This is a genomic window from Dyella sp. GSA-30 (assembly GCF_027924605.1).
In the GTDB taxonomy this organism is placed as follows: domain Bacteria; phylum Pseudomonadota; class Gammaproteobacteria; order Xanthomonadales; family Rhodanobacteraceae; genus GSA-30.
Window position 1 is genome coordinate 3323618 of the sequence record NZ_AP027042.1, and the last position, 230686, is coordinate 3554303.

Genomic DNA, 230686 nt, shown 5'->3' on the forward strand with positions numbered 1-230686 from the left:
TCGCTTGTACGTGGATTCGGCCTTGTCTTTCCTGGGTTCCCGCTCCGGGCGGCGCGGCAATTTATCTTGCGAAATGAATTGTTCGACTTCGTAATCCGTTGCGCCGGAAGGCGACCCGAAAAAGACCGCCCGCACGAATGTTTCCAGTTGCGCCCGGAACAGCGTGGCTATGGACGCTCCATGCACGCTGGCGTTGAGCCCGATCAGCTGGGCGGCGGATGCGCCATGATCGAGCGAGGTCAGGGTGAGCGCCAGCGAGAGCCCGGCGCGCGGCGATTCCGCAGGCGAACTCAAGCGTGCGACCGCCTCTCTGGTGGCGGTAATAAGGTTCAAGGTAGCAATGGCTTTGGCGTTAATAGGCGCCTCCTTTCGAGCCACCGCGTCTTTCTGTGCTCCATATTTCACGCTTGGCGTGAACGCTCTGCGCTCAGGACGTTTTCGACTTGTCGACGCCTTGGGCGGAACGGGTTTGAGCATGGGCATCATCGCGATTACCTCGGTAGCATTAGCCCCCTAGATTTCGAGTCATCACGTTCCACGTGAGAAAAGGAAACTGGGTTTGTTGCGACAGGCCCGGAGTGGCTTGCATGCTTGATGACGGAGCTGGCGCGTGGATGCGAGGTCTTCGTGAAATAGCCGCCATGTCATAGCTGCCATGACATGGCGGCTTCATCCCGACCTTCGCCCCGGGCGTAATCTAAGGTGGCTGAGGGCGCGGCATCTTTGCCGGAGCGGCGTTTTCCTATGCTGGAGCGCAAAAATGTCAACTGGAATGCCTATAATCGGTTGACGCCAGCAGCGGTCGCTTGCCGGCACACAGGACACATGGGGGGCCACTTGTCCGTATCCGTTTCGCCGCACGTTCTGGTGATCGACGATGTGCCCGAGGACATTCGTTCCTTGCTGCAGGCCTTGCGGGCGCAGCAGTGGCGGGTGAGTCTGGCCACCACCGGCGAGCAGGGTTACCAACGCGCGCAGTCGCTGGAGCCCGACCTGATCCTGCTGGACGTGCGCATGCCGGATATGGACGGCTTTGCGCTCTGTCGGCTGCTGCAGGAACTGCCGCGGGTGAGGCATACGCCGATTCTGTTCCTCACCTCTGCCAATGCGCCGACCGAACGTCTGGAAGGACTCAGCCATGGCGGCGTGGATTACATCCTCAAGACCTGCGACCCAGCCGAACTGATCGCCCGCGTGAAGATTCATCTGCGACTGGCCGAGCGCACCGCCGCGACACCACAGGATGAACAGGACGGCACCGCAGTAACGCACGATGAAGTGGTATTGCGTGCGGCGATGCGGCTGATCAGCGGACGGTTGGCGGAGCCTTTCACGCTCGAACAGATCGCGGCGGACGTGGGGACGTATGAAAAGCGGCTTTCAGCGATTTTCCGCCAACGCCTCGGCATGACCGTATTCGCATGGATCCGGGAAGAACGTCTGCGCAAGGGGCGTGCCCTGCTGGTCGAAACGACACTGGGCATGCAGGACATCGCCGAACAGGTGGGTTTTCGAAGCGCCAGCAATTTCACCACCGCTTTTCGTGAGCGCGTGGGCGTGACGCCAAGCCAGTACCGCCAGGCGGCACAGCAAGGTGCGGCATTGACGGAGCCGCCGTGAAGCAGCCGGAAAGTGTCTGCGCGCGTCACCGGTGGTCTGCGCGATTGGCCTTGCTCGTACTGTGCTGGCTGTTGCCGCTGGTTGTCGCGGCAACGCAATTGCCGCTGACTTTTTACGACCAGGCGAACGGACTGACTAGTCTTTCGGTGATTCGCCTGTTTCAGGACAGTAAAGGCTCCATTTGGGCCGGCACCGAAAAAGGTCTCTACCGATTCGACGGCGTGGGCTTCAATGCGATCGGTAGCGAGCTTGGTTTTCAGACGTCCGAGGTGATCAGTTTCGCCGAGGACACCAGCGGTCATTTTTGGGTGGCATCGCGGGCCGGTTTGCAGCGACGCGATCGCGATGGTCAGTTTCGCTGGGTGCGTCCGGACGGGAAATTGTTGATGGCCGATCGCGGCCAGACGCTGGCAGGGGACGAGCAAGGCGGCATGCTCGTGGTCAGCGGCCACCGCTTGTACCGCCTGATGCAGGATGCGTCGGGTGATTGGCGAGCGACACCCTTGTTCACCGACGCGCAGCTGCATACGGAGCGCGGGCTCGATCAGGTCGCCGCGGTATTTCACCATGCGGGAACCACCTGGTTCGGCTGCGGCGGCGAACTCTGTCGCCTGAGCGCCGGGCAGCTCACGCGCTACGGTCCCGAGCAAGGCATTCCATCCGATCGATGGCTTGGCTTTCTTGGCGCTCGCGATGGCAGCGTATGGGTGCGCGGCATCCACACGGTTCGCAGCCTGGCGACGGGTGCGAATCAGTTTGTCGCTCACGATATGCCTGGCGGGCACGCCGATGTCGCCGCGTCGAGCATCGACCTGATCGAGGATCGCGCCGGGCGCATCCTGACCCGAACGGACATGGGTATCGGACGCTGGGATGGCGCGCGCTGGGAATTGTTCGATACGGGTAACGGCCTTCCGGGTGTGGGCGTATCGTCCCTGCTAGCGGACCGGGATGGCATGGTGTGGTTGGGTACCTACGGTCGCGGCATTCTTTATTGGAGTAGCGCGGACGCGGTGGAGAACTGGACGGCTTCCCAAGGCGTGAGCGACAGCCTGATCTGGTCGATCGCACGCGCCGATGCCAGCAGCGTGTGGATCGCTGGCGAAACGGGCGGCGAAGTGGTTGCGCCTGCTGAGGGCCGCGCACACCGTTGGCCGCTGACAGTTGCGCCGCCGAACCAGGCACATGCGGTGCTGGTGGATGCGCAGGGAGCCATCTGGTATTTCCTGTTCGATGGGCGCGTGCTGCGTTACGAGCCCGCCAATGGACACACGACGTCCATGGCCGTGTTGCCCTATCTGGTGCGTGGCGCATACATCGACCACACCGGAAGCATCTGGGCGTACACGCTCGGTGGGCTATACGAGGTCGATAGCCATACCGGCCAACTGACACGCGCCGCGCCGGAACTGATTCCGCAAACCATGTGCTCGGACCTTGCCGAGGATGCCGATGGCCGGCTGTGGCTGGCGTGCAGCTCGGGACTGTTCCGCCGCAACAGCCATGGCTGGTCAAAGGTGAGCGTGCAGCCGGCGGAGGCGCTTGGCGGTTACGAAAACGTGGCTGTGACCCAGGACGGGCGACTCTGGTTGAGTTCGCTACAGCCGGGCCTGATGGAAGGTCACGTCACCGATGCCGATCATGTAGATGCTCCCGCCGTAGCCGATCCGCTGCTTGCCGATACGCGTTTTTATTTTCTGCGCGCGGATCGGCGTGGCCGTCTCTGGGCGGGCGGCGGTAATGGCGTGGACGTGTTTGACGGTCACGGCTGGTCGCGGCTTTCCTCCCGTGATGGCTTGCTTTGGGAAGAGGCCAATCATGGTGCCTTCTACGCCGACAACGACGGCACGGTGTGGATCGGCACGCCAGTGGGCCTGACACACATACTCAAGCCCGACCAGTTGCTGGCGCCGCGAAGCATCCATCCGCTGATTTTCTCGGCGCGTTATGGCGATCGCGAATTCGGAGCGCAGTCGCCGACGTTGGCCTTCGAGCATGCCGGTGCGCTGGTATTGCGCTTTGGCGTACTGGGCAACAGTGCGGGCAATCCAGTGCATTTCCGTTATCGCCTTTCAGGCGTCGACCGCGATTGGGTAGAGACGGCCCAGCGCGAAGTGCGTTACGCGTCGCTGCCTTCGGGGAGTTACCACTTCGAGCTGCAGGCGGTGGATATCAACCGACGTAGCGCGTCGGGCACGGTGGCGCTTTCCTTCGAGATCGCGCCGCCGTGGTGGAATACACCGTGGGCCTATCTGGGCACGGTGTTGCTCGCCTTGGTGTTGATCGCACTCGCATGGCGCTGGCGCACCAGTCTGCTGATCGCTCATGCAAAGCGTCTGGAGCGCCTCGTCGCCGATCGCACCTCCGAGCTACAACAATCTCTGCGTTCGCGCAGCATGCTGCTCGCCCATATCAGTCACGATCTGCGTTCGCCGCTGGGCGCCATTCTCGATGGTGTACGGCAATGGCGCATGGGGCAGGGAGAGCGCGACCATCCGCATGAGATCGAGCGGCATGTGCGCCAACAGATGGCCCTGATCGATGAACTGCTCGAGTTCTCGCGTGGTGAACTGATCGAGCTCGAATTGATGCCGGCACCCGGCTATCTGCATAGCTTTCTTCAGCAGTTGGAGGAGGACGCTACGCTATTGGCGGAACGACAGCGCAACCGCCTGGAATACAACATCGACGTGCATCTGCCGCCTGTAGTGACGGCGGATTTTCCCCGCCTGCGTCAAATACTGCTGAATCTGTTGGGCAATGCGGCAAAGTTCACTCACGACGGTGTCATACGCTTTGGGGTCACGACCATGCCTGCGGGACATGGCGGGATCGGCTTGCGCTTTGTGGTTGAAGACACCGGCATTGGCCTTGAACCGGGTGCTGTGGAACGGCTTTCTCAGCCGTTTGTCCGCGGCGACAACGCCAGCGGCCAACAGGGCAGCGGCCTTGGTCTGGCCATCGTGGCGCAACTGCTCCAACGGATGGGTAGCCGTCTTGACGTCCAGTCCGTGGCGTCCGGTGGTAGCCGGTTCGAGTTCGAACTGGATCTGGCCAGCGCCGAGGAAGCGGATATCGAGCCGGTGCTGGAAAGCGGTGGCGATCTTGACGAGTTCGACGGGAAAGGGCGCAAGATTCTGGTGATCGAGGACATGCCGGACTTTCGCGCACTACTCTGCGATCTGCTGAACGGATGCGGCTTCATCAGCGTTCCGGTGGCCGAAGGCGGAGATGCCGTGGCAATCATGAGGCACGAGACGCCTGACCTGATCCTTCTGGGACAAGCCGGCAAGGCCGGCTGGCAGCTGTTGGAGGCGGTGCGCGGTGCGCATCCGCACATTCCGATACTTCTCTACGCATCAGTGCCGCCTGGCCGGCCAACGACCGTGCCCGCGCGGCTGATATTCGACCATGTGTTGCTTAAGCCATCAAACGCCAGTGAACTGCTTGTGCGGATCTTGCACTTGATGGATAACGCGAAGAAGGCGGAGGCCCCCGGGGTTTCGGTCACGCCAGCTTGAATCCCGAAACCATGTGCTCCAGTTGTCCGGCCTGCTCCTGCAGTGCCTTGGCGGCGGCCGTGGCCTCTTCGACCAAAGCAGCATTTTGCTGAGTCATCGCGTCGAGCTGAGACACGGCATGATTGATCTGGTCGATGCCCATGCTTTGTTCTTCGCTTGCGGTCACGATCTCGCTCATCGACGTGGCCATATGACTCACGCGCGTCTGCAGTTCGGCGATCAGGTCGCCCACTTCCTGTACTGCACCAGCGCCCGCTTCGATACGTTCGGAGGATTCGTCGATCAGACGGTGGATATCCTTTGACGCTGCGCCCGAGCGCTGTGCGAGCAGTCGCACTTCATTGGCGACTACCGCAAACCCCCTGCCGTGGTTGCCGGCACGTGCGGCTTCAACCGAAGCGTTGAGTGAAAGCAGGTTGGTCTGGAACGCAATGCCATCCATCATGGCAGTGATTTCGGCGACGTGATAGGACGAATCGCGAATGTCCTGCATGGTCTGCATCACGTGCCTGGCGTTTTCATCGTTGCGAGCGGTGAGAGCCGCGACCTGACCGGCGATACCGTTGGCATGGCGTGCGTGATCGGCATTCTGCCTGACGGTGATGGAGAGTTGCTCCATCGATGCGGCTGTTTCCTCCAATGATGCTGCTTGCTCTTCCGTGCGCGCCGACAAATCGAGATTGCCCCCGGAGATCTGACGTGAAGCGGTCGCGATGGCTATGGCGCTCTGCTGCACCTCGAGCAACATACCTTGCAAACGCGCGATAAAGCGGTTGAAGCTGTCGACAATGGCATTGAATTCGATGCCGCGGCCCTGCGCCAAGCGGCGGGTCAGGTCGGCTTCGCCGCTGGACAGTTCGTCGATGTTTGTCTTGAGCAGGGCGAACTGGCGCATCAATAGGTCGATGCCGTACAGCATGACCAGCAGCAGAATGACTGCGAACGGCAATTGCACCATGGCCAGCCGATGCAGGATGCGTTCGCTGCTTGCGGTCAATGTCGTGGTGGGCAATGCGGTGGCGACATACCAGGGGCTGTCTTTGATCGGTTGTATGAACAGCGTGTAATCCTTGCCGCCTGACCGATAGCTGCTTTCGAATTCACGATCCGACGTAAGCCGATGCAATAGCTTGTCGATCGCTTCTGCCATCGGTAGCTGACTGCCTAGCGTGGAAACGTTCTTCAGTACGATGTCCTGCTTGAATAGACTGCTATTGCTGACGATCGTGCCATCACCCTCGAGGACAAGAATCTGCCCGCCGATATGTTCCTCGGCCTTTGCGACCAGGGTATTGAAGAAGCCTAGCGTGAGGTCGATGGTGGATACGCCCCAAAGCTTGCCGTTACGGTAGATCGCCATGGCGCAATTGGTACGTGGCTGCGGGCTGGCGTCGTCCTGGTAGGCTGCGGCCCAGATGCATTGGCCCTGTGGGGCGACCTGGCCGGCCACGTGCCAGGGTTGCTCCCAGTATTTGAGCGCTTCGGACGTGTTCCAGTGCGTATTCAAGGCGAACCTGCTGTCGTCGCCTCGGGCATAAAAGGTGCTGTCTCGTTCCTTGTTCGCTTCGCGTTGGAACGGCAGTGGCCATATGCCGCCTCCGAACACATGAGGATCGCCATATTGATCGAGAATGCCCGGCAGCAGTCTGTCGACATCCGGGTTTCCCAGCAGAACCGCTGATTGGCTGATCGCGCGTGACTGCGACTGGATCTGAGTCATCTTGCGAGTGATTTCGACGCCGATAGCGTCGACCCGGTTATTGACGACGACGCTTTCCAGTTGCTTGAGATCCGGAGCTACACGCAGGCGTATCACGGCAATCGTGGCCGCGGTGAGCAGCAGCAAAAAGGTGGCGATACCCAGCCCGTATCGGGCCCTGGTCGATGTGAACACTTCCATGAGATTGTCGCTTGCGGTTGTCCTTGTCCTAACCGGGTTATCGGTAAGTTCTTTCAAGTCTTGAATCAGGCCTTTCCAGACGACGCTTGTTCATGAGTCGGGACACTCCCCGGCCTCGCCGTTGTCAGGCATCGAAAGCTGCGTTGCGAGAAAGCGTCCGTTGATGGAGGCCAGGGAAGGGCAGGCTGGAAAGGTCGCCAGGCGTACGAACTTTCGGCCATTCAGGCATTGACTCTGCCGCGTTGCACCAAGACAATATGCGGGCCGTCCGGCGCGCTGCGCCCTCGGCATTCCTGCCCGACCAAACCAAGGCATATGGACGTTTACCCTAGTCGCAACGTCGACATCCGCGAGCATCGGGTGCCGGCATTGCATAACAAGCTGATTGTCTGCGGCGACCGCCTGCGGTCGGCTGGCGCTTTCCTGGACTAGGGAAGACCGGCCCACTCCTGACGGTTGCCACAGGCACCGTTACAAGGAGATGGGCCATGAGGCTCCTTCGTGGTTTTTTTCGTTTGCGCACCGCAGGCCAGTTCCTGTCGGGCCGTCGTGACGCATCCCGCCGTTCCTGGTCGATTACCGTGCCCGAACCGTTGGTAAAGCCGGTGCAGCCGGCCACACCGCGGCACGACCATGCCGTGCCGCAAGCGCGCGCTCACATGCAGCTGATATCCAGCCACTGATTCGCCACCTGTTTCATCGCATTCCCGGAAGCGAATCATGACCAAGCAGTCCTCCCACGTCGCCGCGGACAAGGCGACCGGCAAAGGTGCGCCAGCGCCGGTGCGCATCGCCGTTGCGCTCGAAGCGTTCCGGCATAACGAGGCGTTGCTCGCTGCGCTGGACACCAGCGCGGCTGGCCTCAATGAAGAGCAGATTGCCAGTCGCCTGGATCGCGATGGCGTAAACGAGGTCTCGCACGAGAAGCCGCCGCATTGGGGGCTTCAACTGCTGCATGCGTTCAAGAACCCGTTCATCGTGGTGCTGCTGGTGCTCGCTGGCGTGCAGCTGGCGACCGATCACACCAATCTGACCGGCCCGACCATCATCTCGGCGATGGTCTGCATCAGCGTGTTCCTCAGCTTTACCCAGGAATACCGTTCGTCGAAGGCCGCCGAGAAGTTGAAGGCGATGGTGCGCAATACCGCAACGGTGACGCGCCGTGCCTCGGACGGGCATAGCGAACGTATCGAAGTGCCGGTCGCCGAACTCGTTGCCGGCGATATCGTGCATCTGGCCGCCGGCGACATGGTGCCCGCCGACCTGCGTCTGCTGAGCGCGAAAGACCTGTTCATCAGCCAGGCCATCCTGACCGGCGAATCGCTGCCGGTAGAGAAAGCGGCGCCGGCGCGTGGCGACAAGGACATTTCTGGCGAACGGCCATCCGACGCGGCCGACAATCCGCTGGATCTCGCCACCGTCTGCTACATGGGCACCAACGTGGTGAGCGGCACGGCTACAGCAGTCGTGGTAGCTACCGGCCCGCGCAGCTATCTGGGTTCGCTGGCGCGCACCGTCGTCGGCCAACGCGTGCAGACCAGCTTCGACCGCGGCGTGAAGAGCGTGAGCTGGCTGCTGATCCGCTTCATGGCGGTGATGGTGCCGATCGTCTTCGTCATCAATGGCCTGGACAAGCACGACTGGCTGCAGGCGTTCCTGTTCGCGCTATCGGTGGCGGTCGGCCTGACGCCCGAGATGCTGCCGTTGATCGTCACCGCGAACCTGGCCAAGGGTGCCATCGCGATGTCGCGCCGCAAGGTCGTGGTCAAGCGCCTCAACGCGATCCAGAACTTTGGCGCGATGGACGTGCTGTGCACCGACAAGACCGGCACACTCACGCTGGACAAGATCGTGCTGGAGCGCCACCTCGACCTGCACGGCGAGGATTCGCAGGAAGCACTGGAATACGGCTACCTCAACAGCCGCTTCCAGACCGGCCTGAAGAACCTGATGGACAAGGCGGTACTGGAGCACCGCGACCTCGAGCCGACCGCTGCGCGTTATCACATCGTCGACGAGATTCCGTTCGACTTTCAGCGTCGCCGTATGTCGGTGGTGGTGACCAACGGCGACGGCAGCGAGTTGCTGGTGTGCAAGGGCGCGGTCGAGGAAATGCTGTCGATCTGTGCGTACGCCAAGGCGGGTGATGACATCCTGCCGATGACCGACGCGCAGCGCGACAGCATCAAGGCAATGACCCGGCACCTCAACGAGGATGGCCTGCGCGTGTTGGTGGTGGCGATCAAGCGTCAGCCGCCGGCCGGTGGCCGCCCCTATGGCGTGGCCGACGAAAAGGACATGATCGCGGTGGGCTGCCTGGCCTTCCTCGATCCGCCCAAGGATACCGCCGGCAAGGCCATCGCCGCTCTGCACCATCACGGTGTAGAGGTGAAGGTGATCACCGGCGACAACGAAGCGGTGACGCGCAAGATCTGCCGTGAAGTCGGCCTGGACGTAGAGCATTCGGCCCAGGGCAAGCATATCGAGCCGCTGGACGATGCTGCGCTGGACGAGCTGGTCGCGCGCACCACGGTGTTCGCGAAGATGTCGCCGTTGCAAAAGGCGCGCGTGGTCAAGTCGCTGCAGCGCCAGGGCCACACCGTCGGCTTTCTCGGTGACGGCATCAACGATGCACCGGCATTGCGCGAAGCGGACGTGGGGATCTCGGTAGATACCGCCACCGATATCGCCAAGGAGTCGGCCGATATCATCTTGCTCGAAAAGAACCTGATGGTGCTGGAAGAAGGCGTGATCGAAGGGCGTATCACCTTCGGCAACATCATCAAGTACATCAAGATGACCGCCAGCTCCAACTTCGGCAACATGTTCTCAGTGCTGGTGGCGAGTGCGTTCCTGCCGTTCCTGCCGATGCTGCCGCTACAACTGCTGGTGCTGGACTTGCTGTATCACACCTCGCAATTGTCGATTCCGTTCGATCGCATGGACGACGAATACCTGCGCAAGCCGCGCAAGTGGGATGCCAGTGATATCGGTCGCTTCATGGTGTGGATCGGCCCGGTCAGCTCGATTTTCGATATCACGACGTATTGGCTGTTGTGGCACGTGTTCGGCGCGAACTCGCCCGAGCATCAGTCGTTCTTCCAGACCGGCTGGTTTGTCGAGAGCCTGCTGACCCAGACCTTGATCGTGCACATGATCCGCACGCGCAAGATCCCGTTCCTGCAAAGCATCGCCGCCGCACCGGTCCTGGCATTGACCGTTGCCGCCATCCTGGTCGGCATGGTGTTGCCATTTACCGGGCTCGGGGCGAAGTTCGGGATGGTTCCCTTGCCGGCGGTGTACTTCGCCTGGGTGGGGGTGACTGTGCTCACCTATTGCGTGCTGACACAGGTCATGAAGTTGATCTATATCCGTCGCTACGGGCGTTGGCTCTGAGGACTGCGTAGAGTTCGACGCGACGACCGCGTGCACGGTCGTCGTGTGATGGGACGGTCGCGACTGAAGTCGCTCCTACAAAACTGGCCAAACATCGCTATCTTGTAGGAGCGACTTCAGTCGCGACCATGCGTCACGGATGGAACCGTTCCCGCCAGCCCAGTGGCTTTCGTACCTCACTCAAGGAGCACCGACATGAAAGGAACCTTCGCTCTGCTCGATATCGCAGGCTATGTCGCGCTGCTCCTGTGGGGTACGCACATGGTCACCAGTGGCGTGTTGCGTGGCTACGGCAGCGTGTTGCGCCGTTGGCTGGAACGTTATCTCAGCCATCGCCCAGCGGCATTCGCCTTTGGCATCTGCATCACCGCGCTGCTGCAGAGCAGTACCGCCGCCGGGCTGATGGCCGCCTCGTTCGCGGCCAACGGCTTTCTTGGGCTGGCGCCAGGCCTCGCAGTCATGCTCGGTGCTAACGTCGGCACGACGCTGATCGTGCAGGTGATGTCGTTTGATATCTCCGTAGTAGCGCCGGTGCTGATTCTGCTTGGCTTTGTCATTCATCGCCGCACCGATGACGCGCGTTATGAGAATCTGGGGCGCGTAGCGATCGGGCTGGGCCTGATGCTGCTTTCGCTGCATCTGCTGGTGGCCTCATTGGCACCGATGGAGAACGCACAAGTCTTGCGTGCGGTTGTGTTGAGCCTGGCCTCCGAGCCGGTGCTGGCCGTGCTGGTAGCGGCACTGTTGACCTGGCTGTTTCATTCCAGCGTTGCCATGGTGCTGCTGATCGCCTCGTTGGCCAACGCTGGCGTGGTAGATGCGACCGGTGCGCTGGCGCTTGTGCTTGGCGCCAATCTTGGTGGCACCTTGCCGGCATTGCTCGAAGCGCATACCCCGATAGCGCGTCGCCTGCCGTTGGGTAACCTGCTGGTGCGCGCAGTCGGCTGCATCATCTGCTTGCCGTTGCTGCATCCGTTGACGCAGTGGCTGGCGCCGCTTGGCGCATCGCCGGCTCGCATGGCGGTGAATTTCCATACCGCGTTCAACCTCGGTCTGGCCGTATTGTTCATTCTCCCGGTCGAGCGCATGGCGCAACTGCTGGTGCGTGTGTTGCCCGACCCGCCGCGCCCGGAGGACCCGGGGGTGCCGCAGTATCTCGACGAAGGCGCGCTGGAATCGGCGAACGTGGCCTTGGCCAATGCCGCCCGCGAGTCGATGCGCATGGCCGACATGGTCGAAGGCATGTTGAAAGGGCTGGTGGAAGTTTTCGGCAAGGATGACCGCGCACGCGCCGCGGCGATCAGCCGTATGGATCCGTGGCTCGACCGTCTTGGCATGGCCATTCGCGAATATCTCGCGGACCTGGGTGCGGAAGCCTTGAATGAAGAGGATGGCGAGCGTAGCCAGGAAATCCTTGCCTTTGTCATCAACATCGAACATATCGGCGATATCACCGCCAACAACCTGATGGAGTTCGCCGCCAAGAAGGCCGAACGCGGTCAGGATTTCTCGGCCGACGACATCCAGGACCTGGCCGCTATGCACCATCTTGTGATGGAAAGCTTGCGGCTCGGGCTCACTGTGTTCCTGCGCGGCGATCTCCGTGCGGCGCAGCAGCTGGTGGCGCGCAAGGAAATGCTGTGGCGGTTGGAGAACGACGCGTCGGAGCGGCATATCCGGGCGTTGCGCGAGCGTCGCGATGGCGGCGGCGGAGATGTTTATCTACGCATTCTGCGCGACCTCAAACGTGTTCACTCGCACCTGGCGGCACTCGCCTATCTGCCGCTGGAGCGTGCAGGCCTGTTGCAGGCTCGCCTGGTGCGCGAACCCGTGGCGCCATCGGCGACCCACTGAAGCGTTCCAACATATCGTTCATGCAGCGCCTCGCGGTTGCGCTGCATGAACGACGACTTCGGACTAGTACTGATACTGGAACGTCACCCCGATCGTACGTGGCTGATTGATCGCAACGCGCCGCGTGGTCGGCAGGTCGGCGGAAATGGCCACTGGCAGATCGGTTTCGCCGCGCTTGTCGAACAGATTGGTCGCATAGAGCGAGACGTCGATGCCGTTATGTCCTTCGATGCCCAGACGGACGTTGGTCGTGGCAAAGCCGCCGCGGCGATAGAACGGGCTGGTCCGGTCGTACAGGAAGGTTTCGTTGCCTACATAGCTGATATCGGCGCGCACGAAGCCGTCGTACTCGTTGTTCACGCTGTGCCGGTATTCGGCCGAGGTCGATGCCGACAGGCGCGGTACATTGGGCAGGCGGTCACCATCCTTGGCCGATGTGCCGGGCACGTCGTTCTTGAGGTGGGCGTCCGTGTATCCAACACCGGCACTGAGGGTCAGCGCACGCACCGGCATGTAACGCACTTCCAGTTCGCCGCCCTCGCTCACTGCGTTACCGAAGTTCGCGGTGATGTTGTAGCCGCAGCTCAGCACGATCTGCTGTTGCACCTTGCTCCAGTCGATGTGGTAGACCGAAGCATCGACAGTCAGTCGATTGTCGAGCCAGGCGGTCTTCATGCCCAGCTCGTAGTTCCATAAATAATCCGGGCCATACTTGTTGAGCTGCGACTGACTCAGGCCCAGGCCCTCGACTTCCGTACCGCAAAGCGCCGCCGGTGCCGGATTGTTCGGACCGCCCGGACGGTAGCCTTGCGAAGCCGTGGCATAGATCATCTTGTCCGGGGTCAACTGGTACTGAAGGGTGTATTTCGGCGTGCTGCCGTAATCCTTCGAGCTGCTGTTCACGCTGCTGTAGCCGCCGTTGAACAGGCCATCTCCGGTCTGTGCGAACGACTGCTTTACCTCGAAGGCGCGCAAGCCGACGCTGCCTTTGAGCTTGTCGGTGAAGTTATAGGAAATTTCACCAAACACGGCGTATTCGTCGAGCGTGGCATGGCGTGTACCGGCATAGATCGTCGAATACGCGGGGAACGGCGTATTGAAGGTCTCGTTGAAGCCGGCCGGGTAGGGGATGGACGAAGCCAGCGGCGCGTTCACATCATGGTAGAACGCACCGACAATCGCCTGAAATGGTCCGTCGAAGTTGCTGGTGGCACGAATCTCCTGCGTGAACTCCTTGTTCTTGTAGTCGCCATACATGGTGACCGGATACACGGTCGGCAGGCCAAAGAAGTAATTGACCACCTTGGAGCTGTCGTCACGCAAGCTCACGTTACGAGTGAAGTAAGAGGTCGACGACATCAGCTCGAAGCTGTCGAACTGCTTGTGGATGGCCAGATTGGAGATGGTCGACTTCTGCGTGTTCGCTTCGTTGACGTCGCGCACCTGATAGGCATCTTCCAGGCTGCCTGGAATCTTGTCGTAGGTGAATGGCGAACCCAGCCGCGAATACTGGTAGATAAAACTGGGCGTGATGGTCAACGAGTCGTCCGGCTTGATCAGCAATGCGACACGCGTGCCATACGTTTTATAGGTGTTGACGTTGTCCTGCTTCGGGCTGTTCGGGTCGGCCGCGAGATAGTTCTTCGGATCGATGCGATAGCGGTCGATATAGCCGTCGTCGTCGCGGTAGTAGGCCGACACGCGCAGCCCCACCTTGCCCTGAATCAACGGGATATTCAGGATGCCGTTGACGTTCGCGTTGGGGCCGCCGTGATACGTACCCGACACATCGGTCTTGATGCGCGCCTCGGTATTGTCGGCATCGGGTTGGTTGGTCACGTATTTGATCGTGCCACCCATCGAGCTGGAGCCGTAGATGGTGCCTTGCGGGCCGCGCAGCACTTCCACGCGCTCGATGTCGAAAACCGACGGATCGATCACGCCGCGAGTCGAGAGCAGGGCGGCGTTGCTGGACGCGGCGATCGGCACGTCATCGAGGTAGTAGCCCACCGTCGCCGCCGATCCGGCGCTGGAAGAAATGCCACGGATAATCAGATTGTTTTCGCCTGGGCCGGATGAGGCCACGTTCAAGGCTGGCGCGATGCGAGAGAGATCCGACAAGCTTGTAATACCCTGACGTTCGAGCTGCTCGCCGGTGTACGCCGTCATGCTGATCGGCACCTTTTGGATGTCCTGCTCGCGCTTGGCTGCCGTCACCACGATGCCTTGCAAGGTGGTTGCGTCCTTCGTGCTGGCCGATGCCTTTTCGATCGCGGCAGGCAACGCCTTTTTCTTGCCCACGTCGCTGGTGGACGCGTCTTGCCCGCGGGCCACGTTCGCTATGGGCGCCGTGGCGATGATGGCTGTGCAAAACAGCACACCCTTTAGATGCTTGTTCATTGGTTATCCCCGGCAGTCTGACTAGCAAATCGAAGCGTTCGTGTGCCTTGAGCCTGCTTGTAACCGCGTCTGTCCCAGGCAGGGCGACGCGATCGTGAGTGTGGCCTTCCGTGGGTTTCCGGCTCGTGCCGAAATGCAAGGCATGCAGCACCGCCCGACGTTCCGGCAACGGCCTTGTTTCTTGGATAACTCCCCATTCCGGAAACGTCTTTCCGGAAGTGCGTCCGCGATCGGTCGCGAGCCGATGGCTTTGCACGATTTTGATCAGATCAAAATATTTTGATGCCGTCAAGGAATTCAAGCTAGGATGACGCCGGGGAAAAGCTGTACCCGGATTCGCTCGTCCGGACGTTGCAGCCAGACGCATGAAAGATTTGACCTGATGCGAGGGGAGCATGCCTTCCATGTTGACGACGCAGCACACCTGCAGGTCCCGTGGATCGTCAGCGTTGCCATGTTCGCTTCGTTATCGACCGTTGGCTTTCCATCCTGTTATCGAGAGGCGTCATGAAAACGACTTCGCTACTGTTTTGCAGCCTCGCTGCGCTGTCCGTCAGTTCGCCCGTGCTCGCTGAAACATCGGCTGCCGCGGTACGCGCGTCGATCGAGACGGCGCTTAACCAGAGTGCCGCCGCATGGACGGCCGGCGACCTGGCGAAGTTCATGCAGGTTTACGAAAAATCGCCGAGCATTCGCTACATGGGTTCCAGCGGTATTGTCGTGGGCTACGACGCAATCCAGTCGATGTATGCGGCACGCTTCGGCAAGGGTCCCAGCATGGGCAAGCTCAGCCTGGAGCTGGTCGATGTGCAGCAGGTCGGGCCGCAATACGCTTTCGTCGTGGGGCGCTATCACCTGCAGCAAGACAATGGCGCTACCGTTTCCGGCGTCACGTCGCTGCTGTTCCACAAAGTAGGAACACAGTGGTTGATCGTCGCCGACCATAGTTCCTGATCATGGCTGCAGCGACGTCCGCCGCCGGCAAGTCTGGCGTGCTCAGCATCGGGACTGCGATACGCGATCGTCGACGCGGGCTCGGCCTGACCCTGCAGGGTCTGGCCAGCGAATCGGGTTTGTCGGTACCGTTTCTGTCGCAGGTCGAGCGCAATCTTGCGTCGCCATCGCTTTTATCGCTGGAAGCCATTGCACAGGCGTTGGGCGTGGACGTCGACTACTTCGTCGGCGTTCCGTCGCCTGGGCAGATCGTGTGTCGCGCCAATGAGCACGAACGCATCGATCTGCATTCCCCGGTGGTCTATGAGCGGCTGAGTGGGCGTCATGCCGAGCGCAAGATGGAGGCGCTACGGCTGATCGTGCCGCCGGGTCTTGCCGCGCCGACCGTTCATCGCGAGGGGGAGGGCTTTTGGTACATCCTCAGCGGTGAGTTGGAGATGTGCGTGGGTAAAAAGAAGTTTGTGCTGAAGGCCGGCGATAGCGCCCACTTCGACCAGCGTCACCCTTACAACATACGCAATCCGGGTAAGGTGGAAGTACGCATGATCTGGGTGGGTACGCCGGCTATTTTCAGGGACTGATGGGAACTTCGAATAACCTCAGTTTTTCTATCGTCATCCCGGCGCAGGCCGGGATCCATTCCTCAGTCGACGCTTGTCAGGCAGGCTACGGCAAGCATCTGCGCTGAGGAATGGATTCCGGCCTGCGCCGGAATGACGAATAGGAGGTTATTCGAGGTTCCCTGATACGCCGTATCACTCACTCGACGATGGCGTCTGACCATGCGCCAACAGATGAGAAACCTCTTCGGCAGCCTTGATGAGCAGTCGCGTAGTGGTCGCCATATTCACGGATGACCCGCGGCGTTCGATGAAAGGAATGGTCATCGCGCAGACGGCATGATCGTGCTCAATCACCGGTACTGAAAGGTCGGTCACGCCGTCGACCACCTGGCTCGGTATCGTCGCGACGCCCGCATCGCGAATGTCGCGAATAGCCGTCTCGATGGGCAGGCGTCGCAGATTCGGCTCATGCGCAATCATGGTCTGGAACCAGCGCTCGCGTGTTTCATTGTCCTGCCATGCCAGCAGGACGTAGCCCGATGCGGAGTGCGATATCGGACGGCGATGGCCGACGCGCACCACCAGGCCGATCTCGCCCGGCGGGTCGACACGGGCGATCACTACGATCTGTTCCTGCGAGGGCACCACCAGATGGCACGATTGGTCGATCTCTTCGGCGAGTCGGTGCATCACCGGCAGCGCCGTCTCGACCAGACTCTTGACCGGGGGTTGTTCCATGCCGAGGCGAAACAGGCGCGGCGTGATCGAATAAGCGCCCTCACCATCCGGGCGGCTGATGTAATCGCGTTCTTCCAGCACCTGGAGCATGCGAAAGATTTCGCCGCGCGAGCGACCCACGCCTTCGGATATCTCGGCGATCGTCAGTGGCGCGACCGCCTTGGCGAGCAGTTCGAGAATGTCGAGTCCCTTGTCGAGGGCGGGGGCGCGGTATTTGGGTGACTCGGCAGCCATATCGGTCCGTGGCATCGAAAAGAAGAAAGTTGCGCGGAGTTTAGCGGGGGATTCGGCTTGTACCGAACCGGGTTACGGTTATGCTGCAACGCAGCTTGTTATGCAGGTGAATAGTAAGTTCATATTTGCACATTATCCAGCCCTTGTCCCGGGGCGGTCCGCTCCACAAAAAGCGTCTGGAGGAGGTCATACACATGCACCCGCAAGGTTCGCCGACCCAGGCGCTCGATGCCTCCCAGGGGCGCACGCCTTGGTTTCCCCTGGCGTTGATCGTAAGCCTTTTCTTTTTATGGGGTGTGGCGAACAACCTCAACGACGTGCTGGTGACGCAGTTCAAGAAGGCGTTTACGTTATCGGACTTTCAGGCGGCGCTGGTACAGAGCGCGTTCTATCTCGGCTATTTCGTTGTCGCGTTGCCTGCGGGCATCTACATGCGCCGGTTCGGCTACAAATCGGCCGTGGTTTTCGGCCTGGCGCTTTATGGTCTGGGTGCGTTGTTGTTCTGGCCTGCTGCAGCGTCGGCCACGTACGGCGTGTTTCTCGCCGCACTGTTCGTCATCGCCTCGGGCCTGGCCTTTCTGGAGACCTCGGCCAACCCTTATGTGACGCTGCTGGGGCCGGCATCGTCGGCCGCGGCGCGGCTGAATCTCGCGCAGGCATTCAATCCCCTGGGATCGATTACCGGCGTGCTGATCGGCCAGCATTTCATTTTCACCGGGGTCGAGCACTCGACGGCGGAGCTGGCGGCGATGGATGCGGCCACCCACGCCGCGTTCGTCAAGAGCGAGGCGGCGGCAGTACAGCTGCCGTACCTGGTAATCGGGATCAGCGTTATCGCATGGGGCATCCTGATCTTGCTGACCCGCTTTCCGCGCGCCGCGGCCGCTGCCAGCGATGGCGGGACGGCCAGGCACGGCGTGCTGAGAGACCTGTTGCGCGATGGCCGTTTTCTGGGAGCCGTTGCCGCGCAGTTTTTCTATGTGGGTGCGCAGGTTGCCGTCTTCAGTTACATGATCCGCTATGCGCAATCGACGATGCCCGGCACGGCCGATAAAGTGGCGGCCAACTTCGTCACCGCCGGGCTGGTCTGTTTCATGATCGGCCGATTTGCCGGCGCGGGTCTTATGAAGTATGTGAAACCGGCACGGGTTCTGGCGGTTTTTGCGCTGATCAACGTGCTGCTGTCCGTTTTTGCCGCTTTTGTACCGGGCAAATCGGGCATGTACGCCTTGGTGGCGTCCAGCCTTTTCATGTCGGTGATGTATCCGACCATTTTTGCGCTGGGTGTCGAGGGACGCAGCGATGACGAGCGCAAGTTCGGCGCGTCGCTGCTGGTGATGTCCATCATCGGCGGCGCCGTGCTGACAGCGGCGATGGGCGCTGCCTCGGACTACGCAGGCATCGCGCATGCGATGCTCGTTCCCGCCGTGTGCTTCGTCGCGATCTTTCTGTTCGCTCGTCAGCATTGGAGCCGGATCGGCGTGGAGGCCACCGCATGACCTGGCACTGCCTGGCGTTGGACTTGCGCGACGATCCACAGCTGATCGCCGAGTACGAACGCTGGCACCGCAGCGATCGTATCTGGCCCGAAGTGGTGGCATCGATTCGCGATGCCGGCATTCTCGATATGCAGATCTTTCGCACCGGCAACCGGCTGGTCATGCTTATGCGCGTGGCCCCAACGTTCGATGCGAGCGCCAAGGCCGCGGCAGATGCTGCCAGCGAACGCGTGCAGGCCTGGGAAGCCCTGATGTCCACGTTCCAGCAACCGTTGCCGTGGGCCGCGGCAGGGCAGAAATGGGTGCCCATGCAACGGATCTTCGATCTGGCCGAATGCGCTGACTGATCAGGTGCGACGCCAGAGGATATCGGGCGAGATGTGCGCAGCATCGCGCTGGCCGGTCAGTGCCATGGTGACGCTGAGTTCGCGACGTATCAGCTCGATCGCTTGCGCAACCCCGCCTTGGCCGCCTGCGCCAAGGCCGTAGAGGAAAGCCTTGCCGATAAGCCCGGCGCGCGCGCCGAGTGCCAAGGCCTTGAGCAGATCCTGGCCACTGGTGATACCGCTGTCGAACAGCACTTCGGTACGCCCATCGACGGCTTCGACGATAGACGCAAGCACATCGATCGAGCCGGGTGCGCCATCGAGCTGACGACCGCCATGGTTCGATACGACGATCGCATCGACGCCGTGTGCGGCCGCCAGTCGTGCGTCTTCAGGATCGAGGATGCCCTTGATGATGAGCTTCCCCGGCCAGAGTTCGCGAATCCACGCCAGGTCGTCCCAGTTGAGCGTCGGATCGAACTGATTGGCGATCCATTGGGCGAGCGTCGTCAGGCTGTCGGCGCCGCCGATGCGCCCCTCCAGATTGCCGAACGAACGACTCGGAGCCTGCAGCACATGCCATGCCCAACGCGGCTTGCTGGCAATATCGAACAGGTTGCGCAGGGTAATCTTCGGGGGCACCGAGAGACCGTTCTTGATCTCACGGTGGCGTTGGCCCTGTACGGTGAGGTCGGCGGTCAGCATTAGCGCAGAACAGTCGGCCGCGCGGGCGCGCTGGATCAGTTCGCGGGTAAAGCCGCGATCGCGCATGACGTAAACCTGGAACCAGAACGGCGTATCGCTGGCCGCATGCACCTGCTCGATCGAGCAGATCGACATGGTGCTCAGACAGAACGGAATGCCTGCCTGAGCCGCTGCGCGCGCGCCGTGGATCTCACCGCTGCCGTGTTGCAGCCCGGTCAGACCGGTCGGCGCGATGGCCAGCGGCATGCTTGCCGGCGAGCCGATAATCGTCGTCGCCAGCGACCGGTTGTCGACATCCTGCATCACGCGCTGCCGTAGCTGCAGACGATCCAGTGCACGCCGGTTTTCGTGCAGCGTCGTTTCGTCGTACGAGCCGCGATCGGCATATTCGAAGAATGCCCGTGGCACGCGTCGGCGGGCGAGCGCACGCAGGTCGGCGATATTCGTCACGGGCGTCTTCATGGGCTCAGCCTGCTTCTGCCAGCGCGGTGTTCTTCCACACGATGCCGTTGGGGAACAGATGATCGCTTATCGAGGCATCGTGCATACGGGCGGAAAACCCTGGCGTCGTGGGCGCGAGATAGCGACCGTCGACGATCCTGACCGGATCGACGAAATGCTCGTGCAGATGGTCCACGAATTCGATCGCGCGATCGTCTTTCTTGCCGGTGATGGCAACGAAGTCCGCCATCGCCAGATGCTGCACCAGTTCGCAAAGCCCGACGCCGCCCGCGTGCGGAAATACGCGCACGCCGAAATGCGCCGCCAGCAACAGGATGGCGAGATTCTCGTTGACGCCGCCGACGCGCGCCGCATCGATCTGGATCAGATCGACCGCGCCCGCCTGGAGCAATTGCTTGAACAGGACGCGGTTCTGTCCGTGCTCGCCGGTAGAGATCGGAATAGGCGATACGCCTCGCCGGATAGCGGCATGGCCGAGCACGTCATCGGGATTGGTGGGCTCTTCGACCCAGGCCAGACCGACGTCCTTGAGCGGCTGCAACCAGTCGATGGCCGCCTGGACGTCCCAGCGCTGGTTGGCATCGACGGCGATCGCAATGTCCGGCCCCACGGTTTCGCGCGCGAGGTGACAGCGACGAATATCGTCCTGCAGGTTCAGTCCCACCTTGAGCTTGATGGTGCGAAAACCGTCTTCGACCGCTTTGCGAGCGAGCCGCTGCATCTTTTCGTCCGAGTAGCCAAGCCAGCCGGGCGAGGTGGTGTAGGCCGGATAGCCTTCGGCTTCGAGCTGCGCGATACGCGCCTGTTTATGCGGCTCGGCCTCGCGCAGTATCGCCAGCGCCTGCTCGGGCGTGAGCGCGTCGGTGAGGTAGCGAAAGTCGATCTGTTCGACCAACTGCTCGGGCGACATGTCGGCAATGAATCGCCACATGGGTTTGTTCGCCATGCGTGCGGCCAGATCCCAGGCGGCATTGATCACCGCACCGATGGCCATGTGCATGACGCCTTTTTCAGGGCCAAGCCAGCGCAACTGCGAATCGCCGGTGAGCTGGCGGGCGAATGCGCCAAGATCGCCGACGATCTCATTCACCGGCCGGCCCACCACCATGGGCGCGAGCGCAGCCAGGGCTGTGGTCTGTATGTCGTTGCCGCGGCCGATGGTGAACACCAGTCCGTAGCCGGCGAGTTTATCGGGGCTATCGGTCTTGAGTACGACGTAGGCCGCGGAATAGTCCGGATCCGGGTTCATGGCATCCGAGCCATCGTGCGCTAACGACGTCGGAAAACGCACGTCGAAAGTTTCCAGGGCGATAATTTTCACCATCGTGACCGGCCTCCTGTGCCGGAAACCAAAAAGCTGGAGATAACCAAGATGCTCAAATCGTCGAGTTGGGATGGGCGATGACGTCTTGCCGCTGGCGCCCCAGGCCTTCGATACCTAGTTCGATCACATCGCCGGGCTTCAAATAGGTCGGCGGTTTCAGACCGAGGCCGACGCCTGCCGGCGTTCCCGTACTGATGACGTCGCCAGGCATGAGGGTCATGTAGCGACTGATGTAGCTGACCAGGTGCGCGACACCGAAAACCATCGTGCGCGTATTGCCGTTCTGGTAGCGATGCCCGTTGACCTCCAGCCAGAGCGAGAGGTTCTGCGGATCGGCTACTTCATCGGTGGTTACCAGCCAGGGACCGATCGGGCCGAACGTATCGCAACTCTTGCCCTTGACCCATTGCCCGCCGTGTTCGAGTTGAAACTCGCGCTCGGAGAGATCGTTGATGACTGCATAGCCGGCAACGTAGTTCAGCGCCTTGTCGATGGAGACGTCGCGGGTCACTTCGCCGATGATGACGCCCAGTTCGACCTCCCAGTCGGTTTTCACCGAGCCGCGCGGAATGACCACGGTATCGTTGGCTCCGCCGATGGCCGTGGTGGCTTTCATGAAAAGCACCGGCTGCTCGGGCACCGGTGCCTGGGTTTCCGCCGCATGATCGGCATAGTTCATGCCCACGCAGATCATCTTGCCGACGTGCGCTACCGGCGTGCCGTAGCGCGGCGTGCCTTCCACGCGTGGGAGGGTGGCCGGATCGATCGCGGCCAGTCGGCGTAAGCCGTCGTTTGCCAGTACGTCGGCAGTGATGTCGCTGACGTGCCCGGACAGGTCGCGCAGCGTTCCTTCGTGATCGATCATGCCTGGCTTTTCGGCGCCGGCTTTTCCGTAACGACACAATTTCATGACATGGCTTCCATCAGTTCGACCAGCCGCCATCCACGACGTGGATCGTGCCGGTGGTAAATGACGACTCGTCGGAGGCGAGGTAGAGGGCGAGGGCGGCGATTTCGGTGGGGTCGCCCAGGCGACCCATCGGTTGCCGCGATGTAAAGCCCTGCCATGCGGCTTCTTCGTCGCCACCCAGGGCGCGTACGCGTTCGGCCAGCGAGGGCGTTTTTACCGTGCCGGGGCAGATCGCGTTGCAACGGATACCGCGCGCGACGTAGTCGGCGGCAATCGAGCGGGTCAGGCCGATGACGGCGGCCTTGGTCGTGCCGTAGGCAAAGCGATTGGGCACGCCCTTGATGCTCGACGCGACCGACGACATGTTGACGATGCTGCCCGCACCACGTTGCAGCATGCCAGGCAACACCGCGCGACAGAGGTGGAACATGCTGTCGACATTGATGCTGAAGGAGCGCCGCCAGCTTGCTGCATCGGTATCCAGAATGGTACCGGCGTGGACATAGCCCGCGCAGTTGAACAACACGTCGACGCGATCGAGCGAGCCGACCAGTGCATCGATGGCCGCAGGATCGGTGACATCGAGTGCATGGGGGACAATCGCATCATGCTCGGCGGCCAGGGTCGACAGACTGCCGGCATCGATGTCCGTCGCGAACACGGTGGCGCCGGCATGGGCGAAGGCGAGGGCAGTAGCTCGGCCAATGCCCGCGCCGGCGGCGGTCACCAGGGCGTATTTACCGGCAAGACGGCCGCTCATGCGACCGCTCCGCTGACGCATGGAGCAAGGGATCGGCAGTGCATATTCATGACAGGTTTCCCGATACGTCGTTTGCCGGTAGGCGTCCGGCGAGTGAGTAGATGGTCGCGGCGTTGCCGCCGAATACCGCCGCTTCGTGGCGCGCGGCAAAGCGTTGGGTCAAGTTGTGCGCGCGGTCTTTCCATTGCTGGTAAGAGGCGTGCGTCGTCAGTACCGGCCAATCGCTGCCCCAGATCACACGCTCGCCGCCGAAGCTCTCGAATATGTGCGCGGCGTAGGGTTCGATGGCGGAGCCATCTTCGTCAGCACCGGTCAGCGTCAGCAGGCCGGAGAACTTGCAGGCAACATCAGGCAGCTGCGCGATGCGCGCGATAGCGCCGGACCAGGCGGCGAAGTGTCGGCCGGCAATGTTCGGCTTGGCAGCGTGGTCGACAACGGTAAGCAACCCGGGATGTCTGGTCAGACGCTGTGACAGCGCGCGAAGGTGCCGCTCATCGACCAGTGCATCAAAGACAAGGTGGTGATCGCGCAGGCAGTCGAAAGCGCGATCCAGCGATGGCCTGGCCAGCCATTCGGTATCGGGGATGTCCTGGACCATCGGTCGAATGCCGCACAGGAGGCCCTGACCTTGCGCTGCGAGCCAGGCGATGCGCTCGGACGCATCGTCCGATGCCATGTCGACCCATCCGACAACGCCGAGCACACCTTGGGTACGCCGGGCGAGGTCGAACAGACAAAGTGTTTCGCGTTCGTCGGGCGCCGCCTGCACAAGAATGCAGGCATCCGACGAGTTCAAGTCGCCCGGCAGAAAGGCGCGTTGCAGCGTGGCCGGCGCATGTGCCAGCCAGCCATATTCGAGTCGCGATGGATCCCAGTAGTGGCGATGCGCGTCAATGATCACGGTGTCGGCACCTCGGGCGTGAGCAGACCTTCGTCTTTCAGCGCCTTCCATGTCGCGGCGGGCACGGCTGCACGCATTCGATCGAGCGCGCTGTCGACCTCGGCGATGGAACGCAGCCCGCACACCACGCTGGCGACTGCCGGATGGGCCGCGGGGAATTGCAGTGCGGCCGCGCCGACCTGTGTCCCTGTATGACGGCACACGTCATAAAAGCGTTGCGCGCGCGCTTTGACTTCGGGCGTTGCCGGGACATAGTCATACGTATCTCCCGGACCGTTCTCCGAACCGAGCAGGCCGGAGTTGTACGGGCCGGCGATCAGCACGGCGACGTCGTCGGCCTCGGCGCGTGCCATGACGGCACGGCTGTGGTCCTGTTCGAAGAGGGTGTAGCGGCCCGCCAGCATGATGGCGTCGAGCGGGAAGCGTTGCATGATTTCAAGGCAGATGGCTTCCTCGTTGACGCCGATGCCGATGGCGCCAACGACACCCTGGTCGCGCAGTTCGGCCATGGCCGGCAACGCCTCGTCCAGGGCTTGCGCAAGTACATCCGCGTGCCGCGCGCCATGCGTCAGGGCGCCGATGTCGTGCAGCAGCAGAATATCGATGCGATCCGTGCGTAGTCGCCGGATGCTGGTTTCCAGACTGCGTAGCACGCCGTCACGGCTGTAATCGAAATGAACGCGTTGTCCATCGACGGCAAAGCCATCGCTGCGATCGCGGCGACCTGCATCGACATCGATCAGGCGTCCCACCTTGGTGGAGAGCGTATAGGTACTGCGTTCCACGCCCTGGAGTGCGGCGCCGATCCGGGTCTCGCTCAGGCCGTAGCCGTAGTAGGGCGCGGTGTCGAAGTGCCGGATGCCGCCATGCCAGGCATGGGCGATGGCCGCCAGTGCGCCGGTCTCGTCCACGTTCGCGTAGAGGTTTCCGACCGGGGCGCCACCAAACGCGAGGGACGACAGCCCGAGGCCTCGCCTTGGCGACGGTTTCGTCTGGTCCTGACCTTCTGGCTGCAGCGACATCAATGCTCCCGAGTTTTGTCCTGCGGACAAAAAATGACCGCTATGGGTCAGGCGGTCCGTGGCCGCCGTCGCACCCCTAAGCAATGATACTCGCTGTACAGGTATGAAAACCACGTTTACATATGAGCAACGATATGCTGCGTCGCAGCACAGTAATAGAGCCTTTTATACGGCCTATTGCGTACAATGCAACACCAGTGAATAATGAATTCGCCAATGAACAGTTGGCGCCGGGATGCTCATGGCACGGGGGTGCTAGCGATGACAACGTTGTCGGATGTGGAGTGGGGTCCAGTGCAAATCGATCGATCGCTGGAAGGTGCAGCACACGTTCCGGTCCTGACCGGAGATCGGCGCCAACGCGTGGATTCGCTTTTCCTGGCCGTCGACCTGGGTGGTACGCATGCGCGCGTGGGGCTTGTCGCGGCCGGCGATGCGGCGGAGCCACCCGTCATTCTTGCGTATGAGACATATCGTTGTGTGGCGTATCCATCACTGAGCGACATCCTGTCCAGCTTTCGTCGCACTCATCATGTTCACTCGTGCGCCCTGGTGCTCGCCTGCGCCGGCTATATGGAGCAGGGGGCCGTCATCAACGACAACCTTGCCTGGCCGGTGATCCCGGAAATACTTCGGATAGAGGGCGGTTTCACCACGGTGGCGGTGCTCAACGACTTTGAAGCGTTTGCGCATGCCATCGGCCATATCGATCGCCAACACATGACGATGATTGCCGAAGGTATCTCCGACCCGCATGGCCCTATCGCCGTGGTCGGTCCAGGTACCGGCCTTGGCGCGGCGTTGTGGTTACCGGGAACGCCGGTGCGGGTACTGCATAGCGAGGCGGGGCAGATGGAACTCGCTGCCCGGCCGGGCGTGGAGCAGGCCATTCGTGCCGAGCTTGGCCCGGAGGATGGCTATGTAGCCTACGAGCACGTACTGAGCGGTCCGGGTCTGCTTCGACTTTATCGCGCGCTTGGCGTGGTGCGTGGATGTTCCACCCCCTTGTCCGACCCGAGCGCGATCAGCGCGGCGGCACTCGCGGGCACGGACCCTTTCGCCGTGGAAGCGGTGGATTTTTTCTGCCGTTGGCTCGGCGCATTTTGCGGCGACGTTGCCGTGGCGTTCGGTGCCAGTGGTGGCGTTTGCCTGGCCGGCGGATTTCTCGCGCAGCTGGCGAGCGTGCTGCGGGCCGGATCCTTTATGGAACGGTTTCTGGACAAGGGCGTGATGCGCTCGTTTCTGATGAACACGCCGGTATTCGTCGTCGAACACGGACAGCTAGGGGTTCTGGGCGCCGCGACCTGGCAATCGCACAAGTGATGCGTTGTCCGCCCATGACAGAGGTACAAGCTTTGTTGCTCCACCCGGCGCAAACAGACGTGTTTTGCGCCGGTTTTTTTTCAGGCACCGTTATTTTTACCCGGCGAAATGCGCGCAGGTGATACAACCGGCGACTATGGCTTCTCGAACATCCGTCCTTTGAGCATCGGCAGCACCTAACTCCCTCCAAGCCAGGATATTCAAACGTGATGCGACGAACTCTTGCTTGTGCTGCTCTCACAGTGAGCTCGTTGCTCGGCGGTTTGGCGATGGCCCAGTCGGCGACTGCGCCGACCGCCGACAAGCTATCTCCCGCGGCACAGGATGCCGCTTGGCAGCAGGCAAGCGCCAAGTTCGCGCCGCAACGCAAGGCGATTCTCGAGCGCGTGGCGCAAGGTGCCGGTCAGGGTCCCTTCCGAAGCGACTGGACATCGTTGCAGCAATATCGCTCGCCTGCGTGGTACGACGATGCCAAGTTCGGCATCTTTATCCATTGGGGCGTCTATTCCGTGCCCGCGTTCGGCAGCGAGTGGTATTCGCGCAATATGTATCAACAAGGGACCAAGGAGTTCGCCCATCATGTGGCGACCTATGGCCCGCAGTCGACCTTCGGCTACAAGGACCTCGTTCCGCTGTTCAAGGCCGAGCACTTCGACCCCAATGCGTGGGCGCAACTATTTCACGATGCGGGCGCTCGCTACGTCGTGCCGGTTGCCGAGCACCATGACGGGTTCGCCATGTACGACTCCGCGCTGTCGGACTGGACGGCGGTGAAGAAAGGCCCGCACCGCGATGTCATCGGGCAGCTGGAAAAAGCGGTGCGCGCGCAGGGCATGCGTTTCGGCGTCTCGTCCCATCGCGCCGAGCACGACTGGTTCTTCGACGGCGGCCGCCGCTTCGACTCGGACGTGAACGATCCGCGCAATGCCGAACTCTATGGCCCTGCGGTGGCCCATCTGAGCAAGGATGATCAGAACCTGGCAGCGGACTGGACCTACGTTTCGCAAGCATGGCTGGACGATTGGCTGGCACGCACCGCGGAGCTGATCGACGACTACCACCCGGACATCATCTATTTCGACTGGTGGATCGGGCACCCGACCTTCCGCAACACCTTGCCGACCTTGCTTTCGTATTACTACAACGAAGGGGCAAAGCGTGACGGCGTGGTGGTCAACTACAAGCTTGGCGATTTTCCGGAAGGCGCGGGTACGCTCGATATCGAACGCGGCCAGCTTCCAGGCATCCATCCGACGCACTGGCAGACCGATACCTCGATCAGCAACGAATCGTGGGGATATATCGATCACGATACGTACAAGTCGCCGACCTTCATCATTCATCTGCTGGTCGACGTGGTCAGCAAGAACGGCAATCTGATGCTCAATGTCGGGCCGCGCGCCGACGGTACGATCCCGCAGGCCGCGCAGGATACGTTGAAAAGCATTGGACGCTGGTTGAAGGTCAATGGCGAGGCGATCTACGGCAGCAAGCCGTGGCGTACCTATGGCGAGGGGCCGACCGAAGTCGCGAGCGGGACCTTCCAGGACACCAAGACCAAGGCTTATACGCCGCAGGATTTCCGCTTCACGACCGGCAACGGCAAGCTCTACGCGATCGAGCTGGGTTGGCCGATGACTGCTGCGGCGACGATTCACTCGATCAAGCCGGCCGACAAGGTGACGCGCATCGAGCTCGTGGGCGACGGCAGCGTCGTTCCCTTTACCCAGGACGCGAAAGGCCTGCACCTGCGTCTCCCTGCTCACCCCGTCGGGACGGATGCCTATGTCTATCGCATCACGCTGTCCTCGCCGACCTCGCTCAAGGCCGCTCCATGAAACGATGTCTTTTGATGCTGATTGCCTGCTTGGGCATGTTGCCGTTCGGCGTGTTCGCGAAAGCACCGAGCGCGCTCTTCTACATGATCGAGACGCAGAAATCGATCAATTCGTTCGAGGCGCACATCGATAAAATCGACGTGCTCGTTCCGACCTGGTTCGGCGTGGACGAGAACGGGCTGGTTTCCGGCGCGCCCAATACGTATGTGCTGGGTCTGGCCAAGGCGCATCGCCTGCCGGTCATGCCGATCATTTCGGCCGGTGGCGATCGCAAGAAGTTCCACGACCTGCTCGCCAGCGAAACGGCCAAGAAGACGATGATCGACGGCATGATCTTGCAGGCCAAGCTGTACGGCTTCATCGGCTTCCAGTTCGACTTCGAGAATATCGCGTGGACCGATCGCGATGCCTTGACGCTGATGACACGCCAGACGGCCGAGGCGCTACATAAGCACGGTCTGAAACTTTCGATGGCGGTGGTGCCCAATGCGCCGGGTTATGCAGGGCGGGGGCCGTTCGGCAAATGGATGTGGGAATACTGGCGTGGTGCCTATGATCTCAAGGCGCTTGGCCAGGTGCTCGACCTGGTTTGCCTGATGACCTATGACCAGCACACGCGTTGGACCACGCCGGGCCCGGTGGCGGGCATGCCATGGGTGATGGAGAACCTGGAGTACGCGCTCAAGGTCGTGCCCAAGGAAAAGCTTTCGCTCGGCATCGGCCTGTATGGCTATCACTGGTTTACCGGCAACCCGGTGCGCGAGGACGGCAAGGAAAGTTCGAATATTTCGGCCAACTATATCGACGCCGATGAATCCTTTCCGCTGGCCAAGCAGTTCAACGTCACCATGCAGTGGGACCTGGTCGAACACGAATCGTGGTTCTACTTCTACCGCGACCAGATGCGCGAATGGGTGTTTTTGCCAGACGCACGCGCTTTTCGCGATCGCTATGACGTAGTCAAGCAGTATGACCTGCAGGGGTTCTGCGCCTGGGTGCTCGGCGCGGAGGATCCGAAAGTCTGGGAGGCTTTGCCCGATGCGGTCAGGTAGCTCTCGTATGCCGGCAACGCGGGCAGTGATCATGGCCTGCCTGTTGGCTCTGGGCGGGAGTGCATACGCTGCGCTCCCACCGTTGATTCCTCAGCCCGCCCAAGTTCGTGTGGGGCAGGGCAGCTATGTCGTCGACTCGACCACGACGATTCATATCGCGCCAGACGATACGGCTGCTGCAGACGCGGCGCATTACCTTGCCGATCTGTTGGCGCGCACGCGAGGCTTGCGGCTTGCCATTCGCGAGGATGCGACATCGGCGAGCCATGGCGGCATCGTATTGCGCAGTGACGCTCATGCGGCGGTTACGCAAGCGGAAGGTTATGTCCTCGATGTCGATGCCGATGGGGTACGTATTGTTTCGCGCGATGCCGCCGGACTCTTCTACGGGGCGATCAGCGCGTGGCAATTGCTGACGCCCGATACCGCCAAAGGCGCCGTGTCCTTACCCCTGCTGCATGTGGCGGACTGGCCACGCTTTGCCTGGCGCGGGCTCATGCTCGACTCCGCGCGCCATTTTCAGTCGCCGGACGATATCAAGGTCGTCCTCGATGCCATGGCACAGCACAAGCTCAACGTCTTTCATTGGCATCTCACTGACGACCAGGGATGGCGCCTGCAGATCCGACGCTATCCCAAGCTGACCGAGATCGGCGCCTGGCGTAAACCTCCGGGACCGCTCAGCGAGTCCGCGGCGGCGACCTATGGCGGTTACTACACGCAGGCACAGGTGCGCGATGTCGTCGCATACGCCGCGGCTCGACACATTACGGTCGTTCCGGAAATCGACATGCCCGGGCACGCCCAGGCGGCGGTTGCGGCGTATCCCGACATCGGCGTGACCGGCGAGCGCCCCGCGGTTTCCATCGACTGGGGTGTCAACCCGTATCTGTTCAACGTCGACGAACATACGATCACCTTCCTGCACAACGTGCTGGACGAAGTCATGGAGCTTTTCCCATCGACCTTCATCCACGTCGGCGGTGACGAGGCGATCAAGGATCAATGGCAAGCCTCGCCGGCGGTGCAGGCGCGCATGCGGGCGCTGGGCATCAAGGACGAGAAGGCGCTGCAAACCTGGTTTATCGAGCGCATGGGTGTTTATCTCACCCAGCATGGCCGGCGTCTGATCGGTTGGGACGAAATTCTCGAAGGTGGCCTGCCGCCCTCGGCTTCCGTGATGTCATGGCGCGGCATCCAGGGCGCCATCGATGCGGCACGTATGGGGCATGACGTCGTGTTGTCGCCGGCGCCCACCCTTTACTTCGACAATCTGCAGAGCCATCGCAGCGACGAGCCGTCAGGCCGGCTAGGGGTTCAACGCCTGGCCGACGTCTATAAATTCGAAGCGATGCCGCCGCAGATTCCCGCGGAACAGTCCAAACATGTTCTCGGTGCGCAGGCGAATGTGTGGACGGAGTACCTGACCGCGCCCTGGCAGATTCAGCACGCGGTGTTTCCGCGCATGGACGCACTCGCCGAGGCGGTGTGGACGCCGTTGGGGGAGCGCGACTTTGGCAGTTTTGTCGAACGTCTTCCGGCGCAGTTCGGCCGTTACCGCCTGTTAGGTCTTCGCTACGCCGATAGCGCGTTCGCCGTGGACATCGAAGGGCAGGCCGATGCATCGTCGAACGACAAGGTGCGTGTCACGTTGTCCACGCAGACGCCGGTAGCCACGCTTCGGTACACCACGGACGGTTCCACGCCCGGGCCTGCTTCGCCGGACTATCGTCAGCCTGTCGATCTGCCTTTGCCCGTCACCGTTACGGCAATACCGTTTACCGCCGATGGGAAGCCGTTGGCCGAGGCGCGTACGCAACGTATCGACAGGAGCAGTCTGGCGAGTTTCGATAGCGCGCATCTTGCGGGCTGTCCCCATGGCGATCTGGGCTTGCGGGTGCCGCTATTGCCCGATGCGACCGCGCCCGCGCCCGTCTATAACGTCGATGTGATGAATGCCTGCTGGCAGGTACGCAAGGTGCGTCTGGACGGCATCGCATCGGTTGTCATCGATGGAGCGTGGCTCGCCCGCAACTACGGCTTGGCGCACGATGCGGTCAAGGTCGTTTCCCGTGCCTCGCGGACGGCGAATGGAGAGTTCGAGATCCATCTGGACCGTTGCGATGGTCCGTTACTGGCCTCGCTGCCCTTGCCTGGGAAGGCGGAGCCGGGAACACCATTTCGGGCGAGCGCGGCCTTGTCCGGCCGCGCAGGTGTGCATGATCTTTGCGTACTCTCGACCGCGCCGATTCGTGGCGCGTTGGCGGCGCCGGGTCGGATATCTTTCGGTCCCCATCCGACATCGCCCGAGACCCCCTGATGAGCAAAAGGGCGCGCCACAAGATCGGTTCATACGCATCGATACTCGGCACGATGCTGCTATCGATGCTATGCGCAACGGCGACGGCGACCACAACGGATGATGCCGACCAGAAGGCTGCGCACCTCGTGGCGCAGATGACGCCGGACGAAAAAATAGCGCAGCTGCAGAGCACGGCTCCTGCCATTCCGCGGCTGCATATACCAGCCTATGACTGGTGGAGCGAAGGGCTGCATGGACTGGCGCGCCACGGTTACGCCACGGTCTTTCCGCAGGCGATCGGGTTGGCGGCCAGCTGGGATACGGATCTGTTGCATGCCGTTGGCGATGTCATCGCGACGCAGGCGCGAGCCAAGTTCGTCGCCACCGGCATGCACGAGGACCATGCCCGCTACAACGGCCTGACGATCTGGTCGCCCAACATCAATATCTTTCGCGATCCGCGCTGGGGGCGAGGCCAGGAGACGTACGGAGAAGACCCACGCCTGACCGCAGAGCTTGCCAAGGCCTTTATCGGTGGCCTGCAAGGTGGCGATCCCGAGCATCCGACAGTCATTGCGACACCAAAACACTTCGCCGTGCACAGCGGGCCAGAGCCCGGACGCCACGGCTTCGACGTCGACGTTTCGCCGCACGATCTGGAAGACACCTACCTGCCGGCCTTTCGTGCCGCCGTTGTCGATGCACACGCCGGGTCGATCATGTGTGCCTACAACGCCATTCAAGGGACACCGGTGTGTGCCTTGCCTTGGCTGCTTGGGCAGCGGCTACGCAACGACTGGGGTTTCCGTGGTTATGTCGTTTCCGACTGCGATGCGGTAGACGACATGACGGCGTTTCATCACTTCCGTCAAGACAATGCCGGATCGGCAGCCAGCGCCCTGCGTGCCGGTACCGATCTCAATTGTGGCGTGGCCTATGCCGGGCTGCGTGCGGCATTGGCCGATGGCCGGGTCGACGAACACGATATCGACACCGCGGTCACCCGGTTGTTTGCCGCGCGATATCGCCTGGGTTTGTTCGATAGCCGTTCGACGGCGTCACACGACAATGAGGCGAATGATCGTTCTCTCGCTCTGCGTGCCGCCAGGGAAGCGATGGTCCTGCTGAAGAACGAGCGAAACACGCTTCCCTTGAAGCCAGGCAGCCGGCTCGCCGTGATCGGGCCCAATGCCGACTCGCTGGCCATACTGGAAGCCAACTATCACGGTACGGCACGCTCGCCCGTGACACCGCTGGCCGGATTGCGGGCTCAGTTTGGCGAAGCGAATATCCGCTACGCGCAAGGATCGTCGCTTGCGCAAGGCGTGCCCGTGCCGATTCCGGCGACTGCATTGCGAACCGGCCGGCGCGATGGCGAGGCTGGTCTGAAGGGCGAGTATTTTCGTCGCAGCGACATGTCCGGCAAGCCATCGGTTACGCGTATCGATGCCACGGTGGATAGGGACGTCGACCATGTCGCGCCGCTGCCGTCGTTGGATGTCGACGACTATGCGGCGCGCTGGACTGGTCAGCTGATTCCGCCGGGGCCAGGAGACTACACGCTCGTCGCGCATGTCGACCGTTGCTTCGACTGCCACGGGCACGATCCGGTGCGTCTCTATCTGGACGATCGGCTTGTTGCCTCCACCGATGGCAACGATCAACCGCCAGCCGCCGTCGTGCATATCGACAATACGCGGCCACACCCGATTCGGCTGGAGTGGCAGCACAGCGGGCAAGATCAAGGGATCCACTTGCAATGGATCGCGCCAGCGGATGCGCAGCTGGCGGAGGCTCGCGACGCGGTCGACGGCGCGGATGCCGTTGTTGCCTTTGTGGGATTGTCGCCCGATCTCGAAGGCGAGGAGCTCAAGGTCGACGTTCCAGGCTTTCTGGGTGGCGACCGCACGGACATCGGCTTGCCTGCGACCCAGCAGCGTCTGCTCGAGACGGTAGCCGCCAGCGGCAAGCCGGTGATTGTCGTTCTGATGAGCGGCAGTGCAGTGGCGATGAACTGGGCCAAGGAACATGCTGACGCGATCCTGGTGGCCTGGTATCCGGGCGAGCAGGGCGGCACGGCGATAGCGCAGACCCTGGCCGGCACGATGAATCCCGGCGGGCGTCTGCCCGTGACGTTCTATCGTGATGCGGGCGACCTGCCGCCCTTCGTCGACTACGGCATGAAAGGGCGGACATATCGCTACTTCAGCGGCGACCCGCTTTACGCCTTCGGCGACGGCATGAGTTTCACCACGTTCAACTATGGCGCGCCGACATTGTCGAGCACGCAGATCAAGGCGGGTGACTCGCTGGATATAGACGTCCGGCTGCGCAATGCCGGTTCGCGCGATGGCGATGAGGTGGTGCAGGTTTATCTGGCGTATCCCGATGCGCCCGATGCGCCGCGCCGTGCGCTGGTGGCTTTTCAGCGCGTGGGATTGGCTGCGGGCCGGGATCGCATGGTGCATTTTCATCTCGATCCGCGAGCGCTGAGCCTGGTCGATGCCGATGGCGTGCGCGCGGTGCGGGCGGGCCGCTATCAACTTTTTATCGGTGGCAAACAGCCGGAGGCGGCGCAGGTGCCGGAGACCTTCACGATCGCCGGGCATGCCGATCTGCCCCGCTGAACTCAGGCACTTCAAAATCAAGGACTTCAGACTAAGGGGCGTTGCATGGTGACACGACGACGGTTTCTGCAGGCCGCCATGGCCGGAACATTGCTCGCACGTGCGGAGCTTGGCGGTACGGCCTTAGCCAAGAGAGGCGCTGGCAAGCGTGCGACTGCGATGCCACTGGCGCCATCGCAGTACGTCGATGTGTTCATCGGCACCGGTGGGCACGGTCATACCTATCCCGGCGCGGCGCTGCCGTTCGGCATGGTCCAGCTGGGTCCGGATACCTATAACGCGGTATGGGATTCCTGCTCGGGGTATCACGCCAGCGACAGCTCGATCATGGGGTTCTCGCACACCCACCTCTCGGGGACCGGCATTGGCGACATGCTGGATGTGCTGGTCATGCCGCGTACGGGCCCGGTGCAGCTGAGTCCTGGTTCGCTCGAACACCCGGAGAGCGGCTATCGATCGCGCTATCAGTCGCAGTCCGCGGAGCCGGGTTACTACCGGGTGTTGCTCAGTGACACCGACATCACCGCCGAACTGACCGCAAGCCTTCGCGCGGGCATACATCGCTATACGTTCGGCAGCGATGCGCCCGGTCATGTGCTGATCGATTTTGCGCACGGCATGCAGGACAAGCCGGGCGTGCCGACCCGAGTCACCGACGCCAGTCTCGCGCTGGCAGGTAACGACACGCTGGTGGGCGGACGGCGTGTCCATCAGTGGGCTGATGGGCGCTATGTTTATTTCGCGATGAAACTATCACGACCATTCGCCGACGCGACGCTGTATAGCGACGATGCGGCGGCCGGTGGGACACGCATCGAGGGTGCACATTTGAAAGCGGTCCTGCGCTATCCCGATGCCCATGCCGAGCCGCTGTTGATCAAGGTCGGGTTGTCGGCGGTGGATATCGATGGCGCTTTGCGCAATCTCGAGCAGGAGATGCCGGGCTGGGATTTCGATGGCTATCGTGCACGCGCGGCGGAGGCATGGAATACCGAGTTGTCGCGTGTGCATGTCGAAACGACGAACACGGCGGCCAAGCGCATTTTCTATACGTCGCTGTACCACAGCCTGCTGGCGCCCACCCTGTTCGACGATGTCGATGGGCGTTACCGCGGCATGGATCTCGATGTGCATCGCCTGCCCGAAGGCTCGCACAACTACAGCACCTATTCGCTGTGGGATACATATCGCGCGCTGCACCCCATGTTGACCTTGCTGCAGCCTGCGCGCGTACCGGATCTGGTGTCCGGCTTGATCCGCATGGGCGAAGAAAGCCCTAATGGTGTGCCGGTATGGCCGTTGCAGGGTGTGGAAACGGGCTGCATGACGGGCTATCACTCGGCGGTCGTCGTGGCCGAAGCCTGCGTGAAGGGATTGGGCGGCCCTGAGATTGCCAAGGCGTGGCCGCTGTTTCGTCAGCGTGCCATGGATGACGACTATCGTGGCCTTGCGAAGTACCGCGCAATGGGGTTCATTCCCAGCGATCAGGTGGATGAGGCCGCCAGCAAGACGCTCGAGTATGCCTATGACGACTGGGCGGTTGCCGCGATAGCGGCGGCTACGGGCGCTACCTCCGAAGCCATGGCGTTGCGTCGACGGTCGCAGAACTACCGGCATCTTTTCGACAAGGCGACGCAGTTCATACGTCCTCGATTGGCCAATGGCGAATGGGCGGAGCCGTTCGATCCGCGCGGCATGGGGCACAGTTCGCGCTGGCGCGACTTCACCGAAAGCAATGCCTGGCAGGCTACGTTTCTCAATCAGCATGACGTCACCGGCTATATCCGGATGTTCGGTGGTGACGAAGCGTTCGAGGCGCGGCTCGATGAGCTGTTCAACACGAGCTCCGAGCTGCCGCCGGATGCGCCGCCGGATATCGCGGGATTGGTCGGGCAGTATGCGCACGGCAATGAGCCCAGCCATCACATTGCCTACCTTTACGCGTACGTCGGCGCGCATCACAAGACGCAGGCGCGCGTTCGCCGTCTGCTGGAGGGTCAATACCACGCCGCGCCCGATGGTTTAGCCGGTAACGAGGATTGCGGCCAGATGAGCGCGTGGTATGTCATGAGCGCGCTGGGCATCTACGCGGTCGATCCCGTGGGCGGCAACTATGTCTTCGGCAGCCCGCTCTTTGACGATGTCACGATCGATGCGGGCAGCGGACAACTCTTGCGCATACAGGCGCTGAATAATGGGCCTGGCAAGCCTTATATTCAGTCGATCACCTGGCAGGGACGGCCCTGGACCCGCAGCTGGATTCCCCATGGCGAACTCGCACGGGGCGGGCATCTGGTTTTCACCATGGGGGCCAAGCCCAATCTCGACTTCGGGCGATCGCACGACGATCGCCCGCGCGCCGACATCGATACCTCGTTAGCGTGACGGTCGGGCTTCGACGTTGAATACCTGGAACTCCCGGATCGCCGCCTCGCCAACGCTGGACAGGATATTCAGCCGCACGCGCTGGGCGGTGACTTTCGGGAAGGTGTCGATCTTCATGTGCCCGATGGCTTCCGCGCCAGCCACGGCCCGCCAAGCCTTGCCGTCGAAAATCTCGATCGCATACTTGCGAACGTGCTGTCCGTCATCGAGCCATTCCATGCTCAGCACGCGGTCGAAGGTGACGGCGTGACCGAAGTCCACTTCGATCGTGGCGTGTCGCGATCCGGCGGGCGCCGACCAGAACGTATCCTTGTTGCCGTCGAGCGCGGCTTCGGTATTGTCGTCGGTGGCGACATGATGGCGAGCGAGGTTATGCGCGTCGCCGTAACGCTCCTGCAACGCCTTGCCGAATGCCTCCAGCCGGGCGACATCGGCATCTGGCAGACGTCCGTGACGATCCGGCGCGATACCGAGCATCAACTGGCCGCCGCGCCCCACGCTGTTTTCCCAGGTATCGACCAGCTTGTCGACGCTCTTGAGCGTGCCTTCGTCGTTGGGGTGCCAGAACCAGTGCAGATCGTGCAACGGCGTGTCGACCTCCACCGGCCGCCAGCGCAGGTAGCCATGGCGATCGAGCACATTCCAGTTTTCGCCGCGGATGTAGCCGTCCTCCTGGCCCACCCAGCGAATATCGCCGTACTCGAGAAGGCCCGCGTCGGCGAACACCATCGTGTTGGGTTGATACGTGCGCAGGGTTTCGAGGTAGCGGGTGAAGTTGTAGACGTGTCCGGCGCTGCCTGCGCCGTCCAGCCACCACTCGACCAGCGGGCCGTAGTGCTGCGTCAGCTCCTCCATCTGCGCCATGTAGTAGGCGTCGTAACCTTCGGGTTGTACAGCGTAGCGCGGCTCATGCCTGTCCCAGGGCGAAAGATACACGCCGAACTCCAGGCCCTCGGCGCGAGCTGCATCGGCGGCCATGCGAACCACATCACCCTTGCCCTGCATCCAGGGGCTGTTCTTGACCGAGTAATTGCTCCCGGCGGTGGGGAAAAGCGCGAAGCCATCGTGATGCTTGGCCACCATGACCATATAGCGGGCGCCGGCGGCGCGACTTGCACGCGCCCACTGCGCGGGGTCCACATGGTCCGGATTGAACACCTTGGGGTCGGCGGTGCCGTCTCCCCACTCGCGATCGAGAAAGGTGTTGGTGCCGAAATGCACGATGACGCCGAACTCGAGGTCCTGCCAGTGGGTTTGCTGCGGCGACGGCTTGATGTCCGCCGAGCTCTGACCAAAAACGGCACTGGAAAAAAGCGCACAAGCCAGTGCCGCGCCGAGGATGGTTCGAGCTACTCGTTTCATGCGTTCCCTTCCAAAGAATTACAAATAGACGTAAAGATGGCCAAAATGAAAATACATTAAAGGGCAGCGTCCGTGGCCATGTCAATGCATTTTTCGATCTATATTCCGGCGATAAAACGGTGTATTCGCCTGGGTTTCATGCTGCTTGCCGCGGTGTCGATTTCGGCCGTCGGCGGCAACGCCTCGCCTATCGTCGCGAGCGAGTTTATCGCCGATCCCGCGCCCACCGCACAAAGTCATGCGGGCACGATTGTGGAAACGAAGCAGGGGCTTGTTGCTGCCTGGTTCGGCGGCAAGCAGGAGCGCGATCCGAGCGTCGGCATCTGGGTTGCGCGGCATATCGCGGGACGTTGGTCGTCGCCACGCGAAGTCGCTAACGGACGTCAAGCGGACGGTTCGCGGCTACCGACGTGGAACCCGGTACTTTTTCAATCCGCCACCGGCACGCTCATGCTCTTCTACAAGGTCGGTCCGGACCCGGAGCATTGGTGGGGCATGGTCATGACGTCCGACGATGTCGGCGCGCATTGGTCGCAGCCGTGGCGTTTGCCACCGGGAATACTCGGTCCGACCAAGAACAAGCCGATCCAGCTGGCCGATGGGAGTATCGTCAGCCCGTCGAGTACGGAGCACGGCGGCTGGCATATTCATGTCGAGCGTTCCAGCGACGATGGCAAGACATGGTCGACCAGTGGCGACGTACCGTCTCATGGCATCGACGCCATTCAACCGAGCCTGCTCGTTCGGCCGCATGGCGATATCGAGGCGATTGGACGGACCCGCCAGGGCAAGCTCTTTCAGAGCCTGTCGTCGGATGGTGGGCGTCATTGGTCGCCACTACGCCTGCTGGATATAGACAACCCCAATGCCGGTATCGATGCGGTGTCGCTTGCCGACGGTCGTTATCTGCTGGTCTATAACCCCGACTTGCCCGGCCGACAATGGTGGGATGGCCGCGGCACATTGGCGATTGCCGTGAGCGAAGACGGCATGCGATGGCGCAGGGTGCTCACGCTCGAAGATAAGCCAGGCAACGAGTACTCCTATCCCGCAGTTATTCAAACCCGAGATGGCTTGGTCCATGTTCTCTATACGTGGGAGCGAAAACGGATGCGATATGTGGTTATCGATCCGGAAAGGCTCATCCCGAGCGAACCTTAAAAGCCTCAGCTCCCGTCGTCACCCCGGCGCACGCGAAAGCCGCAAATCGAAGCCACTGGATCCCGGCCTGCGCAGGGATGACGAGCAGGAAGATCTTTGAAGTAAGCGCAACGTCGACGACACGACCCAGCCGCCAATGCTCGCGTGTGACACTGATGTTTCAGTGCATGACTTGTCGTCGGGGCGACCTCCGCGCGCTATGGTATGGCGTCATACTCACCTTGACGATCGCATGTCGCCAGGTATTCACGAGAGGCGTTGGATGAGCATTTCACCGCGTTGCCTATCGCGGCTATGTCTGGGCGTGGCGTTGTCGTTCACAGCCCTTTCCGGCCAAGCGTTCGACGCCACGGCCCTTCCGAAGCTGGAAACAGGCATCGACCGCTCAAACATGAGCACCGAATGGACGCTTTCGCCGCCCGCCGAGCCGAATGTCTATCCTTTCAATGGGCCGTACAACGGCAACGGTGTTTTCGAGGCACGACGAATCGCCGTATTCGATGGCATAGCCAAGCTTCATCCACAATGGTTTCGGGATGGGTTTGGCGGGGATACGCCGCAGGATATTCAGTTGTTCGTCGACATGGTTCGACAAATGCATGCTCGTGGCATCAAGGTACTTGCCGTTGTCGGGGCCAGTGCAAGCGACTTCGACCCCAAAGATCACCTAAGCCCCGCGGCAAGTGGCTGCCAGTGGGGTACGTTTCCGCTAAGCAAGATCGACCTGTCCAAATTCGAGCAGCACCTGCGCGCGCATCTTGAAGCGGTCAAGCAAGCGGGCGAGTCTGTCGACGCCTTCGAGATCGGCAACGAACTCGACCTCTACTGCAACGACGCGGACATGCCCAAGACATCGGAATTTGCGGCGCACCAGTGGAAGTGGTTTCTGACCGCCGAACAGGTACACACTTTTGCCGCAGGCTATGCCCCGTTTCTGGCTACCTTCGCCAGGGTGGCCAGGGAATACTTTCCGCATACCAGGCTCATCACCTTCGGTATGTCCAACCCGAGCGGCAACTCGGCCCCGCTTATCGCTGCCTTGGCAAATTTCAAGGATAAAACGGGAAAGTCATTCGACTACACCAGCCTGGTCGACGGGTATGGCACGCACATCTATCCATCATCCGATACGACCCTCGGCATGGTTACCCAGGCAACGGCACAACTGACCAGCCAGGCGGCCACCTTTCCGCATGGCCGGCAAAAAGCCATATGGATTACCGAGTGGAATGAGGCGGCCTCTGCGTTCTGGTCGAGCCATCGGTGGTATTTCCAGCCGGCAAAGCGCGGTAACGCGACGCTCGATCTCAACAAGGCCGATCCCGAGCATCGTTTTGGGCCGATGACGCGAGCTGAGGTGATCGAGGCATTTCAGAATCAGGTCGTTCAGCATCTTCGTTCGATGCCAAGCCCAATCAATATCGGCTATCTGCTGTATTACTCCTATGATTCCGCCGGAAAATCGCCCATGTGCGATGCCACGACCTTCAATATCAGCCGAGGCATCAAAGGCACCTGTTTCAACGGTGTGATCGACCCCGTAACAGGAAAGTTATTACCAGATGTGGCTGCTGCTTTGAGTCAGGGGCGTTAATCACCGGCGTGGTCATCTCTACGGCTTGGGCAGCCACTCAGCGTTCCACTGCGAGATAGGAGCGAGTTCAGTTACGCGGCTGCCTTGGCGAGTACGCGCAGCACCGCTTCGAGCGATGTCTCGCCCTTCACGACGGCGTCGTCGGCACCCTCGAATGCGATCCAGCCTTCGTTGAAGCCGTCGAGCATGCGTATGCGTGGCTGCGGATTCTTCATGCCCTGCGCCGTGAACAGTTCGGCCCAAGTGTCGCGCGGCACGATCTGCGCCGTCACCGGTCGATCGAGTACCTTGGAAAAAGCCGCTGCCGCATCATTGGGCGAAACGCGTTGGCTGGCTTCGAGCTCGACGATGCGATGACCTTTCCAGTCCTGTTGGAGCAGGCTGGCGGCAACACGACCTACGTCGGCTGTCGCGATCATCGGTACGGGCTTGTCCAGCGGCTGCAGGAAACTCGCGATGACTCCCTCGGCGCGCGCCTGTTCCACGTCCCAGGCAAAGTTCTCCATGAACCAGGCGGGACGGAGGAAGGTAACCGGGACGGTCGACTTCGACAGCGCCTGTTCCATCAGCGTGCGCTGTGTGAGCAGATTTGTCTGCGTTGCCTGCGCGCCTATCGTCGACAGGCAGACCACCTTGCGCGGCTTTGCCCATTCGATCGCGGTCATCACGGTATCGATAACCGCACGTGCCTCGGGGAAGTCCGGCTCCGGATCGAACTCCGATGGCGGCAGGATGAATACGCCTTCGGCCCCTTCGAATGCGGCGGCCAGCGCGGATGCGTCGTTCATGCTGGCGAGTGCGATCTCGCAGCCGAGGGCTTCCCATTCGCGTGCCTTGTCGAGATTGCGCAAGACGGCGCGGACGGGTTGGCCGATAGCGAGCAGGGTGCGCGCAAGCGCACCGCCTACCTGTCCGGTAATACCTGTGATCGCATACATAAGCGTTTTCCTTCTATCTGTGACTGGTTGCCGCCGCCACGCTGGTGCCTTAGCAGAAGGCGGATGAGCTTCGAGCAAAACTTCTGTGCGGGGACTATCTTCCTGACCGGCTCATGCTTCAATATCGCTTATGGTCTTTCAGTCGTGATTTTTAGTCAGGAATTGCCATGGCGATCGATAGCAAGCTTTTCTCCGATCTTTCCGTGCTGTTCGCGGTGGTAGAGGCGGGCACCATTGCGCGCGCGGCCGAAGCGCTGGGGGTGTCTCCTTCGGGTGTGAGCCGCATGCTGGCGCGCCTGGAGCAACGCGTAGGTGCGCGTCTGCTCGCGCGCACGACACGTACGCTTTCGTTGACCGACGAGGGGCGGCGCTTCTACGAACAGGTTGGACCGCACCTTGCCGGTATCCAGGAAGCCGCGATCGAGGCTGCCGGTTCGGCGAGCAAGGTTCGAGGGAAGCTACGCGTCAATATCGACCCGTATTTTTCCCGGATCGTGCTGGCGAAGCATCTGGCGAAATTCCTCTCGCGCTACCCGGAGTTGTTTGTCGAACTGATCATGCGCGATTCGGTGGGTGATCTGGTGGCAGATGGCTTCGATCTCGCGCTGCGCTTCGGCGAGCCGCCGGTAGGGTCGTTTGTTGCACGCAAGCTCACTGAAACGCGCGTTATCACGGTTGCCTCGCCTGCCTATATCAAGGCGCACGGCAAGCCTGCGCATCCGAGGGACATCGAAAAACGAGACTGCATCGACTTCTACGACGCGGCGAACGGTAAACCCTACCCATGGGAGATGCAGCGCAAGAAAGAGGTACTGACGCTGCGTGTGAAAGGGCGGTTGCTGACGTCGGACTCGGGCACGCTGCTGGCGGCTTGCGAAGCTGGTTTCGGCATCGCGCAGGTGATGGAGATCGGTTGTGAGCAGTTGTTGCGCAGCGGCCGGCTGATCGAACTGTTTCCAGGCTGGTCGGACGAACGTTTTCCGCTGTATGCGATCTTTCCGTCACGTCTGCACCGTGCGGCGAAGGTCCGTGCGTTTATCGATTTTGTCAGCGACATTCTGAATGTCGATGCTGCGTAGTGTTGTGCAGGTGCGACTCCAGCCGCGGATTGTTGCAGCTAACGCCACTCCTGATCTGATGCATTCTTGCATCTTGCGGAAAAGTGGCTGCCGGACAACGGCTATTCATTACTTGCCTGTACAAGCGCAGCATCTGCTCGAAGTTTGACTTTATGGCATCAGCCGTTTGGTGATGCTTGCGTTTTTACAGATTATTTCAAGGCGATATCCGCCCTTGTGAGGTGAGTAATGGCGAATGGTTATTGGGTCATGACATTTCGATCGGTTTCAGACCAGGCTGGTATCGACAGATACGCAGCGGCGGCTGGACCGGTGATCCGGGAACTAGGGGGCAGGGTGCTTGCAGTGGGTGTGCCAGGTTTCACCTATGAGTCCGGCATGGCGCAGCGCGTAGCGATTGTCGAGTTCGACAGTCTCGAAGCTGCCGACGTCGCTTATCGCAACCCCGAGTATCAGGCAGCGGTGCAGTACCTTGTGGGAGCTGCGGAGCGCGATGTTCGGATCGTTGAGGGTGTATAAAGAGAATCCGCTGAAGTCACCGCGGTCAGGATGCTATGGAGCAACAAGATCGACATGACCGAGCTCGCCGGCTTCATAGGCGCGGATGCGATCGATGAGTTCCGCCTGGGTGTTCATGACGAAGGGGCCATGCTTGGCGATGGGTTCCCGCAGTGCGGGGCCTGAAAGCAAGGCAATATGGGTACCTGTGCCGTCCCCTGCGAGTTCCAGTTCGGCGGCTCCGGATACGGCCAAGGCTTGGCCCGTCGTCAGCGTACGGTGGCCCGTCTGATCGATGACATGCAATGTGCCTTGCACGACGAGGATCGTCGCGTGCCAGTCTTCCGGCACCGTGTGACTGATCTTCGCTCGGTGCTCCAGAAAGCCGTCGAGCAGCAGGAACGGCGTCGGTAGCGTAACGGGCGACGAGAACCCTTGCCACTGACCTGCGACTACGCGGACTCTTGTTCCGGGTGCTTCGTAGGCAGGGACGTCGGCAGCATCCAGGCGCACTGCATACGGCTCGCAGAACTTCAGGCGCGCGGGCAGATTGACGAAAATCTGCAGCGCATGAACGTGGTCGCCTTTTCCCTCGGGCTGTTCCGTATGAACGGCCCCGCGTCCGGCGACAAACCAGTGCAGGTCGCCGGGCCTGATCGGTCCGTGATTACCCAGGGAGTCGTAATTGACATGGGGTCCGGTGGAGTCCTCGAACATATAGGTCACCGCCGAGATACCCGCGTGCGGATGTGGCGCGAATGTCGGCGAGGTCATATGGAAGTGATCGACCATCACGACGGGATCCAATAGCCCGTCGAACATCGATTCGTTGAAATGTTTGGCCTCGAAACCATCGCCGATGCGCATGTCGTGACTGTCGACGATGCGCAAGGCAGGGAGTTGGGAATGCATGATGGATATCCTGGTAACAGGTGGCTTGGTCGGCGGTGCCGGTACCGCCATACGATCGAAGATCACTTGCCGCGCTTGGCGGCCTCCAACTGGCCCACCAGGGTGGCAAATGGAATATCCAGTGCACCGTAGACGGCGCCAGCTTGCGGATCGGCATTGTCCTTGAGCATTTCGACAGCCGCGCCGGCGTAGTCGGTCAAGGGAATATCGGCTCGCGCCAAGCGTTCGATGCCTGCCGTGCGCTTGGCTTCGTTGAAGGTTCCGGATGCATCGAGCACGACGCGTGTGTCGTAGCCTTCAGCCTTGGCGGAGAGCGCGGGCAGCGTAGCGCAGACTTCCAGCGACGTGCCTGCGATCAGCAACTGCTTGCGGCCGGTCTTCTTGATCGCCGCCACCACGTTCGGATCGTCCCAGGCGTTGATGGACGTACGACTGATGACGGTCACGCCGGGTAGCGCATCGGTGAGCTCGGGAATGGTCGGGCCCCACATGCCGTCGGGCATGGTGGCGGTCACGATGACGGGAACGCCCATCGCGCGTGCGGCCTTGGCCAGCGCCACGACGTTGTGCTTCAGATCGGCCACGGGCATATCGCGTATGCCGGTCAGCAAGCCGATCTGGTGATCGACCAGCAGCAGGACGGTATCGTTGCGGGAGAGCGTGCGCAGGTTGTTGTCGACCGTGCGGGTGGCGCTCACGGATGGCGCGGCCATAGCGGTACTGGTGGTGACGCTGCCGCTGAGTGCGAACAGCATGGCGAACGTGGCGGCCAGCGGTTTGAGTGAAGAAGAACGGTTCATGATGTGGCTCCTCGGGAATCCGGAAGCGCGAATGCGCTCTCGATGGAGGCGCAGGTTAGACACTGGCGGCACGTCGATTAAGCCGGGACAGTGAAAAGGATTGTTACGCCAGCGAAACAATCGCCGGCGCCAAGCTAGCGGCCGGCCGCGCCTTCGACGATCGCCGGCACGCGTTCCACCAGATAGTCGGCCAGCAGACGGACGGCTGGCATCAGTCCCTTCGATGCGGGCAGGATCAGGCTGAGGGTTCGGCGGGAGACTTCCCAGCCGGGAAGCACGCGAATCAGGCTGCCCTGGGCCAGTTCGTCGAGACAGGCGTCAAGCGGCAGGATGGCCACGCCTTGTCCCGCGACAGCAGCTGCCTTGAGCAGGAAGATATCGTCCGAGCCCAGCCGGTGCCGAAGCAGGACGGTGGATTGTTGATTGTCCGGCCCGTGCAGCGTCCAGGTGGATGGGCCATTGCGCGTATCCATATGCAACCCGTCGAGGCCGTGGATATCGTCGAGGCTCGATATCGAACGGTTGCCGATGTAGGCAGGGCTGGCGACCAGTGCGATCTGCAGTGTCGCCAGTCGACGCGCGATCAGCGACGAATCGGTAAGTTCGCCTTCGTGCGATCGCAGGCCCATGTCGAAACCTTCGGCAATCAGATCCACGTAGCGGCTGCTCGCTACGACATCGACGCTGACGCCGGGGTGGTGCTCCATGAACTGGACGATCAACGGTGTCAGCAGCGAACGGAGCATGCCTTGGGGACACGTCATCCGGATGCGGCCGGTGGGCACGCCCATCAGGCTGCGTAGATGCCCTTCGGCGAGCTCTGCCTGCTGTACCGCGATACGTGCGTAGTGATAGAGCTTTTCGCCGGCCTCGGTCAGCGCAAAGCGGCGCGTCGTGCGGTCGATCAGGCGCAGGCCCAGCTGATCTTCCAGCGCCTTCAGTCGCCGGCTCAGCGTGCCTTTGGGAATACCGATGGCATCGGCCGCCGCGGTGAAGCTGCCGCGTTCGGCCAGTGTGGCGAAATAGTAAAGATCATTGAGATCGATCATTCGTCACCATCGCCGTTACTCCGGGTCGCAACCGGGAAGCCGGGGCTCGACGCACGCGCCTTTACCCACAACCCGAACTGCTTCATGACCTCGACAACAGGTTCGAGGCGCCTGCCATCGGCAGTGAGCTCATACTCCACCTTGACGGGCACGGTAGGAAACACGGTGCGCTTCAGAAGACCGGCTTCTTCCAGTGCTCGCAGATCAAGAGTCAACATCCGCTGGGAAATTGCCGGGATGTCCCGTCGAAGGTCATTGAATCGTTTCGGCCCATCGATCAGATACGAGACCAGCAGCAAGCGCCAGCGACCACCCAGCAAGCGCATGGCCTCTTCGACGGAGCAGCCGGATACATTGTCTTTCAAGGCAGGGCTCCCTGTGAGCGGCACAAGTATAATTTGTGTACCTAGCTAACAATAGTGTGCCTTCTTCTTTTTTTATACCTGCGATCTAGACTGCACAGAGTCGCTTTCGCCATGGAAGCCGTGGTGCATTCTGTTTTCTGGAGATCGTAATGAAGCTTCACTACATGCCGGCCGCGTGTTCGCTTTCCCCTCATATCGTGCTCAATGAGCTGGGTATCGACGTGACACTGGTCAAGATGGACCACAAGCAACACACGACCGAGTCGGGAGACGACTACTATCGGCTCAATGCCTTGGGCTATGTCCCGCTCCTCGAGCTCGACGACGGCACGACCCTGCGCGAGGGGCCTGTCATCGTGCAATACCTGGCCGATCGAAAGCCCGAGCTGGGCCTAGCGCCGGTCAACGGCAGCATGGAACGCTACCGCCTGCAGGAGTGGTTGAACTTCCTGACTTCCGAAATCCACAAGGGCTTTATCCCGCTCCTCTACGCGGTGCTTGCAGGCAAGTATGTGGACACCGCCAGGCCCAAGCTGGAGAAGCGCTTCGGCTGGATCGATGAGCAGTTGGCCGATCGCCCGTATCTGATGGGTGACACCTTCACTGTCGCCGATGCCTATTTATTCGCCCTGACCGGTTGGGGGCAGGCGTCGTGGCTGAAGTCTTATTACAAGGCGGATATCCACTTTGATGGGCTGCAACATCTGAAGGCATGGTATGAGCGCGTTCGCGAGCGCCCGTCCGTGCAGAAGGCGCTCGCTGCCGAGGGGCTTCAGTAATTGAAGATGTTTAGGGAGTGGCCCATCTCCAGGAGATCAGTCGACCTTACATGATGGACGCAAGGCAAAGCCCATATAGGAAATGGAGAGATCGCTGCTCTGCTTGAGTTTGATCCGTGCGCCCAGTTCGGCAAAGCTCATCCTTCCCAGTTTGTTCCGGATCAGCGCACTCAGAGCAATCAATGGGTTCATTGCGGGCGAGAGCCCGGCGAGCTCGAATTCCGGCATGCCGTGGCGGTCCAGGAGATGAGTCAGTTCCTGCGGCCGGATGAATTTCTCCCAGACATGGACATCGCGTGGAATGAGTCGGGTCAGACGCCAGTCCTGCGCGAATTTGATCGCGACAAGCTTGCTTCTGAAGGTGCGATTGATGGTGTCGAAGAAGAAAACACCGCCGGGTTTGAGCACGCGGGATATCTCGCGCACAACGGCATCGGGACTATCGACGTGCTCGAGTACATCGCAGCAGCAAACGACGTCGAATGTCCCGGACTCGAAGTCCAGCCGATCGGCGCTGCCTTCGAGATAGCGGATGGACAAGCCCGATGCCTCCGCATGCCGGCGAGCCGCCATCAGCGTCGGTGCCGACAGATCGATGCCGGTAACGTCACAGCCCATACCGGCAAACTGTTCCGACAAGAGTCCTCCGCCACACCCGACATCAAGAACGCGCAGTTCATGGGGGTCTCGATGCAGGCGCTCGATCAGCACCTTGCGGAAGTACGCAGACCGTGGCGGATTGACCGAAGTGCGCAGCAAGGACATGAAGCCGTCTTCATCCCACCACGTGGCGGAGATGCGGTCGTAGATCGTGTTGTCTATGTCCTGCATGACGATTCCTTTGGATGAGTCGATGTTGCGCTTCGTCCTGGCCGTCGCCGCCAGAGCTTCATCTGTGGCATTTATCTGTATAACTAATTAGCTATTTAGTTAAATATTGATGTATCATATCCCACAGAACAGGTTCTTTCCATCGTTTTGCAAGGGAGGCGCTCATGAGCACATCTGTCGGAACAGGGGATGTCTGGCTGGTCTATGACGGCGAATGCCCTGTCTGTAAGACCTATTGCATGCATGCCCGTATTCGCGACGCCGTGGGGCGGCTGCACTTGGTGGATGCGCGCCAGCCTGGTGTGTTGATGGACGAGATCACCGCCGCTGGGCTCGATATCGATCAGGGCATGGTCGTCAAATTCGAAGGTATCCTGTACTACGGCCCCGAGGCCGTCCGTATCCTGACACTACTCAGCACGCCCTCCGGGTTCTTCAATCGCCTCAACTACTGGCTTTTCGGCAGCGCCCGGCGAGCTCGAGTCTTCTACCCGATCGGCAAGGCGATCCGGAATCTGATCCTCAAGCTGCTTGGGATTCGTTACATCGAGAACCTTTCCCAGTCCAAGCAGGAGCAGCGCGCATGAATGCGACAGGGGATGCCAGTGCCGTCATGGGATGGTTTGGAGAGGGATTCGGTGCTCTCCACCCGCTTCTTCAGGCGCTGCATGAGCGCGACAGCGAGCTGAGTGGCCCGGTGACGCTGTGCTTTGGTCGAGGTGCGGCCGGTGCGTTCGGCCGGCATATGGCGCGCAAGCTCCGCATGCCGGTAGTCGCGGGCCAGCATCATATGAATGTAACGATCCGCCATGATGCGACGAGCCTGGAATGGCATCGCTGCTTTGACGGCACGCATCATCTTCACTCGAGCTTTGTTCCCAGCGGCCATTGGCCGACCGGTCACTGGATCGAGAAGACCGGTGCGCTGGAGTTGCTGATGACAGTCGACGTCATTGAGGGCGGCTGGTATTGGCGTCTCATCGCTGCGCGTTTTCACGGCATCCGCGTGCCTCTGTGGTTGATTCCTCGTTCAACGGGATACAAACGCATAGAGGAAGGCGCATATCGCTTCCATGTCGCATTTTCGTTGCCGGTGTTGGGCGAAGTGATCTGCTACAGCGGAGTCCTGCAACCAGGCCGTCAAGGATAGAGTTGCGAACAGCCTGAAAGCGGCCGGGCAGGGCGCCCGGCCGCGCTATCTTATCGGCGAGCAGCCTGCGGCTCTGGCTGTTGCGGTGCCGGCTGTTGCTGCTGGTTTTGCGCGTTTGCCGCCTGCTGATTCTGTTGCGGGAGCTTCTGGAATTCGGCGCTGCTTTGTTCCAATGGCTTGGCAACGGCCTGTGCGACGTTCACTTCGGCCATCTGCTTGAGTGGCGAGTTAAGGTCGCCTTGTACGGCAAACGCACGCTTGCCATCGTCGCTCAGAATGACGTGGTCGATGCGTGTCAGGCCTTCGGCACGAGCCGCCGTCGCCAGCGAGCCGGCGAAGTTGTGGGTGATCGTGTCCGAGGCGCGGCCGCGTTCGGCATCGATGGCCTGGACATTCTTCAATGCCTGGTTGTACATCGGGTTGCCCGGGTTGCGGCTATCGGACAAGCTGGCATGGGGCGGCTGCGCGGCCTTGTGCACGGCGTCGAGTGTCTTCGCGCCAGCGATGCCATCGGCCGTCATGTGATGCTCGCGCTGGAATTTTTCGACCGCGGCTTTGGTGCCTGCGCCGTAGTCGCCGTCAGCTTTCAACGGATGACCCTTCGCGTCCGTAACGCCCAGCTTGATGAGCTCGTTTTGCAGGGTCTTGACGTTTTCGCCGTGCGAGCCTTCGCGCAAGGTGCCGTGACCGCCCGGCGCCGTATGCGCGCGCCCACCCTGATGGATCGCCTTGAGGGCGTCCTTGATGTCCGGGTCGTTGGCCGACTTGGCCGGGTTGAAATTCGGGTCGCCTACCTTGGTATGCGCGCGATCGAGCGCGGCCGCCTTCTGCGGATCCTTATAGGCATTCTTATATTCCTCGGCCAGGGCGGCAGCCTTCGGGCCGTCGTAGTACGAGTACTTTTCCTTGATCTTGTTGGCTTCCGCCAGCACGGCGTTATAGTCGCCGCCGTCTTTCAGCACCTTCTCGAACTTTGCGACCTGCGACGGGATCTGATTCTCCGTCTTCGCCAGGATGGCGACGGTTTCCAGGCGGCGATCTTCCGGAATGTTCTTGCCGTACTTGTCCAGGATATCCATGGACGACTGGGTCGCATTCTTGATCTGCGGGTAGTCGATGTTCTTATGGATCCACTTCTGGCCGTCTTCGGAGGACGCCCACGCGTTGATGCTGTTGCGCGTGTCCTTGTCGATAAAGGCGAGGGTGTTGCGGCCGTGCTCGCCGTTGCCGTGGCTCAGCAAATCGGCACGCAGCGTCGCCTTGTCATCGGTGAATTTCAGGTTGTTGTCTTTCGCGTATTTTGCAGCCTGGTCGATGATGGCATCCACATAAGTGCTCTCACCGGGCTTCGGCTTGGCGCCGTCGGCCGAACCCAGCGCCCAGGTGCCGCGTTTGCCGAGATCGACCTGGATGGTGCCAAGCGAATAACCACTGTCCGCGACAATCTTCTTCGCGTCGCCCCAGCCGGGATCGGACGTGCCTGAGGTGACGCCGGCGATGGACAGATGATAGGAAGACGGACCGCCTTCAGTACCGCGCCCCACGACAAAGTAGGTGGCACCGGCGAGCGAGTTGATATCGTGTGTATCAAGACCGGACATGACATTCCTCCGTGAAGTGCGGATAGGTTATTGGTCGTTCGCGATGGATAGATATTTGTCCAGGGTATTGGCGCGTTCGCAGAGACGGAAAATCTCGTTCTGCGTTACCTGGAGGTCGGCGACGGTCTCATCGCCGTAGAGCGCAGCTTCAAGATTGCCGCTCTTGTTGTGGAAATCCAGCCATGCGCGTTCCGCACTGACCAAGCCATCCTTTGCCTTGCCGTTGAGCTTGGCGAGCAGGGCTTTATAAGTCGTGTTGAGCCGGGTGTCCTGTGCCTTTTTCTCGGCGGACAGGCAGGCGCTGGTGGCCACGGTATCCGAGCCGGCCTTGTCGATACATGTATAGAAGCTGGCGTTAATGCCGCTAGGCGCCTGACGCTTGATAACCTGGCTGGTGCTGTCTGCGGCCATGGCCCCGGTGCCACAGGCGAGGAGGGCGAGGCTTATAGCGATCGTTTTAATCGTTTGCATGAATGGAGTTCCTGATCCTGCCGTGCTTTGCGGCCTTATATCCTATCGGGGCGTAGCTCGTCGCAGTGAGACGCCCAGCAAACGACATCATATTGGAATATTTCGAAGCTCAAAAGGGTGGCGCGTCTTGTCATCACCCCGCAGTAGCCGGAAACGAGCAATGAATCACTTCAAGCGAGCCTGATTTTTCTGGTACATCCCAAAATTGGGTTTCTGGTTCTTTTGTATGTGCCTGAACCGGGCGCAGGATCATCCTTTTCACGAGGAATGCCCATGAAGACAAGGTTTCTTTTTTCCACTCTGCTGGCTACCACCGCGCTGCTATCAGCGGCGGCAAGTGCGCACACGCCGGATGGCACGGTCACGCCCAACTTTTCGCATTCCATCACCAATATCCCCGGCAAGTCCCTCGTTGCCGTCGAAGTGGCGTATCCGCCTGGAGGCGCGTCGCTGCCGCATAGCCACGCAAAGTCGGCTTTCATCTATGCCTATGTCGTATCGGGCGCAATCGAAAGCCAGGTGGATAACCAGCCTGCACGCATTTACACAGCCGGCCAGGCTTTCTACGAAGAACCCGGCGCCCATCATCGGATCAGCCGCAACGCAAGCAAGAGCGAGCCGGCCAAGTTGCTCGCCGTGTTTGTCGTCGACACCGGCGATACCCCGCTGACGACGCCGCAGAAATAGGTTTTCGACTAGAGCAACCATGCCATCCACTATCCTGGGGATACGCATCCCCGACAGCGTGATCGCCCGCGAGGCGACACAACTCCTCCGGGACACGGCAAGCGACATCTTGTTTCAGCACTCGATGCGGGTCTACCTTTGGGGTGCGCTGAGTGCGCAGCGCAAAGGCATAGTCTTCGATCCGGAGTTGCTCTATGCCGGAGCGATGTTTCATGACTTCGGTCTTACAGAAGACTTCCATGGAAGTTCGCTGCGTTTCGAAGTGGATGGAGCCAACGCCGCGCGCGACTTCTTGAAGCGTCACGGCATTCCGGAAGGGGACATTCAAAAGGTATGGACGGCCATCGCGGTCCACACGACACCTGGAGTCCCCGAATTCCTGCACGCGGAGGCGGCACTGCTTCATCTGGCTGCAGGCATGGACGTAGCGGGCCGCTCGTACGATCAGTTTACGGAGGAGGAGCATGAAGCCGTGGTGGCAGCCCATCCTCGCGGCGAGGGTTTCAAGCAGCGCATCATCGATGCCTTTCATGAGGGTTTGAAGGATCGTCCTGCGACTACGTTTGGCACCTTCAACGACGACTTCATTGCGTTCAGGGAGCCTGGGTTTCAGAGGGTGAATATCTGCAGCATCATTTTGAGTTCGCCCTGGGCGCATTAGCTCCGTCAGGAGCGCGCCATCGCTTCGTTCAGTCGCTCGAATAGAAAGTCACTGAAGACCGCACCCAGAACGGCCGTCACACGGACTGAGGTTTGCCGATTGGGCCAAAGCTGACTTTGTGACCGGCGCCGACGGTTTGAAGACGCACCTATCCAAACGGAGGCAGCGGGTACGTCGCTGATCGGTAGTCACGAGATCGACATGTTGTCGAGCAGGATATTCATGCTCGATGACATGGCTTCGGTACGTGTCGAGACCGCCGAAATCCACGCAACGAAAAAACAAAGATCGCGTCATATGAATGAGGTGAAGCTCGTTCACGACGGTGAAATTCAAGTGAAGGCACTGAGAAGCCGGCTGTGCCTTCCGTTGTAAAAGTGCCAAAAAACAGCCGAAATCAGGGCCGCTTCACTGCTGCAAGCATCGTTTGACCTTTCAACATATCGAGCATCGCCATAACGGAAGCTGTATGGCGATGCGCGAAGATCAAACTGTGGATTGAGTTCCGCAATACCATCCAGTCTTCGTCTAGGATGGCCTAGATGTGAACCGGCAATGCAAGATCGACGAAACAGGGGATGTCGAGATTCACGCTGTCCATGCGGACTCCACATCCTATTTGTAGAAGTTAGGCGATCGTTGTGTTCCGAAGTATCTTGCTCGTTTGTGTGGGCAATATCTGCCGCAGCCCCACGGCAGAATATTTGCTACGAAATCGACTGACCGATAGCGATGCAGGCGTGTCCAGCGCAGGCTTGGGTGCGCTCGGCGATCGCCCCATGGATGTCACGGCGGCGCAGTTGCTGCGTGAACATGGCATCGACGCCAGTGCGCATCGTGGCAAGCAGCTCAGTCCGGACATGCTGCGGCAGGCCGAGCTGGTGCTGGTCATGGAGAAGGCGCACGCGGCAAACATCGCCCGCAGTACGCCGGAGGTTAGCGGAAAGGTGTTCCTGCTGGGCAAGTGGCAGGACGAACGGGACATTCCGGATCCGTACGGTCAACAGCGACCTGCATTCGAGCATGTCTATCGGCTGATCGATCAGGGCGTATCGAGCTGGCTGCCGTATCTATGAGTGCCCGCTCGTATCTCGAAGCGATTCGCATCGATCTGCCATGCGGATCAATCGATAGAGCGCGAGCTGCACATTGCAGCGAGCCTGCTTTCGTTGTTCAGCAAGCAATGACGCGCTACTTAGGATCCAACCCGAGCCGCTCACGGCGCGATGCTGTCGCTCGCTCGTGGATGGACTGCGCGCATTCATTTGTATGCAGGCAGGCTTCGGTGCTGGCAATGCATGGATGGCGGGCTGATCTCAAATCCCCTTCCTCTTCAAAAGCTCTCTATGTCAAATATCAGTAACGCTGCACCAGAGAACGATGAGATCGACCTGGGTGCCATGCTTGGCACGCTGGTGGATAACAAATGGTTGATCCTGATCATCACCGGGTTGTTCATGCTCTGCAGCGTGGCTTATGCACTGTTGGCAACGCCGATCTACCAGGCCGATGCGCTCGTGCAGGTCGAGCAGAAAGTGCCGGATCTTCCGGGTCTCAGTGCGCTGTCGCAGACCCTGGGGGCTTCCAATTCGGAGGCGACCACCGAAATCGCCCTGATCACCTCGCGTGCCGTGATTGGCCATGCGGTGGACGATCTCAAGCTGGATATCGTGGTTGAGCCACGCCATTTTCCGATGTTCGGTGGCGGCGTAGCGCGGCGCTATCGGAACGCCCATCCAGGCGAGTTGGCCAGTCCGTGGCTGGGTCTGAGCAGCTATGACTGGGGTGGCGCGCAACTGGAGTTGCAGCAGATCGATCTGCGCAACGATCTGCTCGGCAAGCGTCTGATGCTGGTTGCCGGGGACACGGGCAGCTACCGTTTGCTGGACGACAAAGGCCAGCCCTTGCTCGAAGGGGTGGTTGGAAAGGTGGCGAGCGAACGCGGCGTGACCATGCTGGTGTCGACCTTGCGTGCGAATCCCGGGACTCGCTTCGATGTGCAGCGCAACCGCGCGCTTACCACGATCAACGCGTTGCAGCAGGCGATCAAGGCGACCGAGCAGGGCAAGGACTCGGGCATCATCGGGCTGTCCTATGACAATGCCAGCCCGATCATGGCCACCGCGCTGCTCGATCAAGTGTGCTTGTGGTACGTGCGTCAGAATGTCGAGTGGAATGCCGCCGAGGCAGCCAAGAGCCTGGAGTTCGTGCAGGAGCAGTTGCCCAAGGTGAGGGCCGAAACCGACCGGGCGCAGGCCGCCTTGAATGCGTACCAGATCAAGGCGCACTCGGTGGATATCACCATGCAGACCAAGAGTCTGCTGGATCAGAGCGTCACCATCGGCAGCAGTATTCAGCAACTGCAGATGCAAAAAGCGGACATCGATCGCCGTTTCACGCCGGATCACCCGGCCTACAAGGCGCTGATGCAGCAGATCAGCGATATGCAGGCGCAGAAAGCCGCGGTGGAGAAGCAGGTCGGCGATCTGCCGGACACCCAGCAGCAACTACTCAAACTCACCCGCGACGTCGAGGTCAGTAACCAGACCTATACCGGACTGGTCAGCCAGGAGCAGCAGCTGGACATCGCGCGAGCCGGCAAGGTTGGCAATGTGCATATCGTCGACAAGGCGGCGGTGGATGTCACTCATCCGGTCAAGCCCAAGCGCGCGATAGTGAGCATCGGCGGCACGTTGCTGGGCGTGTTCCTGTCGGTTTGCATTGTGCTCGTGCGGCAGATGCTCAACCGTGGCGTGGAAGACCCTTCCGTCATCGAGCAGTTGGGACTGCCGGTGTATGCCTCGATTCCGATCAGCAGCATCGAGCGTGCGGTGATGGCCGATGGCCATCGGCGGCGTACTGAAGGCCAGCCCCATCTGTTGGCAGTCAACGAGCCGGCCGATCTGGCCACCGAGGCGATACGCAGCCTGCGCACCAGCCTGCATTTCGCACGGCTAGAGGCCAAGAACAATGTGCTGATGATTTCCGGCGCCAGTCCGGGGGCGGGCAAGACGTTCATCTCGTCCAATCTTGCCGCGGTGATCGCCCAGGCCGGCCAGCGCGTGCTTTTGATCGATGGCGACATGCGCAAGGGTACGTTGCACAAGGTCATGGGCGGCCCACACGAAAAGGGATTGTCCGATCTGATTGCCGGGAGCATCGAGCTGGCTACGGCGATCCGGTCTGTGCCGTCGCTACCGAACCTGCACTACATCTCGGGTGGCAAGGTTCCGCCAAACCCGTCCGAGTTGCTGATGAATGAGCGCTTCACCGATTTGTTGACGAAAGTGATGCCCTTGTACGACCTCGTCATCGTCGATACGCCGCCCATCCTTGCTGTCACCGATGCGGCGATCATCGGCCATCTGGCGGGCACCAGCTTGTTGGTGGTGCGGTTCGGTCTCAATCAAGCTCGCGAAATTGCCCTGGCCAGGCAGCGATTCGTGCAGAACGGCGTGGATATCAAGGGGGCTGTATTCAATGCCGTGCAAAAGCGAAGTAGTGGCTACTACTCGTATGGCTATTATGAATACAAGGCTGCGACATAGGTTCACAAAGTTGTCAAAGCCGTCGAATATAATTGGACGTCTTAACGTCTAAACCGTGATGAACGTCTCGAATGCTTGAAAGCATATGGAATTTGTATAAGCGCTTCAGCGAGCAGTAAAGAAGAGCTTGTAATCATCAATGGGCTTGGATGCCATGACCGGACCAGTGAGCTTTTGTGCACGATCCGAAGCGAGCCGATAAAGGCCGGATTTCGAGTCGCAACTACTCTGGAAAATTGGCATGCAGAAAGTGGATAGCGCCAGGATCGCCATCATCGGCCTCGGTTATGTCGGGTTGCCGTTGGCGGTGGAATTTGGAAAGAAATACGATACGATCGGCTTCGACATCCGCGCCGCGCGCGTGGATGAGTTGCGAGCGGGCCGCGACAGCACGCTCGAGGTCGATGCGGCTGAGCTGGCCGAAGCCCACCGCCTGAGCTTCAGTGCGGAGCTGGACGCGATCCGTGCCTGCACGGTGTATATCGTTACCGTTCCCACGCCGATCGACGTGTTCAAGCGGCCGGATCTCACGCCCTTGATCAAGGCTAGCGAGAGTCTGGGCAAGGTGCTCAAGCGCGGTGATGTGGTGGTGTACGAGTCCACCGTGTATCCCGGTTGTACCGAAGAAGTCTGTATCCCTATCCTGGAACGAATCTCCGGCCTGGTCTTCAATCAGGATTTCTTTGCCGGCTACAGTCCCGAGCGGATCAATCCCGGCGACAAGCAGCATCGCGTGACGTCCATCCTCAAGGTGACCTCCGGCTCCACGCCGGCAGTGGCCGACTTCGTGGATGCGCTGTACGCCAGCATCATTACCGCAGGCACGCACAAGGCCAGCAGCATCAAGGTGGCCGAGGCGGCCAAGGTGATCGAGAACACCCAGCGTGATCTCAACATCGCCCTGGTCAACGATCTGGCGATTCTGTTCAACAGGCTGGGTATCGACACGCTGGAAGTGTTGCAGGCCGCCGGCACGAAATGGAACTTCCTGCCATTCCGACCGGGTCTGGTCGGCGGTCATTGCATCAGCGTGGATCCTTACTACCTCACGCATAAAGCGCAGGAAGTCGGCCACCACCCCGATGTGATCCTGGCTGGCCGTCGCACCAATGACAGCATGGGTCCGTACATTGCCAGCGAGGCCGTGCGCCTGATGGTGCGCAAGGGCATCAATCCGGTACGCGCGCGCATCCTGCTGCTGGGCCTGGCGTTCAAGGAAAACTGCCCCGATCTGCGCAATACCCGCGTCGTGGATATCGTGCACGCACTGCGTGGCTACAGTGTCGACGTAGACGTCTACGATCCGTGGGTGGATGCGGCCGAGGCCGAGCATGAGTACGCGTTGACGCCGATCAGCGAACCCAAGCATGGCGATTACGACGCCATTGTCGTAGCCGTGGGTCACCATCAGTTCGTCACGCTGGGTGCGGAGGGCATCCGCGCCTTCGGTAAACCGACGTCGGTGGTCTACGACGTGAAATATGTGCTTCCGCGCGATGCGGTGGACGGAAGGCTGTGAACATGAAGGTGCTGGTTACCGGTACGGCCGGCTTTATCGGCTCGCATGTCGCCATGCATCTGCTCGATCGTGGCGATGAGGTGATCGGTTTCGACAATCTGAGCGACTACTACGACGTCAACCTCAAGCGGGCTCGGCTCGCCCGCTTCATAGATCGCCCAGGTTATACCCACATACACGGGGACTTGGCCGATCGTGCGGCCGTGGAAGCGGTATTTGCCGAGCACAAGCCACAGCGGGTGATCAATCTGGCCGCACAGGCCGGCGTGCGCTATGCGGCGCAGAATCCGCATGTGTACATCGCCAGCAACGTGACCGGTTTTCTGCACATTCTGGAAGGCTGCCGTCATCACGGTGTGGAGCACCTTGTGTTTGCATCCACCAGCTCGGTCTACGGCGCGAATACTTCGATGCCGTTCTCCGAACACCAGTCCGCCGAGCATCCGTTGACCTTGTACGCGGCGACCAAGAAGGCGAATGAACAGATGGCGCACAGCTATGCGCATCTGTACGGCATTCCATGCACGGGTTTGCGCTTTTTCACCGTCTACGGTCCGTGGGGGCGGCCGGACATGGCGCTGTTCCTGTTTACCAAGGCGATCCTGGCCGGCGAGCCGATCAAGGTCTTCAACCACGGTCATCACAAGCGCAGCTTCACCTATATCGACGATATCGTCGAAGGCGTGGTGCGCACGTTGGACAACGTGCCTGGTTCGGATCCCTCATGGCGCAGCGATGCGCCCGATCCGGCCAGCAGCAACGCGCCGTATCGCCTCTACAACATCGGCAACGAACGTCCAGTCGAGCTATTGCGCTACATCGAAGTGCTTGAGCAGTGCCTCGGATGCAAGGCGATCATGGAAATGTTGCCGTTGCAGGCAGGCGACGTACCCGATACCGAGGCTGATGTATCCGGTCTGATCGAGGCCGTCGGCTACCGTCCCCAGGTGTCGGTGGAAGAGGGCGTACGCCAGTTTGTTCGCTGGTACCTGATGACCTATCCGTCTGCCTTGTCCCCTTCGATCCCCGGAGCCGTTCCAGCATGAAGAATTTTGCCCTGATCGGCGCCGCCGGCTATATCGCGCCACGTCATATGCAGGCGATCAAGGACACTGGCCATCAGCTGGTGGCCGCTTATGATCCGAATGACTCGGTCGGCATCATCGACAGCCATTTCCCGGAGGCCGATTTCTTTACCGAGTTCGAGCGCTTCGATCGTCATGTCGACAAGCTGCGTCGCCACAATCACAGTCACCGGCTCGACTACATCTCGATATGTTCGCCCAACTATCTGCATGACTCGCATATGCGCTTCGCCTTGCGTTCCGGTACCGACGCAATCTGCGAAAAGCCGCTGGTGCTCAATCCGTGGAACATCGACGGCCTGAAGGAAATCGAGCGCGACAGCGGTCACAAAGTCAGTACCATTCTGCAACTGCGCGTGCATCCGGCGATCATCGCGTTACGCGAGCAGGTGCAGCGCGGCAAGCACGACAAGAAGTACGAGGTGGACCTGACCTATATCACCTCGCGCGGTCACTGGTATCTGCAGTCCTGGAAGGGCGATGCCAAGAAGTCCGGTGGCATTGCCACGAATATCGGCGTGCATTTCTTCGACATGCTGCATTTCATTTTTGGCGAGCTGCAGGACAACGTGGTTCATTACTCGTCCGAGACCAAGGCGGCCGGCTACCTGGAATACGAACACGCCAGGGCGCGCTGGTTCTTGTCGGTGGACGTGGAGGACGTGCCGGACGAACAGCGTGCCGCAGGTCAGCGCACCTATCGTTCGATCACCGTGGATGGCAAGGAGATCGAGTTCTCCGGCGGCTTCACTGATTTGCATACGCGCAGCTACCAGGAAATCCTCGCTGGGCGCGGCTACGGCCTGGAAGCCAATCGTACGGCTATCACGACGGTTGCAACGATCCGCAATGCGCAGCCGTTGGGTTTGCAGGGTGACTACCATCCTTTTCTTAACCGGGATTCGATAGGAGTTTGATGTCATGAGTTTCTATCAGCATTCCAGTGCGATCGTCGATGAAGGTGCCCAGATCGGAGAAGGCTCACGTGTCTGGCATTTCGTGCATGTCTGCGCGGGCGCACGCATCGGCAAGGGCGTATCGCTTGGCCAGAATGTGTTCGTCGGTAACAAGGTCAGTATCGGCGACCACTGCAAGATTCAAAACAACGTGTCGGTCTACGACAACGTGACGCTGGAAGAGGGCGTGTTCTGCGGCCCGAGCATGGTTTTTACCAATGTCTACAACCCGCGCTCCCTGGTGGAGCGCAAGGACGAATATCGCGACACGTTAGTGAAACGAGGCGCCACGCTTGGGGCCAACTGTACGATCGTCTGCGGCGTGACCATCGGTGAATTCGCCTTCATCGGTGCCGGCGCCGTGATCAACAAAGATGTGCCGGCCTATGCACTGATGGTGGGTGTGCCGGCACGCCAGATCGGCTGGATGAGCGAATTCGGCGAACAACTCGACCTGCCGCTGACCGGCAATGGTGAAACGCTATGTCCGACTACAGGCCTGCTGTACCAGCTGCAAGATGGGCAGTGCCGTTGCGTGAAAAGATAGCGCGTCTCCGCCAGAGTGGGCTGATCCGCTCGATCACCTTGCTGGTTGGAGGCACCGCGTTCGCGCAGGCGCTGATGGTACTGGTATTGCCGGTACTGACACGGCTGTATTCGCCGCAGGATTTCAGTGTGCTGGCGGTCTATGCATCGCTGCTTGGCATCATTTCGGTGGCCGCCTGTTTGCGCCTGGATATCGCCATACCCATGCCCGAGATCGATGGCGACGCGGCCAATCTGCTGGCCTTGGCGCTCGGCTTTTGCCTGTTGGTGTCGGTGGTGACAGCCTTGCCGATTCTGTTGGCGCCCGCTGCGATCGCCCGGTTGCTGCACCAGCCGGGATTGCAGCCTTATTTGTGGCTGTTGCCGATCGGCGTGTTGCTGGCGGGGACTTATAGCGCATTGCAGTATTGGGCCACGCGGAAAAAAATCTTCGGCACCATCGCCAAGACCCGGATGACGCAGGCGATCGGCGGCGCGGGCGCACAGCTCGGTATGGGCTGGCTGGGCCTGGCGCCTTCCGGTTTGCTGGTGGGGCAGGCGATCAGCAGCGGTGCCGGCGTGGTCGGCCTGGGGCGGCGCATATTGACTGTGGATCGTGCGGCGCTGAATGACGTGAGCCGCTCCAACATGCGGCGGCTGTTTCACGAGTACGATCGCTTCCCCAAGTATTCGACCTTCGAGGCATTGGCCAATACCGGCGGCATTCAATTGCCGGTCATTCTGATCGCTGCACTGGCGATCGGACCGGAAGCCGGTTTCCTGATGCTGGGTATGCGTGTGATCCAGGTGCCGATGAATCTGATCGGCAATGCCGTCTCTCAAGTCTATCTGGCGCATGCGCCGGAAGAATATCGCGCCGGTACGCTGGGCAAGTTCACCGCAGGCATTCTCGGTGGATTGATGAAGACGGGCGTTGGTCCGCTGCTGTTTGCCGCCCTGGTGGCACCGCAGGCCTTCGCGCTCATCTTTGGCGAGAAATGGCAGCGAGCCGGCGTCCTGGTCGCATGGATGACGCCGTGGTTTGTCGCGCAGCTGATGTCGTCGCCGGTATCCATGGTCATGCATGTGCGCAATCGCCAGCGCGGCATGATGATCCTGACCATCGCTGGCCTGTGCTTGCGCGTCGGAGCGATCGGTGCCGCGGCTGCCCTCCTGCCTGGCCGCCTTTCTGAAATGTATGCGGTCTCCGGCGCGGTGTTTTATCTGGCGTGCTTTTTCGTCTTTTCCCATCTGGCGGGATTGCGACTGCAGGATTATCGACTGTTGCTGAAGTCGGGCTTCAACTTCGTGGCGCTTTGGGTGCTTCTGGGGTTGCTGGCGCGTTACGCGTTGGGGAGATTCGTCTGATGGAGCCGCTTAGATGATCAAGCGTGTGCTCATGCGAACGGGTTTCCTGATCAAGCCGGTGACGAAGCTGGTGTTGTCGCTTTTTTTCCAGCGGAAGTACCTGCAAGGTCGGCATTTCGATGCCAGCTATGGCGGGTACTTCTGGGCGGTGCGCTCGGTATGGCAGAAAAACATTCTTCGTCTGGCACGTCCATTGCCCTGGCCCAGCGGTTTGACTTGTTATGTGTCCAATCCGGACAACCTGGTATTCCATCCGGACGATATCAATAACTTCCAATCACCCGGAATTTACCTGCAGAACTTCAAGGGCACCATCCATATCGGCCGCGGGACTTATATCGCGCCGAACGTCGGCATCATCACCGCGAATCATCGTCTGGATGCATTGGACGAGCACGAAGACGGTCAGGACGTGGTGATCGGGGAGAAGTGTTGGATCGGCATGAACGCGGTGATTCTTCCCGGCGTGATCCTAGGCAACAGAACCGTGGTGGCCGCGGGCGCGGTAGTTACTCGCAGCTTTCCGCAGGGCCGATGCGTCATCGGCGGTACGCCGGCAAAAATTCTCAAAGAGATCGAATATGCAGTTCATTGATCTGAAGACGCAACAGCAGGCGATCAAGCCGGAACTCGACCGCAGGATCGCCGAGGTACTTGCGCACGGCCAGTACATCATGGGTCCGGAAGTTGCCGAGCTTGAGCAGACTCTGGCGAACTTTGTCGGGGTGAAGCACTGCGTCACCGTCGCCAGCGGCACCGAGGCGTTGCTTATTTCGTTGATGGCGTTGGGGGTGGGGCCGGGTGACGAGGTCATCACCAGCCCATTCACGTTCGCCGCCAGTGCCGAGGTCATTGCACTGCTTGGCGCCAGGCCCGTATTCGTGGATGTCGAGCCGCACACCGGCAATATCGATGCCCGCTTGATTGCAGAACGCATTGGCGACCGAACCCGCGCAATCATGCCGATCAGCCTGTATGGGCAGTTGGCGGATATGGAGGCCATCTGCGCCGTCGCGGCCGACCACGGCCATATCCCGGTGATCGAGGACGGTGCGCAAAGCTTTGGCGCGCAGCGCAACGGCAAACGCAGCTGCGGGATGTCTACCATCGGCTGCAGCAGCTTCTTTCCCAGCAAACCACTGGGCTGTTACGGCGACGGCGGCGCATTGTTTACCGATGACGACACGCTGGCGCAGGCGGCGCGAGAGATCCGGGTCCATGGGCAGAGCAAGCGCTACGTGCATACGCGCATTGGCCTGGGCGGACGGATGGATACGCTGCAATGCGCGATCGTTCTGGCGAAGTGGCCACGATTTGCCTGGGAGGTAGAGCAGCGGCACGCATTAGGCGCGGAATACACGCGACAACTCGCCGAGGTTGCGCATGCCGTACCGGTAAGCAGCGACGAGGTCGGTCTTCCGTTAAGCGGATTGCGTACGTTGGCGCTGGCACCCGGCAACCGTTCAGTGTACGCGCAATACACCGCATTGGTGCCTCATCGCGATGTTGTGCAAGGCGAACTGAAGAGCGCAGGCATTCCTACAGCTGTGCACTATCCGATACCGCTGAACGAGCAGCCGGCGTATCGGTCGTTCGACGCCGATGCCAGGACGCCCGTGGCCAGCTGGTTGGCCGAACACGTTATCAGCCTGCCGATGGGCCCGGATCTGTCGTGGGACGATCAGCGCCAGGTTGTCGGGCTGCTGTCCGAAGTGCTTGCCGGAGTGAGCGTATGAAGATCGTAACCGTCGTCGGCGCCAGGCCACAGTTCATCAAGGCCGCCGTTGTCTCGCGTGCGCTTGCCGGGCACCGCCAGCATGTAAAGGAGGTCCTGGTGCATACCGGTCAGCACTACGACGCCAACATGTCGGATGTGTTTTTCAATGAGCTGGATATCCCAAGACCGGCCTACCATCTGGGTATCGGCGGCGGGCCGCATGGTCAGAACACCGGGCGCATGATCGAAAGCATCGAAATCGTGCTGCTATCGGAAAAGCCCGATTGGATGCTGGTCTATGGCGACACTGACAGCACGCTCGCCGGCGCACTGGCAGCGAGCAAGCTTCATATACCGGTCGCCCATGTCGAAGCGGGATTGCGTTCGTACAACCGGCGCATGCCCGAAGAGATCAATCGGGTACTGACCGATCACCTGGCCAGTCTGCTGCTGGTTCCCAGTGAGGGCGCAAAGGACAATCTACGCAGCGAGGGCATTATCGGTTCCAAGGTGCGCGTGGCAGGCGATGTGATGTATGACGCCGCATTGTATTACCGGGAAAAGGCCAGGCGGCCGGCGACCGAGGCACTGGATGCGCTTGGCGACAATGGTTTTGCGTTGTGCACCATTCACCGCGCCGAGAACACCGATGATAACGGCAGATTGCAAGGCATTCTGACGGGTCTGGCCGCGTTGCCCACGGCAGTGATCCTTCCGCTGCATCCCCGTACGCGGTCGCGCATGGCAGCGGCGGGCATCCATTTTCCCGACAATGTTCGGGTGATCGACCCGGTCGGTTATCTCGAGATGGTCTGGTTGGAAGCGAATTGCCGGATGGTACTGACCGATTCCGGCGGCGTGCAGAAAGAGGCTTATTTTCATGGCAAGCCCTGTATCACCCTGCGTGACGAGACCGAGTGGGTGGAGCTGGTCGAGATAGGCGCCAATCGCATCGTGGGCACGTCGTCCGTGGCCATCGGGCAGGCGTATGAGCAGATGCTGGCATGCGAGATTTCCGGGGCGGTGCAGCCTTACGGGAAAGGCCACGCCGCGGATCTCGTTATCGAAGCGCTTCTGGAAGGCCATCCGGTAAAGAGCGGTGCCAGGACGGCAGTCAGCGTTGACGACTGATACGTCGAGGATGCCATGTTGAACAAGACCGACCCCAAGAAAATCAACCTGTTCGTGTTTGCCACGCATCACACGGCCAACAACATCGCGTCGCAGCGATTCAAGGGCCTGTTGAAGTATCTGGATTTCCAGAAGTACCGGGTCTTCATCTTTTCGCGCACGACTGGCCAGGATGCCGTTGAGACAAACATGCCGGTCGGAGGCGATGAAGCTTTCAACGACATCAACGTGATGAATTTTCGCGGGCATTGCGTCGGCTCGGAGTCGTCGGCGACCAGCTCGTTATTGTCGTTGCTGTCGGCTTTTGCGTCGCCCACGCCATTTTTGGCGGCGGCGACCAATCGTGTGCTCGGACGCAGTAGCGATACCTGGCTGATCAACGCGCTGGAAGCGGCCGATGCGTTATGCCGTGCGCGCCTTGCCGAAGGCGAGGCTTGCGTCGTTATCGGTACCTATTCGCCCATCGACGCGCTGGTTGCTGCCCGTTGCCTGTCGGCAAAGCATCGCATCCCTTGCCTGCAGGATTTCAGGGACGGCCTGACCTTCGAGGCGCTGGGGCGGCAGGGCAGGCTCAGTGCGCTGTTGCGCCAACTGGTCGAGAGCCGGGTTGTTACGGCATCTGGCCTGGTGACGACGGTGAGCCGCGCGCTGGTGAGCGATTTCGAACGGCGTTACCCGAAGAAAAAGGTCGGGCTGATGCCCAATGGCTACGATCCGGATGACTTCTCCGTGCAGGATGGCGACAGCCGCGCCGTAGCTGCTCAATTGATGGCGCAGCATGTGCCGTCTGGGAAGCGCTTGATCGGTCATTTCGGTCGGATCAGCGCGAGCGACCATAGTCGCATCGGCAGTCTGGAATGCTTCGTACGTGCAATGAATGCGAGTGCGGAGGCACGCCAGCATGCGCATGCCTTGTTTGTTGGAGAGCTGACTCCCATCGAGCGCGAAATCATCTCGCGCCTGGAATGCACATACAGCACGGTCGACTCGGTGCCGCGTCCAGTCGCCTTGAATCTGATGATGCAATGCCAGCAACTTCTATTGATTACCGGCGACGGTGTCGGTTGCGCCACCGGGAAGCTGTTCGAGTACCTGGCCGCCGGACCGGAGGTGATCTGTTTTTCCGGCGTCGAAAACGAGGCCTCTCATATTCTTTCCGAAACCGGGGCGGGTGCTACGGTGCTGACGACTGACGAGACCAGGGCGCCGGCAATGCTGGATCGCCTGTTTGGCGTCGCGTCGGGCAGCGCCAAACAACGCGGTATCGGTGTTTACAGCAAGGTCGAACAGGTCCGCCAGTTCGATCGTTGGCTAAGCGGCATGGTCGCGTGATGCATACGCGATCGGCCAGGTTGATGCCGTCGAAGCTAGTCGCGCCTGTTGAGCCAGGTGTGGAGCGGAAGGTGGCGACCATGCCATTCGGATGGAGCCGCTTATGAGCTCCGTTCAACTCTCGACACCGGTAGCCATGCCGCGATTGCTCAGCCCGTGGCAACGGATACTGACCACGCGCACTCTGTTCATGTGCGCCGCCACGCTGTTGCTATTCCTGTCTGTGGTGATTCCCAATTCGCTGCAGCTACCGACGGCCGGCATGTTGGCGGTCTGCTTTTTATTTTCCCTGCATGGTTTCCGGGTGGTTCCGGGGCTCAAGACGATCTTTCTGTTCTATGCATGCTCGGTGATGGTCACGCTGATCTACATCGCCGTCGGCTATCTGAATGACGCGCCATGGATCGCTGCCGCACAGGTCGTGGCGATCTACATCGTCTCGCCACTCTTGTGGGTTTTCGTCTCGGCCCATCTGATCCTCACGCTCGGCACCGAACGGCTTATCCATTGGTTCGTCTGGCTGGCGATTTTGTGCTGTATCAGCGTGGCGATCTATTTCGTGCTGTATCACATCGGCGGTGCGGCGGCGGTATCGTTCTTCACCGAAGCGGCCAACGTGAACAATAGCGACGGCTACTCCGCCGCCGTGATGCATGTCTACGGTTCGCTGATCTTTCTATGTGGCGGATTCTTCAGCTCGCCCGAGCTGATCCGCAACAAGTTGCTGCGCCTGATCGTGCTGGCTGCGCTGCTCATATGCATTATCACTTCCGGACGATCGGCGCTAATCCTGTCCGTGCCCATCGGCCTGTTGCTTGGACTGATGCTTACGCCGCGCACCAGCGAGTATCGGCGCCGTCGTTCGCTGCTGACTCAGGTCATCAAATATGGGTTGCCGATGCTGTTGGCTGGCGGGCTTGCGATTTTCGCCCTGGGCGAACTGGCGAATATCCATCTGTCGGTCATTTTCAATAATTTTGCCGACAAGCTGGCGTCCGGTGGTGGCAGCGCCCGTTCGGGGCAGGCCTATGCCTTGTATCAAGGCATCCTCGATAGCGGCGGTGTCGGCGTGGGGCATGGCATCGGTGTTTCGTATATACGCAGCACCGATTACCCATGGCGCTATGAACTTGTCTGGCTGGCCACCTTGCTTCGGGTTGGCATCGTGGGTGCGCTTGTTTATGCGTCACTGTTCTTCTGGTACATCGCCCGTGTGATAAAGGCGGCCATCCTGCGTCACCTCACTCCGGGCATGAAGTTCATGTTCTGCGGATTTGTCGCGGCCTTCGTCGCGTCCAACACCAATCCGTACATCGAAGCCTTCACGTTCCAATGGATGTACGTGCTTCCGGTGGTGGGGTTCTTCATCGACCACGCAGCCATGCGCAAGAGTGCATCGACATGAGGCGGCTCAAAGTTATTCTGTTTTCCAAATACTCACGGATGGGCGCCAGTTCGCGCTTGCGCAGCATGCAGTATCTGCCGCTGCTGGCCGAGCAAGGTATCGATATCGAAGTATGCGAGCTGTTCCCAGACGCCTATCTGCAGGCCAGATACGGCGGGAGTGCATTTTCTGCGAAGAAGCACGTGTGGAAGTACTACTGGCGCCGTATGGTTCAATTGCTTCGCGCGCCGTCTGGCAGCGTGCTGTGGATCGAGGCCGAGCTGTTTCCCTACCTGCCTTACTGGCTGGAATCCATGCTTCGCCGATCCGCCGCGCCGTTCGTGGCCGAATACGACGATGCCTTGTTCCACAATTACGATCTGTCATCGAGTTCGCTCGTAAGGCGCATTCTTGGCAAGAAAATCGATCGGGTCATGCGGCACGCATCATGCGTCATCGCGGGTAACGGCTATCTTGCCGCACGTGCGAATCAGGCCAGGGCCACGCGGGTTGAGCGTATTCCCACGGTCGTGGACCACCGGCGCTATACGAAGGTGACCCATGGCGAAAGGGAACAAACGGTGATCGGCTGGGTGGGTTCTCCAGCCACCCAGAAATACCTGCTCGATATTCGGCATGCACTGGCCCAGGTCTGCGCGAAGCACAACGCGCGCCTGCTGCTGGTCGGTGCCAACGCGCAGATGGTCGACGCACTGGCCGGCATTCCGGTGGAGCGGGTGGAATGGTCCGAAGACACCGAGGCAGCGACTATCGCGCGCATGGACATCGGCATCATGCCGCTGGTCGATGGCCCCTGGGAGCGCGGCAAGTGCGGCTACAAGCTGATCCAGTACATGGCCAGCGGTTTGCCGGTAGTGGCCTCGCCGGTAGGTGTGAACGTGGACATCGTACGGCAAGGCGAAAACGGCTATCTCGCGGCCGACGATGCTGCCTGGGCGGATGCGCTGCAGCGGCTTGTAGGCGACGCATCCTTGCGGCAACGCATGGGCAGCGCAGGCCGCGAGCAGGTCGAGCGCGAGTACAGCCTTGCGGCCCAAGCGCCGCGCCTGGCTGCCGTGCTGCGTAGCCTGTTGCAATCCGATAGCGCGCCGACCGGCACGGCATCACCCAGGGTAGAGCAGTTCGATATGGAGCGACGCTGATGTGCGGCATGACCGGTTTTTGGCGGCCGCGCGGCGGCGTTACACAGGAAGCGATGAGGCGGCAGGTCGAGCTCATGTGCGAACGCCTGGTGCATCGTGGTCCGGACGACGATGGATCGTGGTGCGATGAAGCCCGAGGTATCGCGTTGGCTCAACGTCGTCTGGCTATCCAGGATCTTTCGCCAGCCGGACATCAACCCATGCACTCCGTGGGGGATGCAGGTGGTGGGCGCTACGTGATGGTGTTCAACGGCGAGATCTACAACCACCTCGATCTGCGCGAGCGCCTGGCGACGGAAGGCCATGCGCCACCCTGGCGTGGGCATTCCGACACCGAGACGATGATGGCCTGCTTCGTCGCGTGGGGTATCGAACGCACCTTGCAGGCCACGGTCGGCATGTTTGCGATCGCCTTGTGGGACCGTCAGGACAAGGCGCTGACATTGGCTCGCGACCGGCTCGGCGAGAAGCCGCTGTACTACGGTTGGCAGGGCGACACCTTGTTGTTCGGCTCCGAACTCAAGGCGTTGCGCGCGCACGAGACATTTCGAAGCGATATTGACCGCGATGCATTGGCCCTGTTGCTTCGACACAACTGCATCCCGGCGCCGTACAGCATCTATCGGAATATCCGCAAGCTTCAGCCCGGACATTGGCTGCGTATACCGCTAGCCGACGACATGTCGATCGGCGATGTCGATGCGGTGCCTTATTGGCGCTTTAACGACGCGGTGCAGACGGGCCTGGCCGATCCTTTTAGCGGGTCGGAAACCGAGGCCGTCGACACGCTCGAAGCGCAGCTGACCCGCAGCATTCAGGCACAGATGTTGTCCGATGTGCCGCTCGGTGCCTTTCTCAGTGGCGGCATCGACAGCAGCACCGTGGTTGCGTTGATGCAGGCGCATAGCAGCCGGCCGGTGAAGACATTCACCATTGGCCTGGACGAGGGCGGCTACGACGAGGCCGTGCACGCCAAGGCGGTCGCCCGCCATCTGGGGACCGAACATACCGAGCTATACATCCGTCCCGAGGATGCGCTGGCCGTCATTCCGCGTTTGCCATCGATGTACTGCGAGCCATTCAGCGACAGCTCGCAGATTCCCACCTTCCTGGTCAGCCAGCTCGCGCGACAGCATGTCACCGTGGCACTGAGCGGCGATGCCGGTGACGAGCTGTTCGGTGGTTATAACCGGTACCTCTCGGCGCGCAAAGTGTGGGGCCGTATGCAGCAGATGCCGCTGTTGGCGCGCCGGGCGGCTGCCAGTGGCTTGCGTGCACTGTCGCCGGCAGCCTGGGACAAATTGTTCGAAAGCACGAAGTTCCTGTTGCCCAAGCGCATGCATCTGGCCACGCCGGGCGACAAGGCGCAGAAGCTGGCCGCCGTGCTGACGCTGTCGGGTGGCCAGGCGTTCTATCGTCAGCTGACCAGTCATTGGAGCGATCCCGGCAGCGTCGTCATCGGCGCACAGGAGCCGCCGACGTTGCTGACGGATCTGCGCGCATGGCCACAGACAGATGGTCTCGAGCACTGGATGATGGCGATGGACGCGCAAACATACATGACCGACGACATTCTGGTGAAAGTCGATCGCGCCGCGATGGCGAATAGTCTGGAAACGCGCGTCCCTTTGCTGGATCACCGGGTGGTCGAACTGGCCTGGCGCATGCCGCTCGGTTTGAAGATTCGCGATGGGCAAGGCAAATGGCTATTGCGCCAGGTGCTGTACCGGCATGTGCCGAAGGAATTGATCGAGCGGCCGAAGATGGGCTTCGGCATCCCATTGGATAGTTGGCTGCGTGGGCCGCTGCGCGATTGGGCGGAAAACCTGCTTGGCGAAGATCGCTTGCGGCGCGAAGGGTATCTGCAGCCAGCGCCGATCCGTCGATTGTGGGACGAGCACTTAAGCGGCAAGCGCAATTGGCAGCATCACTTGTGGACCATCCTGATGTTCCAGGCATGGCTGGGCGAACAGACGTAACACGATTCAGATTTCGGCATGCCGTTGGGGGACGGCGTACAACCTAGAGCTTTAGCGAGTTGTTTGAATGACCTTCCTCCTCATTGCCAGCTTCCCTGATTCGATCCTACATTTTCGTGGGCCGCTGCTGGATGCATTGCTTGCGCGCGGGCTGAGCGTGCATGTGGCAGCGCCGGGATTGGATGCGGGAAGCCAGTGGTATGAGCCACTACGGACACGCGGTATCACGGTGCACGACATCCCGTTGCGCCGCACCGGCATGAACCCCTTGGCGGATCTGCGCACGCTGATCGATCTATGGCGTCTGATGCGCAAGATTCGCCCCGACTATGTGCTGGCCTATACCATCAAACCGGTGATCTATGGCTCGCTCGCAGCGACGTTTGCCGGGGTGCCCCGGCGTTATGCACTGATCACGGGGTTGGGCTACGCGTTCCAGGGCGATGGTGGCCAGAGTCGTGGCCTGTGGCGAGTATTGGCCAGAAGCCTGTATCGGCTTGCCCTTCGTCGCGTAAATAAGGCGCTGTTCCAGAATCCGGACGACGAGGCGCTATTTCGCACGCTGGACATCTTGCCCGCGACGACTTCGTCTTTTGTCGTCAACGGCTCGGGCGTAGATGTGGCGGCGTATGCCGTGGTGCCGTTGCCGGCGTCGCCACGTTTCCTGCTCATCGCGCGCCTGCTGGGTGACAAGGGCGTACGCGAATATGCCGAAGCGGCTCGGCACATTCGCAGCAAGTATCCGCACATTGCCTTCACCTTGGTCGGCTGGATCGACGAGAACCCGGATGCCATCGCACAACACGAACTGGATGGCTGGTTGGCCGATGGCGTGGTCGAGTACGCCGGTCGTCTAAGCGATGTGCGACCGGCGATTGCCGCCAGTAGCGTCTACGTACTCCCGTCCTATCGCGAAGGCACGCCGCGCACGGTGCTGGAAGCCATGGCGATGGGGCGCGCTGTCATCACCACGGATGCGCCCGGTTGTCGCGAAACGGTCGTCGATGGCGACAACGGTTTTCTGGTGCCGGTGAAGTCGGTGAGTGGGTTAGTTGCAGCGATGCAACAGTTCATCGACGACCCCGCGCTGGCCGGACGCATGGGCGGGCGCTCGCGCGCGATCGCCGAAACCAAGTACGACGTGCACAAGGTCAATCAATCCATGCTCGAACAAATGGGAGTCGCATGAATATCTCGACGCCAAAAAGCACCGCGCCAGCAGCATTGTCGGCGAACGCGCGTTTCGATGCTGTCATCGATATGGTTCGAAGCATCTATGGCGAAGGTCCGGTCGCGCTGCATCGTCCCGTGTTCGAGGGTAACGAGAAACGTTACCTGATCGATTGCATCGATTCGAACTTCGTATCCTCGGTGGGCGCCAAGGTAGTGGAGTTCGAGCAGCAGCTCGCCGCGTTCACCGGGGCTAGGTATGCAGTGGCGACAGTCAACGGTACGGCGGCATTGCACGTGGCGTTGCAGCTGGCCGGTGTAGAGCGCGATTGCGAGGTGATCAGCCAGGCCTTGACCTTTATTGCCACCTGCAATGCGATTGCCTACTGTGGCGCGCACCCGGTATTCGTGGACGTGGAGCGCGAGACTCTGGGGATGAGTCCGGGTGCCTTGCGGGCATTCCTGTCGACGCACGTGGAGCGCAGGGGAGGGCAGGCGTTCAATCGGGGAACCGCCAGGCGCATCGCTGCCTGTCTGCCTATGCATAGCTTCGGTCATCCTTGCCGGATCGAAGAGATCGTTGCGTTATGCGACGAGTACGGCATTCCGGTAGTCGAGGATGCCGCCGAGTCGTTGGGCAGCTATCGCGGCGGTCGTCATACCGGCAGATTCGGCAAGCTTGCCACGCTCAGTTTCAACGGTAACAAGGTGATCACCACCGGCGCCGGCGGCATGATCCTGACCGATGACGATGCGCTCGCGACGCGGGCAAAGCACATCACCACGACAGCCAAGATTCCGCACCCTTACGAATTCGTTCACGACGAGACCGGTTACAACTACCGGTTACCGAATCTCAATGCGGCACTTGGCTGCGCGCAGATGGAACGGCTACCCGAGTTCCTTCGTATCAAGGAAGAGATCGCTACTCGTTATGCTGCATTCTTCGATGCGAACGGCATGCGTTTTATGAAGCCGCCAGCCGGAGCTGTGTCCAATCACTGGCTCAATGTATTGCTGCTCGACTCGCTTGCCGAGCGCGATGCCTTTCTCGAGTACAGCAATAGCCGTGGTGTGATGACCCGTCCGATCTGGCGATTGATGACGCGCCTGGACATGTACCGGCACTGCCAGCACGACGGGTTGGAAAACTCCCGCTGGCTGGAAGATCGCGTGGTCAATATTCCATCCAGCGTTCCGGACCATGCCTTACAGAACTTGACCTTGCAGGTACCCAAGCCATGAACGTGCTGCAAATGATTGGCCGCGATCGGCCGCTATTCGACGTGGACGTGCAACGTGAAGAACAGGATCTCTCGGCGAAAGTTGCTTCGAGCCGCTTTCTGGTGATCGGTGGCGCCGGTTCGATCGGCCAGGCGGTGACCCGCGAGATCTTCAAGCGGCGGCCGAAGGCGCTGCACGTGGTGGATATCAGTGAAAACAACATGGTCGAGCTGGTGCGCGATATTCGCAGCACGCTTGGTTATATCGATGGTGACTTTCGCACTTTTGCGATCGACTGCGGTGGGCGCGAGTATGAGGCGCTGATGCAGGCAGAACGAGGCTACGACTATGTGCTCAATCTGTCCGCGCTCAAGCATGTCCGCAGCGAGAAAGACCCGTTCACCTTGATGCGGCTGATCGAAGTCAATGTATTGAATACGATCAAGACCATTGAGCTGGCACGCGCGCGTGGAGCGAAGAAATACTTCTGCGTTTCCACCGATAAGGCCGCCAATCCGGTCAACATGATGGGTGCGAGCAAACGCATCATGGAGATGTTCCTGATGCAGGCCAGCGCCAAGCTGCCAATCTCGACCGCGCGCTTTGCCAATGTAGCGTTTTCCGACGGTTCGCTGCTGCACGGATTCAATCAGCGCTTCACCAAGCGTCAGCCAATCTCGGCACCAAACGACGTGAGGCGTTACTTCGTCACGCCACAGGAGTCGGGCGAGCTTTGCCTGATGTCTTGCCTGCTGGGCGACAACCGCGACATTTTCTTTCCGAAGTTGAGCGAAAGCCTGGACTTGACCCGATTCTCCGATATCGCAGTGCGTTACCTGGAAAGTCTTGGCTATGAAGCGTATCCGTGCGCCAGCGAAGATGAGGCGCGCGATCGTGCTACGGAACTGATCGGTCAGCGCAAGTGGCCATGCTATTTCTTCTCAAGCGATACCACCGGCGAGAAAGATTTCGAAGAGTTCTTCACCGATGCCGAGACATTGAATATGCAGCGCTTCGAAAGCATCGGCATCATCAAGAATGCGCCCGACCACGACGCCAGCCGGCTTAGCCATTTTCTAGAAGCCATACGTTCCATTCGCAGCGGATCGGCCTGGCAGAAGGGTGAGATCGTCGACCTGTTCAATCACATGATCCCGGATTTCGCACACAAGGAAACCGGCAAATACCTCGATGGCAGGATGTAATCATGCAACGTCTATTCGATGTGATTTTCTCTGGGCTTGCGCTATTGCTACTGTCGCCTCTGCTGGTCCCACTGATGATTCTGTTGCGCCTTACCGGCGAGGGAGAGATCTTCTTTGTGCAGCAAAGGGTAGGTTTGAACGGTCAGCCGTTTGGCTTGCTCAAGCTCGCTACCATGCTGAAGAACAGCCCGAACATCGGCACTGGTACGGTGACGGTGAAGGGTGACCCGCGCGTACTGCCGGTCGGTAAGTTCTTGCGCAAGACCAAGCTCAACGAGCTACCGCAGCTGATCAATATTCTCAAAGGCGACATGAGCCTTATCGGGCCGCGGCCGCAGACACAGCGTTGCTTTGATGCCTTTTCGAAAGTGGTGCAGGCGCAGATCGTAAAGGTGCGGCCAGGCTTGTCCGGGATCGGGTCGATTGTGTTCCGCGATGAGGAAAACCTGTTGCATGGGCATGAGCAGCAAGAGCGCTATTACGACGTGGTCATCGCGCCGTATAAGGGAGCTCTTGAGGAATGGTATGTCGCTAACCAGGGTTTGCGCACCTATTTCCTGCTGATCGTGCTTACTGTCTGGGTCGTGTTGCTGCCGAAGTCGACGGTGGTGTGGAGGGTTTTCGGGAACTTGCCGTCACCGCCGCTTGAGTTGGCCGCGGCGTTCGGGATCTGATGCGGTCAGGTATGCCATGAGCAAGCGTGAATTCTATCGCCAGGTGGCGCAGTTACATATCGCCAATATCGACCAGGGTTTTCTTTCGACGCTTGGTGTTGGCTTCGTGTCGTTGCTTTATCAAGTGATCGATGAAGGTGACGACAGCGTGCTGCTGACGGTAGAACGCGACGACAGGGTGGTTGGTTTCGTGGCGGGTGGCATGGGTATGGGGTCGATCTATCGCCGTATGTTCTACCATACGCCGCGCTTGGCGTTGGCGTTGCTGCCTTCGTTGTTTTTCCCCCGGCGGATCTGGCGCATGCTCGAAATCCTGCGCTATAGCCGGGGCAGCGACCAATCGCCATCCTGGCCGCGTGCCGAACTGTTAAGTATCGCGCTCGATCCTGCGTGCCGGGGCCAGCATCTGGCCGAGACGCTCTATCGACGATTGACAGAATTCTTCGAAAGCCGCGGCAACACGGAGTTCAAGATCGTCGTGGGCGCCGCGTTGGCACCCGCGCACAGGTTCTACCTGCGGATGGGCGCCGAGCCCGTTGCGCAGACCGAGGTGCATCAAGGTGAGCATTCGACGATATACCGCCAGTGTCTGTCGCGGACGGTAACATCGTAAGACTGATAAACGTTTCGGCTGGAAGTTATGCGCTTCACAGAGCCGGAAGGAGCGGAACGACATGCAGAAAGAAGTAAGCGTGCTGGATTTCCTGCCGAAGGCCGAGCATGCAGCGATCAGTGCCGGCACCAGCAAATACGATTGCACCAGCGGCATCCAGGCGGCAATCAATGCGGCGGGCAAGGTGTTCGTGCCGTCCGGAGTCTATCTCAGCAAGCAACTGAACCTGAAGTCGGACCTGGAATTCTATGGCGCGGGCCCGTCAAGCGAGATCAGAGCCTACGACGCTACGTTGGCCTGCCAGTATCTGCTCGCCACTCATGTGGGCAGCGGCGGGACCAGCAATGCCGCGGACAATATGCGCAACGTATCGGTCCATCATCTCAAGCTCAATGGAAGGGTGGCCGAGTTCGGTTATCAGCCGTTCTACTATCTGCTTGCGGTGAATGCCACTTCGGATATGACGGTTCAGAACGTATCGTTCTATGGTTTTCGTGGTGATGGCATGTATGTTGGTTCGGGTACGCTGCATCAGACCCAGCGCTACAACCAGCGCGTCAATGTGCATGATTGCCTGTTCGATGGTGCGGTAAAGAATAACCGCAACGGCCTGTCCGTGATCGATTGCGACGGGCTGACGGTAGCCAACTGCATCTTCCAGAATATCGGCAACGCCAAGCTTTCCGCTTCGGTTGGCGGCATTGATTTCGAACCGGACCACGATTGGAGCGTTTACCGAAATATTGCGATCCGTAATTGCACGTTCCGTAACATCGATTCGGTGAACACGGCGGGCATTACGTTTCACAACATCTATCAGACCAGTCACAACATGCATGACTGGCTGGTCAGTGACTGTCAGTTCGATCGCTGCTATTGGGGCATCGCCTGCGCCTCCAAACCGAAGACTGCGGCCGATCCTGTAGACAATCTCTCCGTCCTGAACTGCCATTTCTTGAATGTCGTCCGCACCGGTGTGGCTATCAATGGCCTCAATGGTACGCAGATCAGCGGCTGCGTGTTCGAGCAATCTCCGCCCGGATCAGGGGCGGGGGGCGATGCGATCCGAGTTGGTAGTACGGCGTCAGCTACTAGCGCCAACGCGATCAACGCGGTGATTACCGGCAATACCTTCAGCGGCATTCGTCCGCAACTCGGCGCCATTGGTGTCCTTGGTGTGCATGGCCTGGTGTGCGCCGGGAATATCTTCAAGGATATCTATGGCACCTGTATCGGCTTTTCCGTGGAAGAGGCCGCTGACACCGCAGGGCACATCGGCGTCGTAGTCATTTCGGGGAACACCGTTACGCATACCGCGCACCTCTCGGGAAGTCCGGCCGCCAATACCATTTTTCTGGGCGCGGGCCAGGGCATGCGCGTAGGTAGCGGCAATTTACAGCTGGACTCGAGCAGCTTCGAGTACGACAACAAGCTCGATGTCGGTATTCGCCGTGCGGCGAACGGCACGTCGATTCAGTTCAACGGCCGCGTTGGACAGTGAGCCGGTACGATGCTCTCAGGCTCTGCCGCTCAGAACGTAAACAGCCAGACCGATATATTCGTGCAGGATATGGTGGTTGAGCCAGAGTACGGCGCGTTGCGGCCACCATTTATCGGTTGCGAGGAGCGGTTTGGCGGCGGGGCTTGTCCGCGCTGATGCGGGTATCACCTCGAGGCCTTGCTTTCTGAAACTCGCTATCGCTCTTGGCATATGCATCGGCGAGGTCACCAGCAAAATTCGCCGCAGTTTCTCATCGGCCAGCATATGCGAAGAATACAGGGCATTCTCGTAGGTATTGCTGCTACGACCTTCAATGCGCAGTGCGGACGGTGGCACTCCCTGTTGTTCGAGCATCGCAGCCATCCGCTGTGCGCCGCCCGACCCGCCAGAGAGCAGAATGATCGGGGCCTTGCCTGCCTTGTAGAGCAAATAGCCAAAGCCGACGCGAGTTGTTGCCATCGGGCCTTCTTCGTCGCTCCAATCCTGTTGCTCGCTGAGTGGACTGTCCCCGCCGATGACAACGATCGCATCTACTTTGGGATAGGTCGCTGCGTCGCGTGGAGGGTATTGACGCTCCAGGCTGCCAGTTAGCCATGTTGTGGAAACTGGCGTAGCGCAAGCAACAAGCCATAAAAGTCCCGCCGCCAAAAAGGCGATTCCTGTCTTATGCCGTCGATTTATCCAGAGCAATAGACCAATGATGGCGAGCAATAGTGTCTGCGAAGTGGGATAGCACAGATCATAAAAATACGAAGAGGTATCCATGCTACGGCGATTTCGCTGGTTGCTCTGGCATATTCACAGAGCCAGTTTTAATATGAATATTAATTATATAGACTGCGCGGAAACACGGGTTTCTATATGTGAAACGTGAATTTCAGTTAGCCCTGCGTACAGCGGCTAGCGAAGCGCGATCAGTTTGCATATTCCAGATACGAGCCATGGTGATGGTATAGACCACCGTCATGCCGCCAAACACGATGAAATTGGCACCAGGGCCTAAGCGGTGCATGAGATGGCCTAGAAGAATAAGGCCGCCCGAAAGGACTAACAAAGCCACCAGGGTGCTGCGTGGTCCGAGGCCTGCACGCATCAGAATATGATGAATATGGCCTCGGTCAGGCTTGAATGGGGACTTGCCCTCGCGCATACGTCGATACATGACCGCAAAGGTATCGAAGACGGGCAGTGCCACGCACCACAACACATCACTGGATGACAGGGTTGGCTGCGAGCCCTGGCTCAGTTCGATCAAGGTCCAGGCCAGGAGATAGCCCAGTACCATGCTGCCGGCATCGCCCATGAAGATCTTGCGCCCAAACATGCCGAGGTTCGCGAGCATGAACGGCAATATGGCGACGGCCAGCAGGGTCACGATCGTCACGACGCCCTGCGGCTTGGCGTGGTCGCCGACCTGGCTGTTGAACAGAAGGATGCTGCCGATGCTCATCAGGCCGAGTCCGCCGGCCAGGCCATCGATGCCATCCATCATGTTGAAGGCGTTCAGCAGGCCAATCACCGCAATCACGGTCAACGGGATGCCCAGCCAGCCCAATTCCAGTTCGATGCCAAGGACATGTCCCAGTCGGTGCACATAGATACCGGTGGTGGCGATCATGGTCAGTATCGCCGCCGCCTGTACGACCAGGCGCGAGCGTACGCTCAGATCGTTCCGGTCATCCAGCGCGCCCAGAAACACCATGACGGCCGCTGTGCCGAGCAACATCCAGGAGAAGTGCCCGAAATGCCCATAGCAGATGGCGCCAACTGACAGGCCGAGGAAGATCGAAAGGCCGCCGATCAACGGAACGCTTCCGATGTGCTGCTTGCGACCGCTGGGGCGATCGATCAAGCCCAACTGCTCGGCAAATTTACGAAGTGCCGCTATCGCGAGGACCGTGATGAACAAAGTCACGGTGCAGATAGGGATCATGCTTGCATCTAACATTGGGTAGACCAGATTGCTTAGTTACCCCCTGATTTGGCAACAAGCGAGTCATAAATTTCTGGTTTACGAAATGAAATTATGAAGGTGACATGACATCACATGCATGTTGTGTATATCTGGCGAGGCGGTATACGCCTTCAATTTTTCTAGTGTGCCGAACGATACTACAAGTGTCTGCTGATAAAGTCACACTATGGGCATCGCTGCGATATCGAGTGATGAGATGCTCGCGCAACTGTTCAACGATGAGCCTGTTTTCACATGTTTAGCGAAGCCAAATTTTGCATCACTGATGAACTTTGTCGTTTGCGAAAATTCAATGAACAAGCAATGAAGATTCCGTCTATGCTGAACAAGAAACGATGATGGTTACTGTTGAATTTAAGAATCTTAATGACGGTTCAGTTGCGTGATGATCTGGCGCACATAAACACGCATCTATTCGATCAGAGTGTGTGCATCGCAGTCTTGGTCTGCTAGGCTGCAGTGGATTCGATTTTCCTGAATGCAGATATCGAGGAAAGACCATGAAGATTCTTGTGATAGGAGCTTTCTCGCTAGCTTTGGTTGGGCAGGCATTCGCACAGGCTGCCGCACCAAGTCCTTCACAGGCACCAGCCGGTCAAGCTCCGGCATCGCCAGCGAATCAAGCACCGGTGCAACCAGCACTGGCCACGCCGGCTCAAGCGAGTGCCGCAGCGCACGGTAGTTTGAGGAAGCCGGCAGTCGGGCCCGGTGCGGCGGCAGCAGCTGTTGCGGCAGGTACCGCAGGTACGGGAACCGGCACAGGTACGGGAACCGGTACCGGAACTAGTGGAACCACAGGCACGCACTAGTTGAAGTTTTTTTTGCGTAGACCCTGTCGTCTGAAGGGTCTTTGCGCATGGCCGGCAGTCGTGCGCGGCTTGGATACAACAATCGATCACCATTGGTAGGGGCCTGGGTGGAAGATCACGTCGCTGCTGCGGCAGCGGCTGTGTTGGTTAAGTAAAGGTTCCTCACGTGAAGAAAAATCTGCGGGCTTTGGCCGTCGCAATCACCGCATTGGCCCTGCATGCCTGCGTTCTGGCGCCCGGCCAACACATGAGTACGGTCGGGCTTACGCGTCAGGGCTCGGTGGAAGCGGCTCGCTATCAGTTGGTTCCTATCACACCCAAGCTGCTTGCCATGGACAAGGCGACGGCGGTATCCGCTGCGATTCCGCCAGAGCTGCTTGCGTTTCAGCCTGGGAGCTATCGTATCGGCGCGGGCGATTCGCTCTACATCACGGTATGGGAGCATCCGGAGCTGACCTCGCCGGCTGGGCCGCAACAGCAGCCAAGTGCGAATGGCCGTCTCGTGCGCACCGATGGCACCTTGTTCTATCCCTATGTGGGCCTGCTCAAAGCAGAGGGCATGACCATCGAGGAACTGCGTGCCGCGATCACCGAGAAGTTGGCCAAGTATGTAGAAAAGCCGCAGGTCGATCTCAGTGTGATCAGTTATGGCAGTCAGCGCATCACGCTGCGCGGCGCATTCATGAAGACCGAGCCGCAGCCGATCACGGTAACGCCCTTGTCGTTGTCGCAGGCCATCGGTCTGGCACAGGTCAATACGGATCAGGCCGACCTTTCTGGGCTGGTGTTGACGCGCGACGGTCACGAGTATCACCTGGATATGGACACACTCAGTCGCGAGCCGCATGGGCTCGACAGTGTCTGGCTCAAGGCTGGCGATCAGATTTTCCTGCCTTATAACGATCGCAAGGAAGTTTATGTCGTGGGTGAGGTCGTTCGTCCGATGGCGATTCCTTTCAAGACTGCCGATCTGACATTGAGCCAGGCTCTTGGTCGCGCGGGCGGCCTCAACGAAGTCACATCCAAGGGCAACGCGGTCTACGTGATCCGCGGTGTCGAGGATATGGAAAAATCGCCGGCCATGATCTACCAGCTGCGCGCCGAATCGCCGACGGCGTTTGCCTTGGCGTCACAATTTTCGGTGCGCCCCGGTGACGTTGTGTTCGTAGGTCCGGCCGACATCACGCGTTGGAACCGCTTCCTGCAGCAGTTGCTGCCGTTGTCGGGAGTGATCAGCAACTTGTCCACCGCCAAGACCAATTTCCTGGATACCACTAATTGATGCGTGCTGTGGGTGGGTTGTGAACAAACCTTCGCCATCCCTGTGCATTCGACTGAGCCTGTTCATGGCGATCGTGTTGTCGGGTGGCTGCACGACGGTTTCGATGGGCAGTGTCGACGCGTTGAAGCAAGCGGTCGATCGTCGCGCCGACGTTCATCCGACCGCGGCATCGGTCGCCGCGCAGCCTTATTTCCAGTTGCAGGTATCGAGTCATGATGGCGAGGCCGTCATGGTGCTCGCCAGCGTGCAGGGTGCAAGACTCGGTTGGTACGGTGCGAACGGGCAGGCGGTTTTTTTGAGCCACGGATTGCTGGTAAAGACCCTTGGGCTGACCCAGAACCTGGATGCCGTGTTGTTGCCGCAGGTGGATCCCTTCGCTGCCGGCCTGCAGCATCTGCAGCAGCCGATAAGCTACACACGTGTGATGGATTGGTCGCCGGGGTACCGCTATGGCGTGCAGGCGCAGGCGCGGCTGTCTCCCAAGGCGATGGAGAATGTCGAGATTCTCGGTACGGTGCATCACTTGCGCCGCATAGATGAGCGAGTGCGATCGGCGGAAGCGGGCTTTGATGTAGTGAATCATTACTGGGTTGATCCGGCCGACGGATTCATCTGGAAAAGCCGCCAGTACGCAGCGCCCGGCCTATCGCTCGAGCTGATTCAGTTGCGGCCATATCGAGAAACTGCGCCATGAGATGCCTGCTCCGTGCCGGCTGCCTGCTGATATCGCTGTGCGTGTCGCAGTTGTCGTCGGCACAGGTGACTGTGACAGGTGCCGTGGCACGGCCAGGCACCTATCCGCTGGCTGAGATGCCACGACTGGCCGATGTTACCAAGCTCGCGCAGGTCGATCCCGAAGCCTATGTGCTGGGAGCATCGTGGTCGCAGCGTTCGCAGTTGTTGTCGCAGCGGCGCGAGCAGGCAGGGCTGTTGTACGAACTGGAAGTGATACGACAACAGGCTGCCGCTGCGGGCGACGATGCCATGCTCGCGGCCAGCCGCTCCTTGCGCGATTGGTTGCAAAGCCTGCCGCTGACTGGTCGCCGGTTGGTGCGTACGCTCGATCCCGCGCAGCTGGCGATCAGCGATGCCGATAATTTTCCGCTCGACGATGGCGATCAGCTGAACTATCCGAAACGCCCGACGAGCGTGCGCGTAGTGGGTGCTGTCGCGCATCCTTGTACTTTGCCGCAAGTCGGATTGAAGGCGGCACGCGACTATCTGGCAGATTGCGCGCCGTCATCGGCAGCGGATAAGGAACTGTTGTATGTGATTCAGCCGGATGGACAAGTCTCCGAGCTGGGTATCGCGCTGTGGAATCGCAGCCCGCCGATGGTGTTGGCGCCCGGTGCGATTATTTATGTGCCACTGGATCGACATGTCATTCGCTCAGCCGCGGACGACGTCTTCAATCATGAAGTGGCTAATTTTCTGGCGACCCAGCCGGCAAGCGATACCGAGGTGCCGAAGTGAACGGGAGGGTTGGCCATCCTGGCGTTGGCCCTTTTGTTCTTCTGCGCCGCGGCATGTGGCCCGTGGGTTTGCTGCTTGCCGCATCGTTGAGCAGGGCCCTGCATGCGCAGGACGCTCCGGGTTATACGCATAACGATTTCGGTGGCATCGGTTTGTTGCAGACGCCGACCGCGCGCATGGCTGACGATGGCGAAATCAGTTTCACCGCCACTCGCGTCTACCCCTTTTCGCAGTACAACCTCATGCTGCAACCGTTGCCGTGGATGGAAACGACATTCCGGTACACCAACGTCAGCAACGAACTGTATGGTCCGGTCTCGCTGAGCGGGCATCAAAAACTCAAGGACAAATCGATCGACCTGAAGGTGCATTTGTGGCGCGAATCACGCTACTTGCCGGATGTTTCGATCGGTGGTCGCGATATCGCTGGTACCGGCTTGTTCAGCGGCGAGTTCCTGGTTGCCACCAAACGTCTCGGGCCGCTCGACCTGAGCCTGGGTCTGGGTTGGGGCAATGTCGGCGGACGCGGCAACCTGGCCAATCCGTTCGGTTTTATCTACAGCGGATTCAAGCAGCGCGCCGGCAACACCAACCAGCAAGGTGGTGAGTTCAACGTCTTTAACTACTTTCGTGGGCCGACGGCGCTGTTCGGCGGCGTGGAATACCAGACGCCGCTGGATTGGTTGCGCTTCAAATTGGAACTGGACGGCAACAATTACCAGCACGAAGCGCACAACAACAATTTGGAGCAACGCACGCCGTTCAATGCCGCGGCGCTGTTCCGGATCAACCGCAATGTGGATTTCTCGGTCGGCTACGAGCGTGGCACCACGGTGATGGCGACATTGAGCCTCCACGCCAACCTGGCTGAACACAAGCCGCCGGAGAAAACGATGGACCCTCCGCCGGAACCCTTGCGCTCGCTGCCTTCGGTAGCGCCCAAGCAGGCGACAGCCGCTACCGCTGTTCCAGCGTCAATGCCGCCGGAAAAAGTCGATTGGCCCGAGTTGATTCGCGCGCTCAACGACAATGCCGGTATTTCCGTTCGCAGTATTAGCCGGCGCGGTTCGGATCTGGTGATTCATGGCGAGCAGCAGAGGTATTTCTATTCGGCTGAGGCGCTTGGGCGAGTCTCGCGCATTCTGGACAATCGCCTGGACGGCAGTTTCGACTGGTTTACCCTGTCCAGCGAAAGCTACGGCATGCCGATGGTCGAGTACACGCTGCACCGGCCGCGCTTCGTCGATCTGATCGATCACAAGATCGACTCGACCGCGTTCAAGCGCAGCATCGAGCAGGATGCGCCGATTCCACAGCCGGAGCAGACACTGTATTCGGCGACACCCAAGAAATTCGATGCCGGCGTGGCCCTTGCCTATAAGCAGAGTCTGGGCGGGCCCAATGCGTTTGTGCTCTATCAGTTCACAGCCGATGGTAGCGCCAGCTACCACTTCACCCCGAACCTGTGGTGGGACGGTCTGGTCAGCGTCAACCTGCTCAACAATTACGACAAGTTCACCTATACGGCACCGAGCTTGCTGCCACGCGTGCGCACCAATATTCGCGAGTACCTGACCAGCTCGGATATCACCATGCCCAACTTCCAGCTCACGGGTACGCGACGGCTGGGCAACGACCTGTTTGGCATGGCTTATGGCGGCATGCTGGAGAGCATGTACGCGGGCGTTGGCGGCGAAGTGCTCTATCGGCCTTTCGGTGACCGCTGGGCGATCGGCACGGATGTTAACTGGGTACGACAGCGCGGCTTTAGACAGGACTTCGCGTTGCGGTCGTATCACATCATCACCGGGCAGACCACGCTTTACATGGACACCCGATTCCATGATGTCACCGTTGCGTTGAGTGCTGGGCGCTATCTCGCCGGCGACGTGGGCATGACGTTGGATGTTTCGCGCCAGTTCGCCAACGGCACCAAGATGGGAGCCTATGCGACGTTGACCAACAAGTCGGGTCAGGCTACGGGCGAAGGCAGTTTCGACAAGGGTATCTACTTCTCGATCCCGTTCGATCTGATGCTGCCGCGATCCAGCCGCACTTCGGCTAGCTTCATGTGGGAGCCGCTGTTGCGCGATGGCGGCGCACGCCTCAATCGACGCTACACCCTGTACAACATGACTAGCGATCGCGACGGCGATCTGTTCGATAACAACGTGGATAAGGTTGTCGAGTAACTTGGGCTCGGTGTGACGATAACAGCGCTCACACAATAGGTACCTGATTGACGTTGTTCTTTGGGTCCATCCAGAACGCCTCGTTGGCGAAGCGCCCGAAGATCTCCCGCGGCAGAACCGGCTGGCGCTCGATCGACTCCACCTTTGGTCGAACGGAATGCAGGCCAGGCATGCCGACGCGGGCATCGAACTCGTCCGCGTTGTATTCGATGTGGTCGAAGTCGTGCTCGAACCAGGGCTCGCCGAGAAACTGGTAGACCGCGCGTACGGCCGCGGCCGGATCGCGTACCAGGCTTTCGTAGGTCAGCAACAGCAGATGGTCTCGTGCGTATTCGCCGTAAAAGGCGTCTTTGCTCGCCTGGTAGGCAAAGCCCACCATGCCCCGTGGATCGGTCAGGGCCTCAATGCGGGAGTACACGGTGGTGTTCGTGTCGAAGCGGAACACCTTGCTGACGCTGACCGGTTGCCGACGCACCAGGCGCTCCATGCTGTCGAGCACCCATGCCAGCTGGCGCACGCATGCAATGACCTTCACCCCGGGGAACAGCGTGTTGAGCAACTGCATTCGGCTGCACCACAGCCGGCTTGTGTCGAACACCACGCCGACGTCAGTCTCTACGGAGTAGAAGTTCTCCACCAGACCGCGCAATAGCGCGACGCGCTGTTCGTCGGAGACATCGAACGAAAAGTCATTCTTGCTGCTCGCCTCGGCAATCACCACGCCCATGATGTCCGCAAGCGGACTGGTCATGCCCGCACGGAAGCGCGGATTCTGATTGAGGATCGCGGCCAGAAGTGTGGTGCCGGCGCGCGGCAGCCCGGAAATGAAGTGGAACTTCCGTGGCGGGTGGCTGGCGTCTGGCATCTGTGTTTCCTCTGGGTTAACTGGCATGGCTACGATAGCGCGCCTTTCAGGGCGCGGGTGCCGTCGAAGCACGCATACGCATTTCATAGCCGACTTCCACCATGCGCGCTTCGCCTTTGCCAAGCACGCGAAGCAGCAGCTCTTCGGTGGCGCGCTTGCCCATCTCGTGCACAGGCTGGTGGACGGTGGTGAGCGGCGGCCACACCTGGGTGGCGATCGTGGTGTCGTCGAAACCGCAGATGGACATATCGCCTGGAACCGACACGCCTGCCTCCGCGGCTGCCCAGATCGCGCCGACGGCCATATCGTCGTCCGCCGCGAAAATGGCGGTCGGCCGTTGTTTCAGTGCGAGCAACTGGCGGGCTGCGGCCACGCCGGACTCGAAAGAAAAGTGGCCTTGCACCATATAGGCGGGGTTTTCCTTCAGCCCTGCGCGTTTCAAGCCATCGCGAAAGCCGGCGAGACGCCAGATGCCGGCGCCGTGCTTGGGCGGGCCAATGATGTGGGCGATGCGGCGATGGCCCAGTGCTACGAGGTGGTCCACCATCGCTGCTGCGGCTTCACGCTCGCGGAGGATGACGCCGATGCAGCCCTTGGACTGGCGTGGCGCGATCGAGGCAAACGGAAGGTCGTTCTTGCGTAAATGATCGAGCAGCTTCGGATGGTCGGTGATGGGTGGCGTAAGGATCAGCCCATCGGGCCGGTGTCGCCACAGGATGCTCTCGACGCGTTCGACGAAGTCCGGCGCTGTCGAGACAAGCGGCTGCACCATCATGCTGTATTGCGCCGCTTCGCAGGCCTCCAGCACGCCTGCCTGGACTTCCATGATATAGCTCGGCGACAAGTTGTCGTAGAGCAGGCCGATCATGAAGGAGCGGTTTGTTGCCAGGCTGCGCGCCGAGGTGAGTGGGCGGTAATTGAGTTGCGCAACGGCCGCAAGCACGCGGTCGCGCACCTCGTCGCGCACGTTCGGTTCGTTGTTCAGTACGCGCGATACGGTCTTTTTCGACGTGTCGGAGGTGCGGGCGACATCGTTGATGGTCACACGTGACATGGAAGCCTTTGCGCCTTCAATGATCGGTTCCCTGCGAGGTGCCAGCCGGAACGCTTTGGGTCGGGACGTTCCATCCATTGACTTCGACCACCGGTGCTGCCGTTCCTTGCGCTGCGTATCGCGCGGTCAGGACTATCGACTCGCCAGGCCAAAGTGTGACGTCATTGTCATTCCAGCGTATCGGCAACGCAAGATCGCCCTGCGCGCCGCGCCGGATCGACACATGCTGGAAGAGCGCCACGGTCCTGGACGCGTCGGGCACCGACAGGGTCACGGTAGTGACGTCCTCGTTGCCCTCGTGCCGCGTCGTGGCCTTGATCTCGCTTATGGCGGCCGGCAGTGTTTTCAGCGCGGTCAGATCCGCGTATTGCGTTGACGGTGTGAGATACCAGTTCGACTTGGCCCAGTCGAGCTTGTCCTGCCGGGTGGATAGCCAATAGACGTTGCGACTGATCGGCTTGCCGTCGGATGCGGTGAGATCGAGCTCGATGAAGTAGGTGGCGGACAGGTCGGCGATGGTCGGCAGCGTTGCCAGCTGCCGGGTGTGGTTTCCTGTCAGATCGATGTTCGGCAGGCGCTTCTCGTAAAGTACGCTGCCATCCAGCTTGCGCACGCGGATGTTCGCCTGCAAGCCATGGACATCGTCGAGCCCATGGTTCACCAGCACGATGCCGTTGGAATCATACGAATACTGGATGTGCACCAGCTCGTTGGCCTTCTTGGCACCAAAATACGCCCCGGCGGGGTTCATGTAGTAGTCGTACAGATGCCAGTGCAGCGAGGGCCACGCATTGTTGAGCATCCAGTAGATCACGCCGGTCGCCGGCTTGGCGGCATCCATGTGTGCGTTGAATGCCTCGAACTGCGCACGGACGTTGTCGTAGTTGTCGAGCTGGGCCTTGGCGACATAGTCGGCAAGGCTCGTGGGCGCGCCGTAGCGTGCGGCGAGCGCCTTGTCGAATGGCGTCAGCACGGCAAAGGTCGACCAATCCGCGGATGCGTGGAATTGCCTGGCCTCCGGGTATTTCCACAAGGCCTCCTGCTCTTGCGGCGACAGCATGCGCTGCACATCTTCCAGGCGTGGAATATCCGCACCTGCACTGACTTCCGAATCGAAGCCGAACGCGCCGCCAAGCTTGTCGGCGTACCAGTAGGACGGCGGGATCCAGTCGTACGGACCATCCATCTTCAGTCCGGAGGGGCCGACTTCGGCGGTGCCCTTGGGAACGGCGGCCGAGATGATCGGCAGCGGCCAGTCAGCAGCGCGCAGCGTATCGAAGTACATCTTCGCGATAGCCGGCGGAGGCGCATTGTCGCTGCCGATCAGGAAGCCGATCACCGAAGGGTGATTGCGCAGCAGGCGCGCTTCGCTGGCCATAGAGTCTTCGGCCACTTTCATATCTGCGGCGCTCCAGGGTGCACCACCGGTCTTGGCGGCCGACTCCCATTTGTCGCAGCACTCCCAGCCTGCCAGTATCAGAATGCCGCTGCGGTCGGCCAGATCGTAGAAGCGCTGATTCTCCAGCTTGCCTTCGCTGCGGATCGCATTGAGGCCAAGGTTGAGGACGTAGCTGAACTCGGCGTCCATGCGCGCGGGATCATCGCGCAGAAACATGTCTGGTGCCCAGCCGCCGCCGCGAATCAGCAAGGGTTTCCCGTTGATGAAGAACTGGCGATAGCCCTGTTTCGTCAGGTTCGAACTGACGCTGCGTATGCCGAATGTCGCGAGGGCCCGGTCGGAGGTTGCGCCATCAACTGCGGCTGTCAGCTCGAGTTGGTACAACGGATGTTCGCCCATGCCCACCGGCCACCAGATTTTCGGATGATCCAGTGCGAGGGCAGGGGTCGTTTTAGGCGAGAACGAAACGACCTGCGTTTGTCCGGGTGCGAGATGGACGGTCTGTTTTATGGAAACGCCAGCCACCGTGCCGTCGATCGCCGCATCATGCGCCACCGTGTCGAGGTTCCTTGCAGTCACCTTGACGTCCAGTGCGGCGTGCGCGAGATCGGGCAGCGACAACGTTGAAACCACCTGTGGAAAGCTCAACTCGACAGGCCCGGTCTGCACGATATCCACGCCGCGCCATGGGCCCATATTGTTGTCCGGAGGCGTGGGGTTCCAGTCCACCCAGCCGATCGACAGGCTAGCTCTTGGGTCGGCCGGATGCACTTGCATGGCAAGGACGTTGTCGCCCGTGTGCACCCAACGCGTCACATCGAGCTCGCGCACGGGATAGGCTCCGGCGACCTCGCCGTGGTCGGCGACAAGATGCCCGTTTACCCACACGTCGGCGCTCGCGATCATGCCGTTGGCGCGCAGCAGCGTATGTCCTCCGGTCGTAGCCTTCGGCAGCATGAATTGGGTTCGGTACCACCACGGTGTCACGAAAAGAGTGCCGCTGGAATCGGGCACCTGCACTGCGCGCAGGTTGTCACTGTAGAACACGTCGTTCTTGTACGTGCCGTTTTCCAACAAGCCGGCCATGACGGTTGCCTTGCCACTCGCCGGATACCAGCCTTCGGTGGCATAGCCCGGCGCGGAAATCTCGGCGCCGGGCTGCTGCGTCTTCGCGCTGTCCTGGATATGCCAATGAGCGATGGGAGTCACTGTGCCGGCACCGACGGCTACCTGGGTGGGCGTGTAGGTCGTTTGCGCGTGTGCAGCCGATATGGCCATCGCGGCCATCATCCAGAATGCGCACCTGGTTGGAGTTTGCATGGCGTTACGGTTTCCCAAGATAGGTTTCGCGTACTTCGACGGGCGCGAACGGCCAGGACTGGTTGAGCCTGGCCCAGATGGCAAACACCACCAGGCCGGCGACAATCCAGATGCCCGACAGAATCAGCGACGACGTCGAGGCGGATACATACACATAGACCCAACCCAACAGCGCGATGACGCATGGCACCGGGTAAAGCCACTGCTTGTACGGTCGCTCGAGATTCGGTTGGCGCTTGCGCAGCACGACCAATGCTGCGATCTGCGCAATGGACTGCACGATGATGGTCGCCGTCAGCAGCATGTTGATGACTTCGGTGAGGTCGAAGAACGTGCCGATGGCCGTCACGACGCCCATAGTGAGCAGCGCTATATGTGGAAAGCGGTGTTTCGCGTGCAGGCGTCCAAAGATGGACAGGAATACCTTGTCCTGCGCTGCCTGGAATGGCACGCGCGAGCCGCCCAGCAGGCCGGTGAACACCGAGGCGAACGCGGTCACGATGATGAGGACGGTCATGATGGCCGCTGCCAGATGCCCCCAGCTACGCTCCACTACCAGCGAAGCCACCGACTTGGACTGGGCAATCTCCTGCCATGGCGCCACCCCAAGCACGCTGATGTTGAGTAACAGGTACACAAACATCATCGCGATCACCGAGATGATGATGGAACCAGGCATGGTCCGCCCCGGATCACGCAGCTCGTCGCCGATATAGGCGGTGGTGTTGTAGCCGAGATAGTCGTAGATGCCGATGATCAGCCCCGCGCCAAGCCCGACGAAGAAGTGGCTGCCGAACGTATCGGCCGGATAGCTAAAGGCGAAGCTCGCATTGAAATGCGAGAAGCCGGCCGCCGCCACGCCGATAACGGAGATCAACATGATGACCCACAGCGCGACCGTGATCGAGCGAACCGATTCGATGCGACGGTACAGGAGCCAGGTAACGATGGCGGTCGCCACCACGCTGACCAGATGTATCGGCCACCAGCCCAGATTAGGGAAGAAGAATCCCAGGTACTCCACCATGCCGATTATGCCCGTGGACATCAGCAAGGGAATCGCCAGCAGCATTGTCCAGATGAACAGGAACGGCATCAGTTTGCCGGTGCGGTATTGGAAAGCCTCACGCAGGTAGACATAGGTACCTCCGGAACCGGGCATCGCCGCTCCCAGTTCGGCCCAGACCAGACCGTCGGCCATGGCCAGGATGGCGCCGGCAACCCAGCCGATGATCGCCTGCGGGCCACCCATCGCGGCGACCATGATCGGAATGGTGATGAACGGTCCGATACCGCACATCTGGGTCATGTTGATTGCGGTTCCCGAGAACACCCCGATGGAACGGTGCAGGGCGCTGTCGTGAACGGGCGGTGGCGCGCTGGAATCTTGCATGCTTACCTTGTCGTGTTGGTTTGCGAATGGCGTGCTAATGGCTGCCGGATAACCTCAGTTTCCATCGTCGCCCCGGCGAAGGCCGGGGCCCAGTGTCTTCAGCACATTGAAGCGTAAGGCACTGGATCCCGGCCTTCGCCGGGATGACGAGTAGGAGGGGCTAATCGATACCCCGGGAAACGCTCCGATTACCACTGCCCACGCACCCCCACCATGAACATACGCTCGGAGAACGTCGAGTGCGCGGGCTGGTCAGGCCAAACCAGGTAGTAACGCTGATACTCGTTGGTAAGGTTGGTACCGTCCACGAACACCTCCGCGTACTTGCTGAACTTGTACGAGATCGACGCGTCGAGATACTTCTGTGGCGCTTCGTACATCTCCATCCCCGTAATGCCACCCACGCTATCCATCACTGCTCGCCGCGAACGGTAGTTGTACGCGACGCGTGCCTGGAAGTGATCGTCCTGATACCACAGGATGAAATTGCCGGACTTGGTGGAGTTGTCCTGGAACGGGATCTCTTTGCCGGCCAGGTCCTTTTCGCCCGAGTTGCTTGGTGCATAGGTGGCGTTTATCTCCATACCCGTCTTGGACAGAATGCCGGGAAGGAAGGTAAAGCCCTGGCGATAGTCGAACTCCGCGCCGTGAATGCTGTTGCCGGTGCCCTGCACGGGCTGGGTGATCACGATGCAATGATCGCGTACCACGCCGTCCTCGTCGGGCAGGGTACAGTTGGTTACGCTACCGTTCTTGATGAAGCTGTCCACGTTGATGCGGAACAGCGCGAGGCTGAGCATGCTGGTGGGGTTGATGTAGTACTCCAGCGATGCGCCGTAATTGGTAGAGCGCCATGGGTTAAGGTTCGGGTTACCGGTCGACGTGCCATCGGCGACGCGGAAGATCGGCCCGTTTGGCGTCTCGGCCAGCGAGTAGTTCAGCTGCAAACCGCCACCCCAGGTGCTCAGGTCGAGTGGCATCATGTTCTTGGAATAGGCCAGTCGAAACTTCAGGCTGTCGGTGAGATCCAGCGAGAAGTTGGCCGATGGCAGGACGTCCTGATAACTGCGTTTGGTAACGTCCGTACCGACATCGGCCGGCTCATCGCCGTACGCTCCCGGATCGCCACTCAAATGCTGGGTCACGTTCAGATGCGTACGGATCAGCCGCACGCCAATATTGCCGCTATAGGGCATGTCACCGATATCGCCCTTGAAATCACCCTGCAGATAACCGGTCAGTTCCTTCAACCGTACCGACCATGTCGTGCCCGGTTCGGCCACCTTTTGAGTATCGGGATAGAGTGATTTCCAGAACGAAATCGGATCGATCATCGCCGAGGGATTGATCGCCCAGAAGTTGATGCCCGAGCCGAGCAGGTTGTTGTACTGCTTCCAGTTGCCTGAAAGCGGCGCGGCAGCGTTAGGCAGCGAAATCGCCGACTGCGGGCCTGCACGGAAATAACCCAGATCGTTGCCCGCGGTACACGCGCCGCTGTTCAGGACCACGTCGGCACCGACATAGCGCACCAGGCATCCGTTCGGATCGCTTGCACCCATGCCGGCATAGACAGGAGTTTCCAGAGTCCAGCCATTGTTGTCCGCGCCGCGGATGCTGTTGCGCACGCCAAACTCAAGCTTGAACCCATCCTGGAAGTCGTAGGTACCGTCGAACCGCAATGCATTCAACGCCACCTTGCGGTCGTAGTCGCCCGAGGATTCCAGTGTCTTCATCGTCCAGGCGTTGGGATTGGCGAAATCGGCAGCCAGCGAGGCTGGCATGTCGACCTTGATATAGCGGCCACCGAAGTTCGCAATGATCGGCACCGTGTTCTGCGGAATGCCGTTGGCATTGAATACGCGATTGCCGCCCAGCTGCGCCGGATAAACGAAGGTGCCGGGCGGTACTGCGTCATCAGGTACGCCGTCCTTGAGCACGTTGGGCCACAATGCGCCGTCAGAGTCGGAAATATTGACGTCAGTTTCCTGGTTCGACTGCGATGCGGTGTCATGAATACCGCGCAGGCTGGCCGTGAATGCGCCGCCGTCGTCGTAATCCAGCTGAAGATTGAAGTTCTTCGCTACCGAGCTTTTCTGGACAATCTGCGAATACGACTCCACGTCGCCGGGCCACTTCTCGTACACCTGCGAGGTGTATATCTGCGAACCCTCCCAGCCCGGCTCGGGCGTGCCATAAGAGCCTAGGGCCGGACTGCCGGTATTGCGCGATTGCAGCGGCACATAGGTTGCGCCCTGCCAGTTGGTGGAGTTGAACTGGATGCCGACGTTACGATCGTACTGACGCTGCTGCGAGTAGAAGTAGTCGCTGGTCAGGCTGAAGCCGCTACCCAGATCCATCTGGAACGAGGCATTGCCGGATTTGCGCTTGCGTTGGGTAATGATATCGTTGAGGTTGATGTCCTGGCTGCCCATGAAGACGCCGTTGGACTTGCCGTCGCCATTGACGTCCACGCTGCCATCGGCGTTCTGCACGATCTTCGACGGGATAGGCGCGCCGTTCCACGGTGTCAGGAAGCCGTTGTAGCCGCCGGCACTCGCCGCATTCTCGCCATTGAGCACGACACCGTACTGGTCGAGGCCTTCGGTAGCATTCATGCGCCGGGTATTGGAGAAATCGGCGGCGATCAGCAGCCCCCAATGACCGTTGTCGTTATACGAAATAAGGCCATTGCCTTCGGGCCCCCAATGGTTGGTGGTGGTGCCACGCTCGCCATTGGCCGAATAGCTGTAAGTAAAGCCACTGGGGAGATCCCACGGGCGATAGGTATGCAGGTCGATGGCGCCGCTGATGCCGCTGTCGGTCTCATTGGCGGTGGACGATTTGACCACGTCCACGCCATGGAACAGCGTAGACGGCAACATGGTGAAGTCGGGTTGCTGCGCGTCGATCTGGTCTGCCGTGATGAACACTTCGCCGTTCAACATGGTGCCGACCTGGGGCAGGCCGCGGACGTCGACGGAGGTGCCCACGCCGGCATCGCGGTTGATCTGCACGCCAGTGACACGTTGCAGCGAGTCGGTGATGGTGGTGTCGGGCAGGGCGCCGATGTTTTCGGCGGTGATGCTGTCCTGAATCTTTGGCGCATCGCGCTTCAGGTCGATGGCGCGCATCTGCGACGCACGCACGCCGGAGACCGCCACGGTCGACAGCGTGACCGCCTTCTTCTCGGCGTCGGCGTCGGCTTTCTTGGTATCGGTCGGTGGTGACGCAGGTGCCGGTGTAGTTTGTGCCGTTGCCTGGCCGTCCGCCTGGACATCGAAAAATGTCGACGCTCTAGCCGATGTCGACATGACGGCCAAGAGCGACGCGGTAATGGCAAATGACAAAGGACGCTTGCGAAGTACGGTGGACATGGGCTTTAACCTCGTTGGTGTTGCCTGTCGAACCTCAGGTGCTCCGTGGTATTTCAAAAAAACGTACGGCTCGGCGGTGCCTGCGAGTGCGCACGCCGTTGTGATGCAATCTCTCGTTTTCTCCCCAGGCCTTGGCTTCGCGAGCCAAGGCCGTCTTACTCCGGTGCTGCTGCACGAGGCCCAGGCCCCGTGTATTGCTTATTTCGAAAACGCCATGCGCGCCAACGCCCATTGGCCATCGCGCGGATCGCCGGTAGCGAAGACGCACACATTGCGAACGCCGGTCCCCACCGGCGCGGCAACATTTGCTTCAAGATGGATCTGACCTTTTTTCTGCGCTGCAGTCGCCAGCGGCACGCTGGCAAGCAGCGGCCCTGTGCAAGAATCGGCATGAATCTCGAACTCGCCGGCGGCGCTGCCCTTCGGACGCACCACGGCATCCCTGGCTTCATCGCCAAAGCGCCAGGTCATACGCTCGACCGTCATCGCAACATGCTTGATGCCGGCCAGCGACACCTCTGGCCACAGCCAGCATGCATTGCCGATATCCACCGAATGCACTGGCCTCGATGCCTGCGCCTGGCTGCTGCCATCCAGACGCGTCGGCGGCTGCTTGGAGCAGGTTGCAAACGCATGGCTGTCACGGCTCAGCAAGGTCGTTTCATCCAGCGTCTGCGTACGTGGCGCGGCGAGTTCGAAACCGTCCGGCGCAAAGGTCGCGGCGCGCAGGGTCGTATGGCGCGGCAGCGTGAGCGGTTGGGCATAGGACGCGGATTGGTTAGTCGGCGCGGATCCATCCGTCGTGTATCGAATCGTCCCGAATCCGACCTGATTGGAAAGCTCGATCCGGAAACTATCGTTCGCCGCGGCGGTTACTTGAAAAACCGGTGCGAACGCACTGTCCGCATAGCCGATGCCCAGTGCGCGGTAACGCGCCAGTTCGGCCGGCATGCGTTGCAGGAAATTATTCCAGTCGCGAGCGTTTGCGGGTGACCAGCCAAGTTCGGACAGTGCCGCGATGCGTGGAAATACCGCGTGCTGGTCATGCGCAAAGGTGCGCATCTGCTCGGTCCAGAGGCCCGCCTGCACGCCAATGATGTGCTTGGCTTCGGTGGCGCTTGCACCGTCCGGGATGACGATCGTGTCATAGGCTTGCCGCAGCGTTGCCGCGGGCGGCGGTCCTGCCCATTCGTCAGGCAGGTCGGACTGGTAGTGGTCGAAATAAAGCGATTCCTGCGGTGTCATGACCACGTCGTGGCCTTGGTGAAGAGCCGCGAGCGCGACACGTTCGTTGTCGTCGCCGTGCCAGGACATCACCACTTGCGATGCCGGAAGCGTCGCGCCGGCGACCAGCTCATCGTCCCAACCCACGGGCCGGCGTCCGTGCTTGATCAGATACGCGGTGACTTCGTTGGTGAACCAGCTCTGCAACTGGTCCATGTTCGCCAGGCCCAGCTTGTGCATCTGCGCGCGCACTTCCGGCGATGCATTCCACTGCTGCTTGTCGGCCTCGTCGCCGCCGATCGAGATGTATTGCGACGGGAATAGCCGCATGATCTCATCGAGCACATCGTCAACGAACTGCAAGGTCTTTTCGTTGGGCTTGAGCAACCACGGGCTGACGCCCCAGTTGGTCCACACATCCGGTCGCTTGCCGGTAACGCCCAGCCATGGATAGGCGGCGATGGCTGCCTGGGAATGTCCGGGAATATCGAATTCCGGAACCACCTCGACATAGCGTTCGGCGGCATAGCGCACGATCTCACGTGCGTCGGCTTCCGTGTAAAAGCCGCAATAAGGGTGATCGCCAGAGCCGGTCAGTTCGCTGTCCAAACCTACCGCTTCGCGGCATGCCCCGATTTTCGTGAGCAGGGGATACTTGGGGATGGCCAGACGCCAGCCCTGGTCTTCGGTCAGGTGCCAGAGCAGCACGTTCAACTTGTTGAACGACATCCAGTCGATCAGCTTCTTGATCTCGGCCACGCTCTGGTAGTGCCGTCCGGAGTCGAGCAGCAGTGCACGCCACGCGAAACGCGGATGATCGTCGATGACGCCATGGGCAACTGCGACCGGGGCGCCACGCGTCCATCCGGGTGGCGTCAGCAATTGCCACAGGGTGACGCTGCCATAGAACGCGCCGCGCGGCGTGCGTGCCGTGACCAGGATGCCGTTGTTATCTATCGTGATGCGATAGCCGGCGTCATCGGCGATGTCGGCCTTGGGGTTCACATCGAACGTGATCGCGGGATGCGCCGCACCCGTCGTCGCCGCGTTCAGGCGCAATCCGTTGGTATCGGCGACACGTTGCATAAACTGCTGCGCGATGGACTGCACTTGCTGGCTATCGGCGCCATGCACCGAGACCACCGCGCCATCCGCGATATCGACCGCGCCCGATCCGGCCGGGCTCGCCTTTGCCGGCTGCGGAAGTAACGACCAGTTGGGAACCGCTGGGGCTGCCATGACCGTGCACGTAGCCGCGAGCCAGGTGATGATCAGGCGGTAAAGAAATCTCGATGGCGCGATGCGGCTCATGCGCCCAATCCATTTGCGATGGCATGGCCAAGTGCTCCCGCTCCCGGCATGCCATCCTTGAGGAACCACAGCGCCGCCCCCTGCACACCGTGGCGGCCGTGTTCCGTTACCCGCACCGGTATTTGAGAGAGCAGCGTGCGCGCGCTGCGCCCGTGCAGGAATCGCTCCTCGAAGGCGCTGCGCTTTAGCAGTTCGAAGATGGACGACAGAAACCCACCGGCCAGATACACGCCGCCCGTAGCCATGAAGCTCATCGCGAGGTTGCCGGCAAAGCTTCCCAACGAGGCGCAGAAAATCTCCACGGCCTCTACAGCATAGGCGTCGCCACGTGCGACGGCCGCCATGGTGACCGATTCGGGTGTCGCCATCAGAGGTGTTTTTTCGTCCAGCGCACACAGAGCCGTATAGATGGTCAGCAGACCGGGCCCCGACACGATGCGTTCGAACTCCACGTAGCCACCATGGGGCGCCAGATGTGCGAGAACCTCGCGCTCACGCACCGAGTTCGGCGCGAAATCCATTTGGCCCGCCTCTGTCGCCAGTACGAAGCCGCCGGCAGGGCCGGGGAAGTGCACCGCCGCACCAAGACCGGTGCCTGGCCCAATCACCAGAGTCGGGCCGCTGGCATGCGTGTCCGGCCCGCACAGATGGCGACCATCGTCGGCAAGGGCGCCGTCGAGTGCGTAGGCCAGTGCTTCGAAGTCGTTGAGTACGGCAACCTCGTCTAGGCCGAGCGTCTGACGCAACTGCGCCAGGTCGATGGGCCAGGCGAGATTGTCGTTGACGACGTCGTTGCCCACGATCTGGCCGGCACAGGCCAGCACGCAATGCTTCACTGGGGTCCGCACGTCGGAGTCGACAAAGGCTTGCAGCAGGTCCGACAGCGTCGGGAACGCCGCGCACAGGTAGACGCGATAGGCGAGTGTCTCCACCTCGCGTCCCCCCTCGCGCGGGGCGCGCATCAACGCCACACGCCCATGCGTGCCGCCAATATCGGCCGCCAGAAACAGCATCACCGGTCTCCCCGCCAGTCGATCCGAGTCGTCAATTCCCACGTCCAGCGCCCCCCGGCATTGGAACGGGTATCAGGGTGTAACGTAATTGACACCGGTGTCAAGCGGTGGCGCAGCATGTAGGAAAAATGCCTAGGGGTGGGCGACACCGGTGTATGGGGACATCCAAAAACCTTTCCTGACTCGTCATTCCGGCGCAGGCCGGAACCCAGTGACGTTGTGAACGGTTATCGCGAGAGCCCACAAAAGTCAGCTCTATCGCGAAAACTGAAAGCCGATGCCACTGGGTCCCGGCCTACGCCGGGATGGCGAGAATCAGGACTGAAGTTATTCAAGGCTCCCACATGGCGCGAAGAGGGACGCACGATCCCGATGGCGTCTTGATACGGCCTTGATATCGCCGATACCGATCTCCGTGCCGTCTTGAAACGAGCCAGCCTACGCTTGGCGCCTCGTCATTCGAAGAGGTATGTCGCCATGCGTCAGGTCGATGCCAAGCGAGCGCCATCATGGTCGTGATCGGTTGCGTGCTGCTGTTTGCGTTGTTCGCCTATCTGCTCTACGCGCTCATCAAGCCCGAGCGGTTCTGAATCCATCCATCGAGGTATTCCATGTACGACATCGTCTTTGTAGCGGTGGCGGCGTTGTTCTTTGCCGTCACTGTCTCTTTCGTCATTGCCCTGGACCGGATCTGAACTTCCATGGTTATCGATATCGCCCAATTTGCGCTGCTTCTCGTGCTGATGGCCGGCCTGGTCGTCGTGGCCGGACGCTGGCTGACGCGCATTCTCACTACGCAAGGTCACTGGCTGCCCGAGCGCATCGGCTACCGGCTGCTTGGCGTGGATTCCAACGCCGGCATGGACTGGAAGGCGTATGGCCTGGCACTGGTGCTGAGCAACGCCGCCATGATGCTGCTGGGATATCTGATCCTGCGCCTGCAGGCATGGTTTCCGTTCGACGCGCTGCATCGTCAGGCGCAGACGCCTGACCTGGCCTTCAACACAGCGGCATCGTTCATTACCAACACCAATTGGCAGTCCTATTCCGGCGAGTCAAGTTTGTCGAACTTTTCGCAGATGGCGGTCGTCACGTTTCTGATGATGGTAAGCGCGGCCTCTGGTATCGCTGGGTGCGCCGCGTTCATCCGTGGCCTGGCCCAACGCGAGTCTCGGAATGTAGGTAACTATTGGGCCGATTTCAGCCGCATCGTCTGGCGCCTGCTGTTGCCGATCTGTCTGCTGCTGTCGGTTGTATATGTCTGGCAAGGCATGCCGCAGACGTTGTCGAGCAGCGCCAATGCCACGACGTTGGAAGGCGCTACGCAGCATATCGTGGTGGGTCCGGTGGCCAGCCTGGAAGCGATCAAGCACATCGGCACCAATGGTGGCGGCTTCTACGGTGCAAATGCAGCCCATCCGTTTGAGAACCCGTCGCCGCTGACCAACCTGTTGCACATGTTGGCGATGTTCCTGATTCCTTCGGCGCTGACCTACGCCTTCGGTCGCATGCTTTCGCGCCGCGCCCAAGGCTGGGCGTTTCTTGCCGCGTTCATGGTGATGTTCGTGGGCTTCCTGGCAGTGGAATATCCGGCCGAGCGTAGTGGTACGCCGATGTTCGCGAGCCTGGCTGTCGACCAGACGCCAAGCACGCTTCAACCAGGCGGCAACATGGAGGGCAAGGAAATGCGCTTCGGTATCGCACAGACCAGCGTCTTCGTCGCCGTGACCACGGCCGCCACCACCGGCTCGGTGAACGCGATGCACGACTCGCTCACCCCAGTGGGCGGCATGGTGCCGTTGTTCCTGATGATGCTTAACGATGTCTTTGGCGGTGTCGGCGTCGGCTTTATCAATCTCGTGTCGTTCGCCATCCTCACGGTGTTCCTCGTCGGGATGATGATTGGGCGCACACCGGAGTTTCTCGGCAAGAAGGTCGAAGCGCGCGAGATGAAGCTGGTAATGCTCGCGCTGCTTGCGCATCCATTGTGCATTCTTGGGTTCACGGCATTGGCCGCGCTGTGGCCCGGGGCATCATCCAGCCTCGCCAACGCCGGTCCCCATGGTTTCAGCGAACTGATCTATACCTATACCTCGGGCACCGCCAACAACGGCTCGGCCTTTGCCGGTCTGAACGCAAACACGCCGTTCTACAACACGACCATCGGCCTGGCCATGTTGCTGGGACGTTATTTCACCTTGCTGCCCATGCTGGCGGTGGCCGGCTCGCTGGCTGCAAAGCGCTCGGTACCGGAAAGCGCAGGCACGCTGCCGACGGCGACGCCGCTGTTCACGATGCTGTTGATCTTCGTCATCGTCGTCGTGGGCGGCCTTACGTTCCTGCCAGCGCTGGCCCTCGGACCGATCGTCGAGCATCTCGCCATGGCTGCGGGTCAGTTTTTCTGAGGCAAATGACTATGAACTCTGCTCTTGTTCGTCCCGTTCTCGTTCGTCCCGTCCTCGTTTCGGCGGTATTGTTCATGGCGGTGACCGGCATCGCTTATCCCTTGGCCAGCACCGGCATCGCGTCCGTTCTCTTTCCGCATCAGGCGGCAGGTAGCCTGGTGCACCAGGGTGAAGCCGTGGTGGGTTCGGCGATGCTGGGCCAGGATTTCCACGCGCCGCGTTATTTCCATCCGCGCCCCAGCGCCACCAGTGACCAGCCTTATAACGCCGCATCGAGCGGAGCCAGCAACCTCGGCCCCACGAGCGCAAAGCTACGTGACGCCGTGGGCGAACGTGCGGTCGCATTCCGCAAGGAAAACGGGCTGGCCGATGGCATGCCGGTGCCGGTCGATGCGGTAACTGCCTCGGGTTCGGGCCTCGATCCCGATATCAGCCTGGCCAACGCGCATGCGCAGGCCGAGCGCGTGGCCAAGGAGCGGCACCTGTCGGTGGACGAGATCAACGCGCTGATCGATCGTCAAGCACAGGGGCGCCAGCTGGGCCTGCTGGGCGAGCCGCGCGTCAATGTCCTCGCGCTGAACCTTTCGCTTGATCGCGCACGCTGATCGGGATACTTCCATGAGCACTCCACAAATCTCCATGTCAAAAACCGCTGAAAATCCTACCGCGATCGAATCGCCCGGGTTCGGTGCCATCGTTCTTGACGCGTTCGCCAAGCTGGCTCCGGCCACGCAATGGAAGAACCCGGTCATGTTTGTCGTCTACCTCGGCAGCATTCTCACCACACTACTTGGCGTACAAGCGCTGCGCGGTCATGCGGATGCTCCGGCGGGTTTCGTGTTCGCCGTGGCTGGCTGGCTGTGGTTCACGGTGCTGTTCGCCAACGCTGCCGAAGCGCTCGCCGAAGGACGGGGCAAGGCACAGGCGCAAGCACTGCGCGCTGCTAAGAAGCGGGTACACGCCAAGGTATTGCGCGAACCGCGTTACAACAGCACCTGGCATATCGCCAACAGCGACGAGCTCGTTGCCGGTACCTACGTGCTGGTGCAGGCGGGTGACACCATTCCTGCTGACGGCGAAGTGGTGGAAGGCGTTGCATCGATCGACGAATCGGCCGTCACGGGTGAATCCGCGCCCGTGGTTCGTGAATCGGGCGGCGACTTTTCGTCGGTGACCGGCGGCACGCGCGTGTTGTCGGACTGGATCATCGTCCGCGTCACCGCCAATCCAGGTGAAGCGTTCCTTGATCGCATGATCGCCATGGTCGAGGGCGCGCGCCGGGGAAAGACGCCGAATGAGATCGCCCTGACCATTCTGCTGGTGGCGCTGACTGCCATCTTCCTGATGGTCTGTGCCAGCCTGCTGCCGTTCTCGGTGCTCAGCGTGGCGTTGAGTGGCCACGGCAGCGTAGTCAGCGTAACCGTGCTGGTGGCGCTGCTGGTGTGTCTGATTCCCACCACCATCGGCGCGCTGCTCTCGGCTATCGGCATTGCGGGTATGAGCCGCATGCTGAAGGCCAACGTCATTGCCATTTCTGGTCGCGCCATCGAGGCCGCCGGCGACGTGGACGTGCTGCTGCTGGACAAGACCGGTACCATCACGCTGGGCAACCGTCAGGCGCACGCCTTTCATCCCGCCAGCGGCGTGACCGAAGCCGCCTTGGCGGAAGCCGCGCGCTACGCATCGCTGGCGGACGAAACACCCGAAGGTCGCTCCATCGTCACATTGGCACACGTGATACTGGGCAGTGATGAGCCGGGCCTTCCCGAGAATAGCGTGGCGGTACCGTTTACCGCGCGCACCCGCATGAGCGGCATCGACATGAGCGATCGCTGCATCCGCAAGGGCGCTGCATCTGCCGTGAGCGCGTACGTGGAAACCTTGGGCGGGGCGTTTACCGCCGATATCGAGCGTACGGTCGAGGTCATCTCGCGCCGTGGCGCCACACCGCTGGTCGTTGCCGATCGTCGTCGTGTGCTTGGCGTCGTGGAATTGAAGGACATCATCAAAGACGGCATCAAGACGCAGTTCGCCGAACTGCGGCGCATGGGCATCGCTACGGTGATGATCACCGGTGACAACCGCCTGACGGCTGCCGCCATCGCGGCGGAGGCCGGCGTGGATGATTTCCTGGCCGAAGCCACGCCCGAAGACAAGCTGGCGCTTATCCGTCGCTACCAGGGCGAGGGACACCTGGTGGCCATGACCGGTGACGGCACCAACGATGCGCCTGCGCTGGCTCAGGCAGACGTGGCGGTGGCGATGAACAGCGGCACCCAGGCAGCGAAAGAGGCCGGCAACATGGTCGATCTGGATTCGAATCCGACCAAGCTGCTGCGCGTGGTGGAGGTCGGCAAGCAGATGATCATGACGCGTGGTGCGCTGACGACTTTCAGCGTTGCCAACGATCTGGCGAAATATTTCGCGATCGTGCCGGCGGCGTTCGTGGCGACGTATCCGTCACTGGACGCGCTGAATATCATGCGCCTGCACTCGCCGGCGTCGGCCATACTCTCGGCGGTCATCTTCAACGCGTTGATCATCGTCGCACTGATTCCGTTAGCCCTGCGCGGCGTGCGTTATCGCCCGGCCCCGGCGAAAGACCTGCTCACGCGCAATCTGCTCGTTTATGGGGTGGGCGGCATCATCGCCCCCTTCGTCGGCATCAAGCTGATCGATCTGCTGCTTACCCCTCTGATGTGATTGCGAGTGCTCTTGCCGATAGCCGCTCCCGCGAGGGGCGGCTATCATGGCCAATGATGATCCCGCACCCCGCACAGGTACCATCGCGTCCGTTTCGATATCGCGTGCTGGCCTACGCCGTGGCCGCTTGTGCCACGACCACCGGCATCGCGGCCATGCTGTTGCGCGTTTTCGACTTGTCGAACGTGGTCATGGTGTTCCTGCTCACGGTGATGCTGGTAGCCCTGCGCTGGGGCCGTGCCGCCGGTGCCCTGGCCGCCATCGTGGCCGTGGGCAGTTTCGATTTTTTCTTCGTGCCGCCGGTGTGGTCGTTCCACGTTTCCGATACGCAGTACCTGTTCACGTTCTTGCTGATGCTGGTGGTGGCCCTGGTGACCGGCCAGCTGGCTGCGCGTCTGCGCGCCGAGGCCGTAGGCGCCGCTGCCGGCGAGCGCCGGGCAAACGCGTTGGCGGCCGTGGCCACCGATCTATCCGTCGCCGTGCGCAATGAGGACATCGCCGACGTGTGCGCTGCGCGTATCGGTCCATTGTTCGATGGCAAGGCCACGCTGCTGCTGCCTGGTCGTGATGAGCGCATGGCACTCGATGGAATCGGTGATCGAGGTATCGCCCAATGGGTGCTTGAAGAAGGACGCCCCGCGGGGCGGGGCACCGAAACCTTGCCAGCGAACGATGCGATCTATCTGCCACTGACGACACCGCTACGCACGCGCGGTGTGCTTATGCTCGAGCGTAGTGCCGCCCAGCCGCTGAATGTGGAGCAGGTCGGCCTGTTGCGAGCGTTTCAGTCGCTAATCGCACTGGCGATCGAGCGTGTGCATTTCGTCGAGGTCGCGCACGAGACCCAGTTGCGCATGGAAGGCGAGCGTTTGCGCAATGCGCTGTTGTCTGCGGTTTCGCACGACTTGCGCACGCCATTGACGGCGATCCGCGGCATGGCCGGCATGCTGGACGAGAGCGACGTGGCGCAGGCCATCATGAACCAGGCCGACCGTATGCAACGGCAGGTGGCGAACCTGCTGGATGCCGCGCGCCTGCAAGGCGAAGGCGTGCGCCTGGACTTGCAATGGCATGCCCTGGACGAACTTGTCGGCTCCGCGCTGGCCTCAACAGACCTTGGCGCGCGACACGTCGTGCTCGATATCTCGCCCGAGATCCCTTTGGTCGAACTGGATGCCACCTTGTTTGAGCGCGTGTTGGTGAACCTCTTCGACAACGCCACGAAGTACACGCCCGACGATGCCACGCTGTCTATCCGCGGCGATCGCACCGGCACGCACGTGATCCTTCGTGTCGAAGACGACGGCCCGGGTTTTCCGGTGGGCGTCGACACCCATGTGCTGTTCGCCGAGTTTGTCCGCGGCGCGCGCGAATCGGCCGTCCCCGGTGTGGGTCTAGGCCTGGCATTGTCGCGACGTATCGTCGAGGCGCATGGTGGCGGCATTTCGGCATCGCGGCGCGAACCGCATGGTGCGCGTTTCGAAATCATCCTGCCGGCTGGTGAGCCGCCGACGATCGATCTGGAAGATCCCGCATGAGCAAGCCACGTATTCTGGTGGTGGAAGACGAAGCGGACATCCGCCGCTTTCTTCGCCTCGCCCTGGAGCGCGAGGAGATGACCGTGTTCGAGGCCGGTGACGCGCTGCGAGCGCGTATCGATGCCGCCAGCCGCCAGCCCGATCTGATCGTGCTGGATCTCGGCTTGCCCGACGATGATGGCAAGGCGGTAATTCGCGACGTGCGCGGATGGTCGTCGGCGCCGATCATCGTGTTGTCCGCTCGCGACAGTGAAGCAGAAAAAGTGGCTGCACTGGAAGCGGGTGCGGACGACTACCTTGTCAAGCCTTTCGGCGTACCGGAACTGGTGGCGCGCGTGCGCGCGCAATTGCGCCGTGCCAGTCTCGCGGGCGATCGAAGCCAGGCCAGCGCGCGCGTGCGTTTCGGCGATATCGAGGTAAACCTTGCCACGCACGAAGTGTGGCGACGCGGCGAAGAGGTACACCTCACGCCCATCGAATTTCGTCTACTGGCGGCACTGGTGCGCGGACAGGGCAGGGTATTGACCCATCGTCAGTTGTTGATCGACGTGTGGGGGCCTGGTTACGCCACACGCGCGCACTACGTGCGCGTTTATATGGCCAACCTGAGGCTCAAGCTGGAAGACCAGCCCGCGCGTCCGCGCCACCTAGTGACTGAATTGCAGGTGGGATATCGGCTGGCGGGTATCGCCGAACCGTCTTGATGGCGCCTTGATACCGCTTCAAGGAATACGGCGCCGTCCATAGACGCCGGTGCCTAGCATGCATGGTCATCCTTGATCCAAAGGCTTGACCATGAACCTTCGTTCCATCGCTGTTCTGCACCTTGCATTGCTCGCCGCCGTATCGACATTCGCTGCCCGCGCCGACGACGCGCCACCGATCTGTACCGACCGTCCGACCAAGGCCAACGCCCCCTGCACAGTGCCCGAGGGCATGTGGCAGTTGGAAACGGATATCGGTAACGCTACTCACGATGCGCACGATGGCGGCAGCACCGACACGCTGTACTTCCTCAATCCGTATCTCAAGTACGGCATCACTAGCCGCACCGACATCGAAGTGAATTGGGCCCCCGCTATACGTCTGCGCACGAAGGCCGATGGGCAGCGCACGACCACGAACGGAGCCGGCGATCTCTACGTGCGGGTGAAGACAAGTCTCTACAGCGGAGATGTGTTCAGCGCTTCGATCATTCCCTTCGTCAAAGCGCCCACGGCATCGCACGGCATCGGCAACGATCGCTGGGAAGGTGGCATCGCACTGCCCATGAGTGCGGTCGTCGGTGGCGGATTCACCTTGACCGTTGGACCGGAGCTTGACGCACTGGCCGATGCGGACGGGCGCGGCCGCCACCTTTCCGTGACCAACCTGATCAACATTGCCCATCCGCTGACCAGCAAGCTGTCCATGGCCTTGGAGTACTGGCGTCAGGACAATCGCGACCCCTCCGGTCACGTGAAGCAAGAGTCAGGTGATATCGCCTTCATTTATGTGGTCAACCCGAACCTCCAGTTGGACCTGGGAGCCAACATGGGGTTGAACAATGTGACACCGGACCGGCAGATGTACCTGGGTCTGTCGTATCGTTGGTAGCACTCCTTACGTTGCTTCCTTTCTCGCCGCGGCATTCGCTGTGGCGAGAAGTTCGTGCAAGCGTCAATGATTGTTGTGGCGCAACATCGACGCCAGTCATATCGTTTTGCAATGACTGAAATATGCCCGGGGTGGATTTAATGATGTGTGGTGGCCGGCTAGGCTCAGCTCACCCCATCCCCGAATCAAGGCGTTCCCATGCATCGATACGGCACGATTCTCGCGCTTTGTGGATTGGCGCTGGCATTGCCTTGCCATGTCCACGCCGATACAAACGCCTTTGAAAAGTCCGTACAACGCTCTGATTTATCTAATGAAAATTCAGGCGTCGTGGCAGGTCGTGTGCCGGCCTGGCTGGTCGGCACCTGGGTGTTGATCCGTTGCGACAATGTCTATCCGGATGGCCGTCTGGTAGAGCTCTATGGATCGAATCCCCAGGGGCTGTGGTTCATCGACGCCCAGGGCCATTACATGATGCAGATGGTTCGGGCCGAGCGGGAGCCATTCGCCACCAACGACAAATCCAAGGGCACGCCCGATGAATACCGCGCGGCATCGTTGGGCTCAAATGCGCATTACGGGTGGGTAAGTGTCGATGGCGCCCAGCTGCGCACGCACATCACGCATGCGTCCTATCCGAGCTGGGATAACAGGGACGGCAAGACGACATTCGTCCTCCAGGGTGACTTGCTGACTTATTCCGTGGATAAGCCGAGCAGTGGCTCGGCTGAAGGCGCTCGCGGCGTAGTGGTTTGGCGCCGCGTGGCCATTTGAACGCATGACTTGAACGGTACGACCACCCCAGTTCTTTCTTTCGGAGCAATACGATCCATGAACAAGTTCCTGATGTGCAGCGTGCTCTTGCTTGGAACAGCGACGTTGGCCCATGCCGACATGCAAGGGTTGCCAGCGTATGTGTCGGTGGCAGTGGCCGATCATTCGCGGCCGGAGTCCGATACCAAACGCGACACGGATCGCAAGCCCGCTGAACTGGTCGCCTTTGCAGGCATCAAACCCGGTGACAAGGTGGCCGACGTGATGCCGGGTGGAGGCTACTTCACACGAATCTTCAGCAAGGTCGTCGGCCCCCAGGGCCATGTCTATGCCGTCGTACCGTCGAGTCTGGCGGCCGGTGCTCCGAAGAAGGTCGACGATATCAAGGCTCTGATCGCCGATCCCGCATACGGCAATACAACCCTCGTCATTCGTCCTTACGATCAACTGGGTGCGGACGAGCCGCTCGACGTCATCTGGACCGCGCAGAATTATCACGACGTCTATGGTGGCGTCAGTGTCTTTGCGGTGGCTGGCGAAAGCGGCCCCGACGTAACGGAGAAAATGGATCGCGCAGCTTTCAAGGCGTTGAAGCTCGGTGGGGTCTATATGGTTATCGACCACGTTGCCAAGGCGGGCTCTGACGCGCAGGTCTCAAAGACCCTCCACCGGATGGACCCGGATCAGGTGATTGCGCAGGCAAAGGCGGCAGGGTTTGTGCTGGAGGCCCGAAGCGACCTGCTTGGCAACGCACAGGACGCGCATGAAAAGATTATATTTGCCCCGGAAATCCGCGGGCATACCGATCAGTTCGTGCTGAAATTTCGCAAGCCGAAGGCTTCGAGTTGAGGCAAGGCGGGAATGCTCCGGCAAACGTATCCCTGACGCATCCGAACGTGCCAGGCGCATTCCTCTGCCAAAGAAACCCACCATGAAGAAGCTCGATCTCGAGGCGGTCAAGGCATTCGTGCTGACTGCCGACCTGCAGAGTTTTACACGCGCCGCCGAAGCGCTCGACAGCACGCAGTCTGCCGTCAGCACCAAGTTGCGGCGCCTGGAGGAACATCTGGGGCGACGTCTGCTCGAGCGCACGCCGAGGCAGGTGCGTCTGTCTGCCGAAGGGGCGGCGTTTCTTGTCGCCGCACGTGAGCTGGTAGGTGCGCACGATCGGGCCATTGCCTCGTTTGATGTGGAGCAACGGCGCCTGATTATCGGCATCAGTCACCAACTGATCGGTGGCGAACTGCCTGTTCTGCTGCGGCGTATGAACGAACACGATCCGAACCTGGTGATCGAGCTACGCGTGGCAGGGTCGCGCGAGGTCAGTCAGGCCTACGAAGCGGGAGCGCTGGACGCAGCGTTGGTGCTTCAGCCCGCCGAACAACGGCGCCAGGGCGAGGTGCTGTTCACCGAATCGTTCGCCTGGGTGGCTGCGGTCGATTGGGAGTTGCGAGCGGGGCAGCCGTTGCCGCTGTCCACGCAAGGCGAGTCGTGCAGCATTCGGGCGGGAGCGGTGAATGCGCTCGATCAGGCAGGCATTGCCTGGACCGAGGTCTTCGTGGGCAAGGGGTCGTCTGTCGTGGGTGCGGCCGCTTCGGCGGGACTGGCTGTCGCGGTATTGGCGCGACGAGCGGCACCCGCAGGCACGATCGATATCGGTCCGGCACTGTCGTTGCCACCGTTACCGACCCAGGAAGCCGTGATGTATACGGCCCTCAATGATCGTCGTTCGCGCAATGCATTACACACGCTGGGAATCGCTTTCAAGAGTTTGACCCAGGTCTGACAAAGTCGATTTGCACGAGGATACGTGGGCGGTTTGCAGCCCGCGTGGGACGCGTGCGGCCAACGATTCGAGCGTACATCACGGGACGGGGATACGATGAAAATAGAACGATGGTCGATGATGGCTCTCTTGCTGGGCTCCGTCGTTTGCGGAGTTTCGGCGCAGCCCGTCGATGTATCGACGCGTTTGAAGGCGCTCGATGCATTGCTGGCAGAGCAGTGGGAGCACCAGCTGGAAGCCAATCCCGAGTCGGCTACGGTGCTTGGGGACCTTCGCTACAACAATAGATGGACGGATGCCTCGCTGGCGCATGTGCAGAGCGAGCGCAAAGTCACGGAAGACTTCCTCAAGCGTTTCGATGCCATCGATATCACGGGCTTTCCGGATGAGTCGAAGCTTAGCCAGAAGCTGATGGTGCGTCAGCTCAAGGAGGATCTGCGCAGCGTCGATCTGAAGTTGTACGAAATGCCGCTGGATCAGATGAGTGGCGTGCAGGTTCAGCTACCCAGCCTTATAAGCTCGATGCCCTTCAACACGACCAGGCAGTACGAGGACTATCTTGCTCGCCTGAAGGCGATACCGGTTGTGTTTGAGCAGACCATCGAGACGGCACGACAAGGCCTGAAGGATGGCCTGATGCCTCCGAAGTTCGTGTTGGAAAAGGTGCTGACACAGATCGATAGCATCGCCAAGCCCGCCGGCGAGGACAATACGTTCGCCGGCCCGTTGAAACAGTTTCCTGACAGCGTGTCGCCGCAGGATCGCAAGCGTCTGCATGACGCCATCATCGCGGCCATCGACAACGATGTGCGACCGGCATACTTAAAACTGGGCAAGTTCGTCGCGCAAGAGTACGCCCCGCATGGACGAAGCGAGCCCGGCATCTGGCAGCTGCCCCATGGGGATGTCATCTATCGTTTCCGCATCGAACAGCAGACGACAACGACGGCAAGTCCGGAGAGCATCTATCGACTCGGTCTGGCGGAGGTTGCGCGTATCGAGGGGGACATGACGGTGATCGCCAGGTCCCTGGGTTATCAGGATCTGGCCAGTTTTAGAAATGCGCTCAAGAACGATCCCAAGATGCATCCCCGTTCGCCCGAGGATCTACTCGATCGGTATCGCGTATACATTGCGGGCATGGAGCCGGCGCTGCCCAAGTGGTTCGATTTGCTGCCTGAAACGAAGCTCAAGGTCGTGCCGTTCGAGAGTTATCGCGAAAAGCAGTCGCCGCCTGCCTCGTATCAACAGGGGACGCCGGATGGTTCGCGGCCTGCGCAGCTCTATGTGAATACGGGTGACTTCACCCATCGCACGACGATGGAGATCGAATCCATTGCCTACCACGAGGGTATCCCAGGGCATCATCTGCAGTTCTCGATCGCGCAGACATTGCCGGGTTTGCCGCCGTTCCGCCAGCAGGTGGCCTATACCGCTTACATCGAGGGCTGGGCACTGTATGTCGAGGGCCTCGGCAAAGAGATGGGATTTTACAAAGACCCCTTGTCCGACTATGGCCGGCTCTCTGGCGAACTGCTGCGTGCCGACCGTCTGGTGGTGGATACCGGGGTGCACTACAAGCATTGGACACGTCAGCAAATGGTGGATTACCTCCACGCCCATTCCGGTCAGGACGAACCGGATATTCAGGCCGAGACGGATCGATACATCACTTGGCCCGGTCAGGCACTCGCCTATAAGGTCGGCCAGTTGAAGATGGTCGAGTTGCGCGAGCGGGCGCGGAAATCGCTCGGCGATCGTTTCGATATTCGCTCGTTCCACGATCAGATTCTCGGTAGCGGTGCCTTGCCGCTGGATGTACTTGAAGAGCGCGTCGATGCCTGGATTGCGTTGGTGAAAAGCAGCGCAGCTGGGGCACATCCGGTGGGGCGGGCTTCGTAGCACTGATCTATTGAAACCTCAAGAAACCCCTTCTATTCGTCATTCCGGCGCAGGCCGGAACCCAGTGGCTTTGTGATGGGTTGTCGCGAGCACATGCAAAGCCGGCTTTATCGCAACAACTGAAAACCGATGCCACTGGGTCCCGGCCTGCGCCGGGATGACGAGAATCAAAACTGAGGTTATTCGAGGCTCCCTTCAGTCGTGACAAGTCGCGACGGAATCGTATGTCGTGTTTGAAGCCTCTCCTGCAACGATTGCCTTTTCCGCCACAACGCCGAACGGTCATTTCTATGCACTGGAAAAAGAGCATATACATCACCACCGCCCTGGCCGCGGTCATCATCGGCATCCGTTTCATGGGCGGCGACCGATCGGCCAGCAAGGTGGCTCCTGCGGCGGACAATGGTGTACCCGTCAAGATCGCTGTCGCCACGCTCGACGACATCGATCTTTCATTGACCGTGGTCGCCCGTACGGAGGCCTGGTCGACAGTGAACGTTCGCGCCCGCGTCTCCGGCCAACTTGAATCGCTGGGATTTAAGCCGGGTGCGAAAGTACACAAGGGTGAGTTGCTGGCGCAGATCGATCCGTTGCCGTTCAAGGCACAGATCGACCAGGCGCGTGCGAATGTAGCCAGCGACCAGGCGAAGCTCGACAAAGCGCAGGCCGATCTACAGCGTTACGCGCAGGTTCTGGCCAAGGGTTTCGTATCGCGTACCGACTACGATACCTACAAGGCGAACGTGGAGGTCAGCCATGCCAGCCTTCAAGGTAGTATCGCCGCGCTGGAGCTGGCTCGGCTTCAGCTGAGTTACGTGCATATCGTGGCGCCGTTCGATGGCGTTACCGGCCTGCCACAGGTATGGCCTGGCGCCCAGGTGAGCGCCAACGCGACCGACATCGTCGTTCTGAATCAGATCGAACCGATCCGGGTGACATTCAGCCTCCCCGAAGGGAGCCTGGATGCAGTCCGCCAAGCCCAGGCGCAAAGCAGTGTCCCCATACAGGCACAACTGCCCGGCGACGGGAGTGTGGCATTGCAAGGAACGTTGGATTTCATCGACAACACGGTAGATCCAACGACCGGCACGATCGTGCTCAAGGGCCGTTTCGAGAATGGCGATGACCGCCTCACTCCGGGCCAGTTCCTGCAGGTAAAGCTGCCCACCCGTCGACTCAATCATGTGGTGAGCGTGCCGGCATCCGCGCTGCAGAGCTCAGACAAGGGTGATTTTGTGTTTGTGGTGGGCGTCGACGGTAAAGCGCATCAACGCTATCTGGCCGCCGGCCCGGGCAGTGCAGGGCGAATCATCGTCAACAAAGGCTTGCAGGCTGGCGAACGCGTGGTGACGGACGGTCAATTGCTATTGACCGATGGTACTGCCGTGCACGCGTCGGGCGGCGTATGAGATCGCACCTGTGAATCTATCGGAACTGTGCATTCGTCGCCCCGTTATGACGACGCTGCTGATGGCGGTGCTGGTGATCTTCGGCATCGTTGCTTATCCCAGGTTGGCGGTAAGCGAGCTGCCGAACGTTGATTACCCCACCATTCGCATCAGTGCGAGCTTGCCGGGCGCAGCACCCGAGACCATGGCTTCGGCGGTAGCGACGCCGTTGGAATCGCAGCTCTCGACGATCAGTGGGGTGAGTTCGATGAACTCGTCCAGTTCATTGGGGACCTCGACCATTACGCTTACCTTCGAGCTGGGCCGCAATATCGACGCCGCCGCCCAGGACGTGCAGTCGGCGCTTTCCGCAGCGCAATTGCAGCTACCCAAGGACATGCCCGCGCCGCCGGTCTTTCGAAAGGTGAACCCCGCTGCCGCACCGGTGCTGCTCCTGGCCATGACCTCGTCCACGCTGCCGCCGGCACAATTGGATGAGTACGCGGAGACTCGATTGGCGCAGCGGCTGTCCACGATCGACGGCGTTGCCGAGGTGCACGTTTATGGCTCGGCCAAATACGCCGTGCGCATCAGTGTCGATCCCGACCGGTTGGCGCTTGCAGGTATTGGCCTTGACCAGGTGCAGAAGGCCGTTGCGGATGCCAATGTGAACCAGGCTACCGGGACGCTCTACGGTGACAGTCGGCAGTTTGTCGTGCGAAACGACGGCCAGCTTCTGCGCGCGGCGCCGTATAACGATGTCGTGGTGGCTTATCGCAACGGGGCGCCCGTGCGTCTGGGAGATATCGGCGAAGCCAGGGACAGCGTGCAGAACGACCAATTGGCGAGCTGGTATAACCACGATCGCTCGGTGCTGCTTGCCATCCAGCGCCAGCCGGGTGCCAATACCGTCGATATGATCGAGCATATCAAGGCAGTGCTTCCCGGCTTTATCGCAAGCCTGCCGCCGTCCGCGAAACTGTCCGTGCTTTACGATCGATCGCAAACCATTCGAGCTTCCGTAGCTGATGTGCAGTTCACGCTGCTGTTGGCCGGCATGCTCGTCGTGCTTGTGATCTACCTGTTTCTCGGTAACCTCTCGGCAACATTGATTGCCGCTGCCGTTTTGCCGATTTCCATCGCGGGCAGCATTGGTGCGATGTATGTACTTGACTACAGCCTGGACAACCTCACGCTGTTGGCACTGACGCTGGCCGTTGGTTTTGTAGTCGACGACACCATCGTGATGCTCGAAAACATCGTGCGTCATATCGAGGCCGGCTTGACACCGTATGACGCCTCCATCAAGGGTGCGCGCGATATTGGCTTTACGATATTTTCGATGACCTTGTCATTGATCGCGGTATTTATCCCGGTGATGTTCATGGAGGGGATTGTCGGACGCCTGTTTCACGAGTTTGCGGTAACCATCAGCGTAGCGATTCTGATCTCAGGTCTGGTCGCCATGACGCTGACCCCTATGTTATGCAGCCGGTTCATCAGGGCGCATTCGCCGGAGCATGGTCACCGATGGATCGTGGCGTTCGATCGTGGTTTTGCCGCCATGCGGGAGGCATATATCCGCAGCTTGAACTGGTGCCTTGCGCGGCCACGATGGGTGCTGGGCATGTTTGCTTTGAGCCTGCTCTGTACGGCATGGTTGTTTTACGACGTTCCCAAGGACTTCATCCCCGCCGGCGACAGCGGTCAGCTGCGTGTGGTGACGGAAGGCCCGCAGGATGTCTCCTTCGGCGGGATGGTGACACGCCAGCAGCAGCTGGCCGAGATCGCAGGCAACGATCCGAACATCGACGCCTATATGTCATCCATCGAAGCGGGAGGGTCGACGATCAACGATGGCGACATATTGTTGAGGTTGAAGCCGGCCAGCGAGCGCAAACTTACGCCGGAAGAGGTCATTCAGGAGCTGCGACCAAAGTTTGCCAAAGTGGTTGGCATGCGCGCTTACATCATCAATCCGCCGCTGATTCAAATCGGAGGCCTGCGTTCCAAGTCGCAATACCAGTACACGCTGCAATCGCTCGATCTCAACACGCTGTATGCGTGGTCCAGTAAAGTGACGGCCGCCTTTGCGGCGTTGCCCGGTTTTCAGGATGTTGCCAACGACTTGAACCTCAACAGCGCGGCCGTAGCGGTCGAGGTGGACCGTTCCAAGCTGGGGCCGCTGGGCTTGACCATGGCGCAGGTACAGTCAGCCCTGGGGGCTTCGTTCGGGCAGAACCAGATATCCACCATTTACGGCACGGCCACCCAGTACTGGGTGGTGATGGAGGTCGAGCGCAAGCTGCAAAACGACCCGTCCGTACTGTCGAAGATCTACGTCACCTCAAACAATGGCAAGTTGATTCCATTGAGTACGTTGGCCAGCTTTGTGCGCAAGGCGCAGGTGCTTACGGTCAACCATCAAGGTGAATTGCCCGCGGTGACCGTTTCCTTCGGCCTGGCACCAGGCGTCAGCTTGAGCGATGCCGTGAAAGCCATTCACGGCGCGCTGGATCATATTGGCTTGCCCGCGAGCGTCGGCGGCAGTTTTCAGGGGACGGCCCAGGCGTTTCAGCAGTCTATGCAGGGTATGGGTTTGCTATTGCTGCTGGCCGTGCTGGTTATCTACGTGGTACTGGGCATTCTCTATGAGAACTTTATTCATCCGTTGACTATTCTCTCGGGCCTACCCGCGGCGGCGGTCGGCGCGTTGCTGACGCTTCTGCTGTTTCATAAGCCGCTCGACTTGTTCGGCTTTGTCGGTATCGTGATGTTGATCGGTATCGTGAAGAAGAATGCGATCATGATGATCGACTTCGCGCTGGTTCGTCAGCGCGAGGGAGGACTGTCATCGGCTGATGCGATTGTCGAAGCCTGCGCGGCGCGCTTCCGGCCCATCATGATGACAACGATGGCGGCGTTTGCCGGCACCTTGCCTATTGCAGTGGGCGCCGGTGCGGGGGCGGAATCGCGGAGGCCTTTGGGGTTGGCCGTAGTCGGCGGTCTGCTTGTCTCGCAGGTACTCACCTTGTATCTCACGCCGGTCATCCACCTGTATCTCGATCGCATACAGCAGCGTTTTCGTGCAGGCGCCTTACGTCGCGATGTCCCCCGTCCCGGTGTCTCCGCCCTCGAATAATTGAGGGCGGAGACATCGATAGCGCTATTGGACGATATTTGCCGTGACGTGATAAACGCGCCCACCCCAACCATCGTTGGGGAAGGAGTCGGACACCTTTAGGTAAACCGGCTTCGCCCCATTCGTGGCGGCGCCAAGGTACGGTGTCAGGTCGATGCTGCGGTCGGCTTTGTTCGAACCGTCGGTGACGGGCTGGTTCTCCTGCAGCACGGTCGTCCAGTGTGCGTTGTCGGTGCTGACCTGCACCAGGAATTCGGCGTCGATGGTCAGGGTGACTTGCGCCGAGGTGGTGTCGGCGGGGAAGGGGAACCGATAGGTGAAGTGCGCATTGCCGTCGGCGAAACGGTTCTGCACACCGTTGCTTTGCGAGCCATCGGGATCGAACAGCCACGGAGTTTCGTTGACGGTCCCCGTATCGAAGTCGATCTTGTGCGCGACCAGCACGTCAGCCTGAGTAGTGAAATGCAGTCCTGCTGCCATCAGGTTCGCGGTGACCACGTGGTGTCCATCCGTCGCCAGGCTTGGCACGGCGACGCTCAGCGGAATGGTGTCGCTGACCGGCGTCGCGTTGCCGTGCGGCTGCAGGCGCACCAAGGTGGCTCGCGGTGAGACGCTCCATCCAGCGGGTGCATCGATGGAGGCGAGCGCTTGCAGCGGGAAGAATCCGGTGGCTGATACGCCGAGATCGATAGCGATCGTTGTGATGCCCGACGCGGCCGGCATGATCACCGGTTGCGCCGGCGACATGGTCGCGGCCAGCGACTCCAGCGGTGTCCTGGTGGGTATGTCGCCAATCAAGGCGCTGAGCGCGCTGGCCTGGGTGCGCCAGTCGAACACATTGGGGTGATCGTCGGTGGTGGCACCGGACCAGCGCGTGCCGAGTCGGCCGGCGGCGTCGCGATCGTTGCTCCAGATGCTCTCGGCTTGCTGATCGAGGAACGCTGCGTACTGACGATCGTGAGTGGTATCGACAAGGTCGGTCCAGTAGCGCATGAAGATGCCCTTGAACTGCTTGCCGTTGTCGTCGCAGGTCTGGTCCGTGGCATCACAGGTTTCGGTCAGGACGCCATCGGTGACCAAGGCGCTCGAACTCATGGCGGCATCGGCCAATCGTTGCACGCTCGCCAGGATGTGCGGATCCCTGGTGGCACGCCACAATTCCAGGCCGGCGCCTATCGCCATGCCCTGGTTGTAGGTCCATACGTTCTGGCCGTTGTTGGTGCAGGTATCGGTGAGGCCGTCGTTGACCAGGCCGTTGGCGTTGATCATGCCGCTGCCCTGAAACCAGTCCCATGCGGTGCGCGAGCGAGCCAGCCACAGCGTGTCGCCAGGTATCCGGTTGTGCAGCTCGGCGGTGAGCCGGATCCACAAGCCGTTGGTGACGGCGTTCTTGTACGTGCGCTCGGCGTTCCACCAGACACCGCCGCCGCAGGTGCTGGTGTCCCAGTAGCCATTGACGTAGTTGGCGATGGTGACTGCCATCGCCAGGTACTTCGGGTCTCTGGTCAGGTCATAGGCCTGCAGCCAGGTCAGGCCCCACCATTCGGTGTCGTCGATGGCCCGGCTGGTGAAGTTGCCCAGCAGAGGGTCGCCCGACAATACGCCGGCAGGAAACACGCCTTTGTCTTTTTCGAACGTGTTGTTCAACTGGGCGAGATAGCGGCGATCGCCAGTGCGTTGCATGTAGTCGCCAATGGTTTGCAGGGCGACGGCCGAGTTCCACCAGCTGGACGGAAACCAGGCCTTGTCCGGGGCGTAGGAACTCATCAATACGTCCGCTGCTACCCGGGCACGTGCGACGGCTGTCGGACCATCGATTCGTGAACTGGCTGCTTGATCGGCCGCTGCTGCAGGAAAGGCGGCAACCAGGGCCGCCAGGCTGGCTGCGGCCAGCAGTGTTTTCATTCGTATGCGTATTGCTTCGAGATTCATGATCGGAAGCGCTCCTCACAGATACCCACGAAGGGGAGGGAGGTCATATCTCTCCCACTATTCCAAGACCGGACCGTGGGCGGTGATCCGGCTCGAAAACGTGCAGGCATGGAGCCGTCTAGATGGCCATGTCTTGTCTAAATGCATCCGCAAACACGCCCAGCAGCACGCACTGCCGCGTGGCTTGTGCTCCCCTGCGGACCTGCGTGATTCCCGGGTTTAGATCGATCTAAATTAAATCTCAAAAAAAAGGCCAATGACCCGATGGACGCAATGTCCGAATGCTGAGCGATCAATGCCTGTGACCCACTGTAACCCGCTTTTGCGGTGTGATGCTTGCTGCATCGCAGAAGGGCTCAATGAGAGTGGGAATAGGGAGGAGCTGTGTCGTGTGAGGTGCGTATACGTTTGCTTGAGTGACGCGTACTCGAAACGTCCATTAAATATACGGTGTTCCTGCTAGCGCAACGTTGACGCCAGCGAAGCCGCGTTCCATCACACGCTCAAACGCCAGCTTGGGTTTCCGGCCTTTACGAAAGTCGGCAAGCGCCTCGCCATACGCTACCACCAAGGTGCCCATGAGCATGGTCGCTGCAAGGCGTGCATCGGAATCCGGCGTCGGCCTTTCGACAGCGTCGGCAAGCATGTCAGCGAGATCGTCGGCGAGTGTTCCCTGCAGTTCGCGTGCGCGAATCGTAAGCGCCGGGCTTTGTGCGACCGTTCGCCAAAACTGGACCGGTCGCTCGGACATTCTGAAGAGTGGATGATCCTCTCTCAGCAACGTAAGCATCAGCGCCTCAAACGCATGCACCGGAGATTGCTTGCCACGTTCGGCCAGGGATCGCCGAACCAGATCGCGCAATTCGTCTTCGCGATCGAACACCAGGTCTTCCTTGCGAGGGAAGTAATTGAACACCGTCTTTCGCGCTACCTCGGCTTCACGCGCGATGTCGTCAACCGAGACGTTTTCAAAGCCTCGTTCGACAAAAAGGTGAGTGGCGATGTTCGAGATACGTTGCCGGGTCTCCGCTTTCTTGCGGGAGCGGAGGCCGTCCTGGGGAGGGTCGCTGCGGGTCATGGCATTTATTTTACACTGAGTGTAAGATTTTCACTAGAGTGGCGATGACCCCAACGCCCGACCCATCGAGAAGACATCCCCATGATCCATGACGTCATCATTGCCGGTGCCGGCCCGGTCGGCCTGTTTCTCGCATGCGAACTGCGTCTTGCCGGCCTGTCCGTTCTGGTGCTGGAGAAATCCTCAGACCCCCGAACGCCCCTGAAACGCTTGCCCTTTGGCATGCGTGGTTTGTCGATACCCACCATGGAAGCCCTCTATCGCCGTGGTCTGCTGGGCGATATCGCTTCATCGTCACCGTCGAAAGAGGGGGCGGCCCGTAGTGGGGGCGCGCATTGGATGAACCAGTCACGCGGCCCTGGTGGCCATTTCGCGGGGATCCAGTTTTTTCAGGATGCTGTAAACGAGTCGGCATGGCCCTATCGCTTGCCCAATCCGGCTGGCTCGACGATGGTCGTCGAGCTGGAGTCGTTCGAATCCGTGCTTGCCCATCATGCAGCCCGATTGGGGGCGGACATCCGACGCGGCGTGAGCGTCGAACGTTTGGAATCATCGAATGACGAGGTCACCGTTTTCACCGGCGAAGACACCTTCCAGGCACGTTGGCTTGTGGGCTGCGATGGCGGTCGCAGCGCAGTTCGCAAGGCTGGCGGCTTCGCGTTTACGGGGACTGACCCTGAGTTCACTGGTTACTCCGTGGACGTAGAGCTGGCTGAGCCGCACCCGTTGCAACCCGGCCGCCATTACACCGAGAGCGGCATGTACACCTTTGCATCGCCTGGGACGATTGCGATGGTCGAGTTCGATGGCGGCGCCAGTCATCGCATCGCGCCCATCACGCTCGAGCATGTGCAGGCGGTATTGCGCCGGGTCTCGGGTAGCGAGGTCGTAGTTTCCGCGCTGAAGCTTGCCACCACCTGGACCGACCGGGCCTACCAGGTCAGCGCCTACCGCAAGGGTCGCGTACTGCTTGCCGGCGATGCAGCCCATATTCATTCACCGCTGGGTGGTCAGGGTCTCAATCTGGGGCTGGGCGATGCGATGAATCTTGGCTGGAAACTCGCTGCCGTCGTGCATGGCGACGCGCCCGAGAGCTTGCTCGATACCTATCAAGACGAACGCCAGCCGGTCGGGGCCAGTATCCTCGATTGGTCACGCGCGCAGGTCGCCATCGTACGGCCGGGTAAGAGCTCGCGTGCACTCGGAGCGATCATTCGCGACCTGATAGATACGCGCGATGGCGCGACCTATTTTGCCGAGCGCGTATGGGGCATATCGCTGCGCTACGACCTAGGCGCTTCGCTTCCTCTGATTGGACGAAGCGTCCCCGATTTCGAGTTCTCCGATGGAGCGAGAGTGGGCGAATTACTTCGGACAGGAAACGGCCTGCTCATTGATTTCGAGGCGAGCGCAGCACTGAGAGAGCTGTCGGCGCGGTGGAGCAGGGGAGTCGCGTATATTGCCGGTGACGCAAAAGACCGACTGGGCCTGACGGCCATCCTTGTGCGGCCCGATGGCATCGTCGCTTGGGCCACTGATGCCGCGCCAGAACTTGATGAGGCTGCGAATGCCATGGCGCGATGGTTTGGCGCCCATTGATTGATCGAGCCACATTCCGGCGCTGCTAGTTCGTCGGCACCGAGGCAGGATGGGGGACGATGTTGTAGTTCACACGAAAGAGGTTGTGCGGGTCATATTGTTTTTTAACTTGCCCAAGTCGGGCGTACTTCTCTGGCCCGCCAAAAGCTTCAACCACTCGATTCATCATGTCGGTCATCCCACTTCATGCCAAGGGTTGACTTGCAACAGACATAAAGCGAGGCGTGTACTCCTTCGGCAGCTTTGTACGATCGACTACGTACAGTATTCCGCGGCCAGAAGTACACGGTCAAAACTCCCCATCTTCAAATCGGTGTGTTGCAAAGAAGAGAGCGACTTCAGCCGCCTCAGTTCCGGATGGTCGGTTGCCAAGAGGAAACCTCCATGCCCCGGCAGAGGCATGGATCGGCAACATGGGTGCCATCTCGGCAAGCCATCCCGAAACTCACTCCATCGCAGCGATGAGGCTGCGCGGCCGCATATCCGTCCAGCTTTCCTCTACGTAGGCGAGGCAGGCCTGTCGGCTTTCCGGACCGAACCTGATATCCCAGCCGGCGGGAACAGCAGCGAAATGCGGCCAAAGCGAATGCTGGCCTTCTTCGTTCGCCAGTACGAGGAAACGGCCTTCGTTATCGTCGAATGGATGGGTCATGACAGTGTCCTTATCAATGAAGTGGCACAAAGATAAACGCAGATGGAAGGCATCGGTCGGTCAGGCACCAGCGAGCAGCGCCTCCGCCTGCTGGCGACCGTGTGCATCCCCGGGCGCCCTTTTCGCCATGGGCGCCGTTCCGCTCGGCGGCAGAATGAAGGTGCGGCAGCCCAGCAATCTTTCGGCGTGGTGGCCCGCGTCCCGGCTGCGTTGAATCAATGTGTCCGACTCGACAATCTGTTTGCTCGATGCGGTCAGCTCAAGCCCCGCAACGAATCGCAGCCAGGGCTCTTGTCCCATGGCGTACACATAGATGTGGTTGCAACCGAACTCTTCCACGATGGCCCAGGCATGCTCGCAGTCCGAGCCGGATAGACGGCGAGACTCGTCGTCCTTGCGCGTTACCTTATTGCCGAGGTACGGGCCGTACAACCACGATAGCGGTGCGCCATCGCATTCCATGCCGATAAACAGGTGGTCCACGTGCCCTGTACGCGCACGGATGCGGCGATAAAGCATGCGGTCCTTACAGTCCGAGTCCGCAAGAAACAACAGCCTGCGCCCTTTCAGTTCGACGAACAGGCCATGTTTGCTGGCGATGCTGAGGTCGGCGTGTTCGCCGTAGAAAGGCAGGCTATAAAGGTGCCCGTCGGCCAGGTCGAGATGATCCATCGGATCCATCACGACGACGTTGCGGTGTCCCATCGCCTCGAGCGCGAGTTTCATCGAAGGGTCCGCGAAACTATGGGGGTTATTGCGCGGCACCAGAATCTTGCCGATTCTTTTGCGCAACTGCAGTAACACCTCGATGCTGAAATGATCCTGGTGATTGTGTGTCAGGAACACATAGTCGATATAGTCGGGAAGATCATGAAACGTCAGGCGTCCCTCGGTGTCGTCCCGATCCCAGGTCAGAAACGGGTCGATCAGAATCGAGGTCCGGTCGGTCTGCAGCAGCACACAGGCGTGACCGAAGTAGCGCAGGCGAACCTCGTCCGCGGCATAGCCCGGTTCATTACGCTGCGGCGGCTGGTCGCTGAAGTAAGCCCGTAAACGATCGCGCTCGGCGCCTTGTGCCACGTTCAGTGCAGTAGCTATCGCAGCGAAAGAGACGGGTTCTATTCGGCTTTGCGCGATAAGATCGTAGGCTGGGCTGTTAAACGAGAGCGGCAGGATCATTCTGTCGTCATTGGGCAAGCGTGGCGTGTTCAGAAAGAAATTTCGCCGCTCGTCGCGCACGCGCGAAAACGCAACCTGCTGAGGTGCGCTATGCGTGGTCGGATCGTCGATCATCAGCTCTTCCAGAACGCGCAGGGTCGGGCGATTGCTCAGGTCATAGGTGGCCTCGACCAGGCCCGCCAGACTTGGCGGAAGGTCGTTGTAGAGCCCGTCCAGGCTGTAGCCGGCTGAGGATTGCTGTACACCGCGGTCGAACTTGAGCAGATCCTCCGCGAACTCGAGCAACGGCCGACCTTCATCGAGCATGCGTTGCTGCAACGCGCGAACGGCAACGACATCGTCGCGCTTGAGCTCGAGGAACGAGCCGCCAAGCATTTTCGGATTCTTCGATGCCGCTTCATGTACCGCTGGATTGGCGATGAACGACTTGAGCATCGGCAGATAACGGTTGACCAGGTTAAGCGCCAAGGGAACGGGCGAGACCAGGTGGCTCCATGCATACCAGTTGAACACGAGGGGTTCGAGTTTGGTATCGCCGGCAAGGTAGACATTGTCGTTGTCGGTCGTGCTCATACGTTCTCCGTGAAGTCGCTATGGCCGATCCCTATCCGGACGGCTGGTCGAAGGTGGTTGGTAAACGTTGCCTGGCGCCGCATGCTCATGGCGTGAGATAGCGATCAAGCAGGTTGCCGATCTCCGCCCGGTGGGCACTGTCGAGCAAGCTGAAATGATCGGTGGCAAATTCGTGTACCCGAAGGGCTCCGGTGATGTGCTCCTCCCACGGAGCAACCGAGGGAAGCGACATGTTGCGCGTCGGTTCCGTGGCGCGGACAAAGATCAGATCGCCATCGAACGTGCGCGGCTTGAACGTGCTCGCCAGTGCGTAGCTGTTTTCCAGCGCGCCCATCAGCTGGTCGACAGCGGTCTCGGCGCCGGCACGTTGCAACCAGCGCACAAGATGATCTGGCGCCGGTGCGCGATCCATGGCGTCGTTGGCAGCGACCGGTTCTGGTAGCGCATCCACCGGATAGGAGTCCAGCAGCACCAGCAGTTCGACGTGCTGGCCCTCGGCCTGCAGCCGAGTGGCCACGGCGTGAGCGAGCAGCCCGCCGATGGACCAGCCAAGCAGGCGATACGGACCTTCCGGTTGAATCGCCCGGATCCGGGCCAGGTGGCCATGAGCGATGTCCTCGACCGTCTCCGCAGCGGTGTCCACAGGTGTTTCCAATCCGTAGATCGGGCAATCGCTGCGGACATGGGCGACAAGGCCGGCGTAGCACCAGGCGACATTTCCGGCGGGCGGCAGGCAGAACAGCGGCGCATCCGTGCCCTTTACGCGCAATGGAAGCACCGAAGGCAGCGGTTGTGCATGCGCGTGTTTTTCGGTCAGTACGTGTGCCAGTGTCGCCACGGTCGGGTGGCCATAGAGCGCGCCGATCGGCAGGCGTGTTCCGAAGGTGGCGTTTATCCGCGCTACCAGCCGGATGGCCAGTAGCGAGTCGCCGCCCAGCTCAAAGAAACTGTCTTCGATGCCTATCGCGCCGGCCTCAAGTACCTCGGCAAAAAGTATCGCAAGCATGTCTTCCGCGGGTGTGCGAGGCGCCTGCGCGGAGGTGGTTTCGAAGTGTGGCGCTGGCAGTGCGCGTGCATCGAGCTTGCCATTGACCGTCAAGGGCAAGGAGGGCAACGAAACGACGGCTGCGGGAACCATGTAGTCCGGTAACACGCGTGCCAACTCGCGCCGGAGCGCGGCCGGATCCAGCTGCCCTGACGAGGGCACCACATAGGCAACAAGGTGTCGCCCCGTTGCTGTCCCTCGCACGACGACTGCTGCGGCCTGGACGTGCTCCAGGCGCTTGAGCGCGGCCTCGATCTCACCGGGCTCGATGCGGAATCCACGAATCTTTATCTGTTGATCGGATCGACCGACAAACTCGAGTTGTCCCTGTGCGTTCCATTGCACCCGGTCGCCGGTTCGGTACATGCGTTCACCGGGCGCGCCGAACGGGTGTGCGACAAAGCGTTCGGCACTCAAGGACGGGCGGCCGAGATAGCCCCGGGCCAGGCCAGGACTGGCGACATAAAGCTCTCCCACCACGCCCGGCGGCACCGGGCGCAGCAGGTCGTCGAGTACATGCAGGACCGCGCCATCGACGGGGCGGCCGATCGGCGCCGTGGCGGCGATCAGCGGGTCGCTGATACTCGCGCAAATGGTGATCTCGGTAGGCCCATACGCGTTGAACATGCGTCGGCCTGACGCATATCGCGTCACTACGTCCGGTGGACATGCCTCGCCACCCACGATCAACGTCACCGGCAGCCCTGGCGAGGCCGGATCTATCGTTTGCAGGGCGGATGGCGAGATCAACGCGTGGGTTATCCGCTGCTGTTGGCAAAACTGGGCCAGATCCTCGCCAAGCAACGGGCCGGCCGGGGGCACGACCAGGCATGCGCCCGAGGCGAGCGCCATAAGCATTTCCATCACCGATGCATCGAAACTCAACGACGCCAGCTGCGCCACGCGCGCGCCGCGGTCAAGCGTGAATCGGTCCGTCATGCTGCGGGCGAGGCTGGCGATACCCCGATGTGTGACCGTCACCCCTTTGGGCTTGCCGGTCGAGCCGGACGTATAGATCACATACGCGGGATGTTCGGCACGGGGCGATGCGATCGATATCGCGTCGTTCGTGTGCGCCTGATCGGCCGCACTGTCATTCATGTCGATAATGGGAATGGATGCGGGCCATGCCTGAGCGATCGTCTGGTGGGTGAGAATGCACGCCGGCTTGGCGTCATCCAGAATGAAGGCAATGCGATCGGCGGGATAGGCAAGGTCCAGTGGAACGAAGGCGGCGCCAGCCATCATGACAGCCAGTTCCGCCACGACGGCTTCAGCCGAGCGCGGCAACGCGATGGCTACCAGGCTCTCCGGCCCGACACCCGCGGCGTGCAGGCGCGATGCCAGAGCACGGGCGCGTCCATCGAGCGTCGCATAGTCGAGCTCCACGGATGCATCGCATACCGCCGGTGCCATCGGTGATGCGTCGCGCTGCCGGTCGAACCATTGCAACGGCGGCGTGTTGTCTGCATCGCGTACGGCGCGCCACGACTGCAAGGTCTTCCGCTCCTGGGCTGTGAGCAGGTCGATACTTGGCAGTGCCCCATGCGCATCGGCAGCCATCGATGCGAGCATGCTGGCGTAGACATCGGCATAGCGGGCCAGGGTGTTGCCGTCGTAAAGCGAGGCATGTCCGGTGATCCACCCGGCCACGCCGTCGCCATCGGGCCGGAAGTTCACCTGCAGGCCGAAGCTGTTGCTGCCGCCGCCACCCTGCGCGGCCATGCGGCTGCCCAACTCGCCCAGGTCGTCATACGCGTGAAAGTGGGTGTAATTGAAAACCACATGCAGCGCTTCGTGCAGGCCCGCTTCCTTGAGAATCAACGGCAACGGAAAGCGCCGATGTGGCATGAGATCGCGTTCCAGTTCCACGGTTCGGCGGACCGCCGATGCCCAATCGGGACCGTCCAGTCGCAGTCGCAGTGGCACCGAATTGAGGAACAGGCCAATCATTTTTTCGCCATCAGGCACCTCCGGACGACCGTTGGTGACCAATGCCGTCGCGACATCTCGCGTCCCGCATATGACGCCCAAAGCCGCCATATGCGCTGCCAGCAACACCGATTTCAGCGGCGCACCCAATCGTGCGGCCAGCGCAACCAACGCGACGCCCGTGTCCCGCGGCACGGCAATCGGTGCGACGGCTGGGCCGGACGACATGGACGCCCAGGCGGCACGAAGTGGGGGGTGAGCATCCAGTCCGCGCAGTGCTTCGCCCCAGAACGCGCGACTTTGCTCGGACGCAATCGCCGAACGCTCCAGGCGAATATAGTCGCGATAGGAAACGGCAAGCGGTTCGGCCGGAATCGTTCTGCCCTCGATATGGGCTTCGTAGCGCTGCAGCAGCTCCGTCACGAGGCAACCGTCGCTCCAGCCATCCATGATCGCGTGATGGCAACTGATGGCCAGGTGAAAGCGTTCATCGGCAAGAAGATGAACGTGTATACGCATCAAGGGAGCTTTGCGCTTGTCGAAACCACCGCGCTCGTCGTGGCGAAACCACGCCGAAAGCGCTTCATCCTGCTCGATACGTGAACGTCCGCGTAGATCGCCAAGGGTCAGCGGTAAGGTCACCTGGCGGTAAACCAGTTGCAGCGGTTCGCCGAAGGATTCCAGATCGAATCCGGTTCGCAGCAACTCGTGTCGTTTCGTCAGATCGCTCAGAGTGTGTTCAAGCGCGCGCTCGTCATAAGCCATCTCGACCACGAAACCCATCGAGGCGTGGTAGAGCGTCGTGGCTTCCTCGAAGTCGCTATGGAAGAACATGCCCAGCTGTAGATGGCTGAGCGGGTAGGCGTCGATAACGCCTTCGGGCAGCCGCGGCAGGAAGCGGTCGCAGGTATCGTCGGTGACGGAGGTCGAGTCCGATGCCGCATCGATCGTCACCACCAGCGCCAGTGCCGCGACGGTCTGGTGATCGAACAAGGTAGCGAGCTCGAAACCGATGCCCCGCACAAAGGCCTGTGCCTTGAGTTGTAGCGCCAGTATCGAGTCCCCGCCGAGATCAAAGAAGCTGTCGTCGATGCCGATTCGCGGCAAGCCGAGCACGCCCATGAACAGTTCCGCCAGCTGCCGCTCGATCACGTTGCGCGGCTCGCGGCGATCGCTTGTGTCGAAACGCGGTGCTGGCAGCGCCTTGCGATCGAGTTTGCCGGTCGGCGATACGGGTAGTGCATCGAGCGGTATGACCGCCGCGGGGATCATGTAATCGGGAAGTTGCTCACCAAGCGACTGACGAAGCGCGGAGGCATCGATAGGGTGACCGTGCGCGGCAACGACATAGGCCACGAGCTGACGATGGCCGGGCGTATCCTCGCGGACAACCGCGACCGCATTCTGCACGCCAAGGTGCGTCAGGAGCGCTGCCTCGACTTCGCCAAGCTCGATACGGAAGCCGCGCAGCTTGACTTGCTGGTCCGCGCGTCCGAGGAAATCGAGCTGACCGTTGGCGAGCCAGCGTGCGCGATCGCCACTGCGATACATGCGCTCGCCGGGTGCACCAAAGGGATTCGCGACGAACCTGTCGGCAGTAAGGTCGGGGCGATTGACATAACCACGGGCCAGCCCGGGACCGGCGATATACAACTCGCCAGGTACGCCGATCAGTGCAGGATTCAAATGCTCGTCGAGCACGTAGACTCGAAAGTTGCGAATGGGGCGGCCGATCGGCGTGCGTCCGCTACCGGGAAGGCTTGGTGCAATAGTCGCGCAGACGGTTGTTTCGGTAGGGCCGTAGGCATTGAACATCGCCACGCGCGGCACCCAGCGATCGATCAGTGTGGGCGGGCAGGCTTCACCCGCCGTCACCAGCACGAAGCCCTCCGGTAACGAGGCTTCCGGCATCAAGGCGAGCGCCGAGGGTGGCAGCGTTGCATGCGTCACACCGTGCCTGGCGATAAGTGCGGCCAGCGGACCGCCGGGCAGCATCGCTTCGGAGGGAGCGAGCACAAGGCAGGCGCCGCTCAGGATGCCCATGCAGGTTTCCCAGAAGGCCGCGTCGAAACTGGCGGACGCGAACTGAAGAATCCGCGAGGACACACCGACCTCAAGCGTCTCTATCTGCTCGCATACAAGATTGCCGACACCACGATGCGTGACGGCCACACCCTTGGGGCGGCCTGTCGAGCCTGATGTGTAAATCACGTAGGCCAGATGATCCGGGCATGTCGCAGCCTCCGGGGGCGTGCCCTCGTGCGCGGCAATGTCGTCGGCGTCGGCATCGAGCAGCACCAGGCTTCCCCAGTGCGACGGCAGGCAATCGACCAGCGCACCGACGGTAATGAGCACCGGTGCCATGGTGTCTTCAAGAATGAAGGCCAGGCGGTCGGCGGGATAGTCCGGATCGAGCGGAACATAGGCGCCACCTGCCTTGGCCACAGCAAGGATGGCCACGATCAGGTCCAGCGAGCGCGGCAGGCAAATGGCTACGCACACTTCCGGGCCGACGCCGAGACCTTGCAGATGGTGACCCAGCCGATTGGCTTGTTCATCCAGTTCCCGATAGGTCAACGATGTATCGCCAAAAGCGAGGGCACACGCATCGGGGCGCTCGTGGACATGACGCGCGAATTGCCCGCCCAGCGTTGCATTGTCGATAGTGGGGGCTGTGGCACTGACGTTGGCTCGTGCTGGTGTATTCCATAGCTCCACGGTCTGCCTGCGCTCCTGCGCATCGGCCAGATCGATCGCGGCGATGCACTGATCCGGATCGTCCGCGACGGCATCGAGCAGCCGGCCAAGACGTTCGCCGATCGTGACAACGGTCGCCCGATCGAACAGATCGAAGGTAAATTCCAGCAGGCAATCCAATCCGTCGGGTGAACCTTGGGCCGTACGTCGCTCGTTGAAATTGAAGCCCAGATCGCAGCGCGAACCCTCGCCGTCGAGGACGCGAAGGCGAGTATCGATCTGCTCGAAACCAAGCTCGTTTTCGCCGCCCATGCCAAGCATCAGCTTGACCTGGAAAAGCGGGTGATAGGCCGCCGAACGGGATGGATTGAGCAACTCGACCAGCCGTTCGAACGGCACATCCTTGTGCGCATAAGCGGCAAGGTCGACGTCGCGCACCCGCTCGAGCAATTGGCGAAACGTCGGATTTCCTGACGTATCGGCACGCAATACCAGTACATTGGTGAAGCAGCCGATCAGGTCGTTGAGGGCTTCATCGCCGCGCCCGGCAAACGGGCTGCCCAACGGAATGTCCTCACCGGCGCCCAGGCGCGTCATCAAGCTGGCGACTGCGGCATGCAACACCATGAAAAGCGTGCATTGCCGCTGCCTGGCCAGGGCATCGAGTCGACCATGCGTGGCTGCATTCACATGAAAACTCACGCTGCCGCCACGGCGCCCGGGCAGGGGCGGCCTTGGTCGGTCTGCAGGTAGGTCGAGCACATCGGGGAGATCGGACAGCGCATTTTTCCAGTACGCGATGTGTTGCGAGATGTCGCTGTGCGGATCCGATTCTTCCGCCATCCATTCCTGCTGCCATAACGCATAGTCCGCATACTGCACCGGCAACGGCTCCCATGTCGGAGCGGCCTGCTTGCGGCGAGCGTTGTAGGCCATGGTCAGATCGCGTACCAGCGGGGCGAACGACCAACCATCGCTGGCGATATGGTGCATCACCAATACCAGGGTATGGCGCTCGGCGGCATGGCGATACAAGGTTGCGCGCAGTGGAATTTCGTGGGCGAGTTCGAAACGGTATGCCGCCGCCTGTGCAAGCTCGTGTTCGAACGACGATTCGTCGACCTCGACGGTATAAAAGGGGACGTCGAGGTTATCGATAGCCTGTATGTGCTGCGTGGGTGAGCCATCGACTTCTGCGATGACGGTGCGCAGCACTTCATGGCGTGCGACCAGATCGCGCAGCGCCGCGCGGAGGGCGTCGACATGCAATGGACCGTCGAGATCCAGTGCAAAAGGAATGTTGAAGGTTGCGCTTGGTCCTTCAAGCTTGTTGACGAACCAGAGGCCTTTTTGAGCGAATGACAAGGGAATCATGACGGCCTCACTGGGAACGCATGGGACGAAGAGGTTTACGTGTCGACGGTCGCGCGCTGCTAAGGCGTTGGGCAAGCTGGGCGATCGTGGGAGCTTCGAAAAGTGTGCTCACTGGCAGCTCGAGTCCGAGCACGCTGCGAATCCTTCCCAGCAGACGCATCGCCAGCAGCGAATGACCCCCCAGGTCGAAAAAGCCATCATCGATGCCGATGTGTTCGCGCTCGAACAGCTCACAGAACATCGCTGCCAAGGCGATTTCTTCTTTCGATACCGGCGGACGATAGGCGCTTGTCGTGTACTCAGGATCCGGCAACGCCCTGCGATCGAGTTTGCCGTTGGCGGTGAGCGGGAAGGCGGTCATGCCGACATAGGCGGCGGGGATCATGTAGTCGGGCAGGCGGGTCGCCAGATGCGCGCGCAGCTCGAGCGCCAGATCGGCGAACTCGCCCTGCGTGACCACATAGGCGACCAGCCGCTTATCGCTGCTGCCATCCTGGCGTACCAGTACGGCCACCTCGCGCACTGCCGGATGCTCGGCCAGTCGCGCTTCGATCTCGCCCGGCTCGATGCGGTAGCCGCGGATCTTCACCTGCTGGTCGTTGCGTCCCAGGAACACCAGGTGACCGTCGGGCAGGTAGCGGCCGAGATCGCCGGTGCGATACATCCGCGCATCCGCTACCTGGACGAACGGGTCGGGCAGGAAGCGCTCGGCGGTGAGCTGCGGACGGTGGAGATAACCCAGCGCCACGCCGTCGCCGCCGATATAGATCTCGCCGACCGCCCCCAAGGGCACCGGTTGGCCCTGCGCATCGAGCAGGTAGATGCGCGCATTGCCGATCGGCCGGCCGATCGGAATGCCGTGCGCTTCGCGCGGATGGCCTTCCAGGGTATAGGTGGTGGCAAAGGTGGTGGTTTCGGTCGGGCCGTAGCCATTGAGCAGGCGCTGCGGTCGCGGCCCTTGCAGCACCCGCGCCATGATCGCCGGATCGAGCGCATCGCCACCGACGATCAAGGTCTTCAACTGCGGTAGGACCGGCGTCAATGCCTCGGCGAGCTGGTTGAACAGCGCCACGGTCAGCCACAACGTATTGACCGCGCTCTGGAGCAGGGTGTCGATGAAGAGCGGTGTGGCGAGCAGGGTGGCTGCATCGATCACCACCAGCGTGCCGCCATTGAGCAAGGGCGCCCACACTTCCAGCGTGGCGGCATCGAAGGCCGGGTTGGCGGCGAAGGCGACGCGATCGTCAGGGCCGATCGCGGCATAGCCGTTGTTGCGCACCAGGCGATTGATGGCCCGATGGGGCACCAGCACGCCCTTGGGCAGGCCGGTCGAACCGGAGGTGTACATCACGTAGGCGACCGCGTCGGCGGCGCTGTGGATCGAGGGGTTGTCGCTGCGCGTCTGACCGGTCAGCAGCGAGGGGATGTCCAGCACCTGGACGGAAGTCGGCGCGACGTGGCCGGCCGGTGCCAGGAGCCAGGTTACGCCGGCATCGTCGAGCATCCAGGCTTGCCGTGCGGCGGGTAAGGCCGGATCGATCGGCACATAGGCCGCGCCGGCCTTGAGGATCGCCAGCTGTGCAACGACCAGGGCCGTACTGCGCTCCAGTGCGGTGGCAACCAGGCTGCCTGCATGCACGCCGTGCGCGATCAGCTGATGGGCGAGGCGATTGGCCTGCGCATTGAGGTCGGCGTAGCTCAGCGATTGCATGCCGTCGATCAGAGCGATCGCGTCGGGAGTTAGCCGCACCTGTGCTTCGAACAGGGCATGCACGCTCGTCTCGCGTGGGTACTGCGCCGCTGTCGCGTTGAAGGTCTCAAGCAGCTGCTTGCGTTCGGACTCGTCGCACAGGTCGATCCTGTCGAACGGCTGCGCGATATCGGTGACCATCGCTTCGAGCGCGCGCAACAGATAATCGCGATGACGCTCCATCATGGGCTGATCAAACAGTGCAGCGGCATAGTTGAATTCGCCGGCGATATTCGCTTCGTCCTCGCCAAGATAGAGTTCGATGTCGTATTTGGCGTGGCTGAGTGCCGGCGCGATGGCTTCCACGTGGAGGCCGGGCAGGTCCAGCGTGCCTCGATCGTTGCTCTGCCAGGTAAACAGCACCTGGAACAACGGCGTGTGATCCAGACGGCGCGGCGGGTTGACGATATCCACAATCTGCTCAAACGGCAGGTCCTGGTTGACCTGCGCGTCCAGCGCGCCCTGGCGAATACGTTGCAATAGTTCGACGACCGGTGGCGAACCGGCCAGATCAATGCGCATCGGCAACGTGTTGACGAAAAAGCCGATCAGCGGCTCGATCTCGCGCCGTCCACGATTGGCCGTCGGGCAGCCGATAATCAGATCGGTTTGCCCGGACAGGCGACTCAGCACCGTTGACCACGCAGTCAGCACCACCATGAAAAGTGTGGCGCCGTGTTGCCGGGCAATGCGGCGCAGACCCTGGGTCAACGCGGGAGAAAGTTGCAGTGGCAAGCGCGCTGCGGAAAAGTCCTGTCGCGCCGGTCGCGGCCGATCGGTCGGCAACGTCAGCAGTGTCGGCGCATCCGCCAGCCAGGATTGCCAGAACGCGCGCTGTGCATCGAGACGCTCGCCCTTGAGCCATCGCGTCTGCCAGGCGGCATAGTCGGGATACTGAATCGCCAGTGGCGGCAGTGGATCGTCCTGTTCGCCGACGAAGGCGCGATAAAGCGAGGTCAATTCATTCAACAAGATCCCCATCGACCAGCCATCGGAGACGATGTGATGCTGGGTGAGCAAGAGCACGTGCTCGTTGCCAGGCATCCGCACCACACAGGCACGGATGAGCGCATCGTGCGCCAGATCGAACGGGCATGCAGCCTCGTCTGCGGCAAGCCGGTGCATGGCCAGCTCGGCGTCGTGATGCGAGCTCAGGTCGATGTATTGCCAGGGCATGCCCGCACCGACGGGCAGCAGAACGACAGACGGTTCGCCATCGACGACAGGGAAAGTGGTTCGCAAACCTTCATGGCGTTCGAGCAGGCGATCCAGACTGCGCCGCAACGCATCGACATTCAGCGCCCCGCGCAGCCGCAGCGCGACGGGGATGTGATAGGTCGCGCTGACCCCCTCAAGCTGAGACAGAAACCATAGCCTTTGCTGGGCAAACGACAAGGGCAACGCATCATCGCGTGGTACCGGCTCGATCGGGGCGTCGACACTCCGGCGCGTCGACTGGCGGGTCAGCAACACCTGGTCGGCCAGGCCAGACAAGGTGGGATGGCTGAATAACGCGGCGAGTGCGAGATCGATACCGAAAGCTTGTGAGATGCTGCCGAGCAGGCGAATGGCCAGCAGCGAGTGGCCGCCCAGGTCGAAGAAATGATCGTTACGACCGACACGTGGGACACTCAGCAGCTCCTGCCAGATGCCGGCCAGGGTTGTCTCGATCTCGCCCTTCGGTGCCACATATTCGCGTTGCGCGAGCGCGGTGGCACCAGGATCCGGCAATGCCCTGCGATCGAGTTTGCCGTTGGCGGTGAGCGGGAAGGCGATCATGCCGACATAGGCGGCGGGGATCATGTAGTCGGGCAGGCGGGTCGCCAGATGCGCGCGTAGATCGAGCGCCAGATCGGCGAACTCGCCCTGCGTGACCACATAGGCGACCAGCCGCTTATCGCTGCCGCCATCCTGGCGTACCAGTACGGCCACCTCGCGCACTGCCGGATGCTCGGCCAGTCGCGCTTCGATCTCGCCCGGCTCGATGCGGTAGCCGCGGATCTTCACCTGCTGGTCGTTGCGTCCCAGGAACACCAGGTGACCGTCGGGCAGGTAGCGGCCGAGATCGCCGGTGCGATACATCCGCGCATCCGCTACCTGGACGAACGGGTCGGGCAGGAAGCGCTCGGCGGTGAGCTGCGGACGGTGGAGATAACCCAGCGCCACGCCGTCGCCGCCGATATAGATCTCGCCGACCGCCCCCAAGGGCACCGGTTGGCCCTGCGTATCGAGCAGGTAGATGCGCGCATTGCCGATCGGCCGGCCGATCGGAATGCCGTGCGCTTCGCGCGGATGGCCTTCCAGGGTATAGGTGGTGGCAAAGGTGGTGGTTTCGGTCGGGCCGTAGCCATTGAGCAGGCGCTGCGGTCGCGGCCCTTGCAGCACCCGCGCCATGATCGCCGGATCGAGCGCATCGCCACCGACGATCAAGGTCTTCAACTGCGGTAGGACCGGCGTCAATGCCTCGGCGAGCTGGTTGAACAGCGCCACGGTCAGCCACAACGTATTGACCGCGCTCTGGAGCAGGGTGTCGATGAAGAGCGGTGTGGCGAGCAGGGTGGCTGCATCGATCACCACCAGCGTGCCGCCATTGAGCAAGGGCGCCCACACTTCCAGCGTGGCGGCATCGAAGGCCGGGTTGGCGGCGAAGGCGACGCGATCGTCAGGGCCGATCGCGGCATAGCCGTTGTTGCGCACCAGGCGATTGATGGCCCGATGGGGCACCAGCACGCCCTTGGGCAGGCCGGTCGAACCGGAGGTGTACATCACGTAGGCGACCGCGTCGGCGGCGCTGTGGATCGAGGGGTTGTCGCTGCGCGTCTGACCGGTCAGCAGCGAGGGGATGTCCAGCACCTGGACGGAAGTCGGCGCGACGTGGCCGGCCGGTGCCAGGAGCCAGGTTACGCCGGCATCGTCGAGCATCCAGGCTTGCCGTGCGGCGGGTAAGGCCGGATCGATCGGCACATAGGCCGCGCCGGCCTTGAGGATCGCCAGCTGTGCAACGACCAGGGCCGTGCTGCGCTCCAGTGCGGTGGCAACCAGGCTGCCTGCATGCACGCCGTGCGCGATCAGCTGGTGGGCGAGGCGATTGGCCTGCGCATTGAGGTCGGCGTAGCTCAGCGATTGCGTGCCGTCGATCAGAGCGATCGCGTCAGGAGTTAGCCGCACCTGCTCTTCGAACAGGGCATGCACGCTCGTCTCACGTGGGTACTGCGCCGCTGTCGCGTTGAACGTTTCGAGTAGTTGCTGCCGTTCGGCGGGCGGCAGAATCGTCAGCTCATGCAATGCCGTCGTTGGCGCGCGTTCCAGTGCGTCGACAAGACTGGCAAGCGATTGCCGCACATAGCCGCAAATTCGTTCCGGACTCAACGGCGCGACGACCTGCGCCGTGATGCCCAGTGCGTTACCGCTGTCCTCCACCGAGATGACGAGGGGATAGTTGGTGCGCTCCTGACCACCCAGCACTTGGATGCCCGAATCGTTATCCGGGGAGCCGACGCTGTCTTCGGGCATCGCAGCGTTGTGGCGATAGTTGATCAGCGAACTGAATAGCGGCGAGAGCGCGGCCACGCCGCTGCAACGTTGAGCCAATGACAACGGGGCGTGCTCGTGGATCAGCAATTGCGCCAAGGCTTCGTGCGTTCGTTGCACGCCGGTCCGCACATCCGCCTGACCGAGGCTGAGGCGCAGCGGCAAGGTATTGATAAAAAGCCCCATCGCCGTATCGACGCCGACTCCGGCCTGCATGCGCCCAAACAGCACGGTGCCGAAAACCACGTCGCTGCGGTCGCTGGTGCGAGCCACGACCAGCCCCCACGCCAGGTGACACATGCTGGCGACGCTCACGCCAAGACGCCGCGCCTGTGCGCGCACGCGAAGATTAAGCGAATCGGGGAGCATCAGTGTCGTTTCGCTGACATGATGGCCACCGCGATACACATCGCCGATCCCGAAGGGAAGGGTCGAGCTATCGATATCGCCAAGCGTGCTGCGGAAAAATACCTCGTGCTCGCTCTCGGAGACGCCGTGACGGGCGCGCGCGACAAAATGTCGGAACGGCTGTGGCGCGTCAAGAAGATGGGCGCTGTCGGACAGAAACGCCCTCGCCTCGGCATTCATGATCTCGAGTGTGGAGTGGTCGCCGATGAGATGATGGAGCCGTTGTATCAGCAGCCAACGATCATGGGCGGCATCGAAAGCTACAGCGAAACTCAATAGTGGCGGCCGGGCAAGATCGATTCGATGGTGTCGCGGGTCGAAACGCTCAGACAGCTGCGACAAGACATCCCCGTCGCTCGTACTGAGGGAAAGTTCGGTCATGCTCAGGCGTGCTGCCCGCAATACGAACTGGACCGGTGTCGCTATGCCTTTCCAGACGAATCCCGTGCGAAGGATATCGTGACGCTCCACGACCGACTGAATCGCAGCCAGATAGTCGTCGAGCAGCGTGCGGTTGGCAAAGGCGAGGCTGACAACGGACAGATACGGATCGCCATCGTCAGCCATCATATGGTGGAACAGCATGCCCTCCTGCAGCGGTGCCAACGCATAGATATCCTGGATGTTACCGACGCCACCCGGCGCAGCAGCGACTACCGCATCGATATCCGCCTGCGACAACTCGACCAGTGTGAGCATGTCCGGCGTTATACGTTCGCAGCCGGAGGGAATGAGGTTCGGCGCAACGGTGGCGGTGTCGCGCGCGCTGCCGATAGCGCCCATTCCCAGGCCCTGGATATGCTCGATCAGCTGAGCCTTGCATTCGCGTAGCAGCTGCTGGAGCTCGGTTGTCACGGCACCTTTGGGCGCCTTGATAACTAGCGAATCGCCATCGAGCGCGACGGATACGTCTCGCTCTTGGAGCGTTTTCAGGAGCAGGTCGATATTCAAAGCCGGAACTCCACCATTTCCACCAGATTGTCCGCGAGCGATGCAAGCGTAGGTGCCGCGAACACCGCGCTGATTTCAACGTCCATGCCCATCTGTCTTATGCGCTCCATCATTCGCACGATCAGCAGCGAGTGACCGCCCAGTTTGAAGAAATTATCCTGTCTGCCTACACGTTCCACGCCGAGCAATTCGCTCCATAGCGCGGCCAGCGCTTGCTCGATGTCGCCGTGCGGCGCTTCGTACTGGCTGTGCGCATACGCCAGCTCGTCCGGATCGGGCAGGGCCGAGCGATCGATCTTGCCGTTGGGCGATAGCGGTAGCGCGGATACGGACACGAACGCGGAAGGAATCATGTATTCGGGCAACCGTGACGTCAGATGACGCTGCAGGTGCGCCGCGCGCTCCGGATCGGCCACGGTGGCAGTGACGACCCAGGCGACCAGACGTTTTCCTCCTTGGCCATCGTCCCGTGCCAGCACCAGGGCGTCATGAACGTCCTCGTGCGTGCACAAGGCCTTTTCGATTTCGGCAGGCTCGATACGGAAGCCACGTATCTTCACTTGCTCGTCGTTGCGGCCTTCGAAGATGAGGCTGCCATCCGACCGGTAGCGCGCCAGATCGCCGGTGCGATACATGCGCGCACCGGGTTCGGCGAATGGGTCGGGAAGGAAGCGCTCGCCGCTCAGCTCTGGCTGCCCCAGATAACCCCGGGCAACGCCTTCGCCGCCGATATGAATTTCGCCGATGGCGCCCAGCGGCGCCGGAAGCCCCGACTCATCCAGCAGGTAGACGCGCGTATGTGATACAGGCCGCCCAATCGGAACCGATGCGCCGCCGTCTTCGGGTCTGCAACGCCATGCGGTTGCCCATACGGATGCCTCGGTCGGACCGTATTCATTGAACAAGCTAGCCTGCGGCAGCACGGCGGCAAGCGCCGCTGGCAGCGAGGGTGGGCATGCTTCACCGGCGACAATGATCTCGCGCAACCGGGCGTGATGCTGCGGCGACAGCGACTCCAGCAGCAGGCTGGCAAGCGAGGGCACGCACAGCAGGCGCGTGATACGTGCATCGGCGAGCGTCTGCGCAATGGCGCGGCGATCGTGGGCTTCGTCGCGCGCACTGAAGTACAGGCATCCGCCTTCGGTCAGCGTACCAAACAGGCCGGCGACGGAGCTGTCGAACGCGATCGACGAAAGCAACAGAAAGCGCGTATCGGCGGATGTGCCGTAGTAAGCGTGGCGGGCGCGTGTCGACGCGACGAGCTGGCGATGTTCGACCATCACGCCCTTGGGAGTGCCGGTCGAGCCGGATGTATAGATCACATAAGCAAGATCATCCGGTTTTACCAGGGTGGACGGCAGCCTGTCAGCCGATTGTGCAGCCCACACCGGCGACGATGCATCCATGTCGACCGTCGGGATATCGCCGGTAGGTTGCCCTGCCAGGGATTGACGGCCAGCTGCGTCGGTAAGAAGAAGACGTGGCTGCGCATCGACCAGGATGTAGGCGAGGCGTTCAGCGGGATAGGCCGGATCAAGTGGAACGTACGCGCCACCCGCTTTCAGTGTCGCAAGGATGGCGACGGCGAGATTCACGCCGCGGTCTAGGCAGATCGCCACACGACTGCCTGGCTGCACGCCGCGTTCCACAAGAACGCGTGCAAGCTGATTGGCCTGGCGGTCGAGCGTGGCATAGTCGAGGCTGTGTCGTGCATCGGCGACGGCTGGGGCGGTCGGAGATTGCGCGGCTCTCGCCTCGATCATGTGGTGTATGCCGCATTCGACCGGACCGACCGGCGCGTTGGCGTTGAATGTCTCGAGCAGGCGAGTCCGCTCCGACGCGGGCAGCAGATCGATGGCACGCCATGGGGTGTCCGCGTCGCCCGCAAAGGCCTTGAGCGCGGCAAGCAGATAATCGCGGTGACGCACGATTGTCGTCTCATCGAATAACGCCGTGGCGTAGTGAAGCCCGCCTTCGATGACGTCGCCTTCGAAACCCAGGTTCAACTCGATATCGAATTTGACCCAATCCACACCCAGTGGCTCGGGTGCAATGGCGAGATCGGCCAGGCTAAGGTCGACCGTCTCGTTGTTCTGCCACGCGAATACCGCCTGAAAGATCGGCGCATGATCCAGGCGACGCGGTGGATTGACCGCCTCCACGACCTGTTCGAACGGCAGCTCCCGATGGTCCTGTGCCGCAAGTGCGGTTTGGCGAACCACGTCGAGCCACTCGCGGATGGTATGTGCACCGGAAAGGTCCAGGCGCAGCGCAAGCGTATTGACGAAGAAGCCGATCAGGTTCTCGATGGCTGCATGCTGCCGGTTCGCCGACGGCGTGCCGATCACGATATCCGTCTGAGCCGACAGGCGGGACAGCACCACCGACCACGCGGCCAGGACGACCATGAACATGGTCGCGCCATGCCGGTCGCATGATGCCCGCAAGGCATGCGTCAGCGCCGCATCGATGTGCACCGGCACCATGCCGCCGGCGAACGACTGGCGCGGCGGGCGAGGCCTGTCCGTGGGCAGGGTCAATAAAAGCGGGGCATCGGCCAGCTGAGTGCGCCAGTAATCGATTTGCGCGTTCAGCCGCTCGCCTGATAGCCGCTCGCGCTGCCACGCGGCGTAGTCGGCGTATTGCACGCCCAGTGGCGGCAGTGGGTTGCTTTCCTCGCGGGCGTAAGCCGCGTAGAGCGCGTTGATCTCGCGCACCAGGATGGCGGTCGACCAGCCATCGGAGATGATGTGATGCTGGGTTATCTGCAGCACATGATCGTCGCTATCGAGGGTAATCAATTGGGCACGGATCAACGGCCCCTTGGACATATCGAAGGGTGCCAGTGCACCCGCGCGCACGAGCTCCCGTGCGCGTGTTTCAACATCGTCTTCTCCATGCAGGTTCACATGCTGCAGACCGATACCCTGGCTGGCCGGCAGAAAATCGACGAACGGCTTTCCGTCCTCCGTGCCAAATACGCTGCGCAATGCCTCGTGGCGATCGAACAGTGTATCGAGAGTGCGCGCCAGCGCGTCTTGCCGCAGCTTGCCGCGCAGGCGTAGCGCGAACGGCATGTGGTAGTTGGCGTTATCCGAATCGAGCTGGGCGAGGAACCAAAGGCGCGCCTGCGCGAACGATGGCCATCGGCGCTGTGCTTGCCCGGCCGATGGAATGTGTCCGTCCATTCTGCGGATGTCGCCAGTCCCGCCGGCCGCGATCAAGGCAGCCATTTCCGCCAGCGAAGGATGGGCGAACAGCTTCGACAAGGGCAGTTCCACACCGAACGTCTGCACTATGCGACCCAGCAGGCGCATGGCCAGGAGCGAGTGACCTCCCAGCGCAAAGAATCGATCGAAGCGACCGACCTGATCCACGTGCAGCAACGACTGCCAGATGGCTGCGAGTGCGTGTTCCGTCTCGCTTTGTGGTGGGACGTAATCCTGTTTCGCCAGTGCGGCATCGTCCGGTGCAGGTAGCGCCTTGCGGTCGATTTTTCCGTTGGGGGTAAGCGGAAACACGTCAAGCACCACGAAGGCCGACGGCACCATGTAGTCGGGCAGGCGGGTCGACACGTAGTGACGAAGCTGCAAGGCCAGGTCCGATGGCGCGGCGTCTTTCGTGATGAGATAGGCCACCAGTCGTTTCTCGGCGCCGCCATCCGCACGCGCCATCACCAACGCTTCGCGTATGTGGGAATGACTGCCCAGATGAGCTTCGATTTCGCCAGGTTCGATGCGATAGCCGCGAATCTTGACCTGCTGGTCGTTGCGCCCCAGGAACAGCAGCCGCCCGTCCGGCAGATACATCGCCAGGTCGCCGGTACGGTACATCCGCGCATCCGCTGCCTCGACGAACGGATCGTGCAGAAAGCGTTCGGCGGTCAGCTCTTCGCGATTGAGATAGCCCAGCGCAACGCCATCGCCACCGACGTACAACTCACCGGGTACACCGTACGGCACGGGCGCACCGGACGCATCGAGCAGATAGATTTTCGTATTGGCGATCGGGCGCCCGATGGGCAGGCGCTGCGCATCGGCGTCATCGATGGTGAGTCGGCAGGTAGTGGCGAACGTGGTGCTTTCGGTCGGGCCGTAGCAATGCACCAGCCGCAACGACGGGTGCGCACTCAAGACGCGGGAAACCGCAGCAACGTCGACTGCATCGCCTCCGACCAGCATGAGTCGCAAGCCGCGTATCGCATCGTCGAGCTGATCGACGACCTGTGCGAACAGGCCGGCGGTGAGATGCAGCACGTTGACGTTCTGCGCGAGCAGTATGTCGCGCAAACCGTCCAGGCTCAGCAGGGTCTCGTGCGATACCACCACGATCCGCGCGCCATGCAGCAGTGGCGCCCATACTTCGAGTGTGCTGATATCGAAGGCTACGTTACCCAGCCAGGCCATGCGATCGTTCTCGTCCAGGTCGGCATGACCGGGGTCGAACACCAGCCGGTTGATCGCGCGATGCGGCACCAGTACACCCTTGGGCAACCCGGTCGAACCGGACGTGTACATCACGTAAGCCGCCGTGTCGGCAGAAACGTCCTGACGTGGGTTGTCAGTCAGGCTGTCACCGTGCAGCAACTCGTCCATGCCCAGGACCTGCGCCGAAACGGCCGGTGCGACATGTCGCGATGGTGCCAGCATCCACGCTACGCCGGCATCCTCGACAATCCATGCCTGGCGAGCCGCCGGTGCACCCGGATCGATCGGGACATAGGCCGCGCCAGTCTTCAGTATCGCCAATTGCGCGATCACCAGGTCGGCGCCGCGATCGAGCCATGTTGCGACGAAATTGCCTGTGCCAATGCCACGGGCCATCAGCTGATGCGCAAGCCGATTGGCGCAGGTGTTGAGATGGGCATAGGTCATCGACCTGCCTGCATCGACCAGGGCAATGGCATCTGGGCGGCGCTGCACCTGTGCTTCGAACAACGCATGGATCGGCGTGGTGCGCGGATAGCGGCGATCCGTGTCATTCAAGCCCCGGGTGAGCGTGACTAACTCTTCCGCTGGCAGGATGTCCAGTGCACCGACCGGAAGGTCCGGTTGGCGATCCAACGCGAACGCCAGGCTTTCCAGCGCGCATTGCATATAGCCGCATAGACGCTCGACGTCGATCGGCTCGACCGCCTGGGCCGTAAGCCCCAGGCCATGGCCGATGTCTTCCACGGACATGGCGATCGGATAGTTGGTACGCTCTTCGATGCTCAGCCACTCGATGCCGGCCCAGCGCTCACGCTCATCGGTAGGGTCGGTCAGGACACTGCTGTGCCGGTAATTCAGCATCGTGCTGAACAACGGCGTGGGCGCCGCCACGCCACTGCATCGCTGCGCTAGAGCCAGCGATGCATGTTCGTGATCGAGCAGCTCGGCAAGACGTTGCTGCGTGCGTCGCGCACTCTCCACCACCGGCGTGTCGCCCATGTCCAGGCGCAAGGGCAGGGTGTTGACGAACAGTCCCATGGCCCGATCCGCACCCGCGCCGGCATTCATGCGTCCGAACAGTACCGTGCCGAAGACCACGCTATCGCGCCCGCTGGTGCGTGCGACTACCTGTCCCCAGGCAAGATGGCAAAGGCTCGCCAGACTCAGGCCCAGCCGCTTGGCCTGCTCGCGAAGACGGTCGTTGAGCGTCTGCGGCAGCATGCGATGCGATTCCCTGACCCGGGTGCCATCGCGATGTGCATCGCCGATACCGAACGGCAAGGTCGGCTCGTCGATATCGCCGAGCGCGTCGCGGAAGAAACGTTCGTGTTCGTCATCGGACAGGCCCAGTCGTGCCTGCGCCACCATATGCCGGAACGGCTGCGGTGGCGGCAACGAAGGCTCGGCCTCGCCGAGGAAGGACTGCACCTCGCCGAGCATGGTCTCCATGGTGGAGTGATCGCCGATGAGGTGATGCAGTAGCTGCACCAATAGCCAGCGATCCTGCCTGGCATCGTGGGCCATGATGAAACGCAGCAAAGGCGCGTTGCCCAGATCGATGCGATGGTGGCGCGGATCGTAGCGTCGCAATAGCTGTTCGCTGATCGAGCCATCTGCCGGGTCGAGCGTCACCATCTCCACCGACAGTGGTGCATGACGCAGCACGACCTGCGCGGCGTGAGACAAGCCTTCCCACACAAACGCCGTACGCAGGATATCGTGACGATCGACGACACGCTGGAAGGCAGCAAGATAACGATCGAGCAACGCGCGTTCCTTGAAGGCGAGCTGGCCGATCAGTAGATAAGGGTCGCCCTCAGTGGCGAGCATATGATGGAACAGGATGCCTTCCTGCAGCGGTGCGAGTGCATAGATATCCTGCACATTGGCGAGTCCGCCGGGCACGCGTGCGAGTATTGCATCGATGTCGGCCTGGGTCAGGTCGATCAGCGGCAACAGCTCGGGCGTGAGCGCCGTGAGCGCTGGGGTAATGCGATTGGGCGGGACCACCACCTCGCGATGACTGCCCAGCGTGGTGGCCAGGTCAGCCAATACCGGCGTGGCAAACAGTGCGCGGATGCTCGTGCCCAGCCCCTGCCGACGCAGCCGCTCCATCAACTGCACGGCCAGCAACGAGTGACCGCCCAGTTCGAAGAAGTGGTCGTAACGACCGATGCGTTCGATCCCGAGCAGGTCCTGCCACAGGCCGGCCAAGGTGGTTTCGATCTCGCCGATCGGCGCTTCGTAGCCCTGACGCGCAAACGCCATGCCATCGGGAGCCGGCAAGGCCTTCTGATCGAGCTTGCCGTTGGGCGTGAGCGGGAACGCTGCCAGGGTGACGTAGGCCGCCGGCAACATGTAGTCGGGCAAACGAGTGGCCAGGTGCGTGCGCAGGGCCAGCGCCAGATCCGTCGGCGCGTCGGCGTGCGGCACCACATACGCGATCAGGCGCTTGTCGCTACCGTCCTGGCGCGCCACCACGACGACTTCGCGCACCGCCGCCTGCTCGCGCAGACGTGCCTCGATCTCGCCCAGTTCGATGCGGAAGCCACGGATCTTCACCTGCTGGTCGTTGCGGCCCAGGTACAGCAACTGGCCATCGGGCAGGTAACGCCCCAGGTCGCCGGTGCGATACATGCGTGCCTCGGGCGTACCGACAAACGGATCGGCCAGGAAGCGCTCGGCATTGAGCTCGGGGCGATGTAAATAACCGCGTGCCACACCGGCACCGCCCACATACAGCTCGCCCACCGCACCCAGCGGCACCGGCTGGCGATGCGCATCGAGCAGGTACAGGCGCAAGTCCGCCAGGCGTTCGCCGATCGGACTGCCACTGCGACCGATGTCGGCACGCGACATCGGTCGATAGGTCACATGCACCGTGGTCTCGGTGATGCCGTACATGTTGACCAGTTGCGGGGTCTCGTCGCCACGCCGGGCATACCAGGGGGCGAGCATGGCCGGTTCCAGCGCTTCGCCGCCGAAGATCACATAACGCAACCGATCCGGTCGCGGGTCCTGTCCCTGTGCGTCGATGAAGGCCTTGAACGCACTCGGTGTCTGATTGAGCACCGTGACACCTTGTTCGCAGACCAGGCGATGAAACTCGGGCATGGAGCGCACGACATCATGCGGCACCACCACCAGACGACCGCCGTAGCGCAACGCACCCCACAGCTCCCACACCGAGAAGTCGAAGGCGAAGGAATGGAACAGGCACCACACATCGTGCGCGTCGAAGCCATAGACCGCGTGCGTGCTCTCGAACAGGCGCGCCACCTGCGCGTGCTCGACCATCACACCCTTGGGCTTGCCGGTCGAGCCGGAGGTGTAGATCACATAGGCCAGATGCGCCGCGGTGAGACCGGCGATCCGTGGATCGCGGTCGGAGCGATCGGCCCATGCGGAGTGCTCGTGCAGGTCAAGCACCACCGCCGGTCGCGGTGCGTCACCCAGGGCAGACAGGCCATCGGCATCGGCTAGCAGCAAGGTGGGTGCGGCATCGTCCAGGATCAGCGCGAGGCGCTCGGACGAATAGGCCGGGTCCAGCGGCACATAGCCGCCGCCGGCCTTGAGGATGGCCAGCAAGCCGATCACCATGTCGACGCCGCGCTCGGCGCATAGCGCCACGCGGTCGTCCGGTTGCACGCCGTGGGCGATCAGGTGATGGGCCAGTCGATTGGCGGCGCGATTGAGTGTGTCGTAGCTGAGCTCACGCGCGCCGCAGACCAGGGCGATCGCCTCCGGGTGTTGCCGTGCCTGCGCTTCGAAAGCGTGATGCAGGCATTGCGTGGGGTAGACCGGCGACGTGCCGCCGTTGAAGTGCTCAAGCAGCAGGTGTCGCTCGGCGACCGGCAACACGTCCAGCTCGCGTACGGGCAGGCGCGGCGTTTCCTCCAGCGCGTGCAACAGGCTTTCGAGCGCGCGCTGCATATAGCCACAGACCTGCTCAGCCGATACAGCCTCGACGACCTGCGTGGTCAGGCCGAGGGCATGGCCGAAATCTTCGACGCAAAGTGTCAACGGATAACTGGTGCGTTCTTCCAGAGTCAGCCATTCGAAACCGGCCGCAGCCGCTGTCGACGCTTCACCTTCGAAGGCCATCTTGTTATGGCGATAATTGAGCAAGGCGCTGAATAGCGGCGCGGGCGCGGCAACGCCGCTGCAGCGCTGCGCGAGAGAGAGCGGTGCATGCTCGTGATCGAGCAGGCCGGCAAGGCGATGCTGCGTTTCCCGCACACTGTCCTCGACGGCTGTACCGTCGATATCGACACGTAGCGGCAGGGTATTGATGAATAAACCCATGGCACGATCGGCGCCCGCGCCGGCGTTCATGCGACCGAACAACACGGTGCCGAAGACGACGTGTTCGCGGCCGCTGGTGCGGGCGACGACGTTCGCAAAGGCGAGGTGACACAGGCTGGCGAGGCTCGCGCCAAGCCGCCTGGCCTGCTCGCGCAGGCGGTCGTTGAGCGACTGCGGCAACATGACGTGGTATTCGTTGACCCGCGTTCCATCCAGATGGACATCACTGAGTCCGAATGGCAGTGTCGGTTCGTCGATGTCACCCAGGGCATCGCGAAAGAAACGCTCGTATTCGTCGGAGGCCGAGCCCAGGCGTGCCTGCGCCACCATCTGCCTGAAGGGCTGCGAAGGCGCCGGCTCGTTGGTCGGCGTGTCGATCATGTTGCGTACTTCTTCGAGCATCACCTCGAAGGTGGAATGATCGCCGATCAGGTGGTGGAGCAACTGCAGCAGGATCCAACGATCGTTTTCTTTATCGCGCGCAATCACGAAGCGCAGCAAAGGCGCCTCGCCGAGGTCAATCCGGTGATGCCGCGGATCGTAGCGGTGTTGCAACTGCTCGGTGATCGGTCCGTTCGCCGGGTCGAGATCCAGTGATTCGATCGACAGCGGCGCATGACGAAGCACGACCTGGGCGGCATGAGAGAGGCCTTCCCAGATAAACGCCGTGCGCAGGATATCGTGGCGATCGACGACCCGTTGAAAGACCGAGAGATAGCGGTCGAGCAGTGTGCGGTCGGCAAACGCGAGCTGGCCGATCAACAGATAGGGGTCACCCTCGCTGGCCAGCAAATGGTGGAACAGGATGCCCTCCTGCAGCGGTGCCAGGGCATAGATGTCCTGCACATTCGCCAAGCCACCCGGGACTCGCGCGAGCAGCATGTCGATATCGGCCTGGGTCAGGTCGATCAGCGGCAGGAGTTCGGGTGTGAGCGCGGTGAGATCGGGCGTAATGCGGTTATCGGGAACGGTCGCTTCGCGGTGACTGCCGAGGGTCTTGGCCAGTTCGGCCAGCACGGGCGTAGCGAACAGTGCGCGAATGCCCGTACCCAGGCCGAGGCGACGCAGCCGTTCCATCAATTGCACGGCCAGTAGCGAGTGGCCGCCCAGTTCGAAGAAATGATCGTTACGACCAACGCGTGGGACACCGAGCAGCTCCTGCCAGATGCCGGCCAGGGTTGCCTCGATCTCGCCCTTCGGTGGCACGTATTCGCGTTGCGCGAGCGCGGTGGCACCAGGATCCGGCAATGCCCTGCGATCGAGTTTGCCGTTGGCGGTGAGCGGGAAGGCGATCATGCCGACATAGGCGGCGGGGATCATATAGTCGGGCAGGCGGGTCGCCAGATGCGCGCGTAGATCGAGCGCCAGATCGGCGAACTCGCCCTGCGTGACCACATAGGCGACCAGCCGCTTATCGCTGCTGCCATCCTGGCGTACCAGTACGGCCACCTCGCGCACTGCCGGATGCTCGGCCAGTCGCGCTTCGATCTCGCCCGGCTCGATGCGGTAGCCGCGGATCTTCACCTGCTGGTCGTTGCGTCCCAGGAACACCAGGTGACCGTCGGGCAGGTAGCGGCCGAGATCGCCGGTGCGATACATCCGCGCATCCGCTACCTGGACGAACGGGTCGGGCAGGAAGCGCTCGGCGGTGAGCTGCGGACGGTGGAGATAACCCAGCGCCACGCCGTCGCCGCCGATATAGATCTCGCCGACCGCCCCCAAGGGCACCGGTTGGCCCTGCGTATCGAGCAGGTAGATGCGCGCATTGCCGATCGGCCGGCCGATCGGAATGCCGTGCGCTTCGCGCGGATGGCCTTCCAGGGTATAGGTGGTGGCAAAGGTGGTGGTTTCGGTCGGGCCGTAGCCATTGAGCAGGCGCTGCGGTCGCGGCCCTTGCAGCACCCGCGCCATGATCGCCGGATCGAGCGCATCGCCACCGACGATCAAGGTCTTCAACTGCGGTAGGACCGGCGTCAATGCCTCGGCGAGCTGGTTGAACAGCGCCACGGTCAGCCACAACGTATTGACCGCGCTCTGGAGCAGGGTGTCGATGAAGAGCGGTGTGGCGAGCAGGGTGGCTGCATCGATCACCACCAGCGTGCCGCCATTGAGCAAGGGCGCCCACACTTCCAGCGTGGCGGCATCGAAGGCCGGGTTGGCGGCGAAGGCGACGCGATCGTCAGGGCCGATCGCGGCATAGCCGTTGTTGCGCACCAGGCGATTGATGGCCCGATGGGGCACCAGCACGCCCTTGGGCAGGCCGGTCGAACCGGAGGTGTACATCACGTAGGCGACCGCGTCGGCGGCGCTGTGGATCGAGGGGTTGTCGCTGCGCGTCTGACCGGTCAGCAGCGAGGGGATGTCCAGCACCTGGACGGAAGTCGGCGCGACGTGGCCGGCCGGTGCCAGGAGCCAGGTTACGCCGGCATCGTCGAGCATCCAGGCTTGCCGTGCGGCGGGTAAGGCCGGATCGATCGGCACATAGGCCGCGCCGGCCTTGAGGATCGCCAGCTGTGCAACGACCAGGGCCGTGCTGCGCTCCAGTGCGGTGGCAACCAGGCTGCCTGCATGCACGCCGTGCGCGATCAGCTGGTGGGCGAGGCGATTGGCCTGCGCATTGAGGTCGGCGTAGCTCAGCGATTGCGTGCCGTCGATCAGAGCGATCGCGTCAGGAGTTAGCCGCACCTGCTCTTCGAACAGGGCATGCACGCTCGTCTCACGTGGGTACTGCGCCGCTGTCGCGTTGAACGTTTCGAGTAGTTGCTGCCGCTCGGTCGACGGCAGGATATCGAGCCCGCGCAAGGGGGCGAGAGGGTTCGATTCAAGTGCGTCGAGCAGACTTTCGAGTGCGCGCTGCATGTAGTCGCACAAGCGTTCGGGATCGAGTGGCTCGACGACCTGCGCGGTCAGGCCGAGCGCATCACCCATATCCTCCACGCATAGCGTCACCGGGTAATTGGTACGTTCGCCGGAACCGAGCTGGCCGATCTGGTCCCACGCGTTGCCCAGCTGCTCATCCTCGGCCTGGCTTTCCTGGTGACGGTAGTTGAGCAATGCGCCAAAGAGCGGCGCGGAGGCGGCCACGCCACTGCATCGTTGCGCAAGCGACAGCGATGCGTGCTCGTGACGTAGCAGGTCGGCAAGGCCCTGCTGCGTGCGTCGTAACGCGGCCTCGATGCCGGTGTCATCAACATCCACACGCAATGGCAACGTATTGATGAAAAGGCCCATGGCGCGATCGGCACCTTCGGCATTCATGCGCCCGAACAAAACGGTACCGAAAACCACGTTGCTGCGGCCGCTGGTCCGTGCGACCACGCCGGCGAACGCCAGATGGCAGAGGCTGGCCAGGCTTACGCCAAGTCGCTTCGTGCGTGAGCGCAAGCGTTCATTGAGTGCTTGCGGCAGCAGGCGGTGGCAACTGTTGATCTGCGCACCGTCCAGATGCACGTCGCTCAAGCCGAACGGCAAGGTCGGCTCGTCGATATCGCCGAGCGCGGCAGCAAAGAAGCGCTCGTGCTCGGCTGGCGTAACGCCGAATCGCACCTGCGCGATCAGGTTTCGGAACGGTTGCGGTGGCAGCAATTCGCCCGCGTGACCATGCAATATGGCGTGTACTTCGCCGTAAAGCAGCCGCAGCGACGAAACATCGTCGACCAAGTGATGCTGAAGCTGAATCAAAATCCAGCGATGGTTTTCGTCGTCGCGCGCAATGACGAAGCGTAATAACGGCGCCTCGCCCAGATCGATGCGATGGTGGCGCGGATCGTAACGTCGTTCCAGTTGCTCGAGGATCGGGCCGTCCGCCGGATCGAGTTCCAAGTTTTCCACCGACAGCGGTGCATGGCGCAGCACGACCTGCGCGGCGTGAGACAAGCCTTCCCACATAAACGCCGTACGCATGATGTCGTGACGATCGACGACGTGTTGAACAGCGTCTAGATAGCGATCGAGCCGATCGCGGTCGGCGAATGTAAGTTGGATCGCCTGCAGATAGGGATCGCCTACGGTGGCGAGCATATGATGGAACAGGATGCCTTCCTGCAGCGGTGCGAGTGCGTAGATGTCCTGCACATTGGCGAGTCCGCCGGGCACGCGTGCGAGTACCGCATCGATGTCGGCCTGGGTCAGGTCGATCAGCGGCAACAGCTCGGGTGTGAGCGCCGTGAGCGCTGGGGTAATGCGATTGGGCGGGACCACCACCTCGCGATGACTGCCCAGCGTGGTGGCCAGGTCAGCCAATACCGGCGTGGCAAACAGTGCGCGGATGCTCGTGCCCAGCCCCTGCCGACGCAGCCGCTCCATCAACTGCACGGCCAGCAACGAGTGACCGCCCAGTTCGAAGAAGTGGTCGTAACGACCGATGCGTTCGATCCCGAGCAGGTCCTGCCACAGGCCGGCCAAGGTGGTTTCGATCTCGCCGATCGGCGCTTCGTAGCCCTGACGCGCAAACGCCATGCCATCGGGAGCCGGCAAGGCCTTCTGATCGAGCTTGCCGTTGGGCGTGAGCGGGAACGCTGCCAGGGTGACGTAGGCCGCCGGCAACATGTAGTCGGGCAAACGAGTGGCCAGGTGCGTGCGCAGGGCCAGCGCCAGATCCGTCGGCGCGTCGGCGTGCGGCACCACATACGCGATCAGGCGCTTGTCGCTACCGTCCTGGCGCGCCACCACGACGACTTCGCGCACCGCCGCCTGCTCGCGCAGACGTGCCTCGATCTCGCCCAGTTCGATGCGGAAGCCACGGATCTTCACCTGCTGGTCGTTGCGGCCCAGGTACAGCAACTGGCCATCGGGCAGGTAACGCCCCAGGTCGCCGGTGCGATACATGCGTGCCTCGGGCGTACCGACAAACGGATCGGCCAGGAAGCGCTCGGCATTGAGCTCGGGGCGATGTAAATAACCGCGTGCCACACCGGCACCGCCCACATACAGCTCGCCCACCGCACCCAGCGGCACCGGCTGGCGATGCGCATCGAGCAGGTACAGGCGCAAGTCCGCCAGGCGTTCGCCGATCGGACTGCCACTGCGACCGATGTCGGCACGCGACATCGGTCGATAGGTCACATGCACCGTGGTCTCGGTGATGCCGTACATGTTGACCAGTTGCGGGGTCTCGTCGCCACGCCGGGCATACCAGGGGGCGAGCATGGCCGGTTCCAGCGCTTCGCCGCCGAAGATCACATAACGCAACCGATCCGGTCGCGGGTCCTGTCCCTGTGCGTCGATGAAGGCCTTGAACGCACTCGGTGTCTGATTGAGCACCGTGACACCTTGTTCGCAGACCAGGCGATGAAACTCGGGCATGGAGCGCACGACATCATGCGGCACCACCACCAGACGACCGCCGTAGCGCAACGCACCCCACAGCTCCCACACCGAGAAGTCGAAGGCGAAGGAATGGAACAGGCACCACACATCGTGCGCGTCGAAGCCATAGACCGCGTGCGTGCTCTCGAACAGGCGCGCCACCTGCGCGTGCTCGACCATCACACCCTTGGGCTTGCCGGTCGAGCCGGAGGTGTAGATCACATAGGCCAGATGCGCCGCGGTGAGACCGGCGATCCGTGGATCGCGGTCGGAGCGATCGGCCCATGCGGAGTGCTCGTGCAGGTCAAGCACCACCGCCGGTCGCGGTGCGTCACCCAGGGCAGACAGGCCATCGGCATCGGCTAGCAGCAAGGTGGGTGCGGCATCGTCCAGGATCAGCGCGAGGCGCTCGGACGAATAGGCCGGGTCCAGCGGCACATAGCCGCCGCCGGCCTTGAGGATGGCCAGCAGGCCGATCACCATGTCGACGCCGCGCTCGACGCACAGCGCCACGCGGTCGTCCGGTTGCACGCCGTGGGCGATCAGGTGATGGGCCAGTCGATTGGCGGCGCGATTGAGTGTGTCGTAGCTGAGCTCACGCGCACCGCAGACCAGGGCGATCGCCTCCGGGTGCTGCCGTGCCTGCGCTTCGAAAGCGTGATGCAGGCATTGCGTGGGGTAGACCGGCGACGTGCCGCCGTTGAAGTGTTCAAGCAGCAGGTGTCGCTCGGCATCGCCAAGCAGATTGACGGCCGTCACGTCGCGCGCCGCATCGGCGACCATGGCTTCGAGCATGCGGAGCAGATAATCGCGATGCCGCACGATCGACGCTTCGTCGAACAGCGCAGTAGCGAAACTGAAGCCGCCTTCAATACCGCCGTCGACTTCGCTCAATGTCAGCTCGAGGTCGAACTTCACCAGATCCGCTGGCAAGGGCTGCTGGCCTGCACGCAGGCCATTGAAGTCGAGCACGCCCTCGTCGTTGTTTTGCCAGGCGAACATGACCTGGAAAAGCGGCGTGTGATCGAGGCGTCGCGGGGGTTGCGCAATCTCTACGACTTGCTCGAACGGCAAGTCCTGGTGCGCTTGTGCCCCCAGGGCCATATCGCGAACGCGCCCGACCAGATCGGCCACGCTCGGCGCACCTGACAGGTCAATGCGCAAGGCCAGCGTATTGACGAAGAAGCCGATCAGCGATTCGACTTCTCGCCGATTGCGGTTCGCCGTCGGCGTGCCGATGACTAGATCGTCCTGCCCGCTGAGCCGGGCGAGCACGGCGGCCCATCCAGCCAGCATGGTCATGTAGAGCGTCGCCCCGTGCTGCTGTCCGAGGCGTTTGAGCGCCTGGGTCAGCGATGCATCCAGCGACATCGGCACCCAGGCGGCGGCATAAGACTGTTCGGCTGGGCGCGGGCGATCGGTTGGCAAAGCCAGCAGCGTCGGCGCACCATCGAGTGTGCGGCGCCAATAGTCTGCCTGCGCGCGCAAGCGTTCACCGGAAAGCCACTTTCTTTGCCATGCCGCATAGTCCGGATACTGGATCCCAAGCCCTGGCAGTGGATCGGGGCGGTTTTCCGAAAACGCGTTGTAGAGTGCCGTAAGCTCGCGCACGATGATGCCGATGGACCAGCCATCGGAAACGACGTGGTGCTGGTTGAGCGCGAACACGTGCTCGTCGTCGGCAAGGCGGATCAGGCTCGCTCGAATCAGCGGACCGGACGCAAGATCAAACGGGGCATGCACCTCATCGTCGAGCAGCGCGAGCAGGGCCAGCTCGGCGTCGGCGCGCCCCCTGAGGTCGTGTTCGCGCAGCGGCATGCCTTGGTTCGCGGCGAGCAACTGCACATGCGGTACGCCATCGTGAGCGCCAAAGATCGTGCGCAGCGCCTCATGACGGGCGAACAGGCGGTCCAGCGCGGCGCGCAAGGCAGGCGCCCGCAGTGTTCCGCGCAGACGCAAGGCGATCGGAATATGGTAGGTCCCGCTGACACCATCCATCTGTGCCAGAAACCACAGCCGCTGCTGCGCGAACGACAAGGCGAGCGTGCCTTGTCGTTCGACCGTCGGAATCGCCGGCAACGTATCGCCCCGATCCTGGCATGCGGCAACGCCTTCCACGAAGTCACGCAGAACCGGTTTTTCAAACAGCAGGGACAGGGGGATGGCGATGCCGTAGGCCTTGGCCAGTCGGCTGGTTACGCGCGCGGCCAGCAGCGAGTGTCCGCCCAGTTCGAAGAAATGGTCGTTCCGGCCGGCACGCTCGACACCAAGTAACTCTTGCCACAAGCCTGCGGCCATGGCTTCCTTGTCGCCGATGGGTGCTTCGTGTTGCTTGCGCACGAGCGAGCTTTCATCGGGTGCGGGCAGAGCGCGGCGGTCGAGTTTTCCGTTGACGGTGAGCGGCAGGCTATCGAGAGCGACGAATGCCGACGGCAGCATATAGTCCGGCAACCGTGCCGCCAGATGCGTGCGCAGTGTCGCAGCCAAATCGCCCAGATCGCTCGATGCGCCATGCCGTGACGGCACCACATAGGCAACCAGGCGGCGCTCGCCGGGCGTGTCCTCGCGCACGACGATCGCCCCCTCGGTGAGGGCGGGATGCTCCAGCAGGCGATTCTGGATCTCGTTCAATTCGATGCGAAAGCCACGCAACTTGATCTGATCGTCGTTGCGTCCGACGAATACAAGATTGCCGTCGGCAAGAAACCGCACAAGGTCGCCCGTGCGATACATGCACGCATCAGGGCCTGGCTCGAAGGGATCGGGCAGGAACCGCTCCAGGGTGAGCTCAGGGCGATTGAGATAGCCATGCGCGACGCCGTCGCCGCCGATATACAACTCGCCGACGGTGCCTCTGGGCACCAGTTGCCGATGCGCATCGAGCACATAGACACGCGCATTGGCGATGGGTCGTCCGATCGGCGTCTCCGCGGTCCAGTCCCGCGGGTTCGCTGGCAGCGCATAGGCGGTCGCGACATGCGTTTCGGTCGGGCCATAGTGATTGTGCAGGCGTCTTGATGACACCTGACCGATCCAAGCTCGCAACGCGCCGCCGCATTGCAATGCCTCGCCGGCCTGGGCGATGTTTGTCAACGCAGGCAGGCTCGTAGCCGCTTCAGTAGCGGCTTCGCGAACAGCATCGATGACCAGGTTGGGAGCATAGAGCTCGTCCACTTCCTTGGCCTCCAGCCATTGGACCAGACGTGCGGGATCGCGGCGGGTATCTTCATCGGGAACGATCAGCGCCTTTCCGTGCAACAGTGCGGCGAAGATTTCCTGTGCCGAAACATCGAAGCCCAGTGCCGTGAACTGGGCAACGCGGCCATCGACGCACCCAGGAATCTGACGATGGTGCCAGGACAGCAGATTGACGAGCGCCTGATGCGGCATCTGCACGCCCTTGGGCACGCCCGTCGATCCCGAGGTATAGAGAACATAGGCGGGTTGGCGTGCATGGGTTCCCCGGGCAGCGTGCGCCGGGTCGGTCGTTGGCCCATCGATCCACGCCGATGGCAGCTCGAGATCGATGACGCCATAGGCGTCGAGGCCACCGGCGCCGATCGCCTCGCGCCCCTTGCTGTCGACAATAATCAGGGTCGGTTGCGCATCGTCCAGGATCCGCAGGAGACGCTCGCTGGGATAGGCCGTATCGAGCGGAATGTAATATCCGCCAGCCTTGAGGATCGCCAACACGCCGACGATCGCCTGTCCGCCGCGACGCACGCACAGCGCTACGCCACGATGCGGGGATACACCTTGCGCGATCAGGTGATGAGCGAGTCGATTGGCACGGGCGTTGAGTTCGGCATAGGTCAGCTGGCCATCGTCAGCGTCGATCGCCAGTGCGCGCGGGCGACGTTGCGCCTGCGCTTCGAACAACTGATGCAGGCATAGGTCGCGCGGATAGTCCGCAGCGGTGTCGTTGAATGCCTGCAGGAGCAGGCAACGCTCGCTTTCATCCAGAATGTCGATCGTCGCCAGCGGGCGCGCGGTATCGGCGATCATGGCGCGCAACAGGGTGCACAGATACCCCACATGGCGTTCGATCGTCTCCCGATCGAACAGGGCGGTCGCGTAGCGCAGCGAGCCTTCGATGGCCTCTTCATGCTCGGACAGGTCGAGCTCCAGCATGAAGCGGACATTGCCTGCCGGTAATTCAATGGTTTCGATCTGCACGCCTTGCGAATGCATTGCACCGCGCTGGCTTGCCTGCCAGATGAACATGGCCTGGAACAACGGAGTCTGGTCGAGACGACGTAACGGCCTGGCCAGTTCCACGACCTGTTCGAACGGCAGGTCCTGATGATCCTGCGCCTCCAGCGTCGTCTTGCGTACGCGAGCCAGCGTCTGTGCAACGCTGGGATCGCCCGATAGATCGATGCGCATCGCCAGCGTGTTGACGAAAAAGCCGACCAGGCCCTCGATGTCGCGCCGATTGCGATTGGCGACCGGGCTGCCTATGACGATGTCGTTCTGTCCACTGAGCCGCGCAAGTACGCTGGCCCACGCCGTCATCAACGTCATGTACAAGGTCGTGCCGTGCTCACGACCCAGGCGCTTGAGCTGCCGGGTGATCGTCGCGTCCAGATAGACAGGCACGCTGTCGCCCTCGAAAGTCGCGTGCGGCGGCCGTGGGCGATCGGTGGGCAAGGTCAGCAGGGTCGGCGCATCGGCGAGCGCCTGCCGCCAGAACGTCGCCTGGCCTGCCATTCGCTCGGTTTGCATGCCCTCTCGCTGCCATGCGGAGTAGTCCGGGTATTGCACTTCCAGCGGCAGTAGCGCAGGTGCCTGTCCTTCGGCAAACGCTGCATACAGCGCACTCAATTCACGCGTGATGATGCCGATCGACCAACCGTCGGAAACGATGTGATGATGGGTAAGCAAGAGCACATGCTGCTGCTCGTCCAGGCGCAGCAGCTGCGCGCGGATAAGTGGGCCGACGGCGAGGTCGAACGGCGTACGCGCTTCGCGCTGCGCCATGACCGAGCATTCGGCGTGCGGATCGCGTGCTCCGGCCAGATCGATGTCCTGCCAGGGCATCCGGGTATCGGCTGGCATGATCTGGCAACGCGGCTCGCCATCGCGGGCAAAAAACACAGTACGCAAGCCCTCGTGCCTGGCCAGCAACGCATTGAGCGCCTGCCGTAGCGCTGTCTTGTCGAGAGCGCCGGAAAGACGCACGGCGAGCGGCATGTTGTAGGTGACATTGACGCCGTCGAGCTGCGACAAAAGCCAAAGTCGCTGTTGCGCGAACGACAGCGGCAAATCGCCTTCGCGAGAAACAATGGCGATCCGGTCGTTCGATGTCTTGCGCCCGGCGACACCTCGCGCCTTGGCCAATTGGCGAAGCCTTTCGATCGCCAGCGCATCCAGGCCGTCGAACGGGGACGTCTTGTCGGTCATGGCGCGCTCTCGTTTGCGAATGCAAGTTCGTTGAGTTGGTCGGGGTCGAACTCCTGTGCGAGTACCGCGAGCAGGACGTGACGTGAAAGCTGCTCCAACACCGGAAACCGAAAGATCGATGAGTGTTCCAGGCGCAGGCCCAGCTCGGTTTCGATGCGGCCGAGCATCTGCACGGCAAGCAGCGAATGACCGCCCAGGTCGAAGAAATCGTCATGGCGACCGACCGATTCGATACCAAGCAGCTCGCTCCAGATGTCGGCGAGCAATGTTTCGGTTTCACCCTGGGGCGCTACATAGGCACTGCGCTCCACCGCGTCGTCGTCCGGGGCAGGCAATGCGGCACGGTCCAGCTTGCCGTTGGGCGTCAGTGGCCATGCCTGCAACGCAACAAAGGCGCCAGGCAGCATGTATGCGGGCAGGGTGCGCGCGAGATGCGATTTCAGAACGGTCGCAGGCTCGTCCAGTGCGATGCCATCGCGACCGAGGATATAGGCCACCAGGCGTGGATCATCGCGATCGTTGCGCACTACAACCACGGCATCGCGAACAGCCGGATGCTCGCGCAGCCGCACTTCGATCTCTCCCGGTTCGATGCGATAGCCGCGCACTTTGATCTGGTGATCGTTGCGTCCGAGAAATTCCAGATCGCCATCGGGGAGATAGCGTGCCAGGTCCCCCGTGCGATACATGCGCGCCCCCATCGACGCATGGAAAGGGTCGCGAACGAAGCGCGTGGCTGTCTGTTCGGCCAGATGGTGATAACCGCGTGCCACCCCTTCGCCGCCGATATACAGCTCGCCCACCGCGCCACGTGGCACCGGCGCACCATGGGCGTCGAGCAGGTAGATCTTCGTATTGGCAATCGGCCGGCCAATGCCGAGGTTTGCCGAGGACGCGGAAGCGGGCACGCGTACGCGTCCCGCCGTCGACCAGATCGTCGTTTCGGTGGGCCCGTAGAGGTTCCACACCTCATCGAAGCGCTCGCATAGATTCGCTGCCAGGGCCGTGCTCAGCGCTTCGCCGCCACACCATGCACGCAACCCGGCCGGAGGCTCTTCTCCGGATGCGTCGAGCAACGCTCGCCATCCGGCCGGCGTGGCCTGCATGACAGTGATCTGCTGCGCGTGCAGCAGGCGACGCAGACGCGTCGGGTCGGCAACCTCGTCACGACTGGCCAGCACCAGCTGTGCCCCGTTCGATAGTGGAAGGTAGATCTCCAAACCCGCGATATCGAAGGACATGCTGGTGACGGCCAGCAGTCGATCGGTCGCCGCCAGGCCCGGCGCATCGCTCATGGCGCACAGGAAGTTCACCACGGTGCGATGTTCGACCATCACACCCTTGGGCCGTCCGGTGCTTCCCGAGGTGTAGATGACATAGGCCAGATCGCTCGAGCTCAGGCCGGGCACGATCGGATCTGAATCGCCACTGGTCGGGTCGACGCCTTCTTCCTGCCATGCCCTCAGGTCGAGCACCGGGCGCCTGGAAAGCGCGCTTGTTTTCAACGCATCGCTGCCTGCGCCATCGCAGATCACCAGAACCGGCGAGGCATCATCGAGGACATGTGCGAGACGATCGCTCGGGTAAGCAGGGTCCAGCGGCACATAGGCGCCACCGGCCTTCAGGATCGCCAGCAGTCCGACAACCATGTACGGGCCGCGCGCGACGCACAGGCCCACGCGCTCGCCGGGACGCACGCCCAGCTCGATACAGCGATGCGCGAGTCGGTTGGCCTGCGCATTGAGTTGGGCGTAGGACCACCGTTGCGATTCAAAAATCAATGCAGTGGCGTGCGGGCGACTTGCGGCCTGTTGCTCAAACAACTGATGGATGCACGTTGTGCGTGGATAGTCGACATCGGTGTGATTGACTGCGTCCAGCAGGTATTCGCGCTCGGCGCTGCCGAGCATGTCGATACGCTCCACGACATCGTTCGCGTTCTCGGCCATGGCACGAAGCACGCGCACGAGGTAATCGGTATATCGTTCGGCGGTGCCGAGGTCGAACAAGGCTGTGGCGTAGCTGAGTCCGCCTTCGATGCGGCCGTCGCGCTCGCCCAGGCTCAACTCCAGATCGACATTGACGGTATGCACCGGCAATGGCAACACCTGTGCATGCAAGCCCGGCAGCGCCGCGGACAGGTCGTCATGACTATGCCAGGCAAAGAGCACCTGGAACAACGGCGCGTGCTCCAGGCGACGCGGCGGCTTGGCGATTTCGACGACCTGCTCGAAGGGCAGATCCTGGTGCGACTGCGCGTCCAGCACGCGTTGCTTGACGCGTCCGAGCAGGTCGGTCGTGGTCGGCTCGCCCGAGAGATCGATGCGCATGGCAAGCGTGTTGACGAAGAAGCCGATCAGGGGCTCGATCTCCTGCCGGCTTCGATGAGCCACCGGCGTACCGATCACCAGATCCTGCTGACCACTGAGCCGGGACAGCACGATGCTCCACGCTGCCAGTACGGTCATGAACAACGTGCAGTCATGTTGCCTGCTCAAGCGCTTGAGTTGTTCGGTCAGCGCCGCGTCCAGGCGTATGGGCAGCTCGGCACCATCGAACGATTGCCGTGGCGGTCGCGGCCGATCCGTGGGCACGGTGAGTAGTACCGGCGACTCGGACAGGGCGCGCCGCCAGTAGTTGGCGTGATCGCGCAGGCGTTCGCCCGAGAGCCAGTCGCGCTGCCAGGCGGCGTAGTCGGGATACTGAATCGTCAGTGGCGGCAACGGATCGGCCTGCGCTCTGGCGAACGCCGCGTAGAGCGCGCCGAGTTCGCGCATCTGCACGCCCAGCGACCACCCGTCCGAGACGATGTGATGCTGAGTGAGCAGCAAAACATGATCGTCATCGCCCAGGCGTACCAGGCAGGCACGTAGCAGCGGGCCCAGCGTGAGATCGAACGGCGCGCGAGCCTCCTCCTCCATCAGTCTTGCGAGGGTCTTGTCCGGATCGGGTGACTGGCGCAAGTCGTGCTGTGTCCATGGCACGCCATCGCCTGGGGCGAGTAACCGCGCACGCGGTTCGCCGCCGACGGTGACAAATACGCTACGCAACGCTTCGTGGCGGTCGAACAGCCGGTCGAGGCTGTGGCGTAGCGCGGACGCGTCAAGCGTGCCGTGCAACCGCACGCCAAAGGGGATGTGATACGTGGCGCTGACATCTTCGAGCTGGGACAGAAACCATAGGCGCTGTTGTGCGAACGACAGTGGCAGATCGAGGGTGCGCGCGATCGGCACGATGGGTGCGATCGACATCGCAGGCCTGGATGCCTGCTGGGACATATCCCGCTGCAGGGCAGCCGCCATCGCATGCAGGCTGGGGTGGGCAAACAGCGTCGAAAGCGACCACGGCGCACCGAGAGACTGTTCGATGCGACTGAGCAGGCGCACGGCCACCAGCGAATGGCCGCCCAACTCGAAGAAGTGATCGTGGCGTCCGACGCGTCCAACGCCCAATAGTTCTTGCCATAACGTCGCCAGCAGCGTTTCCGTATCGCCTTCGGGCGGCTCATAGCCGCGCAGGCCGAAAGCGCTGTCATCCGGTGCGGGTAGCGCCTTGCGATCGAGCTTGCCATTGGGCGTTAGCGGAAAGGCCGGCAGTGCCATGAAGGCGGCGGGAATCATGTACTCAGGCAGCAGCGTCGCCAGATGCGTGCGCAGCACGACAGCAAGCTCGTCGGTCGATTCGGCGTCGGCGACCACGTAGGCAACCAGGCGCTTGTTGCCGCCATCCTGGCGCACCAGCACGGCCGCATCGCGTATCCACGGATGATCGACCAGCCGCGCTTCGATCTCGCCCGGCTCGATGCGGTAACCGCGAATCTTTACCTGATGATCCACGCGTCCGATAAAGACCAGGTTGCCATCGGGCAGGTAGCGCGCCAGATCGCCGGTGCGATACATCCGCGCATCGGCCGCCTCGACGAACGGGTCAGGCAGGAAGCGCTCGGCGGTGAGCTCCGGGCGGTGGAGATAACCCAGCGCCACGCCGTCGCCGCCGATATAGATCTCGCCGACCGCCCCCAAGGGTACCGGTTGGCGATGCGCGTCCAACAGGTAGGCGCGGGTGTTGCCGATGGGTCTGCCCATCGGCAGGTTGTCGTGTCCGCGCCAGGCTGGGGTGATCTCGCAGGTCAACGCGTAGGTCGTGGTTTCGGTCGGGCCATAGCAATGAATCAGATGCTGCGGGCCACCTTCGGCCAGCACACGCCAGAACGCGGCCGGGTCATTGCGCTCGCCACCGCACAACAGGTACTTCAGCCGCGCCAGGGCCTTGGGAATGGCTTGCGCGTAAAGGTTGAACAAGGCGGTGGTGAGAAACAGTGCAGTCACGCCGTAGCGTTCCAGCGCCCGATCCAGGCGCGCGGCATCGAGCACGGTATCGCCATCGAGGATGGCAAGGCGTCCGCCGTGCAGCAGGGCGCCCCATACCTCCATCGTGCCGGCATCGAAGGCCGGGTTGGCGGCAAACGCCACGCAGTCGCTGGCGTCGAAGTCGGCATAGCGATTGGCAAACAACAGACGCGCGATCGCGCGGTGCGGCGTCAGCACACCCTTGGGCGTGCCGGTCGAGCCGGAGGTGTACATCACGTAGGCGATCGCATCCGATCCCATCGCCACGACCGGATCGGTCTCATGCAGCGTTTCTCCGATGAGTGTTCCCAGGTCGAGCACCGGTACAGTCAGCGACGACGGCACGTCGGTCACGCGATCGGTCACCAGCACACATGCACGACTGTCCTCGACCACCCAGGCCTGGCGCGATGGCGGTATCTGGCGGTCGATCGGCACGTAGGTGCCGCCGGCCTTGAGCACGGCCAGTTCGGCGATCACCAGGGCTGCGCTGCGATCCAGCAGCAGGGCGACGCTGTCGCCAGCACGCACGCCCAGCGCGATCAGGCGGTGCGCGAGCCGATTGGCCTGGATATTGAGCTGTGTGTAGCTGAGCGTGTGCTCTTGCTCGATCAACGCGACGGCGTCGGGCGTGCGTCGCACCTGATCCTCGAACAGATGCTGCACACAACGATCGTGCGGGTAGGGCGCCGCCGTGCGGTTCCACTCATGCAGCAGCCGTTGCCGCTCGGCGTCGTCGATCAAGGCGATCGCGGACACCGGCTGCTCAATGTCCGCGACGATCGCGCGCAGCATCTGCTCGAGATACGCGGTGTGCCGCTCGACCGTCGCAGGGTCAAAGAGCGCACAGGCATACGCCAGATCGCCGACAATTCTTTCGCCGGCCTCATGCAGGCTCAGCTCCAGGTCAAAGCGCACCCGTTCAAAGGGCACCGGCAGCAGATCAACGTCCAGGCCATCCAGTGCAAGCTCACCTTCTTCGTAGCTCTGCCAAGCGAACACCACCTGGCAGAGCGGTGCATGGCTGGCATGGCGAGGCGCCTGCGCGATATCCACGACCTGCTCGAACGGCAGGTCTTGATGATCTTGCGCGCGCAACGCGACATGGCGCACCCGAGCCAGCAGTTCGCGCACGCTTGGCTCGCCCGATAAATCCATTCGTAGCGCAACGGTATTGACGAAAAAGCCGATCAGCGTTTCGATCTCGGCGCGGTTGCGGCTTGCGGTCACCGCACCGACCATAAGATCGTCCTGGCGCGATAGCCGTGCCAGTACCGCGGACCAGGCAGCCATCAACAGCATGAATACGGTGACGCCTTGCTGACGGGCAACCCGCCGGATCTGCCGCGTGAGCTCGGCGTCGAGCACGATCGGCTGCGTACCGCCTTTCGAGTTGAAACGGCGCGGGCGCGGGCGATCCGTGGGAAGCGCAAGCACGGTCGGCGCGACGGCAAGTGCGGTACGCCAATAGTCAGCCTGCAACCGCTGCCGCTCACCGACAAGCCAGTTGCGCTGCCATACAGCGTAATCGGGATACTGAATCCCCAGTGGCGCCAACGGGTCGGGCTCACCCTTGTCGAACGCGGCATACAGCGCCTGCAACTCGCCAATCAGATGTGCCGTCGACCATCCATCGGACACGATGTGATGTTGCGTCAGCGACAACACGTGGTCGTGTTCGGCCAAACGGAATAGCCGGGCTCGGATCAGCGGGCCGGTTGCCAGATCGAAGCGTGCATGAGCCTCGTCGCGCAAGCGCATATCCAGCTGCCGCTCCGGCGCACTGTCGCTACGAAGGTCGTGCTCGCTGCAGGGCAGCCCATGGTCGGCTGGCAGCAATTCCACGTAAGGCTCACCGTCGATGGACGGGAAACGACTGCGCAAGCTTTCGTGACGTGCGAACAGGCGATCCAACGCAGTGCGCAGTGCCGCAACGTTCAGTGCACCACGTAGCCGCCATGCCGCAGGCATGTGATAGGCCGCGTCCAGCTCGTCCAGCTGCCCGAGAAACCACAGACGCTGCTGCGCGAAGGACAGCGGCAGACGCCCCTGGCGTGACGCCGGCTCGATATTGCCACCCGCATCGACACCTTGGTGATCGGCCACGGACTCAACGATGGCCTGTGCCAGTTCGGCGAGTGTCGGATGTTCAAACAGCGTGCTTTGCGGCAGATCGACACCGAACTGCCGGCGCAGGCGGCTCAGCATCAGCACCGCGCGGAGCGAATGTCCCCCCAACTGGAAGAAATGATCGTGGCGGCCGACCCGCTCGATCCCGAGCAGTGACCGCCAAAGTGCGGCCAGTTCTCTTTCGATGTCGTTGCGCGGCGGCTCATAGGCGCGCGCGGTATAAGCCTGACTGTCCGGTACCGGCAGATGGCGACGGTCGACCTTGCCATTGGGCGTCAAGGGCAGGCGATCGAGCCTGATAAATGCTTCGGGCAGCAGATGGGACGGTACCCGCTGGCGAAGCCAGTCTTGCAGCTGTGCTTGCCACGCCTCTCGATCCGTATCGGCCTCGAGGCAGGCGTCGGGCGAGGGCACAACGTAGGCCACCAACCGGCGGTCGCCCATGACATCAAGCGGTGCACCGGCCAGGCAGGCTTCGATCTGAGGATGCTCGCCGAGCACCGCTTCGATCTCGCCCAGTTCGATACGCATGCCGCGAATCTTCACCTGGAAATCGATGCGGCCGAGCAGTTCGACCGTGCCATCGGGGCCGTACTTGGCCAGGTCGCCGGTTCGATAAAGGCGTTCGCCAGGAAAGCTGGGCCACGGGTGCGCAATAAACTTCTGCGCGGTGAGTGCCGGCCGGTTCATATAGCCCGCACCGATGCCGACGCCACCGAGGTGAAGCTCGCCCGGAACGCCAATGGGTGCGATCTGGAAATGCGCGTCGAGAATCAGTGCCGACTGGTTGGCGAGCGGTTTGCCGTAGGGGATGCTCACCCAGGCCGGGTCGACCGTATCGACCGGATAGAAGACCGAATCGATCGACAGCTCGGTCGCACCGCCGGCGGTAACGAACCAGAGCGACGGGAAAGCGGCGCGGGCGCGCGCCGGCTGGCCGAGTGGGATCCAGTCGCCACCCAGAAGAGCGACGCGCAGGGTGTCGCGGTCGTAGTCGCGCTCGCTGGCCGCATCGAGCAGGGCATCCATCAGCGCCGGTGCGGAGTGCCAGAACGTGACCGATCTCTCGTGCATCACGTCGAGCCAGTGATCCGGGTCCTTCAGGCGGTCGAGCGAGGGAAAGACGATGCAGCCGCCTGCGCGAAACATGCAGAAAATGTTGCACACCGAAATATCGAAACTCAGCGACGAAACGCATAGCACGCGGTCGACCTCGGTGAGTGCGAGCCTGCGGCAGTAGTCTTCGATGTTGTTGACGCGTCCGCGATGATTCAGAAGCACGCATTTGGGTTGCCCGGTGGAGCCGGACGTATAGATCGCGTAGGCAAAAGCGTCGGCCGGCACTCGAAATGGCAGCGCATCGCTGGAGTGGCGCGCGACGGCCGCCCAGTCGTCGTCAAGCGCGACACGCGCCAATGCCAGCCCTGCGACCGCTGCCGCGGCCTTGCCCCATGTCAGCAACGCACTGAGCCTGGCGTCCTCAGCCATGTACTCGATGCGACTGGACGGGTAGCCGGGATCGATCGGCACGTAGGCGGCTCCCGCCTTCATGATGCCCAGCATGCCAACCACGGTAGCGGCCGATTTCTCCGTGCACAGGCCGACCTGATCGCCCGGCTTTACGCCGATGCCGATGAGGTGCCTGGCGAGCTGATTGGCGCGCTTGTCCAGTTCGCCGTAAGTGAGTTCACCATCGTCGCCAACGACGGCCAGGCGTTCGGGGTGCGTCGCCGCCTGTCGTTCCACCAGGCCATGCAAGGTGACAACCTCGTCGAATGTCTCGGCGGTATCGTTCCATTCGGCAAGCGCACGCGTTGCATAGCGACCGGACACTACCGGCAGCGCATGCAACAGGCTGTCGGGCTGGGCCGGCAGCACTTCGCACAGCATGCGGAACTGTTCGAGCATTTCACTGGCCAAGCCCGTGCTTATCAACCCATCGCGATAGCGCAACGACAACGTAGGCGGCTGTGCCTGGCTGATCGATACGACGACGGAGGCGTTTGCCTCGTTCGTCTGCACATGGGCGGCGTCACCGAAATACACGACGGTGTCGAACAGCGGCGTGGCCGCATCCAGATTCGCCAGCTCATGCAGGCGCGAAAGTGGCGTGGATGCGTGCCCCGATACTTGCACCACGCCTTTTGCCACCGCGGCCAAAAATGCTGCGGCATCCTGCGCCGGGTCGACACGAACACGCAGCGGGCGATCCCCGTTGATGCCGAACACCACGTCGCTGTCGCCCGCATAGGTGGCGAGCAGTCGTGCCCAGGCGGCATACGCAATACACGCCAGATCCCCACCATCTCCACGACGAGGCGATTCCCATGTGGCAGTGACGGCAGCGAAGCCATTCGTCGAAAGCGACGCTCGGTGGCTGCCCCCGATCCGCGTCGTGGTCATCACGTTTGCAAGATAGTCGCGCCAGAAATGCTCTTCCGCGATCGACTTTGCTGCGAGGCTGTCGTCAGCCAGGGTGGAATCGTGCACGATGACCTTCCTTGTTGCGGATCTGAACTTCGGCGTTGCGTCGGCCAATGGCGATGTTGCCCATGGCTTCGTAGAGCGGCGATCTCAACGGGCGAGCGCGACTTCCTCTGCCTGATGGCTTTCAATCGCGTCGCCATGGCGTTGCGGCAAGGCGTCGTATGGCATCGGATAGGCGCGGCAAAGTTCGCGCACGCTGCCGTTGACCTGATGACGCAGGCTTTCGTCCAGCTCGAAACCGCCCTGATCGCTGCGCGTGTGCCTGAGCACCGTATCGATCAGTTCGATCGCCAGGTGCATCTGTTCCTTGCCCATGCCGCGAAGGGACGCGGTATTGCTTCCCAGGCGCAGGCCACTGGCCGTGGCCGCGCCACGGAAGTCGCCGGGAATCTTGTTTTTGTTCACCAGGATGCCGCAGTGTTCCAGTGCACGCGTGGCAACCTCGCCGTTAAGGCCAGCCGGCAAGCGAAACAATACGATGTGGTTATCCGTGCCGCCGCCGATCACTTCATAGCCCCGCAGCTGCAGTTCGTGCGCCAGCGTGGCGGCGTTCGATTTGATGCGATGGGCCAGTTCGCGGAAGGACGGCTCCAGCAGGCGTCCCATGGCGCGCGCCTTTGCCGCAATGGTGTGCACCTCGGGAGAGCCCTGCATCAACGGGAACACCGCGCTCTGAATGATCTGCGACAGCGTCTTGCTGCCATCGGGCCCTTTCGATTCGGCATCCCGGCCGATCAGGATCAGTGCACCGCGCGGACCGAAAAGCTGCTTGAAGGTGCAGGTGGTGGTGAAATGGGCTGCATTGATCGGGCTAGGGTGCACGCCTGCGGCAACCAGACCTGCGATATGCGTGATATCGGCAAGGACATAGGCGCCGACCTCGTCTGCGACGGCACGGATGCGATCGAAATCGATGACACGCGAATAGGACGTCGTACCGCAGATGATCAATTTCGGCCGATGCGCCAGAGCCTGTTCGCGCAGCTGGCCATAGTCGATCAATCCTTTCGAATCCAGGCCGTAGCCCACTGCTTTATACAGCTTGCCGCTGAGATTGGCGGGCGATCCGTGCGTCAGATGGCCACCTTGATCGAGCGACATGCCCAGGATGGTATCCCCGGGCGATAGCAGGGACTGCATGACCGTGTGGTTCGCAAAGCTCGCGCAATGGGGCTGCACGTTCACGTATTGCGCACCGAAGACTTTCTTCGCACGGTCGATCGCCAGTTGCTCGGCCATGTCGACGAAGCGGCAGCCGGCGTGATATCGCTTTCCTGGATAACCTTCGGCGGTGACGTTGACGATGGTCGCTCCAACGGTAGCCAGCACCGATGCATCGGTTCCACCACTGGAGGCAATCAGCGACAAGGACTCCGACTGCCGCTCGTGTTCTCTCTCAAGAATATCGAACAACTCCGGGTCTTCGTGACGAAGCGTCTGGATGCCCTTGGCCAAATAACGCTCGATGTGACTCTGCTTCATGTAATCCCTCATGTAGTCAGGTACGTTTTGATTTATCCGGTATGCTCATGCCGGATATGCGCGATGTCTGTGCGGCTCTTGTGAGGCGAAAAGGCGAGCTATTCGGTCGCCGCTTCCGGTATTCGCTTCCCCGTTCCGTGCTCGGGCGCGGCATGTTTTTCCACTCGGCGCACAATGAACCGAGACAGCGCGGCAACGCCTGCGCGAATGCGATCGGGGCTTTCCGCACTGAATGCAAGACGAATGCGCCGGTTCTGTGTCTGGTCGAAGGCAAAAAAAGCCATCGGCAGCACAATGACGCCATCGCGTGTGGCGCAATCGGCGACCGCCTCCGCGTCGAAGCTTATCGGTACATCCAGGCTCAGGAAAAAACCGCCCTGCGGCTTGTTCCAGTGCACGGGAAAGCCTGCCGGTGAAAAGCTCTGATCCAGTTGTGCGAGCATCGTGTCTCGGCTGTGTCGATACGCGTCCAAGGTGGGGCCAAGCCATGAACGGAGACTGCAATCGCGCTCGATAAGCAGGCCGCCAACGATCGCCTGGCATAGTTGGCTGGTGTTGACCGTAACGAAACTCTTGCGCTCCGCAATGCCATTGAACAGCGATACTCGTGCAGCACGATCGCCGAACAGGGTCTCCGGAAGCGTGGCGGCGCCCACGCGTAGCGCCGGCGCAATGGTCTTCGAATAGGTCGACAGGTAGATTACGCAACCGGCCGTATCGAGTGAGGCCATGGCGGGTACCATGCTGCCTTCGTAACGGAACATGCCGTAGGGATTGTCTTCAAGCACAACAATGCGGTGACGTTCACACGCGGCCAGTATGGCCAGGCGCTCTTGGACAGGGATGACCTCGCCGGTTGGATTGTCAAAGTCCGGAATGAGATAGACGACTCTTGCGCGTCGCCCGTCTGCCGCCAGTTCCTCGACCGCCTTTTCAATCTGTGCGTCGATGCCCTCGACCGAGCCATCGAGCGGATACAGCGCGACCGACGTGGCTGCCGCCGCACCCGTGATGCCGATGTAAGTCGGGTTACGCACCAGCACGACATCATTCGCTTGCGGGCACAGCTCCGGGAGACACAGTGCCAGTGCCTCCTGGCATCCCGCCGTAACGATCGTGCGATGGGCACCGGCATTTACGCCGTCGTCGTTGGCGATCTGCCTGGAAACAAGCTCATGCACCAAGCCCGCTGTGCGGCCGTACTGCAGCACGCTCGACAACGGAGCAGTGCCGAGAAACCTCGAAAGCCAGCGATTCAAGGACTCCGTGCTCGTCCCATCGAACAAGCGGTCTCCTGGCCGTCCTGCAGCCAGCGAGACGGCCGTCGGATACGACTCGGCAACTTCGTTCAAAAAGTTCATGACAGAGGCGTTATTTGGCGCTGCCATTATTTCCCCCCTGGATACTCCCAAGCTCCTACAGCCCTTCCTTCGTTGCCCCCCGGCAAGTTCGGAAACTGGCTCCCGACTTTCAGTACTTGTTGCCTTGCTCCAATTGATCGAACAGCGCTTGAACGTTGCTGTCCAGAAACCCTTCTTCGCCTTCGCGACGTATGAGTTCGAAGCTCATGCCCGTGTTCTGGCATCGCGTCGTGAAGGATTGAGTCAGCCCGGCGCCTCGAATGATATTGGTGTCGAAATTCATCCCGCGATCGCGCAGTGTCTCGACCGTCTGCTCGACGTCGTCCACCTCGAAGGCGATATGCGCCACTCCAACACCGAAATTTTCAATCAATTGAGATACCTGAGATTGAGGCTCGGTGCCTTGGCAGAGCACGAACCGCATTCCATTGGCCTCCATTTCCGCGGAGATCATTCCGGTCCGGGCGCCGCGGATCTGCCTGCGGCCTTTCAATTCGAAACCGAGAACGTTCTCAAAGAAATGCACTGCTTCATCAAGGTTGCCCACTGCTAAGGCTATGTGATCGATGCGTCTATAAGGGGCTTTGGCACTGGCCCCGGACGGCAACTCGCTTTGCTCTGTATCAACTGGAGACTCGCCGGATATAACAACGTCACGATCCATGACTACCTCTTAGATTGCCCATCTTGGCAGAGAAGATCCATCGCAAAAATACGCAGATAATTGCGATAAAACGAGGAGATATCGACAACTCGGCCACTGACACTACCGAAGTAAATCAGTCGTAGCAAGCAGGCCATTTACATCAAGCCATGAGATGGCTGGCATTTCCCCCACACCAAAATTACGTGATGACATGGTGAAAGGGCCGTGAAATCGCTTCAGCTATCCTGATAATCATGGCCAAGCCAGCAACCCGACAAGCCGGGCTGAAAAGAAGCGTAGAGATGCTCTGTTACATCTTGAATAAGATGAAATCGCGGGGGACTGTCACGACGTGAAATGAGTGATATTCATGGAAGCGCATCTGCGGTAATCCATGGGGGCCGCGTCCGCTGAAATCGTTTTCAGTTGCGTGAAAATCGAAATTTATGCGACGGACATCGCAAAAAGAAAGAGATGCGCTGTATTGGATCTCAATAGGCGACGGGCAGGGCAAAGCTGTGATCGGCTTCACCTTTTTTGTGACGGCGAATTCAGCGGATTCCCGATGTCCTATGACGGCAGCGATTCAACCATCGAGGGCAGGGGCGCCGGTGCGATGTGGAGATGTTCGCGGCTGAGCTCGGCCAGCGAACGACAGCCAACCTGTGCGAGTGTGTCGTCAAGTTGCTCGCGCAGCAGCCCAATGACCTCGTCGACGCCACGCTCGCCACGAGCGGCAAGCCCATAAAGCGCCGCGCGCCCCACCAGTACCAGGTCTGCGCCTAGTGCAATAGCCTTGGCGATATCGCTTCCGCGCCGAAAGCCGCTGTCGATCAGCACTGCCGCGCGCGTGGCGGCGCGCACATCGGCCAATACTTCGATGGGGGCAAGACATTCATCGAGCTGGCGGCCACCGTGGTTGGAAAGCACAACGCCATCGGTGCCGTATCGCATGCATCGCACCGCATCGGCGGCCGAAAGGATGCCCTTTACCAGCAGCTGATGCGGCCACACATCGCGTAACCAGGCTAGCCCGTCCCAGTCGAAGGTCGCGTCCATGTTCCGGCTGAGCAGTGCCGCCTGCACATCCAGGTCGTCCGCTGCCACTTCGGTGAAATTGGCCAGCCGGGGCAGGCCGCGTCGCATGGCCGAGATGGTCCAGCGGGGGTGGGTAAGCCCATCCCATAGCGCACCGGGTGTCATGCTCAGCGGCAGCCTGAAACGATTGCGCAAATCTCTTTCACGGATGCCGTTCTTGACTACGTCGACCGTAAGAATAAGGGTCGTATAGCCGGCGGCCAGTGCGCGTCGCACCAGTTGTTCGGCCAGTCGACGATGCACCACATAAAGCTGAAACCACAGCTCACCATCGACCTGCCGGGCCACGTCCTCGATACTCGACGAAGCCGCGGTTGATAACACGAACGGCAGCCCGTTCCGGGCTGCAGCTCTGGCTAATGCAAGATCCCCTTCGGGCCAAAAAAGACCATTAAGACCCATGGGGGCAATCGCCAGCGGCATGGGCAGCCGTTTGTGAAATATGGGGTGGGATAGATCGCGTGCACTGACATCCAGTAGTCGCTTCGGCCTGAAGCGAATACGCGCCAGGGCAGCACGGTTATGTGCCATGCCGCTCTCGCTTCCCGCACCACCCTCGAGATAGTCAAATACCCTACGTGGGAGTCGTCGCCTTGCCGCCAAGCGATAATCGTCCACATTGATCAGCAAGCTCATCGAATCAATTCCCTGATGCCGGCTTTGGCGTTGTCTGAATGCCCCGAGTCCATCGCTAAGGATGCGGCAGGGCTCGAAATTAAATCATTTACCGACTGCGCACAATCAAGAAGATGACTAATTCTGCTTGAGTAGGTTTTCTATCAAGGCAGCAAAATAGCTTTCTTCTGTTGTGATCCAGATGGGAGCCTCGATTGGGCCCATAAACTCGACTGAGGCTCTCTTCAAGCAGTCGAATCGCAGGCTGCCATCATGTTGGATGGCGATCTGGGCGCTTCACGTGAATGGTGCAGAGATCACCAACGATGCACCGACACACCAGGCCACCATGATCAATACAGGCCATCGTGCCCAGGCGATGCCCGCAAAAGCGATCGCGGCAACCGCGATGTCTTGGCGGCTGCGCATCGCACCCACCCATACGGGGTTATAGAACGCAGAGGCCAGTAGCCCTACGACGATCGCGTTGACGCCGGCGAGCATGCTCGCGACCCATGCCTTCGAGGCCAGCGAACGCCAATAGGGCAGTACGCCTGAGATCAGGAGCAAGCCTGGCAAAAAAATCATCAGAACGCTTACCGTCGCGCCCAGCCATCCTCCCGCGCCACTATAGATCTGCTTGCCCAGGAAAGCCGACAACGTGAACATCGGGCCTGGCATGGCTTGCGCTGCTCCGTAGCCAGAAAGAAAAGCGTCCGGCATAACCCAGCCAGGATCGACCACGGCCTGTTTGAGCAAAGGAAGAACTACATGCCCGCCGCCAAAGACGAGCGCTCCGGTCCGATAGAAAGCACTCGCGACCTGGCCCAAGCGGGGTAGGTCAGGCGCCGCCGTGATCGCGATAGTCAGTAGAGCGCCATACAAAACCAGAAGCCAGGCTCCTGCCTTCGGGCCATAGCGAAGCGAGAATGTTTCTCCTTGCCTTCCATTGAGATCACGGCAGGCCCACAGACCCAGTGCGGCGCCACAGGCAACGATCAGCAGTTGAGTCCACGCACTGGTATTGAGGATGCTCGCGGCAGTCGCGGCGACGGCAAGAAGTGCGCGTGGCCAATCGGGACAAAGTTTGCGTGCCATGGCCATTACGCCTTGCGCAACGATGGCCACGGCGACCAACTTGAGCCCGTGAACAACGCTCTGTCCCCATGGGCTGGCCAAGTGGTTGCTCCACAGGGCAAAGGCGAACATGAGCAGTGCGGACGGCAAGGTGAAGGCCAGGAAGGCTGCAATCGCGCCAGGCCAACCCGCACGCAGCAACCCAATCGAAAACCCAAGTTGGCTGCTGGCAGGCCCAGGCAGGAACTGGCACAAGGCAAGCAATTGCCCGAAGTGTTCTTCGTCCAGCCAGCGACGCCGATCCACAAACTCACGACGGAAATAGCCCACATGAGCCACGGGCCCACCAAACGATGTCAGCCCAAGCCGAAGAAAAATCCGACCGACCTCCAGAGGATGGCGTGCTTCGTCAGGAGGCGGCGGCGTAGTAGTGGGCAAGTCCATGGGTATGCGAAGAGGCCATACAGCAAGAGTGCCGGGATCGTATGGGGTCTCTCGACCGGACGTCTTTGCGCGGATTGAAAAAAAATTCAATTAAATCATATATGTTGGGTTGCTTATTGACCTTTAAAAACCGGACTCGCGGCTAGAGGGCGAATTTTTGCGGGGAATATTTCCGGAATCGTCAAGAATTCCGGCCTATTGGTTCATTGGCTAATAACAAGAGGGGATGTACCTTACTCATAGCGCAGCAGTACCCTTTTTGGAGGGGCTCCGCTCAAAAAACTAAGCAAGGTGATTCGGGATGCCAAGACCGATTACCTCCACTCTGCCGGTCTTAAGTTGTCGACCGGGTGCTAGGGTGCTCTTTCGAAACCGACCATGCGTGATCGAGCGCATTGAGTCGTTCGAGCGCGTTGTGATTACAGACGAGCTAAGTGATGAGGTGATCCCAGTGTCACCTACGTCGCTAAAGCTTCGACTTGGGGACGGTGCATCCGAGCGGACTCCTCTTAAGGTCGAAGAGAAGGAGATCCTGATTGCTTCTCACAGGGCGTCAGCTCTGATGCCGTTTGCGCTCTCGGGCGAACCAATTCATCTAGAAGAAATGCGCAAACTAGAGCTTGCCCTTGGACTTCATCGGACGCAGATTTATCGATGCATTTCCCTGCTGCGACAGTCGCCATGCCCCATGGCATTAGTAAGAGGGGCGCGAGGCGCAAAGCGTGGCAGGTTGAAGCTTGATGCAGAAGTTGAGCGAATCGTAGCGCGTGAAATTAGAGTCGCATCCAGATCTGGAAATGTGCTTCAGCTGGAAACCATTAGAGATAGGATTGATGTCGCTTGTGATGATATAGGCAAGAAATGCCCATGCCTAAAAACTATTAGAGCTCGTATCGCTGATAAGCGCTACGAGATTCTCTTGCGAAAAAAGCTTGGCAGGAGGCGAGCCATTGAGCGAACAAAGGCATTTCCAGGAAAAATATCGACAAACGGAGCCTTGGCGATGGTTGAAATCGATCATTCTCCTTTGGATATCATTCTTGTTAGTTCAGAAACAAGAAAGCCGATTGGTCGTGCACATTTGACGATAGTGATTGATACTCATACACGTGTCATTCTTGGCTTTCATTTGGGTCTTGATGATCCGCAGGTGCTCTCTGTTGCACTTGCGTTGGTACATGCAATCCTGCCAAAAGATGCGTGGTTGGCAGAGCATGGTTTATCTGAACTCGAGTGGCCCATGTATGGTCTGATGCGTGCCGTAAGATTGGATGGTGGTGCGGAGTTTAAATCGTTAGCATTTAAGAATGCCTGTAAGAAATGGGGCGTCGAAATTAGCTATCGAAATAAGAAGGAAGATGGCGCAATCGTCGAGCGGGTAATAGGAACGATTCAAACACGAGCCTCGCAGGAGCCTGGCGCAACGGGTAGCGACCCAAAGAAAAGGCGGCGAGAAAGAGCGCCTTCTGAAGATGCACAAATGACACTCTTTGAGGCAAATAGATGGCTCGGAAGAGAGGTTGCTCAGCGATATCACTATCGCAGGCACGAGGGTATTGGCATGTCACCTCATCAGAGCTGGGTTGCCGAGCATACTTGCACTAGTGGTATAACACTGCCTGCCATAGTTACGGATGCAAAAAGCTTACTCCTTTCGTTCCTTCCTGAGATTAAGCGTGTTATCGGGCATGACGGTATTCATGCTTTTAACGAACGCTATTTTAATCATGAGATTGCGCGATTTATCAAGCCTGGCGTAAAAAGAACAATTAAATATGACGCTAGGGCGATGGGCCTAATCTATGTTGACTGTGATACAGGATCGTACATTGAGGTTCCATATGCAGATCTGAGTAAGCCAAATTTGCCAAAGTTCGAGCTAGACCACTTGAAGCGGGAGAAGAGGCGCCAGTTTCCGAGCGAGTTTGATGGGCAGTCAAACCGTCGCTTCCTAAGGTCGCAAGATGCAGAGAGGAGGTCGGCTCACACGGCGACAAAGGAGGCGCGCCGTCAGGAGCGCCTTTTGCAAGGGCGGAAGGTAGCTTCCGGCGGGGCGTCAGATGACCGCCATCTGGAGGCTTTGGCCAATTCGCAAGAGGATGTAGTACAGGCTATTGATTACTCGCGCCCTGCCAAAGTTAGCTCAGATGGTGACATATGAATGCACTGAGCCACCTTGATCCTAGAATACACAAAATGATGGAAAGATCTAGCGAAGAGCGGGTGGGGTATATCATGGCCGAAAAATTCGTGCCCTATCCTTTAGCTGTATATCTTATAGACGAAGTGAAGAGCATCCTTTCTCAGGACGCGGCTGATAGATACAAGTGCATGTTGATCTATGCTGCGCCGGGCGGCGGCAAGACAATGATACTTAATGAATGTCGCCGGGTTTTTGCGAATAAGCGAATTCGGTTTAATGCGGATCTTTCGAGCGGAAAGGATCCTTTCGTTCTTGTTTCATTGCCACCTATTTCCGATTTGAGGGTCATGTATTTCCGAATACTTGATATTTTACATATTCCATATGCCCAAAATGACAAGATTGGTCCATTGCATGAGCAGGTCTGTAGAGCTCTGCATAATGCAGGAACAAGGATTCTTGGAATAGACGAGATTCACAATATCTTGCTTGCCAAGAAGGACCTTGAGGCGTGCATGGCGGCAATTAGAGATCTAGCGAATCTTCCACTAAGCTTGTTGTGCGCAGGCACGCTTGCGGCGCGACATTGCATTGCGGCTGACGAGCAGTTGAGAGTGCGTTTTCGTTGTCATGAGCTTCTTGCATGGCAAATAAGTGAGAATACGCGAAATTTTCTTGCAACCTTGGAGGCCCGTCTGCCGTTAGAGAAGCCTTCGCATTTGTCTGGCTCAGAAATGATGCCGCTAATTATTAGATTATCCCAGGGACACATAGGAACCATGGTTGTCGCTGTGCGTGAGGCCGCTCGCGATGCGGTTAGGAGTGGCGAGGAGGTAATATCCGAAAAAGGCATTAAGTTATCGGTAGAGCGTGTTCTTTCGCAGCGCCTCAAGGTTGCCTAGTTTGCGTAAATTTTCCGCTAGCAATGACTTTCGCGCACCCAGAGGTGGGGAGACGCTTTCATCATACCTTGCGGCTTGGCGTGGCTATTTCCACGTACGTCGTCAAGCACTTGATGAGGCGATAGCAAGGGTCGATCCAACGGTTGTCATTGCGCTATCGCGTGACCCTGACTATCCCAATCATCCGGGATGGTCGCAAACATTGGCCGGGGTTACCAATCTGAGTGCGAGCGTGCTCGAAGAGCTCGCGCAGTTGTGGGGTCCTTGGCCATTGCTTCCTGAGGCTCGAACAAATGCGTGTTTGGGTTGTCTAGAGTTGGCTGGCTACGTCACAAATCAAGTTGCGCAGAAATTCTGGACATACAGCACTATGACCCAGTGCTTATGCTGCGGCTTGCCTTTCGTAGAGGTGCCTGCAGTGGGGTGGGGGTGGGCAGATATCCCCAGGGAAGTTCGGCGTCAACGCTATATGCTTATGGAACATCCGGGAGTGGCGCGTGTCGGGTTAGAGCAGGAGTGGGCAAAAGTTGGGGAAGGGCTTAAGACGGCCTCATACTTTGCTGAACTGAGCTGTTGGGCGACATGTGCTCCCAATCGGAAGTACATGGACTATCTGGGGTGTCAGCCGCATGAGACTGCGCTCGTTTGGGAGAACATGCTAACTCTACTATGCGCATCCTGGCAGCCTTTTGCCGCTCCTTCGGTCGCAATGCACGGAATTCCTTGCTCTCTTTGGAGTGAGCATTCAACGGCTAAGTTTGGGGGAGCAAACATGGGGATTTTGCAGGGTAAGCCGACAATGGAGCTGTTTCGTTCTATCGCGAATCCTGCAGAGCGGCGTAGTTGCATACTTATTGCCTTGGATGCAATTCGCCATGATTACCTGCAGAAGATATATCCTCGCCCGGAGTATCCGCGCTTTGGATCCCAGCTTGGCTGGCTTCCTGTTGTGGCATCAATGCCAGAGCTTGCTTGGGATTGGCTGATCGAGCGTGCGCAGTACTGGCCACCTCCCTGGGCTGTCACCATAAGTGGCTGGGAGCAGGTTCGGTGTAAAACAAAGTCAGCCCGAGAGCGCGGCGCTCGCAAGCGTTGGTTGCGATAGCTTCCAACACCTGTGATTTCAAACTATAGCAGAAAGCCTATGATGGATCAGCGCTTGTCGCGCTACGTGCTTTCAGAATCCTTGCCTCGCCGGTGCCTGCGATTTTTGAACGCATCAACATATCGGTCAATAAATTCAGACATGGCGCCGCGATAGCGGAGCGCTTCAGCGCTTAGAGAAAGCCCAAGTTCTCGGGTGATAGCCGTCGCGTAGAGGATCTGAGCTTCAGTGGGAGGCTTAAGGTCGGGATCCAGACATTCGGTCAAGCTGTTTGCAAAACAGTTGGCTAGTCGTTCCCTTAGGATTTCTGTTCCGCCGGCATGGATTGCGCGGTCAAACTGTAATTGCCAAGCCTCCCGGACGCTCTCATCCAATGGGATAGGGATGCCACCCTCGTCATCAAGTATGAGTTGCAGAGGCATGCTGGAACGCCTTGTCCGGTAACCATACGGGCTTGCGTTGGATACTACGAAACTCGTAGTATCCAACGCAAGGCAAAGTTACGAATCTCGTAGGGGCTACCTACCGGGTTCGTGCCATGCCCCGCAAGACCGACATTCAGGTGATCTTTCAACGCCGCCTCAAAGAGGCGCGCGAGCGACGATCACTGTCCCAAAAACAGCTTGGTATTCAAGCAGGATTGGACCCCTTCGTGGCTAGCGCGCGTATCAATCGCTATGAACTGGGCGTGCACCAGCCCGATTTGGCGACCGTTCAACGGCTAGCTGACGTGCTGAAGGTGCCTACGGCTTACCTCTTTGCGGAGGATGAGCGCTTGGCGCGCATGATTCTGGCCTTTGATGACCTATCGGCTGCGGAGAAAGATCAGCTACTTAAGAAGATCGAGTCACGATAGTCGGCGCTGGTTATCGGAAGAGGCGAGGGCAAAGGCGTGGAGGACTTCCTAGGCGTCTTACTAGAGCAGGCAGGCTCAGGGAGTGTAGCCGAGGCCGCTTTTCTGGAGGCGTTGGCGAACCAGTCGATCCTGGTCATTCTCCGGCAGCCGCCGGGGGAGGGCGACGCTGCGCCCCAGAAGAATCTCGTTCAATGGCAGCGCGCCGACGGCACGTTCTTAGTGCCGCTGTTTACGGAGACATCGCACGTAACTGGATCCCTACCTGCCCCAGCGAAGTTAGTCCGTGTCCAGATGCGGTTGCTCTTGAGCGTTGCGGGCGTGCATTCCTATGTGATCAACCCTCTATCACCAGTCTCTTGGACGTTAACCGAGAAACATCTAACGGTGATAAGGGCGGCCATTGCTGCAAGAGGGCTGTCGTACGAGAGTCCCTCGCGCGAGCAGCCCTGGGCATTCGAATCAGTGGGCGACGAGTGGTTTCCCGTAGCTCGTGTTTTGGCCAATTGGTTTACGACCAGTGGACGCATTGACGCGGCATACCTGTATCGGGTGAGGCGACTGCGTACCACTCAGTCACCTCAAGTCGTTCTGGCGATCGAGGAATCCGCAAATCCTGCCTTGGCCTCAACGCTCACGGAAATTGCGGCGCAGGCTGGCGCGCCCACGGCCGAATTTGTGGTTCGCTTTCTGCGTGACGAGCCGTCACATCGGGCAGGGATCGACGCACTCCGTCTTGAGCCGTTTTATCGCCGTCCGGCCTCAGATTAAGCATTGCACCTAGCCATTGCGCCCTGATTTTCTAAGGCGGAGTGCGCCGCATACCAACTTGCTATGCCTGCCAGGAGGGCGTAGCGTCGGCGTGTCGCCGCAAGCGCATCGATATCCCATGCCTACTGAAACTCACCACGGGAGGCCGGGCTCGGCCACTCCTGTGGCTGAGTATGTGCGGATGTCCACCGACAAGCAGGACACCTCGGTGGCGAACCAACAAACCGCCATTGCCGCCTACGCCAGTGCCCACCACATGGTCGTGGCGCAAAGCTATGTGGATGAAGGACTTAGCGGACTGGACCTGGAAGGCCGCCCCGCGCTTCAGCGTCTCTTGGATCACGCGCAAATGCATTGCACAGGATGCACTGCCATCCTCGTCCTGGACGTCAGTCGCTGGGGGCGCTTTCAGAACGTGGATGAGTCCGCCTTCTACGAGTTCCTCTGCACCCAACACGGTCTACGCGTCATCTATGTCGCCGAGCCATTTACAGGAGGCGAAGGGCCACTGCACGCGGTCCTCAAAAGCCTGAAGCGGTCGATGGCCGCAGAATACAGTCGTGAGCTGTCGGCCAAGGTCTTTGCCGGCCAAGCCCGATTGGTTTGCGCGGGCTTCACCATGGGTGGTCCCGCCGCCTATGGGTTGAGTCGGATGCTGGTCGACGCTTCGGGTAAGCCTCGATGTATCTTGAAGCCAGGTGAACGTAAAAGCATCGCCACGGACCGCGTTCGCCTGGTGCTCGGGTCGCGTGATGAGGTGGCCGTCGTACGCTGGATGTTTAAGCAGTCTGCCGCCGGCGTCAGCATGAATGACATCGCAAAGCAGCTCAACCAGAAAGGGAAGCGCCCCGCGAGAGGGGGAGCGTCTTGGAGCGCATCCACGATTCGAGGCATGCTTGATGACGAGCGCTACCTGAGAGGGGAGCGGCCCCTGGACTATTTGATTCTTCCGGCCGTCAGCGCGAAAACCTGGCCGGATGTGATTCAGAACAGTCCCGATGCGGGTGCTCGCTTCTATCTGTTCGATTCGCTTCGCGTCCTTCGCGAATTGGCTGCCCTCTCCATGGGAGTGCCGGATCATGCATGCGACAGATTAAGAGACGCTGGATACGCGAACAGCAGATGATCGCGTCCCTCGATATGGTCTACCACCTTTGCGCGCGTCATTGTCGCTCCATCACAGCAGCCTGCCTACGCCCGCGTGGCGATCCGGTTTATGAGGATGTTTTGGAACGTGATGGATATCGGTTATCTACGGTCGCTACAAAGCTTCTTGAAGAGCCTGCGCACGCTCAAGGTACCTCGATGCTACGCCTTGCGGTAACCCGTCGATTGCTGCTTCAAGTGATGGATCGTACCGGCGCAACCAGTATGGCTCGCATGAAGCACGGTAACGGCCGTCATCTGTCGGCATCTCTTATGGGATTCGACAAGTAATCGTCCGACTTGAAGGGTCTGCGCATTCGCTCGGTGGCGAAATCGACAAACGCGCGAAGCTTCGGCAGTGACTGACTTCGACTCGGATAGTAAAGGGAAAGACCGGGAACCTCTTCACAATAGGGTTCGAGCACGGTCTGCAGATCGCCACATTCAAGATGAGACATCACAATGGAGTGTGGCAACTGGAAGAGTCCCACACCTCTCAGCGCTGAGCGAACGCAGCTCTCGATGTCGTTAATCACCAGAGGCCCCGCTACGCCCACCGTGATGCGTTTACCATCGACGACAAATTGCCAATGATCGAGCGCGCGCACGGATTGGCGAAGCAGGATGCAACGAAAGTTCTGCAGATCATACGGAGATGCCGGCTGGCCATGCTCCCTAAGAAACGCCGGGGCGCCGACGACAACGAAGCGCTCCGGTGGCGTCAGCCATTTCGCGACCATGTCGATCTGGACGAAGTTTCCCAATCGTATTCCCGCGTCGAATCCTTCTTCGACGATGTCAATAGGATGGTCGTCACCTACCAGCTCGAGTTCAATATTTGGGTGAGCGTCGAGAAAGTCCGGCAGCAAGCGATTGACCAGCAGCGGCACGATCGGCCTGGGCATATTGATGCGCAGTCGGCCGGTGATCTCGCCACCCAAGCCGCTCGCGGCGTCTAATCCTGCGCTGAGCATGTCGACCGCAGGGCGTGCATGGGCAAGCAGGCGTTCGCCCGCTTCGGTCAGCCTGACGCTTCGTGTTGTACGGGAGAAGAGCGGCGCGCCAACCCTCTCTTCCAGACTGCGTATGGCCTGGCTGACCGCAGAGGGCGTGACGCCGAGGTGCCGGGCCGCAGCGCGAAATCCTCGGTATTCCGCAACCGTTAGAAACATGACCAACCCATCCAGGTGGGTTCGAGCGATTGTTAAGTTCATCTACACGGCCCGTTCCGAATACGCATCATATTCGAATAATAGCGCACGGGGTACCGTGGATCGTCGAAACCGATTGAGGCGAACGCACATGTTCTTGGTCATGGGAATTACGGGAAAAGTTGGCGGCGCAGCGGCAACCCACTTGCTTGCGCAAGACAGGAAGGTGCGCGCGCTGGTTCGTGACCGCGCAAAGGCTGCAAGCTGGGCCGACCAAGGCGTCGAGCTGGTTGACGGCGACTGGAACGATGCGGCATCCATCAAGCGGGCACTCAGGGGCGTCGACGGCGCGTTTGTCATGTTGCCTCCCATCTGGGCCCCCTCGCCGGATTTCAGGGAAGCTAGGGGCGTCATCGCGAACTATGTGGAGGCGCTCAGCCAAGTGCCGGTGCCGCGGGTCGTCGCGCTTTCGTCGATGGGCGCAAACAGAACGAGCGACATGGGGCTGATCACGGCGCTGTCGCTTCTGGAGCAGGCGTTTCGCGACCTGACCTTGCCGATCGCTTTTGCGCGAGCCGGCGGATTCTTCGAAAACTTCCTTTACGGCTTGCACGTCGCCCAGGGAGGCACGTTGCCCGTCTTCAACGATCCGACCCATCGGAGATCGACCATGGTTGCGACCAACGACATCGGCGGCGAGATCGCATCGCTTCTGAGCGGACCGGCGTGGTTGGGTCATCGGATCATCGAACTCGGCTCAATGGTGAGCGCAGATGAAGTGGCGGCGCAACTAGGCGAAGTGATGCAGCGCGACGTCAAGGCCGTTGCCGTCCCGCGGGCAAACTGGCCGGATACATTCGAGCAGTTCGGCATTCCGAAGGGCAAGTCTGCACCGGCCGAAACCATGTATGAGGCCGTCAACGCCGGAGGGATGGACCTCGGGGGCGTGGGTACGGAGCACGTCCCCGGTGCAACGTCTGCTCGCGATGTTTTCGCGGCGGCTCAGAAGATCGTTAGATCCTAGGACCGCGGATCCCGACAGGAAGGCCGAAAGTGCCCATTGTCTTGGGGAGTGCGGAGTCCATATCGAACAAAGATCGAGATCGAATATGAAAATTCTTGTTTTGGGTGCGACGGGTGGAACCGGACGGCTAATTGTCCGCGACTCCCTGGAGAAAGGGCATTCGGTCGTGGCGCTGGTTCGCTCGACCGTAGGGGCCGATCTGCCGGGAGCAGAATTGATCGAGGGCGATGCCCGCAATGAGATAATTCTCAAGCGCGCCCTGGACGGCTGTGATGTCGTCATCAGCGCATTAGGCACCGGCATGGGCCTCCGCAAGGTCAGTCTTCTGGCCGAAGCGACACGTGCGTTGATTCTGGCGATGACGCGAAGCGGCGTACACCGCCTGATCTGCATCTCCGCTCTGGGCGTGGGAGACAGCCGCGGCCATGGTGGCTTCGTCTTCGACCGATTCTTTCAGCCTCTGTTGCTTAGCCAAGCTTACAAGGACAAGGAACGCCAGGAAGCCGCGATCCGTGCCAGCTCACTCGATTGGGTCATCGTCCGGCCCGGCATGCTCACCAACGACCCTTCTCGCGGAAGCATCAGAGCTATCGTCGACCTCGCCGGCGTCAAGGGCGGAAAAATCTCTCGTGGCGATGTCGCCCGGTTCGTGGTGGAGCAACTGGCGACGAACACCTGGTTGAAACAGACACCCTTACTCCTGTGGTGAGTATTAAAGGCCAGACAAATGCCAAAGATCTCCTGGCGGCAAGCTTTACCGTTCGTCCTCGCTACTTTCTTCGTTGTCGGTTCCCTGATCAACATCATCGCTCCAGGATCGATCTATGAGGAATACCTGAAATGGGGATATCCGCCCTGGTTCCATTTCTTCACCGGAACGATGGAACTCACTGCCGCCATTCTTCTTTTTCGGAAAGCGACGCGCCTGTCGGGTGCGTTGCTCGGGGGCACCGTCATGTTTGCCGCACTCGCGACCGTCGTCATCCGCGGCGAATACGCGCACGCCGTGCCGCCACTCGCCGCGGCGACGTTATCACTTGTCGTTGGCTGGATAAGTGCCAAGCAGGAGGAGTAATGCATGTCAACGATACACAGGCGTGAAGGTCGAGCAATAGCGTTCTACGAGCCACGAAGTGCGTTATTCCTCGCTGCCATCATCGGGCTTACACAGCCCGTACTTGCGCTCGAATTGAATCCTATCCCCTTGACGCCGCAGCAATGGCAAGCGAACGGAGATGTGTCGTTTCAGCGCGATCCGGCCAGGCAGGATGTGCTCGTCGTCAACAAGGGCTATGCAGAGCTGAAGAACACTGACTTCAGCAACGGCACGATTGAGTTCGACACAAAATTTGTCGGCGAACGGATTGCCGGCATCACCTTCCGCCAGCACGACGACCAAGCAGACGCGTTGTATTTTCGACCTAGCGCGGACTGTGCTGCCTCGGACGAATGCATCCAGTACATGCCTACCGCGCATCATGTGTTCGAGTGGGACTTGTATGGGCAGTAAGGGCACCGATGAAACGTATCACTCCAAACCATCTCGCCTCTCAACCGTGGCGCAACGCACTCATTTTTTTTCTATGGCTGCCTGCGTTCTCTCCTGCTGTATGTCAAGCGTTTTCAGGGGGGCAAAGGAATGACCTTGATTCGCGCCTTGCTGAGCAGAACGCTCTCTTTGCCCGATATGACAAGGGCGAGAAAGAACGCGACATCGACAGCTTTCCTGACCGATCATTGCGATCCATTGCAAGAGAGCATCAAGAAAACGAAAGTCTACGGAAGCGACTTGCGGCCATTTCGACCGACGGCTTCGCAGAACAGGACCTGCTGTCACACGAAGTACTTCTGCGTGAGCTTGACCAAGAGAGCCGCGATTATGATCTGAAGCTCTATGAGCTTCCGCTCGCACAGGGGGAGGGCATCTATCAAAGCCTGACCGAGCTTGCCGCCGGCGACTTTCAGTCAACCGCGGACTACAGCGACTATCTGAAAAATCTAAGGGACATTCCCCGCGTATTGCGACAGACAGAAGATCTCGCAAGGTTAGGCATCAAAGATGACGTGCTTCCGGCGCGTTACCTGTTGGAGAAAGTGGTCGCGGCTTGCGACGCCATTATTGAAGAAGATCCCTTTCTCAAGCCGATCAATACATTTCCCGCGTCGATTTCGTCGCATGACCGGGATCGTATGACTGCACAGGTCACTGAAGTCGTGAACGATGAAGTCATTCCAGCCTATAAACGTTTCCGGGATTTCGTGAAAAGTGATTACGCTCCGCATGCCCGCAGCGGCATTGGTCTGAGCAGTCTTCCCCGCGGGGCTGAGATGTATCAGAACGCGATCCGCGAACAAACGACGACCAACATGACGCCCGAGGAAATTCACAACCTGGGTTTGCGAGAGGTCGCGCGAATTGAGGGGCTGTTGCAGGATGTCGCTCATCGAGCCGGATATGCCAGTCTCGCCAGCTATCGCGCTGTATTGAAGGCCGATCCAAAGTATCGACCTTCCTCTCCAGAACAGATTGTGGATGATTTCCGTCACTACGTGAGCGCGATGGAGCCTCACCTCCCGGAGCTCTTCGAGGAGTATCCCAAGACGCTGCTTACCGTGGAAGCCGGGTCTCTCACGGATCCGAGTTTCGGAACGCACATCGTGGTTGGACCAGCGGATGGCAGCAAGCCCGGTCGCGTTATCGTCGCTGTAGCCAACTTCTCACAACGAAGCCTTATCAGCGACGAGACGCAGGCTTATCACGAGGGCGTCCCTGGCCATGAGCTACAGGTCACCATTCAGCAGCGTCTTAAAGGATTGCCTAAGTTTCGTTCGGATATTCTAAACACGGCGTATGTCGAGGGCTGGGCGGTTTACGCAGAGGCTCTGGGTAAGGAAATAGGCCTCTTTCAAGACCCCGCCTCGGATTATGGACGTCTTAATCTTGAGCTCATGCGGGCTGTTCGCCTGGTTGTAGATACAGGGATCAACTCGTACGGATGGACTCGGGCACAAGCGGTCTCTTACTTTCGCGAGAGCGGTGCGGCAGACGAACCCTCTTTGCAAGCGGAAATCGACCGATACGTGAACTGGCCGGCGCAAAGCCTGGGATACAAGATCGGGCAACTGAAGTTCATCGAACTCAGGGAACGTGCCCGAAGCAAGCTAGGCCCAAACTTTGATATCAGAAAGTATCACGAGGAAGTGCTGTCCGCTGGCAGCCTGCCCTTGGATCTACTTGAGGGGCGGGTCGATCGCTGGATTGAGCGGCAGGACAGCCTGGACGCGCATCGCGCGCATAGCTGATCATCCCATGATGCCTATCCTCTTCCCGAAGCCAGTCCGTGTCTTGTCGTTCGCTTTCGCCGCGATCGGGCTGTTCGCTCCTGCCAGGCCGACCTGGTCCGCCACCTTGCCGACGTCCGGCTCTCCCGGGCTGAAGGCACAGTTAAGGAGGAACGACGAACGGCTCCTCACGGCGGTTCACCGAGGCGATCGCCAGACATGGGCGGAGCTCACAACGCTGGACTTCATGTACGTTGAGGAGGGGCAGGTCAGCCGGCGTGAGCCATTCCTGGCTGAGCTTGAAGAAGACGGTCTCGACGCGCTCGTCATAACGAATTACGAGGTGCAACTCCTGGGCGACACGGCGCAGGTCTTTCACGAGGATGTCGTTCCGCAGCGGCCGGGGGTCGTATCCACCAAAAGTGCACGCCTGCTGATGACGGAGACATGGCAGCGTGTCGATGGGAAGTGGTTGCTCCGCATCGTTCACACGGATCGGATCCGTGTGCCGCCTCCTCCTGTCGAGCTTTCTTCGGCGAAGCTCGACGAACTTGCGGGAACGTATCGTAGCCAGAGCGATACATACGTTATTCGTCGGCACGACAACCGTCTTGTGGGCGCCAAAGCGGGGAAATCCACTATAGACCTGAAGGTCGAGGCGGCCGATGTCCTCTTCGTTCCCGACGACGTCTATCTGCGAAAGGTCTTTCAGCGCGATGCCCATGGACGTATCACTGGGTTCATCGATCGGCGGGAGAACACCGACCGTCTTTGGACACGGACCGGCCCTTAACGCACGAGTTACAGCGGGCAATCGAACTAACCTCAGGGAAAATCATGCTTTTGCTCATCAAGCAGGTGGGGTGGTTTCTCCTCTGCGCTGGTTTAGTGGTCCTGGCACTGTCTACCTTGACGGCGGGAACTGCGGTCGCGCAGGTCGGATCGGGGCCGACTGCCGCACCAATGCCACCAGCGCTACCCACCCCGCTGGACAGACCGTTCCGCGGCACGATCGAGTTGACCGTCAACGCCACCGATACTGATCACCAGATCTTCTCCATCCGCGAGACGATTCCCGTCCAAGCGACCGGCGATGTTGTCCTGCTCTACCCCGAATGGGAAACGGCCAGCCATGCACCTACCGCCACGGTTGCAGAACTGGCAGGCTTAGTAGTGCTCATCGATGGCAAGCCATCGGATTGGAGACGCGATCCGGTGGACATGCACGCCTTTCACGTCGACGTGCCCGAGGGCGCGAGCTCGATCATGCTGGACTTCCAATTCCTTGTGCCTGCTCAGGCGCACCTGTTGCGGCCGGACATGGTGATTGTTCCCTGGCAACGCCTGTTGCTTTATCCCGCAGGTTGGTACGTGCGGGACATCCCCGTGGCCGCGACGCTCGCGCTCCCCCATGGGCTAGCGCCTTTCACGGCGTTAACCTTCCATGCTATCGACGACGGAAAGCTGGACTTTCAGCCCGTGGCGCTGGATCAGTTGGTCGACGCACCCCTCTATGCCGGGCGATACACGCGCCGGATCACGTTGAACGGAGGTACGGCCAAGCCGGTGGCACTGGATCTGCTGGCTGACGCAAAAGAAGACCTTGCGATCACTCAACCAGAGATCGACCGCATCAAAGCGCTCATCGCCCAGGGTCTCAAGACCTTCGGCATGGCGCCATATCGCCACTACGATGCAATCGTCACCCTGAGCGATGTCTTGTCGCCTGACGGAAGCGGCGGCGGAGTCGAGCATCTTGAAGAGGGAGAAAACAATCTCCCGGCCACATACTTCACCGACACTTCGAAACAACTCAATAACCTCGACCTGATCGCGCACGAATTTGTGCATGCGTGGAACGGCCGGTGGCGACAACCGGCTGACTTGTGGTCCCCCACCTTCAATCGGCCAGTCGGTGGGTCGCTGCTGTGGGTATATGAAGGGCAAAGCGAATTCTGGGGACGTGTGCTGGCCGCGCGCGCGGCGCTGCGCGATCGCCAGCAGACTCTCGACAAACTCGCTATGGATGCAGCCACGGTCGCCAACCGCACCGGCCGACGCTGGAAGGACCTGCAAGACAGCACGAATGACGCTGTCTTTATGGCGAAGCACCGCATCGTGTCGCCCGACTGGCAACGCCGCGAGGACTATTACCCGGAAGGGGTGCTGCTCTGGCTGGATGTGGATGCACGTCTTCGCCAAGTGAGCCATGGCGAACGCGACATCGACGACTTCGCGCGCGTCTTTTTCGTCAAAGACAGCACGCAATCCACGCGGACCTATACCTTCGAGGATGTCCGTGATGCGCTGAACAAGTTAGCCCCGGATGACTGGGCAGCGTTCCTCAATCAGCATCTTCACAACCATAGCGCGGACGACGCGATCGCCGGCTTGGCCCGCGCAGGCTGGACGCTTGTCTACACCGATACGCCCACGGAAACTTTCCGCCAGAACGAGGAAGATGCCGGCGCCATCAATCTCGACTATTCGATCGGTCTACAGATCGATGCGAAGGGAGCGATTCAATCGGTTCGATGGGACAGTCCAGCATTCCGGGCCGGTTTGTCGCCTGGTTTACACGTGATCGAGGTGGAAGGGCAGCCGTTTTCGACCCGCACACTATTGGCAGCAGTCCAGTCATCTGCATTAAAACCACTAAGCATCCGTGTCGACATTAACGGGAGCAAGCGGGTCGTCAATATCGACTACCGTGGGGGGCTGCGCTATCCCCATCTAGAGCGCATCGCGGGCACACCCGACCGGCTGTCCGCACTGCTCGACGCCCGCTAACCCTATCGCCCCACCTTATCCGGACGCCTGGATTCAAAACGTTTTTGCCGGCCACGGTGGCTTCATCACTTCACTGCCCCAGGGTAAAAGCATCTCTCAGCCTCACGCAGAGGCGTTCCCTAAGGTCTCTGGACCGACGCTATCCATATGGCTGTTTATGATGTTCAGGAGTAACGCGGACAGGTGGTCGATTGCCGCGTCGCCACGATGTGACGAACGGACGAGATGAAGGGGCACCGCATTTAGGTCTGGAAGGCCAAAAGCACCATCGAGGCAAGCTATCTCGTCGGGTACGTGAATCGCCGTGCGCGCGACTAGGCCGAGCCCTGCTTTTGCCGCGGCCCAGACTGCCGACACACTGCTGCCCGACAATGCGATACGCCAGTTTGTCCCCGCACGGTCGAGGGCATCAATGGCTCGTTGGCGGAACATACAAGGTTGCTCGAGCACAAGCAGAGGCAACGCTTCGCGTTCGGGCAACTGCCATGTAGCGTGCGCATACCAGTGCACTGGAAGCGTAGTGATCAGTTGGCTGCCCATTCCACCGTTGTCACCGAAGGTCAGGGCGAGATCCAGAGCGCCGTCTCGGAGAAGTTGCAGCAGGCGACCGCTTTGCTCGACCAAGATTTCAAGCTGCACCTTCGGATGCGCCGACGTGAACAGCGCCAGCGTCTGCGGCAGCCAACTGTCGGCAAAGTCCTGGGGAACGCCCAAACAAATTTTCCCGTGAAGTCCCGTTCCACGGACGGCCAGAACGGCCTCGTCATTCAGTTCCAGCATCCTTCGAGCAAAACTAACCAACATTTCGCCTTCGCCGGTTAGCCCCTGACGCCGACCAATTTTTCGAAACAGTGGTTTTCCCAGTCGCTCTTCCAGGGCTCGCAACTGAAGGCTGACGGTGGATGGTGATAGGTGAAGAACCTCGGCGGCTTTGCCGAAACCGTCAAGGTCCACCGCCGCGACAAGCGTGCGCAGGCTGGTCAGATCGAGAATCATCGTTTAGCAAACCTCATCAATGACTTTAAAACCGCTCGCTTTTGTGAGGCGAGGTAACCGTCCAGACTCCCGCGACTGTTTGACGGTTGCGGAGACTATTATGTTGTTAATGCAGTACCGGTTCGACCTAGAAGACGACCATGACATGAAGGCCCTGCGTGAACGGGTTTCAGTCATCGGTTCCGGATTCAACTCGCTCTCCGGCTTAGTCCAAAAGGCGTTTCTCGTCTCGAGCCGCGCAAACGGCCGTCCCAATCGCTATGCGCCATTCTATGTCTGGCAGGACGAGCAAGCGATGCGTGCATTCCTCCTCTCGGACGCGTTCGCCCGGGTCTGCGCCAAGTATGGTCGCCCCAGGGTACGTGCATGGATGACTGACAACGGGGGGTGTCTCCCAAATGCCGGGGCAAGCGACTCAGGAGTTCATCTCCATCAAACCTTCCGCTGACCTCAACGCCCTGGTGTCTGAAGAGCGGGCCAAGGCAGATGCCGCAGGACGTGATGGGGAGCTGCACTCGATCCATATCGGACTCGATACAACGATGTGGCAGCTGGTCCGTACCTGTTTCTGGCTACAGCCGCCGGGCACGACACATGGCATTGACGCCTACGACCTCGAATACCTCGCTTTTCCTCACAGAGAGTGCCCCGGCGCATGAAGTCCATCCCCACATACGAGTCTGATTGCTCCGGCGGTGTCGACTGTCACCATGGAGAACATGCGTGAAATGCTTGATGACAACGATGGCGCTGGCGGCGTCACTGGTCGCGGCCGGCCGCGTGGCTGCAAACGAGGTGCCCGGTGGTTGGCCGCTTCCGCAGGCGACGCCGGCACCCGTGTCGATCGCGTCCCCGAAGGATGTCGCCTATCCCGGCACCCTTCGCGTCGAAGTGGACGCCACTGACGCCATGCGTGGCATCCACCGCATCCATGAAACCATTCCCGTACGCGGAATGAAGCAGCTGACGCTGCTGTTCCCCCAATGGGTCCCGGGCGACCCGGTGCCCCCTAACGTACTCGACCAGGTCGCAGGGCTCGTGTTCACTCTGGGCGGGAAGCGCCTGCCATGGCGGCGCGATCCTTTAGAACAAGCTGCATTCCATGTCGATTTGCCACAGGGGGCACAGGAGTTGGACGTCGATTTTGAGTTCCTCTTCCCCGCCAGTGGTGCGATCGGACCGGTGTTGTCAACACCGACGATGGTGGATCTGCAGTGGCAGAGCCATGTGCTCTATCCGGCCGGCTATTACTCGCGCCGCATCCAGGTCGACCCAACCGTGACGCTGCCACATGACTGGCTGTTCGCTTCGTCGCTCGACGGCGCCACTCGCGTCGGCGATACCGTGCGGTTCTCTCCCGTGTCGCTCGATGTGCTCGTGGATTCTCCCGTGATGGCAGCGCGCTGGATGCGGCAGTACGTCCTCAGTGACGACCCGGTGCCGGTACGACTGGACGTCGCGGCCGATACGGAGTCCGGCCTCTTCGTGCCGCCCGAGGCTCTCGGCAAGTATCGTCGCGAGATCGCACAAGCCTATAAATTATTTGGCGGCCAACACTACGATCATTACGACATGCTGGTCTGGCTGGCGAACGACTTCGGCCCGGCCTACTTCGAGCAGAGTCGCTCAGGAGAGAACGGCTTTCCTGCTGCGTTCTTCACTGACCCGGCGCGCTATGGTCGATCGCTTGGTACCCCGTTTCACGGCTTCGTCCATGCGTGGAATGGCATCTTCCGCGTTCCTGCGACGATGTGGACGGCGAACCTGAATGTCCCACCTCAGGACTCGCTGCTCTGGGTGTTCGAAGGCTTGACGATGTACTGGAATGGCGTGCTCGACGCACGGTCGGGCGTCGAAAGCCGGGAGGATGCGCTCAGGAGCTGGGAGTCCACGGCATCGGCCTATGCAAACCGGCCTGGACTGCAGTGGCGATCGTTGCAGGACGCGTCCGAGCAGGTGCTCATCCAGCATGGCAACAGCATCATCTATCCGGAGGGGCGCCTTCAGCCTTGGCCAGATTGGCAACTCAATACCCTCGACGCATATATGCAGGGCCAGTTGATCTGGCTGGACATCGACACGCTGATTCGCGAACGCACCAATGGCCGCAAATCGTTGGATGACTTCGCGCGTGGCTTCTTCGGGATCCGCAACGGTAGTCGGGTCCCTGCGCCTTACACGTTCGAGGACCTCGTCGCGGCCCTAAACGCCGTCACGCCGTACGATTGGGCAACCTACCTGCGCGCGCGAGTAGACAGCGTCGGCATCAACACGGATCTCGACGGCATCGCACGCGCCGGCTACCGGCTGACTTGGAACGACCAACCATCAGGCGCCCAGCAGGCCAGAGAAACCAAGAGCGGCGGTGCCAGCCTCAGCTTCTCAGTGGGCGTCGATCTGAACAAGGACGGCGAGGTGACCAGCGTCGTCTGGGGCAGCCCAGCTTGGCGCGCAGGCTTGGTCATCGGCGCGAAGGTCCTCGCGGTCGACGGCCAGCTCTATCAAGCATCCGTGATCAAGTCGGCAATTTCGGCGTCGCGCATCGATCGTCCGATCGAACTACGAGTCGCACGAGGCCAGACAGAGCACTCGCTTTCGCTAACGTGGGAGGGCGGTTTGCGCTATCCACATCTGGAACGGGTGCCAGGAACACCGAACTTGCTCGACGACATCCTTCAGCCCAGGCCGTGAAGCAGTCGACACGTGGACAGACGGCGAGCTTCAAGCCGGATGATCGCCAGACAGTGCTGCCGCGACGGAGGGCATCGAGCTGCGGGTGCCGCATCGCGGGAAGCGGTTTCTGTGTTCGGGTCGAATAGGGCGCACGAGTAGCTCACCAGCGGAAGAATCGCGGCAACCGTGATGTGCGCCTCGCAATCACTTTGATGAGTGGAGATCAAGATATGAAATTTCGACCATGGCAAAAGTCCGCGCGGCGGGTCCGGTCGCGTGCCGCGCTGGTGACCGGTCTGTGCCTCATGACGGCAATCGTCCACGCGGCTCCTTCAGAAGAGCCGGCGTGGCGCCAGACAGTGCGCGCGTTCGCAGCGAGCCACTTCAAGAATCCCGCCTGGGGACTTTCGCATTCCGAGCGCGACTACGAGTTGGCCATTCAACTGGCCGCATCTGATCATGTCGCGCTCGACGACGATGTGCTTTTCGCTGCGGCGTACCTGCACGACATGGCTGCTTTCAAGCCCTGGGAGGTTGAGGGAAAAGACCACAGTGATGTTGGCGCGGTTTCGATCGACACCGTCCTGAAAGGCACCAGTTTTCCGGTCGACAGGCTGGAGGCGGTCCGCGGTGCGATCCGGACGCACATGTATTACCGCGCGCCTGTTGGCCCCGAAGCGACCTACCTTCACGATGCCGATGCGCTCGACTGGCTTGGAGCGATCGGCATCGCCAGAGTGCTGGCGCTCGCTGATACGCACGGCCAAAGTCCGACCGTTCCCGACGAGGTCGCGCTGGTCGAGAAAAACATGAAGGTCGTGCCTCCGCACATTGTCTCGTCGGCTGGTCGTTCGCAAATCGCAGCGAGAATCGCAGAGGGTGCCGAATTCTTGAAAGAATTACGTAGCGAGTCTGATGACCTTCGTTCGCTCTAGGCCGGAACCGATGAAAACGTTTAAAAAAAGTAGTCAAACAATGTTGCGTCATAGCAACTGGCTGTTTGATTTACCCTGCGAATAACACAACCGCTTACGCTCAAGCCGTTGATGCGCCTTCAGAGGTGAATAAAGTGCTTTACGCATACGATACATCGTTGCTGAGGGCGGTTCACCGAGGCGATCCAGATACATGGGAACGTCTTACCACGTCCGACTTCATGTATGTCGAGGAAGGGGTAGTCACTCGTCGAGAGCAATTCCTAAGCGAACTTGAAGATGACGGTGCGACGCCGCTCATTATTCGTAACTACGAGGTCAAAATCATCGGTGATACGGCACAAGTCTTTCATCGGGACGATGTACCGCAACGGCCTGGAAGCTTCGATGAAATCCCTTCACATCTGCTCATGACTGAGACTTGGCAGCGAATTCACGGCGAATGGAAGCTTCGTGTGGTGCATGCCGATCGCATTCGCGTGAATCCTAAGCCCGTTTCGCTCTCTTCATCACAAATCGACGAGCTGGCGGGAACCTATCGGAGTTCCGACAAAACGTACATCATTCGACGACTTGGTAATCGCGTTCTTGGAGGACAGTATGGCCAGACTCTCACAGAATTGATGGCTGAAACGCGCGATGTACTTTTTCAGCACGACGACGTATACCTGCGCCGGGTTTTTCAGCGTAGTGAAAGCGGGAAAGTCACTGGATTTATCGATAGAAGGGAGACTGACGGCCGTTTATGGAAACGTGTTGTTTCCAATTGATCTTTGTCCCGGCGGACCAAACGGCCTGAATCATTAATTTCGTGGGCAACGGCATTGCGGCGTTAGCTCGAGACGTATGTTCCCTGGCATCCGAGCGATAAAGTCGCCTGAAGATGAAGTCTTCGCCCTGGGGCTCCCTCCCGTTCGAGTGGCATGGCGCGCATCGATCCGCTACTCGTTGAGGACGGGCATTGAGCATCTCTGGCTGCAAGCGGCCACGAGCGGACGCTCGCGATCGATAGCTTTGGAGAGTTCGGTGATCAAGGCTTGATGGCAGGCCAACTTGTGGAAGACAGCGCAGCGACTGCAGAGCAATTTGCGCGGCGAGGCCGGTTTGGCCTCGCGCAACATGGTCGCCAAGCTTCCCACCCCGGTGCCATCGGCCATGGGGATAAGGCCATCGGCGGCCGGCTGCTGTCCTGTCACCCACGCCTAGGTCGTGGAAGTTCAGGGATGGCAGCGCGCCCTCAACGGGGTTTGCGGAAGCGGTAAATGATCCGGTCAGTCTTTCCGCGGACCGCCGGATCGAGCGACAGCTTCGAATGATCGTCGGCGGGGTTGCGCAGCAGATCGGACTCGGCTTCGAGCTTAAACCCCGCACGCTCGAAGTCCGCGCGGAGCACCGCTGGATCGATGCGGTGGAGCTTTCTGACGACCGCGCGTGTGTCGCCGCCGGGTGCGGCGACGTGATCAACGACGCCGACAATCCCGCCTGGCTTGGTCGCCGCGAAGATTTTGGCGAGGAACGCGTGCGGGTCCATCCGTGGAAACTGGAACTGTTCGTTCTCCCAATAGGTGTCGTGATAGACGAGGTGCATCAGCACAAAGTCGAAGCTCGCGGGGTCGAGCGTCAGATCGGCGGCGGTGCTCGAGATCAGGTGGACGTTGGGAACGCGCGAGACCAGGCCGGCAAAGTTTTGCTTGCCTGCATCGTCGAGCAGATTGGCCGGCTCCCACGCGACCACGGCACCCTTGGGACCGACCGCGCGGCCCATGATCTCGGCATAGTAGCCAACGCGCGTGAACGGGGCCGCGGTCCCTGTGAACAGGTCGAGCGCGCGGTCGCCCTGTTCAAGCCCCAGAAACTTCAGCACCTCGACGGGCTTGCGGCTTTCGTCGAGTGCGACCGCCTGGACCGGTCTCCCGGGAGCAGCGACGGCCGCCCGAACATCGGCGGGAGCGGTTTGGGCTGTCGCCATCGGCAATGGCGCGGCGACTATAAGCCAAAGCAGGAGTGGTTTCAGATTGAGCATTTGGTTTTCTCCGATGGCGGCGGTCACTGGATGACGAAAGCGCCCACCGTCTCAGTACGGTATCGTGACCTTGCAGATCTTCCCGGGCTTGACCACGCGGTCGGTTCGCCCGGCTTTTCACCCGCCGCGATTCCTTTCTGGACGCTAACGAATGGCAACTCTCGGCTGAACCCGCCGTTCGACGAGGCCGCTAGCGCGTGCACGGCAGCGCCGCGGTGAAGGCTCGCCGTCCGCTCGCCAGCTATGCATACTCCATCGTGTCGAGGTGCCGCCGCGACGTCTGGGCGTCCCAATACCTGCGCCGACACGAACCGCTGCCCCGCCGCGGCGTGCGCCGCCGCCAGCCTGCCCGTAAGGTACACGCTGACCGAGCTGCACGAGACATGGAGCAGGTCGGAACCTGCCGCGAGCAATCCGCCATCCCCGAACACAACCGCCTCGACAGCAGCGTCATCGGCGAGCATCGTCATGACGGTACCAGCCTGAGCAGCCGCGGCAAGGTCGGCGGCGACCTTCGCGCCCCGTTCGGCGAAGGGCTCGGCATTGGTCCGGTCCCGGTTCCAGACGGTAACTTGGTGGCGGGCCGCCACGAGATTGGCGGCAATACCCGAGCCCATTTTCCCGAGTTCGATGAACCCTAGTTCCATGTCCATCTCCTTATGCGTCGACCAGATTGGCAACGTGCGCGACCAGGCCGGTTTGGCCCGGCGCAACATGGTCGGCCATGGTGTGGCGATGGGGGAAGTCGCCGCCGTTTTGCGAACGGAAGGGAATTGGCTTGTCAATGAATAGCCCGGCAAGACGCAAACGCCATGCTGCCTTGATCGCGTCCACTTCCTCCGCCGTGGTGACGTGACCCGCGCCATAGACCGCGTGTGTCGGGAGCACATCCATGCCGGGGTAGAACAGCGCGCCGTGGGTGAGCGGAAAGAGGAGTTGATCGATCGGGCCGTTGATGCCGCGCGGACCATAGTCCGTAGCCGGTCCGCCCGCCATAACATTTACCAACGCCCGCTTGCCCTTCAGGATGCCGTCGCCAAAGCGATATTCGTTGGTGCCGTTCTTGTACCCGTAGGCGAAGCCAAACGCATAGACACGATCGATCCAGCCTTTAAGGATGGCCGGCAAGCCATACCACCAGAGCGGAAACTGCAGGATCACCGCATCGACAGCCAGCAGCTTCGCCTGCTCCGCGGCTACGTCCGCTGTCTGCTGACCGGTTGCATAGGCATGACCTGATTCCATGATGTACGAAAGCCGCTCAGGATTAGTCCTGCTCGGAAAGTCGTCTGCATCGAAGACGGCCTTCCAGCGCATGCCATAGAGGTCAGACAGAATGACTTCGTGCCCTTGAGCGGTAAGGGCTTCAATCGAGACATCGACCAGTTGGCGCGTCAGCGAGGTCGGCTCCGGGTGGGCGTAGACGATGAGAATTTTTTTGGCCACGGTGCGGCTCTCCAAGCGGTTTGCAATGTCTGCATCGTGGCCTTTGTTGCAGCATATGTGAAATCGATTGTGTTCTGCCTTACTATCCACGCCATGGATAATGGGCGCCTCGATCTCAATTTGCTGCTGACTCTTGAAGCCCTTCTGGCCGAGCGGAATGTGACAAAGGCGGCCGCGCGACTTCACCTCAGTCAGCCAGCAGTGAGCGCACAGTTGAGCCGCCTTCGGGAGGTGTTCGACGACCCCCTGCTTATCCCGGCCCACCGCGGGATGACGCCTACGGCCAAGGCGCTCGACCTACTCGGCCCGCTACGAGAAGCGCTAGATCAACTGCGAATTACCTTCCGTTCCCACAAAGACTTCTCGCCTTCGCGGGACAATCTGACAGTCACGGTTGCGTGCACGGACTACGTGCAGGCTGCGGTCCTGATGCCGTTCGCGGTGGCGTTGAGGGAGCGCGCGCCTGGGGTGCGCCTCGCCATTCGCCATTTGGACCCAGCGTCGATGGAGCAACACCTAAGTCGCGGCGAGATCGACTTGGCTATCGCCACGCCCGACCCCAGTCACGCGCATCTGCGAACCTGCCACCTATTCACGGAGACCTACGTCCTCATTGGTCGACGAGATCATCCATGTCTCAGGTCCGGGCTTACGGCCGAAGAGTTCGTGAAACTTGACCATGTAATTGTGTCACCGTCGGGCGGCGCCTTCACGACGCCGATCGACGAGGCGCTGGCAGCGCTTGGGCTTAGACGCCAAGTCGTTATGTCAGCAGCGTCCTTCCTCTTCGTCCCCGAGATCGTTTCATCTAGTGATCTTGTCGCCCTTGTGCCGAGGCGGCAACTACGAAGCCAGGCGGACCGACTCGTCTTGGTCGATATCCCTTGGCTTTCGGAGCAGTTCGACATCAGCTTGATTTGGCACGAACGCAGCCATGGACACGCTGGCCATCGCTGGATTCGGGATCTGTTTGTCGAGGTCGCTGCTGACGAAGGCAGGAAAGGGAACTAGCTCGCGAGCGAGGAGTGGCAACGTGGTCGCCTAAACTCCGGCAGCAAGCTAGTTGATACGAGCTGCCACTTTCCTGTGCTTTCCAATCGGTGTAAACCCGGGTCAGAGTGCACTTGGAGCGCTCTTCTCCGGAAGAAAGTAGTCCTGGAGCAGCACGATTAGCCCGTGTTATCGGGGGTAGGACACACAGGCACTCGGACTCTGTAGTTTAAATATCGGTTGTTGCCGGAATCGGGGCGCGCCACTTGGCGACATACGCCATCCTCAATGATCCCATCGGCGCTTCTTACCCGAGCGAAGCCACAATGGTTATAAGAGCAGGTCGTATCGCGAGATATATTCCCGCCGACATATATCTCAACTAAGTAATACACTGATCCAGGCCGTGCAAAGTCGCGGACGCACGCAGTAGGATGAGTATGATCAGGCCGTGGGGCGCTGAAGTCAGTTACTTGGGGGGGCGTATGGTTCATCGATCCGTCGCCGAATTCGAGCACATCGTCGTCACCGTCCACGGTATTCGAACCTTTGGGCAGTGGCAGCAACGTCTTAGCAAATTGATTAGAAAGCAAGACGGCAATATACGATGCCAAGCGTTTGTTTATGGGTATTTTTCGATATTTGCATTCCTCGTGCCACCACTGCGATGGCTTGTGACGAGGAGGTTTCGACGGCACCTCGAACAACTCTCTCTGAATCACCCGGAAGCTCGGATTGACCTAGTCGGCCACAGCTTTGGCACGCACCTAATCGGCTGGTCTCTTTGGGGGTTACGCCTGAATAAGGATCGCAGATTTGGAACGATCATCCTTGCGGGCAGTGTCTTGAAGCCTGGTTTTCCGTGGCACGAGTTGATTGCAACCGGGACCGTCAAGAACGTCATCAATGATTGCGGGATTAATGACTGGGTGTTGGTTATCAATCAGCTCGTGGTCCTGTTTACGGGCATGGCCGGCAGAGTCGGTTTCTCAGGACTGACCAGTGAAGTGTTCGTTAATCGATTCTTTGAGGGTGGGCACAGCCACTATTTCGTAAACAAGAGAGGAGAAGCGACCGATCAGTTCATGATTGACAACTGGCTTCCCGTTTTGGCTGGTGGTCGGGAAGCCGACGCGATCGACCAGCGGAGGCGCCTGACCTTCTCTGGCGGTCTTCTGGCAACCGTACTGCAGAACACTGAGCCCCTGAAACTCACCTTATACGCGATCATATTTGCGGCACCGGCTTCAGTCTATTTCTCGCTATACACGCAGAGCAAAAAGGACGAGGTTGAACTACGAAGATCTCTGATTGAGGTTAAAAAAGAACGAGAGCACGCCATTGCGGAAACCGCCAGGGCCGAACAATCGCGAAGATCGACGCTTCGAACCCTGGAATGGGCCGTGAATCAATTCACCGAGGTCAAATTTGATAGCGACGAAGTCTCTGAAGAAGCCTCTGTCTTGATCGCTGGCTTGAAACAGCGATTAGACGAAGCACACTTTTCGGGTCAAATTCGGCTTGAAGGACACGTTGGGCTTTGGTGCACGGAACCAGGGAACTACAAGGTTCCCAGACTAGCACGCCCTAATCTTTCAATTCAGAAGTGTGGCGATGACGGAGGAGCAACTCGCGAATTCGCGCTAGGCCATGGCGAAAGAATGGCGAATGCCGTGTCCTCACTGATGCAGTCCGACGGGCTCGCCGCAAAGACCGTAAATGTAATTAGTTACGGCAAGGAGAAGCCACGGAAAAAGTATCCATGTTCGACTTCGGGGGATGAATGGAAGACGTGTAAGGCTACGGCTGGCGAGTGGAACAAGGCCGCACAGGCAAACAACTATGTCGAAGTGCTGATTCTGGACGGAAGTGACGTAAAAAGGTGACGCGTGACCGGCAGTTTTACTGTTGGCGCGACAACTCGATACAACCGCACGTTGACTGGTCTCGATGACGACGCGTGACCCGCATGCTGCCGCTCGATTCGGAGTTTCGTGCGGAAGGTTCAAAGTAGACGTTTTGCAGGGCTTGCCTGAACATTCGCACCTGGCCGACAGCGAGCATTTGGTCGGGGTGATTAGTTAGCGTCATCGGGGGCGAGGGTGCCGGATCTGCTCGCTCCACACATGCTCCGGTTGGACTGCATCCACGAACTCAGTGACATGTAAGCGTTGAGTTGATTCCCGAAAGCGCCGGGGCGAGCCCTGGCGCTTTCATTCAGTGTGGCCGTTCAGCTGCACCGACTTTGAGCCTCACCTAGGACTGGATCGTCGCATCGAATAACGGCCCGGGTTGGAGAGCGCGCTGAGCTCGGCAGGTGCATCCACGCTGATCCATTTCTTAGTACCCAGTTTCCAGATCGTATCGACGGTCAAGAGGAACGCGTGCTCCTCCTCCTCACTCAGACCAACGAGCTCCCGGAAGTCGCACCGGTGACCGCGGCGCAGATTTTCCTTGCAGTGGTCATATATGCCACTTTGACGTTCCAAGAATCGCCTGCCGCAGCAGTCAGGGCTTCCACGCGTTTGGCGTAGGTTTCAACACCAATGTTCCAAAAAGGTACGGGCGACCAGAATGATCGCCCCCCCCTTTGTGCCCCCCAGGAACTGCACCCCGGGAAGCAGGCCCACCATGGGCATTTCTTCGATCACGGGAACGATCGGGGTGTCCCGGTCGCCATCCCAGATCACTGGAAAATCATGGATGCGAGGACGAGGCGTAGGGCGCTGATCGACGTTACGCGAATCCATGGCCCGAAAGACGGAATAAGCTCCATAGCGACGATCCCCAGGCATGTCCGGATGATCATAGAGACACTGAAAAAAGGACGAATACTGCTACACGGCGCTGCTTCGCTGGAGAACAGAGGGCCAACTTCGTGCGGATGAGCGGTCGGCGCATCCGGGTTCATCGCCCGCTTACCGCACCCCCCGGGGGGCGGTAGCTGTGCTCGACCAATCGGCAGACTTAGCCTGGCGTCCATCCCGCCGTTACACTGGGAACACAGATAGTGAAGGGGAGGGGGGATGCGAGCAGGAATGAAGGTCCTTGACTGGGCCGGGGCGTTCTTGGCGGGCTCGGCGCATGCCGGATGCAGTCCGGTGGCAGGCACCTGCAATACCACTAAGTTCATGGACGACATGGTCGGTGAAGTCGCTTCTTTCGACCCGGCCACAATGGCGTTTTATACAGAGCAATGACTTCACTACCCCTCTCGGACTGGATCAACGCTGCGTCCGCACCTCGCGGCGATGGTGTTTATTTTCTTGGTGCCTTCGATCGGCGTATCACCTTCTATTCCCAACAGGTGCGTGGGCTTCGCCTTGCGCATGCACTAGAAGCACACGCTTTCACTGCCAAAACGAACAAAATTGCCGTCGTTGGCGCCGGGGCCGCTGGATTGAGCTTCGCGCTCTCTGCGGCCCTACTCGGGTATGACGTCACATTGTACGATCCGGCAAATAACGCGCTTCAGCTTCAAAGTGCATCTTCACGCCTGCTGCATCCGCATATTTATGAGTGGCCAGACATTGGGTCGCTGAACGACCGGGCCGGCCTGCCGGTCTTGGATTGGAAATCCGATACGGGCGGATCCGTAAGCGGTAAGCTTCAAAACGACTTCGCGTCGGCTCTAACAAGGCTCCCACGCCTTCACTTCCATACCGAGCGCAAGCTCAGCTCTATGGAGAAAGAGGGCGCAGATTGGCGCCTTACGTTCGATCACAAGGGCACGGAGGAAAAGCGGAGATTCCAGAAGGTGATCCTCGCGATGGGATTCGGCGAGGAGTTCCCATGCGGTGACGCTGAGCCTGTCGCCTACTGGAAGCCGAGCGGAACAGGAACGAACGCGATCGAGCCGCATAGCGGTGCGAACTATCTTGTCAGCGGTAACGGGGATGGTGGTCTGACGGACACACTTTCACTCCTAGTCCAAGATTTCGAGCATGTTTCGTTCACGCACGCTTTCCTGTCGCACATCTCTTCGAATGCGTTGCGCGATGCGGCGCTCAATGCTGTTAACGCCGCGTCATTGAGTGACGACCTCGAGGCTGAATTTCACACCTTCCTTCGCCCTATCATCGACGAATATGGTGTCATTGACGCACTAAGGCGACAGCTACGGAAGGATCGTAGCCTGACCATCAACAGCGACGGACCATTGTTCGCCTTGGGCAAGGCGTCACTTCTCAATCAGTGCATGGTCTTTGCAACGCTCGAAGCGGCGAAGCTCGAAGCGGTAGGCGTGAACCATAGCAGCGGCCGCGTCACCAATGTCAAAAAGACGGCAAACGGTTTCTCGGTCACCGGGCCACAGATGAATGGCCATCCTCTTTTGGCGGATTTCGATCATGTGATTTTGCGGCACGGTCCTGATCGAGCGGCGCGCTACGCCCCCGCGAAGGCGTCCTTCGACCTATACGAGGCACATATCAAGCCGCTGCTCGAGTCCACCCCATCGCTCGCCGACCCGCCGATGCTGGACCCACAGCTGTACGATCGGTTCGAAGATCTCAAGATCGAGCAACTTGTTGATACGGCTTCGCAGGTTGGCTTACGCCAACAGCAGCAACAAGATCGATCACGTATCGTCCTTGAGATCGATGCGGCCGCACATCTTCTGGTAGAGCGAGGGTATATTTCCCTGCTTGATGTGGCCGATCAATGCGAGAGATTGACGGCGCTCGTGACGATCCATCTTGCCCTGCCGCCAAGCGCGGTGCCCGACCAGTTTGCATTTTTGCGCTTGAGCCAGGCCAGCAATGGTCGCATCCAACTGACGACGGTCGCCGACCATGCCTCCGCATGGGCAATGATCGCACCGGCGGTCGCCGTGGCATCGACCGGTGACCCTCGATACCGCGGCAAAGTGCTCGATCTGAGCTTCCTACAGGACAAGCTCGACGCCTGCTTTCTGCGTCTTCTCGACAAGTCGCTCGGGGCAATCATCTCGAGCGGGACTTGCACCAAGTTGGAAAAGATCGATGGATCTATCTGCAGCGCGGTGTCCCACACTTGGGGACACTGGACGACCACGCTTCAGGGGGCGACTGAACTTCGTTTCGATTTTCTCAGATGGTTGGCTAATATCGAACAGGGGGCAAAATCGCCGTGGAGTGGCGATCACGCGCAACTGCCGCACATGGCTGCCGCCCTGCTGTTGGTTCTTGCCGCCCATCTGGAGGAGCCGCTCACACCAGCGTCGATCGAGCGCGGCAATTTGACTTTCTCAGGAAATGCCGAGGCACTGGGCTCAGGCTGCGATACCGTCGAAAGTGGGCCGCTTACGATATGGGACCGCCCCGACCAATGGGACGTCGATGCCCTCATCCTATCCGCAAGTGCCGAGGTAGAAGTCTATTCGCCTGATGACACCCTTCTCAATGCGGGGGCCATTGGATTAGGGATGCGTAGTGCGCGACGAGTGCGACCGGCGATCATTCGCAACGACCGCGCTTGGCGCCAAAAGCTCAATGGCCCACTTGCAACTTGGAAACAAGCCGTGAAACAAGAATTCGAGGGATGGCGCCAGCGTATCCAGGACCTGGAAGACGAGGTGTCGAAATGACCTCGGCAATGTTCAGCGAGCGACTCCGTGCGTCCGCAGCGGCCTTAGACTGGCAAACATCCGCAGTGGACACTTTCACTGCGCGACAGTTTCGAGGGCATGTGGACGCGACCGAGAAGAGTTTGCCCAAGGATGCCATCGGATTGCGCTTGGGCGACTACCCTGTCCTGATCGCCTCCATCGAGCTTGGCGATCTCGACGACATACGTGCATCTCTCCGCAGCCTCCACACCCAAATGGTGATAGCCCGCTCCTACATGACCGCCGAGGAGGTCATCAACGCGCATATAATGCTAATTGCACTGCCTCCTGATCCGCTACGGGACTGGCGCGCTGCGCTCGACCTGGCTGAACGCGATGAGAATGTTTGCCGAAAATTGATCTGGATCCCTAACCCGGACGACCTCGACCAAAGCTATGCGTTATTCGTTGCCAGGACTTTCCTTGCCACGCCGTGGAAGAGTGCGCCGAGCTTCCAGAGTGCTCCTCTTGACCGTAATCAGGGACTGGTCCTGCGCACGCTAGAAAAGCATGGTCTGTCTCAGGAGACGGCGGCTCAGTGGGTCGGCCTCGCAAACCAAATCCATGACGATCCCGATAATTTGGTCGCAGCCCTTACGACGTCGCGAGAGCCATCATGATGGACGACAGCCTCTACCTTGCCAACATCCGTCTCAAGCAATTTCGGAGCTTTGCGGAGCTCAACATTGACTTGCCGGCAGAGCCGTCTGTTCTCATTGTTCATGGCAGCAATGGCCTCGGAAAATCGTCGCTCTTCGACGCGCTCGAATGGACATTGACCGACAAGATTGATCATTTTCGCGATGTTAATGGCGTAAAGAAAGTCGGCAAATATCTCTGTCGCTGGCGCAATGGAGATGGCGGCCCGACGAGCGCAGCCATGACGTTCTCCGACGGCAGCTCGATAGAACGGATGCTGTCTTCTGCCGAGGCGACGAATTCTGTACGCGGTGGGAATATCGAAAATATCGGCGCTTTCCTTAAAGCGCCAGCCTGGGATCATACGATTCAGTCCTTGCAGCATTATCTTTTGCTCACGCATTTCTTGGGCCAATCGACACTGTCGCGTCTCACTCATAGGACAGCGGCCGAGCGCTTCGAAATGCTCAAGGAAGCCGCGCAAAGTCGGGAGATCGAAGAGCTCGCCATCGCTCTGCACGGAAAAGGCAATACGATAGCTTCCAGGGCATTCTCCCGACGCATCGATCAGCTCGAAAAAGAAGTTGATCGGCTTGATGAGCTCCTCGCGCAGGAGGCTGAACTTTGGAAAGGGGCCCAGGCGCAAGGCGCGCTCGATCCTGTGAGCACAGCCACCCTTGGTCGATCACTGCTGATTGAGATCGAGGCTGCGCGTACGGAATTCACGCTAGGACCGATCTTTCAGCAAGCAACTGCCGCGATTGAACTCGGCGAGCTTACCGCGATATGGAATGATGCCCGGGCCCAGGTTCGCAATAGGGAGGCACAATTGCGCCGAGCAGAGCAGCTTGTCGAGGAGTCTGGACGCCGTACAAGGTTACTGGTCGAGGCCGATGCGGCGTTCGAAGAAACTCAGACCGAGCAGATCCGACTGGCCGCGCGATCGCAGGAGTTAGCGGCGACTCGTATTCCACAGCAGGAGGTCGCGACGCGGGCGCTAGAGATGCAGGTCACTGCTGCTGCTCGCTTCAATTCGCTCAGTTCGCTGCGTGCCGCCGTCGAACAATATCGCGAGCAACATAATGCGGTAGCGGAAGCTATGGCAAGGGCTGAGGCGGCAGATGCGGCCCTTATCGGATTCGAGAGGGGGACATTGATGCTCGACCGGCGCGGCGCGATCGTCGCGAGGCTTCGAGTGGATTCCGACCGCATCACCAGAGAACTCGTCGACGCAAACCGGCAACGGGATCAGTGCAAGCAGTGGCTTGATCGCGCTGAAGAACTGGACCAGCTGCGCCGCGCCCTCAATCGTGATCGTGACGCCTCTCCCGACATCGACCGGAATATCCGCGAGCTGGAGATCTCCGAACAAAGCGCACGGTCAAGGGAAATCAGCCAGAGACAGGTGCTTCATCAGCTGCAACAGGTTACGGGGGCGATATCGCAGGCGGTAACGACAATTGCGACTCATCTCCCGGAGGACGTGTGTCATTGCCCGGTCTGCGCGACTCATTTCGATCAGCCATCCCTATTGCGCGAACGAGCATCAGGTGCGGCAGAACGCCTGGCGCCACTCCTCGTGGCACAGGAGCAGCACGTTGTCCGCGCCACCGAAGAACGCGAAGCATTGACAGAGGAACTAGCCGAGCAGCGCGCCGTACTCGCTCGGATTAGTGACACTGAGAAGAAGGTCGTCGCCGAAGCTGCTGTGAATGCCGATCTTGCCGCCGTCTTAGGAGTAGCGGACGTGCTTGACGTCTCCGCGGTGACGCGACTGCGCGATGAGGCATTGCAGTCCGCCAATCGCCTGTCATGGCGCTTCCGACGCCTAGAACATTGGCGGCAACGCCTAAACGATGTTTCCGGTACACCGCTTGCCCAGGCACTAACCGGAGCGATCAAACGCCGGGGCGACCTTGTCCGTGCCAAGGAATCTTCCGACCGGCATGCAGGTCTCGCACGCCAGGCCGCCGAGGCGGCTCTGGCCAACGTCATCGCGCAAGAAGGGATGCTGGGATTGGACTCCGGAACGGCAGATCACGATCATCAGGACGCTTATATCGCCGGAGAAACCGCGCTCGCTCAGGCCAAAGCAGCGGCAGATCAGGCTATCAAAACGCTGACTGAGACTGACGCAGCGCTATCGGAAGCAAGGGCAAAGGATGCAAGTCTCACGGCGCGTATGGCAGACCTAACTCTTCGCATAGCAGACTACCGCAGAGCGTTTGACGAAGACCGACGTGCGTGGGGCGAGCTCGGCTTCACTGGGACACAGCCCAATCAGGTCGAGGCGAATGGCGGCAAGGCCGCTCTCGTACGTGCAATCGAGCGTCTGGACCGTGCAAAAGACATATTGCAGCAGCTCACCGATAGCGCAGCTGCATGGGCGCGGCAGGAAAGCCATCGCTCGGCTCTTGAGCGCTTACGCGAAGCAATCGACGGCGCCCCGAACAGCGATCGCGACCAAATCCGCACGGCGGCTGAGACTGTCGCCGGCACGCGTCGCCGGCTGAAGGAGGCGACGACGGAAACCAAGGCCATCGCGCGCGCGGCCAGTGCAGATATTTTAGACCAAGTAGCGGACTTCAACGCAGCCTATATCGAGCCGCTCGACGATCTGATGAAGCAGATTAATCTTGCGATCTTGTGCGACCCACGAATTGGTATCGACCTACAGGTAAAGAACAAGAAAATCGAGCAGGTTGCTTACAAGACAGGCGAAGTCCCTGAGGGAATAGGTGATATCGATCCCGCTCTTGTCCATAGCGAGGGGCAAATGGCCGCGCTTGGAGTTAGCATGCTTGCGGCGGCGAGCCTCACTTATCCTTGGTCACGCTGGCGCGCGCTGATTCTCGACGACCCCCTGCAGCATAATGATGCCATTCACGCGTCGGCCTTCGCTGACCTGATGGGCAACATCGTCCGGGATCGCCGCTATCAATTGCTGCTCTCGACACATGATGTCGCGCAGGCGGAGTTCCTCAGGCGCAAGTTCGATTCGCGCGGCATTCCATGTTCCCTGCTCAACCTTTTAGGTACCGGTCGGGAGGGAGTCGAATGGAAGCTGCACTCGCCACGCACTGCAATTCCGCATGCCGCTGCCGGATAGCAGTTCGCCACTGTCCAACATTTGTCAAAGATGGCCGAGCTGTCATCGTAATCGACAACCAGTAGGCCCTACGAATCAAGGAGTCGTGCTGCCGGATTGCCCGCAGCTCCTCCGGACTGAAAGTACCCCATGACACTTGATACGGCACGGTGTTCGGTCATCGCCATGATCGCCGGCAACGGCACGCCCCGGCGGCTCGCCTCAGTCACAAAGCCCGAGCGCAGACTGTGTCCACCAAAGTCACCCTCAAGCCCCGCCAACTTGGCGCGCCGCTGGACGATTTCGCCAACAGCGGCCGGTGACAGGGCAGGGCCGACCCGGAGTTTCCACAGCCGCCGAAAGATCGCCCCCTCGGTGATCCCGGCGGCACCCAGCCAGGCTTCCAGCGCCGCGGCTGCCCGATCGAGCACCGGCTTGTCCGGCGTCGAAGTGGCGGTAACGCCGCCTTGCTGGGTCTTGCTGTGCTCGAGGCGATAGATATACGCCTGCGGCCCGATCCGGCGCAGGTCGCGCAGATCGGCGGCGGCGATCTCGCTGCGCCGACGGCCGCCACTGGCGAAGCCGAAGCAAAGCAGGGCGCAATCGCGCAGGCCTTCCAGGCTGTCGTCGCAGGTGGCGAGCATCGCCTCAAGCTCGGCCAGGGTGATCGCGGTCTTCTTGTGTGGCCGCTCGCCGCGCTTGACCGCCGCCCGGCCCGCGCGGCTGAGCACTGTGCGGATCGCCGGCTGCTCGCACGGGTTCGGCAGCTGCTTAAGCCGGTGGGCGGTGGACAGCACCGCGACCCGATGGCGCACGGTGGCCAGGGTCCACGGGCCCGGCTTGGCCTTAAGCCCCGCGGCGACAAGCGCCTGGTCGACGGCCGGCGGCAGTTCCCAGGCCAGCTCGCCCTCGGCTGAGCGCCGCACCAGATGGTCGACCACAAACTGCAGCACGGCGGCTTCCGGCACCGGGAGCGCCAGTTCGATGGCGTAGCGGGCCGCGTGCCAGCCGGCCCAGTAGCGCAGGGCACTGGCGTAGCTGCGCGTGGTGTTGGCGGCCGCGGCCTCGGCGAGCAGTTCGCGCACCGCATCGGCCGCTTGCTGGGCCAACTGGATTGGCAGCGCCAAGCTGGAAGCGGGGTGGGCGAGGGGGGAAATCGTGGAAATATCTTTCATAATATGTAATGTATAATACGAAATAGGGTGTCTATCCACGATAATCATCACTTATCGCGAGTACGTCAAGGTAAGGGCAGGGCACTGATCAAGGGGACCGAGGTATGGCACGAGGCATCACTCAGGAGCAGGTCAATAGGGCCGCTGACGCCTTATTGACCGCCGGCGAGAATCCGACCGTGGAAAAGATTCGCGCAGCATTGGGGACCGGTTCACCGAACACTGTTACGCGCATGCTCGATACTTGGCGCGTCAACCTCGGCGAACGGTTGCATCGTCTTCAGTCGCTGCCCGGAATCCCGGCTGACGTGGGGCAGGCGATGGCCGAGCTGTGGCGTGTCGCGGTCGAGCATGCCGACCTTCTCCTCCAAGCACGGCTGAGTGACGATCGTGCCGCACTGACCGCCGCCGAAGCGCGTCTCGCGGATGAGCGCACTCGCTGGGCCGCCACCCTGGCTGAGGCCGAAATGGCGGTTGCCCAAGCGCAAGCGCGCCGGGAGCTGGTCGAACATGCGTGCGCCACATTGGATGGCCAATTACGGGACAGCCATGCCTTACGCGATGACGTGCTTCAACAACGTGATCGCGTACAGGCAATAACGGATCAGCAGCGCGCGGAGATCGAAGCACTACGTGCCGAGCAAGCCTTGCTGGGCACGGCCATGCGCATCGAACGCGAACAGCATACTGCGCATATGCGTGACGCAGAGAATCGCGCTCATCAGGAAGTGGACCGTGCACGCCAGGAAACCAAGTTGCTTCCCGGTCGTGCTGCTGCACTGGAAGCAGCACTCTCCCAGCAGAAGGTAGTCAAAGCATCATCCAAGGCGAGCAAAGCCAAATCACCAGCACGACCAAAGGCAACGGAACGGCGCAAGAAGTAGCCCCGGTCCTCGTGGCAGCAGGGAAGGGAGCAAAACTCGAGGGCCAAAGGATGCGTCTTAAATTAATATCTGCCTTGCTTTCGGAGCACTAAGACCAATGTCTCGACAACTCTTTTATTCCTCCCTCGCGAGGAACATGACCCAGGCAGCGCAATGAGCCAGCCGTTCGTATCCATGATCTCTTTTGATCTGAGTGAAAACCTTCGGCGTGAGGTTGTCAGGTTTGTTCGTATAAAACACGAAATTGACGACTGGGCACATTACGGAAAGCATCGATGGGCGATTCCAGAAGGACTTATTCGGGAAACCTCCAGCAACCCGTGGGACTTTGTACGAACACTGATCCCTTTTATTGGCAGGTCGGATTCGCAGGGCATGTCTGCATGGGTGCCGACTGAACTGGTGATCGGAGACAGTCACAACTGGCGATTTGAGCATCTGAATGCGACTGACCGAGAACATCGTCGTGAGATTGTGATGCATCCTGATCGCGCTGTTTACGGTGATCATGCGGGTGCAGAGTACGTTTTGATTAGTGGCCTCGGCATCGTTGCTAGTCACGAAGGGAAAAATCGTGTGAGGTTTCTCGCTGCCATGGGGGAGGAATTCATACCGGCATTTGTAACGAAGTGCGACTATCCAGCAGCAGAGCGCATCCGCACATATGAAATCGAATTCGGAGATCGAGAGGAAGTATGGGCGATCCTTGATGATCGATATTTACATCGGTTGAGTGCTCCTGGCTTGGTACTGCCGCTGTTACAAGCATACGGGGTACGCCATTCAAGAAGCTGGCCCGGAGAAATGCCAAAGCCCAGAGAAGTAATGGGTTATATGGATACCATGCAGGCGCAAACTTCTGAGCGGCTCGCTCACAGACCATTGGATCTGGAGGATGTCCGCCGCGAGCAACTCGTGGAAGAAACAGGAACGGATCGTGTATCCGTGGTTTTCACGGAAATTGCCACAATCCATATTGACTTAAGAACAATGGCGTATGCCCTCGGAACGATCGTGGTTTGTATCCTGGCTATCGGTCTGATCCCCTCGCTCCGGGCGTCTGGAATTATTGGTTTTCTTGTAGGGATTACTTGTTGCCAGGCGATCTTCGTATATATGCCGGTGTTCAAGGCAAGGCGCTGCGATTTATTCGACTGGCCTCAGCGCCGGCATCATCTACGCTCGCGGAAGTTGCCCTGAAAGACCGGAACCTCAAACCGTTGGCAGAGTGCTATTGATCGAGATGATCTAGCGTTGGAAGTTAGGAGCCATTGGCCAATTCGGTCATTGGCTTCCAATCGTTCATTCAATGCGGCTCATTCCGGCAATTCAGTGCCGGGCGAGATTTTCAGCAGCAGCATGGCTAGAACGATATTTGACATAATATACATTATGCGCAATTTAGGCGCGTCCGCCGCCGGGCTGGCATGGCCCTCGCATGGCTGCGTTCCTTGACTGCGACAGCCGAGTTTGTGCCGTTGCGGCATGTAGGCTGCGCCATTTCGACACCTAGAACTGGGCCATCACCTCTAAACGCACCGAAGACTGTGCCATTGCACGGCAACCCCGGGCTTCTACGCTGGCCCAGTCTTTGGTGCGTTTTGATGAAGCCCCCTATATTTGCCATCGGCGCATGTAGCTCGTGATTCTTTGGCGGCATTACGGCGCCACAGACACCGTACACTTCATTCTATGACCCATGCACCCAGTATCAGCGCAGCAATCGTGTACCGCGACAGCCTGCTTGAGAAGGCTCGTGCTGAAGCATGGCCTACCTCGGAGATGGCCGGTCGCCGGCTTGGTGCCCCCGCCGCCTCGGCATGCAAAGAGCTGGCTGCAAAAGAGCGCGCCCTTGGGCGGTTGCTGGGTGTCTGGTCTGCATCTGACCGGACGTTCTATCACCCGCCGTTCCAGTTTGCTTCCGATGGATCGGTTCATCCGCGCTTTTCGGAATTGCTAAAAGCACTGAGCCAAATCCCATCGCTCACCCATTCGGCAGACCCCGGGGGCTGGGAACGCCTCGGGTGGATGTATGAGCTCCGGGGCTCACTCAGTGAACTATCCCTGGCGGAGGCGGCCTCTTCCTCGGGTATCGCAGAGCGAGAAGGTCAGTTAGATACAAGAGCTCGAACACCGGCGGAAGTTTTCCCGATTGCTCCCGAAGCTGTTGTTGCGCTGGCGGTAAGCGATGCTGCGTGGGTGTTGGATCTGGAATAGCAGCGGCAGCAAGCGCCGCAATCGCATCAGTTGCGTAAAGCCATAGACGGCGCTGACGGCTCCTCCAATCAGCATCAATTGATCCGGCAGTGCGGGCCAGGCGAGTGTTGGGCTGATCTGGCGCTATTATGCGAAATAGATCGTATAAATTACTGATATATATGCATATATATATCATTTTTATATAGCCAATAATGGCACTTATTCGCTATCATGGGTCATCGGCGCCGCCTTGCGCGCCCCGGGATGCCCATCGTGACCGAGCCGACCACCCTTCCCCTTCGTGTCGTCGATGCACTGCAGGACCTGACCGCGGTGCCGGCCATTGCGCCCAACATCCACGCGCCGCGACCGGCGCTGGCCGCGTCCGTCGAAGCGGTACTCGAACGACTCGCCAGCTGGTCCGCGGACTTTGCGGAAGGTAGTGCGCCGGCGACGGTGAAGGCGGTGCGTTCGGACTGGACGCAGTACCTGGCCTGGTGCGAAGCCACGGGTGCCACACCCCTGCCCGCTTCCGTCGCGCAACTGGAAACGTTTCTGTCCGCGGCGATCGGCAAGGGGCGCAAGCGCGCCACGGTGGATCGCTATCTGTACACGGTGGGCCTGGTGCATATCGCCGCGGGCTTGCCGAGTCCGTCGAAGGATCCGGACTGGCCCGTCAAATGGAAGAAGCTGATCCGTCGCCTGAAAACGACCGGTGGACACGCACGCAAGCAGGCCGGTGAACTCGACATGGCGGGCATCGAGACCATCCTCGCGTCGTTGGGTGACAGCCCGCGCGATCTACGCGATGCGGCGTTGCTGTCGATGGCGTCCGATACGCTGTGTCGCGAATCGGAACTGGTGGGCATTTGGGTCGAGCACTTGCACCACAACCGGCGCCGCAACACCTGGTCGTTGCATGTGCCGTTCTCCAAGACCAACCAAGACGGCGCGGCACCGGATTATCGCTTTGTGAGTCTGGAGACGATCGCGCGCGTGCGCGCCTGGCAGGCCGCCGCCAACATCACGGAAGGCCCCCTCTTCCGCCCGACTGGCGGGCGACCCAAGGTAAACGGCACATCTATCGATTCGCTGTTGCCACAGGAGGTGGCGCGCATTTTTCGGCGGCGTGCAAAGGTCGCTGGACTGGAAAATGCCGGAGTCATTAGCGGGCATTCGGCGCGCATTGGTTCGGCGAATGACTTGGCGGAGCACGGGGCGACCGGGACACAAATCCAACAGGCCGGCGGATGGAAGACTGATCGGATGGTCACGTACTACACCCGACGATCCACTGCCGGCGTCAACGCCATGGCAGATCTTCGTTCGCGCCGTGCTGCGCTGTCCCCTGAGGATTCCTCCGGGCCTGGTCGCAACGATTGATTTCGCCCTGAAGCCCTTAGCGCAATCCGCGTGCAATGGCATGCAGGCGCGCCAATGTGCGTCCCAGCGGCACCCTCAGTGTCTGGTGTGCGTCCGTGATCCCTCCGACGAACTGCAAGATCTGAGTTGCCTCCTTGCTGTTCGCCTTGCCAACCACAGGCTCCAGAAACTGAGCGATTGCCGCCCCCCAGTCATCCCACTGACAGTGCACTCCGCACGCGGTAATGCCAGCGTAGAGCCGCAATCCCATGTCGAGTTCCTTTCTGCTGGAAAGGAACTCGTGAAACGCCGCTTTCATCGATGCGCGACGTGAATAGGTCACGAGGTGCGATAGGCGAAGGCACAGCGGATTCCACAGCTCCCGCTCATCCGCAGACACATCCAGGGCGACCAGTTCCCGCATTGCCACTTCAAACTCATCCCATATGCCGTCTGGAACTTTCCCCAGAAACGCCAGATGGGCTGAGGCGACCAGTCGACGATAGGCGGGTAGCTCCGCACTATTGAGCGTGGCTCGTAATTCCTCGAGCAGCGCACTGAGTAATTCTGGCGGTTCGACCGCCCCCTCCAGTGGCCCTGGCAACACACTAAAGAAAATCATCCGACGGGATTGGAGGGAACCCTCATGCTCACCAAACAGGATCTCTTTGAGCCTCCCCGAGCACTGCTCCCTATACCCTTCCAAAGGCGTAAGCACGCGACCGATTAGCTCTTGTTCAAGTTGCCCTGAGACGAACATAAAGCTATTCCAGCGCGGCTCCGTCACCAAGTCAGGCAGTGTCGCCGACTGGAATTGCGAAGCCGCTTGCTCACCCCACTGGCTCAACAGTGCCGAATCCAGGCCTGTCGAGAGGGCACATCGCTCAATGAGTGCCGCATGAGAAAAACTGATGTAACGACGCCAGAAAGGTGGGTAGCCTGCAAGCAGTCCGGAGCAATGCAGCACCTGATCGACCGCCGATCCAAGCGCAATGGTTAGTCGCAGTCGCCCGCCCTCCTGCCGCGTAGCCGAGGCAAAGGTCTCGACCACGTTGGTTAGAGGGTCGAGCAAATCCGTAAATGCATCATCTCGGGAAACTACAGCTTCAATGAGTCCCGTGAGCGACCATAGGTCTGCGACCGGAAGGAGTCGATCTATGAGATCGCGCACTTCCGCAGCGCTCAAGCCCTGGATTCCAGTAATGGGGGCCAGCCGGGGATGCGAAGACCACAAGAGCGCGTGGGATAGATCCTGCACGCTCGAAACGGGCCGCGCATCTACTTCCGACACAAACTCATCGAGCGTCCGCGCCTGGCCAATTGGCATGCCGAGGCGGGACCAATACCGAGGGGACAGTGGAATGAGCATAGGCGTGCTTGCCCCGCCCTGCGAAAACGCACTCTCGATCGCGCGGCTCATGCCAAGCACGGAGTCCCTTAGATCATTGTCCAATTCGCGAAAGCGCGAGGGCTCCAAGGGGGCGACTTGCACCGATGAAAACCACTCCGAGAGCTGCGCTTCACTCAATGCATGGTCGCTCGCCAATTCCTTTAAATAGCTCAATCGCACACTGGGGTCCGCTGCAACCAGGGCGGCGTGCTGTATGCGCACACGGCGCTCCGAGGCCGCATCGGTGCATTCGACGTCATAGCTTGAGATGCGCGTGACAGACCATTGCATCCCTTCGCCATCACGGATATTGATCGCCCCCGAATCACCAAGAAAGGTGTGTGCTGCCGCCTCATAAAGATGCGCGATATCAAATGTCGGCTCCCCTGCAACGTGAGCGATCACTTGAGCTGAACGGGTCAAGCCGAGCTTCTGGAGAAGCTGGTCGTCGTCGAACAGTTGTTCGCGAATAGTTTCCGGGAATTCATTAACAAATTGAGTGAATAAATGACCGGCCGCAGCCTTGAGTTTGTCGGGTGGAAAGTTCGGGTCTCGCTCGGCTATGTAGGCGTCCAGGCCATGAAAATGAAGCTTCAAACTGACACATACGATTTCAAGCACCCGAGGACGGGACTCCTGAAGTGGAGCCAGCATGGCGGTGTCCAGCCATGCGTTGTACTGCTCGCGTGATGATGCGGGGACCTCTCTGTTGAGCAAGAGCCGCCCGATGACGATCGCGTCAATTTGATCCATCCGATCCCCAGTCCATTCGCCGGGCATCTGAGCCAGGAAACCATCCCAGCTTGTAAGCGTGAGCAATAGGTCCGCTTTGGCGGGTGTTGCCGTGTCGTTGGGTGCCGTGCTCCACAGTGTGGTAATCGCAGAAGTCACCGTATCCAGGGTCGATAGCATCCAGTTGGCATCCAAGGGAAACCGGAAAACATTCGACGCCTGGGCTAGCAAGTAGTTTTCCCGAATGGCTCGGATACTCGACGACTCAACGAGTTGATCGCCGCGAAGCACGGTTCCATCGAGGGCGCGATCGAGCTCGTCTTCCACGACCGGAATGAATACGTAGCCACTACGCCGAAGTTCGTTTCGAATACCGATGTATTCGGAAGCATCCAAGGCGTCACGGCATTTCAGTGCCTCGATCACATCCAGTGAGGAAATAAAGGCAACGGTGCGTCCATCGGGATAGGAGAAATGACCATATCGGTTGGCGGCGCGATCATCAACAACAATGGCCTCGACCTTTGCTTCTGGCTCCAGAGCCTGGAGCATGAGGAATCTGCGAGTTTCAGCACTGCTCTCGGGCGGTGCTTCTTCGGCGGGCCTCCAAAGAAATTGGACCTTTCCGGCTTTTTGTCCCTCAACCAAGAATCGTCGAATTTCTTCCAGCGCTTCTTCCAGCTTTTCTTCCGAATCGGCCTGCTGTGACAGCGCAAGCGCTTCACGTTGCGTCTCCGGGTGGATCCGCAAGCGAAACATCTCTCCTGCACTTTCCCAGAGACCTAGCGTGTGCAGGTGGGCGACGGAGACATCATCCAAGTACAACAAAGCCCCAGGGGCAATCGATTGATCAAATGGCCAGCCAGTGTCGTGCCCGCGTAGGAAATGGCTGCTTCGTTCACGCTGGCGATCATCAAGCAGGCTGCTTTGAGCGAGCGCAGCAACGAGTTCGTGTAAGCTCCGGAGTACCGAGGCGTGCGCTGACAGATCTGCTTCTGCGTGGCCCAATGAGCCCATCAAGTGCACTGGCGCAACTCGAATTACGTAAGCGTCGGTCCCCGTTGACCGATCGACCTCTGCGGCGTGGATTAAGTCGGCGAGCTCACTACCTACGGCTGCAACCAAGGAGTGAGATGCTCGCCCGTCAATCTGCGCCAGATGGACCGCCTGGGCTGCGATACGGTTGAGCAACTGTTTGGCGTCAAAAATGCGACTGGGCTGATGAAACTTGATCTCGCGTTGCTCCTCGAAGAGCCACGCACCGATCATGTGGGGAACCCATATTGCGTCAAAGGAACTCAGTACCTTGGGAAGCAATCCCAAGTAGGCCAGAGTAAGGAAAGCCGTCTGGTCGATCGCGATCTTGTCAGGCACTTGTTGGGGGTCTGGCTTACGTGCGCCCGCAAAACAGCCTACAGGTTGCCGTTTGGCGAAACTTGACTCGCGCCGATTGGCTAGTGCCGTTCCAAGCACGATCGACGTAAGGGGGCGACTTAACTGTTGCGCCACAAGGCCCAGGTAAATCTCACCCTTGGCTAGTCCTTCATTTAACGCGTTGACGCGTTGATGCCATTCGGGGGCCATTGCGATCAAGTCTTCCAGGCTCTTGGCCTGCACTGGTCCCTCTGGTCCGGAAAGTTCGATCGCGCGTTGCATCCAGCGCGCGGCGCTGGATTCATTTTCCCATCGCCCGTTAACGGCAAGGGTGTAACAGCCAAGCATGACGCCGACATCATTCTCACTCTTTGTCGCCGCGGCGTAGGTCAGGCGCTTAGCCGCCGGGAGTCGACCCAGTGCGACCGCCAGATTCGCGAACATGAGCTGCTCGGTGGCGGGCATCTGGTCATCCAGGAGGGCATTTTCGAGCATCACGCCCAGCGCATCCCAATCACCGGACAGCACCGCCACCTGGACCTGCAATGTGGCCGGATTCACGACGACATTCGGATGCTCAGCAACGATGTTCTTTAGATCCTGCCAGCGACCATGGAGGAACAGTGCCTGGAGGTAATCCCCCAGCAGTTGATTCGACTGATTTCGATAGGTGTCCTGGTCCTCAAGGAATCGCTCGATGGACCGCCAGTCACCCTGCTCTTTCAGTAAGGCGACTACCGCCTCCGCATCGGCTACGTTGTGAGTGTGCGCAAAGAGCTCTGTCGCCGCCTTCAAGGCGGCGGCTGGCCGCCTCAGCTTCTGATAGAGAGCCAATCGATTGCGGAGATTGGCAATTGGGTCGCCATCCGTTCCTTCAAGTACGTCGATCTCGGCCCGTTCGGCATCCGCAATCTCACCGATTTCGATCTGTAACCTTGTAGCCAATGGGCCGGAGATGGCGCTCGCACGCTCCAGTGCCTCCTTAGCGGCCTCTATCCGGCCGGCCCCGGCCAGTGCCTGTATTTCCAAGTATTCGAGAGACGCCGTCGTAAAATGCGGCGTCAGCGCGTCGCGAATGACTCCCAGATTATCGACCCATTCGGCAGGCGGCATGGCGATCGCGAGTGCGAGCCTGGCTCGAGCGTCCAGGAAATTGATCGAGCCGTATCGGGCACTGCGCTGGTCGATCTCCTCTGCTTCCCGTGCAATGTCGAGAGGTAGGCGCGCCATGAGCACAAGTGGAATCCAGCGCGAATTGTGCCCAGACGACTCCCATGCGGCGGCAAGCTCAAGCGTGGCCTCGACTCTCGTTTGCTGATCGCTCAATCGCAGCCAAAGGCTGTACTCGACGGCGGCATCTTGTTGATGCGGAATGTCCAAGCTGCCCGCCGCGTCCGCAAAACGCTGAAAGAGGTCAGCAGACCGTTGCCGCGCCAACAAGGCGCTCGCATCGGCGCGTAGCGGCACATCGCGCGTCAACGGTACGCCGTCCAGGGCGAGACTCTGCAGTGGGTCGGAGATGCTATTGGCCAGTAAGGTAATGGCCGTTCCCCAGTAAAGTGCGGGATATTGTTCGAAGGCCTGTTCGGGGATCATGCCCGCCCAGTCGGTAGCATCGGTCCATTGTTGCCGCTGCAAGTAGTCCCATAGCACCATGAAGTTGCCATCAGGATCAAAATCAGTCGGCTGTAAGTTGGCCCGCTGGAGCCACTCAAATGGATTGACGTCCGCTCGTCGATGGATGAGGTAACGAATGGTGTTGGCGGCCGGATCGGTCCGATGCAGGATGGATTGCAGCGCGGCTTCCGAGTCGGTCTTCCCAAGCAAGAGCGCCTGCACGAGCTCAGTGTTGTCGGAGCCACCGAGCGAGATGGCTTCAAGGAGGTAGCGCCTGGCCGCATCCGCATCGAGCTCAGTCATGAGCCTGGCGCACCAGCTCAAGACTAGACTTCGTAGCGATGGTGCAACCAGGGCAAAGGGCCCGTCCTCGCGCACATCTGCCGCCAACTGATGTGTGGCGGTCTGCAGACCATCCCCTAAAAAAACTCGCGATTTGCGAAGTTTCGTCAATCGAAGCTCAATTTCACGGTTGAGCGGCCCAACGTGCGCGGTGCGAGCGAGTGTGGCATCGCGTTTCAATTGTTGATATTCCGCAGCCGGAATGGTCCTCGCTACGGCGGGCTTAAGGAGTAGCGCCAGTTGGGTGCGAGTGAGTCGGCGCAGGGCCTTTTCAGGATTGAAGGATGTGCGAGTGACTGCGTCGATTACCATGGCAGTCAACGCCGTACCATCCGTCCACGGCTGGCCAAGCTCATCGTGGGCAAAGGCCGCAATCCGATCGGATAGTTCGGCCTGCAATAGAGGCGATCCTGGCTCGTTGGTAGCCCACGCGATGGCGTTAATCAGTCCTTCAGTAATTTCCGCCACCGAGGTGCGCGCAAGGTAGCGGCCCAGCGAGCTGTCCGGTGCTGCCAGTCGACGAAGAACGTCGATCAAGGGCACAGCATCCGCGCCTCGCTGGACGTCACCCCAGTAGCGCAATCCGCTCTCATCCGCGGGACGGTCCTCGGGATGTTTTTCGGAAATGATGCCGGCCGTGGTCCGATAAACGAAGGACAAGCGATTGCCGGGGTTCTTTTCGATAAGGTCTACGGCTCGCTGCAGGAAGGGCAGCGCGCTGACCAAACTCAGTCCGGCCGCGACATCCCGAACCTGATGGACTTCCGTCCGACTGGGCGAAGCTACCGCCAAATCTTCGGCTACTTCAACAAAGAGTACCTGATCGCTGCGAAGGCCAACCCAGGCAAGCGCAGTGACAACATCCTGGTAGTAATAGCCGCGCTTGCTCGCGGACGCATCGGTGCCTGGGATACCTTCAGGCGGCCTCAAGCTCGGCATGGACTGGCTCCGGAGATGAGTTGAACTTGAATGAGGCCCTCAGCTCGGCGTAAACCGCCTGCGCGCCTTTTGCCGTGGCTGGCAGATACAGGCGCTGCGCACCGGAGAATCCCGTGGCGCGGCCAGACTGCCGTTCAACAATTACCGGGGCATCAAACTTCTCGAACTGGCTCTTCAAGAACGCCAGCACCTTGTCTACCGCTGCCAGCGCCTCGCCTTCCGACTGGAGCAAGGCGCCCGTGATGGGATCTACCGCTCGCCACCCCGGTAGAAGTCTCGCCAGGACGTCGTGGCCAAGTGGGGTCAGTGAGTAATAGCGCGACGCTCCCTTACGCACGGATTCCACCAATCCGCCAGCCTCAAATTTTTGAATAGTTCGATTGAAGTTCCCGCGATTAGCGCCGATTTTGTCGGCAAGATCGCCTTGGCTCGCCGGCGTAGACAGGCGATTCAAAACAGCGATCTGATGCAGTGCCCTCAACCCTTGCGCTGACTGCCGCACCAGGTGGACGGCGTCGCTCAGTTGACTTCGCTGAGCGGCGGTGCTGAGAAGCGTCATGAAGGACGTGGCAACGCCCAGCTCGAAAGACGCTACGTGGATCGATTCGCCGGCGTCTCGAAGCTGGTCACGAATAGCAGATCGGGCCTTTCTCGCCTTCAGCACGAGATCGTCCAAGGCCGCCGCCTGGGGTCGGCTTAATACTCGAAGCGTGGGTTCGAGGAGCGTAGCGAGTGTCTGCGAACGGGGTTGCATAGCGCATGCTACCTCACAATTGTCTACAATTGTACGCTACTACATGGCACGATCAAGAACGCCCAGCCACGCGATTGGAAGCCCCTGCTCGTCCTTAAGGGCCTCCCAGCGAGGCACCGTCCGCGGAGAGGCCCGGACTTCGCTGTACTGCCAGTGGTCTGACCGATGGGCGGCATCCAACAGTGCGCCCGAATTTGCCACCACGCTGGTGGCGCCGGGATGACGGACGTAATGCATGGCAGCATCGTTGATCCAGCCTTGGGCGGGGGGCGCCGGGCGCGGGCCGGACATCACTGGCACCCACAGTGCAGTGATGTCAATGTCCGCCAAGGTTGCTCGATGCGGGCGATCCTGAATGAAATCCTCGCACGTCAGAACGACAACGCGCATTGCGGCCGAGAGGTCCGCCACCACAATTGTCCGGGGCTCTACCGCGATCTGCTCGTCCCGATCCTGGACATCATCCTTGCCGAGTGGGTGCCCGGCCCGGCCCTGCTCGTCGGCGGTGAAGCGATAGGCATGAAGCTTGTCCTGGGTCCATAGCTCGACGCCATCGGAATCCAAGAGGACCGCGCGGTTACGGGGGTGGCCATACTCATCCTGGGCCATATAGGTCCCCGCGAGGACCATGGCGGGGGGCGTTAAGCCCTGCCCCTGCATGCGGCCAAGGTGGCCTGCGATTGCGGCCACCAGCCGCGGCCCCGACACGAGCTCAGGCAATAGCACAAGGTCTGCGCCTTGCTCCGCTAGCCAGTTCAGGGCCAGGCACACACGGCTCGCCACCAGATCCGCCGGCTCGGTCTCGGCGATCGAGTAGCGATCTTCCCCAACCTTCGACCAGACAAGCTCCCCGGCCGAATGAATGGCGGGGATGATACCGATGCGCCTGAATTCACCGCCCTCGGAAGCCAGGGTGTCGAACAGTGGCTGATAGTCGAGCGAAAGATTCGGGCCAGTTCGCACTACCGTCAGGAAATCCAACAACTCCGACAGACTCGACTGGCCGCGCACCTCAGGGAACATGTGACGCGAGGGGCGCGGAAATACGTTCAGGTCTCCGTGCCGCATGAGGGGCTCTCCCCGCCAAAGGCGGGACCGCAAGCGAGCCAGTCCGGGACTGTCATCGGACGAAAGCGTGTCGGCTGAGTGCACGCCCAGAAAGGCGCTATCAAGGGTGCGGAGGGTCAGAACTAGGTCTCTGGAGTTCTCCGCTGACATCCGCCCTGCGGCAGCCACCGCATTAAGGACCTCACCCACGCCACAAAGCTCCAGCAAGCCCGCAACCGGAGTTTCATCGTCGATGGAGCGTCGAAGGGCATCCTTCCAGGCGTGTATATGCCGGTCCGAACTGACCCCTGTGACCGATCTGTGGCCCAAGGGGGCCCAGCCAAAGCGCCCATTGGGGGACTCGTCTAAAAACGCGTATAGCAATACAAAGGCGCGTTCAGCGGTTGCGCCCCGATCGAACTCTTCACGCAGCGCCACCGCAGCTTCGGCTAGCGGCACGTGAAACCCCTGACAATTAGGCTGATTCTCGCCATTTCCGTATCTGCGCAGAAGGAAAGTGAACGCTCGATCTATTCCACGATCAGTGATTCGACCTTCGGGACATGCTTATCGCCAGTGGCAAAAATGTCCACCCCTCCAGACTGCGGGTCGCCACCTTATCCCTCGGCAGCCTCCTTAGCTGGCAAAAGGGTTTGCCAGCGGATGGGCACGCGGGCATCGACGGATTCCTCCAGCGCAAGCATTCCCTCCATGCTGGGGTGATCCTCAACGGCTAGAGCGACGAGAGCCAAACAAGCATGCATATCCCCCGCACATCGAAATCGCTCCGCCAAATCCAGCGTTATCGCGACTTCGAATACCGCGGGGAGCCGCAGACCTTTGGCGCGCGACCGACGAACGAGATAGTCCTGCAGGGTTTTCTCGTGGACGGCCAGCGGCCAGGTAGGCAACCGATCGGTAAGCGCGTGTGCAACAAGAGACTCTGCGCCTGGCGACCCGAGTTCCTCCCGGATGAATCTAGTCATGACCGGTGAGGTCGGCGCTCGATGCTCCTCTGGCACGCAATGATTGAACAGTAAATGCAGGGCCAGATACGGAAGGCGCTGTGCCCTCTTTAGGCTGGGCGCCACCGCGCTCGCTGCGGCAAGCACTGGGCGAAGATCCGTCACGACGGCGTTCGGCAGACCCAGCAGGCACTCGGCCAGTTGCGATAGGAAACCCTCGAATCTATCGCGACCTTGCGATGAAAGATCCCCTTTCGCCTCGCCGACCCAGTACTGCGGCGCTAAGCGCATTTGAATGATGCCGCTGCGCTCCCCATGATAGCTGTAGGGCTCCGTTTCGAGCGTCGGCTGGCGCATCACAAATTCAATGATGACGTCGCGCATGAGGCGCGATAGCCCCTGAAGTGTGAGGTGCGTTGAGCGGTCAACGAGCGTGGCCTCACCAAACGCGTGCCCCAGCGTCACAACAGCTGGCAGGCGCTGCAGTTGATGGACATATTTCGAGCGCGCCTGATAGGCATTGCGCAGCGCCTCATTCAACTCCCCGCGCCCCAGGCGAGGGCCGTCGGCCGAAATTGGTGCGCGAAAGTACGCCGGCGTTATGTTTGCAGTGACAAATTCACGAAAGCGCCGAGCCAGCGCCACGTGCTCCGCCTTGAGGATCGCATTTCGAACCTTCAGCGCCAACGCCTCGTCAGCCCCCGTCAGCGCTTCGTCGACCGCCAGACGCTTGCCTTCGTCTACGGACTCCCAGTCACTTTCGTGGCCATCGAAGTCCTGCGCCAGCGACTCAACGGATGCCACGAGCAGCGTGTAGGCCAACTCAAGGTCGTCGCCCACACGATGCATGGCGTTGACATAAGTCCGGAGCGAACGCATCACGCCAAGAAAGGTTCGTCGCGGCAAGGCAAGAAGCTTCTCCGTGAATTGGGCTAGAAACCTCAATTCATCGGGCCGGCACCAGACCTCGTGATCAAAGAAGCGTCGAACGAGCTTTTGCGGAGCGACGCTTGTATTCACCCCGCGTTGATCGCTGGCCAGCCGGCGCGCCAGATCAATGTCAGGTGTGCACAGGCAGTTCAATGCGAATGACACCACGACTGCATAGTCTCGAAGATAGGGCCCCACGCCAGAGGAGATGAGCGTGCCCGCCCCTTCGTCATCTCCCTCCATGGACTCTGTGAACTCATATATCACCACGTTCGGGCGGACAGATTGGAGGGATGAAGGAAGCAAGCGACCAGCGACTGCCTCCAGGTCAAGTTCGTCAGAGATCACGGCATTGGTGTAGAGCGCGCCGCGCAGGCGGTTCTGGCGGCCCACTGGCGTAGAAAACAAGCGGCCCGTGGCGATCTGCAGCATGGATCTATCCTTCAGCAAGGGTTAGCAAGGTTTTCGCTGCACCCGGTTCAAGCCGGTCGGCCCACTCAAATCCCGGGCATGCTCATCTGACGCGCTGGCCGGGCAGCTCTGGTGCGCCATGATCATGGCCAGCACCAGCCCTTCGTGAAATTAGGTTCATTGCGAATCCTTATTCTTTGGTCGCCGAGGCCTGTTGGTCTTTGCTGCAGACACTTTACCCGTTGCACGGTTTGGGCTGGTCGCTTGTGCGCGCCGCCACCGACTGACGGCCGCCTCGAGGGCGGCCACCTGCCCGGCCTGATGGGCGGCCGCCTGTTCGGCTGACCGTGCGGCCGCCCGCAGGGCGTCACACTGCGCCATGAGCTTTGCAACCTGCTTTTCGTGCTCACGTTGCGTCCGCTCCTGTTGCTGCCTGAGCGCCTTGATCTCCAGGCGAGCCTGATCCACCTGCTGATGCGCGCGGTCTTCCACTGAGCGGATGTGCGCTTGCGCGGCCGCATGGTCCGCCCGCAGCGCATCAAGCTCCGCTTCCCGGCGCCCGACATGGATCTGCAGGTGATCGCGCTGTTGTCGCGCATCGGTGACTTCGGTGGTGAGGCGGTCGACCAGGCCTTGGCGTTCGGCGAGTTGAAGCTCGCCCTGAGTCAGCTTGTTGGCGCCTTCGGCGAGATCGGCTTGCGCTTCGGCGAGCGCGATTTCCCACAGCTTGCGCTCCTGCGTCAGCGACGTTTGCTCGGCGAACAGGCGGTTGTGCTCCTCCCGAAGTGCGACCTGCGCGGTCGTGTCAGCGTGCGCGAGCGCCAGGCGCCAGGCTTCCGCGAATGCCTGCGCCACCTCGCCCGGTAACTCCGGCAACAACGCATGGCCCTTTAGGCGTTGTGCTAGGTGCTCCCACCACTGCTCCAGCAGCTGACCCACACGAGCCGGACTGCCGCGGCCGAGCTCCGTACGCACGCGCTCCACGGTCGGCCGTTCGCCCCGGGCCAGCACGGCATCCGCGGCGGCCCACACCTCGTGTTCCGGCACTCCATTGGCCATGCCCTGCCCCTTGCGTCGATTAGGTCTGATAATGGCAGTTTATCTGACCTTATCGGCAAAAATCTGTATTTTTTATACGGTGTACATAATGAATTATAGGCCTTTGACGCTCACCGAGGCGATCCCGCCGCTGGACCTGGCTACGCTGGACGCCGCCGCGGCTTTCGTGTCCGCCGGCACCGCGGCGAACACCGTGCGAAGCTACCGGCCTCACCGGCGACCATGTCGCGCGGATGGTGTAGCGTCGCGCGACCCTCACCGGGCGGGACGGCGATTGGGCCGCGCATAGCTTGCGCTCGGGCTTCGTTACCGAGGCGGGTCGGCAAGGCGCACCGCTCGGCGAGGTCATGGCAATGACCGAGCACCGCGGCGTTGGCACCGTAATGGACTATTTCCAGGCGGGCAGCTTGTTGACCAGTCGCGCCAGCACCCTCCTCCCCGTCTCGTCCGGGATCGCCTCTTCTACCCCGATAACACTGACTAATCAATCGGGCACGGATTCCGACAGCGCTCACGAACAAGTCCGCCTTGGCGCCAAGGCGAACTTGTCGCTTTTACTCGTCGTAGCTTTTCCTGTTACCAACGCATGCGGAAACCAAGCGTGCCGTTCATCCGCAATCGTTATCACTCCGGCTTTAAACGGGGGCGTTTATAGTGCAAGCACCATCGAGAGCCCTTACATCTGCGAACGATATCGAGAAAGCCAAGCGCGGATCCCACGCTCCTCTCGCTGGACCGTACACCCGTATCGCGGAAGCGTTTCAACCCGCCATGGCCGCGGGCGAGATATGCACTTCGTGCGGTACGGTCCGTAGCAGACATATTCTTGTGCAGGACCCGATAACCAAGTCCCAATTTCAACGTCCATGAGCATTTGTGCCTTAAAAGTGGCAACTAATTGTTTCTAAATGCTAGCAGTGTTACGACTTAGTTAGCAGGCGTGCGACACCACGAATCCAGCATGCGGGTGGTCGTATTTAGCGCCCTGCTCGATCGGTTCGACGAATATTGCGGTGCGAAGATAGCTTGAATTCGAGGTAACATAGATACTTCAATCTACTTGTCTCAAAGATCATTTCAACAGAGGACATTTGGTCCTGGCCTGCGATGGATATCCATAATTATTCATCGCGGATCGCTGCAATTGGATCGAGATCAGCCGCTTGGCGCGCCGGGTAAACCGAAAAAGCGAGGCCAATGCCTACGCACAAGACAACCGAGACGGCGATCGGAAGAATCGACCAGGCCACTTGCCAGCCCGCGAACGCTGCAATGAGATACGCAAGCAACACGCCAAATACCAAGCCGATCACCGCGCCTGCGGTGCAAATCACGGTAGCCTCGCGCAGAAAGCGTGCGATTATGTCGCTGCGCCTCGCCCCCAAGGCGCGCAGCAAACCGATTTCGCGTCGACGCTCGAGTATGTTTGCAAGCATGATGTTCATGATGCCGATACCGCCGACAAGCAAGCTGACACCGGCGATCGCCCCCATCACTATGCTGAAAATGTGCTGGATTTTTTGATTCTGCTGATAGAGCTGCTGCGGTACGATCAAGCTGTAGTCAGTTATGCCTGCATGTCGCTGGTCAAGCACACGATTGAGTACACGAGCCGCCGCGGGAAGTTCATCGGGGTCGCTAATGTTAAGGATAATGCGGTCGGCATCGTCCTCCATCGGTTGAAAACGAAACCGCCAAGCACTTTGCAGGGGGATATATATGCGATTGCTCTCCACACCCAGGGATACCCCTTCAAATTTATCCTTGCTCAAATCGCGGTCTGCAAGTACGCCGACGACACGCAGCCAGACATGGTTGATCTTAATCGGCTTACCTAATGCGTGACCTTCCGGAAACAAAGCGCGCGCAGCGCCATCACCGAGAACAGCCACTGCGGCGATGGTTTCGTCGTCGTCGGCACTCAGCGCTCGCCCTTGCGCAACATGGAGGCCGGCCAGGTCAAAATAATCGGGACTGACAGCACTGGCCTGGGCATCGCTTGTCCCTTCGTCGCTGAATACCGCGTATGTGCGGATGCGCTTTTCCGCCGCAAAACCGGTAGCACCGGGAACCACGGCACGCGCAGCGCGCGCATCGTCGACGCTCAACCCGAGACTGCGCGCACGCGTTTCCTTCAAAGTTTCCGGATCTTGAGCCTTGTGCTCCACGATGAGATTGTGCAGCCCGAGGCTCTCGACTAGCCGCAACGCTTCACGTCGGCTTCCCTCGGTTACGCCTTGCATTGCGACAATAGCGCCAACGCCAAAGACCAGGCCAAGTAAAGTAAGCAGCGTACGCAGCTTGCGACGCGCGAGTTCGTCGACGGCCTCACGCCAGCGTAAGCGCGTATTTGCGTTCACGTTCATGGTGCCGATTTACTCGCGGGTTTGGACCTACTTGAGCTGGCCGGCGCGGTCAACACGACGCTCTCGCCAGGATTCAACCCCGAAAGGATTTGGGTGCGGCTTGGTCCGCGCACGCCGACCTGCACGGTGCGCGCAACGATTGCACCGCGCTCGCTGACCTCCACTTGCGTTTCCCCTTCCGCGTCGTAGAGCGCAATGTTCGGCACGGTGATTGCGCTTGGGGCGTCTAGAATGACGACTGTCGCGGCGAACCTTTGGCCGGGCAACCAACCGTACTTCTTTGCGGCGTCGACGGGAACCGGTAGTTTCATGGTCAGATAGTTAACCGGTGACTCGCCCGCCAGCCGCGTCGCGGCCGCGGCTACCCAGGAGATTCTCGACACCGCTTTCTGTTGCGGTTTGCCCAGTTGCGAGAGTTCGACCTTCATGCCTTCCAGAATTCCTTGCGCCTCGATCTGCGGCAAGCTCAGTTCCACTTCCATCGCTCGGATGTCAGGTAGGGTCGCGAAGTTGTTGCCCGCCCACATGCTTGCCCCGGCGCGCGGCTTCTGTCCGGACCAATCCGCCTCGAGCACAACGAGGCCTGCATGTGGTGCGCGAATCTCGAGTGCAGCCAGATCGTTACTCAGCTCTTTCGCCCGCCCTTCAAAGGTAGCGCGTCGCACATCGATCGGGGCGATTTCGGCGCGCTCGCGAACCGCAAAAAGCCCTCTCTGCCAAGCGAGTGTGGTCTTCTTCTGTTCCAGGAAATTCTGATCCTGTATCGCGTCGAGTACGGTGTTGCGCGCAACGGCCAGACCACCAGCGTTCGCGTAGCGCCGAGCAATCGCAAGCGAGCTGTCCACTTGCAATGAACTCAATTCGAGTTGATCCCACTTGCTCTCGAGCTCGATCTTCTTGGCATCGTACGTAAGCGTATTACGTTGCAGCTCGAGCAATGTCGCAGCCAATTGGCGTTTGCTCTGCTCGTCCGAAAAGCGCGCGATCAAGTCGCCCTCTCGTACCACGCTGCCGTCTTCCACTATCCAGTCGATCCGTCGCTGAGACCATTGTGCGCCCGGGACGACAAGCGGTGTCGCTTGCACGGCGCGCAAGCTACCCTCGCCGTGCAGCACGAAGGTCGCGGAAGCCCGCTCGACGCGTTCCACCACCAATGCGCCGTCGTCCGAGCTGGCACAAGCACCTAGTGCTAACGCAAATACAACGAGCCAGAGACTGCGCATTATGGTGTCGGTGTCGATGATTCAACGACATGCGGCTGGATCTCGACCCCCACCGGTTGGTCGGGTTTCAGCACCATCTTCGTTGGTGCAAGCGAGATGCGCAGATCGACAACAGGCACGGGGTCGACACTCGATTTGCTGTGCACGGCGAGGCCAATGTCCTCGATGTGGCCCATCGCGCTCTGCCCGGAACCGCCCTCCAGGGTCACGATTACCGCATCACCCTGCCGTACACGTGAAAGGTCGCGCTCCGTCAGTGTTGCATGCACGGCAAGGGCGGACATATCCGGAATTTGACCGACGGATTGACCGTTCCATATCTGCGATCCCACATCGAACTTCTCGCCGTTCCAGTTCGCGCCGCGCTGAAAAACGCCGTCGCGCTGCGCAGTGACGTTGAGATTGACGACGATAGCCTGCAACCGCGCGATATCGTTATCGAGCCGCATGACAGCTGCGTCGATGAGATGCTGTTCCGCGGCGCGCTCCGCTGTTGCAGCCTGCTCGCGCCGGGCAATCACGGAAAAACGTTGTTCGACGCGTCCGCGCTCGATCCAAAGCTTTTTGTATACTATGCCGGGCATGGCAGCCTCAGGCAGGTTCGCTTTTCTCTGTGCCTTGATCACTTCTGCTTGAGCTGAAGCGGTGGCCAGCGCTTCGTTGCGCGCCCTTTCGGCGAGATCGAGGCGAATTCTTTCCTGTTCGCGGCGCTTTTCCTCAAGTTCGCCTTGTCGGGACACCAGTCTCTTCATCACGTCGCGGCCATCGTAGGAGAGGATGGGATCGCCCCGTTTGACCAGTTGTCCGTCGCTCGCTATCTGCGTGATCGTCAATGGCCAGAGATCTTCGACAAAAGGCGGCAAAACGGTGCCTCTGTCCAGCGCATAGAGTTCTCCATCGGCGTGTATGGTCTTGGGACTGTCGTCCATTCTGGAAACCGCGCTTGTGGTCTCATTGGTTTTCGAGCTGTCGACGCGAACGCTCATGCCCGGCCTTAGTGGCAACTTGCTCGCATCGAGCCCTATGTCCACCGTGAAATAGCGGCCGTCACCCCATTCGGACCGTGTTTGCGGCGCGCCGGATATGGATGTGAGCAACCCGCTCGCGTCGACACGCGGCAAGGCATCGAAATGAAGATGCAGTCTCTGCCCTACCGCTAGTTCCGCACGGTCCGATTCAATCACGTAAGCACGCACCTGCATTGTTCCGGCACCAACGATCTCGCCGATTTGTTGCCCCGGAAAACTAGACGATCCTTCCTCAAAACGACTGCCGTTGCCGAGCCGTGAGCTGAACTCATGGATAAAAACACCGGCCCGTGTGGCGTGAACTTCGGCCGCATCGACTTCGGCTTGGTCGTGGTCGCGCTGTACGCGATACTCTTCAAGCTCGAGTTTCCCATCGTTTTGCCGGCGATCTACGGCTTCGCGTGCATTCGCTTGTTGCTGCTGCTTCAGTTCGAGATCGCGATTCGCGCGCGTGAGTTCGGCCTGATAACGATCATAATCCAGTCCGGACAACAGCGATTTTGGTAGCCCCGCGTCAACTTTCGCAGCATCGAAAGCGGCTCGCGCATCGATCGTGGCCAGCTCGGCGTCAAACTCTTTGAGTCGAAGTTCGGCAACCTCTTTGACGATTTTAGCCTTGAGCTCATCGATCGTTTCATCGAGCTTGCGTATTTCAGCCGCAGGCGCGGCCGCATCAATGCGCAACAGGACATCGCCGGGTTTCACCACAGTGCCGTCGGGCAAAAAATAACGCAGCACGACGGGCGAAGAGCTAGACAGAGGCGCGAAGATTGGTTGCGCCTCACTTGCGCGCACCTCACCCGTAAAGATCACAGCGTGCGCCTGTATCGCCACAAAACCCAGCGCGAAAGTAAAGCCCTTCCCGAGCGTAAGCGCCTGCGCTCGGGAAAAGCAGAGGCGCTGCTCAAGCGGCATGATCGAGCTCAATCTTACCATCGCGCAGATGTATTCTGCGTTGCGCGCGTGCGGCAACGTCAGCATCGTGCGTCACGAGGACAATGGTTTGGCCTAGCTCGTGTACCTCTTCGAATAGGGTCAATACGTCGGCAGCGCTTTTCGAATCGAGATTCCCGGTTGGTTCGTCGGCCAGCAGGAGTGCTGGCTGCATCAGCAGCGCACGCGCGATCGCTACGCGTTGCATTTGCCCGCCGGACAATTGATTAGGCCGATGCCCTAGCCGCTCTATCAAGCCCATGCGTTCGAGCAATACTCGCGCCCGCCCCTCGAGATCAAGTGCCGGCTTACGTAGAAATCGACCCGGTAGCAGTACATTTTCGAGCACCGTCAGCCTTGCGAGCAACTGGAACGACTGGAATACGAAGCCGATGCGTCTATTGCGAAAATCACTGGCTTGTTCGTCGTCGAACGTCGATATATCCGTGCCTTCGAGACAATAGCGGCCTGAGGTCGGGCTATCGAGGCGGCCCAAGATGTTCAATAACGTAGACTTGCCTGACCCGGACGGCCCGACGATGGCAACGAACTGCCCGGCCGGAATGTAAAAACTGACTTCACCAAGCGCCTGTATTGTCTGCCCGCCAACTTTATAATGGCGCGTGACACGTTCCAAGTTGACCATGCGATTTGTCGCCCGATTGAAGGTAGTAATTCTACCCGCTCACGACTCCAGGTGAGTGGCTGGTTCGATCGTCAAGTTTTCCGAGCTGTATCGGTATGCGGACAGTGCAAAAGGTGCAGAGATCGACTGGCACAGCGGAAATGATGGAACCAAACAGAAGTCCTCCTGCAGCAGCCCGGCGCTGGGCGGTGCAACTGGACGCTACAAATACTCATCGACTAGATTGACGATATCGTCACAGAAGGACCTGCCCCGTACCGATAGAGAATATCGACCGACTTCTCGCGGGGCAAGGCCTCGCGAGAAAACTCCGCTTGTATCTTGCGCTGTTGCCGACGCTTGGGGTCCCAATAGCAACGACTGAGGACGAGATAGTTGACGTCGCCGCTGATCTCGATGGCTTCGCCGTCCCAGTGGCTGACGAACGGGTGTGCTCTGAGCAGGCGGAAAAATTCGGTCAGCGGGACCGCCGGCGAATTTTCTTGCTCCAAATCGATAAGCTTACTCACCGTTCGCCGCGTCAGTCGCTCGGAGTAGCTAGAATAGTCCACGTGTTCCGGCACGCCCGCTCGCGCGTCGTCGAATCCGACGTAGACGACGGGGGCGTTGGCGCTGAGAAACGTCGCGAATACGTGCATAACGACGGTGGCGGCTAAGCTTCGCGGCGTACCGTTGAAGACCGGCTTGAAAAACTTGTCGTGGTCGACCACCGCCGGGATGAGTTGCCTTAGATCAACACCCCATCGTGTCCGCTCACGCTGCAGGCGCTGAACGATCGAAATGAAACTGTTTTCGCGGATAAAAATGTCTTGTGCGGCGACGGCGAGCGGGAAGTCAAAAAGGTATACCCTGCCCTTCTCACGTTCGCTTACGAATGCGGCAAAACACAAATCGCGGTAGGTCGTCGACCACCATTCCAAAAGAACCCAGGCATCTGCGCTGCCATCGCTTGGCTCGATTATCGAAGTCAGCGCTGTTATCGGCAGGTGCTTCGCCATATCGATCCGGCGTGCGCGTACTCCCGCTAGATTCTCCAGCCAGTTAGTTCGGGATCGAACGACTTCGATCGTCTGCGTATCGTAAAGATTAGGTCGCGGAAGATCGTATGGACACGAACTTTGGCAACTTACGAGGGCTTTCGCGAATGCCTCGGGGCTTAGATCATCGCGATCCATTTTCTCGTCGAAGGCGCCGCTCCATGGTTGGACAAGCATGGATTCGGTATTCCCAAGCGAAGCCTGGGTTTTGCCGGTCTTTACCGAAGGGACTCGTTGATGCTGGCGATTTGCTGAGAATCGGCTGATCTGCGGCAGGTATCCTAGTGTTGCGTAAACGGTGTCCTGTATCATTTCGATGCGCGATCGTTTGCACTCCTGGGCTAGTTCGCGGTATTCCAGCTCGGTGCCGAGCAGCGGATCTACACCTTCGTCACCGCTAACCCAATAGCCGTGCGTATTGACGTGCGGGACCAGCTCGCCGTCATCGTATTCTTCCAAATATACGTTAAGCGATTGCTTGTCCACGACTCCAAGCAGCAAGGCGTCGAAGCCATTGGCCCGGAGATGACGAAGCTGGCAGGTCAGGTGGGCGAGGATGGATTTGTCCGCGGACGGCTTGACGAGCCTCGGTAGCACCAGCAACGTCGGCCCCCTGTACGGGTGTGATTCTTGGCTGACCGGGAATCGGCGGTACGATGGATCAGACAATATCCGTGCATAAGCGTCGGCTATTTCGCTTTCTGCTTCGCGTACTTGTTCCGCGTTTCTTGCGGACGTCGAGCGGTCACATCTGCGCGACGCAGCTTTGTTTTCGACGTATTCGACCAACTCCTGTTCGCTTAGCGTCAAATTCTCGCGAACCAAGCCGTGATCGCAATCGTCTTCACGGATTCGCAGAGGGCCCCAGTAAAGAACTACGCAAGGCCCCGCGAAATAGCCACGCAATGCACGCGGATCCGGCAGTAGAGATTCGCAGGCAACTATTAATCGAGTCGTCTCTACTTGCCCAGCACTCTTCGCTGTGCGTTCGACATACAGACGCCCCGGGTTGAATTGGACATGCCCAGTGACCTGTATACCCCCACGTAGCAATAGGACCGCGTGTCGGATGACCTGACGAAGGCGACGATCGTCAGGCAATTCGCCAGCATTCGCGGCATGCGCACTTGATAGTATATCTTCGAGCCGTTCGCATACGGATTTGACATCCTGGGCTCCAGAAGAAGCAAGCTCTCTTACGCCAGCTGCTACGTCGCATTGGCTGGCTAACGGAAGGGTCATTTTCTTTCCAGGAGCCGCTGGTAAAGCGACTGTACCTTATGCGCTGTCTTTTCCCAACTCAGCGTGCCGGCTTCCGCTCGAACCTTTTGGCTTACCTCGGCATGTGCTCCACGATCGCTCAAAAGTTCAATTACGGCGCGGCTAATCGCGGCGGAATTCGCGGGCTCAATGCGCGGCGCGCTCGTCAGGATTTCCGCGACTCCTGAATTGCTCGAAATCACCGCCGGAATCCCAATCGAAGCGGCCTCAATGGCTACCAGGCCGAACGGTTCCGAGATAGAAGGCATTACCAAGATGTCGCTACTCTCCAAAACCTGCCGCACTTCGGAGAATCCTAAAAATCCGACGAACGAGAAATGCTGAATCAGCTGCAGAGCGCGGACCAATGAGCGCAAAACCGCCATCTCTTCCCCGTCGCCAACGACCACGAATCGAGTCGCCGGAAATCTCTGCAGGATTTCCGTTGCCGATTCCACGAAATACTCGGCGCCTTTTTGGTAGGTCAAGCGCCCGATAAAAACCACCGTCTTGGCTTCGTCCTGTTTTCGCTCGCGCCGAACCGATGTATCATTGGCGATCGCTCCGTTATAGATCACTTCCAATTTCGCGGAATCGCAGCCGTATTTTTCAGCAACGGTCGCTCGCGTATACTGACTTACGGCAACTACCGACTGCGCGCTGTCGATCCCGAGCTTTTCGATCCGACAAATATTTTTGTCAGGGGTGGCCGACCGGTCGTGCTCGGTGGAATGTACATGCGCAATCAAGGGAACGTCCAGGCGCTCTTTTATTCGTACTGCCGCACCAAACGTCAACCAATCGTGCGCATGTATAAGATCAAAATGTTTGCGTGACTTACGCACGAGTTTCTCGCATGCGTCCGCATAAGCGGTCGAGCAAGCGTCGTTTGCGCCATAAGCGCTGGCGGTCGGAAGGAGGCGGGAGTGGCGAAAGCTGGAGTGACGAGCTTGCTCGTCCAGGTCCATCGCGATCACTTCGACGCCCTTATAGGCAGGATAAGCCTCATTTCGGCCAGGAAGTCCCGGCAGCACGAAAGTGATGTGGAGAGGCTCATAACATCCCAAA

The 230686-nt window shown here is 60.4% G+C and carries 144 protein-coding genes (2 of these 144 cut by a window edge); 84 read left to right on the plus strand and 60 right to left on the minus strand.

Features of this window, described 5'->3' with window-relative positions:
- A protein-coding gene (locus QMG46_RS14650; RefSeq protein ID WP_281848568.1) for a hypothetical protein crosses the window boundary here: on the minus strand, positions 1-477 show its 5' portion. 354 nt of this gene lie to the left of the window's left edge; the window shows 477 of its 831 coding nt (coding positions 1-477); its start codon is at positions 475-477; its stop codon lies beyond the left edge, outside the window.
- Between the two features lie 360 nt (positions 478-837).
- Here QMG46_RS14650 and QMG46_RS14655 point away from each other — a divergent pair, with 360 nt between their 5' ends.
- Both QMG46_RS14655 and QMG46_RS14660 read left to right on the plus strand, forming a co-directional pair.
- A complete protein-coding gene (locus tag QMG46_RS14655) occupies positions 838-1620 on the plus strand; it encodes a response regulator (RefSeq protein ID WP_281848569.1) in 783 nt (260 codons plus the stop codon).
- The gene (locus QMG46_RS14660) at positions 1617-5141 is read left to right on the plus strand and encodes a hybrid sensor histidine kinase/response regulator (protein ID WP_281848570.1); all 3525 of its coding nucleotides are present in this window, start codon (positions 1617-1619) and stop codon (positions 5139-5141) included. Before QMG46_RS14655 ends, QMG46_RS14660 begins: the two co-directional genes overlap by 4 nt.
- On the opposite strand, the gene QMG46_RS14665 is transcribed toward QMG46_RS14660, so the two are convergent.
- On the minus strand, positions 5128-7041 hold the full coding sequence (locus QMG46_RS14665; RefSeq protein WP_281848571.1) for a methyl-accepting chemotaxis protein: 1914 nt from the start codon (positions 7039-7041) through the stop codon (positions 5128-5130). The two genes, QMG46_RS14660 and QMG46_RS14665, sit on opposite strands and share 14 nt — an antisense overlap.
- 488 nt (positions 7042-7529) lie before the next feature.
- Here QMG46_RS14665 and QMG46_RS14670 point away from each other — a divergent pair, with 488 nt between their 5' ends.
- From QMG46_RS14670 to QMG46_RS14680, 3 genes are all read left to right on the plus strand, one after another.
- The gene (locus QMG46_RS14670; RefSeq protein ID WP_281848572.1) at positions 7530-7724 is read left to right on the plus strand and encodes a hypothetical protein; all 195 of its coding nucleotides are present in this window, start codon (positions 7530-7532) and stop codon (positions 7722-7724) included.
- 37 nt (positions 7725-7761) lie between these two features.
- Positions 7762-10437 (plus strand): magnesium-translocating P-type ATPase, encoded by a 2676-nt coding sequence (mgtA, locus tag QMG46_RS14675; RefSeq protein WP_281848573.1) that lies wholly within the window; start codon positions 7762-7764, stop codon positions 10435-10437.
- A gap of 195 nt (positions 10438-10632) precedes the next feature.
- On the plus strand, positions 10633-12291 hold the full coding sequence (locus QMG46_RS14680; protein WP_281848574.1) for a Na/Pi cotransporter family protein: 1659 nt from the start codon (positions 10633-10635) through the stop codon (positions 12289-12291).
- 63 nt (positions 12292-12354) lie between these two features.
- On the opposite strand, the gene QMG46_RS14685 is transcribed toward QMG46_RS14680, so the two are convergent.
- Positions 12355-14691, minus strand: a complete 2337-nt coding sequence (locus QMG46_RS14685) for a TonB-dependent receptor (protein ID WP_281848575.1) — start codon at positions 14689-14691, stop codon at positions 12355-12357.
- Between the two features lie 507 nt (positions 14692-15198).
- Here QMG46_RS14685 and QMG46_RS14690 point away from each other — a divergent pair.
- Both QMG46_RS14690 and QMG46_RS14695 read left to right on the plus strand, forming a co-directional pair.
- Positions 15199-15645 carry a YybH family protein gene (locus QMG46_RS14690; protein ID WP_281848576.1) on the plus strand — a complete coding sequence of 149 codons (447 nt, stop codon included), beginning with the start codon at positions 15199-15201 and terminating at the stop codon, positions 15643-15645.
- Positions 15646-15647: 2 nt separating this feature from the next.
- Positions 15648-16226, plus strand: coding sequence for a helix-turn-helix domain-containing protein (locus QMG46_RS14695; protein WP_281848577.1), 579 nt, complete (start codon positions 15648-15650; stop codon positions 16224-16226).
- Between the two features lie 174 nt (positions 16227-16400).
- On the opposite strand, the gene QMG46_RS14700 is transcribed toward QMG46_RS14695, so the two are convergent.
- A complete protein-coding gene (locus tag QMG46_RS14700) occupies positions 16401-17180 on the minus strand; it encodes an IclR family transcriptional regulator (RefSeq protein ID WP_281848578.1) in 780 nt (259 codons plus the stop codon).
- A 194-nt stretch (positions 17181-17374) separates the two neighbouring features.
- On the opposite strand from QMG46_RS14700, the gene fucP reads away from it, so the two are divergent.
- Positions 17375-18679 carry an L-fucose:H+ symporter permease gene (gene fucP / locus QMG46_RS14705; protein ID WP_281848579.1) on the plus strand — a complete coding sequence of 435 codons (1305 nt, stop codon included), beginning with the start codon at positions 17375-17377 and terminating at the stop codon, positions 18677-18679.
- A complete protein-coding gene (locus QMG46_RS14710) occupies positions 18676-19026 on the plus strand; it encodes an L-rhamnose mutarotase (RefSeq protein ID WP_281848580.1) in 351 nt (116 codons plus the stop codon). Before fucP ends, QMG46_RS14710 begins: the two co-directional genes overlap by 4 nt.
- On the opposite strand, the gene QMG46_RS14715 is transcribed toward QMG46_RS14710, so the two are convergent.
- Genes QMG46_RS14715 through QMG46_RS14740 form a run of 6 tightly spaced genes read right to left on the minus strand, consistent with a single transcriptional unit; the run spans position 19027 to position 25089 of the window.
- On the minus strand, positions 19027-20172 hold the full coding sequence (locus QMG46_RS14715; RefSeq protein ID WP_281848581.1) for an alpha-hydroxy acid oxidase: 1146 nt from the start codon (positions 20170-20172) through the stop codon (positions 19027-19029).
- Positions 20173-20176: 4 nt separating this feature from the next.
- Positions 20177-21496, minus strand: a complete 1320-nt coding sequence (locus QMG46_RS14720) for an L-fuconate dehydratase (protein WP_281848582.1) — start codon at positions 21494-21496, stop codon at positions 20177-20179.
- 52 nt (positions 21497-21548) lie between these two features.
- Positions 21549-22406 carry a fumarylacetoacetate hydrolase family protein gene (locus tag QMG46_RS14725; protein WP_281848583.1) on the minus strand — a complete coding sequence of 286 codons (858 nt, stop codon included), beginning with the start codon at positions 22404-22406 and terminating at the stop codon, positions 21549-21551.
- A 13-nt stretch (positions 22407-22419) separates the two neighbouring features.
- Positions 22420-23166: an SDR family oxidoreductase gene (locus QMG46_RS14730; RefSeq protein ID WP_281848584.1), complete on the minus strand. Its 747-nt coding sequence runs from the start codon at positions 23164-23166 to the stop codon at positions 22420-22422.
- Positions 23167-23212: 46 nt separating this feature from the next.
- Complete coding sequence (locus QMG46_RS14735) at positions 23213-24067, minus strand: amidohydrolase family protein (protein WP_281848585.1); 855 nt, start codon at positions 24065-24067, stop codon at positions 23213-23215.
- Positions 24064-25089 carry an aldo/keto reductase gene (locus QMG46_RS14740; protein WP_281848586.1) on the minus strand — a complete coding sequence of 342 codons (1026 nt, stop codon included), beginning with the start codon at positions 25087-25089 and terminating at the stop codon, positions 24064-24066. Before QMG46_RS14740 ends, QMG46_RS14735 begins: the two co-directional genes overlap by 4 nt.
- Before the next feature lie 294 nt (positions 25090-25383).
- Between QMG46_RS14740 and QMG46_RS14745 the strand changes: the two genes are divergently transcribed.
- The 6 genes from QMG46_RS14745 (at position 25384) to QMG46_RS14770 (ending at position 36616) form a co-directional block, all read left to right on the plus strand.
- The gene (locus QMG46_RS14745) at positions 25384-26412 is read left to right on the plus strand and encodes a glucokinase (protein WP_281848587.1); all 1029 of its coding nucleotides are present in this window, start codon (positions 25384-25386) and stop codon (positions 26410-26412) included.
- A 269-nt stretch (positions 26413-26681) separates the two neighbouring features.
- Positions 26682-28250, plus strand: coding sequence for an alpha-L-fucosidase (locus QMG46_RS14750; protein ID WP_281852903.1), 1569 nt, complete (start codon positions 26682-26684; stop codon positions 28248-28250).
- Positions 28247-29302 carry a glycosyl hydrolase family 18 protein gene (locus QMG46_RS14755; RefSeq protein ID WP_281848588.1) on the plus strand — a complete coding sequence of 352 codons (1056 nt, stop codon included), beginning with the start codon at positions 28247-28249 and terminating at the stop codon, positions 29300-29302. Before QMG46_RS14750 ends, QMG46_RS14755 begins: the two co-directional genes overlap by 4 nt.
- Positions 29303-29309: 7 nt before the next feature.
- The gene (locus QMG46_RS14760) at positions 29310-31622 is read left to right on the plus strand and encodes a family 20 glycosylhydrolase (RefSeq protein ID WP_345781770.1); all 2313 of its coding nucleotides are present in this window, start codon (positions 29310-29312) and stop codon (positions 31620-31622) included.
- A 53-nt stretch (positions 31623-31675) separates the two neighbouring features.
- Positions 31676-34231, plus strand: coding sequence for a glycoside hydrolase family 3 C-terminal domain-containing protein (locus QMG46_RS14765; RefSeq protein WP_281852904.1), 2556 nt, complete (start codon positions 31676-31678; stop codon positions 34229-34231).
- A gap of 45 nt (positions 34232-34276) precedes the next feature.
- The gene (locus QMG46_RS14770; protein WP_281848590.1) at positions 34277-36616 is read left to right on the plus strand and encodes a GH92 family glycosyl hydrolase; all 2340 of its coding nucleotides are present in this window, start codon (positions 34277-34279) and stop codon (positions 36614-36616) included.
- On the opposite strand, the gene QMG46_RS14775 is transcribed toward QMG46_RS14770, so the two are convergent.
- Positions 36608-37978 (minus strand): alpha-L-fucosidase, encoded by a 1371-nt coding sequence (locus QMG46_RS14775; RefSeq protein WP_281848591.1) that lies wholly within the window; start codon positions 37976-37978, stop codon positions 36608-36610. The two genes, QMG46_RS14770 and QMG46_RS14775, sit on opposite strands and share 9 nt — an antisense overlap.
- 138 nt (positions 37979-38116) lie before the next feature.
- On the opposite strand from QMG46_RS14775, the gene QMG46_RS14780 reads away from it, so the two are divergent.
- Positions 38117-39139, plus strand: coding sequence for a sialidase family protein (locus tag QMG46_RS14780; protein ID WP_281852905.1), 1023 nt, complete (start codon positions 38117-38119; stop codon positions 39137-39139).
- Positions 39140-39401: 262 nt separating this feature from the next.
- A complete protein-coding gene (locus tag QMG46_RS14785; protein WP_281848592.1) occupies positions 39402-40733 on the plus strand; it encodes a hypothetical protein in 1332 nt (443 codons plus the stop codon).
- Between the two features lie 71 nt (positions 40734-40804).
- On the opposite strand, the gene QMG46_RS14790 is transcribed toward QMG46_RS14785, so the two are convergent.
- Positions 40805-41671 carry an NmrA family NAD(P)-binding protein gene (locus QMG46_RS14790; RefSeq protein ID WP_281848593.1) on the minus strand — a complete coding sequence of 289 codons (867 nt, stop codon included), beginning with the start codon at positions 41669-41671 and terminating at the stop codon, positions 40805-40807.
- A gap of 167 nt (positions 41672-41838) precedes the next feature.
- Between QMG46_RS14790 and QMG46_RS14795 the strand changes: the two genes are divergently transcribed.
- Positions 41839-42750 (plus strand): LysR family transcriptional regulator, encoded by a 912-nt coding sequence (locus QMG46_RS14795; protein ID WP_281848594.1) that lies wholly within the window; start codon positions 41839-41841, stop codon positions 42748-42750.
- Positions 42751-42999: 249 nt separating this feature from the next.
- Positions 43000-43269: a DUF1330 domain-containing protein gene (locus QMG46_RS14800; protein WP_281848595.1), complete on the plus strand. Its 270-nt coding sequence runs from the start codon at positions 43000-43002 to the stop codon at positions 43267-43269.
- Between the two features lie 33 nt (positions 43270-43302).
- Here the strand turns inward: QMG46_RS14800 and QMG46_RS14805 are convergent, their stop codons facing one another.
- From QMG46_RS14805 to QMG46_RS14820, 4 genes are all read right to left on the minus strand, one after another.
- Entirely contained in the window at positions 43303-44160 is an 858-nt protein-coding gene (locus QMG46_RS14805; RefSeq protein WP_281848596.1) for a pirin family protein, read from the minus strand.
- Positions 44161-44222: 62 nt separating this feature from the next.
- A complete protein-coding gene (locus tag QMG46_RS14810) occupies positions 44223-44960 on the minus strand; it encodes an isochorismatase family protein (protein WP_281848597.1) in 738 nt (245 codons plus the stop codon).
- Between the two features lie 134 nt (positions 44961-45094).
- Positions 45095-46009, minus strand: a complete 915-nt coding sequence (locus QMG46_RS14815) for a LysR substrate-binding domain-containing protein (protein WP_281848598.1) — start codon at positions 46007-46009, stop codon at positions 45095-45097.
- The gene (locus tag QMG46_RS14820) at positions 46006-46374 is read right to left on the minus strand and encodes a winged helix-turn-helix transcriptional regulator (protein WP_281848599.1); all 369 of its coding nucleotides are present in this window, start codon (positions 46372-46374) and stop codon (positions 46006-46008) included. Before QMG46_RS14820 ends, QMG46_RS14815 begins: the two co-directional genes overlap by 4 nt.
- Before the next feature lie 149 nt (positions 46375-46523).
- Between QMG46_RS14820 and gstA the strand changes: the two genes are divergently transcribed.
- Positions 46524-47153, plus strand: coding sequence for a glutathione transferase GstA (gene gstA / locus QMG46_RS14825; protein WP_281848600.1), 630 nt, complete (start codon positions 46524-46526; stop codon positions 47151-47153).
- A 36-nt stretch (positions 47154-47189) separates the two neighbouring features.
- Here the strand turns inward: gstA and ubiG are convergent, their stop codons facing one another.
- Positions 47190-47918: a bifunctional 2-polyprenyl-6-hydroxyphenol methylase/3-demethylubiquinol 3-O-methyltransferase UbiG gene (gene ubiG, locus QMG46_RS14830; protein ID WP_281848601.1), complete on the minus strand. Its 729-nt coding sequence runs from the start codon at positions 47916-47918 to the stop codon at positions 47190-47192.
- 230 nt (positions 47919-48148) lie between these two features.
- On the opposite strand from ubiG, the gene QMG46_RS14835 reads away from it, so the two are divergent.
- Positions 48149-48571 (plus strand): DCC1-like thiol-disulfide oxidoreductase family protein, encoded by a 423-nt coding sequence (locus QMG46_RS14835; protein ID WP_281848602.1) that lies wholly within the window; start codon positions 48149-48151, stop codon positions 48569-48571.
- Entirely contained in the window at positions 48568-49134 is a 567-nt protein-coding gene (locus QMG46_RS14840) for a DUF4166 domain-containing protein (RefSeq protein ID WP_281848603.1), read from the plus strand. Before QMG46_RS14835 ends, QMG46_RS14840 begins: the two co-directional genes overlap by 4 nt.
- Before the next feature lie 50 nt (positions 49135-49184).
- On the opposite strand, the gene QMG46_RS14845 is transcribed toward QMG46_RS14840, so the two are convergent.
- Positions 49185-50735 (minus strand): peptidoglycan-binding domain-containing protein, encoded by a 1551-nt coding sequence (locus tag QMG46_RS14845; protein WP_281848604.1) that lies wholly within the window; start codon positions 50733-50735, stop codon positions 49185-49187.
- 27 nt (positions 50736-50762) lie between these two features.
- The gene (locus QMG46_RS14850; RefSeq protein WP_281848605.1) at positions 50763-51206 is read right to left on the minus strand and encodes a lysozyme inhibitor LprI family protein; all 444 of its coding nucleotides are present in this window, start codon (positions 51204-51206) and stop codon (positions 50763-50765) included.
- Between the two features lie 273 nt (positions 51207-51479).
- Between QMG46_RS14850 and QMG46_RS14855 the strand changes: the two genes are divergently transcribed.
- From QMG46_RS14855 to QMG46_RS14960, 22 genes are all read left to right on the plus strand, one after another.
- Positions 51480-51893: a cupin domain-containing protein gene (locus QMG46_RS14855; protein ID WP_281848606.1), complete on the plus strand. Its 414-nt coding sequence runs from the start codon at positions 51480-51482 to the stop codon at positions 51891-51893.
- Between the two features lie 19 nt (positions 51894-51912).
- Positions 51913-52554, plus strand: a complete 642-nt coding sequence (locus tag QMG46_RS14860; protein ID WP_281848607.1) for an HD domain-containing protein — start codon at positions 51913-51915, stop codon at positions 52552-52554.
- Positions 52555-53258: 704 nt separating this feature from the next.
- Complete coding sequence (locus tag QMG46_RS14865; RefSeq protein WP_345781771.1) at positions 53259-53630, plus strand: low molecular weight protein-tyrosine-phosphatase; 372 nt, start codon at positions 53259-53261, stop codon at positions 53628-53630.
- 270 nt (positions 53631-53900) lie between these two features.
- Positions 53901-56102, plus strand: a complete 2202-nt coding sequence (locus QMG46_RS14870; RefSeq protein WP_281848609.1) for a polysaccharide biosynthesis tyrosine autokinase — start codon at positions 53901-53903, stop codon at positions 56100-56102.
- 241 nt (positions 56103-56343) lie between these two features.
- Positions 56344-57621 (plus strand): Vi polysaccharide biosynthesis UDP-N-acetylglucosamine C-6 dehydrogenase TviB, encoded by a 1278-nt coding sequence (gene tviB / locus QMG46_RS14875; protein WP_281848610.1) that lies wholly within the window; start codon positions 56344-56346, stop codon positions 57619-57621.
- Positions 57622-57623: 2 nt separating this feature from the next.
- Positions 57624-58667 (plus strand): NAD-dependent epimerase, encoded by a 1044-nt coding sequence (locus tag QMG46_RS14880; protein ID WP_281848611.1) that lies wholly within the window; start codon positions 57624-57626, stop codon positions 58665-58667.
- Positions 58664-59623: a Gfo/Idh/MocA family protein gene (locus QMG46_RS14885; protein WP_281848612.1), complete on the plus strand. Its 960-nt coding sequence runs from the start codon at positions 58664-58666 to the stop codon at positions 59621-59623. The genes QMG46_RS14880 and QMG46_RS14885 overlap by 4 nt, the downstream gene beginning before the upstream one ends.
- Positions 59624-59627: 4 nt before the next feature.
- Positions 59628-60209 (plus strand): UDP-2-acetamido-3-amino-2,3-dideoxy-D-glucuronate N-acetyltransferase, encoded by a 582-nt coding sequence (gene wbpD / locus QMG46_RS14890; protein WP_281848613.1) that lies wholly within the window; start codon positions 59628-59630, stop codon positions 60207-60209.
- Complete coding sequence (locus tag QMG46_RS14895; protein ID WP_281848614.1) at positions 60188-61555, plus strand: oligosaccharide flippase family protein; 1368 nt, start codon at positions 60188-60190, stop codon at positions 61553-61555. Before wbpD ends, QMG46_RS14895 begins: the two co-directional genes overlap by 22 nt.
- 13 nt (positions 61556-61568) lie before the next feature.
- A complete protein-coding gene (locus QMG46_RS14900) occupies positions 61569-62150 on the plus strand; it encodes a DapH/DapD/GlmU-related protein (protein ID WP_281848615.1) in 582 nt (193 codons plus the stop codon).
- Positions 62137-63291, plus strand: a complete 1155-nt coding sequence (locus QMG46_RS14905) for a DegT/DnrJ/EryC1/StrS family aminotransferase (protein ID WP_281848616.1) — start codon at positions 62137-62139, stop codon at positions 63289-63291. Before QMG46_RS14900 ends, QMG46_RS14905 begins: the two co-directional genes overlap by 14 nt.
- Positions 63288-64403, plus strand: coding sequence for a non-hydrolyzing UDP-N-acetylglucosamine 2-epimerase (gene wecB / locus QMG46_RS14910; protein ID WP_281848617.1), 1116 nt, complete (start codon positions 63288-63290; stop codon positions 64401-64403). Before QMG46_RS14905 ends, wecB begins: the two co-directional genes overlap by 4 nt.
- Positions 64404-64418: 15 nt before the next feature.
- Positions 64419-65735 carry a glycosyltransferase gene (locus QMG46_RS14915; RefSeq protein ID WP_281848618.1) on the plus strand — a complete coding sequence of 439 codons (1317 nt, stop codon included), beginning with the start codon at positions 64419-64421 and terminating at the stop codon, positions 65733-65735.
- A 103-nt stretch (positions 65736-65838) separates the two neighbouring features.
- Entirely contained in the window at positions 65839-67140 is a 1302-nt protein-coding gene (locus QMG46_RS14920) for a hypothetical protein (protein WP_281848619.1), read from the plus strand.
- A complete protein-coding gene (locus QMG46_RS14925; protein WP_281848620.1) occupies positions 67137-68282 on the plus strand; it encodes a glycosyltransferase family 4 protein in 1146 nt (381 codons plus the stop codon). The genes QMG46_RS14920 and QMG46_RS14925 overlap by 4 nt, the downstream gene beginning before the upstream one ends.
- Positions 68282-70261, plus strand: coding sequence for an asparagine synthase (glutamine-hydrolyzing) (asnB, locus tag QMG46_RS14930; protein WP_281848621.1), 1980 nt, complete (start codon positions 68282-68284; stop codon positions 70259-70261). Before QMG46_RS14925 ends, asnB begins: the two co-directional genes overlap by 1 nt.
- 67 nt (positions 70262-70328) lie before the next feature.
- Positions 70329-71450 (plus strand): glycosyltransferase family 4 protein, encoded by a 1122-nt coding sequence (locus QMG46_RS14935; RefSeq protein WP_281848622.1) that lies wholly within the window; start codon positions 70329-70331, stop codon positions 71448-71450.
- Complete coding sequence (locus QMG46_RS14940; protein WP_281848623.1) at positions 71447-72676, plus strand: LegC family aminotransferase; 1230 nt, start codon at positions 71447-71449, stop codon at positions 72674-72676. Before QMG46_RS14935 ends, QMG46_RS14940 begins: the two co-directional genes overlap by 4 nt.
- Positions 72673-73860, plus strand: a complete 1188-nt coding sequence (locus tag QMG46_RS14945; protein WP_281848624.1) for a UDP-N-acetylglucosamine 4,6-dehydratase — start codon at positions 72673-72675, stop codon at positions 73858-73860. Before QMG46_RS14940 ends, QMG46_RS14945 begins: the two co-directional genes overlap by 4 nt.
- Before the next feature lie 2 nt (positions 73861-73862).
- Positions 73863-74534 (plus strand): sugar transferase, encoded by a 672-nt coding sequence (locus tag QMG46_RS14950; RefSeq protein WP_281848625.1) that lies wholly within the window; start codon positions 73863-73865, stop codon positions 74532-74534.
- Positions 74535-74550: 16 nt separating this feature from the next.
- Entirely contained in the window at positions 74551-75147 is a 597-nt protein-coding gene (locus QMG46_RS14955) for a GNAT family N-acetyltransferase (protein WP_281848626.1), read from the plus strand.
- 61 nt (positions 75148-75208) lie between these two features.
- A complete protein-coding gene (locus QMG46_RS14960) occupies positions 75209-76648 on the plus strand; it encodes a glycosyl hydrolase family 28-related protein (protein ID WP_281848627.1) in 1440 nt (479 codons plus the stop codon).
- 15 nt (positions 76649-76663) lie between these two features.
- Here QMG46_RS14960 and QMG46_RS14965 read toward each other — a convergent pair whose 3' ends face one another.
- Both QMG46_RS14965 and QMG46_RS14970 read right to left on the minus strand, forming a co-directional pair.
- Positions 76664-77413 carry a YdcF family protein gene (locus QMG46_RS14965; protein ID WP_281848628.1) on the minus strand — a complete coding sequence of 250 codons (750 nt, stop codon included), beginning with the start codon at positions 77411-77413 and terminating at the stop codon, positions 76664-76666.
- A 112-nt stretch (positions 77414-77525) separates the two neighbouring features.
- Entirely contained in the window at positions 77526-78581 is a 1056-nt protein-coding gene (locus QMG46_RS14970; protein WP_281848629.1) for an undecaprenyl/decaprenyl-phosphate alpha-N-acetylglucosaminyl 1-phosphate transferase, read from the minus strand.
- Positions 78582-79598: 1017 nt separating this feature from the next.
- Here QMG46_RS14970 and QMG46_RS14975 point away from each other — a divergent pair.
- The 4 genes from QMG46_RS14975 (at position 79599) to QMG46_RS14990 (ending at position 84379) form a co-directional block, all read left to right on the plus strand.
- A complete protein-coding gene (locus QMG46_RS14975; RefSeq protein WP_345781772.1) occupies positions 79599-80714 on the plus strand; it encodes a polysaccharide biosynthesis/export family protein in 1116 nt (371 codons plus the stop codon).
- Positions 80715-80778: 64 nt separating this feature from the next.
- Positions 80779-81408 (plus strand): YjbF family lipoprotein, encoded by a 630-nt coding sequence (locus tag QMG46_RS14980; RefSeq protein ID WP_281848630.1) that lies wholly within the window; start codon positions 80779-80781, stop codon positions 81406-81408.
- Positions 81405-82187: a capsule biosynthesis GfcC family protein gene (locus QMG46_RS14985; protein ID WP_281848631.1), complete on the plus strand. Its 783-nt coding sequence runs from the start codon at positions 81405-81407 to the stop codon at positions 82185-82187. The genes QMG46_RS14980 and QMG46_RS14985 overlap by 4 nt, the downstream gene beginning before the upstream one ends.
- A gap of 62 nt (positions 82188-82249) precedes the next feature.
- Positions 82250-84379 (plus strand): YjbH domain-containing protein, encoded by a 2130-nt coding sequence (locus tag QMG46_RS14990; RefSeq protein WP_281848632.1) that lies wholly within the window; start codon positions 82250-82252, stop codon positions 84377-84379.
- A gap of 28 nt (positions 84380-84407) precedes the next feature.
- Here QMG46_RS14990 and QMG46_RS14995 read toward each other — a convergent pair whose 3' ends face one another.
- The 8 genes from QMG46_RS14995 to QMG46_RS15030 all read right to left on the minus strand — a co-directional run bounded on the left by QMG46_RS14995 (position 84408) and on the right by QMG46_RS15030 (position 98054).
- The gene (locus QMG46_RS14995; protein ID WP_281848633.1) at positions 84408-85244 is read right to left on the minus strand and encodes a sulfotransferase family protein; all 837 of its coding nucleotides are present in this window, start codon (positions 85242-85244) and stop codon (positions 84408-84410) included.
- 46 nt (positions 85245-85290) lie between these two features.
- Positions 85291-86298: a LacI family DNA-binding transcriptional regulator gene (locus QMG46_RS15000; RefSeq protein WP_281848634.1), complete on the minus strand. Its 1008-nt coding sequence runs from the start codon at positions 86296-86298 to the stop codon at positions 85291-85293.
- A gap of 16 nt (positions 86299-86314) precedes the next feature.
- Positions 86315-88975, minus strand: coding sequence for a glycoside hydrolase family 2 protein (locus QMG46_RS15005; protein WP_281848635.1), 2661 nt, complete (start codon positions 88973-88975; stop codon positions 86315-86317).
- A 46-nt stretch (positions 88976-89021) separates the two neighbouring features.
- Complete coding sequence (locus tag QMG46_RS15010) at positions 89022-90410, minus strand: APC family permease (protein WP_281848636.1); 1389 nt, start codon at positions 90408-90410, stop codon at positions 89022-89024.
- A gap of 188 nt (positions 90411-90598) precedes the next feature.
- A complete protein-coding gene (locus tag QMG46_RS15015; protein WP_281848637.1) occupies positions 90599-93784 on the minus strand; it encodes a TonB-dependent receptor in 3186 nt (1061 codons plus the stop codon).
- Between the two features lie 198 nt (positions 93785-93982).
- Entirely contained in the window at positions 93983-96319 is a 2337-nt protein-coding gene (locus QMG46_RS15020) for a beta-N-acetylhexosaminidase (protein WP_281848638.1), read from the minus strand.
- Complete coding sequence (locus QMG46_RS15025) at positions 96316-97332, minus strand: glucokinase (protein ID WP_281848639.1); 1017 nt, start codon at positions 97330-97332, stop codon at positions 96316-96318. The genes QMG46_RS15020 and QMG46_RS15025 overlap by 4 nt, the downstream gene beginning before the upstream one ends.
- A gap of 482 nt (positions 97333-97814) precedes the next feature.
- Positions 97815-98054: a hypothetical protein gene (locus QMG46_RS15030; RefSeq protein ID WP_281848640.1), complete on the minus strand. Its 240-nt coding sequence runs from the start codon at positions 98052-98054 to the stop codon at positions 97815-97817.
- On the opposite strand from QMG46_RS15030, the gene kdpA reads away from it, so the two are divergent.
- The 12 genes from kdpA (at position 98034) to QMG46_RS15090 (ending at position 114566) form a co-directional block, all read left to right on the plus strand.
- On the plus strand, positions 98034-99737 hold the full coding sequence (gene kdpA / locus QMG46_RS15035; RefSeq protein ID WP_281848641.1) for a potassium-transporting ATPase subunit KdpA: 1704 nt from the start codon (positions 98034-98036) through the stop codon (positions 99735-99737). The genes QMG46_RS15030 and kdpA overlap by 21 nt on opposite strands.
- 11 nt (positions 99738-99748) lie before the next feature.
- On the plus strand, positions 99749-100342 hold the full coding sequence (gene kdpC, locus QMG46_RS15040) for a potassium-transporting ATPase subunit KdpC (RefSeq protein ID WP_281848642.1): 594 nt from the start codon (positions 99749-99751) through the stop codon (positions 100340-100342).
- Between the two features lie 34 nt (positions 100343-100376).
- Entirely contained in the window at positions 100377-102440 is a 2064-nt protein-coding gene (gene kdpB / locus QMG46_RS15045; RefSeq protein WP_281852907.1) for a potassium-transporting ATPase subunit KdpB, read from the plus strand.
- A gap of 53 nt (positions 102441-102493) precedes the next feature.
- Complete coding sequence (locus QMG46_RS15050; protein WP_281848643.1) at positions 102494-103978, plus strand: DUF4118 domain-containing protein; 1485 nt, start codon at positions 102494-102496, stop codon at positions 103976-103978.
- The gene (locus tag QMG46_RS15055; RefSeq protein WP_281848644.1) at positions 103975-104682 is read left to right on the plus strand and encodes a response regulator; all 708 of its coding nucleotides are present in this window, start codon (positions 103975-103977) and stop codon (positions 104680-104682) included. Before QMG46_RS15050 ends, QMG46_RS15055 begins: the two co-directional genes overlap by 4 nt.
- Positions 104683-104773: 91 nt before the next feature.
- On the plus strand, positions 104774-105574 hold the full coding sequence (locus QMG46_RS15060; protein WP_281848645.1) for a transporter: 801 nt from the start codon (positions 104774-104776) through the stop codon (positions 105572-105574).
- Positions 105575-105904: 330 nt separating this feature from the next.
- Positions 105905-106348 carry a lipocalin-like domain-containing protein gene (locus tag QMG46_RS15065; RefSeq protein WP_281848646.1) on the plus strand — a complete coding sequence of 148 codons (444 nt, stop codon included), beginning with the start codon at positions 105905-105907 and terminating at the stop codon, positions 106346-106348.
- Positions 106349-106357: 9 nt separating this feature from the next.
- Positions 106358-107197, plus strand: coding sequence for a class I SAM-dependent methyltransferase (locus tag QMG46_RS15070; RefSeq protein ID WP_281848647.1), 840 nt, complete (start codon positions 106358-106360; stop codon positions 107195-107197).
- An 82-nt stretch (positions 107198-107279) separates the two neighbouring features.
- Positions 107280-108134: a LysR family transcriptional regulator gene (locus tag QMG46_RS15075; protein ID WP_281848648.1), complete on the plus strand. Its 855-nt coding sequence runs from the start codon at positions 107280-107282 to the stop codon at positions 108132-108134.
- Positions 108135-108251: 117 nt separating this feature from the next.
- The gene (locus QMG46_RS15080; protein ID WP_281848649.1) at positions 108252-110036 is read left to right on the plus strand and encodes a DUF885 domain-containing protein; all 1785 of its coding nucleotides are present in this window, start codon (positions 108252-108254) and stop codon (positions 110034-110036) included.
- A gap of 290 nt (positions 110037-110326) precedes the next feature.
- Positions 110327-111445, plus strand: coding sequence for an efflux RND transporter periplasmic adaptor subunit (locus QMG46_RS15085; protein ID WP_281848650.1), 1119 nt, complete (start codon positions 110327-110329; stop codon positions 111443-111445).
- A gap of 10 nt (positions 111446-111455) precedes the next feature.
- Complete coding sequence (locus tag QMG46_RS15090) at positions 111456-114566, plus strand: efflux RND transporter permease subunit (RefSeq protein ID WP_281848651.1); 3111 nt, start codon at positions 111456-111458, stop codon at positions 114564-114566.
- Between the two features lie 24 nt (positions 114567-114590).
- Here QMG46_RS15090 and QMG46_RS15095 read toward each other — a convergent pair whose 3' ends face one another.
- Positions 114591-116498 carry a glycoside hydrolase family 76 protein gene (locus QMG46_RS15095; RefSeq protein ID WP_281848652.1) on the minus strand — a complete coding sequence of 636 codons (1908 nt, stop codon included), beginning with the start codon at positions 116496-116498 and terminating at the stop codon, positions 114591-114593.
- A 439-nt stretch (positions 116499-116937) separates the two neighbouring features.
- Entirely contained in the window at positions 116938-117576 is a 639-nt protein-coding gene (locus QMG46_RS15100) for a TetR/AcrR family transcriptional regulator (RefSeq protein WP_281848653.1), read from the minus strand.
- A gap of 81 nt (positions 117577-117657) precedes the next feature.
- On the opposite strand from QMG46_RS15100, the gene QMG46_RS15105 reads away from it, so the two are divergent.
- Positions 117658-119175 carry an FAD-dependent monooxygenase gene (locus tag QMG46_RS15105; RefSeq protein WP_281848654.1) on the plus strand — a complete coding sequence of 506 codons (1518 nt, stop codon included), beginning with the start codon at positions 117658-117660 and terminating at the stop codon, positions 119173-119175.
- A gap of 445 nt (positions 119176-119620) precedes the next feature.
- Here QMG46_RS15105 and QMG46_RS15110 read toward each other — a convergent pair whose 3' ends face one another.
- The 11 genes from QMG46_RS15110 to chrA form a co-directional block, all read right to left on the minus strand.
- Entirely contained in the window at positions 119621-119827 is a 207-nt protein-coding gene (locus QMG46_RS15110; RefSeq protein WP_281848655.1) for an MbtH family protein, read from the minus strand.
- A 60-nt stretch (positions 119828-119887) separates the two neighbouring features.
- Positions 119888-121579 carry an MBL fold metallo-hydrolase gene (locus QMG46_RS15115; protein WP_281848656.1) on the minus strand — a complete coding sequence of 564 codons (1692 nt, stop codon included), beginning with the start codon at positions 121577-121579 and terminating at the stop codon, positions 119888-119890.
- Positions 121580-121664: 85 nt separating this feature from the next.
- Positions 121665-128627: a non-ribosomal peptide synthetase gene (locus QMG46_RS15120; RefSeq protein WP_281848657.1), complete on the minus strand. Its 6963-nt coding sequence runs from the start codon at positions 128625-128627 to the stop codon at positions 121665-121667.
- Between the two features lie 7 nt (positions 128628-128634).
- On the minus strand, positions 128635-135267 hold the full coding sequence (locus QMG46_RS15125) for a non-ribosomal peptide synthetase (RefSeq protein ID WP_281848658.1): 6633 nt from the start codon (positions 135265-135267) through the stop codon (positions 128635-128637).
- Positions 135264-154712: a non-ribosomal peptide synthase/polyketide synthase gene (locus QMG46_RS15130; protein WP_281848659.1), complete on the minus strand. Its 19449-nt coding sequence runs from the start codon at positions 154710-154712 to the stop codon at positions 135264-135266. Before QMG46_RS15130 ends, QMG46_RS15125 begins: the two co-directional genes overlap by 4 nt.
- Positions 154709-163681: a non-ribosomal peptide synthetase gene (locus QMG46_RS15135; protein ID WP_281848660.1), complete on the minus strand. Its 8973-nt coding sequence runs from the start codon at positions 163679-163681 to the stop codon at positions 154709-154711. Before QMG46_RS15135 ends, QMG46_RS15130 begins: the two co-directional genes overlap by 4 nt.
- Before the next feature lie 84 nt (positions 163682-163765).
- Complete coding sequence (gene glyA / locus QMG46_RS15140; protein WP_281848661.1) at positions 163766-165160, minus strand: serine hydroxymethyltransferase; 1395 nt, start codon at positions 165158-165160, stop codon at positions 163766-163768.
- A 98-nt stretch (positions 165161-165258) separates the two neighbouring features.
- Positions 165259-166521 carry an aminotransferase-like domain-containing protein gene (locus tag QMG46_RS15145; RefSeq protein ID WP_281848662.1) on the minus strand — a complete coding sequence of 421 codons (1263 nt, stop codon included), beginning with the start codon at positions 166519-166521 and terminating at the stop codon, positions 165259-165261.
- A 109-nt stretch (positions 166522-166630) separates the two neighbouring features.
- Entirely contained in the window at positions 166631-167185 is a 555-nt protein-coding gene (locus QMG46_RS15150) for a VOC family protein (RefSeq protein WP_281848663.1), read from the minus strand.
- Between the two features lie 552 nt (positions 167186-167737).
- A complete protein-coding gene (locus tag QMG46_RS15155; protein WP_281848664.1) occupies positions 167738-168901 on the minus strand; it encodes an alpha-hydroxy-acid oxidizing protein in 1164 nt (387 codons plus the stop codon).
- Positions 168902-169177: 276 nt separating this feature from the next.
- A complete protein-coding gene (gene chrA / locus QMG46_RS15160; RefSeq protein ID WP_281848665.1) occupies positions 169178-170296 on the minus strand; it encodes a chromate efflux transporter in 1119 nt (372 codons plus the stop codon).
- 487 nt (positions 170297-170783) lie between these two features.
- Between chrA and QMG46_RS15165 the strand changes: the two genes are divergently transcribed.
- Both QMG46_RS15165 and QMG46_RS15170 read left to right on the plus strand, forming a co-directional pair.
- Complete coding sequence (locus QMG46_RS15165; RefSeq protein WP_281848666.1) at positions 170784-172562, plus strand: TnsB C-terminal domain-containing protein; 1779 nt, start codon at positions 170784-170786, stop codon at positions 172560-172562.
- Entirely contained in the window at positions 172559-173446 is an 888-nt protein-coding gene (locus QMG46_RS15170; RefSeq protein ID WP_281848667.1) for a TniB family NTP-binding protein, read from the plus strand. Before QMG46_RS15165 ends, QMG46_RS15170 begins: the two co-directional genes overlap by 4 nt.
- A 1167-nt stretch (positions 173447-174613) precedes the next feature.
- Here QMG46_RS15170 and QMG46_RS15175 read toward each other — a convergent pair.
- Positions 174614-174973, minus strand: coding sequence for a hypothetical protein (locus QMG46_RS15175; RefSeq protein ID WP_281848668.1), 360 nt, complete (start codon positions 174971-174973; stop codon positions 174614-174616).
- 116 nt (positions 174974-175089) lie between these two features.
- Here QMG46_RS15175 and QMG46_RS15180 point away from each other — a divergent pair, with 116 nt between their 5' ends.
- Together QMG46_RS15180 and QMG46_RS15185 are read left to right on the plus strand one after the other, a co-directional pair.
- Positions 175090-175407 carry a helix-turn-helix domain-containing protein gene (locus QMG46_RS15180; protein ID WP_281848669.1) on the plus strand — a complete coding sequence of 106 codons (318 nt, stop codon included), beginning with the start codon at positions 175090-175092 and terminating at the stop codon, positions 175405-175407.
- Between the two features lie 949 nt (positions 175408-176356).
- Positions 176357-177301, plus strand: coding sequence for a recombinase family protein (locus QMG46_RS15185; protein ID WP_281848670.1), 945 nt, complete (start codon positions 176357-176359; stop codon positions 177299-177301).
- A gap of 274 nt (positions 177302-177575) precedes the next feature.
- Here QMG46_RS15185 and QMG46_RS15190 read toward each other — a convergent pair whose 3' ends face one another.
- Positions 177576-178493: a LysR family transcriptional regulator gene (locus QMG46_RS15190; RefSeq protein WP_281848671.1), complete on the minus strand. Its 918-nt coding sequence runs from the start codon at positions 178491-178493 to the stop codon at positions 177576-177578.
- 130 nt (positions 178494-178623) lie between these two features.
- On the opposite strand from QMG46_RS15190, the gene QMG46_RS15195 reads away from it, so the two are divergent.
- The 7 genes from QMG46_RS15195 to QMG46_RS15225 all read left to right on the plus strand — a co-directional run bounded on the left by QMG46_RS15195 (position 178624) and on the right by QMG46_RS15225 (position 185568).
- Positions 178624-179496 carry an NmrA family NAD(P)-binding protein gene (locus tag QMG46_RS15195; RefSeq protein ID WP_281848672.1) on the plus strand — a complete coding sequence of 291 codons (873 nt, stop codon included), beginning with the start codon at positions 178624-178626 and terminating at the stop codon, positions 179494-179496.
- Positions 179497-179581: 85 nt separating this feature from the next.
- The gene (locus QMG46_RS15200; RefSeq protein WP_281848673.1) at positions 179582-180205 is read left to right on the plus strand and encodes an NAD(P)-dependent oxidoreductase; all 624 of its coding nucleotides are present in this window, start codon (positions 179582-179584) and stop codon (positions 180203-180205) included.
- A gap of 18 nt (positions 180206-180223) precedes the next feature.
- On the plus strand, positions 180224-180571 hold the full coding sequence (locus QMG46_RS15205) for a DoxX family protein (protein WP_281848674.1): 348 nt from the start codon (positions 180224-180226) through the stop codon (positions 180569-180571).
- A gap of 3 nt (positions 180572-180574) precedes the next feature.
- Positions 180575-181006 (plus strand): hypothetical protein, encoded by a 432-nt coding sequence (locus QMG46_RS15210; protein ID WP_281848675.1) that lies wholly within the window; start codon positions 180575-180577, stop codon positions 181004-181006.
- A gap of 8 nt (positions 181007-181014) precedes the next feature.
- Positions 181015-182799, plus strand: coding sequence for a DUF885 domain-containing protein (locus tag QMG46_RS15215; protein ID WP_281848676.1), 1785 nt, complete (start codon positions 181015-181017; stop codon positions 182797-182799).
- Positions 182800-182806: 7 nt separating this feature from the next.
- Complete coding sequence (locus QMG46_RS15220; RefSeq protein ID WP_281848677.1) at positions 182807-183571, plus strand: nuclear transport factor 2 family protein; 765 nt, start codon at positions 182807-182809, stop codon at positions 183569-183571.
- Positions 183572-183615: 44 nt separating this feature from the next.
- Entirely contained in the window at positions 183616-185568 is a 1953-nt protein-coding gene (locus tag QMG46_RS15225; RefSeq protein WP_281848678.1) for a M61 family metallopeptidase, read from the plus strand.
- A 102-nt stretch (positions 185569-185670) separates the two neighbouring features.
- Here QMG46_RS15225 and QMG46_RS15230 read toward each other — a convergent pair whose 3' ends face one another.
- A complete protein-coding gene (locus QMG46_RS15230; protein ID WP_281848679.1) occupies positions 185671-186564 on the minus strand; it encodes a LysR substrate-binding domain-containing protein in 894 nt (297 codons plus the stop codon).
- A gap of 735 nt (positions 186565-187299) precedes the next feature.
- On the opposite strand from QMG46_RS15230, the gene QMG46_RS15235 reads away from it, so the two are divergent.
- From QMG46_RS15235 to QMG46_RS15245, 3 genes are all read left to right on the plus strand, one after another.
- Positions 187300-189255 (plus strand): M61 family metallopeptidase, encoded by a 1956-nt coding sequence (locus tag QMG46_RS15235; RefSeq protein WP_281848680.1) that lies wholly within the window; start codon positions 187300-187302, stop codon positions 189253-189255.
- Between the two features lie 212 nt (positions 189256-189467).
- On the plus strand, positions 189468-190172 hold the full coding sequence (locus QMG46_RS15240; protein ID WP_281848681.1) for an HD domain-containing protein: 705 nt from the start codon (positions 189468-189470) through the stop codon (positions 190170-190172).
- 65 nt (positions 190173-190237) lie between these two features.
- The gene (locus tag QMG46_RS15245; protein ID WP_281848682.1) at positions 190238-190942 is read left to right on the plus strand and encodes a nuclear transport factor 2 family protein; all 705 of its coding nucleotides are present in this window, start codon (positions 190238-190240) and stop codon (positions 190940-190942) included.
- A 467-nt stretch (positions 190943-191409) separates the two neighbouring features.
- Here the strand turns inward: QMG46_RS15245 and QMG46_RS15250 are convergent, their stop codons facing one another.
- From QMG46_RS15250 to QMG46_RS15260, 3 genes are read right to left on the minus strand one after another with little or no spacing between them, the layout of a single operon-like run.
- Complete coding sequence (locus QMG46_RS15250; RefSeq protein ID WP_281848683.1) at positions 191410-192195, minus strand: class I SAM-dependent methyltransferase; 786 nt, start codon at positions 192193-192195, stop codon at positions 191410-191412.
- Positions 192196-192218: 23 nt separating this feature from the next.
- Positions 192219-192842: an NAD(P)-binding domain-containing protein gene (locus QMG46_RS15255; protein ID WP_281848684.1), complete on the minus strand. Its 624-nt coding sequence runs from the start codon at positions 192840-192842 to the stop codon at positions 192219-192221.
- A 10-nt stretch (positions 192843-192852) separates the two neighbouring features.
- Positions 192853-193641 (minus strand): NAD(P)H-dependent oxidoreductase, encoded by a 789-nt coding sequence (locus QMG46_RS15260; protein ID WP_281848685.1) that lies wholly within the window; start codon positions 193639-193641, stop codon positions 192853-192855.
- Positions 193642-193698: 57 nt separating this feature from the next.
- On the opposite strand from QMG46_RS15260, the gene QMG46_RS15265 reads away from it, so the two are divergent.
- The 5 genes from QMG46_RS15265 (at position 193699) to QMG46_RS15285 (ending at position 203966) form a co-directional block, all read left to right on the plus strand.
- Positions 193699-194652 (plus strand): LysR substrate-binding domain-containing protein, encoded by a 954-nt coding sequence (locus QMG46_RS15265; RefSeq protein ID WP_281848686.1) that lies wholly within the window; start codon positions 193699-193701, stop codon positions 194650-194652.
- Positions 194653-195116: 464 nt separating this feature from the next.
- Positions 195117-196517 (plus strand): hypothetical protein, encoded by a 1401-nt coding sequence (locus QMG46_RS15270; protein WP_281848687.1) that lies wholly within the window; start codon positions 195117-195119, stop codon positions 196515-196517.
- A 1310-nt stretch (positions 196518-197827) separates the two neighbouring features.
- Positions 197828-200197, plus strand: coding sequence for an ABC-three component system protein (locus QMG46_RS15275; RefSeq protein ID WP_281848688.1), 2370 nt, complete (start codon positions 197828-197830; stop codon positions 200195-200197).
- A 101-nt stretch (positions 200198-200298) separates the two neighbouring features.
- Positions 200299-200838: an ABC-three component system middle component 1 gene (locus QMG46_RS15280; RefSeq protein ID WP_281848689.1), complete on the plus strand. Its 540-nt coding sequence runs from the start codon at positions 200299-200301 to the stop codon at positions 200836-200838.
- Positions 200835-203966, plus strand: a complete 3132-nt coding sequence (locus QMG46_RS15285) for an AAA family ATPase (protein ID WP_281848690.1) — start codon at positions 200835-200837, stop codon at positions 203964-203966. The genes QMG46_RS15280 and QMG46_RS15285 overlap by 4 nt, the downstream gene beginning before the upstream one ends.
- A 68-nt stretch (positions 203967-204034) precedes the next feature.
- Here QMG46_RS15285 and QMG46_RS15290 read toward each other — a convergent pair whose 3' ends face one another.
- Positions 204035-205120, minus strand: a complete 1086-nt coding sequence (locus QMG46_RS15290; RefSeq protein WP_281848691.1) for a site-specific integrase — start codon at positions 205118-205120, stop codon at positions 204035-204037.
- Positions 205121-205224: 104 nt separating this feature from the next.
- On the opposite strand from QMG46_RS15290, the gene QMG46_RS15295 reads away from it, so the two are divergent.
- The 4 genes from QMG46_RS15295 (at position 205225) to QMG46_RS15310 (ending at position 209586) form a co-directional block, all read left to right on the plus strand.
- Positions 205225-206004, plus strand: a complete 780-nt coding sequence (locus QMG46_RS15295; RefSeq protein WP_281848692.1) for a DNA-binding protein — start codon at positions 205225-205227, stop codon at positions 206002-206004.
- Positions 206005-206157: 153 nt separating this feature from the next.
- Positions 206158-207204 (plus strand): hypothetical protein, encoded by a 1047-nt coding sequence (locus QMG46_RS15300; RefSeq protein WP_281848693.1) that lies wholly within the window; start codon positions 206158-206160, stop codon positions 207202-207204.
- A 492-nt stretch (positions 207205-207696) separates the two neighbouring features.
- A complete protein-coding gene (locus QMG46_RS15305) occupies positions 207697-208221 on the plus strand; it encodes a hypothetical protein (RefSeq protein ID WP_281848694.1) in 525 nt (174 codons plus the stop codon).
- Positions 208222-208476: 255 nt separating this feature from the next.
- Positions 208477-209586 (plus strand): tyrosine-type recombinase/integrase, encoded by a 1110-nt coding sequence (locus QMG46_RS15310; protein ID WP_281848696.1) that lies wholly within the window; start codon positions 208477-208479, stop codon positions 209584-209586.
- A gap of 16 nt (positions 209587-209602) precedes the next feature.
- Here the strand turns inward: QMG46_RS15310 and QMG46_RS15315 are convergent, their stop codons facing one another.
- From QMG46_RS15315 to QMG46_RS15370, 11 genes are all read right to left on the minus strand, one after another.
- Positions 209603-215959 carry a tetratricopeptide repeat protein gene (locus QMG46_RS15315; RefSeq protein ID WP_281848697.1) on the minus strand — a complete coding sequence of 2119 codons (6357 nt, stop codon included), beginning with the start codon at positions 215957-215959 and terminating at the stop codon, positions 209603-209605.
- Positions 215937-216635, minus strand: a complete 699-nt coding sequence (locus QMG46_RS15320; RefSeq protein ID WP_281848698.1) for a winged helix DNA-binding protein — start codon at positions 216633-216635, stop codon at positions 215937-215939. Before QMG46_RS15320 ends, QMG46_RS15315 begins: the two co-directional genes overlap by 23 nt.
- A 117-nt stretch (positions 216636-216752) precedes the next feature.
- The gene (locus tag QMG46_RS15325; protein WP_281848699.1) at positions 216753-217781 is read right to left on the minus strand and encodes a carbon-nitrogen hydrolase family protein; all 1029 of its coding nucleotides are present in this window, start codon (positions 217779-217781) and stop codon (positions 216753-216755) included.
- A gap of 596 nt (positions 217782-218377) precedes the next feature.
- The gene (locus tag QMG46_RS15330) at positions 218378-220087 is read right to left on the minus strand and encodes a hypothetical protein (RefSeq protein WP_281848700.1); all 1710 of its coding nucleotides are present in this window, start codon (positions 220085-220087) and stop codon (positions 218378-218380) included.
- A gap of 156 nt (positions 220088-220243) precedes the next feature.
- Positions 220244-221125, minus strand: a complete 882-nt coding sequence (locus QMG46_RS15335; RefSeq protein WP_281848701.1) for a DNA-binding protein — start codon at positions 221123-221125, stop codon at positions 220244-220246.
- A gap of 1121 nt (positions 221126-222246) precedes the next feature.
- Positions 222247-223491 (minus strand): ABC transporter permease, encoded by a 1245-nt coding sequence (locus QMG46_RS15345; RefSeq protein ID WP_281848702.1) that lies wholly within the window; start codon positions 223489-223491, stop codon positions 222247-222249.
- Entirely contained in the window at positions 223488-224714 is a 1227-nt protein-coding gene (locus QMG46_RS15350; RefSeq protein ID WP_281848703.1) for an efflux RND transporter periplasmic adaptor subunit, read from the minus strand. The genes QMG46_RS15345 and QMG46_RS15350 overlap by 4 nt, the downstream gene beginning before the upstream one ends.
- Positions 224714-226657 (minus strand): HlyD family secretion protein, encoded by a 1944-nt coding sequence (locus QMG46_RS15355; RefSeq protein WP_281848704.1) that lies wholly within the window; start codon positions 226655-226657, stop codon positions 224714-224716. Before QMG46_RS15355 ends, QMG46_RS15350 begins: the two co-directional genes overlap by 1 nt.
- A complete protein-coding gene (locus QMG46_RS15360) occupies positions 226647-227321 on the minus strand; it encodes an ABC transporter ATP-binding protein (protein ID WP_281848705.1) in 675 nt (224 codons plus the stop codon). The genes QMG46_RS15355 and QMG46_RS15360 overlap by 11 nt, the downstream gene beginning before the upstream one ends.
- A 218-nt stretch (positions 227322-227539) precedes the next feature.
- Positions 227540-229183 (minus strand): alpha-amylase family protein, encoded by a 1644-nt coding sequence (locus QMG46_RS15365; protein WP_281848706.1) that lies wholly within the window; start codon positions 229181-229183, stop codon positions 227540-227542.
- Positions 229184-229596: 413 nt separating this feature from the next.
- Positions 229597-230686: the 3' portion of a glycosyltransferase family 4 protein gene (locus QMG46_RS15370; protein ID WP_281848707.1), read on the minus strand. The gene runs 83 nt beyond the window's last position; the window shows 1090 of its 1173 coding nt (coding positions 84-1173); its start codon lies off the right edge, out of view; it ends in the stop codon at positions 229597-229599.

Excerpts from the sequence above, each read along its gene's own strand:
- QMG46_RS14665 (WP_281848571.1), bottom strand. The coding sequence starts at position 7,041 with ATGGAAGTGTTCACATCGACCAGGGCCCGATACGGGCTGGGTATCGCC.
- QMG46_RS14670 (WP_281848572.1), top strand. The coding sequence starts at position 7,530 with ATGAGGCTCCTTCGTGGTTTTTTTCGTTTGCGCACCGCAGGCCAGTTC.
- mgtA (WP_281848573.1), top strand. The coding sequence starts at position 7,762 with ATGACCAAGCAGTCCTCCCACGTCGCCGCGGACAAGGCGACCGGCAAA.
- QMG46_RS14680 (WP_281848574.1), top strand. The coding sequence starts at position 10,633 with ATGAAAGGAACCTTCGCTCTGCTCGATATCGCAGGCTATGTCGCGCTG.
- QMG46_RS14685 (WP_281848575.1), bottom strand. The coding sequence starts at position 14,691 with ATGAACAAGCATCTAAAGGGTGTGCTGTTTTGCACAGCCATCATCGCC.
- QMG46_RS14690 (WP_281848576.1), top strand. The coding sequence starts at position 15,199 with ATGAAAACGACTTCGCTACTGTTTTGCAGCCTCGCTGCGCTGTCCGTC.
- QMG46_RS14695 (WP_281848577.1), top strand. The coding sequence starts at position 15,648 with ATGGCTGCAGCGACGTCCGCCGCCGGCAAGTCTGGCGTGCTCAGCATC.
- QMG46_RS14700 (WP_281848578.1), bottom strand. The coding sequence starts at position 17,180 with ATGGCTGCCGAGTCACCCAAATACCGCGCCCCCGCCCTCGACAAGGGA.
- fucP (WP_281848579.1), top strand. The coding sequence starts at position 17,375 with ATGCACCCGCAAGGTTCGCCGACCCAGGCGCTCGATGCCTCCCAGGGG.
- QMG46_RS14710 (WP_281848580.1), top strand. The coding sequence starts at position 18,676 with ATGACCTGGCACTGCCTGGCGTTGGACTTGCGCGACGATCCACAGCTG.
- QMG46_RS14715 (WP_281848581.1), bottom strand. The coding sequence starts at position 20,172 with ATGAAGACGCCCGTGACGAATATCGCCGACCTGCGTGCGCTCGCCCGC.
- QMG46_RS14720 (WP_281848582.1), bottom strand. The coding sequence starts at position 21,496 with ATGGTGAAAATTATCGCCCTGGAAACTTTCGACGTGCGTTTTCCGACG.
- QMG46_RS14725 (WP_281848583.1), bottom strand. The coding sequence starts at position 22,406 with ATGAAATTGTGTCGTTACGGAAAAGCCGGCGCCGAAAAGCCAGGCATG.
- QMG46_RS14730 (WP_281848584.1), bottom strand. The coding sequence starts at position 23,166 with ATGAGCGGCCGTCTTGCCGGTAAATACGCCCTGGTGACCGCCGCCGGC.
- QMG46_RS14740 (WP_281848586.1), bottom strand. The coding sequence starts at position 25,089 with ATGTCGCTGCAGCCAGAAGGTCAGGACCAGACGAAACCGTCGCCAAGG.
- QMG46_RS14750 (WP_281852903.1), top strand. The coding sequence starts at position 26,682 with ATGGCCCAGTCGGCGACTGCGCCGACCGCCGACAAGCTATCTCCCGCG.
- QMG46_RS14755 (WP_281848588.1), top strand. The coding sequence starts at position 28,247 with ATGAAACGATGTCTTTTGATGCTGATTGCCTGCTTGGGCATGTTGCCG.
- QMG46_RS14760 (WP_345781770.1), top strand. The coding sequence starts at position 29,310 with ATGCCGGCAACGCGGGCAGTGATCATGGCCTGCCTGTTGGCTCTGGGC.
- QMG46_RS14765 (WP_281852904.1), top strand. The coding sequence starts at position 31,676 with ATGCTGCTATCGATGCTATGCGCAACGGCGACGGCGACCACAACGGAT.
- QMG46_RS14770 (WP_281848590.1), top strand. The coding sequence starts at position 34,277 with ATGGTGACACGACGACGGTTTCTGCAGGCCGCCATGGCCGGAACATTG.
- QMG46_RS14775 (WP_281848591.1), bottom strand. The coding sequence starts at position 37,978 with ATGAAACGAGTAGCTCGAACCATCCTCGGCGCGGCACTGGCTTGTGCG.
- QMG46_RS14780 (WP_281852905.1), top strand. The coding sequence starts at position 38,117 with ATGCTGCTTGCCGCGGTGTCGATTTCGGCCGTCGGCGGCAACGCCTCG.
- QMG46_RS14785 (WP_281848592.1), top strand. The coding sequence starts at position 39,402 with ATGAGCATTTCACCGCGTTGCCTATCGCGGCTATGTCTGGGCGTGGCG.
- QMG46_RS14790 (WP_281848593.1), bottom strand. The coding sequence starts at position 41,671 with ATGTATGCGATCACAGGTATTACCGGACAGGTAGGCGGTGCGCTTGCG.
- QMG46_RS14795 (WP_281848594.1), top strand. The coding sequence starts at position 41,839 with ATGGCGATCGATAGCAAGCTTTTCTCCGATCTTTCCGTGCTGTTCGCG.
- QMG46_RS14800 (WP_281848595.1), top strand. The coding sequence starts at position 43,000 with ATGACATTTCGATCGGTTTCAGACCAGGCTGGTATCGACAGATACGCA.
- QMG46_RS14805 (WP_281848596.1), bottom strand. The coding sequence starts at position 44,160 with ATGCATTCCCAACTCCCTGCCTTGCGCATCGTCGACAGTCACGACATG.
- QMG46_RS14810 (WP_281848597.1), bottom strand. The coding sequence starts at position 44,960 with ATGAACCGTTCTTCTTCACTCAAACCGCTGGCCGCCACGTTCGCCATG.
- QMG46_RS14815 (WP_281848598.1), bottom strand. The coding sequence starts at position 46,009 with ATGATCGATCTCAATGATCTTTACTATTTCGCCACACTGGCCGAACGC.
- gstA (WP_281848600.1), top strand. The coding sequence starts at position 46,524 with ATGAAGCTTCACTACATGCCGGCCGCGTGTTCGCTTTCCCCTCATATC.
- ubiG (WP_281848601.1), bottom strand. The coding sequence starts at position 47,918 with ATGTCCTTGCTGCGCACTTCGGTCAATCCGCCACGGTCTGCGTACTTC.
- QMG46_RS14835 (WP_281848602.1), top strand. The coding sequence starts at position 48,149 with ATGAGCACATCTGTCGGAACAGGGGATGTCTGGCTGGTCTATGACGGC.
- QMG46_RS14840 (WP_281848603.1), top strand. The coding sequence starts at position 48,568 with ATGAATGCGACAGGGGATGCCAGTGCCGTCATGGGATGGTTTGGAGAG.
- QMG46_RS14845 (WP_281848604.1), bottom strand. The coding sequence starts at position 50,735 with ATGTCCGGTCTTGATACACACGATATCAACTCGCTCGCCGGTGCCACC.
- QMG46_RS14850 (WP_281848605.1), bottom strand. The coding sequence starts at position 51,206 with ATGCAAACGATTAAAACGATCGCTATAAGCCTCGCCCTCCTCGCCTGT.
- QMG46_RS14855 (WP_281848606.1), top strand. The coding sequence starts at position 51,480 with ATGAAGACAAGGTTTCTTTTTTCCACTCTGCTGGCTACCACCGCGCTG.
- QMG46_RS14860 (WP_281848607.1), top strand. The coding sequence starts at position 51,913 with ATGCCATCCACTATCCTGGGGATACGCATCCCCGACAGCGTGATCGCC.
- QMG46_RS14870 (WP_281848609.1), top strand. The coding sequence starts at position 53,901 with ATGTCAAATATCAGTAACGCTGCACCAGAGAACGATGAGATCGACCTG.
- tviB (WP_281848610.1), top strand. The coding sequence starts at position 56,344 with ATGCAGAAAGTGGATAGCGCCAGGATCGCCATCATCGGCCTCGGTTAT.
- QMG46_RS14880 (WP_281848611.1), top strand. The coding sequence starts at position 57,624 with ATGAAGGTGCTGGTTACCGGTACGGCCGGCTTTATCGGCTCGCATGTC.
- QMG46_RS14885 (WP_281848612.1), top strand. The coding sequence starts at position 58,664 with ATGAAGAATTTTGCCCTGATCGGCGCCGCCGGCTATATCGCGCCACGT.
- wbpD (WP_281848613.1), top strand. The coding sequence starts at position 59,628 with ATGAGTTTCTATCAGCATTCCAGTGCGATCGTCGATGAAGGTGCCCAG.
- QMG46_RS14900 (WP_281848615.1), top strand. The coding sequence starts at position 61,569 with ATGATCAAGCGTGTGCTCATGCGAACGGGTTTCCTGATCAAGCCGGTG.
- QMG46_RS14905 (WP_281848616.1), top strand. The coding sequence starts at position 62,137 with ATGCAGTTCATTGATCTGAAGACGCAACAGCAGGCGATCAAGCCGGAA.
- wecB (WP_281848617.1), top strand. The coding sequence starts at position 63,288 with ATGAAGATCGTAACCGTCGTCGGCGCCAGGCCACAGTTCATCAAGGCC.
- QMG46_RS14915 (WP_281848618.1), top strand. The coding sequence starts at position 64,419 with ATGTTGAACAAGACCGACCCCAAGAAAATCAACCTGTTCGTGTTTGCC.
- QMG46_RS14920 (WP_281848619.1), top strand. The coding sequence starts at position 65,839 with ATGAGCTCCGTTCAACTCTCGACACCGGTAGCCATGCCGCGATTGCTC.
- QMG46_RS14925 (WP_281848620.1), top strand. The coding sequence starts at position 67,137 with ATGAGGCGGCTCAAAGTTATTCTGTTTTCCAAATACTCACGGATGGGC.
- asnB (WP_281848621.1), top strand. The coding sequence starts at position 68,282 with ATGTGCGGCATGACCGGTTTTTGGCGGCCGCGCGGCGGCGTTACACAG.
- QMG46_RS14935 (WP_281848622.1), top strand. The coding sequence starts at position 70,329 with ATGACCTTCCTCCTCATTGCCAGCTTCCCTGATTCGATCCTACATTTT.
- QMG46_RS14940 (WP_281848623.1), top strand. The coding sequence starts at position 71,447 with ATGAATATCTCGACGCCAAAAAGCACCGCGCCAGCAGCATTGTCGGCG.
- QMG46_RS14945 (WP_281848624.1), top strand. The coding sequence starts at position 72,673 with ATGAACGTGCTGCAAATGATTGGCCGCGATCGGCCGCTATTCGACGTG.
- QMG46_RS14950 (WP_281848625.1), top strand. The coding sequence starts at position 73,863 with ATGCAACGTCTATTCGATGTGATTTTCTCTGGGCTTGCGCTATTGCTA.
- QMG46_RS14955 (WP_281848626.1), top strand. The coding sequence starts at position 74,551 with ATGAGCAAGCGTGAATTCTATCGCCAGGTGGCGCAGTTACATATCGCC.
- QMG46_RS14960 (WP_281848627.1), top strand. The coding sequence starts at position 75,209 with ATGCAGAAAGAAGTAAGCGTGCTGGATTTCCTGCCGAAGGCCGAGCAT.
- QMG46_RS14965 (WP_281848628.1), bottom strand. The coding sequence starts at position 77,413 with ATGGATACCTCTTCGTATTTTTATGATCTGTGCTATCCCACTTCGCAG.
- QMG46_RS14970 (WP_281848629.1), bottom strand. The coding sequence starts at position 78,581 with ATGATCCCTATCTGCACCGTGACTTTGTTCATCACGGTCCTCGCGATA.
- QMG46_RS14980 (WP_281848630.1), top strand. The coding sequence starts at position 80,779 with ATGGCGATCGTGTTGTCGGGTGGCTGCACGACGGTTTCGATGGGCAGT.
- QMG46_RS14985 (WP_281848631.1), top strand. The coding sequence starts at position 81,405 with ATGAGATGCCTGCTCCGTGCCGGCTGCCTGCTGATATCGCTGTGCGTG.
- QMG46_RS14995 (WP_281848633.1), bottom strand. The coding sequence starts at position 85,244 with ATGCCAGACGCCAGCCACCCGCCACGGAAGTTCCACTTCATTTCCGGG.
- QMG46_RS15000 (WP_281848634.1), bottom strand. The coding sequence starts at position 86,298 with ATGTCACGTGTGACCATCAACGATGTCGCCCGCACCTCCGACACGTCG.
- QMG46_RS15005 (WP_281848635.1), bottom strand. The coding sequence starts at position 88,975 with ATGGCCATATCGGCTGCACACGCGCAAACGACCTACACGCCCACCCAG.
- QMG46_RS15010 (WP_281848636.1), bottom strand. The coding sequence starts at position 90,410 with ATGCAAGATTCCAGCGCGCCACCGCCCGTTCACGACAGCGCCCTGCAC.
- QMG46_RS15015 (WP_281848637.1), bottom strand. The coding sequence starts at position 93,784 with ATGTCCACCGTACTTCGCAAGCGTCCTTTGTCATTTGCCATTACCGCG.
- QMG46_RS15020 (WP_281848638.1), bottom strand. The coding sequence starts at position 96,319 with ATGAGCCGCATCGCGCCATCGAGATTTCTTTACCGCCTGATCATCACC.
- QMG46_RS15025 (WP_281848639.1), bottom strand. The coding sequence starts at position 97,332 with ATGCTGTTTCTGGCGGCCGATATTGGCGGCACGCATGGGCGTGTGGCG.
- kdpA (WP_281848641.1), top strand. The coding sequence starts at position 98,034 with ATGGTTATCGATATCGCCCAATTTGCGCTGCTTCTCGTGCTGATGGCC.
- kdpC (WP_281848642.1), top strand. The coding sequence starts at position 99,749 with ATGAACTCTGCTCTTGTTCGTCCCGTTCTCGTTCGTCCCGTCCTCGTT.
- kdpB (WP_281852907.1), top strand. The coding sequence starts at position 100,377 with ATGTCAAAAACCGCTGAAAATCCTACCGCGATCGAATCGCCCGGGTTC.
- QMG46_RS15050 (WP_281848643.1), top strand. The coding sequence starts at position 102,494 with ATGATGATCCCGCACCCCGCACAGGTACCATCGCGTCCGTTTCGATAT.
- QMG46_RS15055 (WP_281848644.1), top strand. The coding sequence starts at position 103,975 with ATGAGCAAGCCACGTATTCTGGTGGTGGAAGACGAAGCGGACATCCGC.
- QMG46_RS15060 (WP_281848645.1), top strand. The coding sequence starts at position 104,774 with ATGAACCTTCGTTCCATCGCTGTTCTGCACCTTGCATTGCTCGCCGCC.
- QMG46_RS15075 (WP_281848648.1), top strand. The coding sequence starts at position 107,280 with ATGAAGAAGCTCGATCTCGAGGCGGTCAAGGCATTCGTGCTGACTGCC.
- QMG46_RS15080 (WP_281848649.1), top strand. The coding sequence starts at position 108,252 with ATGATGGCTCTCTTGCTGGGCTCCGTCGTTTGCGGAGTTTCGGCGCAG.
- QMG46_RS15085 (WP_281848650.1), top strand. The coding sequence starts at position 110,327 with ATGCACTGGAAAAAGAGCATATACATCACCACCGCCCTGGCCGCGGTC.
- QMG46_RS15095 (WP_281848652.1), bottom strand. The coding sequence starts at position 116,498 with ATGAATCTCGAAGCAATACGCATACGAATGAAAACACTGCTGGCCGCA.
- QMG46_RS15100 (WP_281848653.1), bottom strand. The coding sequence starts at position 117,576 with ATGACCCGCAGCGACCCTCCCCAGGACGGCCTCCGCTCCCGCAAGAAA.
- QMG46_RS15105 (WP_281848654.1), top strand. The coding sequence starts at position 117,658 with ATGATCCATGACGTCATCATTGCCGGTGCCGGCCCGGTCGGCCTGTTT.
- QMG46_RS15110 (WP_281848655.1), bottom strand. The coding sequence starts at position 119,827 with ATGACCCATCCATTCGACGATAACGAAGGCCGTTTCCTCGTACTGGCG.
- QMG46_RS15115 (WP_281848656.1), bottom strand. The coding sequence starts at position 121,579 with ATGAGCACGACCGACAACGACAATGTCTACCTTGCCGGCGATACCAAA.
- QMG46_RS15120 (WP_281848657.1), bottom strand. The coding sequence starts at position 128,627 with ATGATTCCCTTGTCATTCGCTCAAAAAGGCCTCTGGTTCGTCAACAAG.
- QMG46_RS15130 (WP_281848659.1), bottom strand. The coding sequence starts at position 154,712 with ATGACCGACAAGACGTCCCCGTTCGACGGCCTGGATGCGCTGGCGATC.
- glyA (WP_281848661.1), bottom strand. The coding sequence starts at position 165,160 with ATGAAGCAGAGTCACATCGAGCGTTATTTGGCCAAGGGCATCCAGACG.
- QMG46_RS15145 (WP_281848662.1), bottom strand. The coding sequence starts at position 166,521 with ATGAACTTTTTGAACGAAGTTGCCGAGTCGTATCCGACGGCCGTCTCG.
- QMG46_RS15150 (WP_281848663.1), bottom strand. The coding sequence starts at position 167,185 with ATGGATCGTGACGTTGTTATATCCGGCGAGTCTCCAGTTGATACAGAG.
- QMG46_RS15155 (WP_281848664.1), bottom strand. The coding sequence starts at position 168,901 with ATGAGCTTGCTGATCAATGTGGACGATTATCGCTTGGCGGCAAGGCGA.
- QMG46_RS15170 (WP_281848667.1), top strand. The coding sequence starts at position 172,559 with ATGAATGCACTGAGCCACCTTGATCCTAGAATACACAAAATGATGGAA.
- QMG46_RS15175 (WP_281848668.1), bottom strand. The coding sequence starts at position 174,973 with ATGCCTCTGCAACTCATACTTGATGACGAGGGTGGCATCCCTATCCCA.
- QMG46_RS15180 (WP_281848669.1), top strand. The coding sequence starts at position 175,090 with ATGCCCCGCAAGACCGACATTCAGGTGATCTTTCAACGCCGCCTCAAA.
- QMG46_RS15185 (WP_281848670.1), top strand. The coding sequence starts at position 176,357 with ATGTCCACCGACAAGCAGGACACCTCGGTGGCGAACCAACAAACCGCC.
- QMG46_RS15190 (WP_281848671.1), bottom strand. The coding sequence starts at position 178,493 with ATGTTTCTAACGGTTGCGGAATACCGAGGATTTCGCGCTGCGGCCCGG.
- QMG46_RS15195 (WP_281848672.1), top strand. The coding sequence starts at position 178,624 with ATGTTCTTGGTCATGGGAATTACGGGAAAAGTTGGCGGCGCAGCGGCA.
- QMG46_RS15200 (WP_281848673.1), top strand. The coding sequence starts at position 179,582 with ATGAAAATTCTTGTTTTGGGTGCGACGGGTGGAACCGGACGGCTAATT.
- QMG46_RS15205 (WP_281848674.1), top strand. The coding sequence starts at position 180,224 with ATGCCAAAGATCTCCTGGCGGCAAGCTTTACCGTTCGTCCTCGCTACT.
- QMG46_RS15210 (WP_281848675.1), top strand. The coding sequence starts at position 180,575 with ATGTCAACGATACACAGGCGTGAAGGTCGAGCAATAGCGTTCTACGAG.
- QMG46_RS15215 (WP_281848676.1), top strand. The coding sequence starts at position 181,015 with ATGAAACGTATCACTCCAAACCATCTCGCCTCTCAACCGTGGCGCAAC.
- QMG46_RS15220 (WP_281848677.1), top strand. The coding sequence starts at position 182,807 with ATGATGCCTATCCTCTTCCCGAAGCCAGTCCGTGTCTTGTCGTTCGCT.
- QMG46_RS15225 (WP_281848678.1), top strand. The coding sequence starts at position 183,616 with ATGCTTTTGCTCATCAAGCAGGTGGGGTGGTTTCTCCTCTGCGCTGGT.
- QMG46_RS15230 (WP_281848679.1), bottom strand. The coding sequence starts at position 186,564 with ATGATTCTCGATCTGACCAGCCTGCGCACGCTTGTCGCGGCGGTGGAC.
- QMG46_RS15235 (WP_281848680.1), top strand. The coding sequence starts at position 187,300 with ATGACAACGATGGCGCTGGCGGCGTCACTGGTCGCGGCCGGCCGCGTG.
- QMG46_RS15240 (WP_281848681.1), top strand. The coding sequence starts at position 189,468 with ATGAAATTTCGACCATGGCAAAAGTCCGCGCGGCGGGTCCGGTCGCGT.
- QMG46_RS15250 (WP_281848683.1), bottom strand. The coding sequence starts at position 192,195 with ATGCTCAATCTGAAACCACTCCTGCTTTGGCTTATAGTCGCCGCGCCA.
- QMG46_RS15255 (WP_281848684.1), bottom strand. The coding sequence starts at position 192,842 with ATGGAACTAGGGTTCATCGAACTCGGGAAAATGGGCTCGGGTATTGCC.
- QMG46_RS15270 (WP_281848687.1), top strand. The coding sequence starts at position 195,117 with ATGGTTCATCGATCCGTCGCCGAATTCGAGCACATCGTCGTCACCGTC.
- QMG46_RS15275 (WP_281848688.1), top strand. The coding sequence starts at position 197,828 with ATGACTTCACTACCCCTCTCGGACTGGATCAACGCTGCGTCCGCACCT.
- QMG46_RS15285 (WP_281848690.1), top strand. The coding sequence starts at position 200,835 with ATGATGGACGACAGCCTCTACCTTGCCAACATCCGTCTCAAGCAATTT.
- QMG46_RS15290 (WP_281848691.1), bottom strand. The coding sequence starts at position 205,120 with ATGAAAGATATTTCCACGATTTCCCCCCTCGCCCACCCCGCTTCCAGC.
- QMG46_RS15295 (WP_281848692.1), top strand. The coding sequence starts at position 205,225 with ATGGCACGAGGCATCACTCAGGAGCAGGTCAATAGGGCCGCTGACGCC.
- QMG46_RS15300 (WP_281848693.1), top strand. The coding sequence starts at position 206,158 with ATGAGCCAGCCGTTCGTATCCATGATCTCTTTTGATCTGAGTGAAAAC.
- QMG46_RS15305 (WP_281848694.1), top strand. The coding sequence starts at position 207,697 with ATGACCCATGCACCCAGTATCAGCGCAGCAATCGTGTACCGCGACAGC.
- QMG46_RS15315 (WP_281848697.1), bottom strand. The coding sequence starts at position 215,959 with ATGCCGAGCTTGAGGCCGCCTGAAGGTATCCCAGGCACCGATGCGTCC.
- QMG46_RS15325 (WP_281848699.1), bottom strand. The coding sequence starts at position 217,781 with ATGCGGCACGGAGACCTGAACGTATTTCCGCGCCCCTCGCGTCACATG.
- QMG46_RS15330 (WP_281848700.1), bottom strand. The coding sequence starts at position 220,087 with ATGCTGCAGATCGCCACGGGCCGCTTGTTTTCTACGCCAGTGGGCCGC.
- QMG46_RS15335 (WP_281848701.1), bottom strand. The coding sequence starts at position 221,125 with ATGGCCAATGGAGTGCCGGAACACGAGGTGTGGGCCGCCGCGGATGCC.
- QMG46_RS15345 (WP_281848702.1), bottom strand. The coding sequence starts at position 223,491 with ATGAACGTGAACGCAAATACGCGCTTACGCTGGCGTGAGGCCGTCGAC.
- QMG46_RS15350 (WP_281848703.1), bottom strand. The coding sequence starts at position 224,714 with ATGCGCAGTCTCTGGCTCGTTGTATTTGCGTTAGCACTAGGTGCTTGT.
- QMG46_RS15355 (WP_281848704.1), bottom strand. The coding sequence starts at position 226,657 with ATGCCGCTTGAGCAGCGCCTCTGCTTTTCCCGAGCGCAGGCGCTTACG.
- QMG46_RS15360 (WP_281848705.1), bottom strand. The coding sequence starts at position 227,321 with ATGGTCAACTTGGAACGTGTCACGCGCCATTATAAAGTTGGCGGGCAG.